Genomic DNA, 230,686 nt, shown 5'->3' with positions numbered 1-230,686 from the left:
CGGCATGAAGACCTACTCGACCATGCAATTGCACGAGCCGGATTTCTTCATTCATTCCGGTGACACGATCTATGCCGACAACCCGATCCCCGACGAGATAGCCTTGAGAGACGGCACGATCTGGAAAAACCGGATCGTGACGCCGGAGAAACGCGAGGTCGCCCGCACACTCGATGAATATCGCGGCCAATGGAAATACAATCTGCTCGACGAGCACGTCCGCGCCCTCAATGCTGCCTGCCCGACTTTCTATCAGTGGGACGATCATGAGGTTTTGAACAACTGGTCGCCCTCGACCGATCTGCGCGACGATAACCGCTACCCGGACAAGGACGTGTCCGTCTATGCGGCGCGTGCCATGCAGGCTTTCCAGGAAATGACGCCGATCCGCGCCATCCCCGCCCAGCCCGGCCGCATCTTCCGCAAGATCCCGTATGGCCGTCTGCTCGACGTATTCTTCGTTGATCTGCGCTCCTATCGCGAAGCCAACCAGGGTGGTGGCAACGAATTGTTCGGCTGGCGGCAGGCGGATTGGCTGAAGCGGGAACTGGCCGCCTCGAAAGCCACCTGGAAGGTGATTGCCTGCGACATGCCGATCGGTCTCGTCGTCTGGGACGACTTTGCCAACCGGCGCGGCTCCGATGCGATTGCCAATGGCGATAACGGCCAACCAGCGGGCCGCGAGAAGGAATTCGCCGATATCCTCACGTTCATCCGTGATAATGCCATCCAGAACACCATCTGGCTGACGGCCGACGTGCACTATACCGCCGCCCACCACTACGACCCTTCACGCGCCGCCTTCAAGGACTTCCTGCCGTTCTGGGAATTCGTCTCCGGTCCGCTGCATTCAGGCACCTATGGCCCGAAAGAACTGGACATGACGTTCGGTCCTGACGTGCGCTTCATCAAGGCTGCGGGTACCGGCATCGACCAGAACCTGCCGCCATCCGCCGGCCTGCAGTTCTTCGGCCTTATCGATATCAACGGCCAGACCGAGCAGATGACCGTTCGGCTGATGGACCGGGACGATCACGAGTTGTGGCAAATTACGCTCGATCCCATTGGAAATTCCGTATGAAACGGCCACCGGATTCACCACGGCGCAAGACTTTGCGCCCCGCCCCCCCTTTCGCAAATGCAAAAAAACCTGTATGAGCCGCGCAATTGAAGATGCGGCGTCCCTCACATACGCCCCGAAACCTCCGAGATTCACACATGAAAATGCGCAACATCGCGATCATCGCACACGTTGACCATGGGAAAACCACTCTAGTCGACGAACTTCTGAAGCAGTCGGGTTCTTTCCGCGACAACCAGCGCACGACCGAGCGCATGATGGATTCGAACGACCTCGAAAGAGAGCGCGGCATTACCATTCTCGCCAAGGCCACCTCGATCGAGTGGAAGGGCGTCCGTATCAACATCGTCGACACCCCCGGCCACGCCGACTTCGGCGGCGAAGTCGAGCGTATCCTGTCGATGGTGGATGGCGCGATCGTTCTGGTCGACTCGTCGGAAGGCCCGATGCCGCAGACCAAGTTCGTCGTCTCCAAGGCACTGAAGGTCGGCCTTCGCCCGATCGTCGCGATCAATAAGATCGACCGTCCGGACGGCCGCCACGAAGAAGTCATCAACGAAGTCTTCGACCTCTTCGCCAATCTCGACGCAACCGACGAGCAGCTCGACTTCCCGATCCTCTACGGTTCGGGCCGTAACGGCTGGATGAACGTCAACCCGGAAGGTCCGAAGGAAGAAGGCCTCGCGCCGCTTCTCGACCTCGTTCTCAAGCACGTTCCTGAGCCGAGCGTTGGCGACGAAGACGGCGCATTCCGCATGATCGGCACGATCCTGGAAGCCAACCCCTTCCTCGGCCGCATCATCACCGGCCGCATCCATTCCGGCTCGATCAAGCCGAACCAGGCCGTCAAGGTTCTGGGCCAGGACGGCAAGCTGATCGAACAGGGTCGTATCTCCAAGATCCTCGCCTTCCGCGGCATCGAGCGCACGCCGATCGACGAAGCACATGCGGGCGACATCGTCGCCATCGCCGGCCTGTCCAAGGGCACGGTTGCCGACACGTTCTGCGACCCGTCGGTTACCGAGGCACTGCATGCCCAGCCGATCGACCCGCCGACCGTCACCATGTCCTTCATCGTCAACGACAGCCCGCTGGCCGGCACCGAAGGCGACAAGGTTACATCGCGCGTCATTCGTGACCGCCTGTTCAAGGAAGCCGAAGGCAACGTCGCGCTGAAGATCGAAGAAGCCGAAGGCAAGGATTCGTTCTACGTTTCCGGCCGTGGCGAATTGCAGCTGGCCGTTCTCATCGAAACCATGCGCCGCGAAGGTTTTGAGCTTGCCGTATCGCGTCCGCGTGTCGTCATGCACAAGGACGAAGCCACCGGCCAGATGCTGGAGCCCGTCGAAGAAGTCGTCATCGACGTCGATGAAGAGCATTCCGGCATCGTCGTCCAGAAGATGTCCGAGCGTAAGGCTGAAATGGCCGAGCTTCGCCCGTCCGGCGGCAACCGCGTTCGCCTGAAGTTCTTCGCACCGACCCGCGGCCTGATCGGCTACCAGTCGGAACTTCTGACCGATACGCGCGGCACGGCAATCATGAACCGTCTGTTCCACGAATATCAGCCATACAAGGGCGATATCGGCGGCCGTGTTCAGGGCGTTCTGCTCTCCAACGATGCCGGCGAATCCGTCGCCTACGCCATGTTCAACCTGGAAGACCGCGGCCCGATGATCATCGACGCCGGCGAAAAGGTCTATGCCGGCATGATCATCGGCATCCACACACGTGACAACGATCTGGAAGTCAACGTGTTGAAGGGCAAGAAGCTCACCAACATGCGCGCCTCGGGCAAGGACGAAGCCGTCAAGCTGACCCCGCCGATCCGCATGACGCTCGACCGCGCGCTGTCCTGGATCCAGGACGACGAACTGGTCGAAGTGACACCGAAGAACATCCGCCTGCGCAAGATGTACCTCGACTCGAACGACCGCAAGCGGTTTGAAAAGTCGCGCGGCGCTGCATAAGCAGACAGCACCGGACAATAGAAATGGGCGCAGTGATTTCGATCGCTGCGCCCTTTTTCATTTTGGCATGACGATACGACGACCTGCCGGTCAGGACTTCAGAACGCCACTCTTCTTCGCCGTCCAGGTGGCGATGTAGTCCATCAGGGCATTGTTCAGGCAATCGGATGGCGTCAGGCCGAGTTCCGTCAGGCGGGCACGAATAGCGGGCATATCATCCGGCTTGGTGCCGGATTCGATGATCGAGGAAACAAACGCGGCAAAGCCCGGCGGCGACCAGCCATCCTTGTCGAAGCGTTCCGGGTGAATGAAATCCAGCCCCTGGAAGGGATGCTCCCGCTCGACAGGCCCGTACATGTGCACGCCGCAGCCCTTGCAGGCATGCCGCTGGATCAGCGCAGTCTTATCGACGACTTCGAGCTTGTCGCCGTTTTCAAGCACAGTGATCTTGTCGTGCGGAACCACCGCGACCACCGAAAAGGCCGCTCCGGCCGGTTTCCAGCATTTGGTGCAACCGCAGGCATGGTTATGAGCGACGTCGCCTTCGATTTTGACCCTCACGGGCCGGTCAGCACACGCGCAGACCAGGACACCGCCGGTAAAGCCGGACGCGCCCCTGGGTACGCCCTTGTCGAGCAATGGATGTAGAGAAACGGTAGCAGGCATTTTCTCCTCCGGTGCCGGTTCCCTATAGTTCCGCCTCCCGTGCCGGCAGATCGCGGCGAGGCGTCCGCAAGGAGCATACCACGCTGGCGCAAAGAGTCTCCCGGCAAGCGTCCGCTACGTAGCAATGCGTCCTGATCCTATCTCCGCCCACCGGATACAAAAAAGCCCCGTCATCGCTGACAGGGCTTTTGAGATGGAGGCATTGCTCGAAGGATGCTTACGCAGCTTCTTCCTGCGCTTCGTCTTCTTCGATGGCCTTGCCGCGCTTCGGACCCTTGTTGAGGTTCGTTTCAACAAGACGGACAGCTTCCGTTTCCGACATCTTGTTCACGGCTGCGATTTCGCGCGCCATGCGGTCAAGTGCTGCTTCGTAAAGCTGACGTTCGGAATAGGACTGCTCCGGCTGGTTTTCAGCACGATAGAGGTCACGCACAACTTCGGCGATCGAGATCAGGTCACCGGAATTGATCTTTGCATCATATTCCTGCGCACGGCGGGACCACATGGTCCGCTTGACGCGCGCCCTGCCCTGGACGACCTTCAATGCACGTTCAACGAAATCGGTCTCAGAGAGCTTGCGCATGCCAATGGAGACGGCCTTTGCTACCGGCACCTTGAGACGCATCTTGTCCTTTTCGAAGTCGATGACAAACAGTTCGAGCGTCATGCCCGCAACCACCTGGTCTTCAATTGCTACAATTTGTCCAACGCCGTGGGCTGGGTAAACGATCGATTCACCGGTCTTGAATCCATGGCGTGTCGAAGATTTTTTCTGCTGGGTCGTCATTCGTTTCAAAAACTCCCTGTTACGCTCCCGGCAACGCGCCGGGGCCGGGTCAGTCAGGCCCGGGATGGACGGGGGCACCGTCGGGTGACTCCATACTGATCCGTTCCAACGGTCATCAAATCGATCTTCTGCGAAGCGATCACACACAAGCAACTGCCGTTGCGTATTTGGGGTCAGCCGCGCAGTGGGATTCTTTTGCTTTCGTGATGGTTTTTCGGGCACACGCAAGTGCCACGATGTGGATCAGTTTTTAGACCCTATCATAAAAAACTGCGGAAATCAATAATTTGCTTTACAACGGCCATCAAGGCCAACCAGCCCGTCACGGACATGGTTAAGCCATGATTCCCCAAATTTCGCCATCTTTTGCAGCCCGGAAATCGACCGGCTGCAAAAGGTTGCCTGCGTCAGTCGCCCTGGCCAGGCTTCGGCGAAAAGTACTTTTCGTACTTGCCTTCTACGCCGTCCATTTCCTTGGCTTCCGGCATCTCATCACGCTTGACGGTGAGATTGGGCCATTGTGTGGCGAAGTCTGCATTAACCTTCAGCCACATATCGAGGCCCGGTTCGGTATCCGGCTTGATGGCTCCGGCCGGACATTCCGGCTCGCAGACGCCGCAATCGATGCACTCGTCGGGATGAATGACCAGAAAATTCTCACCTTCGTAGAAGCAGTCCACCGGGCACACTTCAACGCAATCGGTATATTTGCAGCGTATGCAATTGTCGGTCACGACATACGTCATGAGGTACTCCAGCGATTTCTCACGTTTGACGGCAGACAGGAACCAGAAGAGAGGTTTGCTTGTCCGCATCCGTTCGGGGATACCAGCCCGCCAACGCCTCTCGTGACGCAACCCGGCTGCTCATTTACCCCGTGAGGTAAAGGCTTTGCGGGGGCTTTGCAAGAATAATCCATGCGCCAAATAGCCACCTGGCGGGACAGTTTTCTAATCCTGTTTTCTATTCCTGATGCCAGCCCTGCTTGAGCCTGTCGACGTCGCGGCGTTCCTTCTTCGTCGGCCGGCCGCTGCCACGCTCGCGCGTCGCCTGCTCAAAGGCATTCGGCTTTTCGCCGGGAACAACAGCAGGAGTCAGATCTTCATAGAGCAGACGGGCTTCCTCGTAAGGTCCACGCCGGGCGCCGGCAAGCAGAACACGCACGGTGATGTCGCGCCGGTCGAGCGAGACAACAACCACATCGCCGGCTTTCAAAGCATGGGAGGGCTGGGTGATACGGGCCTCATTGACCCGGACACCGCCGGACTCGATCGCCTTCTGAGCGATCGAGCGGGACTTTTGCAGGCGCGTGAAGAACAGCCATTTGTCGAGACGCTGGCGGACAACCGGCGGGGACGGAGGCTGCTTTTCACCCATACTGTTCTCTTTGGCCTTATTTCTTCATCTGCTCCTTCAAGGCAGCGAGCTTGGCGAAAGGCGAATCCGGATCCATCGGCTTTTCCTTGCGCGGCGGTCGCGCCTCGAACTTGGCGGCCTGCGGCTTTCCGCCGCGGTCGTTGCGATCCGGACGATCCTGGCGTTCGCCCTTCTCATGCCGCTGGCCGCCCTGGGGCTTGCCACCGTCACGGCCACGATTGCGGTCCGGTCTTCCGCCGCCACCGCTCTTGCGGTTATCGTCGGAACGGCCGTCACGGCGACCTTCACCATCACGGCGCGGCTCACCGCCGTCGCGGCGGGCTTCGCCCTGTGCAGCGCGGTTGTTGCCGCCACGGCGGTCACCCTGCGGGCGTCCACCCGAACGCTGGTTGTCGTTGCGGCTGCCCGGGCGCCACAGAAGAACCGGCTTGGCTTCGACAGGCTCGGCCAGTTCGCCGACCTGCTCGGCGATAACCGGCTGCTCAGCGCCGCCTGCAACCGCAGCTGCAGCCTCGGCCGGAACAGTCTCCGTGGCCGTTTCAGCCGCAGGTTCGGAAGCCTGAGCCTCTTCGCCGGAGGCGTCCGCGTCATCGTGATCGGCAGTTTCGGCTGGCGCGTCAGAAACGACAGCATCGGTTACCGGTGCCGCAGATCCGGACTGTGCGGCGAGGAACGCAGCCGCGTCCTCGACCTTGACGGCATCGGCACGGTAGCCGAGGCCCTTGAGGATCTCTTCCATATCGTCCGGGGTTGCCCCCAGAATGGAAAGCATAGCGGTCGTCGCGGTGAAGCGGCGGCCATCATAGGCACCATCCGGACGCGCCGCCGTACCCGGCTTCCACTGAAGCAGTGGACGGATCAGATCCGCCAGACGCTCGAGGATATCGATGCGGACGGCACGCTTTCCAAGGAAACGGAAACCGGCCAGCTTGTAGAACGTACGCTCGAAGGCCGGATCGGTGACCACCGAGGTGCGGCCGGCGGCCAGAACGGGGATCAGATCGCCATAACCCGGCTTGTCGAGACCGTCGTTCTTCAAAGCCCAGAGCAGCGTGATGAGTTCAGCCGGTGCAGGCTTCAACAAAGCCGGCATGAAAATGTGATAGGCGCCGAAGCGGATGCCGTGGCGGCGGATGGAGGCGCGCGCCTCCTGATCCAGCGACTTGACGTCATCGGCGACATCGCGACGGAACATCACGCCGAGATTTTCAACCAGCTGGAAAGCCAGACCCTTGGCGAGACCTTCAAGGTCTTCGGCGCGCGAGAGATCGTCGAGCGGCTTCAGCACGGTCGAGATGTGATGATTGACGAAGCGCTCGATGCGGGCAAGCACATGCTCGCGGGCATTACCCTGCAATTGCTCATCGGCGAGCAGGAGCACGCGCGGGCGCATCACATGGTCGCTGGCCGTCAGCCGCGCCACGGGATCGCCGAGCCAACGCACGAGACCATCCGACGACAGAGCCAGATCGGCATTGCCGGCCGCATGCAACCGTGCTGCCCGTGCCTCGAACTCGAGAGCGAGCGCCTTTTGCGCAGCCGCTTGCGCTGCGCGCGCATCGAGACCATCGGTCACTGTCGCCAGCGTGAAACGGAACCCGGCCAATTGTCCCACATGATGACCTTCAACGAAGACATCGCCATTTACACTGATTTCAGCTTCCAACATCGCATTCTCTCTCAGGCGCTTCATGAGCACAGATGTCCTGCGATCAACAAAGCGTTTCGTCAACCTTTCATGTAACGCGTCAGACAATCGATCTTCGATTTCCCGCGTCTTTTCTTGCCAGTGTGTCGGATCGGCAAGCCATCCCGGACGGTTGGACACATAGGTCCATGTCCTGATTTGTGCAATTCTCGCGGACAATGTGTCGATTTCACCATCCGTATGGTCCGCGCGGCGGACCTGTTCGGCCATGAAATCTTCATTCACTGTGCCACGCCGGACGAGATCGGCATAGATCGTCGAAATCAGATCGGCATGCTGCGCCGGCGTTATACGCCGGTAGTCGGGAAGCGCACAGGCCTCCCAGAGTTTTTCTACACGCTCCGGTGTCGTTGCAACACTGGTAACCTCCGGATAGCGCGAAAGATAGTCCAAAGCCTGCTGATCGACCGCCGGCAGGGCCCGTGTGAGCCCGTGGACGGCGGGTGCGGCGTCCAAACTCTTCTTCAGCGCCTGAATGGACGCATAGTTGAGCGACTTCGAGCGCCACTGCAGCACGCGGACCGGATCGAACTGATGCGATTCGATCCGGTGCACCAGTTCATTGTCGAACGGCTCGACCCGCGAGGTGACGCCGAAAGTACCATCGCGCAGGTGACGGCCGGCACGGCCGGCGATCTGCGCCAGTTCGCCCGGGTTCAGATTGCGGAACTGGTAACCGTCATATTTGCGGTCCTGCGCGAACGCGACATGATCGACGTCGAGGTTAAGCCCCATGCCGATCGCGTCGGTCGCGACCAGATACTCGACGTCACCGGCCTGATAGAGCGCCACCTGCGCATTGCGGGTGCGCGGCGACAGGGCGCCAAGCACAACGGCGGCGCCGCCCCGCTGACGGCGGATCAGCTCGGCAATGGCATAGACTTCCTCGGCCGAGAACGCCACGATGGCGGTGCGTTGCGGCAGGCGGGTAATCTTCTTGGAGCCGGCATAGAGAAGCTGCGACAGACGCGGGCGCTCGACAACGGTAATGCCGGGGAGCAGATGCTCAAGGATCGGCCGCATGGTGGAGGCGCCAAGCAGCAGCGTCTCGACACGGCCGCGCAAATGCATCAGCCGGTCGGTGAAGATATGGCCGCGCTCAAGATCGCCAGCCAGTTGCACTTCATCGATTGCGACGAAGGCCGCCTTCGTCTCGCGTGGCATGGCCTCGACGGTGCAGACCGAGAAGCGCGCCATATGCGGGGTGATCTTCTCCTCACCGGTAATCAGCGCGACATTGTGGGCGCCGACCTTTTCGACGACGCGCGTATAGACCTCGCGCGCCAAAAGGCGCAGCGGCAGGCCGATGACGCCGCTTTCGTGCGCAACCATGCGCTCGATCGCGTAATGCGTCTTGCCGGTATTGGTGGGGCCGAGCACCGCGATCACGCCGCGGCCGCTCAAGATCATCGGTTGGTCAGGCACTTTATCGATCCTGCGCACTTTCAATCTGCGAAGGCCATTCACAGCGTTTCAAAGCCGTTTCAACCGGCGCAGAACACATGCCCACGCGAAAGCACAAACGCAAGGGGCGAGCGGTCATGAAACGTGCAAATGGGGCATTTGGCCTATATTTCCACCCTCATTCTCCGGATTCTGGAACAGTGGCGGAACGAATCAGCGACGAAACGCAGACTCGCCGGGATTCAGGGTTTGTTCACCGCTACATGTTGCATTCATGAGCCGGATTCACACCAGATGCTGAATCACGATTTTCGGAGCCGTTTTTCTTCAAAAATGAACTTTTCAAACCGCAAGGGATAGCAGGGTGATTTTGAGATTCAGAATCCAAATAGCTGAATTGAAAGGAAAGTTTAACCACAAACCGCGAGGTCAGAAATACCCCCTAAATATTAGTAGTAAATGAAATTGAGGCCAGAACAAAACAAATACAAATTGCGACACAGCCGTTTGGCATGCCACTTTATACAGCTTATGGCAGTAGAAATTCCCTTTGCGACGATAGCGGAATCAGACTCTTTCGCCAGATTCCGATCCAGGCCAGAACGCGTAATGGCCACCCTTTGCGCCGCGCAAATGGAGATAATCTTCAGAAGCGGGATGCTACCTGCAAGACGGTGTTGAGGCTCATTTCCGCTGCGGCCGTTAACACATCAACCAAAGCAGGAACGAATCGGAGACGAATCACAGACGCAACTTGTTTCCCTGTTTGTTCACCGCAATATATTGTATAAAATCAAATTGTTAACCATACGAAACCGTGGATAACCCGAAACACGCAGTCAACCTCGAACCTGTTGCGTTAATCTTTCCCAACAACGCAAAACGGCGCCCGTGAAGGCGCCGTCAGCAAACAGGAACCGGCTTGATCAGACGAAGAACTGTCCGCCATTGGCCGAAATCGTTGATCCGGTGATGAAACCGGCATCATCGGATGCCAGAAACACCACGATCCGGGCGATTTCATCGGGTTCGCCAAGGCGGCCGACGGGGATTTGCGGGATGATGCGCTCATTCAGCACCTTCTCCGGGATCGCTCGGACCATCTCAGTGCCAATGTAGCCGGGGCAGACGGCGTTGACGGTAATGCCCTTGGCAGCGCCCTCCTGAGCCAACGCCTTGGTGAAGCCGAGGTCACCCGCCTTGGCGGCTGAATAGTTGACCTGCCCCATCTGGCCTTTCTGACCATTGATCGAGGAGATGTTGATCACGCGGCCGAAATTGCGGTCGCGCATGCCGGTCCAGATGGGATGGGTCATGTTGAAAAGGCCTGTGAGGTTGGTATCGAGTACCGCGCTCCAGCTTTCGGGCGTCATCTTGTGGAACATGGCGTCCCGGGTGATGCCCGCATTGTTGACCAGCACTTCCACGGGGCCGAGTTCATCCACCACCCGGGCAATTCCCTTGGTGCACTCGGCGTAATCGGAAACGTCCCATTTAAAGGTCGGAATGCCGGTGACTTCGGTGAAAGCCTTGGCCTTCTCGTCATTGCCGGCGTAGTTCGCAGCGACCTTGTATCCGGCCGTCTTCAAGGCGATGGATATCGCGGCGCCAATACCGCGTGAACCACCGGTAACCAATGCTACTCTGCTCATCCGTACACTCCCCGTTTTTTTCGTTTTGTCTTTCACTTTGTCTTGCGCCTGCGTCCTCAGACGCAGCTTTCCGGCTTTTTGCCGTGGAGTTAGTCCCGGCCGGTGAGCCGGGACGATCGACTAACGGGTAAGGGTCACAGCCGTTCGACACACATGGCGACACCCATGCCGCCACCGATGCACAGCGTCGCCAGCCCCTTGGAGACGCCACGGCGCTTCATTTCGAACAGAAGCGTATTCAACACGCGAGCGCCGGAAGCTCCGATCGGATGCCCGATGGCAATCGCACCACCGTTGACGTTGACGATCGAGGGATCCCAGCCAAGATCCTTGTTGACGGCGCAGGCCTGGGCCGCAAACGCCTCGTTGGCCTCGACGAGTTCAAGATCGGCAACCGACCAACCAGCCTTTTCCAGCGCCTTGCGCGAAGCCGGGATCGGGCCTGTGCCCATGATCTGCGGATCGACACCGGCAGTTGCCCAGGAAACGATACGCGCCAACGGCTGAATACCGCGGCGGCCGGCTTCGGCTTCCGACATCAGCAGCGTTGCAGCTGCACCATCATTCAGGCCGGAAGCGTTGGCGGCGGTAACCGTGCCCTCCTTGTCGAAAGCGGGGCGAAGCTTCGCCATCGAATCCAGCGTTGCGCCGTGGCGGATATATTCGTCCTGATCGACGGTGACGTCGCCCTTGCGGCCCTTGACGATGAAGGGAATGATCTCATCGGCAAAACGTCCGGCCTTCTGCGCCGCTTCCGCCTTGTTCTGCGATCCCAGTGCAAAAAGGTCCTGATCTTCACGCGACAGCTGCCACTTCTTGGCGACGTTCTCGGCGGTCGTGCCCATGTGGTAGCCGTAGAAGGCGTCGGTCAGGCCATCCTTGATCATGGTATCGACCATCTTGAAATCGCCCATCTTCACGCCGCCGCGCAGGTGCGCGCAATGCGGCGCCATCGACATGGATTCCATGCCGCCGGCAACGATGATCTTTGCGTCTCCGGTTGCAAGCTGTTGCATGCCGAGCGCGACAGCGCGCAAACCCGAGCCGCAGAGCTGGTTCATGCCCCAGGCCGTCGCTTCCTGCGGAATACCGGCCTTCATCGCCGCCTGGCGGGCGGGGTTCTGGCCCTCTCCGGCCGACAGGACCTGGCCGAGGATGACTTCATCGACTTCGGCTGCCGCGACGCCGGCGCGCTCCAGCACCCCCTTGATGACCGCGGCACCAAGCTCATGGGCCGGAGTGTTGGCAAAGGAGCCGTTGAACGATCCAACTGCGGTTCGGCCCGCACTGGCGATGACGATGGAGGGAGTGCTCATCAGATGTTTCCTCGTTCTTTTCTCGCAATTGCTAAAGACTGGCAAAGGACGTGGCGCAAGTCAAACGCCTTGATGCAGCGCGGCGCGTTTCGTTTCCCAATCGGATCACGAGGCAAAATTTTGCACCTGCGTCCACGCAACGCACAAAGAGATTGTCAGAACCGGTTTTTTACGGGTACTCTGAAAAACATAATAAAGACGGGAGCATGGGAGGAGACCCATATGGCTAAACACGACGGTCAGATCGTAATCAAAAAATATGCCAACCGGAGGCTCTACAATACCGGAACGAGCACCTATGTGACGCTCGACGATCTCGCGGTGATGGTGAAAAAGGGAGAGGAATTCACTGTCCAGGACGCGAAGTCAGGCGATGACATCACCCATTCGGTGCTGACACAGATCATTTTCGAGCAGGAATCCAAGACGGGCAACACGCTTTTGCCGATCTCGTTCCTGCGCCAGTTGATCTCGTTTTATGGCGACCAGATGCAGATGGTGGTGCCGAGCTATCTCGAGCATTCGATGCAGGCATTTACCGACCAGCAATCGCAGATGCGCGAACAGATCAACAAGGCTTTTGGCGATACGCCGCTCGGCAAGAATCTGGCCGTGCCGATGCAATTGGTGGAAGAACAGGTCAAGCGCAATACCGACCTTTTCCATCAGGCCATGCAGATGTTTTCGCCCTTCATGGCAGCAGCGCCCGCCGCGAAGGAACCGCGCAAGGCGGAAGCCAAGGACATCGATGAGCTGAAGGAACAATTACGCGCCCTGCAGACGAAGCTGGAAAATCTCGGCTGACACCTTATGCCGCACGCCGCATCCGGCGGCTTGCGGCGCCGCCTGGAGCTTTATCAAAGGCCGATCGAAACATCCCGTCCTGCCGTGCGCATCGACACGGAGAAGCCGGCAATGACATCGATGAAGCTGATCGTCATCAGGATGAAGAAGACGTGGGTCGCGGCATTGGCGACCAGCAGGAACTCCACCAGAAAGACGATAAACAGAACCATCGAGAGCAGATGATCCATCAGCGCCTTGGAGCTGATGCGGGTTGCCTTGAGGATTTCGACGAAGAGCAGAACAAGCGCAATGACGATCATCAGATCGCCCATGCTCATCGTCCAGACGGCACCGGACAGCATCGTCATCGAGAAAACCGTGTTTTCGAAAACTGCGACACCGCCGCTTCCAAGCACGCCCATCATTCCAAGATTGTAGAGAATGAACGGCAGGATCAGTAACGGAACGGCGGCAATCATCAGCAATGGCTCCCAGTTTCTCGCGCCTGCCTCTCAAGGCGAAGCGTCGATCGATATGTGCCTTACAGCGCAGCAAGCGTCAAGAAAACGGCCACGGCTGGCGGATAGCGCAGGGATTTGGGAAAACTATGGCGGTGGAAGGGGAAAACGCCCCGCGCCACTCCCCGGCGGACAACGGAAAAAGGGCCGGCAAAAGCCAGCCCCTTCAATCACAGCCTGACGGCGCCGCTGATTAAGCGGAAGCCTTCGGGGTCAGAACCTGACGGCCGCGGTACATGCCTGTCTTCAGGTCGATGTGGTGCGGGCGGCGCAGTTCGCCGGAGTTCTTGTCTTCGACGTAGGTCGGGGTCTTCAGCGCGTCAGCGGAACGGCGCATACCGCGCTTGGACGGGCTTGTTTTTCTTTTAGGTACAGCCATTTCATACTCCACTTATCGGGCAAAACTCTGTTGATCGACCAGACCTTTGGCCGGGACAAACAGATGTCAATCTCGGAATTTGCCGGGCTTATACATGCCCAACAGGCGTTTGACCAGTCCCCACAGCTATTTTTTCGCTATGCCGGGCCTATGCCAGGATCAGGCCTCATCTTCCGATACGACCCAGGTTTCCTTCAGCGCCGCATCCTGCCACTTCTGGAAGGCCGGATGGGTCTTTACCGCATCCATATATTCGAGCGACACCGGATTGCGCGTAAGGTCGTAAACTTCGAAACGATTGACCACCGGCGCAAACATGGCGTCGGCTGCGGTAAAGCGGCCGAACAGGAAGGGGCCGCCGGAACGGGCCACCGCCTCGCGCCAGATCGTCTCGATCCGTTCGACATCCTTCAACACGCCATCCGGCAGAGCGATCGCCCGCTTTTCGCGGCGCATGTTCATCGGGCAGGCATTCCGCAAGGCCCCAAAGCCGGCGAGCATCTCCATCGAATAGCTGCGGGCAGCGGCACGTTCGGCTGGATCCACGGGCCAGAGTCCGGCATCCGGGAACAGCTCGGCTGCATACTCGATGATCGCCAGCGATTCCCAGACGCGAATATCACCATGATGCAGGACGGGGACGCGGCCTGTCGGTGAAATTTCCTTGAATTTCGGGTTTCCGGCCGGAAAGTCGAACGGAATGACGACATCCTCGAACGGCACGCCGCATGCTTCCAGCGCGAGCCACGGCCGGAGCGACCAGGAGGAATAGTTCTTGTTCCCAACATAGAGCGTGAGTTTGGTCATCGGTCTTCTCCGATCCAGGTAAACTAAGACTCGCTATAGACGACACCGTACCATCACAGCCAATGAAAAGACCTGATCTCACTCATAAAGGCATTTGATATATTCGCCGGACCGGCTGGCGCGGCGCTCGATGAGCGAGGCCAGACTGCGCAATCCACGGCCGGGTTTGCCGGCGTTCCGCTCGATCGGATTTGGCAGGGATACGGCGAGAAGTGCGGCCTGCCGCCGGGTCAGCTTGGCGGCGGGAACGCCGAAATGGTGCCTTGCCGCTGCTTCGGCGCCATAGATGCCAGGCCCCCACTCGGCGACATTGAGATAGAGTTCCATCATCCGCTCTTTGCTCCAGACGAAATCTGCCGCAAGCGCCAAAGGCAGCTCCATGCCCTTGCGGATGAACGAGCGGCCATTCCACAGGAAGAGGTTCTTGGCCGTCTGCATCGGGATCGTCGAGGCGCCACGCGTGGATTCGCCCTCCAGAGCATCCGTGACGACGCCGCGCATCTGCACCCAGTCAACGCCATCATGAATACAGAACTGGCCATCTTCCGACATCATCACCGACCGGACCAGATTGGGCGATATATCCTCGAAGGCGACCCACTGGCGGTCATAACCGCGGAGAAGCACGAGATCGCGCAACATCAGTGTTGAAATCGGATGGATGAAGCTCGGCGCGTAGAGGATGATCAGGACATAGGGCAACAGCACGAAGGCAACCGCGATCAATGCGATCTGCCGCCAGCGCCGCCGCAAGGCCTGACCCCATCCTCGCGAACGGCTGGAAGACACGTCCTCTTCCTCCCCCCGAGTTTCCGGTACGATGTCCACGCCTGAAACGCCCGCCTGATAATCCATCCAATTTTCATAGAGCAAGCACGGCTAAATTTGAATGGTTTTCTCGGCATTACACAGCAAGCCGCGCCTGCGGCTGCCGATATGGTAAAATCCCGTTGCCAGTGGGCGCACAGTCATGGCAAACAGCGCCGCATGAGCGAGACATCCTTCGAAATCCGCCTGAAGAGCAACGCCGCAGACATCGAGGCCTGCCTGACCGGCATTCTCGGCGAAAAACCGCAGGCAGACGAAATTACACGGCCGGCACCCCTCCTTGCTGCGATGCGCCACGGGGTCTTGAACGGCGGCAAGCGCCTGCGCCCATTCCTGGTCATAGAAAGCACCGCCTTTCTCGGTGGCGACCGGCAAGCGGCCCTGCGCGTCGGCGCAGCGCTTGAATGTGTCCACAGCTACTCACTTGTGCATGACGATCTCCCGGCCATGGACGACGACGACGTCCGCCGCGGCCAGCCGACCGTGCATATCGCCTATGGCGAAGCCAATGCGATCCTGGCCGGCGACAGCCTTCTGACACTCGCCTTCGACATCATCGCCGCCCCGGAGACCAACCTTCCCGATCGGCAGAAGACCGAGCTGGTGCTGGCGCTGGCGCGCGCCTCCGGCGTCGGCGGCATGGCCGGTGGACAAGTATTGGATCTGGCAGCCGAGACATCAGAACCGGACGAAGCGGCCATCGTCAGACTACAGGCGATGAAGACCGGAGCACTGATCCGCTTTGCCTGCGAAGCCGGCGCCATCATCGCCGGGGGCAGTGCCGATGAACGCTGGTTGATGCGAACTTATGGCGAAACCGTTGGTCTCGCGTTCCAGCTTGCCGACGATCTGCTGGATCTGACGGCGGATGCGGAGACCATGGGCAAGGCGACCGGCAAGGATGCGGCCCGGGGCAAGGGCACGCTGGTTTCGCTGCGCGGTCAGGCTTGGGCGGAAACCCGGTTGGCAGCGCTGGTCGCAGACGCTGCCGTCCTGCTTGAGCCATTCGGCACGCGCGCCGATATTCTCAACGAGACCGCCCGTTTCATCGCAAATCGCAACCACTGAACGGCCAAACGGTTCTGAGGGGCGGATGAGGTACAGGTGTAGCCAGACACCCCGCCCGCTCCGCCCGCCAAAATTGTCACCGCAACAAGAATGCGCATTCTCTTTCCATTCGTGACCGGCATGATGGCGGCCTGCCGCGCTTGAAAGCACCGCACCGGAGATTGCGCATGTCAAACCTTATGCCCTACCTGCCGCAACTGATGGTCGCCTGGGGCGCCTATATCATCGCCACCGCTTCGCCCGGACCTGCGATCGTGGCGATCATCTCCACCTCGATCAGCCGCGGCCGCGCCGGCGGACTGGCGCTGGCGGCGGGCGTTCTCACGGGCTCCTACACCTGGGCGATGCTGGCGGCTGCTGGGCTATCGGCCCTGATCCGCACATATGGCAACGCGCTCTTCATCCTGAAGATCGCGGGCGGGCTTTATCTGCTCTGGCTGGCGCTCAAGGCACTAAAAGCGGCGATGCGGAAAGAAACCGAAGCATCAGTACTGCTCGAAAAGCAGCCACCCTCGCTTCACCGCCTTTACCTCAAGGGCCTTGGCATCCACCTGACCAATCCAAAGGCGATCTTTTCCTGGCTGACGCTGGTTTCGCTCGGCACGCCGCAAGATGCGCCGCAGGTCATGCCGATCCTGATCGGCGGCTGCATGCTGCTCGGCGTCATCATCTTCATGGGGTTTGCATTGCTGTTTTCGATCGAGCCCGTGCACCGCGGCTACAAGAAGTCCCGCCGCTGGATAGAAGGTGCCATGGCCGGCTTTTTCGCCTTCGCCGGCCTGAAGCTGCTGACGGTAAAACTATAGCCTATTCGGCTGCAGCCTGACCCTGGCCGAAACGCTTCTCGATATATTCACCGACAAGCGTCTCGAAATCACCGGCGATATTGGTGCCGCGGATCGTCAGCGCCTTCTTGCCATCGATATAGACGGGCGCGGCTGGAAGTTCGCCGGTACCGGGCAGCGAGATGCCGATATCGGCATGCTTGCTTTCACCTGGGCCATTGACGATGCAGCCCATGACCGCGACCTTCAGGCCTTCGACGCCCGGATATTTTTCACGCCAGACCGGCATGTTGCGGCGGATATCGCCCTCGATCTTCTGCGCCAGCTCCTGGAACACCGTCGAGGTGGTGCGTCCGCAGCCCGGACAGGCGGCAACGACCGGAATGAACTGGCGAAAGCCCATGACCTGCAGCAATTCCTGCGCCACCTGCACCTCACGGGTGCGGTCGCCGCCGGGCTCCGGCGTCAGAGAGATGCGGATCGTATCACCGATGCCCTGCTGCATGAGAATGCCCAGTGACGCAGCAGACGAAACGATGCCCTTCGAGCCCATTCCCGCTTCCGTCAGGCCCAAATGCAGAGCATGGTTGGAACGGGTCGACAACATCGCATAGCAGGCGATCAAATCCTGCACATTCGACACCTTGGCCGACAGGATGATGCGATTGCGCGGCAGGCCGATCTCCTCGGCAAGCTCTGCCGAAATCAGCGCCGACTGCACGATGGTCTCGCGCATCACCTGCTGGGCTGTCAGCGGAAAGCCGTTGGCCTGATTGTCGTCCATCATCTTGGTCAGGAGCTCCTGATCCAGCGATCCCCAGTTGACGCCGATACGGACCGGCTTGTCGAACTGGATGGCGCGCTCGATGATGTCGGCGAACTGTTTATCTTTCTTGGCCTTGAAGCCGACGTTGCCGGGATTGATGCGGTACTTTGCCAAGGCTTCGGCGCAGGCCGGATGGTCAGCCAGAAGCTTGTGGCCGATATAGTGGAAATCGCCAATCAGCGGCACATCGAGGCCAAGACGCTCGAGGCGCTCGCGAATCTTCGGCACGGCGGCAGCGCTTTCGTCGCGATCGACCGTGATGCGCACCAGTTCGGAACCGGCCCTGTGAAGAGCGGCGACCTGGGCAACGGTCGCATCGATATCCGCCGTATCGGTATTGGTCATCGACTGGACGACCACGGGCGCCGAGCCCCCGACGATCACCCCGCCAACATCGACGGCAACGGAGGCCCTGCGGGGTTGCGGTTCATAATCGAAGGCGGAAGACATGAAAGCCCCTTGCACGTGCTGTTGCGGCGACTTTCCCTGAGGTGGATGAGGAAAGCCGCCTTGTCAACGGCAACATCATTCATTGACGGCGATTTGATGTCTGCCATTGCCGATCGGTTCGTCCCAAGGCCCCCTCACCCTAACCCTCTCCCCGCGGGCGGGGAGAGGGGATGACGGAGTTTGCCGCAAGTCCCTTCTCCCCGTCCAGCGGGGAGAAGGTGGTCGACAGGCCGGATGAGGGGCCATTGCAAAGGCCAATCATCATTCAATCGTGCCCCTTCGGGTCGGCATGCACCGCATGATGCGAGAGCGCCAGAACGACGATGAACAGAATCGGCACGCAGGTGAAGATGATCGAGAAGCCTGTGTGCTCGGCAACAAAGCCGATCAGCGACGGGGCAAACAGCATTCCGGAATAGCCCATGAAGGTGGCGACCGACAAACCGATGCCCGGCGCCAGGCCCGGCATATTACCCGCAGCGGAAAACGCGATCGGCACCATGTTGGAAATACCGACACCGGCGAGCGCGAAGCCGAGGATGGCCAGCGGCGCATTGGGTGCCAGACCAGCAAGCATGAGCCCGACCAGCGCCGTCAGGGTGCAGACGCGCAGGGTTTTCACACCACCGAACCGGTCGCGGACATGGTCACCGGCAAAGCGCATGATCGCCATCGTCGCCGAGAAGGCCGCAAAACCAAAACCTGACATCGCAACCGATGCGCCAAGCTCATTGCGCAGATAGAGTGCGCCCCAATCGAGCACCGTGCCTTCCGGCACCATGGAAAACAGGGCCACCAGACCGATCAGCCAGGGCAGCGGGTTGGACGGCAGCCGCAGCTTCTGCTTGGCGGTATCGGGGTGTGGTTGATCAGCCAGGATCATCGGCCAGGCAACCGCCAGCACCGAAAGGCAGACCAGCGTGACGAGGATGGCATGCACATAGACGCCGAAATGCGCCATGATCAGGCCGCCACTCGCAGCGCCGATCAGGCCCCCGAGGCTCCAATAGGCATGGCAGGACGACATGATCGCCCGGCGCATCGACTTTTCCACTTCGACCGCATTGGCATTCATCGCCACGTCCATGGCGCCGACGAAACCGCCGAGCAGAAGCATGCCGAAAACAGCCGTCCAGACATTGGGAAGAAGCGTAAGGAGCAGAAGCAGCGGCGACAGAATGATCGCCGTCACCCTCACCACCTTCTGCGACCCCATCCGGGCGATGAAGCCACCGGCAATCGGCATCAATATCAACGAACCGATGCCGAAGGCGAGAATCAGCAGACCAAGCACGCTTTCGCTGATGCCGAGCTTTTCCTTGAATTCCGGGATTTTGGGCGCCCAGCTGCCGGTGACGAAACCGTTCATCAGGAAGAGCAGCGAGACGGCGAGGCGGCTCTTTGGCATGTAGCCTTGCCGGACGGCAGCCTGCGGCGATTTGGTAGTGTGTTGATCCATGGTCTCTTCCTGTAGAATTCAGTACCGGCGTCAGGCCGTGATTTCGATGGGATTGCCGTCGGGGTCGCTGAGGACGGCCTCGTAAAAGCCGTCGCCCGTCATGCGGGCCGGTGACAGAAGGATGCCGGATGCCGCCGCTTTCGTTGCCAAGGCATCGACAGCCTCGCGGCTGCCGAGAGACAGGGCCAGATGCGCGTAGCCTTGGCGCTCGCCTTGCTCCTCCTCGCCGTTGATCCAGGGCCCTTGCATCAATTCGATCGACGGCCCGTCCTTCAGATACAGAAATCGTGACGAGAAACCGGGGCGCCTTGCACTTTGATAGAGATCGCCAACTGTGGCGCCGAAGATTTCGGCCCAGAAGCGGCAGAGACGATCAAGGTCAGCGGTCCAGAGTGCGACATGGGCAATCCTCATGCTTTTGTTCCTCCTGCGTAAACGACTTTGATGCCTTGGCCCGCGTAAAGATCGGCGGCTTTTCGAACTGCATCATGCTCGACGATCAGCGTCGTGCATTCCTGCGCCGTAATGACCGCGTGTGGGGCAGAGGTGCCCAGCTTATCGTTGGTCACTGCCGCCAGAACCGCAGCACTGTTGCGGGCGACAAGTCGCTTGAATTCCGCATCCTCATACTCAATGGCCGTCAGTCCGGCATCAAGATCGACGCCGCAAACCCCGAGAATGCAGAGATCGGGCCGCAGCACGGAAACATCACGCTGTGCCTTGGCACCGATGGCAGCCCCGACCAGCCGGTCGATCTTGCCGCCGATCAAGATGATATCGATGTCCGGATTTTCCATGAGCGCAGACGCGATCAGCGGCGTATTGGTGACCGCCGTCAGTTCCAGACCAGCGGGAATCGCCTGTGCGATCGCGAGATTGGTCGAACTCGCGTCAAAGAAGACAGTCATACCGGCTTTGATAAAAGGAACGGCGGCGGCGGCAAGCGCCGCCTTGCGCTCGGGCGCTTCGCTGACACGCTGGGACAGCGTCGTGCCTCCAGGCACGAACGGCAACGCGCCGCCATAGACCCGCTCGCACAGGCCGGCAGCTGCCAGTTCGCGCAGATCCCTGCGGATCGTATCCTCGGAAACGTTGAATTCTTGCGCCAGATCAACCGCCAACACGCGGCCGGACAGCCGCAGGCGATCCTGAATCAGGCTTTGCCTCTGTCGTAAAAGAAGGTCTGTTTGCATGGCAAATTCAAATCACGCATGAATGAGTGCAAATCGGCATAAACGTGCATAATCCTCTTTTAGTGGTTTTTCAATCGATTTATGTGACGAATGTCGGAAATAGCAGCGGCGCCGCCGTAAAAAGTAGCACTCCGCCTTGATTTTAGCCGTCCGGCGCCAATTTTGGGTTGAAACGGCCTGAATTTGAGAAAAACCTTTCGCTCTTGCAGCGCACAATGAAGTTTTGTGTGCTGTCATGCGTCGGGCGGTATGCGATTGTCCCCTTCACACCGGCAGACGGGCCGGACCAAAAAGATGGAAAAACAAAATGAAATGGGTTCCCACACTTCTCGCCGCTGCTGCCTTCGCCCAGCTGGTTTCGTTCGGTACCGCTCACGCCGGTGAAAACCTCGAAGCCGTCAAGTCGGCTGGCGCGCTGAAGATCGGCACGGAAGGCACCTACGCTCCGTTCACCTATCATGACGAAAGCGGCAAGCTCGTCGGCTTCGACGTCGAAATCGGCGAAGCGGTCGCCAAGAAGCTGGGCGTCAAGGCCGAATTCCTCGAAGGCAAGTGGGACGGGCTGATCGCCGGCCTCGACGCCAACCGCTACGACGCCGTCATCAACCAGGTCGGCATCACCGAAGAGCGCAAGAAGAAGTACGACTTCTCCGAGCCCTATATCGCCTCCAAGGCCGTTTTGATCGTCAAGTCGGATAATGCCGACATCAAGGATTTCCCAGACCTGAAGGGCAAGAACGCGGCTCAGTCGCTGACCAGCAATTTCGGCAAGCTGGCAACGGCTTCCGGTGCTGAACTCGTCGGCACCGACGGTTTCGACCAGTCGATCCAGCTGGTTTTGACCGGCCGCGCCGATGCGACGATCAACGACAGCCTGTCCTTTCTCGACTTCAAGAAGAAGAAGCCCGATGCGCCGGTGAAAATCGCTGCCGAGCAGGCCAATGCCGACTATTCCGGCATCATCGTCCGCAAGGGCGAGCCTGAACTTCTCGAAGCCATCAACAAGGCGCTGGTCGACATCAAGGCCGATGGCACCTACGACGCCATCTCGCAGAAGTATTTCGGCGCAGACGTTTCGAAATAACCTTTAAAACGGCGCGGCGGGACAGGTTTCGCCGCGCCGTTCTGTGAACTATAAGACATGATCCGTTCCGGCATCCGGGGCGGATCATGTCGTTTGAAAGGCCCGCCCGTGCCCCCTTGGCTTCAACTGATGCTCGATTCACTCTGGCCGCTGCTACGCGCCGGGCTGATCTTCACCATTCCGCTGACACTGTTGTCGTTCACATTCGGACTGGCGCTGGGCCTATTAACTGCTGTCGTGCGGCTATTCGGCCCGCGGCCACTGGCCGCCGTAGCGCGGTTTTACGTCTGGGTCATTCGCGGTACGCCGCTGCTCGTCCAGCTCTTTGTGATTTTTTACGGGCTGCCCGCCGTCGGCATCCTGCTCGACGCCTTCCCGGCGGCCCTGATCGGCTTCACACTGAATATTGGCGCCTACACATCCGAAATTATCCGGGCGGTCATCTCGTCAGTGCCGCGCGGCCAGTGGGAGGCGGCCTATTCGATCGGCATGAGCTGGAGCCAAGCGATGCGGCGCACCATCCTGCCGCAGGCAGCACGTGTCGCCGTACCGCCTTTGTCGAATACCTTTATATCGCTGGTGAAAGATACGTCACTTGCGGCGGCGATCACGGTCCCCGAACTGTTCCAGACTGCGCAGCGCATTGTTGCCACCACCTATGAACCGTTGATCCTCTATATCGAGGCAGCCCTGCTCTATCTGGCCTTGAGCTCCGTTCTCTCCGCGCTGCAGGTCCGGCTGGAAAAACGCTTCGCCCGCTATGGCGGTTTCCTGGAGGCGCGCACATGATCGAGCTCACCCATATCGAAAAACGCTTCGGCGATAACGTCGTCCTGAAGGATATCAGCGTGCGGATTGCCGAAGGCACCGTGACTGCGCTGGTCGGCCCTTCCGGCGGCGGCAAGAGCACGATGCTGCGCTGCGTCAACCTTCTGGAAATCCCGACCGCCGGAACGATCCGGCTGGGCGAGGAAGAAATCACCTTCGAGCCGAACAGGAAGACAGGCTGGGACGCGATCCAGCGCCTGCGCCGCCAGACCGGCATGGTCTTCCAGAATTTCCAGCTTTTCCCGCATCAGACTGCCATTGAAAACGTCATGGAGGGCCTAGTCACGGTCTTGAAATGGCCGAAGGAGAAGGCAAGAGCCCGCGCACAGGAATTGCTCGAAAAGGTCGGCATGGCGCATAAGGCAGATGCCTGGCCCGCGACGCTCTCCGGTGGCCAGCAACAACGTGTTGCCATCGCCCGTGCGCTTGCCCCTTCGCCTCGTGTGCTGCTCTGCGACGAGCCGACCTCGGCGCTCGATCCGGAACTGGCGGAAGAAGTCGTCGAAGTGCTGAACCGGCTTGCAGCCGAAGGCACGACGATGATCATGGCGACCCACGACCTGCGCCTCGCCTCCAAGGTCGCCCACCAGGTCCTGTTCCTCGACGGAGGCCTGATCGTCGAGAGCGGCGCACCGAAAAACATCTTCCAGACGCCCGAACGGGATCGGACGAAAAAGTTCATCTCATCGCTGAGTGCGGGCAATAATTACGATATTTGACGATGAAATTGACGGTTTGTGTCTAACGCGCAACTCTAGCAATGCACCATTCGCTCAGCCGCAAGGGTTCAATACCGGGAGTTTTAGCGGCGGACGAAACTCTGACTTTGAGCCAGTGTCTTGCTCGCTTTGTGCTGCCGCTTCGATTTTTTCAAAACGTCAAAGATGACCGCCGCCATGACCAAGCTGCCTCCAACCCAGGTGGCCCAAGCGGGAAGCTCCCCGAAGGCCAGCCAGACCCAGAGCGGTGCGAGCGGGTTTTCCATGCTGCCTATGAGCGCGGAACGGGTTGCGGAAATCAGCCTCGTCCCGACCGTCATCAACAACAGTCCGAGCCCGAATTGGACAGTTCCGAACAGCACAAGATCAAACATGGCAGCCACCGTCACCTGCATGGGATCGGCGAATGGCAGGGCCACAAGTGCGCAGACAAAGGCAGATAGGCACGCAGCCGGAAGCATGGACACATGCCGGTTCTTGCGAATGACCACGATCATAGCTGCATACGATAGCGCCATCGCCGTCGCGAAGCCGTAGCCCGTCAGATAGCCAACGGAGGCTTGCGGATTGGCAATAATCATGACGCCGACCAGCGCTGTGAGACTGGCAGCCCATGTCGTCCAGTCTTCCCGCTCCCCTGTAAAGATCAGGGCGAGCATGGCAGTCATGAACGGAATTGCGGCATGAATTGTCATGACGTCTGCTACTGGAGCCAGACGCAGCGCGTTGATGAAGCAAATCGTCGCGAGCGTGGACAGCATCATCACCCAAAGGCCGGGCGCCCCGATGGCGCGGATCGCTTCCCACAAGCCTTTCCGGTACCACCACGCAACATAAGCGCCGATGAAGAGCCCACCGAAGATTCCCCGCCAGAACAGAACAGTCCAGACATCGAGCGTAATCAATCGGGTGAAGTATCCAGACAAGCTGTAGGCAACCGCGGACCCTATAATCAGCAGCGTGCCGAGCCATTTGTTTTGATCGTCTTGCATTGTTGCCCCCTTGCGTCCGGGGCTTTGTACTCCGATGCTACTGACACCGTTTTGTCAGTGGTGTTTGGGAGGTTCATGCGTGCGCCGCGCCGATCGTCTTTTTGATATCATCCAGGCATTGCGCGGAAAGACGCAGCCCACAACAGCCTCTGCGCCGGCGCAAAAATTGGAAGTCACGACCCGAACCGTCTACCGCGACATTGCGACGTTGCAGGCACGCCGTATCCCAATCGAGGGAGAACCCGGGCTTGGATACTTCCTTCGCAAGGGGTTCGACCTCCCGCCGCTGATGTTTACGATGGAGGAGGTCGAGGCGATCACGGTTGGCGCCAACCTCGTGCATCGCATTCGCGATCCGAAACTGCAGGAAGCTGCGGAGAGTGTGCTGAACAAGCTTCAGCACACTGTACCGAAGGAGTTGCGCTCTTACCTGGCATCTCCGAGATTCTATGTATCGGAAGGGGATACAGTCCGCCCCGACGGGATCGAACTGCTCGCTGTGCGCAATGCCATCCGCACGTGCCGCAAGATCAATATCACCTATATTGACGAGCAGCAGCGCCGGTCGCGACGGACGATCTGGCCGATCGCCACGGTTTATTATGTCGATGTCACGCTGATTGCCGCATGGTGCGAGCTGCGCGAGGACTACCGGCATTTCCGCGCCGACCGCATAGCCATGTCTGAAGTGCTCGAAGAACGCTTTGCCACCGACAGCAGCGCGATGATGGCCGAATGGATGGCGAAGCGTTCGCTGAAACCTTAAGGTTCTGCGAGAAAATCTTTACCGCCGATCACGGCCGGGGTTTTACCCGGCCGTTTTGCATCGATAGGGAGGCATCAAGCCCCATAGACGATCAGAAGATCCTTGGTATCGATCTGGTCACCGGTCTTGACGAGAACTTCGGCGATCGTGCCGTCCTTTTCCGCATGCAGCGCCGTTTCCATCTTCATCGCTTCGATGGATAGCAGCACGTCGCCGGATTTGACCGCCTGTCCCGCGGATACCGAGACCGTCGAGATAACGCCCGGCATCGGCGCACCGAGATGGGCCGCATTGCCGAGATCGGCCTTGCGGCGGGCTGTGCTCGATGCCGCGCGGTTGCGGTCGGGAACCTTGATCAGGCGCGGCTGGCCGTTGATCTCGAAGAACACCTTGACCATTGCCTGCTCGTCCGGCTCGCTCATGGCCTGATGCTGGACGACCAGCGAGACGCCTTTTTCAAGCTCCGGCAGCAATTCTTCACCGGCGGTCAAACCGTAGAAATAGGCCGGTGTCGGAAGCACGCTAACCGGGCCATACGTGTCGGCGGCCAGCGCGTAGTCGGTGAAGACCTTCGGATACATCAGGTACGAAGCGAACTCGCAGTCGCTGACGGCGCGCTCCAGTTTGGTCTCGATCGCCTTGCGTTCGGCATCGAGGTCGGCGTCGGCAAGCAGCGAACCGGGACGTTCCGTATAGGGTTTTTCACCCTTCAGCGCCTTTTCCTGAAGCGCCTTCGGCCATCCGCCCGGAGGCTGACCGAGATCGCCCTTCAGCATCGACACGACCGAATCCGGGAAGGACACGTCCTTGGCCGGGTTCTTCACATCGGCAACCGTCAGATCCTGGGAGACCATCATCAGCGCCATATCGCCGACCACCTTGGATGACGGCGTTACCTTGACGATATCACCGAACATCTGGTTGGCATCGGCATAGGCCTGCGCCACCTGATGCCAGCGGGTTTCAAGACCGAGCGAGCGGGCCTGTTCCTTGAGATTGGTGAACTGGCCACCCGGCATTTCGTGCAGATAGACTTCCGATGCTGGCCCCTTGAGATCACTTTCGAACGCGGCGTACTGGTTGCGCACGGCCTCCCAGTAGAACGAGATGCGGCGGATCCATTCGGGATCGAGGCCCGGATCGCGTTCCGAGCCACGGAGGGCCTCGACGATTGAACCGAGGCAGGGCTGCGAAGTATTGCCGGAGAAAGCGTCCATCGCCGCATCGACGACATCGACACCGGCATCCACGGCAGCAAGGACGGTCGCGGCCGAGATGCCCGATGTATCATGCGTGTGGAAATGGATCGGCAAGTCGGTTGCTTCGCGCAACGCCTTGAACAGGACCGTGGCAGCAGCCGGCTTCAACAGGCCCGCCATGTCCTTCAGCGCGATCATGTGGGCGCCGGCCCGTTCAAGCTCTGCAGCCAGCGCGGTATAGTATTTCAGGTCGTACTTCGGGCGGGCGGAGTTGAGGATATCGCCGGTATAGCAGATCGCCGCCTCGCAGATCTTGTTCTCTTCCGCCACCGCATCCATCGAGACGCGCATGTTGTCGACCCAGTTCAGGCAATCGAACACGCGGAAAACGTCGATGCCGCCCCGAGCCGCCTGACGAACAAAATATTTGACGACATTGTCGGGATAGTTCTTGTAGCCGACGCCATTGGCACCGCGCAGCAGCATCTGCAGCAGCAGGTTCGGCGCATCCTCGCGCACCTTGGCAAGGCGCTCCCACGGATCTTCCGTCAGGAAGCGCATTGAAACGTCGAATGTCGCGCCGCCCCAGCATTCGAGCGAAAACAGCGTCGGCAGCGTGCGGGCATAGGTTCCGGCGATCCGGGCGATGTCATAGGTGCGCACGCGGGTGGCGAGCAGCGACTGATGGCCATCGCGCATCGTCGTATCGGTCAGGAGCACACGCTTTTCGGCGCGCACCCATTCGGCGAATTTCTTCGGCCCGAGCGCATCGAGCTTCTGCTTGGTGCCGTCAACGATCTCGCCCTGGCTGCGCGGGATGACCGGCTTTGCCGCATCGGCGCTGGGCTTCGGGCGGCCCTTGGCTTCCGGGTGGCCGTTGACGGTGACGTCAGCAAGATAGGTCAGCAGCTTGGTGGCACGGTCCTGGCGCTTGACCTGCTGGAACAGTTCCGGTGTCGTGTCGATGAACCGGGTCGTGTAGCTGTTATCCTTGAACTTCGGATGCGTGATGATCGCTTCAAGGAAGGTCAGGTTGGTGGCAACGCCGCGGATACGGAACTCGCGCAGGGCGCGGTCCATGCGGGCAATCGTCTCCTGCGGGCTCGGCGACCAGGCGGTAACCTTCACCAGCAGCGGATCGTAATAGCGGGTGATGACAGCGCCGGGATAGGCCGTACCGCCGTCGAGGCGGATGCCGAAGCCGGAGGCCGAACGGTAGCCGGTGATACGGCCATAGTCGGGAATGAAGTTCTGCTCGGGGTCTTCCGTGGTGATGCGGCACTGCAGGGCATGACCGTTGAGACGGATGTCTTCCTGTTTCGGAACGCCGGATTCCGGCGTGCCGATGGCAAAGCCTTCGAGAATATGGATCTGCGCCTTGACGATATCGATGCCGGTAACGACCTCGGTAACGGTGTGCTCGACCTGGATGCGCGGGTTGACTTCGATGAAGTAGAATTTGCCCGAGTCCATATCCATCAGATATTCGACGGTGCCGGCGCCGACATAGTTCGTCGCCTTGGCGATTTTTGTCGAATAGGACGCCAGCTCCTGCCGCTGGGCTTCACTCAGATACGGTGCCGGCGCGCGCTCGACGACTTTCTGGTTACGGCGCTGAACTGAACAGTCGCGCTCGAACAGATGCACGACATTGCCATGGGTATCGCCGAGAACCTGGCTTTCGACATGGCGCGCACGCTCGACCAGCTTTTCAAGATAGACCTCGTCCTTGCCGAAGGCGGCCATCGCCTCGCGTTTGGCTTCCGTCACCTCGCGGGCCAGATCCTTGGGATCGCGGATCGCCCGCATGCCGCGGCCGCCACCACCCCAGGAGGCCTTGAGCATGATTGGATAGCCGATCTCTTCAGCCATCTTGGCAACGGCTACCATGTCATCGGGAAGCGGGTCCGTGGCCGGCACGACCGGTACGCCGATCTCGATGGCGAGATTGCGCGCCGCCACCTTGTTGCCAAGCCGGCGCATCGTGTCCCCGGTCGGGCCGATGAAGATGATCCCGGCCGCCTTGCAGGCGTCGACAAATTCCGGGCTTTCGGACAGAAGGCCGTAGCCCGGATGAATGGCATCGGCACCGGACAGCTTGGCAACCCGGATGATTTCCTCGATCGACAGATAGCTTTCGATCGGGCCGAGATCACGGGCAAGATGCGGCCCACGCCCGACCTGATAGCTCTCGTCCGCCTTGAACCGGTGGAGCGCCAGCTTGTCCTCTTCCGCCCATATCGCAACCGTTTTTATTCCCAGTTCGTTTGCAGCGCGAAAGACGCGAATGGCAATTTCAGAACGGTTGGCGACAAGGATTTTGGAAATGGGCAAGTCGGACTCCTCAAGACTTGAAACACGGTAATGCTGCACCGCGAAAAGAATTATTAGCGTTTCATGACTTGAAGTTCAATTTCAGAGTGACGCCCGGGAAAGATTCATTTTCGATCAGGAAATCAGTCCCAGACGAAACGACAACGCCACGGCATGATGGCGATTTTTCGCGTTCAGCTTGTCCTGAATGCCATTCATGTACCAATCGACGGTATGAGTGGAGATATCGAGGATCTTGCTGATCTCGTTCGAAGTCATGCCGTCTGCCAGGTAGTGCAGAGCCTCCATCTCGCGGCGGGTCATCTGCACATCGACCGTGGATACCATTTCCGCAAGCACGGTCGGGTCGGAAAGCTCCAGCAGGCGCCAAAATATCTTCTTGGCAATGCCGTCAAAGATGCTCATTTCGACCGGGCTGAGATCGACGACACGACCGCCCAAAGTCATATTGCCAAGCAGACCCCGGCGTCCGTGAACAGGGAAGATATAGCCGTCATAGAGGCCATGGCCCCGCGCTTCGACCATCATGCGTTCCATACGCTTGCGATGCGGATCAGAGCGGAAGGCGACCAGCGTATCACGCCAGCGGAAACCGCGTTGCGCATGGCCGAGGTAGCGGATGGTCGGATCGATGATAACGTATTTTTTCTTGATGTAGATCTGCGGCCAGCCATCCGGCCAGCGGCCGGCAAGCAGCAGGCTCAACGGATTCTCGTCGGGCTTGGGTTGGCGGACAATTCCGTAATAATCGAAACCATAGTGGTCCATGAGACGCTCGAATTCCTGAACAATCTCATCCCTGCTTCGCATCTCGTCTATCAGTGCCAAAAATTGCACCAGCAACGTGATATTCATAAAGGCCCCTTCAAAATTTTTTAATCTCCAACCGCCCTGTGCGCCGCAACATGAATGTCCCGTTCAGCACCCATTCATGTTGCAATCGCGATAATCCGAGCATCAGTCATGCGACCACCTGGCACGGCATCGTCAACGAACTGCAAGGCGCGAAAAATAGCAAGCTATGAATGATCAACTTCAGGTGTCTGGAATTCCCAATCACCGCGCTGGTTTATCACAATCAAGTTTGCGCGCAGAAGCCAAAAAGATGACTTTCGTTGCCTGCGGGTCAAGAGAATTACAAACGGAAGGAAGAAGGCGTTCAGTTTTGGAATTTTCATTCCATCCACCAAAGATGAGAGAATGAATACCTTTTCCAAACGGGACTTTTCTTCCCTGGACCATTCCCCGCGATGCAAATGCCCTGTTGCTTTTTCATTGCACCGCAAACCAAATGCCCAAGAGGGATAAGACAGTGTCATTGTTCCAGATCTATGCAAGAGCGCTTCAGTATCTTGCCGTCCATAAGCTTCGTGTTTCAGCCATCGTTGCCGCCAACGTTGTCTTGGCTGTTATCACGATTGCCGAGCCCATTCTGTTCGGCCGCATCATCGACGCGATCACATCCAAACAAGCCGTCACCCCTATGCTGTTGATGTGGGCAGGTCTCGGCGTCTTCAACACGGTGGCCTTCGTGCTGGTCGCCCGCGAGGCTGACCGCCTGGCGCATACGCGCCGCTCGACGCTGATTACCGAAGCCTTCGGCCGGATCATCTCCATGCCGCTGTCCTGGCATACCCAGCGCGGCACGTCGAATGCCCTGCACACGCTCTTGCGCGCCTGCGAAACGCTGTTCGGCCTCTGGCTCGAATTCATGCGCCAGCATCTGGCGACTGCGGTGGCGCTCACACTTCTTGTTCCCACAGCCTTTGCCATGGACGTTCGCCTGTCGCTCGTTCTCGTCGTTCTCGGCGTGCTCTATGTGGTCGTCGGCAAGTTCGTCATGACCCGCACGAAGGAAGGTCAGGCTTCGGTCGAAGACCATTATCACACGGTCTTTTCCCACGTCTCCGACTCGATCAGCAACGTGTCCGTTGTGCATAGCTATAACCGTATCGAGGCTGAGACCCGTGAATTGAAGAACTTCACCCAGAAGCTGATCTCGGCCCAGCTGCCGGTTCTCGACTGGTGGGCATTGGCGAGTGCGCTGAACCGCATGGCTTCGACCATTTCGATGATGGCCATCCTCGTCATTGGCACGTTCCTCGTGCAAAAGGGCGAACTCGGTATCGGCGACGTCATTGCCTTCATCGGCTTTGCCGGCCTGCTGATTGGCCGCCTCGACCAGATGAAAGCCTTCGTGACGCAGATTTTCGAAGCCCGCGCCAAGCTCGAAGACTTCTTCGTGCTGGAAGATTCGGTGCGTGAACGCGAAGAGCCTGCCGATGCTGGCGAGTTGAACAATGTCCGCGGCGAAGTCGAATTCCGCGACGTTTCTTTCAACTTCGCCAACTCGACCGAAGGCATGCGCAACGTCTCGTTTACCGCCAAGGCCGGCCAGACAATCGCCATCGTCGGTCCGACCGGCGCCGGCAAGACGACGTTGGTCAACCTTCTGCAGCGCGTCCACGAGCCAGCCAGTGGCCAGATCCTTGTCGATGGCGTCGATATCTCGACCGTTACCCGCAAGTCGCTGCGCCGCTCGATCGCCACCGTGTTCCAGGATGCAGGCCTGCTCAACCGGTCGATCTGCGAGAACATCCGCCTCGGTCGTGAAGACGCATCGCTGGACGAAGTCATGGCCGCTGCCGAGGCTGCCGCCGCTGCCGACTTCATCGAAGGCCGCCAGGGCGGTTACGATACCCGCGTCGGCGAGCGTGGTAACCGGCTGTCCGGCGGCGAACGCCAGCGTATCGCCATTGCCCGGGCAATTCTGAAGAATGCGCCGATCCTGGTGCTGGATGAGGCGACGAGCGCGCTCGACGTCGAAACCGAGAACCGGGTGAAGGCTGCGATCGACAACCTGCGCAAGGACCGTACCACCTTCATCATCGCCCATCGCCTGTCGACGGTGCGCGAGGCCGATCTGGTGATCTTCATGGATCACGGCAAGATCGTCGAGATGGGCGGCTTCAACGAGCTCAGCCAGAGCAACGGCCGGTTCGCCTCCCTGCTCAGGGCAAGCGGTATCCTGACCGACGACGATGTGCGCAAGAGCCACGCCGCCGCCTGATACCAGGAGCAACCACCGAACTTGAAAAGGCCCCGCACAGGGGCCTTTTTTATGCCTTCGCCACCGAGAGCCGGGACAATCCACCGATCCAGTCGAGATACCGGGCATAGGCGAAGTGCAACCCGATGCCGGCAAGCACGAACAGCGAGCCCCAGAGCGGATCCCGGCCGGTGACGAACAGGAGCACCTGGCCGACCATCGCAAGAATAGTCCCGAAGATAAACACTGGCAGCGAATGCCGGCCGATCTGGACAAGCGGGTGGTCAATGCGCAGGCGCGTCAGGCGGCTGAACACCGGAAAGACCGCCAGCAGATAACCGAGCGCCAGAACGTGCAGCAGCCGCGTCAAGGACAGGAATGTCTTGTCAAAACCAGTCAGGACAGTTGGCAGGCCATAGGAGAAATCCAGGTTCCACCAGGACAAGAGCACCCAGAACAACGACAGCGTCACATAGCCCGCCGCTATCGCCACCAGCAGCGGATGGCGCTGTACCGGTTTGCCGGCCCGCGCCCGCATCATGCAGATCATCCCGATGACGAACAGGAACTGCCAGGACCAGGGATTGAGGAACCAGTAGCCTTCATCGAGAAAATTGATGGGCACGATGGTGACGATACCTGCCGCAAGCCACAGGGCTGCCGATGCCATGAACAACAGGAAAGGGCTTCGCCCGTAGAGCCAGAGCATCGCGGGCAACAATAGGAAGACGACAGCGTACATCGACAGGATGTTGTTGTAGCCCAACTGGTGTCCGAGCAGCACCATGGCGACAATTCCTTGTTCGGTATGATCGACAAGCGGCTTGATGTTGATCTCGCCAATCAGGTCCTGACGGCCAAAATAGAGCGCCCCGCCGGCAAAGATCGCCAGCGTGATGATACTGGTCATGATATGTGCGATGTAGAGCGTGAACGCGCGGCGCCAGATCTTCAAACTGAGCGCAAGACGGTTGCCGATCGTGAATTTCCGCCCATAAGCCAGCCCGGCGGACAGCCCGGAGATCAGCACGAAGGCTTCAGCCGAATCCGAAAATCCGAAGTTTTTTGTGGTCAGGTATTCGAGATATTGCCCCGGCACATGATTGACGAAGATCGTCAGCAGACAAAGTGCCCGAAAGACGTCGAGACGCGTGTCGCGCTGTGAAGGAACAGTGTGGGCTTGCGCCATCTGCCTGTCATCGGCAGGCGGCTCGAATTGCAGCTTTTGAAGCATTCAGAATGGTCTCGTCCGAGTTCAGTGCCCCCTGCCCCCATTGACGCGATATTGATGCAGGCGATCAAAACGAAACCGGCCTTGCGCCTTCTGGTGCAAAGCCGGTTTCAATCCAGATCTAGCGCCGGCGGTTACAACAAAACGCCTTCATGCGCGTTTTTTGTGACAGTATTATTGACACTAACGATCGGCTCGCCGTTTTCCGTATTTTTCGTCACGGAAATAACATGCGCCTTGCCGTCGATGGTCAGCGTTGCCGAGAAGCCATTCCAGTCCTTCGGCAGAACCGGCTGGACAATCAGCTTATCTCCCTGCCGGCGGATGCCGAGAATACCTTCGACTGCGGCACGGTAGAGCCAGGCAGCAGAGCCCGTGTACCAGGTCCAGCCGCCGCGTCCCGTCAACGTACCGTCGCCATAGATGTCGGCGGCGACCACATAAGGTTCAACCCGGTAGTGATCGGCGCTTTCGCGGTCCTTGGCGTGATTGACCGGGTTCAGCATCTTGAAGGCGCGCCAGGCGTCTTCGGTGCGGTTCTGCGCCGCCAGCGCCAGAACCACCCAGGTCGCAGCATGGGTGTATTGTCCGCCGTTTTCGCGGACACCCGGCGGATAGGCTTTGATATAGCCTGGGTCCTGCGCGGTTCCGGAAAGTGGCGGGGTGAACAGCCGGATGATCTGGTGATCGCCGTCGGCCAGTTCAGCCAGTACCGCATCCATCGCCTCGGCCGAGCGGGCCGCATCGCCCTCCCCGGAGAGCACGCTCCAGGACTGGGCAATCGAATCGATCCGGCATTCGCTGCTTTCGGCAGACCCCAGCGGAGTGCCGTCGTCATAGTAGCCGCGGCGATAGTGGCTGCCATCCCAACCGGCCGTTTCCAGGGCCTTCTTGAGGCTTTCAAGATGGGCTTCCCAGGCGGAAACCCGCTTGGTATCGCCCCGCTCGCGAGCAATGACGAGGAACGACCGCAGCGTTGCCGCGAGGAACCAGCCAAGCCAGACGCTGGTGCCGCGCCCTTCGATGCCGACGCGGTTCATGCCGTCATTCCAGTCGCCGCCGAGAATCAGCGGCAGGCCGTTCTCTCCCTTGCGGGCAATGGCGAGATCAAGCGCGATGGCGCAATGCTCGTAAAGGCTGGCACGCCGCTCCGACACGGTCGGCTGATAGAAGCTGTCGTGCTGGCCCGGCTCCAGAGCAGCGCCTTCGATGAAGGCAATCTGCTCGTCGAGAATGTCCTTGGTTCCCGTGACCGAGCAATAATGCTGCACGGCGTGGCCAAGCCAGACGACATCGTCGGAGATCAGCGTGCGCACGCCAGCGCCGGTATTGGGCAACCACCAGTGTAGCACGTCGCCCTCGACAAACTGCCGTGCGGCAGCGTTGAGAATCTGCGCCCGAGCGAGCTCCGGCCGGTGCACGATGAAGGCGAGCGTATCCTGCAGCTGGTCACGGAAGCCGAAGGCGCCGCTGGCTTGATAAAAGGCCGAGCGTGCGAGAATACGGCAACCGAGGCTCTGGTAGGGAAGCCAGGCATTGACCATGTTGTTGAACGCCTTGTCGGGCGTTTCGATCTGCAAGACGCCGGTGAAATCCTGCCAATAGCTGTTGGAGGCTTCGAGAACCGCTTCGAACGTGCTCTTGCGGGCTTCCGCCAGATGCTCGAGCGCCTGCCCTGCATTGTCGGAATCGCCGATGTAGAACGTCAGTTCGCGGCTGGCACCTGCCTCCAGCGTCACATCCAAAACGACTGCCGCGCAAGGATCGCCGTCTGCTTCGACCGCCCCCGACAGCAAGCCACCATCACGCACAGCCTTCGGGGCATAGATGCTACCCCCTTGGCCAAGGAACTCGCGGCGGCTGGAGGTGAATCCGGACGGCATGTCGCTCGCCGCCAGGAACGCCGTGCGGCCGGAATAGTCGATGCTGTAGGGATTGGTCGCCAGAACAGCGCCACTCGCCTCATCGAGATGCGACAGGATGAACGGCGCCGTCTTTGTCCGGTTGTTGCCGAGCACCCATTCGGCATAACCGTAAACCTTGAGGCTACGGGTTTCACCGGTGGTGTTGTTCAACAGCAGCCGCAGATACTTGACCGGAGCGGTGCGATGTACCGCCTGACCGACCTCAATCTTCAGTCCGTCCTGGACACTCTTGAACACGGAGTAGCCAAGCCCGTGCCGTGTCTCGAACTGGACCGACTTGCGGCGGGAAAGCGCAGCATACGGCGAAAGGACGGCACCGCTATTCATGTCGCGGATGAAGATTGCTTCGCCGGGACGGTTGATCACCGGATCATTGGTCCAGGGCGTCAGCTGATAGTCGCGGGAGTTGCGGCCCCAGGTGAAGGCAGCGCCTTCGGCAGCAACGTGGAAACCGAAAGCCTCGTTGGAAATCACGTTGATCCATGGCTGCGGCGTTGCTTCGCCACCGCGCAAGCGGGTGACGTATTCGCGGCCATCTGGGGAAAAGCCGCCATAACCATTCCAGAAGTCCAACCCGTCGCCGTTGATCTCGACGTTCTCGGCGCCGCTATCATCCGGGATGATTGCCAGCAACGGCCCCGCAGGAATGTCTTCCTTGGGCGACGGTTTTGCCAAGAGATTTTCTGCCCGCGAAATCTGGTCGGAAATCTTGCCATTGCGCGCGTGAAACACGGCACGGGACGCCGACAGAAGCGCTGTCCACGTCTCCGGTTCCATGATATCGCGGCGAACGGCGAAAATGTGCTGACGCGGTCCATCTGCCAGACCGCGCAGACGCAGGTTTTCAGCCATCGCATCCAGCGTGTGCTGCATGTCCTGCGCATAGGACGAGGCGCGCTCGTTGATGATCACCAGATCGGCGGTGACGCCGCGCGAGCGCAGATATTCCTGCGCCCTCAGGGCTTCCCGCGCGATGCCGAGATCGATGTCGTCGTTGATGCGAACGGCAAAGATCGGGAAATCGCCGGAGATGGACAATGGCCAGAGTGCAGATTGAGGCGCAAGGCCTGCCTGCACAGTGGCGGTATCGGCGCGCAGTTGCATGTCGGGATAAACAAGATAGCGGCCAAGCATCTGGAAGCTTGCGGCTTCCTGCGAGGTCACGCCGACATGGCGCATCTGCACCTGCGAACGGGTCCAGGCGTGGATAAGCTCATGATTGAAGCTGTCCGGATGACGATAGCGATCGATGGCCTTGTCGATATCCTGACGGTTTGGCGCAGCGATGGTCCAGAAGATCACACTGACCTTCTTGCCCGCCGGCACGCGCACGACGCGGCGCAGCGAGACGATCGGATCAAGCGTATAACCGTCCGAACCGGAGAGCTTGGCATCGGTATCGAAGGCCTGCGCTTCGGCAAGCGTACGGCCTGTTCCGATGAAGCGGCGGCGATCCGTCTCTGCCTCGGTATGGCGGGTGCTGGCGGCATTATCGACGATCAGGTGCGCCACCTGCATGTCCGGTTCGCCGGGACTGCGCTTGTTGCGCGTGACGCGGATGACGTCACCCTTTGGATCGACTTCCGTCTTCAGGAACATCTTGGCAAACAGCGGATGGGCGCTGTCGGTATCATCCGTGGTCAGAACCGGTTCTGCATAGGAGGTGACTTCGATGAAGCGGTCCTCGGTACCGGTGTTGAGCAGGATCACCCGGCGGCCTTCGGCATCGTGCTCGGTGGCGACGATGCACTCGACTTCGCTGGTGAGATCGCCGACCTTCTTGATGAACTCTGCCTTGTCGTCGCCGAAGCGGGTCGTCGTCGTTTCACCTTCCGCACGGCGCGGTTCGGCTGTTGCCGACCACCAGTCGCCGGTCGTCGTATCGCGCAGGAAGATGAATGTACCGGAGCGATCTTCAGTCGGATCGGCCTTCCAGCGCGCGACGGTCTGGCCGTTCCAGCGGGAATAACCCGAACCGGTCGCCGTCAGCATCACCGCATAGTGGCCGTTCGACAGGAAGACCGTCTCGCGGTCCTTGGCCAGCGGATTGGTGATGACGCGGACTTCGGGGCGCAGCAGGTCTTCCTGGCCCTTGCCGAGCGATTCCGGCTCTTTCTTGGTGTTGATGATCGGAATATCGCGCGGCGCCTTTTCCTGCAGCAGCAGTTCGGCGGCTTCGATGACCGGGTCGGCGTGGAACCACTCACGCAAGCGTCCGTTGAAGACGACGTTGGCGACGGCTGCAATCGACATGCCATGATGGTGGGCATAGTAGTTGCGCACGACGGCGCAGGTCTTGCCCTCCGGCACGCGGGTCGGCGTGAAGTCGACAGCATCGTGGAAACCATAGACGCCGAGCGCTCCGAGCGCGCGCAGGCGCTCCAGGTTGGCAATGGCCGCCTTGGGATCGTACATGCTGGCGAGGATCGAAGCGTAGGGAGCGATGACGGCGTTCTGGCCGAGACCGCGCTTCAGGCCCAGCGTCGGTACACCGAAATTGGTATACTGATAGGTCAGTTCGTGGTCGCGGGCATTGAAGGCCGCTTCCGAAATGCCCCATGGCGTGCCAAGACGGCGGCCGTGGTTCATCTGTTCCTGAACGATCAGGTTGTTGGTCTGGTTGAGAATGCCACCCTGGCGCTCCTGCATGACCAGCGGCGGCATCAGATATTCGAACATCGAGCCGGACCAGGAAATCAGCGCGCCGCGCGCGCCGATCGGCACGATCGGACGACCGAGCTTGTACCAGTGCTCCGTCGGCAAATCACCCTTGGCAATGGCAAACAGGCTGGTCAAACGCGCTTCCGACGCAAGAAGGTCGTAGCAGGCTTCGTCGAGGTCATTGGAATTAACGCGGTAGCCGATCGACAGCAGGCGCCGTTCCGGACGGAACAGGAAGCTGAAATCCATCGAGAAGGCGATATCGCGAGCCCGGTCGCGGATGACGATCAGGCGCTGGCGCAGCGCTTCGATGGCACCGAGATCAAAGACACCGTCGGCGATATGGGCTTCGCAAGTGTTGACGAGCATGGTCGCCCATTTCGTCACTTCACCGCTCTGAGCGCTCTTCACCTCGTGATCGAGATTAACCGTGAGCTTGTGAATATCACGCGCGAGGACCGCGAGGTTGATCACCCGGATGGAGGCGAATTCGTGCTCGCGCTTGACGGCGGCGAGCGCGTTCTGGAAGCCGGTGATCCGCTCTTCCATCAAGCGGCGCAGTGGCCGCACGGTCTTGCGGTCATCCGGCAGATCGGCCAGCACTTCCGACAGGATTGAGGCAACGTCGCCGATACCGTCGAGATTGCCCTGAACGTGCGCGGACGGCGCTTCCGCCCAATCACGGCACATCGAGGATACGGCGATCAGATGGCCGGCGAGATTGCCGCTATCGACGGCGGAGACATATTTCGGCTCCATCGTTTCCAGTGTGTCGGTCTTGTACCAATTGTAGAGATGACCGCGATATTTCGGCATGCGATCAAGGGTGGAAACCGTTTCTTCCAGCCGGCGGATAGTTTCCTCGAAACCGATCCAGCCGAAATCGCGGGCAGACATGACGGAGAGAAGATAGACGCCGATATTCGTCGGCGACGTGCGCTCGGCGAGGATCGGATGCGGGATTTCCTGGAAATTGTCCGGCGGCAGAAAATGCTGCTCGGCGGTGACGAACTGCTCGAAATAGAGCCAGGTGCGGCGCGCGATCTTGCGCAACTCGTCGACGACCTCGTCCGGCACAACCAACTGGTCTTCCGTTTCGGCCGATTGGCTGACAAACCAGGCAACGGCCGGGGACAGAGCCCAGAGCAGCGCAAATGGAATGCCGATGAAGGGAAGGCCGGTATCGGAAATCGCTGCCAGCAGGAGCGAAATGACCGACAGGACCGGGGCGATCCACATCGACCGGTAATAATCAAGGATGCTGCCGCCAGCCGAGCTTTGCACCTGCGCAGCCGTGCGCCATTCCAGCATCAGCTTGCCACTGACGAAGGTTCTGTAGAGCGACCGCACGATCGCATCCATCATCATCGCGGCAGAATGGGCGAGGAAGACGATGCGCAGGGCGACCTGCGCATTGGCGGCCTGTATTTCGGAGAGAACGGCATGCAGATGGGCGCGCGCGACGATATCGTTGCGGCGCGGCATGATGCCTGAGATCAGCGACAGGGTGGGCGCGACGAAGAGACTGAAGATCAGCACGAACTGCCAGACCAGCGCCTGTGTCGGCTCCATGTAGTACCAGCCCATGACCGAGGCGATCAGCCAGGCACAGGGGATCAGCGAACGGCGCAGGTTATCGTACATCTTCCAGCGGCCGAGCATGCTGACGCCGTTGGACAGGTTGAACATATACGGCAGCAGCTGCCAGTCGCCGCGTGCCCAGCGATGCTGGCGCGACATCTCGACCTCGTAGCGGATCGGGAAATCCTCGACCAGCTCGACATCGCTGACCAGCGCGCAATGGGCCAGCGAGCCTTCGAGCAAATCGTGACTGAGAACCGCGTTTTCCTCGATCTTGCCTTTCAGGGCCGCCTCGAAGGCATCGACGTGATAGAGACCCTTACCGGTAAACGTCCCTTCGCCCGCAATGTCCTGATAAACATCGGACACGGTGAAGACATAGGGGTCGATACCGCGGTTGACCGAGAAGATGCGCTGGAATGCCGACGCATCGCTGCCGGTGGTCAAGGACGGGGTAACACGCGGCTGCAGGATGCCGTAACCAGCCGTGACCTTCTGCGTGACCGGGTCGACGACCGGGCGGTTGATCGGGTGATAGAGCTTGCCGACGAGCTTGGTTACCGCATCACGCATCAGGCGCGTGTCGGAATCGAGCGTCATGACATATTGTACATTTTCCGGCACGGTGTTGGCACCGGCAAGGAAGCTGGTGTCGCTATCGCCGCGCAGGAGCAGGTTCAACTCGTGCAGCTTGCCGCGTTTGCGTTCCCAGCCCATCCAGGCGCCTTCGGCTTCGTTGTAGAGGCGGCGGCGGTGCAGCAGGTAGAAACGGGTGCGGCCATCATGCGCATAGCGGGCGCTCAGCGTTTCGATCTCGGCCTTTGCGTATTCAAGCACATCGAGATCGGCAGCCGTTTCTTCTTCAGCACTATCGACCCAATCGCTGACCAGCGCGAAATAGATTTCGCCCTTTGGATTGGCGAGATAGTGAACCTCGAGATTGCGCACCAGTTCATCGACATGATCGCGCTTGGAAATCAGACAGGGGACGACGACGAGCGTTCGCGCATCCTCCGGAATCCCGTCAAGGAATTCGTATCCGACCAGTCTTGATGGAGTAACGCACAGCGTCACCAGCGTGTTGAAGAGGCCGGCTGCACCTTCCGAAGCGGGCAGGGCAAACAGCAGCAGCATGATCAACTTGGCACCCGTCGGAATTTCCATCGGGCTGACGAAAATGTAGACGGCAATCATCGCAAGGATGGTCAGGAGAATGTTTGGACCGGCAATCGCAAACCAGTCCAGCTTCCGGCCAAGCCGGATGATGGTCTGAAGGACGGACGGACGGTAGCCGATCTTTTCTTCCAGCAGACGGCGCTGCTTGCCGACGAGAAAGCCGCCGACATTTGGCTCATGCGGCATCTCGATGGTGCTGGCGTCGGCCTTGACCATGGCAAGCGCGATCTGCGTAACTTCAAGTTCGGAACTGCCGGAGCGGCGGGCTAGCCGTTCGATGGTGTTGCGGTACTTGTTGCGCGATCCGAAATCGAGGGCGGAATAATCCGAGCCTTCACGCAATGCGTCATCGAGCTTACTGACGCTTTCGAACCAGACGGCCCAGTCGTTATCGTCGATTTCACGCAGGCTGCGGATGATGTTGCTCATCGTCGCATTGCCCGACGACAGCCGGTTTTGCTCGGCGACCAGAGCTTCCTCGACGTCACTACCGCGTTTTTCCAGCTGTCTTTCCAGCCAGGTAATAACAAATCCCGATGTCTGCGATCCGTCCCGCAGGCGGTAGAGCAGCTGCGCGACAAATGTGTTGTCGGCACAGAGCGGCTCGGCCTCGGCCAGCACGGACTCGAATTTTTCCGGCGTGCCGAGACGGACAATCTGGTCGGCAACGTCGTTTGCCTTGTTGCGCATGTTGCGCGACCGGTCGACCCGGATGGCGATACGCCGCAGATTTTCGATCAGCACGAACCGGACGATGGACGGCAGAGCCCACAATTCGCCGATCTTGAAGGTCTCGTGTTCCTGGAAGCCGGAAACCATCGCCGTCAGGCTTTCGCGCGACACCGTGCTGTGGGTATGGGCCACATAGAGCCAGGCGAGCGCCATGGTGCGCGGGATTGTTGTGCCGGCAACCGGCAAGGTCGGCAGCTGGCGATAGAACTTGCGCGGAAAATCGCGCCGCACTTCCTGGATCGATTCTTCGACGAGATAATGGTTGTCGAGCAGCCATTCGGCGGCAGGCGTGATCGAAGCACCGGCCTCGACATCGGTCGCCGTCACCTTGTAGACGCGGAAAATCTCGTTTTCGTTTTCGCGGTGGCGCGGACGGAACTCGAAGGGAAAGAACCCCGGAAGAGACGAAACACCGTCACGGGCGAGTGCTGCACCGCATTCACGAAGCTCATCGATGGTGAAATAGGTCGAGCGGATCGAATCGTTATAGTCGATCGGCTTGATCTCGGCTTCGCGTTGCGGCGTGGACGGCGTGTTATGAAGAGGCATGGGTACGGGTTCTGGATCCAGGCGGTGTTGAAGGGTCCGGTGGTCGTGCCGGATGGGCTGCTGCCCTGATTTTTGGCTCTGCGCTTCCACGATCCTAGCTGTCCGCTTGCGCTCTGCCGAAAGCCGTCAGGTCTCGCGCAAGCGGGAAACCAAAAAGTTTGGCATTGCCCGGACGGGCTTGGGAAGGTGTGAAAACGACAGTCACTTCGCTATCAAGGCTGCGTGATGCAAGAAATTGGCATTTTTTAGCCGTAGTGCCAATATGTTGCAAGAAGCGCGGCCGGCGTTCAGGGTGATTTCGCGCCTGCCACGCAAAAGAAAGCGCGGCATACACTTTTTTCGTCTCAACCAAGTCCGGGAAATCGTTTTCAACTGTATATTTGAGGCTGTTCATCCAGACCGGAACGCGCCTGGACGGGAAATGTTCCATCCATCCGGCCGCGTTACAATAGAGCGCCTTCCCCGGCGCCCGGCGGTCACCCCACCTGCTTGACGATCCAGGCGCGAAATGCCTGGCTGACCGGATTTTCCAGCTTGCCCTCCGGCACCACCAGATAATAGCTGTTTTCCGTGTGCATCGGCCGGTCGAAGACGACACGCAGCCGATCGGCCGCAAGTTCCTGCTCGATGAGGTAGCGCGGTACCAGCGCAAAGCCGAGACCGACGATTGCGGCCTCGATGACCATCGAAAACTGGTCGAAGCGGTTGCCGCGATAGGCCGACTTCATCTCGCCGCCATTGCTTTCAAACCACTGCGCCCACATCTTCGGCCGCGTGGCGAGATGCAAGAGCGGCTTGTGTTCCAGCTCGCCGGGTTCCTTCATCGGATTGAGAGCCAGAAGTGCAGGACTAGCGACTGGTACGATGATCTCGCTGCAGAGATAGCTGCAGGTGGCATGCGCCCAGACCGGTTGGCCATAGTGTATGGCGAGATCGAAATTCTGCTCTTCGAAATCGAACGGTTGCGACCGCGAGGCGATGTTGATCACCGTGCCGGGATGCTGATTGAGAAAATCCGGAAGCCGCGGCGTCAGCCAGCGGCTGCCGAAGGTCGGCAGCGATGCGACGGAGAGCGTCGATTCCGAGCGAGCCGACGCCATGGCCCGAACCATCAACTCCTCTGACTGGGTCAGCAGCCGGCGAACCTCTGGCAGGAATTTCTGACCGGCATCGGACAGAATGACCCGCTGGCGGATGCGCTCGAACAGGAGCACCCCGATCTGGCTTTCAAGATCCTTGATCTGGCGGCTGACGGCGCTCTGGGTCAGGTTCAACTCGGCGGCTGCCTGCGTGAAGCTGCCGTGACGCGCGGCACACTCGAATGCCTGCAGCGTGGTAACATCAGGGACCAGTCTTCTGCTCAACTTCATTCCAGCCTCGCATGATCATAGTCATAACCGTCGCAATCAATGCCCATTCGCCACATATATGATACGAAATGAGAATGATCACCGTTATCCCTTCCATACTGCGAGGCGCGTTGCCGTGAAAGAGAATAGTTTCGTATCCACCGACCATATCCGCTCAGCCTTTTCCGCGGCGATGTCGGCCATGTACCGCACCGAGGTGCCGGCCTATGGCACATTGATGGAATTGGTAGGCAGGGTGAATGCAGAAACGCTCGCCGCCGATCCGGATCTGCAGGCCCGCCTTGAGGATACGGACTCGCTGGAGCGCATCTCCGAGGAGCGCCACGGTGCGATCCGGCTCGGCACGCCCGCCGAACTGTCGATGATGCGCCGCGTCTTTGCCGTCATGGGCATGATGCCGGTCGGTTACTACGATTTGTCGACCGCCGGCGTTCCGGTTCATTCGACGGCTTTCCGCCCGGTCGGCGATGCGGCCCTGAAGAAAAACCCGTTCCGCGTCTTCACCTCGCTGCTCCGCCTCGACCTGATCACCGACGAAGCGCTGCGCAATGAGGCCGAACAGATCCTGTCAAAGCGTCAGATATTCACCGACGGCGCCATCGCGCTGACGGAAAAGGCGGAAAAGCAGGGTGGCCTCGACAAGACCGACGCCGAACGTTTCGTTGCCGAAGCGCTGGAAACCTTCCGCTGGCACGATAGGGCCAATGTCAGCCCGGACATGTATCATCGCCTGCACGATGCCCACCGGCTGATTGCCGACGTGGTCTCGTTCAAGGGCCCACATATCAACCATCTGACGCCGCGCACGCTGGATATCGACGCTGTTCAGGCGCGCATGCCCGACTACAAGATAGCGCCCAAAGCAACGATCGAGGGTCCGCCAACCCGCAAATGCGCCATCCTGTTGCGCCAGACGTCGTTCAAGGCGCTGGAAGAACCGGTGTCGTTCCAGGCTGCGGACGGCAGCTGGCATGAAGGTTCGCACACCGCCCGTTTCGGTGAGATCGAACAGCGCGGTATTGCGCTGACTCCTAAGGGTCGGACGCTGTATGACGACCTGCTCAATGCGTCCCGCAAGATCGTCCGCCCGGCTGCTGACGGCTCGAATGCTGCGGACTATGAAAAGGCTCTGTCAGAGGCCTTCCTTCCGTTCCCCGATACATGGGCCGGCATCCGTGCTGAAGGTCTCGGTTACTTTGCCTATTCGCTGACGGCCAAGGGCCGCAAGGCAAAGGCCGATACATCCGCAAGCCTCGACAGCCTGATCGCCGATGGCCTCGTTCAGTTCGATCCGATCGTCTACGAAGACTTCCTGCCCGTCAGCGCCGCCGGTATCTTCCAGTCCAATCTCGGCGACGAGGCTGCCCAGGAATTCGTGGCAAGCCCCAACCAGCAGCGTTTCGAACTGGATCTCGGTGCGAAAGTCCTGAACGAGTTCGATCACTATGCCGGTATCGAGCAGGCTTCGATTGTCGATGTCAGACAGATGCTTTCGTCTGCGCAGGCAGCGGAGTAAAGCTGAAGCATGATCGACCAGAACCACGTCGCAGCACTGACCGCACTCCTCGGTGACAAGGGCATTGTCACCGGAGGCAGTGATGTGGCGGCTTACCAGACCGGCGCGCGCTACGACCAGGGCCACGCCGCACTCGTGCTGCGTCCGCAAACCGCCGAAGAGGTTTCGGCGGCCGTTTCCTATTGCGTCAGGAACGGCATCGTTCTCATTCCGCAATCCGGCAATACTGGCCTTGTCTCCGGCTCGACGCCGGATGAGACAGGCACTCAGGCTGTGCTCAGCCTCGACCGGATGACCCAGCGCTTCGATCTTGATCTCGACAACCGTTCACTGCGTGCCGATGCCGGGTTCCGGCTTTCCGACGTCAACCAGAGGCTCGAAAAACACGGGCTGTTCTTCCCGATCGATCTCGGCGCCGATCCGCGGCTGGGCGGCATGCTGGCCACCAATACCGGTGGCTCGCGCTTCCTGAAATATGGCGACGTGCGCCGTAACACCTTGGGCATCAAGGTGGTCCTGGCCGACGAAGAGGGCACCGTCCTTGATCTGACGTCGGAGTTGCGCAAGAACAATACCGGCGTCGACTGGAAGCAGGTTTTCATCGGCACATCCGGCGCTTTCGGTATCATCACCGAATGCGTCGTCAATCTTGAACCGCTGCCGAAGCAAGTGGCGACAGCCTATCTGGTTCCAACCAGCGGCGCCCATGTCATGCCGCTGCTGCGCGCCATGGAAGACCGGCTCGGCTCGTATCTCTCGGCTTTCGAGGGCATTTCGAAAAACTCCGTCACGGCGGCGCTGGATCACGTGCCATCGCTGAAGAACCCCTTTCAGGGCGGCAATGTGCCTGACTATGTCATCCTCGCCGAAATTTCCCGCACCTGGGAACCACGCGAAGGCGAGCAGTCGCTTGATGCGGTGCTCGAAGCGGTGCTGGCAGAAATCTGGGAAACGGAGGAAGCGCCGCTTGCCGATGCCTTTGTTGGTCCAGCTCATGAAATGTGGTCCTTGCGCCACGCCCTGTCGGAGGGCGTCAAGCATTCCGGAAAATTGATCGCCTTCGATCTTTCCTTCCGCAGAGGTGATATCATGGCGTTCTGCGACCGCATGAAGGCCGATATGCCGCAAGCCTTTCCGGAGGTGACGATCTGCGATTTCGGCCATATCGGTGATGGCGGTGTGCATTTCAATCTCGTGGTGCCGAAGGACAGCGCCTCGGCATCGGACGCAGATTTCGAGCGGCGGCTGCGCGATTGGGTGCTTGCCATCGCCGTCACGGATTTCAACGGCAGCTTCAGTGCCGAACATGCCATCGGACGCAAAAACCAAGCCTATTACGACCTTTATACGCAACAGAAAATCAAGGACATGGCCCAGGGCCTCAAGGCCATCACCTCGCCGGGAGATCTCGGTGCGGTGTGCTTCGGATAGTCCTTCGACCAAGAAAACGGGAGTTTGCTCATGAACATTGCAACGAAATCGGTAAATGTCGTTCAGGAAACGGCCGCCCTTCTGGAGAAGCTCGGCGTCTCCAAAGAACTCTACACAGGCGGGGACATGGCCTCCTTCTCGCCGGTCACCGGCGAGAAGATCGCCAACCTGAAGACGGTTTCGGCTGCTGAAGCCGCTGCCAAGATCGAAAAGGCCGACGCGGCATTTCGCGCCTGGCGGCTGGTACCGGCGCCGAAGCGGGGTGAACTGATCCGCCTGCTCGGCGAAGAACTGCGCGCCCATAAGGCTGATCTCGGCCGTCTGGTCTCGATCGAAGCCGGCAAGATCACCTCGGAAGGCCTTGGCGAAGTCCAGGAAATGATCGACATCTGCGATTTCGCCGTCGGTCTCTCCCGCCAGCTCTACGGTCTGACCATCGCCACCGAACGTCCCGGCCACCGCATGATGGAAACCTGGCATCCGCTCGGCGTCATCGGCGTTATCTCCGCCTTCAACTTCCCGGTTGCCGTCTGGGCCTGGAACGCCGCACTTGCCATCGTCTGCGGCAATGCCGTCGTCTGGAAGCCGTCGGAAAAGACCCCGCTTACCGCACTTGCATCGCAGGCTATCCTTGATCGCGCCATTGCCCGCTTCGGCGATGCGCCGGAAGGCCTGACGCAGGTTCTGATCGGCGACCGCGCCATCGGGGAAGTGCTGGTAGATCATCCGAAGGTACCGCTGGTTTCGGCCACCGGTTCCACCCGCATGGGCCGTGATGTCGGTCCGCGTCTGGCCAAGCGCTTTGCCCGCGCCATTCTCGAACTCGGCGGCAACAATGGCGGCATCGTCTGCCCGTCGGCCGATCTCGACATGGCTCTGCGCGCCATCGCGTTTGGTGCGATGGGCACGGCCGGTCAGCGCTGCACGACGCTACGCCGCCTGTTCGTCCACGAGAGCGTCTACGACCAGCTCGTTCCGCGCCTGAAGAAGGCCTATTCGAGCGTGTCGGTCGGCAATCCGCTGGAATCCTCGGCCCTCGTCGGCCCGCTGGTCGACAAGCCGGCTTTCGACAACATGCAGAAGGCGCTGTCCGAAGCCAAGGCTCATGGCGGCTCGGTCACGGGCGGCGAACGCGTCGATCTCGGCCATGCCAACAGCTACTATGTAAAGCCGGCTCTGGTCGAAATGCCGAAACAGGACGGTCCGGTCACCGAAGAAACCTTCGCACCGATCCTCTACGTCATGAAGTATAACGACTTCGATGCCGCGGTTGCCGATCACAATGCGGTTGGCGCCGGTCTCTCCTCGTCGATCTTCACGCTCGACCTGCAGGAAGCCGAGCGCTTCCTGTCGCCTGACGGTTCCGACTGCGGCATCGCCAACGTCAACATCGGTACATCCGGTGCTGAAATCGGCGGCGCATTCGGCGGCGAAAAGGAAACCGGCGGCGGCCGCGAATCCGGCTCGGACGCATGGCGCGCCTACATGCGCCGCGCCACCAACACGATCAACTATTCGAAGGCCCTGCCGCTGGCACAGGGCGTCTCCTTTGACATCGAATAAGGATCGGTCATGACCATCAACGCCAAGGTTGAGGAGGCGGGCTTTGCGCCCGCCTCGCGGATTTCCACGATCGGTGTGTCGCAGATCCTGAAGATTGGTGCACGGGCGCAGGCCATGAAGCGCGACGGCAAGCCGGTGATCATTCTGGGCGCCGGCGAACCGGACTTCGATACGCCAGATCACGTCAAGCGGGCGGCTTGCGACGCCATCCAGGGCGGCAAGACCAAATACACCGCGCTCGACGGCACGCCTGAGCTGAAGCAGGCGATCCGTGATAAATTCTCCCGGGAGAATGGAGTCTCTTACGCACTTGATGAAATCACGGTAGCCACCGGCGCGAAGCAGATCCTCTTCAATGCCATGATGGCGACGCTGAACCCCGGCGACGAAGTGATCATCCCGACGCCCTATTGGACGTCCTATTCCGATATCGTCGAAATCGCCGAGGGCAAGCCTGTGCTGATCGCCTGCGACGCGGAAGCCGGTTTCCGGCTGAAGGCGGAACAGCTTGAAGCGGCGATCACGCCGAAGACGCGCTGGGTAATGCTGAATTCGCCATCCAACCCATCGGGCGCCGCCTATAGCGCGGAAGATTACCGCCCGCTGCTTGACGTGCTGTTGAAGCATCCGCATGTCTGGCTTCTGGTCGACGATATGTACGAGCATATCGTCTATGACGGCTTCAAGTTTGTCACCCCTGCAGCAATCGAACCGGCGCTGAAGAACCGGACGCTGACCGTCAATGGTGTCTCCAAGGCCTATGCCATGACCGGCTGGCGCATCGGTTATGCCGGTGGCCCAAGCGACCTGATCAAGGCGATGGCCGTGGTGCAGAGCCAGGCGACCTCCTGCCCGTCCTCAATCAGCCAGGCCGCTTCGGTTGCCGCGCTGAACGGACCGCAGGATTTTCTGAAAGAGCGAACCGAAAGCTTCCAGCGCCGCCGCGATCTGGTCGTTACGGCGCTCAACGCCATCGAGGGCCTTGATTGCCGCACGCCCGAGGGCGCGTTTTACACCTTCTCGGGATGCGCCGGCATGCTCGGCAAGACCACTCCCGGCGGGAAGCCTATCGAGACGGACGCAGACTTCTGCGCCTACCTGCTCGATGACGCTCATGTCGCCGTGGTGCCCGGCTCGGCCTTCGGCCTGTCGCCGTTCTTCCGTATCTCCTACGCGACTTCGGAGGCGGAACTGCGCGAAGCGCTGGAGCGGATTACCAAGGCCTGCATAGCCTTGCGTTAAAACCGTCTTGCCTGCATCTACAGTTACAAGGACGAACAACCCTGCCGTTTCCGACGGCAGGGTTTTCTCTGTCGAAAGAATTTTGCGCCGTTGGAAATTGCTGCTATCCGGTAATTGCAACCATCAAAACTCACAGTGCCGTCACCGGACACAGACAGGGGCAGCCGGAGCATGTTCTCCAGTTTACGGCAATCGACGGATATCATTGAAAACCTCCGGAAGAATTCGTTCGAACCTGCGCATGCCGACTATTACAGGGGCAAGCCTGGCCGACCGCTCAATCTCATCCTCAAGGCGCGCCATGACTTTCTCTCGGTCTGGCGCAAGGGCGATTATGCGGATTGCGTGACCGCGTCGAAAATCTTCGGACGTCAGGTCGTCGTGGTCAATTCTCCGGACGCGATCCGCTATGTCGTCGCCAAACGGCACGAGAATTTCGAGCGCAAGACGCCGCAAATGCGGCGCGCGCTGGAATTCCTTTTGGGTGATGGGCTGTTCATCTCTGATGGCGAGACCTGGAAGCAGCGGCGCCCGCTGGTCGCCGATATCGTCCACAAGAACCGCGTGCCGGCTTTCGGCAAGATCATGCAGAACACCACAAGCGAACTGGTGCACCGCTGGGAATCGCTTCCCGACGGCGCCCCGGTCAATGCGCTGTTCGAAATGGCCGGACTGACCGCGGAAATCATCTCCCGGGCCGTGTTTGGCAATGATCTCGGCGAAGATGGTGCCAAGGCCGTCAGCGAAGGTTTCGAGAGCTATCAGTCGCTGATCGATTCCGTCAATATCGGCTACTTCCTCGGCTTCGACGAAGGGCTGCCGGTACTGCGGACACCCAAACTGCGCCGGTCCGTTTCACGCATTCACGGGATCATCGACAAAGTGGTCGAGGATCATCTGGCCGGGCGCGGCGACGACAATTCGATGGTGGAGCTGCTGGTACGGCGGCAGAAACGCAATCCGGAACTGAAACTCGACGTGGTGGCATTGCGAAACGAGGCGGCCACCATCTTCATGGCGGGTCACGAGACAACAGCGGCGACGTTGACCTGGGCCTGGTACCTGCTGTCGCGGGCACAATGGGTCGAAAAATCACTGCACGAGGAAATCGCCCGCGTTTGCGGCAACCGTGTGCCGACGCTTGACGACATTCCGCAACTCGATTGGTGCCGGGCGATTATTGAGGAGACCCTGCGGCTGTACCCGCCGGTGCCGATACTTGCGCGCCAGGCGAAAGAGGCCGACCGGATCGGCGATATCGACGTCAAGCCGGCATCACTCATTCTGATCGTTCCCTGGCTGCTACACCGGACGGAAGCCTTCTTCAAGGACGCTCATCTCTTCAAGCCCGAGCGCTTCATGAATGGCAGCAAGGCCATACCCTACAGCTACATCCCCTTCGCCAGCGGCCCGCGCGTCTGCCCCGGCCTGCAATTCGGTCTTCAGGAAGCGATCCTTTGCCTGGCTATCCTTGCGCAGCGCTTCAGGGTGCGCGTGGCCGAGAACGTGAAGGTCGAGCCCCAATGCCGCCTGACCTTGCGGCCGCGCGGCGGCCTGCCGGTGACACTGCACCGGCGCGAAAGGGTTTAGCTTCAGATGGAAAGACCAGATAACGACGCCAAAAGCGCCGCGGCGAAAAGGTCCGCCTGGATTTATCGCGCTCCTGCCGCCCCACCGCTGATGGATCTGTTCAAAGATGGCGACCGGCGCAAGGCGGCGTTTCGTTATCACGTGACCGGCAATCTCAAGAATCTTCTCGACCTGGCCGTACACTTCGGATTGAAAGCAGTTCCGGCAAGCATCTGCTCGGCGGCCGGTGCCCGGCTTGGAACTTTTGTCATCCCCCGTTGGCACCCATCATCCGTCAAGAAAGCGCAGAAGAACCTGCTGCGCCTTCTCCCGCACGCCACGGAAGAAGAGCGCGAACGGATTCTCAAGCGGAACTGGCAAAACCAGGGCCGCATCATGACGGAGTTTTCGATCATCGCGCGCCTTGCGCGCCGGACAACCTGGCACGATCTGCATCATTTTACCGACGCCTCTGCAAAGGGGCCAGTGATCTTAATCTGCATGCATCTTGGAAACTGGGAGATATTCGCACCCAAACTGGTTGAGCTCGGTTTTTCCCCCTCTGCCAACTACACACCGCCCGCCGGCAGGGCACGCGCATGGATCGCCCGGCGCGTACGGTTGAAACTCGGGTACGGATTGCTGCCGCCCGGCAAGGATGGCATACGCCCGGCGCTGAACATCTTGAAAGACGGTGGCGCGATCTCGGTCTTCTGTGACGAGGGCTTCGCGGGAAAAATCCGCGGCCCATTCTTCGGTCGCCCACCCCATCTCGAAGGCAATCTTGCTGTTGTCGCAAGGCTCGCCCGTCTGACCGGGGCGACGATCTGCCCATGTTATGCAATCCGGCGCGACGGCTCTTCGTTTGACGCTTTTGCGCTGGAATCGATCAACCTGCCGCCGGAAAACAGACCCGGCGAGCGTCTGATGGACGACGTTTTACTCATCAATTCGGTCATTGAGCCGGTCGTCCGTGCCCATCTAGACCAATGGTATTTCCTCGACAATGCCCTCTGACATCAATTGGCGGAACCATGTAACTGGGTGACAAGCATTGCAAATCGCGAACCTGCAACCTCAAGCGGGCCACTATTGTCGATCGTCGTCACATCCGGTTCGTCGAGAATATCCGGCACCTGCCGCTTCAGCCGGTTGAGAATATCCTGCTCGCTTTCGCGGCCACGTGCCACAAGCCGGCTTGCCAGCACCTGCGGCGAGGCGGTGATGTTGACAATGGCTACCCTTGGAAAGGCCTGCCGGAACTGGCCGAGCACTGCCCGGCTGCCATTGGCGATCAAGATCCTGCCTGCCCGCACCTTTTCAAGCGCGTCCTTGGGAACTCCGTATTTCAACCCATGCGCCTGCCAAGCCACCGCGAAATCACCTGCCGCAAGCCGGCTATCGAAAACATCTCCCGAAATGCTCTCGTGATCCTCGCCACCAGCGTCCGACGGCCGGGTGATCACCCGGCGGACAAAATCGATATCGTTGCGATCGGCAAAGTGCTGCGCCACGAAGCCGATGACGCTGTCCTTGCCGGCGCCGCTGGGGCCGACCACAACGACGATCGCGCCCATCTGTCCTTGCCCGTGCATCAGGCGACCCGCTTGCCTTCGCGCCAAACCGACCGAACAACCGGGATGCCGTCATGGCGCTGGACCCGCACAATATCCGCACGCAAGCCCGTGGCGATACGGCCGCGATCGTTGAGACCGACGGTGCGGGCGGGAGTCGCGGTAACCATGGCCAGAGCCTGCGGCAGGCTGACAGTTTCCAACTCATCCGCCAGAACGAACGGCGCATGGATCAGGCTGAACGGCACATAGTCTGACGACAGCACGTCGAGAACGCCGCGTGCGGCAAGATCCTTGGCGGCAATGTTGCCGGAATGTGATTTGCCGCGAACGATATTCGGAGCCCCCATCAAGACGCTGAGGCCCGCCGCATGCGAAGCTTCGGCCGCTTCGAAGCTAGTTGGGAATTCCGCAAGGCGAATGCCGAAGCCAACGGATTCCTCGACATGCGCCAAGGTGGCGTCATCATGGCTGGCAATGGTGATGCCGCGTTCGGCGCAGGCCTTGGCAATCTCGGTGCGATGCGGTCCGGCATACTTGGCCGACAAGGCCTGCTGGCGGGCGCAGAACGCCGCGAAAGCCTCGTCGGAAAGGCCCCGCTTGGTCTTATAGTAGAGCGTGTACTGCTCCATCGTCTGGAACTGGCGTTGACCCGGGGCATGATCCATCAGCGAGACGAGGCCGACCTGCGGATCGTTCTCGAATTCCACGAAGTGTGCCATCACGTTGTCTGTCGAAACTTCGCAGCGCAGATGAATGCGATGGTCGGCACGCAGGCGATTTTCCTTTGCTGCCTGCGCCAGCGCGTTTGCCATGTCGCGCATCTCGCCCTGCTCGAAGCCGCCATCCTCATCGGAGCCCATGCGCAGGCAATCGAAGACGGTAGTGATGCCGGATGTGACGACCTGCGCATCATGCGCCTGGATCGCCGCCATCTTCAGCCAGCGAACGCCGGGGCGCGGCGAATAATGGGCCTCCAGATGATCTGTATGAAGTTCGACCAGGCCGGGAATGAGATAATCGCCTTCGAAATCCTCACCGGTACGGCTGGCACCTTCCGAGATGTCGGCGATCTTGCCGTCACGGATCAGGACCGAGCCGTTGAGAATCTGGTCCTCAAGGACGATGCGGGCGTTGGAGAGAACGGTTTCAACGGTCATGTCATGCCATCTTTCGTTTGGACGTGCCGCCGAGCGGCAAAAGCGAGTGAACTGTGAAGGGCGCGCCGCGTTCGGGTTCGGTGAACAGTGCCAGCGTCGTCACCGCAAGCGGCTTGCCGATAAAGGGTGCGAAGGCTTCTTCCAGCAGCGCCCGCATCGCTCCCTGCCGTTCAACCGGCACCGCGCCCGTCAGCGTCATATGAAAACGGAAGCTCTCGAAGACGTAGGGATATCCCCATTCCAGCAGATTGCTGCGCATCACCGAGCCGAGTGTTTCGGGCTTGCGACGGGCGATATCAGCGTCAGACAACGGCGCGCGGAAAGGAGAAAAATACCGCACGGTCTCGTCGGCCAGAGCCTGCAGTTCTGGACAATCGGCCGCCGGCACAAGGGCGAAGAACGGGCCCAGCTGGCCGAGCATCATTTCCGGAATGTCGAACGGCGGGCATTTTTCAGAAAACGCCTGAAAATCCTCCAGAAGCTGCGCTTCGGTTTTGCCCGGCGCCAGCAGGAAGGGTGCCTTCAGCGTTCCGTGAAAGCCGTAGCGGCGCGGGTCGGCCGTCAGGGCGGTCAATTCCGCGGCACTGAAATCACCTGCGGGCTTGAGCTCATGAATTTCACTCGTAAACGGGTTCGCTCCCAGCCACCGTTCTGCGGCAGCCGTCAACGGGGCGTTTTCATCGGGCGAGATATAGAATGCGTAGCGCACTGGTCATTCCCTGCAGAGATGCCGCTGGAGCGTTGGAACAGCCGAATTGACGCTGTCGCTACGCGCTCTTCGTGACATTATCGTGATCGTGGCAGTGATCCGCCACCCATAGTTCAATGTGTTTTCTGGCCTATCAGACGCGAGCGCAGAAAATTGGAGGCGCTGTCGAAGATGAAGACGACGATGAGGATCAGAATAACCATATAGCAGACGTTTTCCCAATCCGAATTCGTCCGCATCGCCTCCCACAGTTTCAGGCCGATACCGCCAGCACCCACAGCGCCGATGATGGTCGCCGAGCGCGTATTGGATTCCCAGAAATACAAGGCCTGGCTGGCAAAGACCGGCAGAACCTGCGGCAAGACCCCGAACCGCTGCACGGCAAGCGGTGCAGCACCGACCGATTTCACGCCCTCGCGTTGCTTGTCGTCAATGTTTTCCAGCGCTTCGGCATAGAGCTTTCCGAGCGTACCGGTGTCGGTGAAGAAGATCGCCGACATGCCGGCGAGTGGTCCGGGGCCGAAGGCGCGGGTGAAAAATAGCGCCCAGATCAGCATGTCCACCGATCGCAGGAAGTCGAAGAACCGCTTTATAATCTGGTTGAGCAAACCATTGCGGGTGATGTTTCGCGCGGCGAGGAAGCACAACGGGAACGCGATGATCGAGGCAAACAGTGTGCCGACAAAGGCCATGACGATGGTCTGCAGCAGCTTGGTCCAGACGTCGAGATGCTGCCATTCGGAATTGTAGAGGATGTTGTTCCAGGCGAGCGAGAGGTTGGAACGGCTTGGATCCAGACGCTCGCCGCTGGTGATCAGGCTCATCACTTCGCCAAAGGACTTGTTGAAGAACGGCGAGTTGGTATCGAAAATGAAGTTTGCCCAGCCGGGAAAGCGGTTGTGGATGCTGATCTTTTCCTTGTCGACATCAGCCCAGCCGGTCATCCCGAAGGCAAGCGTGATCTTTTCACCCGGACGCTTCTGCGTCGCCCATTCCGGAAGGGCGCCTTCCGGCGTTACACCCGCGGAATGCTCAAGATCGATCAACAGGGTCTCGCCGCCATGCGTGGCCGTGACCTTGCCGTCGATTACATCGATGCTGGTGGTGCTGTTGAAATTGACAGTGGCGCGGCTGACGACTTCTTCGGTCCGGGTTTCCGCCCGGGCGCCTGCCTGGGTGCTGCCTCCGACGGCTGCATTCGGTGCCATGAAGCTGAAGCTGGAACTCTTTTTCGGAGCGGCCTGTTGTGCTGCGGCGGGGACATCGATGGTACGCTCAACCATCTTCGTCTCGATCTTCACCCATTCGGGCTTTGCGTCGGGACCGAGCGGCGAGTAACGCGGATAGACGACCTGCATCGTGCCATCGGCCGCGATCTTGATGTCAGGCCGGACCTCATAGGAAACCCAGTCGGCCAGATAAGTGCCGGCAATGCCCCAGTTGGCGTTGGCCAGAACCTGGCCGATCGAGAAAAACCACCAGCTGTAGACCATGTAGAGGCCAATACCGGCGAAAACCAGGATCGAGCGGATGCGCTTGTTGGCCGAACCTTTGACAAGATGCGGGTGACGGGCAGCAATCGCGTCCATCTGCGCGGTGTTCATCATCGTGTTTACGGTCATGGGGCCGCCTCCTATTGCGCCAACTGGAAGGCCTGATCACCAACGAGGCGGCGGCGCAGCCATGCGGAAAACTGATCGACGGCAATGATCGTCGTGAACAGAAGAATGATGATCGCCAAGGTCTTGGCTTCATGACCCTGGCTGATCGACAGCCGCAACGGCTCGCCGATACCACCGCCGCCGACAGCACCAATAATAGTGGAAGCGCGCACGTTGATTTCGAGACGCAGCAGGAAATAGCTCATGAAGTTCGGCAAAACCTGCGGCACGATGCCGAACCAGACGCGCTCGAACCAGTTGCCACCGGCAGCGCGCAGGCCTTCATCCGGCTTCATGTCGGCATTTTCGACCACTTCAAAGAACAACTTGCCGAGCGCACCGACCGTATGGATCGAAACGGCGATCATTGCCGGGATCGGCCCGAGGGACAGGATCGCGAGGAAGAAACCGGCAATCACCACTTCCGGAAAGGCGCGCAGGATTTCCATGATGCGCCGGGCCAAGCCGCGAACCCAGGGATTGGGCATCAGGTTGCGGGCGGCAAAGAAACAGAGGATGAAGCCGAAGAACATGCCGAAGATGGTCGAGAAGATCGCGATATTCAGCGTTTCCAGCATTTTGTAGAAATATTCGGGCACATAGATGCTGTCCGTCAGATACATCCGGCCTTCGGGATAATTGTATTTCAGGCTGCCATCGTCGTAAGGCGAAGGCAGATCGAACATCGCCCGGCCGATTTCGGCGCCATCGCGCGGCACGAGGTCGCCGACGAAATCGAAGAAATAGGGCAGGCGGTCGAAAAACTTGCCGGCATTGGTCGCATTGGCAAACCAGAGCGACCCGGACAGCGCCACGGCGAGCAGCGCAAGGCCAAGGAATGTGTAGGTGCGGCGGCGGAGATTGAGCTCCTGCCAGTGGCGTTCGACCACGGCGCCATTGTCGCTCAGGGTCGTGGAAAGCGCTGACGTGGCCATGAAGTCTCCGGCAAACACGAGGCCTCGAAGGACGTCATGCCCCGAGACTGCTTAAACAAGGAGCGCTGGCCGGGATAGCCGGCCAGCGCTTTTAATGCGGGCGATATCAGCCGCCGATGGTCGACTTGCGAGCGTCGATGATCGGCTTGTAGAAGTCCGAATTGACTTCGACGAAGCCCTTGAAGTCGCCGCCCATGACGCCGGCAAAGCAGGCTGCATCGGTCTTCGGCAGATCGAGCATGAACTGCTTGAACTTTGCCTTCATGTCATTGTTCATCGAAGTGCGAACGACGATCGGGCCGTTCGGGATCAGCGGCGAGCGCCACAGTTCGACTAGGTCGTTCATGTCGACAACGCCCTTTTCGACCATCTTGTGCAGGTTGCCGGAGGTGTAGCCGTCCTTGAACTCGCCAATGCCCGAACCGAAGGTCGTGCCAGCATCGAAGGTGCCCTTGAGCACTTCGAGAACGAGGTTTTCATGGCCGCCGCCGAAACCGGTCTCAGCGAAGAATTCCTTGACCGGCATGCCGATCGTTTCCGGCAGGGTCACGCTCGGGATCAGGTAGCCCGATGTGGAGTCCGGATCGGCAAAGCCGAGCTTCTTGCCCTTGAGATCGGCAACGCTGGTGTAACCCTTGTCCTTGCGGGCAACCATGATCGAGTAGTAGCCGGTCGAACCGTCGGACTGTTCGGTCGTCAGGATCGGCTCGACGGCGTCAGCCTTGGCGAGGAAGATCTTGGCATAGCCGGAAGCACCGAGTTCTGCATAATCGAGCGTGCCGCCGAGCAGGCCCTGGATAACGCCGTCATAGTCGGCAGCCGGGAAGAACGAGACCTTCTCGACATTCAGCGCCGTCTTCAGGTGATCGCCGAGGCACTGGTAATTGCGCAGGCGGTCGGCTTCGTTTTCACCGCCGATGATGCCGACGCGGAATTCCTTGAGGTCTTCGGCCTGAACGTGGCCGACGAGGGCAAAGAGCGCAACGGCGCTCAAAAGTGCTTTCTTCAACATAAGGGTCTTCTCCTGTTATCCCGGCGGCGCCGGTTCACATTCGGTTGCAAAGCTCTGCCCTTGACGCGGGCTTTCGATCCCGGCTCGCTCCTTAGAGCCCGGCCAGTGCCAGCGGTTTGACGCCGGCGGATTTCGCATTGTCCTGCGCAGCAGGAATGTTGATGCTTGTCGATGTCATCGATTCATCGAGCTCGGCGCCTGAGCCATAGATTTCAGCGACGGCTGCAGCTGTCAGTTCCTGCGGCTGACCATCGAAAACGACCTGCCCATGCGCCATTCCGATGATGCGCTCGCAGTAGTTTCGCGCCGTATCCAGCGTATGCAGGTTGGTGACGACGGTGATGCCGTCGCGCTCGTTGATATCGCGCAGCGCATCCATGACGATCTTGGCGTTCAGCGGATCGAGCGAGGCGATCGGCTCGTCGGCCAGCAGCATCTTCGGCTGCTGCATCAGGGCGCGGGCAATGGCAACACGCTGCTGCTGGCCGCCGGACAGGGTGCCTGCGGGCTGCAGCGCCGTCTGTTCGATGCCCAGACGTTCCAGCGCGCCGATTGCCATGATGCGCTCTTCACGGGTGAACATGTTGAGGACGCTGAGCACCGTCGAGCGATGATTGAGGCGGCCGAGCAAGACGTTGGTGAGCACGTCGAGACGTGGCACCAGATTGAATTGCTGGAAAATCATGGCGCAATCGCGCTGCCAGTTGCGAAGCGCTGCACCGCGCAGCGACGACACTTCCAGAGCGCCGAAATGGATGGAGCCGGACGAAACGTCATTGAGACGATTGATCATCCGGAGCAGTGTCGACTTGCCCGCACCGGACCGGCCGATGATGCCGACCATCTGGCCCTGCGGGATGTCGAAGGTAACCGAGTTGACGGCAATTTTCTTGCCGAACTGACGTGTTACATTCTTCAGCTGAAACATGAGCAGTCGTCCTTTGGCAGTGGCACAATAGGCCCTTGCCATAATGGCGGTTGATGAAGGGGGAATGTCAGTTTGATGTCGTTTTCGTTACAGTCCACAATCCCCGCACAGGCGGGGATTGGTGCTGCAAACGTCAGGCATTGTGACGGGCAAGGAATGCGTCCGCATCGAGCATTCTGAAATCGTCGAGGGCATCGCGCAGCTTGCCGTGATCCCAATCCCACCAGGCCAGTTTTTCGAAACGGCCGGCAATATCCTTGCCGAAACGCTCGCGGATCAGTTTGGCCGGAACGCCTCCGACGATGGTGTAGGGTTCGACATCCTTGGAGACGACCGCTCCCGAACCGACGACCGCGCCGTTGCCGATCGTGACCCCGGGCAGCACCGTCGCACCATGGCCGATCCAGACATCATGGCCGATGACGACGCGGTTTTCGCGCCGCCAGGCAAAGAAATCCTGCTCCATGTCCGCGTCCGGCCAGTAGTTCGAGGCGCGGTAGGTGAAATGGTGCAGCGTCGCCCGCCAGGTCGGATGGTTGGTGGCATTGATGCGAACGGATGCCGCCAGATTGGCGAATTTTCCGATCGTCGCGCACCAGATCATGCCGTCGCGCTCGATATAGGAATAATCCCCGAACTCGACCTCGTCGAGGCGGCAACGATCACCGACTTCCGTGTAACGGCCAAGCGTCGACTGGTTGACGGTGGCAGTTGCATGGATCGTCGGCTCTTCGCTCAGCTTCTGGCTCATGCGGCAGCCTTTCGCGGCGAGAAGGCAGATACATCAAGGATGCGGTCGGCGACGGCGTCACGCACTTCCTCGTCATGGAAGATACCGAGCAGGGCAACACCCTCGGCCTTCTTGGCGGCTATCATCTCGACAACGACACGGCGGTTTGTCGCGTCAAGCGATGCCGTCGGCTCGTCGAGCAGCAGAATCGCATGATCCGTAATGAAGCCACGGGCAATGTTGACACGCTGCTGCTCACCACCCGAGAAAGTGGCTGGCGGCAATTGCCAGAGTTCACGCGGCAGGTTGAGTTTCGCCAGCAGGCCGGACGCTTTTTCACGCGCTGCGGCCTGCTCGACCCCGCGCGCCAGAAGCGGTTCGGCAACGACATCGAGTGCCGACACGCGCGGAACGACGCGCAGGAACTGACTGACATAACCCAGCGTATCACGCCGGACTTCCAGCACCGCGCGGGGGGCTGCATGAGCGAGATCGACCAGGTGGCCCTGATGCTCGATCAGGATCTGGCCAGCATCAACGGCATAGTTGCCGTAGAGCATTTTCAGGATCGAACTCTTGCCGACACCGGACGGACCGCCGAGCACGACGCACTCGCCCTTCTTGACGGAGAACGACACGCCATTGACGACCGGCAGTCGGATACCGTCGCGCAGGTGCATGGTGAAGCTTTTGGCGACTTCGGAAACAACGAGGGGAGTGGCCATGACTATTTCTCCTTTTGGAGCATGGTTTGGTCCGAAAACCGGTTTCCACTTTTCGGAACCATGCTCAGACCTGCAGAATGGAGGAAACGAGGAGCTGGGTGTACGGCTCGCGCGGATCGTCAAGCACCCGGTCGGTCAGGCCCTGCTCGATCACCAAACCATCCTTCATCACCATCATCCGGTGGGACAGAAGGCGTGCGACCGCAAGGTCATGGGTAACGATGATCGCCGAAAGGCCGAGGTCGTGCACGAGGCCGCGCACCAGATCGAGCAGGCGGGCCTGAACAGAGACATCAAGACCTCCGGTCGGCTCGTCCATGAACACCAGACGCGGGGACGTGACGAGGTTGCGGGCGATCTGCAGGCGCTGGCGCATGCCGCCCGAGAACGACCGCGGCTGATCGTCGATGCGGTCTTCCTCGATCTCGACGCGGCGCAGCCAGTCGGCGGCCGTAGCGCGGATATTGCCATAGTGCCGATCACCGACCGCCATCAGCCGCTCGCCGACATTGGCACCGGCAGACACCGTCATGCGCAGGCCATCGGCCGGGTTCTGGTGCACGAAGCCCCAATCGGTGCGCATCAGGAAGCGGCGCTCCGCCTCCCCCATACGGGCAAGATCGCGGTACTGGCCGTCGCGCATATGGTATTCGACAATGCCGGAACTGGGCATCAGCCGGGTGGAGAGACAGGACAGCAACGTTGTCTTGCCTGAGCCGGATTCACCAACGATGGCAAGAACTTCACCGGGCCACAGCTCGAAGGATACATTGCGGCATCCGATGCGGCTGCCGTAGAATTTCGACACGTCGTTGACTTTGAGAAGCGGTGTCTGGGTCATGGGGCGATTTCCATGTTGAGCAAGTAAGTGCTTGAAGGAAGGCGAGCGGCGGCTTGCTTCCTCTTCTCCCCAGCGGGGAGAAGGTGGCCGGCAGGGCCGGATGAGGGGGCGGTGCGGCCATTTCGGAGTGTGCGGAAAGGTCCCCTCATCACCTCGCTTTCGCTCGGCACTTCTCCCCGCTGGGGAGAAGTGGGAGCCTGCGGCAGCTTGCAAGCCGAATACGCTACCAAACCCCTCATTCGGCCGCCTCCTGCCGCGCCAGCATCTCGCCCGCATGACCATGCTCGCGGCGATCCTCGCAATGGTCGGTGTCCGAGCAGACGAACATACGTCCGCCCTTGTCGTCGAGAACGACTTCATCGAGATAGACGTGCTCGGCGCCGCACAGCGCGCAGGGCTTGTCGAAATGCTGGATCTCGAACGGATGATCCTCGAAATCGAGGCTGACGACGTCGGTATGGGGCGGAACCGCGTAGATGCGCTTTTCACGTCCGGCACCGAACAGCTGCAGCGCTTCCGACATGTGCATTTTCGGATTGTCGAATTTTGGGGTCGGCGACGGATCCATGACGTAGCGGCCTTCGACCTTGACCGGATAGGCATAGGTCGTGGCGATGTGGCCGTTGCGGGCGATATCCTCATAAAGCTTCACATGCATGAGGCCGTATTCTTCCAGCGCATGCATCTTGCGGGTTTCGGTCTCGCGCGGCTCGAGGAAACGCAGCGGTTCGGGAATCGGAACCTGATAAACCAGCGTCTGACCGGCCGTCAGCGTCTCCTCGGGAATGCGGTGGCGCGTCTGGATGATCGTCGCTTCGCGGGTTTTGGTGGTCACTGCGACATTGGCAACCTTCTGGAAGAAGGCGCGGATAGAGACGGCATTGGTCGTGTCGTCGGCGCCCTGGTCGATGACCTTCAGCACATCCTTTGGTCCGAGGATCGCCGCCGTGACCTGCACGCCACCGGTGCCCCAGCCATAGGGCATCGGCATTTCGCGCGATGCAAACGGAACCTGATAGCCGGGTATCGAAATCGCCTTGAGGATCGCCCGGCGGATCATCCGCTTGGTCTGTTCGTCGAGGTAAGCGAAATTGTAGGTGGCAAGGTCAGTCATTCGGCTGCCTCCTTCAAACGGGAATAGGTATCCAGCCGCTCGGCGAGCGTGCCGGTGTGAAGTTCAAACAGATGATTGTCGGCATCATGGAAATAGATCGAGCGGCCCTCACCTTCGACACGCGGCCGTGGTGGCATGAGGTCAAGGCCGAGCGACTGGATGCGCTCCAGATAGATGTCGATATCCTCGTCACGGATCTTGAACGCGACGTGGTTGTAGGTGCGCTCGCTCAGGCTCTCGCCCTGCATGATGGCGATCCAGAGATCGCCGATCGTGAAGAACTTTTCCGCAGATCGCGAGAACTGCATCTCATCACTGGCATAGACCTGTTTCGCGCCGAAGACGGTCTGGAGAATGCCGGTCATCCTCTCAAGATCGCTGACGACGAAGGTGATGTGGGAGAGGTCCTCTATCATTCGGCCGCATCCCGGATGGGATCATTCTTCTCCACCCCGTTGCGTGCATCGTACTCGGCGCGCATACGGCGGACGAGATCGAGTTCGGCCTGGAAGTCCACATAGTGCGGAAGTTTCAAGTGCTCGACGAAACCGGTCGCCTGGACGTTGTCGGAATGCGAGATGACGAATTCCTCGTCCTGCGCCGGGGCGACAATATCCTCACCAAATTCCTCTGCGCGAAGCGCCCGGTCGACCAGCGACATCGCCATCGCCTTGCGTTCGCTCTGGCCAAACACCAGGCCGTAACCGCGGGTAAACTGCGGTGGGTTCTTGGCCGAGCCTTGGAACTGGTTGACCATCTGGCACTCGGTCACCTGGACCGGGCCGAGCGATACGGCAAAACCAAGTTCGGGAATATCGAGCTCGACCTCGACCTCGCCGATGCGGACCTCGCCAACGAAGGGATGAGTGCGGGCGTAACCACGCTGGGTCGAGTAGGCGAGCGCCAGCAAAAAGCCTTCGTCGCCGCGCGCCAAAGCCTGCAGGCGCAAATCGCGGTTCAGCGGAAATTCCAGCGGCTCGCGTGTCAGGTCGCCCGGCACGTGATCCTCCGGCATATGGCCGTCGCTCTCGATCAGGCCCTCGCCGGCAAGGATGTCGGACACCCGCATCATCGAGCTTTCGTCTACCGTCCGGCGCAGGGGTTCAGCAACCGGCTCATCGGTCAGCAGCGACGGGTCGAGCAGGCGGTGGGTGTAGTCGAATGTCGGGCCGAGCAGTTGGCCGCCGGGCAAGTCCTTGTAGGTCGCCGAAATGCGGCGCTCGATCTTCATTTTTGCGGTATCCACCGGCACCGACATGCCGAAACGCGGCAAGGTGGTGCGATAGGCGCGCAGAATGAAGATCGCCTCGATCATGTCTCCGCGCGCCTGACGGACGGCAAGAGCAGCGAGCTCCCGATCGTAGAGCGAGGCTTCCGCCATCACGCGGTCGACCGCAAGGCCGAGCTGCGCGACGATCTGGTCGATCGAGATGGCCGGTAGAGACCGGTCACCGCGGCGGCGGTCGGCGAGAAGCTGATGCGCATTGGCGATAGCGGCTTCGCCGCCCTTGACAGCAACATACATGGTTCAGACCTCCCGGCGGCGAAGTTTTGTGGTGCGCGGCAGGCACAGGACATCGGTGCCGGCAACGAGGATCAGATCGACGCCGCGAGGGAACAGGCCCTGGTTTTCCGCCCAGAGCGTCAGGAAGATATCCGGCAGGCCTTTAGGCGCGATGATGGTTTCATCCTTGATGCCCGGTCCCGCGGCAACAAACTCCGGTCCGCCGGTCAGCGAGGCGATCTCGATCACCAGAGTGGCCGAACGGTCAGGATATTCCTGCGTGCCGAGCGCAAACTGATCGAAGCCCGGAACAATACCGCCAGCCTCGATGAAAACGAAACGTGCCTCCGGCTTGACGTTTGTCACCGGCGCGCTAGCGTGGAAGGACAGCCAGGCGGGAACAGATGATTGAACCAGGGCATTTGTCAGCCATACGGGCGTGCCGTCATCGCAAAGCGTCAGCGCGATTGCTCCGGCACCGGCACCGAGCGGTGCGGGCGGCGTGGCAGAGGCGCCGAGCGGCGTGATCGTGCCCGGACGCGCCATGGCATCCATCAGCGCGCGGAACACCGACTGCGACTGGAAGACCGGATCGGCGAACGCGCCGGCATAGGCGCTGGCATGGATTTCGGTTTGAGCGCCCATCAGTTGTCTCCCCGGACCATGGTGAAGAAATCGACCCGTGTCGCCGCCGTTTGTTCGGCATGTTTGCGGTCTTCGGCTTGAATGCGGCTTTCCACCGCATCAATTAGCTGGTCGACAGCCGGCCGATGTTCCGGCCGCTGATGAAGCGCATCGAAGATCGCAGCGAGGCGCGCCTTTTCCCGGTCATTGCCGAGCAACTGCCCATGGCCGATTTCGCCCGAGGCGAGACGCACCGTTGCGCGGCTCACCGTCGCTTCTCCGAGATTGAAGGGATCGCCGCCACCGCCGACGCGACCACGCACCATGACGAGGCCGGTTTCAGGCCCGCGCACAGGATGCACCTCCGGCTTGGGCTCGATCGCCAGCCAGCTTGCCTGTAGTTCTTCCGTGGAAGCACGGGCGAGCAGGCCCATCGCCCGCTTTCGCTCGCTCACCGCCGTGCCGGTATTTTCTTTGATCGCGTCCATTGCTTCCGTCCGAAATGTCTATTAATATAGACAACAATACATTTGATGTTCTGCTTTTAGAATGTCCACATGACGGGCTTGTGACATGAATGCTAAAAAAGCGGTTGAGCGTCAGACCGGGGTCGCATTGTGGCGGCAGATCGCCGATCTTATCCGGTTATCGATCAGCAATGGCGACTACGACCAGACGGGCATGGTGCCACCCGAAATTGTGCTCGCCGCACAGTTCGGTGTCAACCGTCATACGGTGCGCAGCGCTCTCGCCGCGCTTGCCGATGAAGGACTGGTGCAAGCGATTCAGGGCCGGGGCACGATAATCCAGCGCAAGGAGCGGCTGAGTTTTCCGATTTCGCGGCGCACCCGGTTTTCACAAGGGCTGGGAGGTCAGGCCCGCGAGACCGAGGCAAAGCTTCTGGCCCAAGCGGTTTTGCCGGCCGCTGGCGAAGTCGCCGCCGGCCTGAAAATTCCCCCTGGCGCGTCCTGCATCCAGCTTGATCTGGTCAGCAGCGCCGATGGGCGGCCGGTTTCCTGCTCCACCAGTTTCTTCCCACAAGGCCGGTTTCCGGCCATGGCCGAAGAATTCGAACGCCTGCACTCGATTACCAAGGCCTTCATGGCGCAGGGATTGGTGGATTACGTGCGCGTCTCAACCGAACTGGTGGCGCGCCACGCCGATGCGGCGGAACTGGCGCTACTTCGCCTTTCCCCCGGCGCCATCGTCATTGAGGCAACCGCCATCAATGCCGACCCGGAGGGCGTGCCGGTGCAATTTTCCCGCACCCGCTTCGCCGCCGATCGCGTCAAGCTGAAGATCGATACGTGAGCGCATGAAAAAGGGCGCCGTGCCGAAACACCGCGCCCTTACCAAGGTTAACCGCAGCAATCAAACGTCGGCAACGAAAGTCTGCTTCTGCGTGCCGAGGCCTTCGATCCCGAGCTCGACGACATCGCCGGCCTTCAGATATTGTGGCGGCTTGAAGCCCATGCCGACGCCCGGCGGCGTGCCGGTTGAAATGATATCGCCGGGATGCAGGGTCATGAACTGGCTGAGATAGCTGACCACATGCGCAACGCCATAAACCATGGTCTTCGACGACCCGTTCTGCTTGCTGACGCCATTGACCGTCAGCCACATCTTCAGGTTCTGCGGATCGGCAATCTCGTCCCTGGTCACAAGCCACGGACCGGTCGGGCCAAACGTGTCGCAGGATTTTCCCTTGGTCCACTGGCCGGAGCGCTTGGTCTGGAAATCGCGCTCGGACACGTCGTTGATGACGCAGTAACCGGCAACATGCTCCAGTGCATCGGATTCGGACACGTATTTGGCTTTCTTGCCGATAATCACGCCGAGTTCGACCTCCCAATCCGTCGCTTCCGATCCGCGCGGAATAAGCACGTCATCGTTCGGGCCGACGATTGCCGATGTCGCTTTCATGAAGATCACCGGTTCTGGCGGCACGGTTGCCCCAGTTTCGGCGGCATGATCGGCATAGTTCAGGCCGATGCAGATGAATTTGCCGGTGCCAGCAACGCAGGCGCCCAACCGCGGGCTGCCGCCAACCACGGGCAGGCTGTCAATATCCAGCCCCTTCGCCCAGCCTATGTCGCTGATCGCCTCGCCGCCGATGTCGGCGATCACGCTGCTCAGGTCGCGAATCTGGCCGTCCTTGTCGAGAACACCCGGCTTTTCGGAGCCAAGCGGCCCATAGCGCAAAAGTTTCATCGTTCCTCTTCCCTTGAAATCCAGACAATATTGGCGTCTGACAGATCAAAGGCAGGCAGCGTTGTAAAGCGCTTTTGCCCGGAAGGGCGCCTCAGCGTGTCGACAAATCTTGCAGTCCGGCCAGCGCCTTTTCGACGATATTAGCAAGCGGCAGATCGACATCGACGGTCACGACACCCGGTTCGACAATCGGCGGCTCCAGCGCTGCGAACTGGCTGTCGAGTAGGGAAGACGGCATGAAATGACCGGCGCGAGCCTTCATGCGTTTGTCGAAAACGGCGCGCGATCCCTCCAGAAAAACGAAAGCCAGATGGCCACCAGCCGCAGCCCGCAACCGGTCGCGGTAGATTTTCTTCAGCGCCGAACAGGACACGATAACCCGCTCGCCACGCGCAACACTATCGCCGACCAAACCGCCGATGATATCGAGCCAAGGCCAGCGGTCGTCATCATCCAGCGGGATGCCAGCCGACATTTTCTCGATATTGGCAGGCGGATGCAGGCTGTCGCCCTCGATGAACCCGCAATTCAAGGCAGCGGCCAGCCGTTCACCAACCGAAGTCTTGCCGCAGCCGCTGACACCCATGACGATGACCGGCAGGCCGGAATTTTCAGAGAGATGTTGTGATACCACCATCGACATAAAGTGTGTGTCCATTCACGAAGGAAGACGCGTTACTCGCCAGGAAAACAGCCGAGCCGACCAGCTCTTCGACATTGCCCCAGCGCGCTGCGGGTGTACGCTTTTCCAGCCAATCTGAAAACTCCGGATTGTCGATCAGGGCCTGATTGAGCGGCGTCCGGAAATAACCGGGCGCGATTGCGTTGATCTGCAATCCGTGGCGCGCCCAGTCGGCGCACATTCCGCGCGTCAGGTTTTTGACGGCACCCTTGGTCGCGGTATAGGGCGCGATGCCGGGACGGGCGAGTTCGCTCTGGACCGAGGCGATATTTATAATCTTGCCACGGCCACGGCCGATCATGAACCGGGCCACCGCCTGGCTGACATAAAAGACGCTGGAAATGTTGGTTGCCAGCAGTTGCTCCCACTTGTCGGCCGGAAAATCCTCCAGCGGCGAGCGAAACTGCATGCCGGCATTGTTGATCAGGATATCGATCGCACCGATTTCGCTTTCGATGATGGCAATCGCCTCGGCGGCTGAGTCTCGGCCGGTCACATCGAAGGCCGCCGCATTGGCGACATGGCCGTTATCCCGCAAAGCAGAAACGGCTGCAGCGACCTTTTCGACATCGCGGCCATTGACGACGATCTCGGCGCCATGCGCCGCAAGACCTTCCGCCAAGGCAAAGCCGATACCCTGGCTGGAGCCGGTGATCAGCGCACGCCGGCCGGACAGGTCAAACAGCGGAAAGCTCATTCAGGTGCCTCAAAGAAAGATGTGGCGGGAAAGGTTCCCGCCACAATGCATTCTCAGCTGGCCTTTGAATAGGCCTTTGCCATATCGGGCAGACGCTTGACGCGGATTTTCGAAGCCTGGCCTGCGGCATTGAAGGCAATGAAGCGCTCCTTGCAGACTTCGACCATGCGGGCCGTCGCCGGCTTCAGGTAGTTGCGCGGATCGAAATTGTCCGGGTTCTGCAGATGATGCTTGCGGATTTCGCCGGTGAAGGCGAGGCGCAGGTCCGTATCGATATTGACCTTGCGGACGCCGAGCGGAATGGCCTTCTGGATTTCGGCGAGCGGCACGCCCCAGGTCTGCTTCATCTTGCCGCCGAATTCGTTGAACAGGTCCTGCAGGTCCTGCGGAACGGTGGACGAACCATGCATGACCATATGGGTGTTCGGCAGGCGCTTGTGGATTTTGGCGATGGTGTCGATCGACAGGATTTCGCCGTCCGGCGCGCGGGTAAACTTGTAGGCGCCGTGGCTGGTGCCGATCGCGACGGCCAGCGCATCGACGCCGGTCTTTTCGACGAAGTCGAAAGCCTGCTCCGGATCGGTCAGCAGTTCCTCGCGCGACAGCTTGCCTTCGAAGCCATGGCCGTCTTCCTTTTCGCCGGCGCCCGTTTCCAGGTTACCGAGACAGCCAAGTTCACCTTCAACCGATACGCCGGCAGCATGGGCGATCTTCACGACTTCAGCCGTGACGCCGACATTGTATTCATAGGAAGCGATCGACTTGCCGTCGGCGAGCAGCGAACCGTCCATCATCACCGACGTAAAGCCGTTGGTGATTGCCGAGATGCAGGTCGAGGGCTGGTCGCCATGGTCGAGATGCAGGCAGACCGGAATATGCGGGTATTCTTCCGTGGCCCCTAGGATCAGATGACGCAGGAAGGCGTCGCCAGCATAGGCGCGGGCGCCGCGGCTTGCCTGCAGGATGACCGGAGAATCCGTGGCATCGGCGGCGCGCATGACAGCCTGGATATATTCCAGATTGTTCACGTTGAACGCTGGCAGCGCGTAATTGTGTTCGGCGGCGTGGTCCAAAAGCTGCCGCAAGGTGATCAATGCCATAGTCAGAAGTCTCCCGTTGTCTCTGCGCCATCATTTCTGATCATGACGCGCGCACCTTATTCTCCGCTTGAGCAGAAGTATTCCCTACAAAAGCCAACTGGTATCGCGACCAGGCCTCCTGGCGAATGTTGGGAGCGGATTTGCCTGCACCATAATTGATGATCCGGGTTTGGCAACCACCGCCGCGGCGGAAATGGTGCCGCCTGGCCTACGGAAACGTTACAGGTCGAGTGCTGCACGTAGATTATCCTGAATTTTTTTGACAAACCGGCGAACACAATTATAAGTTGATCGCCCGATATATGTACCCGTTACGTTCCAGCGCACACATTCGCGGACTTCGCGCCGCTGCGAGAAGGACGGATGCAAGTTCATTTCGACGGAACAGCAGATCGCGAATACATATTACGTAAACTGCCAAAAATAATACTCGAACTTGCGCATTGATGACCGGCAACCTCCCGGAACATCGGTTCAGATAGCGCAAACCTCCCGGAAAATGGCGCGATTGAAATGCAACCGAGGCGCTATAAATATCTGTCCGTCAGCGACATGGCGGCGTTAGGCGCGACACAAAGAGCCTTGCCTTTGGAATAGATTTGGCATTCTCTCGCCGCTTCACAACCTAAAAAGAGGGGAAGGAGAACAAAATGACTTTTGCAAAAATCAACCTCCGTACAGCGATGCTGCTTGGATCGATTCTCATTGGCGCGAGCCCCGCGCTCGCTGAAACCGTTCTGCACCGGGGCAATGCCGGCGAGCCGCAAACGCTCGACCAGGCACACACCTCGATCAACATCGAAGAGTTCATCCTGAAGGACCTTTACGAAGGCCTGACGATCTATGACGCTGCCGGCAAGATCGTTCCCGGCGCTGCCGAAACCTGGGATCTGTCGGACGATGGTCTCGTTTACACCTTCAAGCTGCGCGCCAATGCCAACTGGTCCGACGGCTCCCCGGTTACCGCTGGCGACTTCGTCTTCTCCTTGCAGCGCGTTGAAGATCCGAAGACCGCAGCCGGCTATGCCAACATCCTTTTCCCGATCAAGAATGCCCAGAAGATCAACAAGGGTGAAGTGCCCGTCGATCAGCTCGGCGTGAAGGCCATCGACGACAAGACGCTGGAAATCACCCTTGAACGTCCGACCCCCTTCTTCCTTGAGCTTCTCGCCCACCAGACCGCCCTGCCGGTCTCCAAGGCCAGCGTCGAAAAGAACGGCGCCGATTTCGTCAAGCCGGGCGTGATGGTCTCCAACGGCGCCTACAAGCTCGTCGCCCATACCCCGAACGACAGCCTGACGACTGAAAAGAACGCCTCCTACTGGGATGCGGCAAACGTCAAGATCGACAAGGTCATCTTCTACCCGATCGACGACCAGGCAGCCTCCGTACGCCGGTTTGAGGCCAAGGAAATGGATCTGGCCTACAACTTCTCGGCCGACCAGCTGGACCGCCTGCGCGCTGCTCACGGCGATCAGGTCCACGTTTCGCCGACGCTCGCCACCTACTACTACAACTTCGACACCCGCCAGGCGCCCTATGACGACGTTCGCGTCCGCCGCGCGCTGTCCATGGCCGTCGACCGTGACTTCCTGGCCAAGGAAATTTATTCGGGCTCGCAGCTGCCGTCCTACTCGATGGTGCCTCCGGGCATGGCAAGCTACGGTGATCCGTCCAAGGCCGATTTTGCAGACAAATCGCAGCTCGACCGCGAAGACGAAGCGCTCAAGCTGATGAAGGAAGCCGGCTACGGCGAAGGCGGCAAGCCGCTCGAGATCGAAATCCGCTACAACACCAACCCGAACCATGAACGCGTCGCAACCGCTGTCGCCGACATGTGGAAGAACACGTTCGGCGCCAAGGTGTCGCTGGTCAATCTCGACGTTTCCTCGCACTACGCCTATCTGCAGGAAGGCGGCAAGTTCAACGTTGCCCGCGCTGGCTGGGTTGCCGACTATGCCGACGCCGAAAACTTCCTGGCGCTCAGCGCCTCCTCAAACAAGACCTTCAACTACAGCCATTTCGAGAACCCTGAGTTCGACGCGCTGATGAAGAAGTCCTACGAGGAAACCGATCCGGCGGCCCGCTCCAAAACGCTTCATGAAGCTGAAGCCATCCTCATGAAGGAACAGCCGGTCGCGCCGTTCCTGACCCAGGCAGACCTCTGGCTGGTGTCCAGCAGGGTGAAGGGCTGGCAGGACAATGCTGCAAACCAGCATCTGAGCCGCTTCCTGAGCGTTTCCGAATAACGGATTTTGACGCGCGGCGGCTGATGCCGCCGCGCGTCATGGAGTAAGACCATGATCTCCTTTGTTCTGCGCCGCCTTGCGAGCGCCGTGCCGACGCTATTCATCGTCGTCACGATTTCCTTCTTCCTGATGCGGTTCGCGCCGGGCGGTCCTTTCAATCTCGAGCGCCCGCTGCCGCCACAGACGATGGCGAACCTGATGGCCACGTACCATCTCGATCAGCCGCTCTGGAGCCAGTATGTTTCCTACATCGGTAATGCCGTCAGAGGCGATTTCGGACCGAGCTATGTCTACAAGGACAACACGGTCGCCGAGCTGATCGGCAAGGGCTTGCCCTATTCGATGGAACTTGGCTTTTATGCACTCTTGCTCGCACTTTTTGGCGGCGTTCTGGCTGGCACGATTGCGGCTCTCCGGCAAAATAGCGCCCTCGACTTCCTGATCATGTCGGTCTCGACCGTTGGCGTGACAGTCCCGAACTTTGTCGTCGGCCCCGTTCTCACACTTGTCTTCGCCATCACGCTCTCCTGGCTCCCGGCCGGAAGCTGGGGCGATGGCTCGCTGCGCTTCCTGATCCTGCCGATGATTGCCCTTGCTTTGCCGCAGCTGGCGGTGTTTGCGCGCCTGACGCGCGGCTCGATGATCGAAGCGCTGCACACCGACCATATCCGCACCGCCCGCGCCTATGGCCTGCCCGCCCGCACCGTCGTCATCACCCATGCGATGCGCGCTGCCATGTTGCCGGTCGTTTCCTATCTGGCGCCTGCGGCTGCGGCACTCCTTACCGGCTCGGCCGTGGTCGAGACGATTTTCACCATTCCCGGTGTTGGCCGCTATTTCGTGCTGGGCGCCATCAATCGCGATTACACGCTGGTGATGGGCACCGTCGTGCTGATCGCCATCTTCGTCATCGTTTTCAATCTGCTGGTCGACATTCTCTACGGCCTTCTCGATCCGAGGGTTCGCCATGACTGATATCGTCACCACGGAACTACCGCCGGAAACAGCCAGCCGAAGCCTGTTCCAACTTGCCGCCATGCGTTTCCGCCGCAACCGCGCCGCCATGGCCGGCTGCGTCGTGCTGGCGCTGATCGCGCTCTTCTCGTTCCTCGGCCCCTATTTCATCAGCCATACCTATGATCAGGTGTTTCCGTCCTATGTCTCGGTGGCGCCAAGCTTGGAACCCCGGCCGGATGCGTCGAGCCTGCAGGATGTCATGGAAGGCGTTGCGGGCCGCGCCCGCGTCGACCTGAAGGAATTTGCCGTCGAAGGCCAGACCTTCACGGCAATCGTCACCTCCGACAAGCCGATCGATCCGCGCACAACGCGCTACTTCGACCGTGCCAACGAGTTTGAGGGCACGCAGGTCGTCGCAACGGAAGATGACGGAAAGACCCTGAAATTGACCGGTCAGGTCGCCCGCGAATACTTCTTCTTCGGCACGGATTCGAACGGCCGTGACCTGATGGCGCGCGTCATGCTCGGCGGCCAGATCTCGATCGCCGTTGGCCTGCTTGCCAGCCTCGTTTCGCTCAGCATCGGCGTGCTCTACGGCGCCACCTCCGGCTATATCGGTGGCCGCGTCGATAACGTCATGATGCGGTTCGTCGAAATCCTCTATTCGCTGCCCTTCGTCTTCCTCGTCGTCGTGCTCGTCGTGTTCTTCGGACGCTCGTTCATCCTGATCTTCCTCGTCATCGGCGCGGTGGAATGGCTGGACATGGCCCGCATCGTGCGCGGTCAGACATTGGCCCTGAAGCGGCGCGAATTCATCGGGGCGGCGCAAGCGCTCGGCTTGACGGACTGGCAGATCATCCGCCGTCACATCATCCCGAACACGATCGGTCCCGTGGTGGTTTTCGTGACTGTCGTCGTGCCGAAGGTCATCCTGCTTGAAAGCTTCCTCTCCTTCCTCGGCCTCGGCGTTCAGGCGCCGCTGACGAGCTGGGGCGCGCTGATTGCGGAAGGTGCCAACAATATCCAGTCGGCACCGTGGCTGCTGATCTTCCCGGCGATCTTCTTCGTTCTCACCCTGTTCTCGCTCAATTTCGCCGGCGACGGCCTGCGCGATGCGCTCGACCCGAAGGACCGTTGACATGAATGATTCACGGGAAACAATTCTCGCCGTCCGCGACCTCAAGGTCACCTTCACAACGCCCGACGGCGACGTGCAGGCGGTCAAGGGCATCGATCTCGACATCAAGGCCGGGGAAACGCTGGCTGTCGTCGGAGAATCCGGCTCCGGCAAAAGCCAGACGATGATGGGCATCATGGGTCTGCTGGCCGGAAACGGCCGGGTTGCCGGCTCGGCCAAGTATCGCGGCCAGGAACTGGTCGGGCTGCCGCTGAAGGCGCTGAACAAGGTGCGTGGCGCCAAGATCACCATGATCTTCCAGGAGCCGATGACCTCGCTCGATCCGCTTTACACGATCGGAAGGCAGATCGCCGAACCGATCGTCCAGCATCGCGGTGGCACATTCAGCCAAGCCCGAGCCCGCGTGCTCGAATTGCTGGAGCTGGTCGGCATTCCCGATCCAAAGCGACGCATCGACAGCTACCCGCATGAAATGTCCGGCGGCCAGCGTCAGCGCGTCATGATCGCCATGGCGCTTGCCAACGATCCCGACATCCTGATCGCCGACGAACCGACGACCGCGCTCGATGTCACCATCCAGGCGCAGATCCTCGACCTCCTCAATTCGCTGCAGGCCAAGTTCGGCATGGCCGTGGTGCTGATCACCCATGACCTCGGCATCGTCAAGCATTTCGCCAGCCGCGTCGCGGTCATGCGCCGCGGCGAAGTGGTCGAGACGGGAACGACAGCCGATATCTTCGAGCGGCCGCAGGCCGACTATACCAAGATGCTGCTCGCCGCTGAGCCGCATGGCCGCAAGGCGTCACCGGCCGAAACCGCACCGGTCATGCTCGAAGGCAGGAATGTCTCGGTCGATTATGCCACCGGTGGCGGTCTGTTCGGCAAGAAGGCAGGCGTTTTCCGCGCGGTCGATGGCGTCAATATCCGGCTGAAGGAAGGCCAGACCATCGGCATCGTCGGTGAATCCGGTTCCGGCAAATCGACGCTTGGCCGCGCACTCCTGCGGCTGATACCGAGCTCAGGCCGCTATCAGTTTGGAGCGACCAATATCTCCGATTTCGGCCGCTCGGCCATGCGGCCGCTGCGCCGGCAATTGCAATTGGTCTTTCAGGATCCGTACGGCTCCCTGTCGCCACGCCAAACGGTGGGAGAAATCATCACCGAAGGGCTCTATGTCCACGAGCCACAGCTCAGCCGTGCCGAGCGCGACAAGCGGGCCATTGAGGCGCTGAAGGAAGTTCGTCTGGATCCGGCGGCCCGCAACCGTTATCCGCATGAATTCTCCGGCGGCCAGCGGCAGCGTATCGCCATCGCCCGCGCCATTATCCTGAAGCCGAAGGTCGTCATCCTGGATGAACCGACCTCGGCGCTTGACCGCTCGGTGCAAGGCCAGGTCATCGATCTCCTGCGCGACCTGCAGAAGACGCATGGGCTCTCCTATATCTTCATCAGCCATGACCTGTCCGTGATCAAGGCGATGTCGGACTACGTGGTGGTGATGAAGAACGGCAAGATCGTCGAGGAAGGCGATACCGACGCGATCTTCGAGGCGCCGCGTGAAAACTACACCCAGACCCTGATGAACGCAGCCTTCACGGCGTGACATCCAGCAAGGCCCGGCCCTAATCGGCCGGGCTCTTGCAGCCTTCGCCATGCGTTCTTGTGGTTTCGATCCCAACATCCTACGCTCACACCTAGGGAGCCTCCCGAAACGATCCTTATCGTTGCGGGTGGATGAGAAACGGCGCCATCAGGAACACGGGAACGGACCATGCCCAGCCCATCGCTCTACGAAATCCACGATCCTCGTTTCCGCTCGCTGATCGTTGGCAGCGCCGTGCTTGAAGAGCTGCATTCCGGCTGCCGCTGGGCCGAAGGGCCGGTCTGGTTTGACGACGCGCAGCAGCTGTTGTGGAGCGATATTCCCAACCAGCGCATGCTGCGCTGGGTGCCCGATGGCGGCGTCTCGGTCTATCGCTATCCCTCGAATTTCGCCAATGGCCATACCCGTGACCGCCAGGGACGGCTGATTTCCTGTGAACACGGCACCCGCCGCGTGACCCGCACTGAACCGGATGGCTCGATCACCGTGCTTGCCGACAGTTTCGAGGGCAAGCGGCTGAATTCGCCCAATGACGTCGTGGTGCGCTCGGACAACAGCATCTGGTTCAGCGATCCGACCTACGGCATCCTGTCTGATTATGAGGGCTACAAATCAGCGCCGGAACAGGACAAACGCGGCATCTACCGGCTTGACCCGGTGACCGGCGCGCTGACCGCCGCCGCCAGCGATTTCCTCCAGCCGAACGGCCTTGCCTTCTCGCCGGGCGAAACCAAGCTCTACGTTGCCGACAGCGGCACCAATCCGGACGATACGGCACCGGCCCATATCCGGGTCTATGATGTGGAAGGTACGCGGTTGACCAATTCCGCGGTCTTCTGCCATCTCGACGAAGGCCGCCCGGACGGCTTTCGTCTCGATACCAACGGCAATCTCTGGACCAGCGGTGGCCATGCGGTGCATTGCTTTGCTTCGGACGGCACGCTGCTCGGCAAAATCCGTATCCCCCAGGGCGTCTCGAACCTCACCTTCGGCGGCCCGCGCCGTAATCGGCTGTTCATCACCGCGACGCAATCGGTCTACGCGATCTATGTAACGGCAACCGGCGTCCAACGTCCGTAAAACGCTATTCCTTGGCCTTGCCCCGGTGTTTCAGCTGCTGTTCGCGGAAGAAGATGAACAGGCCGGATGCGACGATCAGCGCTGCGCCGAGGGCAACGGTCCAACGCGGCGTATCGCCGAAGAATAGCCAGCCGAACACCACCGCCCAGAACAGAAGCGTATATTGCAGTGGCACGACGGTCGCTGCGTCTGCGAGCTTCAACGAGCGGCTGACGAGAATATGCGCCAGCATGGCGACGATACCCAAAAGGCTGAGACAGGCCACCGCTTCCAGGTCCAGCGGCGCCCAACCGGCCGTATTGGCACCGACGCCAACCAGAGAGAAGATCAGCGCACCGCTCAACTGCCAGAAGATCAATGTCGTATCCGGCGTCGATCGCAGGGTTCGTCCGAGCAGCAGAGCGAAGGCAAACGCAGCGCTACCGACCAGCGCAATCAGCGCCGGCAGCGAGAAACTCTTGGACGACGGCTCCAGCGCAACGATCACCCCGGCAAAGCCGATCAGGATCGCCGTCCACCGCCGCCAGCCGACTTTCTCGCCCAGAAGGAACGGCGAAGCGGCCGCGACATAGATCGGTGCTGCCAGCCAATAGGTCATCGCATCAGCCAGAGGCATGTAGGCAACGGCGAAATAGAAGGCAGACGCGTCGATTGCGAACAACAGCGAGCGCAGCGCATGCAGCCATGGCCGGTCGACCTGGACCAGGCTGCGCCAACCACGCTTGATGAAAAATGGCGTCAGCACGATCAGCGCCGCTATGCTGCGGATCGTCATCAACTGGGGAACCGAATAGGTCGAAACCAGCCACTTGCCCATCACGTCGTTGAGCGAAAACATCAACATGCCAAGCAGCATGATCAACACGCCGGTGCGGGCGGCGTTTGGGGAATGGGCAAGCGGGACTGTTTGGGCTGTCATGGCATCGGTTCCGGCAAAGATGCGTGCCAGTCGCACATTCCAACCAAACGATCCAGTCGCGAAAAGGCATAGGTCCATCAACATTTGGAATGGCGAATGGACGCGACGCCTCCCAGATTTAAATCCTGGCACGCCATTGATAGAAAACTTCTATCATTACATGCGATGTGAGCCCTTGAAGAAGCAGTGAAATTCCATAAACAGCCTCCGAAAGGTGAGTTTTCACCATCGTTTCTTCTATCGGTAACGGCCAGGGATCTCCGCGTTATGGGCAAGACTGTTTTTCTCGGCAAACCTTCCAAGGCAGCAGGCGGCTGGGGAGCCTTGAAGAGCTGCGGCAAACGGCTTCTGGAAAGCGGCTCGCCGATTTCGGGTGCGAGAACCCTGCTCAAGGCAAACCAACCCGATGGCTTTGACTGCCCCGGCTGCGCCTGGGGCGATCCGGCCCATGGCTCCTCGTTTGAATTCTGCGAAAATGGCGTCAAGGCCGTGGCATGGGAAGCCACCGACAAACGGACGCCACCCGATTTCTTTGCTGCCCACACCGTGACGACCCTCCAGTCATGGAGCGACTATGAGCTGGAGCAGCAGGGCCGGCTCACCCACCCGATGCGCTACGACCGCGCGACCGACACCTATGTCCGCGTCAGCTGGGATACCGCCTTTGCCGAGATCGGTGCCATCCTCAACAGCTTCGACACCCCCGACCGCGCCGAATTCTACACATCCGGCCGCGCCTCCAACGAAGCCGCCTTCCTCTACCAGCTGTTCGTGCGGCTCTATGGCACCAACAATTTCCCGGATTGCTCCAACATGTGCCATGAGGCCAGCGGCATCGCCATGAAACAGGCGGTGGGCGTCGGCAAGGGTACGGTGCTGTTGGAGGATTTCGAAAGGGCCGACGCCATCTTCGTCATCGGCCAGAACCCCGGCACCAACCATCCGCGCATGCTGGGTGACCTGCGCCGTGCGGCCCAGCGGGGCGCAAGGATCGCGGTTTTCAATCCGGTCCGCGAGCGCGGCCTGGAGCGCTTTGCCGATCCGCAGGACAAGCTGGAAATGCTGCGCGGCGGTTCAACCGAAATTGCCAGCGACTATTTCCAGCCGCGTCTGGGCGGCGACATGGCGGCAGTGCGCGGCATGGCCAAGGCGGTTTTTGCGGCTGACGATGCAGCGCTAGCGGCCGGTGAGCCTTCGGTTCTCGACCATGCCTTTCTGGAACTGCACACTGCCGATTTCGCTGCTTACCGCTCTGCGGTCGATGCGACCGGCTGGGCTGAAATCGAGGATCAGTCCGGCCTGACCCGTCTGGAGATCGGGCGTGCGGCGGACACCTATCTTGGTGCGGAGCGGGTGATCTGCACCTGGGCGATGGGCGTGACGCAGCACCGGCATTCGGTCATCACCATCCGGGAGATCGCCAATTTCATGATGCTGCGCGGCAATATCGGCAAGCCGGGCGCCGGTCTCTGCCCGGTCCGCGGCCATTCCAACGTGCAGGGTGACCGCACCGTCGGCATCAACGAGAAGGCGACGGCCGCGTTTCTCGATACGCTGGAAAAAGAATTCGATTTCAAGGCGCCGCGCAAGGAAGGCCATAACGTGCTTGCCGCCATCGGCGCCATGCTGGACGGCTCAGCCCAGGCCTTTATCGGTCTCGGCGGCAATTTTGCCCGCGCGACGCCGGACAGCCCGATCATCGCCAAGGCGCTGGCGCGCCAGAAACTGACCGTCAACATCGCCACCAAGCTCAATCATTCGCATCTAATGCCCGGCGAGGTCAGCTTCATCCTGCCATGCCTTGGCCGCACCGAGATCGACCGGAACTCGAAGGGCGTCAGCCAGATCGTTACCGTCGAGGATTCGATGAGCATGGTGCATGGCTCCGGCGGCATCAACAAACCGGCCTCGCCTGAACTGCGCTCCGAAGTCGCCATCATTGCCGGCATTGCGGCCGCCACCGTCGGCTCGGCCAAGGTTGATTGGGCGGCTCTTGCGGATGACTACGACCTGATCCGCGATCATATCGCCAATGTGATTCCCGGCTTTGAAAATTACAATGAACGCGTCCGCAAACCGCGCGGTTTTCACCTGCGCAATGCAGCGTCAAACCGTGAATGGGAAACACCGGCAGGCCGCGCCACCTTCTGGACTGGCTCGCTTCCCAAAGCCATCGAGCATCAGATTGCCCGCGACCAAGACGGCGCCTTCGTTCTGCAGACATTCCGCTCGCATGATCAGTACAACACGACGATCTATGGCATGGATGACCGTTATCGCGGCGTCTATGGCGAACGCAGCGTCGTTTTCGTCAACCCCGCCGACCTGGCTGAACTCGGTGCCGAGGCTGGTGACCGGGTCGATGTCATCGGCCGGCATGACGACGGCGTGGTGCGCATCGCCAAGGATTTCCGGCTGGTCCCCTATGATATCCCGCGCGGTTGCGTTGCCGGTTATTATCCAGAACTCAACGTGCTCGTGCCATTGTCGAGCGCCGGAGACGAGAGCGATACACCGACGTCGAAATCGGTCCTGGTATCCTTCCGCCCCACGGCTGCGGCCAAAGACGCGGCCTGATGCAGGAAGTTGTATCCGAGGCGCAATTTCTCGCATATGCCGACGCGCTCCGGACGCAGGATCCGGCACTTTCGCCGATTATGGCAGGGATCGTCGCCGCGGTGTTCCAAGGCATTGCGGATGACAGCCGCAGCTTCTCAAAACTGTTCGGCATTGCCCATGCGCTCGTGTTGCGTGAGATCAATCAGTTGTCCGGGCTAGACGCGCCGGTCGAGATTATTGGCCGGGATGCACGCACACAGAGGACGCATATCAAACTTACGGTAAAAGGTGCGGCACTTTGCGCACGGGTCCCTTGACCTTGGCAAAAGGATCGCTATTTAACGTGCGACTCCAGCAGTGCAGGGCATTTACAACACGCCTGCTGAGCAAACCTGATACCGGGCCCCTCTGGCGAGAATTTACGGCGTTCTCGTGATGTCGGTATTACCCCGCAAATAAGCCGGCGGATTGTAAGCAAATGACACTCCATATCATGCGTTCTTCGCATGCCGTTTTGGGCATGCGGGATTTTTCCAGCTATTCAATGTCCGGCTTCTCCGGGGCGGAGGTACGGCCATGACGACCGCTTCCCAGACTTCGACGCTCGGCTATTTCAAATGGTCCTTCATCGTCACCGCCGCCGGCCTTGCGCTCGGTGCCTGGCTGGGGTGGACGACCACGGGAACGATCGGCGGCATGGCCACGGTCTTCTTCATTTGTACGGTTCTGGCCGTGCTGGAAATCTCGCTCTCCTTCGACAACGCCATCGTCAACGCCAACAAGCTCAAGGAAATGACGCCGGTCTGGCAACAGCGGTTCCTGACCTGGGGTATCCTGATCGCCGTTTTCGGTATGCGTATCGTCTTCCCGTTGCTCATCGTCGTCATCGCGGCCAAGATTGGACCGATTGATGCGCTGGTTTTGGCCGCTGCGCGTCCGGAAGAGTACGCCCGCATCATGAACGAGGCGCATCTGCCGATCGCCGCCTTCGGCGGTACCTTCCTGATGATGGTCGGTCTGAAGTTCTTCTTCGACCATGAGAAGGATGTGCACTGGATCGGCGTTCTTGAGCGCAACCTCTCCCGGTTCGCCTCGATCAAGGGCGTTGAAATCGCCTTCGTTCTGGCCGTAATCCTGATCTTCTCGTCGCTGCTTGAAGGCGAAGAGGCAACTACGTTCGTCTACTGCGCCATCTATGGCCTTCTGACCTTCCTCGCAGTCGAGGTTGTCGGCGGCCTGCTCGATGCATCGCAGCAGACCATGAACGCAGCGGCAAAGGGCGGCCTCGGCGCCTTCATCTACCTCGAAGTTCTCGATGCCAGCTTCTCCTTCGATGGTGTTATCGGCGCGTTTGCCTTGACGCAGAACCTCTTCGTCATCGCCATCGGCCTTGGCATCGGCGCCATGTATGTGCGCTCGATGACCATCATGCTGGTGGAAAAGGGAACGCTTGCCGAATACCGCTACCTGGAACACGGCGCGTTCTACGCGATCCTGATCCTGTCGGTGATCATGTATGTCCAGACGCTCTTCCATATCCCGGAAGTCATCACCGGTCTCGGCGGTGCAGCGCTGATCGGCATCTCGCTCTGGTCATCGATCTTGCACAACCGCCGCGAACAACTGAGCGGCGCGCACTGAATAACAAGAACACTCCGCATAAAAACGATTGCCGTCCGTCACAAACGGGCGGCATTTTTATGTCCAGGCGTCTCTACACTACAGAAAATGAAAATATCCAGCTCATCGTGGCGGAGTGAGCGCAGCGGATGGTGAAACCCGCCTGGATGCCTTACCAGCATTAAACTAAGGGTGGTATTCGGCCAACCCGGCGACTTTGAAGCTCGCCGGATAGATTCGGTGCCGTGAACCGATTCGTTCTCAACAAAAATGGCGGCGGCTGATGGCGCGGGGGCGCCGGACCTTTTCAGGCCCGGCCAAACTCATCATCGAGACGCACGATATCATCGTCCTTGAGGTAGGAGCCCGTCTGTACCTCGATCAATTCCAGCGGAATTTTCCCCGGATTGCTCAAACGATGCACTTCACCCTGCGGGATATAGATCGACTCGTTCTCGTGCAGCAGCCGGGTCTGGTCGCCGATTGTGATTTCCGCCGTGCCGCATACGACGATCCAGTGCTCGGACCGATGGTGATGTTTTTGCAGGGAGATTTTGCGGCCGGGCGCGACATGCAGCCGTTTGACCTCAAACCGCTCACCACTGAGCACAGAGGCAACCGCACCCCAGGGCTTGTAGGACGTCGGATGAACCTGTGTCAGGCCCCGCGTCTTCGGCGTCTTGGCGAGCAGCTTGACGATCTGGCCGACATTCTGGCTGTCCGCCAGATGCCCGACATAGACGGCGTCCTCGCTGGCAATGACGGCCATATCATCGAGACCATTGACGGCAATGTGGATATCACGCGACAGGACAAGCGAATTGCGCGTGTTGGAGACGGTGGCCTTCTGGCCGACCACGTTGCCGAATTCGTCTTTATCGCCGATCGCCCAGACAGAATCCCAGCTACCGAGGTCCGACCAGCTGAAGGCGGATGGGACGACGGCTGCATGCGCCGTCTTTTCGAACACGGCATAATCGACCGAGATATCCGGCGCCTGCGAAAAGCTCTCGGTCTCCAGGCGAACGAAATCCAGATCGCTGACGGAGTTCAACACGGCTTTCTGCGCGGCCGCATGGGCGTCCGGCGCGAAAGCAGCCATTTCCGACAGAAACAGGGCGACAGGCAGCATGAACATGCCGGAGTTCCAGAGATACCGTCCACTGGCCAGCAATTCTTCGGCGCGCGCCTGATCCGGCTTCTCGACGAACCGTGCCACTGTCCTGGCGCCGGTATCGAGGTCGGCTCCGATCTCGATATAACCGTAACCCGTCGCAGGCTCTGTCGGCTTGATACCGAACGTTACGAGCTTTCCCGATTTCGCGGTTTCGTTGGCTGAGAAAATACAGTCGAAGTAATGGGTCGATGCATCGATCTCGTGGTCGGAAGCCAAAACCTGCATCACGGCGTCGTCGCCATAGTCACGCTGGATCACGAAGGCGGCGGCGGCCAGCGCGGGCGCGGTGTTGCGCGCAACGGGCTCAAGCAGAATGCTCGAAAGCGGCACATCGACCGTCATCGCCTGTTCTGCAACGATGAAGCGGAACTCGGAGTTGGTGACGATAACCGGCTGCTCGTACCAGTCGGTATCGGCAACCCGCTTCAGGGTCTTTTGAAACAGCGAGTGATCACCGAGAAATTGCAGAAACTGTTTTGGCGCTGCAGACCGGGACAAGGGCCAAAGCCTTGTTCCTCTGCCACCGGCCATGATGACCGGTACGATTTTCGATGACATGAATGCCCCTTAACGATGCAGGATGACACGTTCAGCACATGCTGGTCTGGTCATTTGGCCTTTGTTTGAACCGGATGCGGGATCGGTCCAGCCTCAATAAAACGAAATGTCCGTTCTTGCTGGCACGCATCGCCGCGTTGGTCATGATGAATTTCCAAGCGGGCAGCATCACGTGCGTTTCGTCAGCTCCTAGAAGCTTCATATCGCATTTTCTGGAGTGACTGCAACAAGTCGGCCAAAGAACAGCATACGAGAACCCTCCTTCGACCTAGTGGGCCTTACACCACCGATGCCCATGTTGCACCGTTCGCTCAATCCTGTTCACGGACGTGAAAACTGCTCCAAAACGCAAAAAGCCCACCAGTGACTGGTGGGCTTCGCGGACTTCATATGATGACTGAATTAGCCGCGCTTGACGGAATTGAAGTTCGCCGGATTGATACCGAGCGTATAGAGGTCGCGGTCGCGTGGACGGCGGTTGCCTTCGACTGCTGCGGCAGCGGCCGTGGCCGCACCAAAGATGGCGATGGCATTACCGAAAAAGCCTCGGGCAGATTGACGGGCACTCATCTCTTTAACTCACTTTCCTAAGTTGTTGTTGTGTCTTGTTCGACGAGATGAATATGCGGTCTGCAACCTCCGTTTACAATGCACAGGAATTCATCCCAGCCATGCAAATAGCAAGGGCCCGGTTAACATCAGTCAACCGGGCCCTTGCTGTGACGATCTTGGGAGGAACCGTCAGTCTTCGTTGGCGGCAAGCTGCGAAAGCACCTGGCCACGGCCGCGCGCGCGCAGGATCAGCGGCACGATCAGCGCCGCGGCGGCAATCACCAGCAGCACAGCCGCAACCGGCGAAGTGAACAGCACCGTCACATCGCCCTGGCTGATCGCCAGCGCGCGGCGGAGTTGCTGTTCGGCCAATGGTCCGAGGATCAGGCCGACGACCACAGGCGCAATCGGGTAGCCGAAGATGCGCATGGCGTAGCCGAGAACACCGAATGCCAGGAGCATGCCGAGCTCGAAGACCGACGGATTGGCGCCGATGGTACCGAGCGTCGCAAACAACAGGATACCGGCATAGAGCCATGGCTTGGGGATCGTCAGAAGCTTCACCCAGAGGCCAACCAGCGGCAGGTTGAGCACCAAAAGCATGAAGTTGGCGATCAGGAGTGATGCGATCAGGCCCCAGACGAGCTGAGGATTGGTCGCAAACAACAGCGGGCCAGGCTGCAGGCCGTACTGCTGGAAGCCGGCCAACATGATCGCCGCGGTCGCCGTGGTCGGCAAGCCGAGTGTCAACAGAGGCACCAGCGTACCGGCAGCCGAGGCATTGTTGGCCGCTTCCGGCCCCGCAACACCTTCGATGGCACCGTGGCCGAACTCTTCGGGATGTTTGGACAACCGTTTTTCAGTCGCATACGAAAGGAATGTGCCGATTTCGGCACCACCGGCCGGCATTGCGCCGATCGGGAAACCGATCGCCGTGCCACGCAGCCAAGCCTTCCACGAACGCGCCCAGTCCTGGGCGGTCATCCAGACAGATCCTTTGACCGCCTCGACCTTGTCCGGCCCCTGCTCGCCCTGTGCGGCGATATAGAGCGATTCACCGATGGCAAACATGGCGACGGCGAGCGTCGTCACTTCGATCCCGTCCAAAAGATCGGGAACGCCGAAGCTCATGCGGGCCTGACCGGTCAGCTGATCGATGCCGATGATGGCAAGCGCAAAGCCGATAAACAGCGAAGTCAGGCCGCGCAGTGTCGAATCCCCGAACGCGGAAGACACGGTAACAAAGGCGAGAACCATCAGGGCAAAATATTCGCGCGGGCCAAAAACCAGCGCCAGCTTGACGACGAACGGCGCGATGAAGGCAAGCCCGAGCGTCGCGATCAAGCCGGCGACGAACGAGCCGATGGCGGCCGTTGCCAGCGCCGGTCCGCCGCGCCCCTTGCGGGCCATCTTGTTGCCCTCAAGCGCTGTAACGATCGAAGCGCTTTCACCGGGCGTATTGAGAAGGATGGAGGTCGTCGAGCCGCCATACATGCCGCCATAATAGATACCGGCGAACATGATCAGCGAGCCACCCGGGTCCAGACGGTAGGTGACCGGCAGAAGCAGCGCCACGGTCAGCGCCGGACCAATGCCCGGCAAGACGCCGACAGCGGTGCCAAGCGTCACGCCAATCAACGCATAGAGAAGGTTCATCGGCTGGGCGGCGACGAGCATGCCCTGCAGCAGGAAATCGAATGTGGTCATGTCAGGGCCTTACCAAAACAGGTGTTCAAGCGGACCGGCAGGCAACGAAAGCTGCAGCAACCCGGCAAAGACCAGCCAGACGCCAAGACAGAGCACGATGCCGATCGGGATCGTGAACCAGAGCTTTCGCTTTCCGAATCCAGCCGCGGTCGCAGCAAACAGAAGACCGGTGGCGATGGAAAACCCCAGCGGCTTCAACGTCAGCATCTGCGCAGCGAGACCGCCGATGATCCAGATTACCGGGCCGAATTCCTGACGCTCCCGTGCCGGAAAATCTCCGCGCAGCGCCTCGAATACGGTCCACGCGGCCAACAGCAGAAGCACGCTGGCGATCACGAATGGAATGGTTGCCGGACCGATGCCGGAATAACTGGTGATCTGCGCAAGCCGCGACGTATCCCAGAAGATCAGGCCGGCGAGAGCGGCCAGGAAGACGGCGATGACAAGCGCCGCCCTGTCAGGGCGGCGTGTCTGCGTCGAAGGGGTGTTGCCCTTGCTCATTTAACCAGACCAATGTCCTTGAGGATGGTTTCGGTTGCCGAAACGTCCTTGGCCAACTGTTCCTTGAAGGCGTCGCCAGCAAGGTAGGTATCCGTCCAGCCCTTGGTCTTCAAGGTTTCCTGCCAGCCAGCCGACTTGGCAAGCTTTTCGACATCAGCCGAAACAGCCGCCTTCTGCTCATCGGTCAGGCCAGGAGCAGCAGCAACCATGCGCCAGTTCTGAACCACGACGTCGAGGCCACCTTCCTTGATGGTCGGGGCATCGATGCCAGGGATGCGCTCGGCGCTCGACATGGCGAGCAGGCGCAGCGTGCCGGCCTTGATCTGCGATTCGAATTCGCCATAACCGGAAATGCCGGCTGTTACCTGGCTGCCGAGGATAGCTGCGAGGGCTTCGCCGCCGCCGGAAAACGCGATGTAGTTGATCTTGGTCGGGTCAACGCCAGCGGCCTTGGCGATCAGGCCAACAGCGATATGGTCCGTACCGCCGGCCGAACCGCCACCCCAGGACACAGCGCCCGGATCCTTCTTCAGCGCTTCGACGAGATCACCCATCGACTTCAACGGCGAATCGGCCGGAACGACGATGGCTTCATATTCGCCGGTCAGGCGTGCGATCGGGGTAACGTCGTTGAGCGATACCGGCGACTTGTTGGTGAGAATGGCGCCGACCATGACGTAACCGCCGACGATCAGGGCATTGGCATTGCCGGCCGACTGGCTGGCGAACTGTGCGAGGCCGATCGTGCCACCGGCGCCCGGTACGTTCTGCACCTGAACATTGCCGGAAATGCCTTCGGCCTGCATGACCGACTGGATCGAGCGGGCCGTCTGGTCCCAGCCGCCGCCCGGGTTGGCCGGAGCGATGATCGTGTAGTCAGCAGCAACAGCCGGGAGCGCGAGAGCGCCGGCAAGAATGGATGCCAGAAAAAACTGTTTCAAAGGGTAGTCCTCCGTCAGGCGCGCTCGTTCAGTATGGCGCGCATATTGTTCATCTTTGCGGACGGGGATGGCTCACGGTCGAATCAGCTGCAGCGGCCTTTTAGGCTCGCCGTTACGCCGGGTCTGGTGAAATTCCTCCCATACGCCTCGATCATCCGCCTCCACGGATAATGAAGAACTGCAAGGCACCATATGAAGCTGACATTTACCTGACATCGGGCGGAGCCTTGCCCTGTTAATGTCCCTTAATTTTTAGTTTTCGTCTACTGGAGCCGTAAAACTTCGTTCCAGCGGGCAATCAGCCGCGCCCGCTTCACCTGATCGAGATAAACCATCAGGCCGGGGCTGACCGGAACGGGCTTCAGCTGTCCACCGAGCATCTCGCGCATGGTGTTGGCGGTATTGGCGCCAGCGACGTCAGGGCTGACCGCAGGGATCTGCAATTCACGCGCCATGATCGTCTGACCTTCCTTTGACATGAAGAACTCCAGATAGCGGCGGCCGAGATCCGGCGTTGCCGCCGCCTGCGGCACCAGCCCGATGCGCGACATGACGACGGTATAATCGCGCGGCAGCACGATACCGACGTCCGGATGACGCGACGCCCAATCGGCGGCATAGGAACCGAGAATATTGTAACCGAGCACGAAGCGGCCATCGGAGACCCGCTCGAGGATGGCCGAACTGGTGGAGTAGAGCTTGACGCCGGCCGCCCCCATCGCCTGGATCACCGACCAGATATCGCCAAACTGTTCCTGATCACGCGCCATGAACAGGAATCCGACACCGGATCGCTCGATATCGTATGTACCGATCTTGCCGAACACCGCACTGCCCTGACGCTGGAGATAATCGACAAACTCCGCCCGCGTCGAAGGCGGCTTTTCCTTGGTAAAACTCGGCTTGTGATAGACGAAAACCGCCGGCTCGAAGGTCAGCGCATAGGCAGTATTGCGCCAATTGGCCCAGGCCGGCCAGCGGCCGCTCATCGGCATGTCGCTGCGCTGGGCGTAGCCGTCATTGCTGAGCTTCACCTGCAGGTCCATCGCCGAGGAAAAGGCGAAATCCGCGGTCTTTTCGCCAGCATCGGTCTCCTTGACAATCCGGTCATAGATTTCGCCGGTCAGCATGTCCTCGTAGCGCACGGCCACATCCGGATTGGCGATCTGGAAACCAATGATCATCGGCCGCGCCAGGGGCTCGTCGAGTGAGGAATAGACGATGACGGTCGGCGCTTCCGCATCGCCCGAACGCGCCGGAAACAGCGTGACCTGCGCGGCTGCCGGAGTTGAAAATGCACAGAAAAGACAGAGAAGGGGAAGGAAACGCATAAAACGATATTGCCGCAGCCTCGGCCCGTTCACAAGCGTCAGCACGCCCGATACAGTAGCTTCAAGGAGACAGCGGATTTGCGAATACTACTGGTCGAGGACAATACGGCGCTTTCGGAAGGACTTGTCGCGATTCTGCGTGGCAGCGGCTACGCGGTCGACGTCGTTCACGATGGCACCTCCGCCAATGCGGTCACCGCCACGGAGACCTTCGACCTCGTCATCCTCGATCTCAACCTGCCGGAGATGGACGGGCTCGACGTCCTGCGCTCGATGCGGGCGCGGCAGAACAAAGCGGCCGTGCTGATCCTGACGGCGCGCGGGACGCAGGAAGAGAAGATCAAAGGCCTCGATCTCGGCGCCGACGACTACATGATCAAGCCATTCGACATCAGCGAATTCGAGGCCCGTGTCCGTGTGCTGCTGCGGCGTCAGGCCGGGCTGCGCTCATCGCTCGTCAGCTACGGTAAGATTTCGCTCGATCTCAATTCGCGCACCTTTTCGGCCGATGGCATCACCGTCGATATCCCGGCAAGGGAACTCGGCCTTCTGGAAATCCTGTTCATGCGCGCAGGCAAAGTGGTCGCCAAGGAAGCGATCATCCAGTCGCTGACGGCTTTCGACGATGATCTGAGCGCCAATGCCATCGAGCAATATGTCAGCCGGTTGCGCAAGCGCCTGGCGCCGCATGGACTGACGGTGCGCACCGCGCGCGGCATCGGCTACTATCTCGACAAGATGGCGGACGCCTGATGGCGCGGCGCGCCTATTCGCTGCGCCGGGGGTTGCTCGCCTGGCTGTTGATCTCGACCGTCGTCATCGGAGCGCTTGCCCTGATCGACACCTATCGCGAGGCGGTGAAGACGGCGAATATCGTATCAGACCGGGTGCTGGCCGGGTCGGCGCTGGCGATTGCCGAAAGGGTCGTGGTCGCCGAAGACGGGTCGCTTGAGGTTGATATCCCCTATGTAGCGCTGGAAATGCTGACCTCGGCCGCGCAGGACCGCGTCTTCTACCGGGTCGATGGACCGCCCGGCCAGTTCATCACCGGCTACCAGAACCTGCCCTCCGTTGCCGCTCTCAATGGCCAGTCGGCCGTCTATGCCGATGCGCAGTTCCGCGGTGAGCCGATCCGGGTCGCGGCTCTTGAGCGATCGGCCTCTACAGGCATCAATTCCGTTCCCTTCGTCGTCACCGTCGCGGAAACCACCATTGCCCGGCGGCAATTGACGCAGGCGATCCTGTTGCGGTCGGCCTTCCGGCTGTTGATGATGATCCTGGGCGCGGCCGTTATCGTCTGGATCGCGGTCACGTTCTCGCTGCGGCCGCTTTACCGGCTGGGTGACGCCATTGCCGAGCGCAGTCCCGATGATCTGCACCCGATCGACCAGTCGGTGCCGAGCGAAGTCGAGGGGCTGGTCGAAACAGTCAATTCCTTCATGGTGCGGCTGCAATCTGCACTCGATGCGCTACGCCATTTCTCCGGCAATGCCAGCCATCAGCTGCGTACGCCACTGGCGATCATCCGCACGCAGTTGGCGCTGTCGGCCCGAGCCACGACATTGGAGGAGGCGCAGGCCGCCGCCCGCAAGGGGGATGAGGCCGTCGCCCATGCCGAGCGCATTCTGGCGCAACTGCTGTTGATGGCTAAGATCGATGCCGCCGGCTCGAAGGAGCCGCAGCCGCTTGAGATCATCGATTTGGTCGCGCTGGCGCAGGAGATCACCGGCGACCGCGTGCCTGGCGCCGGTGAGGCCGACATCGATCTCGGCTTCGAGGGCGGCGGCAAGGCATTGATCCGGGCGGAACCGCTGCTGATCGGCGAGCTGCTGCGTAATCTCATCGAAAACGCCATCGCCTATGCCGGAAAGGGAGCGGAAGTCACGGTTCGGGTCGAAATAGTGACAGACGGTGTCCGGCTCGACGTAGAAGACAACGGCCCGGGCATCCCACCGGAAAACCGGCAGGTCGTGCGTCAGCGTTTTGCCCGCGGCGGACGCGGGCAAGCACCGGGGATGGGGTTGGGACTTCCGATCGTCGAAGAAATCGCCGGATTGTTCGGCGGACATCTTGCGCTGGGAGAAGGGCCGGGGGGGAAAGGGCTGAAAGCCTCGATAACATTCCCGGCCGCAATAGCTGGCCCGGCCGCGGTCTCTGTCTAGCGGTTACGACCTGTCATAAGCGAGGTCGTTTCACGGGTCTGAACGAGAAGGATCGCGTTCCAGATCATCTGGACAAAACCGCGATCAGACGGGCTCGACAGCTTGCGCTGCGAAAACATGATAAGCTCCATAGGGTTTGTTGCGAGGGTGAGATAGCACTTCGACATGTATTTCGCCAGAGGGCAAAAGCAAATCTGCCTTGCACGGCAAGCATGGCACATATATCCGGAATTTTTCCTTACGAAATACACAATGCCAGAAGTAAATACACCGATATCCGGCTTTGCTTTTTACTGATAATTTATCAATTAATCAATATCTTGCGCGCGACCGGAGAAACAACATCATCGATGAGTTTCTTCCTCTTTTTTTGGGACCCCAAAGAACCCGCTCCGTTTGCCAGGCTGTGGATAGCAGCGGTCCTTTCGCGCCTTTTGTCGAAATGGCTTTTGTTTTTTTCCCATGCCATGCTGCAGCAAAACAGGCAGGAGAAAACCATGACGGGACATTTCAGGGCACTGGTGATCGACGACCGCGACGGCAAGCCGGCGGCTGGCTTTCGGGAACTGGCGCTTGCCGATCTCCCCGATCACGACGTGCTAGTCGAAGTCCAGTTTTCGACGCTCAACTACAAGGATGGCCTCGCCGTTTCCGGCAAGGGGCGCATCGCCCGCCGCCTGCCGATGGTCGCCGGGGTCGATCTCTCCGGCGTTGTCGTTCAGTCCCGCAGTCCGGACTGGAGGCCCGGTGACAAGGTCGTTGTCAACGGTTGGGGCATGTCGGAGACCGAATGGGGTGGCTATACGCGGTTCCAGCGCTTGAAATCTGAATGGCTGACGCGCCTGCCGGATGCCTTCACGCTTGAGGAAAGCATGGCGATCGGCACCGCCGGATACACGGCGGCCCTTGCGATCGACGCACTGGAATCCTGGGGCAAGATCAAGACGGATACACGCGAAGTTCTGGTCACGGGCGCTGCGGGCGGCGTCGGCTCGATGGCCATCGCCCTCTTGAGCAATCGCGGCTACAGAGTAACGGCATCGACGGGGCGGCCGGAAACGCACGAATACCTGTCCGCGCTTGGGGCGACGGGTTTTGTCGATCGTGCAGAACTAGCGGCAAAGGGAGGCGCCTTGCAAAAGGAACGCTGGGCAGGCGCCATCGATTCAGTCGGATCGACAACGCTCGCCAACGTTCTGGCGCAGACCGTCCAGAGCGGCGCGGTCGCTGCCTGTGGTCTCGCCGGCGGCGCAGACCTTCCGGCAACCGTCATGCCGCATATTCTGCGCGGTGTCGCGCTTCTCGGCATCAATTCGGTGACGGCACCGCACATCGAGCGCGACAGGGCCTGGGCCATTCTGGCGGAAAGCCTTGACCGCAAACGGCTGGCAACCATGACAACGGTCGAACCATTGTCCAACCTGCCGCAGTTGGCAGAAGACATCGTTGCCGGAAAAATCCGCGGCCGCGTCGTCATCGACGTGACGAAATAAACCGCCCCGTAAAGCGCTGGGCAACCACCAACGAGGAGCATGGAATGACAAGCCTACCCGTTCCCGACGCCGTTGCCCAAGCGCTTGAACAATACCCCGATGCGGTCAGACGGCGGCTGTTGCAGGTTCGGGACCTTATCTTTGCCGTAGCGGCGGAAACCGAAGGCGTCGGCCCGCTGACTGAAACCCTCAAATGGGGCGAACCGGCCTATCTGACCGAGACCAGCAAAAGCGGAACAACCATCCGGCTGGGTGCATCCAGGTCGGCACCCGATCAATGCGCTGTGTTCGTCAACTGCCAGACCACGTTGATTGACACCTTTCGTGCCCACTTTGCCGATGATTTTACCTTTGAAGGGCAACGGGCACTGCTTTTCCCGGCAACTGGCGATTTCCGCCGGGAACCGCTGGTGCTCTGCCTTCGCGCCGCACTGACCTATCATCGACAAAAAGCGGCGCAGAAAACTCAGCCGGCCTGATCAGACCCGCCACCGTGTGGCAGGATACGACCAGGCCTTAGGTTTCCGATCGACTGCCGGCTCTTACTTCATCGTGTAGACATCGATGGAGAAATACTTGTCGTTGATCGCCTTGTAAGTGCCATCGGCGCGGATATCGGCCAGCGCCTTGTTGAGCTTTTCGCGCAGATCATTGTCGTCCTGGCGCAGGGCAATGCCGACACCGTCGCCGACGAATTTGCGGTCGGTGATCGGCTCGCCGATCAGTTCGCAGCATTTGCCGTCATTGTTCTTGGTGACCCAGTCGAGCATCGGCAGCATGTCGCCGACTTCCAGATCGAGACGGCCATTGGCCATGTCGAGATTGGCTTCGTCCTGTGTCGGATAAAGCTTGATCTCTGCATCCGGATAAACAGCTGCAATATATTCGGCCTGTGTTGTGCCCGATTGCGCACCGATGACCTTGCCCTTCAGCGCCTCATTGGTGAAGGCCGTGATGCCGGCCCCCTTCGCCGCCACATGGGTCATCGCCGCCAGATAATAAGGATCGCTGAAAGCGACCTGCTTGCGGCGCTCGTCGGTGATGAACATCGAGGCTATGATCATGTCGTATTTCTTGGCAACCAACCCTGGAATGATGCCATCCCAATCCTGCGCGACCACCTCGCATTCGACCTGCATCTTGGCGCACAGCGCCAGGCCGATATCGACATCGAAACCACCGAGCTTGCCGGCCGTATCGACAAAATTGAAGGGCGGATAGGCGCCTTCGGTGCCGATGCGAAGCTTTTCAGCAGCATTGACCGGTGTCATGGACAGAGTGGTTGCGCAGGCGAGAGCCAATGCGATCAGATGTTTCTTCATGCGTTCAGTTCCCCTTTTGGCGCACCGTTTGCCGGTGCTTGAGGAAACTCTATGCTCGAAAGGGCTATAAACGAAATAGATAGAGACAATAGCCGGTATAAACGCGCTTGATTGCCAATCGCCGAAATTGCGGCGGAAAATACTAGAAGGTCGGCGGCGTGTTAATCCACAGAAGCACCGTCTCTCCGTCATGGCGGTTCGACCAGGCATGGTGACGGCGGCTGTTGAAATAAAGGGAATCGCCGGGGCTCAGATCGTAAAACTGATCGGAATCCAGCACGAACTCCACCCGACCGGACAGCACATAGACGAACTCCTCGCCCTCATGCTTGTAGGCGCCCTCGCTGGAGGCGCCCGGCTCCAGCACGAAGCGGTGGCAATCCATCTGGTTGCGGCCTTCGGCCAACAACTGCACGGTCACGCCCGGCGTCGTGCGCGGCCATGTCCGCCATTCACCGGAACGCACCAGCGCCCGCACATCCGGTTCATCCTCACCGGACAGGCTCGACACCGTCGTCGCAAAATATTCGGCAAGATTATGCAGCACGGCGACGGACACACCTTGCGACGTCCGCTCCAGCGTCGAAAGGACAGAGGCCGCAATGCCGATATCGCCGGCCACCTGCTCCAAGGTTTTTCCGGCTGCGTGGCGCAAGCTCCTGAGCTTGCGGCCGACCTGCGATTGCGGCGTTGCGTCGCCATTGGCAGGCTGACCGTTATCGTCGGGTTCGCCCGCTTCCAGTTCCAGCGCCTCGCGGATTGCCGCCGGATTGAGCCCACGCTCGGCGCGAAACCACGAAATCCGCTTCAATTGCGCGACATCGCCTTCGCTATATTGCCGGTGCCCGGTGGCGGAGCGGTCCGGAACGACCAGCCCTTGCGTCTCCCACAGACGCAAGGTCGATGCGGAGACGCCGGCAAGCCGTGCGGCTTCGGCGACCTTGTAGCGTATCTTCATGGCATCACTCATAAGCCGTCCCGTGACATCTTCAAGTCATCCATACGCACTGCTGCACAGCTTGGCACAAGAGGCGGTAAAACTCCCGCGCGATACTCTCGCGGGCAAAGAAATCCATTCCCGGCGCTGCTGCTCAAATCACAAAATTTGATTTGCAAACCTACAGAAAAAATATAGGATTTCCGTAAATTCTGCAATCATAAATGTCCCACGCAACCAGGATGATACAAGTGACCAGTTTGACCGATCGCAAGAACGCAGCCATTTCCCGCGGCGTGGGCATGACCACGCAGATCTATGCGGATCGTGCCGAAAATTCCGAAATCTGGGACAAGGAAGGCAATCGTTATATCGATTTCGCCGCCGGTATCGCTGTCGTCAACACCGGCCACCGCCATCCACGCGTCATCGAGGCCGTCAAGAAGCAGCTCGATCGCTTCACCCATACCTGCCATCAGGTCGTGCCTTATGAAAACTATGTCGAGCTTGCGGAACGGCTGAACGCCATCCTGCCAGGTGATTTCGCCAAGAAGACGATTTTCGTCACCACGGGCGCTGAAGCGGTCGAAAACGCCGTGAAGATCGCCCGCGCCGCAACCGGCCGCCAGGCGGTCGTCGCCTTCGGCGGCGGTTTCCATGGCCGCACCTTCATGGGCATGGCGCTGACCGGCAAGGTCGTACCCTACAAGGTCGGCTTCGGCGCGATGCCGGCCGACGTCTTCCACGTCCCGTTCCCGGTGGAGCTGCAGGGCGTTTCGCCTGACCAGTCGCTGGCGGCGCTGAGGCGCCTTTTCGCCGCCGACGTCGATCCGAACCGCGTTGCCGCCATCATCATCGAGCCCGTGCAGGGCGAAGGCGGCTTCTATCCGGTGCCGACCTCCTTCATCAAGGCGATCCGCGAAATCTGCGACCAGCATGGCATCCTTCTGATCGCCGACGAAGTGCAGACCGGCTTTGCTCGTACCGGCAAGCTCTTTGCCATGGAACATCACGGCGTCGCCGCCGACCTCGTGACGATGGCCAAGGGTCTTGGCGGCGGCTTCCCGATCGCAGCCGTGACCGGCCGCGCCGAGATCATGGATGCTCCCGGCCCCGGCGGCCTCGGCGGCACCTACGCCGGTAACCCGATGGGCGTTGCCGCGGCTCATGCCGTTCTCGACATCATTGAAGACGAAAAGCTCTGCGACCGCGCTGAACAGTTGGGTAACCGCCTCAAGCAGCGCCTCGCTGCAATCCGCGAACAGGCGCCTGAGATCGTCGACATCCGCGGTCCTGGCTTCATGAACGCCGTTGAGTTCAACGACGTGAAGACCAATCTGCCAAGCGCCGATTTTGCCAACAAGGTGCGTCTGAAAGCGCTCGAAAAGGGCCTGATCCTGCTCACCTGCGGCGTACACGGCAACGTCATCCGGTTCCTGGCGCCGATCACCATCCAGGACAATGTCTTCGCCGAAGCGATGGACATTCTGGAAGCCTCGATCCTGGAAGCCCGCGCCTGATTTCAGGCATCGGTCTCATGACATATTCCATTGGGCAGCAGCGTCACGCTGCCCAATGGACCCGGCTGCTTTTATCGGCTATCGGCATTGTCCCCGCGACAAAATATGCCGCCCCGCGCCACCTGCGCGGATCGCCAGAAAGGATCTCCGATGATCTTTACCGAGACATTGCTCGCCCATGTCAGGGATCCGCATCTGCTCGGGCTGGTGAATGCGCCGTTGGCGCCTGCAGCAAAGACCTTTGACGTCCATAATCCATCGACTGGCGCTCTCCTCGCCACTCTTCCGGACATGGGTGTGGCGGAAACGCGCGCCGCCGTCGATGATGCCTATGCGGCGCAATTTCCATGGGCCGAGCGACCGGCGGGCGACCGCAGCACGATCCTGCGCCGCTGGCACAATCTGGTCATTGCCCATATCGACGATCTCGCCGCGATCCTGACGGCCGAAATGGGCAAGCCGCTCAACGAAGCCCGCTCGGAAGTCCAGCACGCCGCCGCCTATATTGAATGGTATGCGGAAGAGGCCAAGCGCGTTTACGGCGAGACCATTCCGGCACCGTCGACCGATCGCCGTATGATGGTGATCAAGCAGCCGGTCGGGGTGGTCGGTACCATCACCCCGTGGAATTTTCCGGCATCGATGGTCGCGCGCAAGATTGCGCCGGCGCTGGCGGTCGGCTGCACCATCATCCTGAAACCCGCCGAACAGACACCACTGGTGGCCTTGGCCATGCACGCGCTCGCCCTTCGGGCGGGCTTTCCCAAGGGTGTCTTCAACCTCGTGCTTGCCTCGGAAGGGGACGCGATCGGACGCGAACTCTGCACCAATTCGAGAGTGCGCAAGATCAGCTTCACCGGCTCGACTGAAGTCGGCCGCATCCTGATGCGGCAATGCTCCGACCAGATCAAGAAAGTCAGCCTTGAGCTTGGCGGCAGCGCGCCCTTCATCGTCTTTGATGACGCCGATATCGACGCCGCCGTCGATGGCGCCATCCAGGCAAAATTCCGCAATGCCGGCCAGACCTGCACCTCGGCCAACCGCATCTATGTGCAGAGCAAAGTTCATGATGAATTCGCCCGCAAGCTGGCAGTTGAAGTGGCAAAGCTCAAGGTCGGGGACGGCTTTTCCAAGGGCGTCACCATCGGCCCGCTGATAGATAGCAGGGCAATCGAAAAGGTCGAAACGCATGTCAACGATGCGATCGGCAAGGGCGCGAAGCTCCTTTGCGGCGGCAAGCGTGTTTCCGGCTCCTTCTTTGAGCCGACGGTGCTTTCCAGTGTCGAAAAGGGCATGCTGGTCGCCTGCGACGAAACCTTCGGCCCTGTCGCCCCGATCATCCGCTTCGAGACGACGGAAGACGTCATCCTGCAGGCCAACGACACGATCTACGGGTTAGCCGCCTACTTCTATGCAACGGAACTCAAAAAGGTCTGGCGGGTGGCCGAAGCGCTGGAATACGGCATGATCGGTATCAATACCGGCCGCATGTCGTCTGAGGCTGCCCCCTTCGGCGGCCTCAAGCAATCCGGCATCGGCCGCGAAGGCTCCCGCCACGGCGCCGAGGATTATCTGGAGATGAAATATCTCTGCATGGGGAATATTTGAACTGGCCGTGTCTTCACGGCTTCATCCCGATCTCGGCCAGCACCTCATGCGTATGTTCGCCAAGTCTTGGCGCGCCACGCTCCAGGGCCAGTCCGGCACCAGAAAACTGGATGGGCGTGCGCACCCCCGGCGCCGTTCCGGACGCCGATCCCGTGTGCGGCGGATCGACCCGCATGCCACGGTGGAGAATCTGCGGGTCTGAAAACACATCCGCGACCGTATTGATCGGCCCGCCGGGAACACCGGCCGCCTCGAGCATAGTCAGCAGCGTATCGCGATTGAAGGTCACCGTTCGCGCCGCCAGTTCCGGCGTCAGCGTATCGCGATGCTTTACCCGGCTGGCGTTGGTCAGGTAGCGCGGGTCGGTCGCCAGAGTATCGAGACCGAGCAGCGTGCAGAACTTGACGAATTGCCGGTCATTGCCGACGGCAACGATCAGGTGACCATCGGAAACCGGAAACACCTGATAGGGCGCAATATTCGGATGTGCGTTGCCGAGGCGGCGCGGTGATTGGCCGGAAACCAGGAAATTCAGCGCCTGGTTGGCAAGCACCCCGGTCATGCTGTCGAACAATGCCATATCGACCTGCTGGCCAACGCCGGTCCGTTCACGCATATGCAGCGCCGCCTGGATGGCGATAACGCCGTAAAGACCGGTAAAGATATCCGCGAAGGCGACGCCGATCTTCTGTGGCTCACCCTCCGGGTCCCCCGTCAGGTCCATGATGCCGCTCATGCCTTGAATGATGTAATCATAACCGGCGCGGTGGGCATAGGGGCCGTCCTGACCGAAGCCGGTGACGGAGCAATAGATCAGCCGCGGATTGACCTTTTTCAGGCTTTCGTAATCCAGCCCGTACTTGGCCAACCCACCAACCTTGAAATTTTCTAAAAGCACATCCGACTGTGCCGCCAACCGCCGAACAGCCTCCTGCCCTTCCTTGGTGGTGAAGTCGAGGATGACCGAGCGCTTGCCCCGATTGCAGGCGTGGAAATAGGCGGCATCCAGATGGCCGCCGGTGTCGCTCTCGATGAACGGAGGACCCCAGGTGCGGGTGTCATCCCCCGCTGGGCTTTCCACCTTGATGACATCGGCACCGAGATCGGCAAGCGTCTGGCCGATCCAGGGTCCCGCCAGGATGCGGGCGAGTTCGAGAACCTTCAGGCCCTTCAGCGGCGTTTCCATGCCGGCGCTCAGAAGAAGGCCTGCAGCCCGGTCTGGGCACGGCCGAGGATCAGGGCGTGAACGTCATGGGTGCCCTCGTAGGTGTTCACCGTTTCGAGGTTCACCATATGACGCATCACCTGATAATCCTCTGAGATACCGTTGCCGCCATGCATGTCGCGGGCGGCGCGGGCGATATCCAGCGCCTTGCCGCAATTGTTGCGCTTGACGATCGAGATCATTTCCGGCGCCATCCGGCCCGCATCCATCAGCTGGCCGACGCGCAACGACGCCTGCAGGCCAAGGGTAATTTCCGTCTGCATGTCGGCAAGCTTCTTCTGGAACAACTGCGTCTGCGCCAGCGGCTTGCCGAACTGCTTGCGATCGAGACCATATTGACGGGCCGCATGCCAGCAGAATTCCGCCGAGCCCAGAACGCCCCAGGAAATGCCATAGCGGGCGCGGTTGAGGCAGCCGAACGGACCCTTCAGGCCTTCGACATTTGGCAGCAACGCGTCTTCGCCGACTTCAACATTGTCCAGCACGATTTCACCAGTGATCGATGCCCGCAGCGACAGCTTGCCACCGATCTTCGGAGCCGACAGACCCTTCATGCCCTTTTCCAGCACGAAGCCGCGAATGGCATTGCCATGCGCCTCGGACTTTGCCCAGACGACGAAGACATCGGCAATCGGTGCGTTCGAGATCCACATTTTCGAACCGCTCAGCCGGTAACCGCCATCGGTCTTTACCGCCCGGGTCTTCATGCCGCCGGGGTCGGAACCCGCATCCGGCTCAGTCAAGCCGAAGCAGCCGATGAATTCGCCGCTGATCAGCTTCGGCAGGTATTTCTGGCGTTGTTCTTCCGAGCCATAGGCATGGATCGGGTAAATGACGAGGGAGGATTGGACGCTCATCATCGAGCGGTAGCCGCTATCGACCCGCTCGACCTCGCGGGCAACCAGACCGTAAGCCACATAGGATGCGCCAACGCCACCATAAGTATCCGGCACGGTGACACCGAGTAGGCCAAGTTCACCCATTTCGCGGAAGATCGATGGATCGGTCGTCTCGTTGCGGTAGGCATCGATGACACGTGGCTGCAGCCTGTCCTGCGCGTAGGCGCGGGCCGTATCGCGGATCATCCGCTCATCTTCAGAAAGCTGATCCTCCAGCAGAAATGCGTCGTCCCACTGGAATTCCTGTCTTGCAGCCATGTCTTCCTCCCGTCACTTTCCTTCTTGTATCCGTTATGGCAAGCCGGGCAGGGCGACACAAACGAAAATGCGGCACTGCCTCATGCGCTGCGGGAATGGCGGCGTGCAGGACGTTGAAACGACAGGACAAGGAAACGGCATGGCACACCTCGACAGGACACGCGCATCGCAACTGATGGAAGCCGCCGGGCTTGACGCGCTACTGCTGCTTTCGCCGGAAAGTTTCACCTACGCCACCGGTGCACCTGCAGGCGTTGCCACCATGTGGCGGCGCGCCGGCGCCGTGGCGGCCATTGTTCCCGCCGACCCGGCGGTTCAGGAAGCCGCTGTCGTCACCGACCTGTTCGAGGCTGCGTTTCGCGCCTCCAGCGCGCTCACCGATATCCGTATCAATCCGATCTGGGTGGAGACCGGTGATATCAGAGGCATGGAAGCCCAGCCGCCAGAGGAATTGATAAAAGCGGCCTGGGCAAGACAGGGGCGTGCACCCGGCTTCGAGCGTCCGGAAACCTTCGATGCCAGCCATGGCTTCCAGCTCGCCGCGGCGCTTCTCGCAGAAAGGGGTCTGCACGAAGGCCGTATCGGCATTGAATTCGATGGCCTTTCCGTCTCCGATTTCCGGCTGCTGTCTGTCGCTTTGCCCGATGCCGAATTGCTCGATGCCTCAGACCTTGTCCGGCGATTGAAGATGATCAAATCGCCGAGCGAAATCGGCCATCTGCGTACCGCCGTCGAACTGGCCGAGGCCGGAATCGTCGCTCTGCGCGAAACCATCGACATCGGCATCAGCCGCGATGCGCTGGCCGCCGCCTGGGAGAAGGGCGCGCGGGCTGAAGCCGGACGGCGCAACGTCCAGAACCTGACGGGCCTTTGGGAATATGTCTCCGTTGGCCAGAATCCGTGGACCAAGGGCGGCGTGGTGGAGCGCGGCGATCTGATCAAGGTCGATGTCGGCTGTTTGATTGCCGGCTATACATCCGACACCGGCCGCACCGTCGTCTGCGGCACGCCATCCGCTCTGCAGTCCCGCTTGTTCGATGCCCTACAAACCGCCTATGGCGCCGGCCTGCCGTTGCTGAAACCCGGCATCGCCATGAGCGACGTGCACCGGGCAACAACCGACGCGATGGCGAAGGCTGGTTTTCCCGGCTATACGCGGGGCCATTTCGGCCATGGCCTGGGCGCCGGTCTCGGCAGCGAGGAATGGCCGTTCCTCTCGCGGCAATCGGATGTCATCCTCGAGCCGGGCATGGTGCTCGCCTTTGAAACGCCGTGGTATGTCGATGGCGTGGGCGGCATGATCATCGAAAACCAGCTGCTGATTACACCGGATGGCCACGAGATCATGAACCGGCTACCGTCCGGTCTCGTCTCCCTCTGATCGCGGGTTGCCATGCCTGACAATCGCCTCGAACGCTTCGCTCATAATCTCGACTGGAACCTTTTGCGCACCTTCGTCGTCGTGGTCGAGGAAGGCAGCATCACGGCAGCCGCCAACCGGCTGCTGTTGCAGCAACCGGCCGTCAGCATGGCTCTGAAGCGGCTGGAACAGACGGTCGGCCAAAAGCTCATCGACCGCCGCCCGGGCCGCTTCGATCTGACGGAGGCCGGCGAAAAGCTGCACCGCCAATGCCGCGATATCTTCGCAGCGGTCGTGCGCCTGCCGAACGCGCTGGAAACCGCAGGCGACGACGTGACCGGCCATGTCAGCATTCATTCGGTCAGCCATGCGCACAATCCGGCCTGGGATCGCAAGCTTGAGAGCTTCTTTCATCTCTATCCGAAGGTGACACTCAGCATCACGGTCGAAACAACCGTCAGCGTCATCAGCGCCGTCGAGCGCAACATTGCTACCATCGGCCTGTGCGATGGTAATATTCCTGAAGCGCTGGATAAGGCCTTCCATATCCGCGAACAGTACGGGCTGTATTGCGGCCGCGGCCACCGTCTGTTCGGCGCAAAGACCGCAGCCTTGAACGACTTGCGCGGCGATCCCTACATCGCGTTCATCGCCGATGTTCTCGGCGGCCAGCATATGAATGCCATTACCGCCGTGCGCGCCATGGGCTCCTTCGGCCAGCAGGTGCGAGCCGTCTCCTGCAATGTCGAGGAAGTGCTGCGCCTGATCGCGGCCAATATCGGCATCGGCATGGTGCCGGACCACCTGGCGGCGCCGGGTCTTGCCGCGGGCGAGCTCTGGCAATTGCCGCCCTACGATCTGTTGCCGACCACGGATGTCTTCCGCATTACCAATCCCAACGCGATCCTCAATCCGGCCGAAGCCGCCTTCCTGCGCCATGTTACAGACACCGAACCGCTGGACCATAGCGCAAGGCATCAATCTGCCTGATAGTGAGCTTCTTCACTATAAATTTGAACATTGAAGGGGGTGCCTCTAGGGTCCGTCTGCGCGATGGAGATCGCGAGAGAGCAGGGGACGAACTGACATGCAGACATTCGACGTGGCCATCATCGGCGGCGGCATCGCCGGGCTGTCGCTCGCCTATTTTCTCAGCCCCCATCGCTCTGTCGTCGTGCTCGAACGGGAAACGGCGCTCGGCTACCACAGCACCGGCCGCTCTGCCGCCGAATTCGTGCTGCGGTACAATGCGCCGGAGGTCTGCCAACTGGCAGCGATCGCCAAGGATTTCTTCGATAGCCCGCCGGATGGATTTTCGGACATCCCGCTGTTGAAGCAGCGTGGCGGCGTGATGATCGCCACGGCCGAAAAAGCCAAACGTCTGGGGGAGGTTTTCCGCGCAGAAATCGGCTTTACGCCCGAGCTGGAAATGCTGGACGAACAGGACCTGTTGACGCGCCTGCCGGTCCTGAAACCCGGCTATGCCGCCGCGGCATTCTACGATCCCAACTTCTGGGATATCGAGGTGGAAAGCCTACTGCAGGGCTATGTCAAAGGCGCGCGCCGCAACGGCACGGAGATCCGCGAGCGCCACGCGGTTCTGTCCGCCAGCCATGATGGCCAGGCTTGGACCATCGAAACGTCATCAGGCGCTGTCCGTGCCAAAACCGTGGTCAATGCGACCGGTGGTTGGGCTGATGCGATGGCGGAAATCTTTAGCGTCGAACCACTCGGCATCATCCCGCATCGCCGCACGGCCATCACGGTCGATCTTCCGGAGGGGATCGATATCTCCGACATGCCGGAGATCAATGAAGTCGACGAAGACTTCTACATGAAGCCCGATGCCGGCCGGCTCTTCGCCAGCCCGGCCGACGCCACCCCATGCGAACCCGGCGACGTGCAACCGGAGGAACTCGATGTCGCCTGGGCCGCCCATTATGTCGAAGAAGCGACCACAATCCCAATCCGCCGCGTCGCCAAGAGCTGGGCCGGTATGCGCAGTTTTTCGCCCGACAAGCTGCCGGTGATCGGCTTTGCGCGAGATCATCGGGATCTCTTCTGGCTCGCAGGTCAAGGCGGTTACGGTATCCTGACTTCACCGGCCCTTGGCGCTTTGGCTGCCAGTCTTTTGACAGGTCAACCTCGGCCGGAAGGCTTTAGCGTAAAGGCACTTGATCCCTCAACGTTCAACCCACTCCGATTGACGGCTTGATATCACCCGTTGCGGGTACCCTCCACTCCACCGCGGGATGAGACATCGCCTGCCTCCCGAAGGAGGCCGCACGAGCAATGTCCGAGCGAAACCGCGCCATTTCTTCCAGCCTGCGTCCCTCATCCGGGATGCGCAGGAGATAGGCCGGATGCACGGTGACAAGCAGCAACTGCCCGTGGCTAAGCTGCAGCATCTCGCCGCGCAAATCGGCCAGACGCTGCCGGCTATCGGTCAGCGCCATCAGTGCCGTTGACCCCATTGCCACCACCAGCTTCGGCTTGATCAGTGCCAGTTCCCGCGTCAGCCACCATTTGCAGTGCTGCACTTCCCCGACATTCGGCTTCTGATGGATGCGGCGCTTGCCGCGCGGCTCATATTTGAAATGCTTGACGGCATTGGTGACATAGGTCTCCTTGCGATCCAACCCTGCTTCCTGAGCAGCTGTATTGAACACCGCGCCCGCTGGGCCGACGAAGGGCCGCCCGGCCAGATCCTCCTGATCGCCCGGCTGTTCGCCAACGATCATGATCCTGGCATCCTGCGGTCCTTCGCCAAAAACCGTCTGCGTCGCACTGCAATGCAGGGGACAGCGCGTGCAATGGCGTGCCTCCTCGCGAAGCTCCTCAAGCGTCCCTGCCGACGCCTGCACGATGTCCGGCTCGGCTCGGGCGAGGGCCTGCAGCCGTTGGTGAAACAGCGGGGCTTCGCTCGCTGCCCGTTCGGCCATGGCAACGACGCTCGCCTCGGCTCCGGCAATCAAGCCCGGGATGAGTTCCGCCTCCGGCAGGTTCTTCCAGTATTTCTTCGGCATCTCCGTCATCATCATCTTCACCTTCAGACGGGCCGGGTTGAAGATGTTGGAAAAATAGGTTTGCCATAGCCTATCGGTGCTATCCACCAGCATCGGATTTGCCGCGGGTTCCGTTGAAATCGTCAAGGCGTCGCCATCCCAGGCCGCCGTCCCTTTCGGCGTGGCGATGATCCAGTCCATGTCGGTAAAACGGCGCTGGAAGAACGGCGCGGCGCGCGCAACGATATGATGATCGGGCTCGAACCAGGCCAGAAAACGCCGGCGCGCATATCCCTGCTCGGCATCGATCTCCTTGAAGCGGACGAAGGCCGTCATCTTGTGGCAATCGCGCCGCACGGATTTTTCCATCGCATGCAGCTGGGCCACGTCGGCATCGGAGAGCACCTGCAGAAGCGTGCGCTCACGCTGCAGCCGAAAAAGAATCCGGTAGAGAAGCTGGAAACGCAGGGGATCGCTGTGGCAGATCACAGCTTGTGCCAATGACAAAAACGCCTTTGGGACAGTCACGGCCGGCACGGACGCTGCAGCGGTATTAGGCGCCTGCGGTGCTTCGGCAGCAGGTCCGAACAGATCGTCCACCGCACCGTTCCTGCAACGCCAGTCAATCATTCGCGGCTCTGTGCGGGCAAGCAGCAGAGTTCGGGCAGCCTCCCGCCACTCCGTCAAATCTCCCCGGCCCTCCAACGTAACCGTTACCATCACAAAAGCGCCAGCTGTTCGGGTTTGGGCTCGAACATGGCCCGCAGATCAGAGCGATCGATCAGCCGATGCGGTGTCCAGCCCTCGGTGACGACGAAGGACTGCACTTTCTTGATCGAGACGTGCAGGCGCGCCAGATCCTCCAACCGCAAACGGCGGTGTCGCCGGGCAGACAGAATGCCGCTGACGGCCTTTGTTCCCAACCCCGGCACCCGCAGCAGCATCTCGCGTTCCGCCGTGTTGATATTCACCGGAAAACGATGGCGATTGGCCAGGGCCCAGGCGAGCTTCGGGTCCAGTTTAAGGTCCAGCATACCATCCGGCTGGTTCTCGGTAATTTCCTCGATGCCGAAACCGTAGAAGCGATAGAGCCAATCGGCTTGGTAGAGCCGGTGTTCGCGCATCAAGGGCGGTTTGATCAAAGGCAGATTTTTCGAGGCGTCGGGGATGGGGCTAAAGGCAGAATAATACACCCGGCGCAGTCCGTAGCTGCCATAGAGCCGTGCGCTGGTGCCAAGTATGCCCTTGTCATTGGTTTGATCAGCCCCGACAATCATCTGCGTGCTCTGGCCCGCCGGTACGAAACGCTTACGCCGCTTCGTCTGCAGTGTCGGCTCGCCGGCAGCCTCGATCTTCAGCCTGAGTTCACCCATCGATTTACGGATGTTGGCCGGCCGCTTTTCCGGCGCCAGCCGGGTCAGCGCAGAATCAGTCGGCAACTCGATGTTGATAGAGAGACGATCGGCATAAAGTCCGGCCTGCTCGATCAACAGTGGCGAGGCCTCCGGGATCGACTTCAGATGAATATAGCCACCGAATTTGTGGGTGACACGCAATTCCCGTGCGATGCGGACCATTTCCTCCATCGTGTAATCCGACGAGCGGATGATCCCCGACGAAAGAAAAAGGCCTTCGATATAATTGCGCCGGTAGAATTCCAGTGTCAGCCAGATGACCTCCTCGACGCTGAAGCGTGCCCGCTCGACATTGCTGGACGACCGGTTGATGCAATAGGCACAATCGTAGATGCAGAAATTCGTCATCAGGATCTTGAGCAGCGAAATGCAACGTCCATCCGGCGCATAAGCGTGGCAAATGCCTGACCCTTCGGTCGATCCCAAGCCGCCGGACTTGGACGAATCCCGCTTCACCGTCCCGCTTGAGGCGCAAGACGCATCGTATTTGGCGGCATCGGAAAGGATGGCCAAGCGTTCATTCAGCGATTTCTTCATATTGTTCATGATATGTTCTTTTCCGATCTTCGTCAACGTGAGGAACCCGAAAGATCGGAACGATTGGCGGAGGCGGCCGTTGTAGGCACGAACCCTCTCAAATCTTGAAGAAGGAGATGGCCTCATGCCGTTCATCGACAAATCCAAAATCCTCATTCTTGCCACCCATGGCTATGAACGCTCCGAACTGCGCGTGCCGCTGGACGAGCTGAAAAACCGTGGCGCGAGCGTCAAGATCGCTTCTCTCGACAACGATCCTATTAAGAGCTGGGACAAGAAAGACTGGGGCGACACGGTGAATGTCGACCTCCTTGCCAGGGATGTGAATATCGACGATTTCGATGCACTTGTTCTGCCCGGCGGCCAGATGAACCCTGACATTCTGCGTCACGATACGGATGCGATGCGCGTTGTCAGGGAATTCGTCGCGTCCGGCAAGGCTGTCGCAGCCATCTGCCATGCGCCTTGGCTGCTCATCGAGGCCGATGCGGTGCGTGGTCGCAAGATGACGTCCTATATCTCGATCAAGACCGACATGAAGAATGCCGGGGCGATCTGGTCGGATGAGGCTGTCGTGACCGATAAGGGCATCATCACTTCGCGCAATCCAGGCGATCTGCAACCATTCATCGCCAAGATCGTTGAGGAGGTCGAAGAGGGCCGCCATGAGCGCCGTGCCGCCTGATCCCGCCGCAGGAAAGGAAAAACAATGGCCGATCTTTCAAAGACCAAAAATGATCCGTTACAACAGCTGTGGGACGTGGCTGGCGATATCCATGCCGGGATGCTGGGCGTCGAGGGCTCCAAGCAGCATATGCAGCCGATGGCACCTTTCATCGAAAAGGAAACCAATTCAATCTGGTTCTATTCCAGGGCCGATAGCGATCTCGTCAAGGCAGTGCGTACCGGCGACCGGGCGCATTTCTGCATCATCAGCAAGGACCATGACTATCACGCCTGCCTCGCCGGCATGATCGACGAGGTGGAATCCCGGACGCATATCGAAAAATTCTGGTCGCCGATGGTGGGCGCCTGGTTCGAGAACGGTAAAGACGATCCATCCCTGACGATGCTTCAGTTGAAGCTCGATGACGTGGCAATCTGGGCCTCTTCGAACAGCACGCTGCGCTTCGGATGGGAAATGGCCAAGGCCAATCTGACAGGCAAGGAGCCGGATCTCGGCATCCATACCCAGATATCACTGCCACACTGACCCCTCATCGGTGTGGATCTGGCGTCCCGTCCCCGTTCCTCGGGGGCGGGGCGTTTTCATCAGAGCGAAAAGCGGCCGTATCGGCCATTGCTATAGACCAAAGAATGTCCGTCGCCAGCAACGATGGAGACGACGCGGCCGAGAATGATCGCGTGGCTGTGGCGTTCGATCACCTCGTCCACTTCACAATCAATACCAGCCAACGCACCGCGCAGGACAGAAGCCCCGCTTGCCAGCGTAAACCACTCTGCTCCGTCATAGCGCTCGCTTCCCTTCAAACCGCCCTTGCCGGCAAACCGGTCGGCGACATCCTGCTGGTCGGCGCTGAGAATATTGACGCAGAAATGCCCGTAGCGGCTGATGATGGGCCAGCTGGACGAGCTGCGATTGATGTTGACGATCATCGTTGGCGGATCGACGGACAGAGCAGTGGCTGACGTCACTGTCGCGCCGGTCCGTTCGTCACCAACGCCGGCGGTAATGACGGAGACACCACCCGGCATCCGCCGCATCGCCGATTTCAAGGCATCCTCATCCGCCACATGCGGAAAGGACTGCCCCTGTGGCGCGATGGTTCGGTCGAGCGAATTTCTCAAAGCGAGGTTCATGCGGGTCCACTCTTTTGCCGTCTCGTTCACGATGGCCGATTTACGCATGGAAAATGCCCTCGTCTCAAGCAAAGAACACCCGTGGCCGCCCGGGAAGCCGGATCGCTTTTTCAATCATCATAAAATTTATAGATTATATTATTTTCTAAAGGGAGACGAAATTTGCCAAGCTTGGATGCTCTCCGAATGCAGCTTCGCCAAATAGGATATCAAAAGTATAGACTATTGACAGTCGCATCAATTGTGTCAGGATTGTGTTAACGGCCGTTAACCGGTCCACGGAAACAGCGGAGAACGGAATGTTTTATCACGGTGGAATGACACTGGGTTACCTGACACCTCCGGTGAAAAAAGAAAAGGCCATCCGCGTGGAAATGCCCGTTCGCCAAAGCCGCGAAGAGCAGACCGAGTATGAACAGGAGCGCGATCAGGAACTGAGCCGCGCGTTTCTCACGCCCTGGCACCTCTTCTACTGATCCGTAGGCAGATAGACTATTGGGCCGCCACCGCGCCACGGCCATTGGCAGCGATAGAGGAATACATGCCCGTCGTGCGGAATTCCGTCGGGCTGGCGCCGAAATAACGGCGGAACACCTTGGCGAAATAATTCGGGTCTTCGAAGCCCGCCATGATCGCCACCTCCTTGACAGAGAGATGCGCCGCATTGGTCAGCAATTTCGTGGCGCGCCGCAACCGTTTACGCAGCACGAATTCGGCTGGTGGCATGCCCTCGCTGGCGGCAAAGACCCGAGAGAAATGCGCCCGGCTGAGACCCGAAACCTCAGCGAGGGTCTCGACCGGCAACGGGCGCTCAAGATTGGCCATGATGTGGTCGATGACATGCTGCATCGTCCGGTATTCCTGGCCGATAACAGGATGCGAGCCGAAAACATCGTCATACAACACCATCGCCGATTCATATGCGATGGCGGACGCATTGCCCGGGGCCTCGGCGCCACCGGAAATCAGCCGCAGACTGCAATCGGCAAGACGCTCGATCGTTTCCGGCTTGAGATTGAGGATCGGCCCGGTGGTCGCAAGAATCGCCTTATGGATGCGCAACGCTTCCTCACCGTTCATGGAAATCCAGAAAAACTCCCAGCGTCCGTTCCGCTCCAGCCAGTAGCGGTGATTGTGGGGCACCAGAACCAGCAGGGTCTCGCCCTCGCGCACCCGATAGGTGCGGTTTTCGTAGCGCAGGTTTCCCGCGCCGGCGATCGTGTGCTGAACGGTGAACGGTGTCTGCCCGCGCTTGCGGCCATCCCAGTCATAGGTCTCGTCGGTGCGGATTTCATAGCCCGTGCTGGTCGGCATTGTGTGCAGGCTATGGCGTCCGCGCGGCAGGGAAACCGTCCGCATCACCGGTCCATTCTCGATCAGTCGTTTCAGCATAGAATTACCCATGAAAGCATAATACCTCTCTGGCGGCACCTTTCATTATACGCATAATGCCCCTCAACAAAGCAAGATGACCGGATTGGAACGGCATCGACGGGGAGAACCGGCACGCAGAGTGCGTTTGATCGCAATGTGTCCGGTGCATTGATTTTACCCTGTCCGTTCTTCCCGGCCAAACGACCAGCGACGAGGACAGCATGAGCAGCTTCAAGATAGCCATTATCGGCGCCGGCAGTGTCGGCTTCACCAAGAAACTCTTCACCGACATTCTCTGCGTGCCGGAGTTCCGCGATGTCGAGTTCGCGCTTACCGATTTGAGCGAGCACAATCTCGGCATGATCAAGTCGATCCTCGACAAGATCGTCGCCTCCAACAACTTGCCCGCCAAGGTCACCGCCTCGACCGACCGCCGCGAGGCAATATCGGGTGCGCGCTACATCATCAGCTGCGTCCGCGTCGGCGGTCTGGCAGCTTACGCCGACGATATCCGCATCCCCTTGAAATATGGCGTCGACCAGTGCGTCGGCGATACGATCTGCGCCGGTGGCATTCTCTACGGCCAGCGCAATATTCCGGTCATCCTCGACTTCTGCAAGGACATCCGCGAACTGGCCGAGCCGGGCGCGAAGTTCCTCAACTATGCAAACCCGATGGCGATGAACACCTGGGCTGCGATCGAATATGGCAAGGTCGATACGATCGGTCTTTGCCACGGTGTCCAGCACGGCGCCGAACAGATTGCCGAAATCCTCGGCGCCAAGGATGGCGAACTGGATTACATCTGCTCCGGCATCAACCACCAGACCTGGTTCACCGATGTCCGCGTCAAGGGCCGCAAGATCGGCAAGGATGAGCTGGTCGCCGCCTTTGAGGCACATCCGGTCTTTTCACAGCAGGAAAAGCTGCGTATCGATGTGTTGAAGCGTTTCGGCGTCTATTCCACCGAGAGCAACGGCCACCTGTCGGAGTACCTGCCTTGGTACCGCAAGCGGCCGGAGGAAATTACCCGCTGGATCGATATGTCCGACTGGATCCACGGTGAAACCGGCGGCTACCTGCGCCATTCGACCGAGACCCGCAACTGGTTCGAGACCGAATATCCGCAGTTCCTGGAAGACGCAGGTAAGCCGATCGATCCGGCCCGCCGTTCCAACGAACACGCCAGCCATATTCTGGAAGCACTGGAAACCGGGCGCGTCTATCGCGGCCATTTCAACGTCAAGAACAACGGCGTCATCACCAACCTACCGTCGGACGCGATCATTGAATCGCCCGGCTTCGTCGATCGCTTCGGCATCAACATGGTCGCCGGTATCACGCTGGCGGAAGCCTGCGCTGCCACCTGCATGTCCTCGATCAATGTCCAGCGCATGTCGGTTCACGCCGCCATCTCAGGCGACATCGACCTCCTGAAACTCGCGGTGCTGCACGATCCGCTGGTTGGCGCCATCTGCACACCGGAAGAGGTCTGGCAGATGGTCGATGAAATGGTCGTCGCCCAGGCCGAGTGGCTGCCGCAATATGCCCATGCAGTACCCGCAGCCAAGGAACGCCTAGCCAGGGGTACCGTGAAGACCCGTGACTGGAAGGGCGTTGCCCGCCGCGAAGTGCGCTCGATCGATGAACTGCGCGCCGAGAAGGAAGCAACGAAGCTGAAAGCCGCAAGCTGAGCTGCAGCAAGACGCGCAAGACCCGTTTGCTTGAGGAGGAAATCGGTCTGAGGGTGGGCAATCCGTTGCCCGCTCCATTCCGGCAGATGGCAGGATGCCGTCATGCCGGACGCTTTTAGGAGGAGAGCCGCCCATACCGGGCCGGTCTAAAGCATGAGGGAGAAACAACGACAATGAACAGCTTTCGCCATCTGAAAACGACCAGCGCGCTGCTTTTGGGCGTGTCGGCATTCGCCGTGTCGGCAATGGCTTCCGAGCCGACCGTGGTGCCCGAGCAGCCGGCCTTCCCGGCACAGGGCAAGATCACCTACGTGCCGCGCGATTCCATCCTCGAATACAAGGCCCTGCCGGAATATCACGAGCCCGACTGGGTCACCGAAAAATTCGTCAAGGCCGGCAAGCTACCGCCGGTTGCCGAGCGCCTGCCGAAGGAGCCGCTGGTCTTCAAGACCGGCAATATGCCGGATGGCGTTGGCGTTTATGGCGATACGATGCGCCACGTCATCGGCGGCCGGCCGGAAGGCTGGAACTATTCCGCCGGACAGACGCAAGGGTGGGGCGGCATTGATATCGAAATGTCTGAATGCCTGACCCGCACCGCGCCGCTTTATCAGGTCGAGGCGAAGGACGTCGAGCCGCTGCCGAACCTCGCAAAACGCTGGGAATGGTCGGAAGATGGCCACAAGCTCACCATGCACCTGATCGAAGGTGCCAAATGGTCGGATGGCGTTCCCTTTTCCTCCGAAGACGTGATGTTCTACTGGGACGACAATGTCGTTGACCCCAATGTCTCGCCGCTCAATGGCGCAACGCCGGAAACCTTCGGCGAAGGCACGACACTGAAAGCCATCGACGCCAACACCGTCGAATGGACTTTCAAGGAGGCTTTCCCGCGCCAGTATCTCTACTCCATGGCGTACGGCACGTTCTGCCCCGGTCCGGCCCACATTCTCAAGACCAAGCACCCGAAATACGCCAAGGACTTTACCTACGACCAGTACAAGAACGGCTTCCCGCCGGAATACATGAACATTCCGATCATGGGCGCCTGGGTTCCGGTCGAATACCGTCCCGACGATATTATCGTCATGCGCCGCAATCCCTACTATTGGAAGGTGGACGAAGCCGGCAACCAGCTGCCCTATCTCAACGAGCTGCACTACAAGCTCTCGACCTGGGCCGACCGCGACGTGCAGGCGATTGCCGGTTCCGGTGACCTCTCCAACCTCGAACAGCCCGAGAATTTCGTCGAAAGCCTGAAGCGCGCCGCCCAGGATACCGCACCGGCACGCCTCGCGTTCGGTGCCCGGCTGATCGGTTACAATCTCTATATGAACTTCTCCGGCAATGGCTGGGGCGAACCGGACGAACGCGGCCAGGCGGTGCGGGAGCTCAACCGCAATGAGGACTTCCGCAAGGCCATCACCATGGCGGTCGATCGCAAGAAGATCGGCGAATCGCTGGTCAAAGGCCCCTTCACCGCCATTTATCCAGGCGGCCTTTCTTCCGGAACAAGTTTCTACGACCGCCAGTCGACCGTCTATTATCCGTTCGACTTGGAAGGCGCCAAGGCCCTCCTCGAAAAGGCCGGCCTGAAGGACACCGACGGCAACGGCTTCGTCAACTATCCGGCCGACAAGCTTGGCGGCAAGGATGTCGAGGTCGTGTTGCTGGTCACATCCGACTACAGCACCGACAAAAACCTCGCTGAAGGCGTCGTCGGCCAGATGGAACAGCTGGGCATTCGGGTAGTGCTCAACGCGCTCGACGGCAAGCAGCGCGACGCGGCCAACTATGGCGGCCGCTGGGACTGGATGGTGCTGCGTAATGGTGCAGAACTGTCATCCGTGGTGCAAAACACCCCGCAGCTCGCCGCAACGGGTCCACGCACCAGCTGGAACCACCGCGTGCCGGAAGGTGGGCAGCTTGATCTGATGCCGTTCGAGCAGGAGCTTGTCGATATCGTCAACAAGTTCATTGCCTCGAGCGACAATGACGAACGCACGGAGTTGATGAAGCAGTACCAGAAGGTCGCCACTACCAACGTCAACTCAGTCGGCCTGACCGAATATCCAGGCGCGCTGATCGTCAACAAGCGCTTCTCGAACATTCCGGTCGGTGCGCCGATCTTCATGTTCAACTGGGCGGAAGACACGATCATCCGCGAACGGGTGTTCGTCGCCGCAGACAAGCAGGGTGATTACGAACTGTTCCCTGAGCAACTGCCCGGCAAGCCCGGCGAAAAAGGCCCGATGAACTGATCGATAGACTCCGCTTCCCAGGCCGCGCCATCAACCCGGCCTGGGAAAATCCCAAAACACACAAGAGAACCTAACAGCCATGTTCCGATTTCTGCTTGTGCGCATCGCGTCAGCCATACCCGTCCTTTTCGTGCTCAGCGTGGTCACCTTCGCGATCATCCAGGCACCGCCGGGCGACTATAGCGACTATATCCGGTCGCAGATGATCAACCAGGGCGGCGCATCCTTCGAGGAAGCCGACGCCCAGGCGCAGGCCTACAAGGTCGCTAACGGGCTGGATAAGCCGATGGTCGTCCAGTACGTCAACTGGATCACCGGTATCGTCACGCGCGGCGATTTCGGCCATAGCCTGTTCTACAACAAGCCCGTTTCCGAGGTCGTCGGCGAACGCCTGCCGCGCACGCTGGCTCTGGCGCTGGTCTGCCACATCCTCGCTTCCATTATCGGCATCACCTTCGGCATTCTTGCCGCCACCCGGCAATATACGTGGGTCGATACCCTGCTCTCCGGCATATCTTTTCTTGGCATGACGGTGCCGCGCTTCCTGATGGCACTGATCATCGTCTATATCCTGGTGTTCCACTTCAACGTCACCGAGATCAACAGCTTCCACTCCGCCAAATATGGCGGCGCGCCGTGGTCGTGGGACAAATTCGTCGATCTCCTGAAACACGTCTGGCCGGTCATCGCCATCGCCACGTTCGGCGGCCTCGCCTACAATATGCGCGTCATGCGCGGCAATCTGCTCGATACGCTGAACGCCCAATATGTCGAGACCGCGCGGGCCAAGGGCCTCTCCGAAAGCGCCGTCATCATGCGTCATGCGGTACCGAACGCGCTGCATCCGCTTGTCATGTATCAGGGCGTCGTGCTGCCCTATATGCTGACCGGCGAAATCGAAACCGCGATCATCTTCGCGTTGCCGACCGTCGGCCCGGCCATCGTCGGTTCGATGTGGGTCGGCGACGTCTATGTCACCGCAACCTTCATGCTGGTCCTCTCCGCCACGCTGATCGTCGGCAACATCATCGCCGACATGCTGCTGGCCCTACTCGATCCTCGTGTCCGTCTGGGTGGAGGAGCGCACGCATGAAAGCCGACGTTCAAAACACGCTCACTGTTCCGGTCCCCGCCGCACACCATCACAACGAAACCTATCTCGCGTTAGTCTGGCGCCGCCTGAAGCGCTCCTGGACGGGAATGGCCGGCCTCATCCTCGTCTGCCTGCTGATGCTGATGACGATCTTTGCCGAGTTCTTCTCTCCCGTAGACCCCAAGCTTACCGGCGTCGCCTTTGCCCCGCCGCAGACGATCTCGATCACCGATCAGGAGGGCAATCTCGTCTGGCCGCGCACCTACCAGATCGGTGAAGGCACCGAGCTTGATCCTATCACCTTCCAGCCGATCGTCGGCCCGGACTATGCCAACCCGCAGAACCTTGGCTTCTTCGTCAAGGGCTTCAGCTACCGGCTACTCGGCCTGATCCCCACCGACCGCCATTTCTTCGGCGCGACCGACGGTACGCCCGTCAACTTCCTCGGCACCGACAAGTTCGGCCGTGATGTGCTGTCGCGCATCTTCCATGGCTCCCGCGTCTCGCTGATGATCGCGTTGACGGTGGTGTTCATCGTCACCGTCGTCGGCACCACCGTTGGCATGGTCTCCGGTTATTTCGGCGGCCGCTTCGACACCTGGATGCAACGCTTCGTCGAGCTTGTCCTCGCCTTCCCACAATTGCCGCTCTATCTGGCGCTGACGTCGCTGATCCCGGTAACGGCGCCCACCAACGTCTTCCTCGCCTTCGTCATCTTCGTCATGTCGGCGCTCGGCTGGGCGCAGATGTCGCGCGAGGTGCGCGGCAAGACGCTGGCGCTTGCCCGCATCGACTATGTCCGGGCGGCGATGGCGATCGGCGCCACAGACCGGCGTATCATCTTCCAGCATATTTTCCCCAATGTGATGAGCCACGTGATCGTCTCCGTGACGCTGGCAATCCCCAGCGTGGTGCTGCTCGAATCCTTCCTCGGCTTCCTCGGCTTCGCGGTCAAACCGCCGCTGATGTCCTGGGGCCTGATGCTGCAGGATACCGCCACCTATTCAGTCATCGGATCCTACCCCTGGATCCTTTCCCCCGTGGCCTTCGTGCTGATCACCGTCTTTGCGTTCAATGCGCTCGGTGACGGCCTGCGCGACGCCGTCGACCCATACTGAGGAGACGACCATGGCACTCGTGGACATCAGCACACTTGCCCCCGAACAGCGGCACGACCATGCCGCCGCGATCGGTACCCCGATCATCGACGCGCGCCATGTCGGGGTGACGTTCAAGGTCGAGCATGGCACTATCGACGCCGTCAAGAACGTCTCCTTCCAGCTTTATCGCGGCGAAACCATCGCGGTCGTCGGCGAATCCGGCTCAGGAAAATCGGTGACGGCCCGCACGATCATGGGCCTGCTCACCAAGCGCGCCAGCGTCTCGGAAAAGTCGAGCATCGAGTACGACGGCAAGAATGTGCTCAAATTCTCCGACCGGCAGCGCCGGGCGCTGCGTGGCAACCGCATTTCGATGATCTTCCAGGAGCCGATGAGCTCGCTCAATCCGGTCTATACGATCGGCGCTCAGATCATCGAGGCGATCCGCGTGCACCAGAAGATGAATCGCAAACGGGCGGCCGAGCGCACGCTGGAACTGCTCCGCCAGGTGCAGATCCCCGATCCGGAAACCCGCCTCAACCAGTATCCGCACCAGCTCTCCGGCGGCCAGCGCCAGCGCATCATGATCGCCATGGCGCTTGCCAACAATCCCGACGTGCTGATCGCTGACGAGCCGACGACCGCGCTCGACGTCACCGTGCAGGCCCAGATCCTCAACCTGATCCGCGACCTGCAGAAGACGCTCGGCATGGCAGTGATCCTGATCACCCACGACCTCACCGTCGTGCGCCAGTTCTCTGATTATGTCTACGTCATGCAGAACGGCGAGGTGAAGGAACACAACACCACGCCGGCGCTTTTTCAGAACCCGCAGCACCCCTACACGAAGCATCTGCTCAACTCCGAGCCGAAGGGCATGGCCAATCCGATGCCGGTTGATTCCGCCGCCATCCTCGAAGGCCGCAATGTCCGGGTTTCCTTCATGCTCAAGCATGGCGGCTTCTTCAAACCGCAGCTGAAGGAACTGGTCGCGGTCGATAGCCTCAGCCTCAAGCTGCATCGCCACGAAACGCTCGGGCTCGTCGGCGAATCCGGCTCGGGAAAAACCACCTTCGGCCAGGCGCTGGTCAAGCTTTTGACGGCTGAGAGCGGCGAAATCCTGTTCGATGGCCAGTCGATCGAAAAGAACAGCCGCGAACAGATGCGCCCTTTGCGGTCACGCATGCAGATCGTCTTCCAGGACCCCTTCTCGTCCCTCAACCCGCGCATGTCGGTTGGTCAGATCATCGAGGAAGGCCTGATCGTCAACAAGCTCGGAGCCACCCGCAACGAACGGCTGGACCGGGTGAGGGAAGCGCTCAACAGCGCCGGGCTGCCCAACAACATTCTGTCGCGCTTCCCGCACGAATTTTCCGGCGGCCAGCGCCAGCGCATCGCCATCGCCCGTGCGGTTGCTCTGGAGCCGGAATTCATCCTGCTCGACGAACCGACTTCAGCGCTCGATCTGTCGGTGCAGGCCCAGATCATCGAACTGCTGCGCAAGCTGCAGGACGAGAAAGGACTGAGCTACCTCTTCATCTCCCACGATCTCAAAGTCGTGCGCGCACTCTGCCACCGGGTGGTGGTGATGCAGCATGGCAAGATCGTTGAAGAGGGTCCGGTCGAAGACGTTCTTACCCATCCCAAGACCGCCTACACCGAACGGCTCGTCCGCGCCGCCTTCGACGTAGCCGCCTAAAGCAAAGAGGCCTATCCATGACCAGACAACCCAAGATCACCTTCATCGGCGCGGGCTCGACCGTGTTCATGAAAAACATCATCGGCGACGTGCTGCAGCGCCCGGCGTTATCAAGCGCAAAGATCGCGCTGATGGACATCAATCCGCAGCGACTCGAGGAAAGCGAAGTCGTCGTCAGCAAGCTGATCTCGACGCTCGGTGCCAAAGCCACCATCGAGCTGCACTCCAATCAGCGCAAGGCGCTCGATGGCGCCGATTTCGTCGTCGTCGCCTTCCAGATCGGCGGCTTTGAGCCCTGCACGGTTACCGATTTCGAAGTGCCGAAGAAATACGGCCTGCGCCAGACCATTGCCGATACGCTCGGTGTCGGCGGCATCATGCGTGGCCTGCGCACCGTGCCGCATCTCTGGTCGATCTGCGAGGACATGATGCAGGTCTGCCCCGAGGCAATCCTCTTGCAATACGTTAACCCGATGGCGATCAACACCTGGGCAATCGCCGAAAAATACCCGAAGATCAAGCAGGTCGGCCTCTGCCATTCCGTCCAGGGAACGGCGATGGAACTCGCCCACGATCTCGATATTCCCTATGAGGAGATCCGCTATCGTTCGGCCGGTATCAACCACATGGCCTTCTTCCTGAAGTTCGAACACCGCCAGGCCGACGGTTCCTACCGCGATCTCTATCCGGATCTCGTGCGTGGCTACCGCGAAGGCCGGGCACCAAAGCCGACCTGGAACCCGCGCTGCCCCAACAAGGTCCGCTACGAGATGCTGACCCGGCTTGGCTATTTCGTCACTGAAAGCTCGGAGCATTTTGCCGAATACACGCCCTATTTTATCAAGGAGGGCCGCGAGGACCTGATCGAGAAATTCGGCATTCCGCTCGACGAGTATCCGAAGCGCTGCATCGAACAGGTCGAGAAATGGAAGGGTCAGGCCGCCGCATTCCGCTCGGCCGACAAGATCGAAGTCGCGCAATCGAAGGAATATGCTTCCTCGATCATGAACTCGGTCTGGACCGGCGAACCCTCGGTGATCTACGGCAACCTGCGCAACAATGGCTGCATCACCTCGCTGCCGGACAATTGCGCCGCCGAAGTGCCGTGCCTAGTCGATGAAAACGGCATCCAGCCGACCTATATCGGCGCCCTGCCGCCGCAGCTGACGGCGCTGATCCGCACCAACATCAACGTGCAGGAACTGACGGTGGCGGCAATGATGACCGAAAATCGCGAGCATCTCTATCACGCCGCGATGATGGATCCGCATACGGCCGCAGAACTCGATCTCGACCAGATCTGGTCGCTCACCGACGATCTGCTCGCCGCCCACGGAACCTGGATTCCCGAATGGGCCCGCGTATCGAAGAAGGTCCAAGCCGCGTAACGTCCCTCCCCGTTGCGTGACAGGAAGCCCCGGAACAATAATTCCGGGGTTTTCCTTTTGTCCGAGGTGTGGTCGAAGGGAATGACACATCGCCGATCCCCTGCAGGAGACAAACATGCCCGCCACCCTCGCCCGCCAACTGTCAGACGCCGACAATCAGGGTATCCGGCTAACATCCGCATCGCTCACTGAGCCCGCCACCCCGGCGGAAGCGTTTGCCGTGCAGCGCGAGACGCTGGCCTTGAACAATTGGCTGACCGGCGGCTACAAGGTGGCAATCCGCCCCGATGGAAGCTCGGTCTCGGCACCGATCGCCCATATCACCCATGCCAGCGAATCGGGAACCGCGGGTTTCGAGCGCCCCGCCGTCGATGCACTGGAAGTGGAAATCTGCTTCGTGCTTGGCAAGGATCTCGCCGCCCCCGGCACCACGCCCTATACCCGTGAAACCCTGCTCGATCATGTCGCCGCCATCTATTCCGGCGTCGAATTTCTGGGCCACCGGCTGGATAACGGCGGAAGCTCGCCCGCCCTGCTGTTCCTCGCCGACCGTCTCGGCAATGCCGGCTACATATTGGGCGAAGAACTGCCAGCGAAAGTGATCGAGCCCGGGCAGGTCTATCCGCTGACCATCACCGTCAATGGCGACACGGTGTTTACCGGCCCCGGCAAACACCCCAACGACGACCCTGTCGCCGGTTTTCTGGTCTTCGCCAACGCGCTGACGGAAACCGTCGCCAAGGGCCGCATCATCACCACCGGTAGTCTCTGCGGCGCCATCCCGACCCCCGCCCGCGCCGCCATCGCCATCAGCGGGTTTACCACACTGACAGTCACTGCGGCATCGACGCGGGAGGGATGAGGCGGGGGGATCTTGCGTGCTTCGGAGAGGCAGCCGCCTGCCATCTCCGGGGCAAGCATAGACAAATGACTGCCGGACGTTACAGGGCCAGTCTCAATTCGTGATCTGCGCCATGACCTGGCCAAATTCACCGCGCTCGAGGTCTGCCCTGCTGATCGTGAGTACGAGGTCGTACGTGTCTCCCCACATCCAGTTCATCAGATGGCTGGTGGGCAACTGCAACAGCGTCACTTCGCTGTCCATCGCAAACTGGTGAACATAACCGTCAGGCACGTGCCGCATCGCTCCCATTTCGTATTGCGCGTCGAAAGCCGCCTGTTCCTCGACCTTCGCCCGCCACGCCACCGGCAGCGAACGAGGATCGGAGGCGTAAAGATACGTTGCATGCTGCTGTGCGAGCACTGCCCAGTCCGATAGCCACCCACCAACTCTTGGTGCACTCAGCGTGGGAAATGCTTGCCGGGTCAGCGCACCATCCTTCTCTGGCGTCTTCATTGCCGCAAGTCTGGAGATCAAGGCATCGACCCTCGCTTCCGAGAAAGGCTCGGCCTCCGCTTCCGTTGCGGTCTTCGCGCGCAAGGCCTCTACGTCTGGCAAGTGGGTTTCCCAGGCCGATATCCGTTGCTTGGTCCAAGCCAAATTCGCTTCCGCCCGTTCCCGCGTCATGCCCGGAAGCCATGCCGGATCAAGTAATACCTGATCCAGAACCTCGATATTGGTGGCGAGCTGCTGTTGGTCCCGCCTTAAGTTTGAGCGTACGTAAGCAATGGCGGTATCGAGCAGCAGCAAGGTGGTTGCCCAATCGAACGGTTTCCAGCCCGGCTCGGTCAGGGCAAAACCCGTTTGATAACGAACCGCACGCGGATCGCCGTCCCGGCCACCACTCACCGGTTCGCGAACCAACGGGTCTTCTTCCGGTGAAGGTACCCAGACCACATCGACCGGCCACTTCGGAACATCCCTCCGGGCAAGCGAAGTCCAATCCATGGTTGGTATCTCGCTGAGGTATAACCATTCGGAATCAACCGGCAGAAGCGGCTGCACCGGAGCACCGCGAGACTGGGTATGAAGTATCTTCGCGACGGTATAGCCCTCCTCGGAGCCGAGGAAAAACGACAGCCAGCCGGCGCGTGGTCCCACGCCATCCCAGAGATCGGCAGGAAGGCTGGAGCAATCGATCTGGGCTAGGAATTCTGCCGGTTTTCCATCGCAGACCGGCCATGCGGTGCCTTCGGGCAGCGATGGCGTTCCGCCAAACCAGCTGCGCGGCGGCACACCGACCAAGATCGGCACCTGCGGCACAAGCCGGACGAAGGGTTTCGGCCGCTGATTGGCAGTCACCATCTCGTGCTCGCGTGCAACCTGTTCGATAGCGCCGATCAGGAGGTTCTTCATGAATTGCTTGTTCTCGGGGCTCAACTCGCTCTGGGGCGACCGATCCACCGCACGCCGCATGCGTGCCGGCGTAATTGCGGCAGGCTCCGGCTCTAATGGCCGCGCGGTGCGGGGGCTGCCATAATAGACGAGAATCGGCAGAAAGAGCGTTAGGAAAACAAGAAGCGCCTGAGTGTTGGTGTGGCCCAGCCAGGAGACCAGGCCGATCCGTATAGTGGCGTCGATCCCTTCAACCGCACGCGGCACTTTCTCGGTAAAGCTTGCCAGCAGCCCGGTGCTGAAATGGACAGTGAGCAGCAGCATAAGGGCAAAAACGATAACGGCACGTCCCACTGTGTTCATCGCTACCTCGAAGATTAGATCGACAGACAATTATTGGTTGTAATTATTGATAAGTCGTCAAACGGGAAGCGAATATGGAGGGAATCGGACGTGTGTTATTTGGCACATCTTCCCCCGCGTCCGTCTTCCTCTCCTCGGGTTTAACCCGAGGACCTGTGGCAGGATCCAGCTCCCGCGCGTCCGCACGGTGAGAAAACTGGCCAACCCAAAAGGAAGAGAATCCCCTTGCGACATAGACGCGGCGCGCTGGATCCCGGAACAAGTCCAGGATGACAGGGAAATTGGAGGCCCAAAGCCGAACGAAACGTCAGGCAAAGGCCCGACCGCCTACCGCAACCACCCCGCATAATCCGGCACCAGCAGATGCAGCGGCGCCTCGTCTTCCTCGATACCGGAAAACCGCGTCACGGCCGGATCCTCGAAGATATTGTCGGTATTGTCGTCGTTGACGGTCGAAACCTCGGCGACAAAGACATCGGCGCCCTCGCCCCAGAAGGCGTGCCAGTCGCCGGGCATCAGCGTCACGCTTTCGCCTGGGGAAAGCTTCAGCTTGTAGCCCGGCGCCAGATCGCGCCAGATGCCGTCCGTCGCCACCCGCGTTCCCTTGTTGCGATCGCATTGCCCGCCGGTATCTCCGAACAGCTCGATCACCAGCGTACCGCCGCCGCGATTGATGATGTCCTCGGCCTTGAGGATATGCCGGTGCATCGGGGTCAGCTGGTCCTTTCGGGCGATCATTGCCTTTTCCGCATAAAGCATGCCGCGTCCCCGCTGCAGGTCGGCAAAACGTCCGTTGCGGACGGTGAAGAGAAACAGTCCGGTCTTTTCGAAATCGCCAAGACCGAAATCGGTGATATCCCAACCGAGCGACGCACTAGTGATCCCGTCGATCTCGCCCTTGCGCGCCTGCATCTCGTCCGGAGACCAGCGCGAAAACGGCGGCAGGATGAAGCCGAACGAGCGCATGAAAGCCTCGCTCTCGCGCATGATGGCATTGATGGCGCTGCGTTTCATCGGAATGCTCATTGTCTCTCCCTCAGCGAACGCCGATGCCGGCCGTCAGGCCGCCGTCGATCCGGTGATCCGATCCAGTGATAAAGCCCGCCTTGTCGGAGGCGAGGAAAGCCGCAAGCACGGCCACCTCCTCCGGCTCGCCGATCCGCCCCAGCGGATGGGCGGCGCCGAAGCGTTGAAACACGCCGTTGATATCGGCATCGGGACCTTCGAATGTCCGCGCCGCCAGTTCCAGGATGGGCGTGCGCACCGAACCCGGGCTGATCGACACGACCCGGATGCGGTCAGTGGCAAAATCCAGCGCCATCGCCCGCGTCAAGGCATGGATCGCGCCCTTGGAGGCGACATAGGCGGAGACGCCGCTCTGGCAGGCATGGCCCTGCACGCTGGAGAGGTTGACGATGACGCCGCCGCCGCGCCTGCGCATCTCCGGCACGCCGAATTCCGCCGTCAGGTGGATCGAGCCGACATTGACGGCCATGCAGCGCATGAAAATCTCGAACGGTGTCGTCTCCACCGTGCCATAGGGGTGAACAGCGGCCGAGTTGACGATGATGTCGATGCCGCCGAACGCCGCCACCGCGGACGCCATGGCACGCTGCACATCGGCGGGGACGGACACATCGGCGTGAAAGACGGTCAGTGCAAGGTTCTCGGCCACCGCCATCGTCTCAAGCTCGGCATTGGCTGCCTGATCGATCCCGAGCGAAGCAACGGCCGCGCCCTGCCGGGCGAGATGCAGAGCAACGGCGCGGCCGATACCCGTCGTTCCGGTGACCACCGCGACTTTTCCGGTAAATTCACGCATCGCCTACCTCCCGTCCACTGGCCGCTTCCAATCCTGCGGTTTGTCCGCCTCGCGCCGCCGGAATGAACTCCAGCCCCGCATCGAGATGCCGGTCCATATGATAGGCGAATCCGATCCGGTCACGCTCACGCAGCGCCTTGACGATATCGGCATGTTCGGCGGTAACGTTTTCAAGCACCAGCCGCTGCGACTTGCCGGCCAGCATCAACCGCCCGATCACCGGTTTCAGCATGCCGTAGGTTTCCGACAGCGTGCGGTTTCCGGCCGCATCCACCATCAGCTTGTGGAACTGATAGTCGAGTTCGGACGCCTCTTCCGGCGTACCCGCCTGCCGTATCCGCGCATTGAGCATCTCCATCCCTTCAAGGGTTTCCTCGGTGATCCGGGTCGAGAGCAGATCGAACAGGTTGATCTCGGTCAGCCGCCGGTAACCCTGGACATCGCGGAAAGCATCGACGGAAATGTCCATGGCAAAGGAAAACAGATCGCGCATCGCCGTCTGGTGCTGATCCGTCAGCACGGCACCGACCTTTTGTCGGGATTCGGCCACGCCATAGGCCTTCAGCGTCCGGAAGGCCTCGCGCACCGTGTTGCGGCTGGCATCGAACATGACGGCGAGCTCCGCCTCGCTTGGCAGAACGTCGCCGACGGTCAGGCCACGCTTGCGGATAAGATCGCGGATGTGGTCCACCATTCCGTCAACGGCAGAACCCCGCACGCCGTTCTCCATGCCATTCTCCTTGCCCAGCTTGTGGCAGCATATGTCCGACATAATGATCGGATCAACACTCCCGTATTGATTTTCCGAAAATTAACGCATTAATTGTCCAACATTATAACAGGAGAGATGGACATGCTCGAAAGCTGGCGCTGGTTTGGACCACAGGACCCGGTTACTCTTTCGGATGCGCGCCAAGCGGGCGCACATGGTGTCGTCACCGCCCTTCACCATATTTACGATGGCCGTATCTGGACACCGGATGACATTGCCGAGCGTATGGCGCTGGTCCGGAAAGCCGGAATGACCTGGTCCGTCTGCGAGTCCATTCCCGTCAATTCCGCAATCAAGCGGCGCGACGGCGAATGGCGCCGGTATCTCGACGCCTGGAAACAGAGCCTTGCCAATCTCGGCAAGGGCGGCGTGCCCGTCGTCTGCTACAATTTCATGCCGGTGGTCGACTGGACCCGCACCAACCTGATGTACCCGACCGAGGCCGGCGGCTTCGCGCTGCGCTTCGACATGATCGATTTCGTCGCGTATGACGTCTTTGTGCTCAAGCGCCGCGCCGCCGAAGACAACTACGCGCCGGATGTCATCGAGGCTGCAAGACAGCGGCTTGCAGGAAAGAGCGACGACGAAATCCTGACGCTCGAAAAGAACATCATTGCCGGCCTGCCCGGTGGCGAGGATAGCCATACCCGCGAGAAAATCCGTGCCGAGATCGCCAGCTTCGATGCCGTCTCTTCCGATGACATGCGCGCCAATCTGATCGAATTCCTCAAGGAAGTCGTGCCGGTTGCGGCGGAAAATGGCGTCCGGCTCGCCATCCACCCGGACGACCCACCCTTCTCGCTATTTGGCCTCCCCCGCGTCGTATCCACGGCGGGCGACGTTCAAACCATCCTCGATGCAGTCAATGAGCCGGCAAATGGCATTACCTTGTGCGCCGGTTCCTATGGCTCGCGCACCGGCAATGATGTGGTTGCGATGGCAAAGCGCTTCGCCAGCCGCATTCATTTCGCGCATCTGCGCAACGTCAACAAGGAACCGGACGGCTCCTTTATCGAATCCGAACATCTGGCCGGTGACGTCAACATGGTCTCGCTGATTTCGGCCCTGCGCGCCGAGGAGCGGCGGCGCGAGAAGGAAGGGCGCAGCGACACCATCATCCCGATGCGGCCGGATCACGGCCATCTGTTGATCGACGACCAGAAAAAGACAGTCAATCCCGGCTACTCCTGCATCGGCCGCCTCAAGGGCCTCGCCGAACTGCGCGGCGTCATCGCCGCCGTCGACCAACTGACCTAACGACAGGCGAGGCACGAGGTCAACCTCGCGCCGACAGCCCTGCACGACGGGCAAGGACACGCTCGATCGCCGAAAACCCGTCATAGATCAGCACGGCCAGAGCGCCGACAATCAGTCCGCCCTGCAGCACGAAGGCGATATTGTTGGATTGCAGCCCGGCGATGATGACTTCGCCCAGCGTCTTTGCCGCGACCGTCGAGCCGATCGTCGCAGTGGCCAGGCTGATCACCACCGACAGCCGGATACCCGCCAGGATGACCGGCATCGCCAGCGGCAGTTCCACCTTGAACAGCCGCTGGCGATCAGTCATGCCGGAACCGCGGGCCGCCTCCATCACCGCAGGCGGCAAGGTCGTCAGCCCCGTCAGCGTGTTTTCGAAGATCGGCAGCAAGCCGTAGAGAAACAGTGCCACCAGCGTCGGCTTCTCACCAAAACCGAGGATCGGCACCGCCAGCGCCAGCACGGCCACCGGCGGAAATGTCTGCCCGACATTCACGAGACTGCGCGACAAAGGCAGGAATTCGGCACCAAAGGACCGGGTGACGAGGATCGCCAGCGTCACAGCAACGAGTACGGCGCCGGTCGTGGCGATGGCGACGGTGCGCAGATGCAGGAGGGTCAGCGTCAGCAGGCTGCCCTGATTGTAGATCGCCGGCGCATTGTCCTGCACCAATGGTTTCAACAGGGGATCAAACAAGTCTGGCGACACCAGAAAGGCGATTAGAAAAGCTAGCAGCGCTGCGCGCAGGATATTTGGGATCCATGCCCTCATTGCGGTTTTGCCGCCCGTCTGCTCAGTCCCTCCAGGGTCACCCTGCCAAGGATCGTCCCATCGGCGGCGGCGACCGGCAACGCGGATCGGCCGGTCCACAACAGTTCGGAAAGCGCGTCGCGCTGGCTCATCGTTTCCGCCAGTGGTTTTCCATCGGCCGCTCCCGGCTCGACGGCATCACCCGCGGTCTTGATCGACAACAGGCGGAACGGCCGCTCGCTGGCGCCGATCAGTGTCTGGACGAATTCCGTCGCCGGGTCCTTCACCAGTTCGGCGGGCTTGCCGTATTGGACAAGCGCGCCCTTGTCCATGACGGCAATCTTGTGGGCGAGATGAAACGCCTCGTCCATGTCATGCGTCACCAGCACGATCGTCGTGCCCAGCAGCCTCTGGATGGCCAGCAGATCCGCCTGTGCCTTTGCCCGGATGATCGGATCGAGCGCACCGAACGGTTCGTCCATCAACAGTACGTTCGGCTCCGCCGCCAAGGCCCGCGCCACGCCGACACGCTGCTGCTGGCCACCGGAAAGCTCATGCGGAAACCGCGCCGAAAACACGATGGGATCAAGCTGAAACAGGGTCAAGAGTTCCGCCACCTTGGCGTCGATCCGCGCTTGGTCCCAACCGAGCAGGGTGGGCACCGTAGCGATGTTTTGGGCGACGGTGCGATGCGGAAACAGTCCATGCCCCTGGATCGCGTAGCCGATCCGGCGGCGCAGTTCGAAACCCGGCATCGCCCGATTGTCCTCGCCATCAAGGCGAATCGCGCCGGATGTCGGCTCGACCAGCCGGTTGATCATCCGCAGCAGCGTCGTCTTGCCCGAACCGGATGTGCCGACAATGACGGTGACCGTACGTGGTTCGATCGTCATCGACACATTGTTGACGACCGTGTTGCCGTCATAGCGTTTGGTGATCCCGTCGATTTCGATCATGCGGCCCTGCTTCGTTCTCGCTGAGGAGCGTTAATTTCAATAAGCGCGTCGAGCACGATCGCCGCTGCGAAGGCCAACACCACAGTCGGCACTGCCCCAAGCAACACCAGATCCATTGCCGTCTGGCCGATGCCCTGGAACACGAAGACGCCGAAGCCCCCACCACCGATCAATGCGGCAATCGTCGCAAGGCCGATATTCTGCACCAGCACGATGCGAATGCCGGTGAGAATGACCGGCATTGCCAGCGGAAACTCGACCCCGAACAGCCGCTGCCGGTCCGTCATGCCGATGCCGCGGGCAGCCTCGTTGGCCTCGCGCGGCACGCCTGCTAGGCCAACCACGGTGTTGGCGACCACTGGCAGCAGCGAATAGAGAAACAAGGCGACGAAAGCGGGAGCGGCACCGATGCCGCGAATGCCGATGGCGGCGGCCCCAGGCACGTGGACGGCGATCCAGCCAAGCGGTGCGATGAGAATGCCGAACAGGGCAATCGACGGTATCGTCTGAATGAGGTTCAACGTGTTGAGTACGCCGGCCCGCAAAGGCGCCACCCGATGGCAGAGAATGCCGAGTGGCAACCCTACCAGGACGGAAGCAACCAGCGACCCAAGCGCCAGCGTCACATGCCTCCCGGCCTCCAGCCAGAACACATCGGCGCGGCCTGAGTATTCCTTGAGGATCGACAGCCCATCCCACAGGCCCGACATCAGGACCACGGCTGCCCCACCGAGCGTGATCGCCAGGAGCAGCACCCTGACCAACGGTAAAGGCCGCAGCCGCGTGATCGAATCGGCAGCAAGCAGGGCAAAGGAAAACAGCAGGATCCAGAAGCCGGAAGCAGGAGAAACCCGGGCATATGCGTTGGCGGGCGGTGTCAGGTGGGTCGCAGCCATTCCGATGAACACGGCAATGGCGGCTAGACCGGCCGCGGCGACAAGCAGCCGAAGACGTGTCGGCGTCCTTAAAAGGACGATCAGCGCCGCTCCGGCCAACAGCCCAAGAAGGAGCATGCCTGCCCCAGTGGGCAAGGCATCGAGGATACCTTTGGCGTCGCCCGGCACGATACGGTTGGCGCGAAAGGTCGCAAACGGTGCGGCGAGCGCCCCGTAAGCGATCAATACCCCAATGACCACGCCGAGCTTATCGAAGCGAATGCTCAAACTGCCATCCCCATCCCATTAGACCGGCTCCGCTTCGGGAACCGGTCATTTCAGGGCAGCCTATTTCAGCCGGCTTACTTCAGAAAACCATTCTTTTTCAAAAAGTCTTCCGCAACCGCCTTTGCAGGCTCGCCGCCAACCTGAACGCGGCCGTTCAGGTCCTGCAGGGTCACCAGGTCAAGCTTCTCGAACACCGGCTTCAGCAGGGTTTCGATTTGCGGATGCTCCTTTAGAACCGCCTCCCGGATGATCGGCGCGGGCTGGTAGACGGGCTGCACCGCTTTGTCGTCTTCCAGAACCACAAGACCCGATGGCGCGATGCCGCCGTCCGTGCCGTAGACCATGGCGGCGTTGGCGCCATTGGTCTGGTTGGCCGCGGCCGCGATGGTCGCTGCGGTATCGCCGCCCGAAAGGGTGATAAGTTGGTCTGATTTCAGCGTGAAACCATAGGTCGTCTGGAACGCAGGCAAGGCTGCCGCCGAGTTGACAAATTCCGAGGAGGCCGCCAGCACCACCGCGCCGCCACCCGCAACATATTTGCCGAAATCGCTGAAGGTCTTGATGCTGCTGGCATCGGCCAGATCCTTGCGCACGGCGACGGCCCAGGTATTGTTGGCCGGCGACGGCGACAGCCATACAATCTTGTTGGCGTCGTAGTCGAGTTTCTTGGCTTCGGCATACCCCGTTGCGGCATCCTTCCAGAGCGGATCGTCGGCCTTTTCGAAGAAGAATGCGGCGTTGCCGGTATATTCAGGGTAGATATCGATTTCACCGGCAGCAATCGCCTTGCGCACGACCGGGGTTGCCCCGAGCTGCACCCGGTCGGTCGTCTCGATATTGTTGGCCTTGAGCACGGCAAGAATGATGTTGCCAAGCACACCACCCTCGGTGTCGATCTTAGAGGAGACGACGACCTGGGCATTGGCCGCAGCCGTGGAAACGAGCACGGCGAACGCGGCCCCGATCAATGTTGTTTTCAGACGCACGTTAATTCTCCCTTGAAACTGTTCACAATTTCTCCCACGCCCGCCGGCATGCGTCGGGGCATAAACTGCCATATGTGGCAAGGTTCGGAGAAAAATAGAGCGCGGAAAAGGGAATTTGCGCAGAACAACAACCCGATCGATCCGGGCCGCTTCAGAACCATGAGGGATACAAAGGTTAAGGATGCCGAAAAGCGGCCCTGCCCAAGGTACAAACCGGGACGGAGCCCCACCTGCCCGCCCGGTTTTGTCGTTCGGCAACGTCTCTGGCGTTGTCTATGCTGATGCCTGAACCGGCATCAGCATGCCCCAGGTGCGCGCGAAACGCACCATCATTGCACGGACGCCGTTCCGTAGATGAGGTCGGGAAGCCAGAGGGAAAGCTGCGGGAAAATACTGAGAATCCCCAGCAGAATCATCATCATGAGCAAGTAGGGAACGACCTCTCTTGCATAGGCCATCATCGGAACACGCATCACCATCGAGGAGATGTACATCAGCCCGCCGACCGGCGGCGTAATGCCGGCGATTGTCAGATTGGTGATGAAGATGATGCCGAAATGCACCCGGTCGATATGGACGCCATCGATGATCGGAATGAGCATCGGCGTCAGGATGATCAATGCCGCCGATCCCTCGATCGCCGTGCCGATAATCATCAGCATGACGTTGATCAACAGCAGCATCATCAACGGATTGTCGGTGGCCGCACCAAGCCAGCTCGACATCGCCTGCGGAACCTGCTCCCAGGCAAGATAGAAACCAAAGGCCGCAGCAGCGCAAATCATCACCATGACGACGGCGGAATCGCGCACGGCCTCGGCCAGCACTTCCGGTATCTGCCGGATGGTGAATTCCCGGTAGCCGAAGATGGCAACGAACAGCACATAGACAACGACGACCGCGCCGGCCTCGGTTGTGGTGAACAGGCCATAGCGTGTACCCGCAAAGATGACGACCGGAATGGATAGAGCCCAGAGACCGTCAATCAGCGCGGCCCTGACCTCGGCGCCGCTCGCCCTTTTCTCGCGCAACGATTTGTAGCCGCGCTTCTTGGCGATGAAAAACGTGGTGATCATCAGGCCAAGGGCAAGAGCGAGCCCGGGGACGACCCCGGCTGCAAACAGCCGGCCGATCGAGGTTTCCGCCAGAAAGCCATAGACGATCAGCCCGATGGACGGCGGAATGAGGCTGGTAATTACAGCCGCCGACGAGGTGATCACGGCGGCAAAGGCACGGCTGTAGCCGCGCTCGGCCATCTGCACGCCAAGCGTCTTGGCGAGCATCGCCGCGTCGGCATTGGCCGACGCCGTGAGCCCCCCGAGAAGTGTCGCAAGCACCGTGCACATCTGAGCGAGCGCACCGGTCATGTGGCCGACCAAGACATCGGCCAGGTTGAGCAGGCGCCGCGTGATACCGGACGCGTTCATGATACAGCCGGCCAGAACAAACAGGGGAAGCGCCAGCAGAGAAACCGACTGGCTGCCTTCCGCCATTTCCTGCGCGAAATTGGACAAGGGGATCATGTCCATGTTCAGGAAGAAGAAGGCGAGCGCGCCGATGGCCATGGCCCAGGTGATCGGCGTCGAAAGCAGGAAAAGGATGGCAACGAGAAGGGACGGCCCAGCAAGATGGAAAAAGGTCATATGATCGAATCCACGTTTCGGTGCGTTCTCGGGCGCCACGGCCGCTCAACAAGCAAATGCTGGAGCAGCATGCCTGCCGAGGCCAGCGCCAGCGGGCCGTAAGCGAGGCTGCGCGACAGATCGAGGGCGATCGTGTGCACATGCCGAGATGTCCACGCCTGCCAGAGGAAGAGAACGGTCATCAGGATGAAAAAGGCAGCGAGAAGCACATAGTTGAACCAGCGAATGGCAGTCTGCCAGCGGTCAGGGAGCGCCGTCACCAGCACATCGATAGCCGCATGCGTTCCGAGACGCACACCTGTGATCGCACCGAAAAACACCAGGTAAGAAAATGCAAGGATGGCAAGCTCGTATGTCCAGGCCGCCGGCTGCGGAAAGATGTAACGGCTGACGACACCCCAAAGGATCGAAAAGACGACGACGATCAAAGCGGCGACACCGATCGCTTCATCGGCACGGCGAAGACTGAGCAGCGGGCTATCGCCGCTGGTTTCGGTAAAACTGTTCATGATATCCCCCGGACGCGACAGAAATGGCCAGCCGGACACATGTCCCGCTGGCCGGCTGTTTTACTTCATGGCGTCCTGGATACGCTCGAACATGCCGGGCGTCAGGTTCGGAACCTTGCCATAGGCAGCCTTGGAGGCTTCGACGAAAGCAGGAACATCGACATCGGAGATGATGTCCACACCGGCATCGGCCAATTGCTTGGCGTAGACATCATCGGTCTCGAGCGTCATTTTCGTCAGGTCGATGGCGATTTTCTGGCCCTCCTCGGTCATGATCTTCTGCAGATCTTCGGGCAGGCCATTGAAAAATTGGGCGGACGCAACCCAGGCGGTGAACATCGCCTGATGGCCGGTCTTGGAAATGACCTTGCGCGTCTCATTGAGCTTGGACCCGGCGATCGATCCAAACGGACCTTCCGCCGCATCGACGACACCGGACTGGAGCCCGTTGTAAACATCACCCCAGGGCAATTCCGTCGGACGCGCGCCATAGGTGGCGAACGTCGCCATCATGATTGGCGAGGAAGGAACGCGGATGGTGACACCGGCCAGATCGGCGGGGGTACGAATAGCCTTGTTCGCGATGATGTGACGATAGCCGAAAAGGCCATTCGGCATCAGGATCTTAATACCCTGGGCTTCAAGCTTAGCGGACAACTCCTTGTAGACGTCCGACGAGAACAGCTTGTCGCTCGCTTCGAGGCTTGGATAGACGTAAGGGCCGGCGAGAATGGACATATCGGGTTCAAACTGGCCGAGCTGCCCATAATCGGTGGCGCTGAGCAGGTTTGCGCCGCTCATGACCATCTCGTTGACCTTCTTTTGCGCTCCCAGCTGGTCGCCGGTCATGACCGTGATGGCGATCCGGCCCTCTGACCGCTCGCCGACACGCTCGGCATAGAGCTTCATCGCCTTCACGATCGGCTCGTTCGGATTAACCTGCGATGTCGAAAAGCGCAGATTGTACTCCTGAGCCGACGCGACGCCGCAAAACGACAATGCGGCCAGAACGGACGCAAGCATGACTGCCTTCATGAAATCCTCCCCTTCAGCCTGAACTCCTCTTCAGGCATAATTCATATGCGAATATAAAAGTTATAAGAGAATGGTTTGGGAACGTCAACCAAGCAAACAGCCCTCACATCCCCGCACACTCCGGTCTTTTAGCGGAAGAGGCAGGGGTGTTATTTCTTATATAAAGACTAAGTCTATATATGAGCAAAAATGAGCCTCCTCCCGCATAAAGGGTAACCATCCCTCCGCATAAGGGTAAAAAGGCAGCCCGCCCTTCCTCAGGGCACAGGCAAGCGCACGCCGGGCGTCGATGAAAGCTGTGGTTCGGCGGCACTCGGCGCGAAGATGTCCCACTGGGAAAGCCCCACCAATCTCCGATTATTCCAGGCGCAGCGCTGCGGACGCGCCTGCCACCGCTCCCTGAGTTTCCGGAGCATCGCCATCACGATTCCAATCGATACTGAAAATCACGCACAGGACGCTCCTGCACCAAGCTTTAAGATGTCCAAATGTGTTGGAGGCCTGCGCAAGCCGGCGTATAAACACATTCGGTGCCGCCCAAAAGTAGGCGTCTACCGATGGATAGCCCGACATTGCGTGCGACCCGAGGAAACAAAATGACTGGAACACGGATAGGCTGCGAGCAACTGCGTTCAAAGGTGATGCACGCAGAAGACGCGGCATCCCTGATCAAGACAGGCTCCACCGTCGGGATGAGCGGATTTACCGGATCCGGCTATCCCAAAACCGTTCCACTCGCGCTCGCCGCACGCATCGAAGCCGCGCACGCGGTCGGTGACCCCTTTCGACTGCGTGTCTGGACCGGCGCCTCGACAGGACCCGAACTCGACGGTGCACTAGCCAAGGCAGACGGGATCGATTTCCGGTTGCCGTACAATTCCGACCCTATCGCCCGCGAGAAAATCAATCGCGGCGCGATGAACTATTTCGACATGCACCTGAGCCAGGTCGCGCCGATGGCCTGGCAAGGCTTCCTCGGCCCCCTCGACACGGCGATTGTCGAAATTTCCGGTATCCGGCCCGATGGCTCGCTGATCCCCTCCTCCTCCGTTGGCAACAACAAGACCTGGCTCGACCGCGCCGACAAGATCATCCTCGAACTCAATCGCTGGCAAAGCCCCGACCTGGAGGGGATGCACGACATTTACTATGGTACGGCACTGCCGCCGAACCGGGTTCCGATCCCGCTCACCCGGCCCGACGATCGCATCGGCGAGACCGCTTTCCGCTGTGATCCCGAAAGGATCGTCGCAATTGTCGAAACCGACGCGCCGGACCGTAACCTGCCCTTCACACCGCCCGACGGCACTGCCCGCGCCATCGCCGGCCATCTTCTCGAGTTCCTGGCCCATGAGGTGAAAAAGGGCCGCCTGCCGGCCTCATTGCTACCGATCCAGTCCGGCGTCGGCAATATTGCGAATGCTGTGCTCACCGGGTTGATCGACAGCCCGTTCGAAGACATGACGGCTTTTACAGAAGTCATCCAGGACGGCATGCTGGATCTCCTCGACGCCGGCAAGCTGCGCATGGCCTCAGCCACCGCCTTCTCGCTGAGCCCCGAAGCGGCCGGCCGGCTGAACGCCGACATGGCCCGCTACAGAAACCGGATGATCCTTCGCCCTCAGGAGATCAGCAATCACCCCGAATTGGTCCGCCGGCTCGGCTGTCTGGCCATGAACGGCCTGATAGAGGCCGACATCTACGGCAACGTCAACTCGACGCACATCATGGGCTCACGCATCCAGAACGGGATTGGCGGGTCCGGAGATTTCGCCCGAAATGCCTATGTCTCGATCTTCATGACCCCCTCGACCGCGAAAGGCGGAAATATTTCGGCGATCGTGCCACAGGCAAGTCACGTCGACCACATCAGCCAGGACGTGCAGGTGCTGGTGACAGAGCAAGGACTTGCGGACCTGCGTGGTCTCTCCCCCAAACAGCGCGCGGCAGTTATCATCGATAACTGTGCGCATCCGGACTACCAGCCCGCGCTTCGGGACTATTTCACACGCGCCCTCAAGGGCTCCTATGGCCTGCAGACCCCGACCTTGCCCAGCGAGGCATTGTCCTGGCACCAGCGCTACATCGACACGAGTTCAATGATGATGTGACATATGACCGACATCGCCGCCTCCGGCAGAAGCCCCGGCCCGTAGCCAGTCGGGACGGACGTGCGGCCCTGACCAATTTTGGCATTGGGATCTAAGATTGAGCAAATCAACTGATCGCGGGAGACCTTACGGCCCAGGGTTCAGAATGGCGGAGAGGGTGGGATTTGAACCCACGATACCCTTGCAGGTATGCCGCATTTCGAGTGCGGTGCGTTCGACCACTCTGCCACCTCTCCGGATATGCTGGTCGGCGCCGTAGCGCGACGCGGTTCATAGCGGCAGTTTTTGGCGATGGCAAGAGGGTGGATCAAGGAAAATCAGGCTCATCCGCGCCTTTCTTCTTGACAGTTTTGCCGGCTTCCCGTAATTCGCGAACTTGAAGTGGTGTGGCATGCCCTCACCGCGCCGGGCTTTTATTGGCCCGTTTCACCGGCAAGACCCACAAGGCCTTGTCATCGTCCGACTGAAGAAAAAGACGGCCTCGCCATCGCGTGAAGAGCCGGAACGAACATGAAAGGATAAAAAATGTTCGCAGTCATCAAGACCGGCGGTAAGCAGTACCGCGTGGCAGCCAACGACGTTCTGACGATTGAAAAATTGGAAGGCGCCGCAGGCGACAAGATTGAATTTACCGAGATCCTGATGGTCGGCGTCGGCGCCGATGCAACCATCGGTGCTCCGTTTGTCGAAGGTGCCGTTGTCAGCGCCGAAGTTGTGGAACATGGTCGCGCCAAGAAGGTTATCGCCTTCAAGAAGCGCCGCCGCCAGAACTCGAAGCGCACCCGCGGTCACCGCCAGCACAACACGACTGTCCGCATCCTGGATATCGCTGCTGCTGCCGGCGCGAAGGCGAAGAAGGCTTCCAAGAAGTCTGACGACGCTGCCGCTGAAGCCGCAAACTGAGACAACGGATCCAAGGTTTAAAGGAGAACATCCATGGCACATAAAAAAGCTGGCGGTTCCTCGCGCAACGGTCGCGATTCGCAGTCCAAGCGCCTCGGCGTGAAGAAGTTCGGTGGCGAAGTCGTCATTCCGGGCAACATCATTCTGCGTCAGCGCGGAACCCAGTGGCATCCGGGCGCCAATGTCGGCCTCGGCAAGGACCACACCATTTTTGCACTTACGGCCGGCAACGTGAACTACCGTACGAAGGCCAATGGCCGCGTGTACGTGTCTGTAATGCCGAAAGCCGAAGCAGCGGAATAAGCCGGTAGCGCTCTAAAACAGCCGGCGTCTCATCGACCCGGCTGGCGCTTATCCGTTCAGGCCAAGACCAAAAGGGGAGATGGGGCGATGCCCGATCTCCCCTTTTTCACGTCTTGGAGAACTGAACATGCAAAGCGAACTGTTGAGGGAGAGCCAATCACGGTCTCCCCGGGAAGATTCCCTGGAATCTTCTCAGGAACGGCTGCGGCCACAACGGTCAAGGACCGATTGCCCGATATTGTTATCGCCCCGGCTCGTTTTGCGCGCGCCCCACGAAGACGATATCGACGCCCTTGCCCATCTTGCCAACAACGCCAATATCGCCACCATGGTTTCGCGCATGCCGCACCCGTATACGGTGGCCGATGCCGCGGATTTCGTACGCCGTACGAAGACCGGCACGATTGGCAAGTGCGTCTATGCGATTACCAAAGCGGATAATGGCGCATTTCTGGGGTGCTGCGGTATCGAGCCGCATCCCGATGGCAAGACTGCCGAGCTCGGCTACTGGTTGGGCGAACCGCACTGGAACAAGGGTTACGCCACAGAGGCAGCGCAGGCGCTGACCGACATGGCCTTCCGCACCCGCGACATCGACCAGATCGATGCGCGTTGCCGGGTCATGAACGTCGCTTCGCGGCGGGTCATCCAGAAATGCGGTTTCCAGTTCCAGGGCTCCGGTATGGTCGACAGCCTGGCTCTGGGCGGCATGATGTCGGTCGAATGGTACCGGCTTGACCGCAAGACCTGGATGTCGTTGCGCAGCTGGGGAGGTCTGAGATGACCGCTCACCTGCGAGAACGGCCAAAGATCGCTGTTCGTCCCGATCCAGGCCCCTGCCCGGTCATCGAAACCGCACGGCTGACCTTGCGGCCGCACAAGCTGTCGGATGCCGATGCGGTGGCGGAATCGCTTGCCGATTATCAGGTCTCGCGCATGCTGTCGCGGGTGCCCGTGCCCTATCACCGGCAGGATGCACATGACTGGCTGGTCCGCCAGGGCTCGGGGCTGATTGCCGGTTGGACGCTGGCGATCACCACCGGCGACGACGTCCATATCGGCTGCATCGGCATCGAGCTCATGCACGGCCAATGGCATCTTGGCTACTGGCTGAACCGCTATTACTGGAACCGCGGTTATGCCAGCGAGGCAGCACATGCGGCGATGGAACGCTTCTTCCGGCGCATGCCGGCAACCGTCCTGCATTCCGGTGTCTTTGCCGATAATGCCGGATCGCTGAAGCTGCAGAAGAAGCTCGGCTTCGAGATCACCGGCTGCAGCCAGATTTATGCACTGGCCCGCAACGGCATGGTCAGCCATATCGAGACCAGTATTACGGCGGCTGCACTGCGCACGCCGTAAAAACGAACGAAGGCCCGCAGCACCAAAGCCGCGGGCCTTTTCTTTGGCGTTATTCCAGTTCGAAGCCGACCGGCAGGTGGTCCGAACCGGTGGCCTCCATATCGATCCAGGCATGTCTCAATCGCGGCACAAGGCCGGCACTGAGGAAACAATAGTCGAGATGCATGCGCCTTTGATGATCCGCGGGATTGATCCAGCTGTAGCTTTCAGGCGAAAGCCGGCCGAGATGCGCCAACGTGTCTACCAGGTTTTCCAGCCGCAACGAACGGCCGTAATAGGCATCGCGCGAGCCGGTCATCGTGCAGTATTCCGGCCCTTCCGGTTCCATGTTGAAATCGCCCATCAGCACGAAATCGTCGGGATACGGCAGCTCGCTAAAGCCGAAATCGCCGCCGCCGGTCATGGCGCCGCCTTCGCGCGAATAGGACACCGCCTTCTCCTTGAGATAGGCGATCTGGGCGATGCGTTCGGCCGGATAGGCATGGTCGAGATGGACTGAATAGACCCGCAACGGACCCGCCGGAGTTATAATGAGCGCTTCGGTCGCGCCGCGCTGCAGGTTCATCGGCGAGATCGTGCGGGTGCGTGGCAACGGAATGAGCCGGGTCGCGGCAATCGGAAAGCGCGACAGGATCATGTTGCCGAACTGGAAGCGGCGATCGACGGCACGGCCGTTCTCGATCGCCGATCCGGCATCGATCTCGCAGGCGGGCCAGAAGGTGGAAAAGTACTGCGGCATCAGATCGCGGAAAATGGCGGGAAGATCGGCATGGCCGTTGCGATGAAAATTCCGCGTCACTTCCTGCAGCGCGATCACATCGGCGCCTTCAAGACTTCTCACAATGCGTTCGGGATCGAAACGGCCGTCGAGACCGACGCCGTACTGGATGTTATAGCTCAAAAACTTCACGATATTCTTTGACCTCCGGGGCACGCGCCTATATCGATGGCGGCAATTGTGGCGGCAAATACACCAAACAGATGGCAGTGCGATGAAATTTCTCGACGAAGCAAAAGTCTATATCCGGTCCGGTGACGGCGGTGCTGGCGCTGTGTCGTTCCGGCGCGAAAAATTCATCGAGTTCGGTGGCCCGGATGGCGGCGACGGCGGGCGCGGCGGCGATGTTTGGGTGGAGGCCGTCAACGGGCTGAACACCCTGATCGATTTCCGCTTCCAGCAGCATTTCAAGGGTGGCACCGGTATTCACGGCATGGGCCGCAACCGCACGGGCGCCGGTGGCGCCGACGTGACGCTGAAGGTTCCGGTCGGTACCCAAATCTTCGAGGAAGATTCTGAAACGATGATCGTCGATATGATCGCCGAAGGCCAACGCTTTCGCCTGGCCGCCGGTGGTAATGGTGGCTTCGGCAATACCCATTTCAAATCCGCGACCAACCAGGCGCCGAATTGGGCCAATCCGGGACTTGAGGGTGAAGAAAAGACCATCTGGCTGCGGCTGAAGCTGATCGCCGATGCCGGTCTGGTCGGTCTTCCGAACGCCGGGAAATCGACCTTCCTGGCAACGGTGACCCGCGCCCGCCCGAAGATCGCCAACTATCCGTTCACGACGCTGCATCCGAACCTGGGCGTGGCGACGATCGATGGCCGCGAATTCATCTTGGCTGACATTCCCGGCCTGATCGAAGGCGCCCATGATGGCGTCGGCCTCGGCGACCGGTTCCTCGGCCATGTCGAGCGCACGCGCGTGCTGCTGCATCTCGTGTCCGCGCAGGAAGAGGATGTCGCAAAGGCCTACAAGACGGTGAAACACGAGCTTGAGGCCTATGGCGGCGAATTGCTCGACAAACCGGAAATCGTAGCGTTGTCGCAGATCGATATTCTCGACCCCACCGAATTGAAGAAGAAGCAGAAGGCATTGGCGAAGGCCAGCGGCCAGACGCCGCTTCTCTTGTCGGCCGTTGCCGGCATGGGCATGACCGAAACCCTGCGCGGCTTACGCGATATTATCGTCGCCGCGCAGACCCCGGTGGACGAAGACTGACATGACACCGCACCGCAAACCGCTGGAAAAATACCGCCGGATTGTGATCAAGATCGGCTCCGCCCTGCTTGTGGATCGCAAGTCCGGGCTGAAGAAGCAATGGCTGAATGCCATGTGCGCCGACATTGCGGCGCTGAGAGCCAAAGGCGTCGAGGTTCTCGTCGTCTCCTCCGGGGCCATTGCGCTCGGTCGCTCGGTGCTGGATTTCGCGCCCGGCGCGCTGAAGCTGGAGGAAAGCCAGGCGGCCGCGGCCGTTGGCCAGATCGCATTGGCCCGCGCCTGGTCCGAAAGCCTGTCGGCAGACGAGATCGTTGCCGGACAGATCCTGTTGACGCTCGGTGATACCGAAGAGCGTCGCCGTTATCTCAATGCCCGTGCCACGATCAGCCAGCTTTTGAAGATGGGCGCCGTGCCGATCATCAACGAGAACGACACCGTCGCCACCACTGAAATCCGCTATGGCGACAATGACCGGCTTGCTGCCCGCGTCGCCACGATGACCGGCGCCGATCTGCTCGTGCTTCTCTCCGATATCGACGGGCTCTACACGGCTCCGCCGCATCTTGATCCCGATGCGCGTTTCCTTGAAACGATCGCCGAGATCACGCCCGAGATCGAGGCGATGGCCGGGGGGGCTGCGTCCGAGCTGTCGCGTGGCGGCATGCGCACCAAGATCGATGCCGGCAAGATTGCCACGGGCGCCGGGTGCGCCATGATCATCGCGTCTGGCAAGGTCGATCATCCGCTGTCGGCAATCGGCGAAGGCGCCCGCTCGTCCTGGTTTGCTCCGTCCGGTTCGCCGGTCACTGCGCGCAAGACCTGGATTGCCGGGCAGCTGCTGCCCGCTGGCAGCCTTTCCATCGACGCTGGTGCCGAAACGGCGCTTCGCTCCGGCAAGAGCCTGCTTCCGGCCGGCGTTCGCCAGGTAACAGGATTGTTCAGCCGCGGCGATACGATCGCCATCCTCAGTGCGGAAGGCCGCGAAATTGCCCGTGGGCTGGCCGGTTACGATGCCGATGAAGCCCGTCAGATCGCCGGCAAGAAATCGGCAGAAATTGCCGTCATTCTCGGTTATGCCGGGCGCGCCGCCATGGTGCATCGAGACGATATGGTGATGACAGCATCCGGAAAGCGGGAGACGGATGCGGTGAGGAGCGATGCTCATGCTTGACGATGCACGAAAGAAAGAGATCCAGGAATTGATGGCGGTGATCGGCCGTCAAGCCCGCGCCGCCAGCCGCCCGCTCGCCACGGCGTCGGCCGAGCGCAAGCATGCGGCCCTGATCAGCATGGCCAGCAATATCGTTGCCCACAAGGACGACATTCTCGCAGCCAACGCGCTCGACCTCGAAAACGCCCGCGAAACCGGCGTCGCCGCATCCTTCCTCGATCGGCTGACCTTGTCGGAAACCCGTGTCCTCGACATGGCCAATGCCATCCGGGCGATCGCCGAACTGCCCGATCCCGTTGGTGATGTCATCGCCGAGTGGGATCGCCCCAACGGCCTGCATATCGAACGCGTACGTACGCCCCTTGGCGTCATCGGCGTCATCTATGAAAGCCGGCCGAACGTCACGGCCGATGCCGGTGCGCTCTGCCTGAAGGCAGGCAATACCGTGATCCTGCGCGGCGGCTCGGACAGCCTGCATTCATCGCAAGCGATCCATGCCTGCATGGTGCAGGGCCTAAAGGATGCCGGGCTTCCCGTGCATGCGATCCAGATGGTGCCGGTTGCCGACCGTTCGGCCGTCGGTGCCATGCTCACCGGTCTTGGCGGCTGCATCGACGTCATCGTTCCGCGCGGCGGCAAAAGCCTTGTAGCCCGGGTGCAGAACGAGGCCCGTGTGCCGGTCTTTGCCCATCTCGAAGGTCTCTGCCACGTCTATGTCGATGCTTCCGCCGATCTGGAGATGGCGAAAAAGATCGTCGTCAATGCCAAGATGCGCCGCACCGGTATCTGCGGCTCGGCCGAAACCTTGCTGATCGATCGCAAGGCGAAGGACAAGTTCGTCCTGCCGCTGATCACTGCCCTGCGCGATGCCGGCTGCGAGGTCCGCGCCAGCGAAGACATTCGCGCCATGGTGCCGGGATTGATTGCCGCGACCGAGGAAGATTGGGCAACGGAATATCTCGATGCGATCATTTCGGTGACGCTGGTCGACGATATTGCCGGCGCAATCGATCATATTTCGTCTTGGTCCTCGGCTCATACGGAAGCCGTCATTGCCGAAGATCCGGCCGTCGTCGAGCGCTTCTTCGCCGAAGTCGATTCCGCCATCCTCTTGCACAACGCCTCGACACAGTTTGCCGATGGCGGCGAGTTCGGCATGGGCGGCGAGATCGGCATCGCCACCGGCAAGATGCATGCGCGCGGCCCAGTCGGCGTCGAGCAGCTGACCTCGTTCAAATACAGGGTGCGCGGCACCGGTCAGGTCCGGCCTTAAGGTGCAGCCGGGCGACGTCGATCCGTTCTACCTGAAAATGCCCCATGTCGAAAACGGCATGACCGTCGGACTGTTTGGTGGCTCGTTCAATCCGCCGCATGACGGCCATGTGCTCGTTGCCGATATTGCCCTGCGCCGGCTTGGCCTGGAACAGCTCTGGTGGATGGTGACACCCGGCAATCCGCTGAAAAGCCGCAACCATCTCGCCCCGCTTGCCGAACGTATTGCGCTCAGCGAAAAAATTACCCACGATCCGCGCATCAAGGTGACGGCGTTCGAGCAATCGCTCGGCCAGAGCTATACGGCGCGCACGCTGGAAAAGATCCGCGAACGGAATCGCGGCATCCATTTCGTCTGGATCATGGGCGCCGACAATCTGAAGAATTTCCATCTCTGGCAGGACTGGCAGAAAATTGCCTGCACCTTCCCAATCGCCGTCATCGACCGCCCGGGCGATACCTTGTCCTACCTGTCATCGAAGATGGCAAAGACTTTTGACTATGCGCGCGTTGACGAAGCCCATGCCGCGAGCCTCGCGTGGCGCAAGGCTCCCGCCTGGACCTTCATCCATGGACCGCGTTCACCGCTCAGTTCTACGGCGCTGCGGGCGAAAACATGAGTGCACATAAGCAATGATTAACCGTCATTTACTTCTCGTGTCTTGAAACATTAGGGTATTGGTGCCTACATTTAGGGTGCGGCTCGACCGACATTCGAATCGCATCATGCCTGTTCTGTTCACCTGGAAAGGAAAACCTCTGACAACAGTACACGCGAAGGGAAATGTCACCCGCATTTTCCCGCAAAGCCCGGAACGCAGCGACGAAGCCGCTGCCCGTGCTCTTCAGCTGGTTCTCGGCAGTCTCGAGGACTCAAAGGCAGAAGATATTGTCACCATCAACATTGCCGGAAAATCGGCGCTTGGGGACTACATGGTCGTGGTCTCAGGGCGGTCGAGCAGGCATGTCATGGCGATCGCCGATCACCTGATCACCGATCTCAAGGACGGCGGCCAGGGCAATGCCCGCGTTGAAGGTCTGGAAACCGGCGACTGGGTTCTGATCGACGGCGGCGATATCATCGTCCACGTATTCCGCCCGGAAATCCGCGAGTTCTACAACATCGAAAAGATGTGGGCCGCGCCGGACATGGAAGACGGTACTTTGCACTGAGCCTTTGGCGCCCTTCCCGGGTGCTTTGAGCGGCAGTGATATATTGGGATCCTGTAGTGGTCGTGCAGGACAGGTTATCTGATTGCGGCCATTTGCAGAATGAAGTCCGGCACCAGCGCTCCGCTGGACGGATAGGAATGTGCCTCACGTCGCTGACTGAACGGCAACGCCCTGACCGGCGTGATGAAAATTAAGGAACTGACATGCGGGTTGGCCTCTTTGCCGTCGGGCGCCTCAAGGCTGGCCCGGAAAAGGATCTTGCGGCCCGTTATCTCGACCGTTTTTCCAAGGCCGGCCCTGCCATCGGCCTGGAGCTTTCGCGCATTGCCGAAGTTCCTGAAAGCCGCGGTTCGAGCGCCGATACGCGCAAGCGCGAAGAGGCCGCACAGCTCGAAAAATCGCTCCCCGATGCCAGCCTGCTCGTCCTGCTCGATGAGCGCGGCAAGGCGCTGGATTCCGAAGGTTTCGCAAACCTCATCGGCTCCTTCCGCGATAGCGGCAAGCGCGACCTGACGATTGCAATCGGCGGCGCAGACGGGCTGGACCCGGCCCTGCACGCCAGGGCAGATGCCGTCATCTGCCTCGGAAAGATGACCTGGCCGCATCAATTGGTGCGTATCCTGATTGCAGAACAGCTCTACCGGGCTGTCACCATCCTTTCCGGCCATCCGTATCACCGGGTTTGAAGAAACACCGTTGCGCCGCCATCCCGATGCCGCAATTGCCGCGAAAGGCTGTTGGCTGAAACAGCCAAATCAGCGTAGGGTTTTGCTTAATTAGACAGCTGACAGCGAATGGCGGAATGACGAAAGGTGCGGCAGAGCAAGCGCGGAAAGAGCAACCGGGAAAGACCGGGTGGCTCTGTTTCCGCGCGGGCCTTTTGGCCACCGCGCTCCTATTTGCGACCAGCGCGCCGGCACAAACTGCGGAAACACCTGATCAGGGCCGACAAGACAAGGAAGAGCAGGGGCAGCCGCCTGCCGATCCAGCTGCTGACCTTACGCTCAAACGCGACAGCACCCGTAGCGAACTGGAAGCCCTGTCGAAGACCATCACGCTATCGAACGACCGCGCCGCGGAATTGCAGGCCGGCATCGCCGAGATCGAAAAGACCAATGAATCGCTGCGATCAGCATTGGTCGATTCCGCTAACAAGCGTAAAGCACTGGAACAGCAGATCGTCGATGGTGAAAACAAGCTGAATACGCTGCGGACAAAGGAAGATGCCGTGCACGCATCGCTGCGGGCCCGGCGCGGTGTGCTTGCCGAGGTCCTGGCAGCGCTACAGCGAATGGGACGCAATCCGCCACCGGCACTTTTGGTGACGCCTGAGGATGCGCTCGCCTCCGTGCGCAGCGCCATCCTGCTTGGCGCCGTTGTTCCCGGCATCCGGCACGAAACGGAAAATCTTGCCGCCGACCTCAAGGCGCTCGCCGGCGTTCGCAAGGACATCGTAGCGCAAAGAGAGGCGCTCGGTGACGACATGACGGCGCGGCTTGAGGAAGAGCGGCGCATGAACATGCTGATTGCCGAAAAAGAAAAACTCAAGCAGCGCAGCGCCACCGAACTCGCCTCAGAGCGTCACAAGGCCGAACAGCTTGCCACGCAGGCGACGAGCCTCGAAGGGCTGATCGGTTCGATCGAGAACGAGATCGCGTCCGTTCGCGATGCAGCGGCTGCAGCCAAGGCCGAAGAGGAAAACCGCAGGCTGATGTCGGAAGCGCAGCGCAATGAGGCCCGCGAACTGGCCAACAGCACGACGCCCGACAAAAACCGTATTGCGCCTGCATATGCGTTTTCGGACCTGCAGAAAAAGCTCGCGCTTCCCGTTGCCGGATCGATCCTGCGCAAGTTCGGCGATGCCGATGGCACGGGGCATTCGCTTCAGGGCATGATGCTTGAGACCAATGCGGGGGCTTTGGTGACTGCGCCATCGGACGGCTGGATCGTTTTTGCCGGCACGTTTCGCAGCTACGGCCAGATGATCATTCTCAATCCGGGCGACGGCTATCACGTCGTTCTCTCGGGTTTGGAAGGTGTGACAGTACAGCAGGGGCAGTTCGTCGTCGCCGGCGAACCGCTTGGCGCCATGGGTAACAAAAGAGTGGCTAGCGCCACCGCATTGGCGCTGGAAACCGAGCGTCCGACGCTTTACATTGAATTCAGGAAAGACGGAAAACCGGTTGATTCCCGACCATGGTGGACCGCAGCAGACACCGGAAAGGCACGCAATGATTCGTAGAACGTCACTTGTTCTGGTCGGGGCACTCATGGGTGCAGCGGCCACGGGCCTTGTATATTCCTCCATAGTTCCGGCCGTCGCCGCCAATCCGTCGACCTATCGCGAATTGTCGATTTTCGGTGACGTTTTCGAGCGCGTGCGTGCACAGTACGTGACCCCGCCGCAGGACGACAAGCTGATCGAGAATGCCATCAATGGCATGCTCTCCTCGCTGGACCCGCATTCGAGCTACATGAATTCGACAGATGCCGAAGATATGCGCACCCAGACAAAGGGTGAATTTGGCGGTCTCGGCATCGAAGTCACCATGGAAGACGATCTCGTCAAGGTGACGAGCCCGATCGATGATACCCCGGCCGCCAAGGCTGGCGTTCTCGCCGGTGACTTCATTTCGAAGATCGACGGCGCTGACGTGCGCGGCCTCAAGCTCGAGGAAGCCGTAGACAAGATGCGTGGCGCGGTCGGCAAGCCGATCAAGCTGACCATCCTGCGCAAGGGCGCTGACAAGCCGATCGAACTGACGATCATTCGCGACATCATTGCCGTTCGCGCCGTCAAGTTCCGCACGGAAGACGATGTCGGTTATGTCCGCGTCATTTCCTTCACGGAAAAGACCTATGACGACCTGAAGAACGCAATCGAAAAGATCAAGACGCAGGTTCCGGCTGATAAGCTCAAGGGCTATGTGCTCGATCTGCGCCTCAACCCGGGCGGTCTGCTCGACCAGGCGATCAACGTCTCCGACGCTTTCCTGGAGCGTGGCGAAGTGGTTTCGACTCGCGGCCGCAACCCTGACGAAACGCGCCGCTTCAATGCGACGCCGGGCGACCTGACCGATGGCAAGCCAGTGATCGTTCTCGTCAACGGCGGTTCGGCTTCGGCATCGGAAATCGTTGCCGGCGCCCTGCAGGATCTGAAGCGCGCCACAGTTCTCGGCACGCGTTCGTTCGGCAAGGGCTCGGTCCAGACGATCATCCCGCTCGGCGAAGCTGGCGCGCTGCGTCTGACCACCGCGCTCTACTACACGCCATCGGGCAAATCGATCCAGGGCACCGGCATTTCGCCTGATATCAAGGTCGAACAGCCGCTTCCACCAGAACTGCTCGGCAAGGTCGAAACGACGAGTGAGTCCAGCCTGCGTGGCCATATCAAGGGCCAGAGTGAAAACGAGGAAGGCTCCGGCTCCGTCGCTTACGTTCCGCCGGAAGCCAAGGACGACCTGCAGCTGAACTATGCGCTCGACCTCCTGCGCGGCAAGAAGACGGATCCGGCTTTCCCGGCCAATCCGGAAAAGGCCGAACTGAAGCCATAACATCCACTGAAAATGTGGATGGCCTGATACTCTTCGCCGCCTGGCTCCGGCCGGGCGGCGGTTTCGATTCTTAAGGGAACGCCACCAAGGCTTCCGTCACCGCAACTCAGATCGATAGAGGCCCTCTTGGGAACAGATCTCAACGCTCCTCTTGGTCAAAACCGCAAGACGCGCGCCTCCAAAGCTGAAAAATCCAGCCTGACATTCGGCCGCCTGTCCCTTGGCCTCGCTGCCTTGGCATTGATCGGCATTTCCGCGTGGGCAGTGCTGAAACCGACCGGCCTGATCATTCCGCCAGAAACGCAGACTGTGGCGGATGCTGCCCAACCGAATGAAAAGAGGGTGGCAGAGCCCAACACCACCCCGCTCAAGCAGCAGAAGACAAGCGGCGCGCTTTCCGGCGCCCATGTCGAGGAAACGCTGACCGATAACGGCTCCATCGTCACCAAGTTCTCCCCAAAGCAACGCGATGGCGATGGCCCCGCCTTCATCGAGGTCGGCCGCACCAAAGGTCAGGACCCGCGCCTTGCCACCTTCCCGAATGAGGATCTCTTGGAAGACAGTCCGGAGGGGCGTCTACCGATCACCGGCCCTGATGGTCTACGGCCGATGGATCAATATGCGCGGCCATGGTCGGGAGCACGTGGCATCCGCATCGCAATCGTGGTCGGCGGTCTCGGGCTCAGCCAGACGGGAACGCAGAATGCCCTGCGTCAGCTTTCCCCCGATGTCACGATGGCCTTTGCCGCAACCGGCAACAGCCTGCAACGCTGGATGCAGGAGGCCCGTCGCACCGGCCATGAAATCCTTTTGCAGATTCCTTTTGAACCTTTCGATTACCCGGACAACAATCCCGGCCCACACACGCTTCGCGTCGGGCTCGATGCGAAGAAGAACCTGTCTGAACTGCACACCTCGCTGGCACAGATCACCAACTATACCGGCATCATGAATTTCCTCGGTGGCCGTTTTCTCTCGGACGCGGATGCGCTGGAGCCGGTGATGCGCGACATCGGTAGACGCGGGCTGCTCTTCCTCGATGATGCGACATCGGCACAGACCCTGACTGGAACGCTGGCCGGCACGATCGGCGTCCCGCACGGTTTTGCCGACATGGTTGTCGACGATCAGATTGACCGCACGGCGATCCTGAAGAAACTCGATGAACTCGAACGCATCGCCAGGCGCAATGGCGGCGCCATCGGCGTCGCCTCGGCCTTCGACGAAAGCGTTGCAGCCATTTCCCAGTGGATGGATGAGGCAAGCACACGCGGCATCGAATTTGTCGGCGTTTCGGCGCTCGTCAAGGATCCGCAACAGCAATAGCGTAGATTTGGTTGAGCCGCGCGAACCTCGTTGTTGCGGCATGCAAGGCAGATAGACAAGGGGCAGGCACATGAGCAAGGACAAATCGAAACCGGTAAAGGCGGACGACTTGCCGTATCGCCCCTGCGTCGGGATCATGGTACTCAACCGTGAGGGGCTCGTCTGGGCAGGACGACGGATTCCGATCGGCAATTCCGAATATGACGGCTCGGCGCAACTCTGGCAGATGCCGCAAGGCGGCATCGACAAGGGCGAGGATCCACTGAAGGCTGCCTATCGCGAACTCTACGAAGAAACCGGCATGACCACCGTCTCGCTGCTTGCCGAAGCACCGGACTGGATCAACTACGATCTGCCTGCCCATCTGATGGGTATCGGTCTCAAGGGCAAATATCGTGGCCAGACCCAGCGCTGGTTCGCCTTCCGCTTTGAAGGCGGCGAATCCGAAATCGCCATCAACCCACCGCCAGGCGGCCATGAACCGGAATTCGACGAATGGGCGTGGAAGCCGATGCACGAATTGCCAGGCCTGATCGTGGCGTTCAAGCGCGGTGTTTACGAGGATGTCGTGGCGGCGTTCGGACATCTGGCTGCATCGTCACGATAGATAAAAACGCGCGTCCACGTTTCGAAAGAGCGCTGCCGGTCAAGATCGGAAAACAGCGTCGATCATTTGACGTGCCAACCCGCCAGTTCCTGTGGTCGGGCACTTGAGTGCCCTCTTGTCGATACCAGCGAGTAGCGAGGGCCACCCCCAAATACCCAGCGGCCGCCCAGGGAGATTTCCGGCAAACGACAACAAGGTCCAATATGAAGGCGGCTTCCAGCGTAGAGCCGTGAGCTGACGGCTTCCACGCACATCCCGGCGGGCCACTGGTTTTCGATGTCAGCAAAACGCCCGCCACGGAACCGGGGCGGGCGTTTTGCTGAGTGAGGCTTATTCGGCTTCGTTGGCCGGAGCTGCGTTGAGCTGGCCGTATTTCTCGGCGCCGATCTTGTTGAACAGATCGAGCTGGGTTTCGAGGAAGTCGATATGGCCTTCCTCGTCCATCAGCAATTCTTCGAACAGCTTCATGGACACGTAATCTCCCGCATCATGACAGATATCGCGGGATTTCTTATAGGCTGCGCGGGCGTCGTATTCGCCAGCGAGATCGGCTTCCAGGACTTCCTTGACCGACTGGCCAATACGAAGCGGTGCGACCGTCTGCAGGTTGGGATGACCTTCGAGGAAGATGATGCGCGAAACAAGCTTGTCCGCGTGCTGCATCTCTTCGATGGATTCGGCCCGCTCCTTCTTGGCGAGAAGCGTGTAGCCCCAATCGTCAAGCAGGCGATAGTGAACCCAATACTGGTTGACGGCACCGAGTTCGAGATACAGCGCTTCGTTAAGCTGCTCGATGACTTTTTTGTCGCCTTTCAAGATCCGCTCTCCTGTTTTCTTCATGGAATTGTTTGAGGCGGGTCATGAAATCAAATATCTGGTCGCCCGTCGAGGGGCGGCCGGCGTGATATTGCTCGGTGGTGCGGATGATGATGTCGACGACATTCGGGAAACAGCCGCAGCAACGGCCGCGTTTTTCCATCGCATGATAGACTTTTGCAGGCACGATAAGCTGCCAACAGTCCTCATCGAGCATCTCGATGATGGTGTCTTGAATGTCCTTATCGGTGATAAAATTGCAGCTACAAACCAGCATTTCCGTCTGCCCGTGATACGCAACGCACTGAATTCAAGCCATAAAGCAAAAGCGGATATTTAGTGTCAACAAAAAAGACCTCCCAGATGAGGTGGCAAATGAGCGGCACAACATTAGATCAATTCCAAACTTGATAAAAAACATCGCCTTTTCATTGGCTTAGTATTAGAGGTTTCTTTCTGTTGCGCCTTTTTGGCAGAATTCAAGTTTTCTTGAGCGGCAAAAATTCCATACAATTTTTGTTACAATGATGTGGAAATTGACCTGCTGAATCCAAATCACCGATCTCAGCTCAGCAATGTGCATGCTCCTGTACTGCAAATGTCAGTGAAAATTTCGCCCTTTCGGCATGACGGCTGCGGTCTCGGCGGTATCACTGCGACGAGTGACGTTGCGTGCCTGCGTGTCAGGCGAGAATCCTTCCATCCCGCTTGACCGTCTCTTCTGCCGATGATCGGCTGTCGGGCGCAGGACCTCGTCTGCTCGCTCGCATGCGCCAAAACGGCGGGCCTCGCGCTGCAGCAGGCCCAGCATTGGCTTCATATCCTCGATATGATCGGCCACGACGTGAATGACCCCGCTTTCACATTGCAGCTTGCCCCTGATTTTCACCAACCGGGCGTTCATGACAACGGAGCGGTACCGGTCGAATGTCTTGGACCAGACGATAGCATTGGCAACGCCGGTTTCGTCTTCCAGCGTCATGAAGATCACCCCCTTGGCGGATCCCGGCCTTTGGCGAACCAGCACAAGCCCGGCAATAGTGACAAACTGCCCGTTCCGCACATCCAGAAGCTTCCTGTTCGGCAGGATACCCATGCCGGCAAATTCATCGCGCAGGAAGGAAACCGGGTGCGCTTTCAGCGAGAGCGACAGATAGCGATAATCCTCAATAACCTGTTCGCCCGGCAGCATGTCCGGCAGGCGGGTTTTCGGCTCCAGCCGAAGATCGGCGCGATCCGCACGGTCGAACAAAGGCAGATTGTCAGCCGCACTTTTGGTATCCAATCCCCGCACGGCCCAGAGTGCTTCCCGCCGCGACAGCCCGATGGAGCCGAAGGCGTCGGCATCCGCCAGCCGCTCGATATCGGATTTCTGCAATCCCGACCGCAGCCAAAGATCGCGCACGGAGAGATAACGCTCACCGCGATTGGCGACGAGCGCGATCATATCCGGCTCCGAAAGACCCTTCACCTGCCGGAAACCAAGCCGCACCGCTCTTTTCGTCCTGATGCTTTCCCGCATCGAAAGATGCCGCTGATCAATCATATCCGGATCGAACCCCGCCTCTTCCAACAGGCAATCCCACTCCGAAATATTGACGTCAACCGGCCGCACCGTGACCCCATGTTCCCGTGCATCACGAACCAGTTGCGACGGCGCATAAAAGCCCATCGGCTGCGAGTTCAACAAGGCTGCACAGAAGACGTCGGGGTAATAGGCTTTGATCCAGGAGGACGCATAGACAAGCAGCGCAAAGGAGGCGGCATGGCTTTCCGGAAAGCCATACTCGCCGAACCCTTCGATCTGCTTGAAACAGCGCTCCGCAAAATCACGCGTATATCCATTGGCCACCATGCCATCGACCATATCGTCTTTGAACGAGTTAACCTGCCCGGAACGCTTGAACGTTGCCATGGAGCGGCGGAGGCGATCGGCTTTCGCGGGCGAAAACTTCGCGGCGGTAATGGCAATCTGCATGGCCTGCTCCTGGAAAAGCGGCACACCAAACGTCCGCTCCAGAATGGGCCTCATCTCCTCCTTGGGATAATCGATCTTGAACCCGGGAAGATGAGACTGCCCACGGCTCTTCAGATAGGGATGCACCATATCTCCCTGGATAGGGCCGGGCCGGACGATCGCAACCTCGATGACCAGGTCATAAAATATGCGGGGACGAAGGCGCGGCAACATGCTCATCTGCGCCCGGCTTTCGATCTGAAAGACTCCGATCGTATCGGCCCGGCACATCATGTCGTAGACCGGCTTGCCATCCTCGTGATCCTTGTTGCCGAGATCCGCCAGCGTCTTGCTGACACCATAGTGAGACCTCAGAAATTCAAAGGCTTTGCGCAGGCAGGTGAGCATTCCCAAAGCCAGGATATCGACCTTCAGAATGCGAAGATTGTCGAGATCGTCCTTGTCCCACTCAACCATGTACCGGTCCAGCATGGCCGTGTTCATGATCGGAACGACCTCATCAAGCCGGTCCTTGGTGATGACAAAACCACCGACATGCTGTGTGAGGTGCCGGGGAAAGCTCATGAGTTGTGTCGCGTAGTGAAGAACATTCCGGGTAACAGGGTCGGAGAGATCGAGACCCGCTGCCTTTGCCTCGCGCTCAGACAAATCCTCTGCCGACCAGCCCCACACCGTGCTGGCAAGAGCCGATTGCACATCCTCCGAAAGCCCGAAGGCCTTGGCCACCTCGCGGCCAGCAGACCGGGCACGGTAGCTCGTCACCGCTGCGGTCAGGCCGGCGTGCTCCTTGCTATACGTGCTATAGATATACTGGATGACCTCTTCCCGTCTGTCGTGTTCAAAATCGACATCGATATCCGGCGGCTCATCCCGGTCCATCGACAGAAACCGGTCGAAGAGAAGCGTGCTTTTCTCCGGGTTGACCTCGGTAATCTCCAAGCAATAGCAGATGACGGAATTTGCCGCTGAACCGCGTCCCTGACAGAGGATCTTCAATTCATAACGGGCATGCTGGATGATCTTGTAAACCGTCAGGAAATAGGGGGCATATTCCTTGTCGCGGATAAGCTTCAGCTCATAGCCGATCTGGGTTTTGACTTTATCCGGAATGCTTTCCGGGTAGCGTTTCCGCGCGCCCTCCCACGTCAAGCGCTCAAGCATGTCGGATGGTGGTTCTCCTTCATCGCCTTCATCCGGATAATTGTGTTTCAGTTCATCCAGCGAAAAGGACAGGCTTTTGAAGAGTTTTTGCGTGTTGGCGATGGCCTGCGGATAGGCGCGGAACAGCCGCGCCATTTCACGTGAATCCTTGAGGTACCGTTCGGCATTGGGGGCGAGCCGGAAACCGGCCTGCGTAACCGGCACGTGCTCGCGAATGGCGGTAACGATGTCTGACAGAGGGCGGCGGGATATGTGGTGATAGAGCGGCTGGTTACTGGCAATCAGTGGCACGCGGTTGCGGGCGGCAAGCAGGGAGAGCGTCGCAAAAACCTCTGCATCCCGTCCGTCATAGGCGGGCGACAAAACCATAAAGAAGGCCTCGCGAAAGCGTTCTCTCAGGCGAGCAAGACAGCCTTCCAGCTTTTCTTGTGCTCCCGCATCGCCCACGAGAGAAGGGGAGGGAATGAGGGCAAGCATCATCTCGTCCCCCCATTCCATGAGATCATCCTCGTTGAGAATGCACGATCCCTTTTGAGCTCTGAGATTCCCGGCGCTGAGCAAGCGGCAGAGGTGCCCCCATCCCCTCCTGGTTTGGGGGTAGGCGAGAACGTCCGGCGTGCCGTCGGAAAAGACCAGCCGGGCGCCCGGCTGAAAAGGCACGGCTTCGAGAGGCCGCTTCTGTTCCTCTCCCTTTTTACAAAGGGTCAGATTTTCCTGAATTGTCTTTGCGTGCTCCTCCTTGAGTGCCTTGATCTGCGCATGGGCGCGAACCACACCTGCAACGGAATTACGGTCGGCAATCCCGATGCCCGAGAGGTGCAAGAGCGCGGCTTGCATCACCATCTCCTCAGGTTTCGATGCCCCTTCGAGGAAGGAGAAATTCGAGCGGGCACCGATCTCGAAAAATTGGGGTTCCGCACTCATGCGAAAATTCCGTGCATGAACCAGCGCGGTGACGGCAACTGGCCGTAAAGCCCCTCGCGGTAGAGCCAGAAGCGATGACCGGTATCGTCCTCAATGCGGAAATAATCCCGCGACTGCGCATCCGCGCCATCGACCCACCACTCCATGGCAAGCCGTTCCGGCCCTTGGCTGCGGGAGACGCGGTGCGTCACGCGGCGCCAATGAAAGCTTTGCGGTGGTCCCTCCGGCACTTCGGCCAGGGAGACCTCTACCAGCTCCGGCCGGCGGAAAAGCCTGAGTGGGCGTTCGCTACGGGACCAGGGAAAAACGCCTGCGGCCGGTTTCTTGCCCGGTGTGAACGCATGGATGGCCGGGTTCGCGGCCACCGCCCGTTCCGGCACATGGCTTTCGCACAATTGAAAACTCTGCAGGCAATCCGCGCCGAGGCGGGCTGACACGCGATCGACAAACCCTGCGAGAGAGACATCCTTTTGCCGGGCACCGTCAAAATCCTCCTGCGGTGTATCAAAGGCTTCATACCGCATGACGTTCAGCCGCAGGATTTCAAACCCATAGCCGGCATCCAGATCATCATGAACGGCTTGAAGACGTTCGGAAAACAGTCCGGCGATCCGCTTCGGATCCTGCAATGGCTGCGAGACACCGGCGGCGATGCGAAAGACCCGGCCATCGACCCTAAACAGCATGAGTTCGAAAGCCCGCCCGCCCGCGCCGCGCTCTTCCAGGCTTGTTTTCAGCGACAGGGCGATCTGCCCGGTCAAATAGAGGATATCCTCCTCCGCCTGGACAGGTTCGATCAGGCGCCGCTCGGCAGAAAGACTGGCGACGGGACGGCGTGGAGACACCGGCTCTTCATCACGGCCGAGCGCCTGATCAAGCCGCAGCAGCAGTTTCGCTCCGAAACGCCGCGCAAGGGGCGCTCGTGGCGCCATGATGAGATCACCGACCTGCTTCAATCCAAGCTTCTGGAGTGAGGCGACCGTCTGCTCCTCCAGCCGGAGAGACGCGACCGGCAAGGGTGCCAGCACGAGCTCCATGTCCTCCTCGGCGATGACGCCACCGCTCCCGAAGCGGGAGGCCGCCCAGGAAAGACCCGGCGCCGAAGAGATGGCGCCGCGCGCATCGATACCCATCTGGAAGAGGCGCAAGAGAATGTCCTTGAGCAGCGCCTGCTCGCCGCCGAAGAGATGGGAACTGCCGGTAATATCAAGAAACAGCCCATCCCGGCCATCAAGCGCCACCAACGGCGTGTAGCGGTCGCACCAGTCGGCAATGCCATCGAGCAGGCGGCGATCGGCGGCCAGATCTTCTTCCATGACCTCAAGCCTGGGACACATGGCGCGCGCCTCCGCCACGCCTTGGCTTTTCTTGAGGCCAATCGCTTCCGCCACCTCGTCAAGCGCCGTCAGCCGCATGGCATTGTTGAGCCGCCCGGAGCAGACGATGGGCGGGGCGTCAGGACGCCCGCTCAAGCGCCAGGACAGACCCCACTTCTTGCGGGCGATCCGGTCGGTTGACAGGTGCGGGAAGGCGAGGGCCAGAATGCGCTGGGAGCTTGCGCGCAGACCGAGCATGGTCTGGCTCGCGGGCGGGGAGAAACTGACGGTCATGGGGATTCCACTCCAGAAGCAGGGAGACAGGGGCCGGATTTCGGCTTTTCTCCAGGGTGAGACGGAAAACCGGGTTGCCGATGCTGCCGCCAAGCATCGACCGATCCGGCAAAAAGCGGCTTGTTGCGGGCGCGGGTTCAACCAGAAAGCGGAAAGGTGCGCTGCTTGCCTCTTCCTCTCCGGACTGACGCAGGAGGAGGAGCGGGCGCCCTGCCATCTTTGCCCGCAGACTCAGCCGCCGGCTTTCGGTCAGGCCGAAATGGGCCGGATTGCCTTTGACCTCCAATATGCTGACTGAAAAGGCACCGCTTTCGACGGCGGTTTCCGCAAGCCAGAGCGCCTCCTCCAGCCGGCGCGGAGCAGCGTGCAGGAAACGCTCCGGCTTCACTCCGAAATCCGCAAGCCCGAGCGCATAGGGAATGCCTGTTTCCATCGATGTAACGGCATCGCTGATCCACAGAACCGGCGAGCGATCCTCATCCGGCATACGCTGCAGCAGGGCGGCAAGCGCCAATGCAAAACCAGTTGCCGCCGTTGCATCGCGCATCAGTTGCGAGCGGATTTCAGTCATGCCATTTAGGGCCAACCCGCCTTCCATGGCATGATCAAGCGCCGCTATCCCCAGCGGAACACGGTGGATTTCCCTTTGTTTTGCATAGCCGCTTTCACCGTCCAAAGCCTCCTGCCTCGCGGCGACGATGGAGCTACCCTCCAGCCTTGATATCTCTTCGCGGAGCGCAAAAAGACGCTCGCGCGTCATGGGCGTCTGCACCATGACGTCACTCCAATTCAGATTGTTCCTGTTATGTTCTTATAGATTCCAGAGCTTCAAAGAAGAGTCAACGGGATTCTCTAAGAATTTATTCCTTGACAGAGGGCATTCAAATTCAACCCTCGAAAAACGCTGGGGAAATAGCTATATCAGGGGGCAAGCAAGGAGTGCCCATGGCCCGCATAGACCAGAGCGACGATTGGCGAGACCGCCACGCGCCGACAATCAGCACATTCGAATCCCTGGCGCTGGAGGCTTACAGCCACCTGCCGGAGGAATTCCGGGCGCTGGCAACCGATCTGACCATCGAGATCAATGATTTTCCAGACGAGGACGTTTTCGAGGACATGGCGCTGGAAACGCCGTTCGATCTGCTTGGATTGTTCGAGGGGCGCGGCATCGGCGAGCGCTTCACCATGGAAACCGGCGAGATGCCGAACCGGATCATTCTCTACCGCCGGCCGATCCTCGACTATTGGGCCGAGAACGAAGAGACGCTGGGCGATATCGTCACCCATGTGCTGATCCACGAGATCGGCCATCATTTCGGCCTGTCAGACGACGACATGGAGCGGATCGAGGAAAGCGTCGAGCATGTCGGCGGCTGAGATGGCTTGAACCATCCCAGCCGGCCTTGAAGGCTCAGTGTTCGGAGAGCTTGGTGTCGGGGGTATATTCCTTGCCCTCGACATTCTTGATGACGGCCTGGCCGCACATCATCACCTTGGCTTCCTTGTTCCAGGCATAGGTCGGCGAACCATAGAGGTCCCAACCCTTGTTGAGGGCGGCGGTAACCTTGTGGCAGAAGGTGGCGTCATCGACGGCAGTCAGCAGGCGGTAGAGTTTCAAGAGTTTTTTCCTTTTGTGGTGATGGCATCAGCCTTTGCGGCGAGCCGCAGGGCTTGATCCAGATGAAGGCGCTCGACCATCAGGCCGTTGAGATTGATGACGGCTTTATCCCTATTTTCCGGGAGCGCGAAGGCATCAATGATGGATCTGGCCTCGGCAAGGGCGGTACCGGCCACACCGAAGGCGCTGTTGGCCGGGCCGATCTGGGCCGGGTGGATCAGCATCTTGCCATCAAAGCCCATGTCGCGGCCCTGGGTGCACTCGGCCGCAAACCCGCTCTCATCCCGGAAATCGTTGAAGACGGCATCGATGATATCAAGGCCGCAGCTGCGGGCGGCGAGCAGGATCTGCATCAGCCAGGCAATCAGGTAGGTGCGGCCGAGCAGGGCAGGCACGCCGGTTTCCTTGCGCAGGTCGTTCAACCCCGGCACGAAACAATCGAGCCTGCCGCCGCGGGTGCGGCCGGTTTCGGCAATCGCCGCTGCATTCAGCACGCCGCGCGGGGTCTCGATCATCGCCCAGAGGCGAACGCTATCCGGCGCATCGTTTTCCGACAGGATATCGACGACCGCCTGGATATCCTGCGGACTTTCGACCTTGGGAAGCAGGATGGCATCGGGGGACAGCGTCAGCGCGAAGGCCAGATCCTTTTCACCGAAGGGTGTCTTCAGATCGTTGATGCGGACAATCACTTCGATATCGCTGCGGCGCTCCCGCTTCAGATGATCGGCCAGTATCTGGCGGGCGGCAACCTTGTTGTCGATGGAGACCGCATCCTCGAGATCGTAGATCACCGCGTCGCAGGCAAGGCTGGCGATCTTGGCAAGGGCGCGGCCATTGTCGGCGGGCACACACAGGACCGAGCGGCGCAGACGGGCGGGGTGGCGATCGTTGAGCGAATTCATGAGGGCTTTTGTGCCCGGCTTTCGCCATTTTCGCAAGGCAGGCATGTGATACGGAAGTAGGTCTTGCAACGCGGCGCGGGCGAACCCACATTTCAGGCAACGAAAGGTGACGACAATGCAAAGCATACGCTCTCTCCTCCTGACGATCGCAGGCATCGCGTTCACGCTGATGGCCTTCGTGTTTACCGCATCGCTTGGCCTCGCCCTGATCGGCATCGCCTCGGTGGTGATGATCGGCACGACGATTGCAGCACGGCTGGCGCCCAAGCCTGTGCGCGCCACGGTGAACCGCAATTCCACCCGCCAGAGCCGCGAACCGCGCATCTGGAATGATGGCCGCGGCACGATCATCGATCTCTAAAGGCCGCGTTGCGGGCTTTCCGGCGACCCGGAATAAGATTCTCCTTCATTTCGGCATGAAATTGCTCTAAACGCTGGGCGGAAATTTTTCCGCCCCGTTGAAATCGAAGGCCATAGCCATGGACAAGTTCGTCAAGCTCACCGGCGTTGCTGCGCCTCTCCCCGTCGTCAATGTCGACACGGACATGATCATTCCGAAGGATTACCTGAAGACGATCAAGCGCACGGGGCTCGGCACCGGCCTTTTCGCGGAAGCCCGCTATCATGAAGACGGCTCGGTCAACGAGGATTTCGTCCTCAACAAGCCCGCCTACCAGAATGCCAAGATCCTCGTTGCCGGCGACAATTTCGGCTGCGGCTCGTCGCGCGAACATGCCCCGTGGGCGCTGCTCGACTTCGGCATCCGCTGCGTCATCTCGACCTCGTTTGCCGACATCTTCTACAATAACTGTTTCAAGAACGGTGTACTGCCGGTGGTCGTTTCGCCGGAAGACCTGGAAAAGCTGATGGATGACGCCTCGCGCGGCTCCAACGCCATCCTGACGGTCGATCTGGAAAACCAGGAAATTACCGGTCCGGACGGCGGCAAGATCACCTTCGAACTCGATGCATTCCGTCGCCATTGCATGCTGAACGGCCTCGACGATATCGGCCTGACGCTGGAAAAGGCCAGCGCCATCGACACATTCGAAAAGGCCAATGCCGCCTCGCATCCCTGGGCCTGATCCGAGATGCCCAGCCCGCGAAAACTGATCTCTTCCGGCTCGCCGTTTGAAAAGACGGCGGGTTATTCGCGGGCTGTCGTGCAGGGCGACTGGTGCTTCGTTTCCGGCACGACCGGATACGACTACCAGACGATGACCATGCCGCAGACGGTGGAAGAGCAGACCCGTAACTGCCTGAAGACGATCGAGGCGGCGCTCATTGAGGCCGGTTTCTCGCTCAAGGATGCGGTGCGCAATCACTATTACGTTACCGATGCCACCTTTGCCGATATCGTTTTCCCGATCCTTGGCGAGGCCTTCGGCGATATCCGCCCGGCAGCGACAATGGTGGTCTGCGACCTGATCCGTCCGGAAATGCTGATCGAGATTGAAGTCACCGCCTTCAAGGGCTGACATGGATCAGCCTTCGACGAAGGGTGGCCCCAAAGGTTCTTCCAATCCAGCCTTTGCCAGCTCCTGATGATAGTAGAGAAACACGCGACGCCGGAAGGTGATCATCTCGCGCTCCTCATCCGTTTTTGCCATTGCAAGACCCGCCGCGAACGCCTCTGGAGTAGCCAGCTCGACCGTATAGGTCACAAAATCCAGCATCTCCCTGGTTTCCTCGGTTTTCATGGGGCGGATGCATAAAAGCAATCCGCTTGCCGCCACCTTGCCGAGGCAATGACCATCGCGCCGGCAGCGGCGGACACGGCAGCGGAGATGATTGAGCCAGACCGTGGTCGCCACGCGCAGGAAGACCTCCGATGAAGGCGAGCGGGGCGGAGGCTTGATATAGGGCATACCGGTTTTCCTCTTATCGGCTGATCGGACGGCAGCAAGAAACATCCCCGGGCGGTGTCCGCCGTGGTTTTGAAAACATGCACTCAATCGGACGGGGCACTGGAAACCGTCTCTAATGAGTTAATATAATTGACGCCTTCCAGCGCCCCGTTTGGCGTTCTCTCGGGAGCTCTCCTCCCTACAGACCCCGACTGCAGATTCTCTGACCCGGGACGATCGACGCGACATAGATTTCCGGTTCCGGCGTTCAGCATCACGGTTCCGGTACATCACGCTCCTCATCCCGGCATGCGTGCCACACAGGCACACCCGCCCCAGAAGGACAGGGGGAATCCATTTTCCGGGGGCTCTCCTTCCGGTCCGCCTGACGTTCGCAGCCTCCTTGCGAGAGACGGCGAAGCTTCACGTGGAGCGCCAGCCCTGCCTCGCCGCAAACGCCTTGCGGTGTATCCGTGACAGAACCCCATGATCATGACACGGTTTTTCAAAGCGGGGATTTTGGAGGAAGACGATTCCGATAAAACTGTTCGATTTCAACGCGCGGACATGTAGCATCGCGTTTGAACGTCCACGCCAGAAGGGGAAAACCATGCTTTTGAGAATGGAAGCCAAACTTGCCGGTGTCTGCACGCCGGTTTTCACCAGCCATCCAATCCGCTGGCTGGGGCTTTTGGCACTTTGTTCAATCTTCATCCTGAGCGGCGTGACCAAGCTCATGGACTTCAACGCCGCTGTCGCCGAGATGGAGCGATACGCGCTTTTACCGGCCAGGCCGATTGCCGCCGTGGTCATCCTCTTCCAGCTGAGCGCTTCGGTCATGGTCATCAGCGGTTTCATGCGGTGGATCGGCGCTCTGTCTCTGGCCCTGTTTACAGTGGCTGCCACATTCATTGCGCTGCGCTTCTGGGAAATGCCGATGGGACAGGAGCGTTTCATGGCGATGAACTTCTTCTTTGAACATCTCGGGCTGGCCGGAGCCTTTCTTCTTGTCGCCTGGTACGATCTGCACAAATGGCGCCGGGGCGAAAAGGACTGGAGCTGATCTGCAAATCCCTGCTTACTTGCTAATTTTATGATATTGCCGCCGGCATGAACGACAGGCATTCTGCTGCCGTGCCTTTCACCCCGTCCTCCCAGAAGGAAATACACGAATGAGCAGCATCACCACAAACGACGGAACGGAAATCTTCTACAAGGACTGGGGGCCGCGCGACGCCCAGCCGATCGTCTTCCATCACGGCTGGCCACTCAGTGCTGACGACTGGGACAATCAGATGCTCTATTTTCTGGCGCAGGGGTTCCGCGTCATCGCGCATGACCGGCGCGGCCATGGGCGCTCGACGCAAACATCGACCGGCCACGAAATGGATACCTATGCTGCCGACGTAGCAGCACTTGCCGATGCGCTCGACCTCAAGAACGCTTTCCATGTCGGACACTCCACCGGCGGCGGGGAGGTCGTCCACTATGTGGCGCGCGCCAAGCCGGGCCGCGTCGGAAAGGCTGTCATCGTCGGCGCCGTACCGCCCGTCATGGTGAAATCCGAGAAAAACCCCGGCGGATTGCCGATCGACGTCTTCGACGGCCTGCGCAGCGCGCTGGTGGCAAATCGCGCCCAGTTCTTCATCGATGTGCCAACCGGCCCGTTCTACGGCTTCAACCGCCCAGGCGCCAAGGTTTCCCAAGGGCTGATCGACAACTGGTGGCGGCAGGGAATGATGGGCGCTGCCAATGCCCATTACGAGTGCATCAAGGCCTTTTCCGAGACCGATTTCACCGAGGACCTCAAGAAGATCGACGTTCCGGTGCTTGTGCTGCACGGAACCGACGACCAGATCGTTCCTTATGACGACTCTGCCCCGCTCTCGGCAAAACTGCTGAAGAACGGAACGCTGAAGAGCTATGACGGGCTTCCGCACGGCATGCTCTCGACCCATCCGGAGATTGTCAATCCGGATATGCTGGCGTTTTTCAAGGGGTAAGAGCACTGGCGGCATATCAGCCCCTCATCCGCCCTGTTGGGCACCTTCTCCCCGTTTTGACGGGGAGAAGGGACAAGCCGCACTAAAAATCCGGCTACAGGGACAGCCGGGCTTTCAAGAAAAACGTCAGAAACAGCGGGCGCTTATTCGCAGACACGGACCTTCTTGACGATCAGATTGCCGTCATAATCGTAGGTTCTGACCTTCTTGACGTGGCAATAGGGCCGGCAGTCGTCGCTGTAATAGCCAGCCTGCGAGGGGACTGCGAAAGAAGCGGCGGCAATGACGGCAACGGCGGCGGTCAGAACGAACTTGCGCATGCGGGGTCTCTCCTTGAGATCGTGTGGATGAGCTTCCCTCATCCCGTGACAGGACAATCCCACAGGCCGGATACCGGCGCTGTTCCGGATGGAACAGGATCCCCTTATCTTCGCGGCCTGCCATCAAACAGAAGCAAGTCCAGCGTGCGCCGCAGGATGACGGTTATGGAGTAGATGAGTTTGCGCATTGGTTGTTCCATCGGCAAGACCGGAGAGATATCCGGCCGATGGAGAATCCCACAGCTGCGCAAGGCCATTCGTTCCGGCGGGAACTGACATTTCGCGCACAATTCTTTCCAAAACTGCATTTTCCTTGAACGGAAGTTGCGTTAAGAACGCGCCAACATCTGACACGCCCACCCTTCGATATGAGGAATGCCCCATGACAGTGCGCAATCTTTTCCTTCTGCCCGGCGACGGTATCGGCCCGGAAGCCATGGCGGAAGTCCGCAAAATCATCGCCTACATGAACGCCGAAATGGCCGGTGGCTTCACGACCGACGAAGGTCTGGTCGGCGGATCGGCCTATGACGCACATGGTGCTGCGATTTCCGACGCCGACATGGCAAAGGCAATGGCGGCGGATGCCGTCCTGTTTGGTGCCGTCGGCGGCCCGAAATGGGATGACGTGCCCTACGACGTGCGCCCGGAAGCCGGCCTCCTGCGCCTGCGCAAGGACATGCAGCTGTTTGCAAACCTGCGCCCGGCGATCTGCTATCCGGCGCTCTCCGATGCTTCATCGCTGAAGCCGGAACTGGTCGAAGGCCTCGACATCCTGATCGTGCGCGAACTGACTGGCGGCGTCTATTTCGGCGAGCCGAAGGAGATCATCGATCTCGGCAATGGCCAGAAGCGCGGCATCGACACGCAGGTCTACGATACCTACGAGATCGAGCGCATTGCCGGCGTCGCCTTCGAACTGGCTCGCACCCGCGGCAACCGCGTCTGCTCGATGGAAAAGCGCAATGTCATGAAGTCGGGCGTGTTGTGGAACCAGGTGGTGACGGCAACGCACAAGGCAAAATATTCCGACGTCGCGCTCGATCACATGCTGGCCGATGCCGGCGGCATGCAGCTCGTTCGTGCGCCTAAGCAGTTCGACGTCATCGTTACCGACAACCTGTTCGGCGACATGCTGTCCGACGTTGCAGCCATGCTGACCGGTTCGCTCGGCATGCTGCCGTCCGCCTCGCTCGGCGCACCGGACGCCAAGACCGGCAAGCGCAAGGCGCTCTACGAGCCCGTGCACGGCTCGGCCCCGGACATTGCCGGCAAGGGCATTGCCAACCCGATCGCGATGATCGCCTCGTTCGCCATGTGCCTGCGCTACTCCTTCAACCTCGTGAAGGAAGCCGACAACCTGGAAAAGGCGATCGCCAACGTTCTCGACAAGGGTATCCGCACCGGCGATATCATGGCCGACGGCGCTCGCAACGTTGGCACCGTCGAAATGGGCGATGCGATCCTTGCCGAGTTCAAGGCGCTTTCGGCTTAAATTTTGCCAGACTGACAGTATTGGACGGCATCCGGATTACGATCCGGATGCCGTTTTTGTTTGGATGGGGTTGAATCCGCTCCCCAGACTCACAAGTTTGCTCAGATAGCCATTTCAGGCCGCGTCAGAGAGTCCTCTGCAGCGCAGACGCGCCGCAACTGGATCCCCGCCACAAGGGCAGGGATGACGGAGGAAAGAAGGGGCGCCATGCCAAGAAAGCACCTCCATGAACCGACCACTCTCCTCGTCTCTCTGGCTGTTGATGGCGGCAGCCCTGCTGGTTGTGGCGCTGCTTCCCTTTGACGGCATGATCTCGCAGACGGCGCAGGCGCTGCCGGGCGGGGTGGTTGCCTTCAACAAGCGGATCACCGATTTCGGTACGTTTGCCTGGATGATCTACGGCTCCGGCTCGATCGTCATCGTTGCCTATATCCTCCACCGGATATCGCGCAGCGACGGGTTTTCCTCGAAGACGAAGACCGGTTGGCGGTTGGCGCTATATTTCCTTGTAACGATCGGCAGCGCCAGCATCGTCGTGCATCTGGCGAAGCTGGTGATCGGCCGGGCGCGACCCGAATTGTTCGCCGAATATGGCGCTCACAGCATCTCGTTCTTCTCCGGCCATGACTGGGTGTTCCAGAGTTTTCCGTCCGGCCATTCCGCCGCCGTCGGCTCGTTTTTCGGCGCATTCTCGATGCTTGCCCCCCGGCTGCGCATCCCGTTTGCGCTTGGCGCTTTGGCCATCGGTATCAGCCGCATCATCGTCGGCGCGCACTATCCAAGCGACGTGGCGGCCGGGCTTTTGGTGGGATTGTGGACGGCGCTGATGACTGCCTTCTTCTTCGCCCGGCAAAACTGGCTGTTCCGGCTGGATGAGGCCGGCTGGCCCCGGCCGAAGAACAGTTTTCAGCCTTCGAAATGACGGCTAAAGCTCAATGAAAAAGCCCGGCGCAAGGGGCTGCGCCGGGCTTTTCCGTGTCGATATCGGCCTGGATCAATCCATGGCGTGAATATCGCGATCCTTGGTTTCGGGCAGGAACAGCATGCCGATCACCAGCGTGATGCCTGCGAATATGATCGGGTACCAGAGACCATAGTAGATATCGCCCTGGGCAGCGCTCATCGCGAAGGCCGTTGCCGGAAGCAGACCACCGAACCAGCCGTTACCGATATGGTAGGGCAGGGACATGCCGGTGTAGCGGATGCGGGTCGGGAAGAGTTCGACCAGCAGCGCTGCGATCGGGCCATAGACCATGGTCACATAGATGACCAGCACGGTGAGCACGGCGATGACGGTCAGCCAGCTGACACGGGCCGGATCGGCGACCATGGAGAAGGAGCCGCCCTTGTCGATGGTGTAAACAGGCATTTCGGTGACGCCGGCAGCTTCTTCCGCCGTCAAGAGCTTGGCCGCAACCAGCTGTTCGCCGGTCATGGATGCCTTGTCGCCGCCGCGAACGGCTGCGGCATCAAGCGCCAGTTCAGGATTGGCGGCAACGAAGCCGTCCAGCTTGCTTTCCGGAACCTTGGCGGCGCCACGAACGAGCGGATAACCGGCATCGTGAAGCGCGATGTTGATCTGCTTTTCGAAGGCGGAACCGGATGCCTTGGCCTTGTCGCCAGCGGCAATTGCGTCATAGCTGGTGACCGTTTCTTCACCGATCTTCACCGTTGCCGGCGAACCCGCCGGGCCGGGAACGACGTCATACGGAACCGAGTTGCGGGTCAGGAACGACGTGGCGATATCGCAGGATGTGGTGAACTTTGCCGTGCCAGTCGGATTGAACTGGAACTTGCAGTCATCCGGAGCGGCCGTGACCGTTGCGCGGACCGTTTCCTGTGCTTCGGCCAAAGCCGGGTTACCGGCCCAGGTCAGGGCCTTGAACAGCGGGAAGTAGGTGAGCATGGCGAGAAGCAGGCCGGCCATGATGATCGGCTTGCGGCCGATCTTGTCGGACAGCCAGCCGAAGAAGACGAAGAAGCCGGTGCCGATCAACAGCGAGCAGGCGACCATGATATTTGCTGCCTGGCCATCAACCTTGAGGATGTTCTGCAGGAAGAACAGCGCGTAGAACTGGCCGGAATACCAGACGACGGCCTGGCCGACGACGGCACCGAACAGCGCCAGAAGCGCGATCTTGGCATTTCTCCACTGGCCGAAAGCTTCCGTCAGCGGTGCCTTGGAGCCCTTGCCTTCTTCCTTCATCTTCTTGAAGGCCGGAGATTCATTCATCTTCATGCGGATCCAGACGGATACGCCGAGCAGGAGGCAGGAGAGCAGGAACGGAATGCGCCAGCCCCAGGCTGCGAAGGCTTCCTTGCCGAGCAGCATCTGCACGCCGACGATCACCACCAGCGACAGGAACAGACCGAGCGTTGCCGTCGTCTGGATCCAGGAGGTGAAATATCCGCGTTTGCCCTGTGGCGCGTGTTCGGCCACATAGGTGGCAGCACCGCCATATTCGCCGCCGAGCGCCAGGCCCTGCAGCATGCGCAGAATGATGAGCAGGATCGGAGCAGCAATACCGATCGACGCGGCACCGGGCAGGATGCCGACCAGGAATGTCGACAGGCCCATGATCACAATGGTGACGAGGAAGGTATATTTACGCCCGACGAGATCGCCGAGACGGCCGAATACCAGCGCGCCGAACGGACGCACGAGGAAGCCCGCCGCAAAGGCAAGCAGGGCGAAGATGTTACGGGTGGTTTCAGGATATTGGGAAAAGAAGGTTGCGCCGATATAGACGGCCAGCGAACCGTAGAGATAGAAATCGTACCACTCGAAGATCGTACCGAGCGAAGAGGCGAAAATCACCTTCTTCTGCTCGCCCGTCATCGGTGCGCTTTTTGCACCGGACGCTGCTGCGACATCTGCCATTTCGTTTGTCCTCCACTCAAAAACGGCTTTGTGCGCACCCTTGAATGCTTCGGAATCCTCCCTGATACCGAAGCGGAATGCGCCATGAGACCAAAATGGCAGAAAACACCCTGGGGTGGCAGAGCGGCTTTGGGATTATGACTTTAGTCGAATGCGGCGATCAGGCGCGGAGCGCTGCGGCCGGGGATTGGCGATAGGCGAGAAGCGCCGGTGCAAGCGCAAGCATGGCGGAGAATAGCACGATGGCTGCCACGCTCTTCAGATCGTCACGGATGAAACCAACCGGCAGAACAATGCCGCTTTCACCCGAAAACATCGCCGACAGCAGGATCGCGGCACCGTAACCGATGGCAAAGCCGAAGAGAATGCCAAGCGCGATCAGGATGAAAAGTTCCAGCCAGACGATCGCAAGAACAGCCGATTGCGGCGCGCCAAAGGCTCTGAGCGCGCCGATCTGCCGGCGCCGCTGGCCGATATGCATGACTGTGACCATCAGGACGGCGGCAGCGACAAGGATCTGCGCCCCGACGGCAACGGCCGACAGAACCCGTTTGGCATCGCCAAGCGTCGCGTAGAGATTGGTCAGCACCTCGCCTGGAAACACCGCAAGGGTGCCGTTGCCGCGATAATCCTGCCGCAACTTGTAGGCGTCGGCGATGGTTTTTGGCTTGACGAGAATGGCAGGAAGACCGGGTGCCTCCGCCGTCCAGTTTTCATCAAGGGGAGCATCCGGGTCGACATGACCATGCCCGTGACCACCGGCGTGATCCTCATGACCGGGCTCTTCCGCATTATGAGCCTCGCCCGCTTCGGCAGCGTGATCGTGCTCATCCGCATGTCCGCCCATTCCGTGCAGGTTCCAGACCGACTGGATCGGCACCAGGATCGCCCGGTCCCAGGACGTACCGGTTGCCGCCATCCGGCCGGTGATCCGATAGGCGAGTTCGGTGTGGGTTTCACCGCCGAGTGCGGCAAGTCCGTGGGTCGGCTTGACCTCATAACCGAGCGGCAGCGTCACCGCCGCGCCGATGACGGCTTCGCCTGCCTTGGAAAATACCCGGCCCTCCTTGAGTGCCGACAAATTGGTGGTGAGCGCGGTGGACGTGCCGACGATCGGATAGCCGGAGAAGGAATCGCCGAAGCCGACGGGCGCTGCCCAGGCAACGCGCGGATCGGCCGCAAGCTTGCCCAGCACATTGCCCGGCATCAGGGGCAGGGGAGAGGGCTGCAGGAAGACGGAGGAAAGCAGCAGTTGCGTTTCGCTGCCGGGTGCACCGACCACGAGGTCAAACCGGTCGGCGGCACGGGCGCTGCCAAGCCTGAGCGCCCTTTCCTGCAGCGTGACAGCGACGCCAAGCGCGGTGGCAAAGGCGATCAGAAGCACGACGACCAGCGAGCCCGCCCAGAGACGGCGCAGATCGGCAAAAATGAAACGGGTCACGCCGCCTTCTCCCGATGGGCGCGGTCCGAGGCGATCCGCCCGGCCGACAGCGTGATGCGGCGATCAAGCTGGCCCGTCAGGCGCGGATCGTGCGAGACGACAATCAGCGTACTCTCGTTGCTGACGGAAAGATCGATCAACAGGCGGGCAACCGCGTCGCCACTTTCGCTGTCCAAGCTGGCCGTCGGCTCATCGGCGATCAGAACGCCGGGTTTGCGAAGCAGCGCCCGGGCAATCGCCACACGCTGCATTTCACCCCGGGACATGGTCTCGATTTTCTGGTCGGCGCGGCAAAGGCCGACCGCATAAAGCAGCATCAGCGCCCGGTCGGGATCGCCGGGTTTCATCGCACGCGATAGCCGGGCGGGCAGGAGGATGTTATCGACCGCGCTTAGGCCTGGAAAGAGATGGAAGTCCTGCATGATCAGGCCGATATGCGCCCCACGCCAGCGATCGCGGCCGCGCTCGGACATTCCGGCAATATCGGCATCACCCCAGCAGATAGAACCACCCGCTGCACAGCGCTCAAGCCCGGTGAGGACATTCACCAGGGTGCTCTTGCCCGAACCCGACGCGCCGGTGACCGCGATACGGCTACCGGCTGCAACAGACAAAGAGGGGATATCAAGGACTGGGGAAAGGAGGCCGGGATAAGAAACGGAAATCCGGCTAAGCTCTAGCGATAACATCAGGACTATACCGAAGCATATTCAGCGTTGCGCAACCGCAGCAGGCTGACAAAGCCGGTTTCCGGATCGGTCCATGACCCGAACTCAAGCACGCCGCGCGCTTCGATCGTCTGCGAAGGCTGCACGAATGTCTGTTTCTCACCGAGATAGACAACGACGATATTGTCCGGCCAGTCCGAATCGGTCGAGCAGAACGGGCAGATCGACATCGGAATTTCGGTCAGCACGAAGAAGGCAGCCTCGGCCTTCAGCGGCGGCGCCATGAAGCCCTTGATGGTGATCTCCTGACCGGCGAGCGACTTTACCTTTTCGGAGAACTCCAGCCCGAGAACGCCAAACTTGCTGTAGAGTTCATCGAAGGCCAGCGCGGGAAGGGCGGCCGCGGCCGGACGCGCAACTGCCAGCAAGGGCAAGCCTGCGAGCAGCGTCATCACGGTACGCCGGGTCAACTGCGGAGCAACATGGGTCATGGGCGATCTCCTCGCGGAGTGGCTGGGGCTCAAGCCGCAGCCTGAACCGGAAACGGAATCCGGCGGGCTGCAAGCAGCCCGCCGGACGCGATCATGGATCAGTTGGTCTGTTTGACGCCGAGAGCGAACGCATCGGCGAGGACGCGATACACGTCGCTCTGCTCCATATAGCCCTTGAAGCCTTCCGAACCGGGGCCGACAGCCTGCAGCACGACGTCGTCGACTGCGTGAACGCCTGAATCGCCTTCCTTCGGAATGTTGCCGGGCACGAAGACTGCGCCGGGCACATCCTTGTAGGCCTCGTTGGCTACATATTCCTTCTTTTCGTTCTGAATTGCCGGAACGAACGGACCATCCAGCTTCGGACGGAAGGTTTCATAGTGGTCCGGGCCGTTGTTGGCATTGAGGAACAGACGGCGGGTCACATCGACCTTATCCGGATAACCATCATTGTTTTCATCGGTATAGTTCGGGAAGCCGGCGCTTGCATACGTGCCGACTTTTTCGCGCATTTCGGTGCCCGGCTTTTCGTCATCGACGGTGCCGATGATCGAAACGCCGTGTGTGTGGTCACCAGTGACGATGATCAGCGTGTCGGGGTTCTTGGCGGCGAATTCGCGGGCAACGCCGATTGCCTTGTCGAATTCGATCGTATCGACGACGGCACGATCCCAATCAAGCGGGTGGGACATCTTGTCGACATTGGCAGCTTCGACCATCAGGAAGAAGCCTTCCGGGTTCTTCGACAGGTTGTCGAGGGCGACCGTGGTCATCTCGACGAGGCCAGGCTGATTTGGAAACTTCTCGACTGTGCCCTTTTTGAGGAACTCACGGTCGAGCGTGGTGTCCATGTTGCCGGTGTGGAAGATCCCGAGAATCTTGCCGGTGTTGGTCCCGGCCGCAGCCGCCAGTTCGGTCTTGTCGGTTGCAAGCGTATAGCCGGCGTCCTGGAACAACTTGACATAGTCCTTGTCGTCCTTGCGCTTCGAGCCCGGCGTGGCCTGCGGCAGGAAGTAAGCCGAGCCACCACCCAGGATAACGTCCGGCTTCACGTCGAACAGCATGCCGTTGATCTCGGCCTTGTCGCCGCGCTTGCGGGTATGGGCGACAACGGCTGCCGGTGTCGCATCCTGCAGTTCGGCGGTCGAAATAATGCCGATCGACTTCTTGGTCTGGCGGCGGATGGCTTCGGCAATATTCTCAACCTTCGGGTCATCGAACGAATCCGGGGTGCGGTCGGCATAGACGCCGATGGCATTCACGGCCGTCTTGTGACCGGTCATGTAGGCGGACATGGTGTTGGCCGAGTCGGTAGCGACCGCATCGGTTGCCGAGGTGCCGATGAAGGCGGCCGGCGGGATGTCGTCAAGGTTCAGACGGCCATTTGCCTTGCCCTCGGCCATGCCCTTGGACATGATGCGGGCAGCGGTGCGATGGGCAACCGAGAAGCCGTCTGCGATCAGGAAAATGACGTTCTTGGCCTTGGCGGTTTCGCCGGTGTTGTAGACGTCCCAGGTGACAGACTTCGATTCCGAGCCGGCGGTCACTTCGATCGTGTAGGCGCCTTCGGTCGGCAGGACGAGATCGCGGGCGATCAATGCCGAGCCCAGCACCTTGTCTTCCTTGCCCTTTTCCTCGGCGACGAATTCGGCTTCCTTGCCGAGCACCGCCTTGTAATCCTGGCCGTTGACGGTGATCTTGACGTCTTCCGGCTTGACGACGGACTTGAACTCGACCTTGAAATCGAATGGGGAGCCGGCGAGGATCGTTGCACGATCCAGCGGATAAACGGTGGCGGCCTGTGCCGCCCCAGCGAGGATTGTCGTGGCGGCAAGCGCCGACAGAAGCATACGCATGGAAAACCCCTTTTTGGTTTCGTCCGGTAATGACGGCCCGCAATAGTCACCCAGGATGACAGCGGCATGACACTTGCGTAACGTTTTGACAGCAGGCTGGCAGGCCTGTCTTCCTGACGCGTATTCTCAGCTTTCTGTTGACTCTGCGCCAAAACCGCGTAAGAGCAGCAGCGGAAAAGGACCCACCATGCACCGTTTTGATTACGCCATCGCTGCGCTGATCGCCCCGGCATTCGCTGCCGGGCGGGTTCGTTCTTTCTCGATATCTTCCAAAACAACGGCCAAAACGACGACGAAAACCGTCTGACGTCTCTGGCCACCGCTCTCTCCCCGGCACGGCTGGGGACCTGAAACCCGCGCCTTTGGCCGGCGGGTTTCCCCCAAAGCCCCGCGGAGAGACAGAAAGAGAGCAAAGACAATGGGTTTCAAGATTGCTATTGCCGGCGCGACCGGAAATGTCGGCCGCGAAATGCTGAACATCCTCGAAGAACGCGGCTTTCCGGCTGATGAAGTCGTGGCTTTGGCCTCGGCCCGTAGCCAGGGCACCGAAGTTTCCTTCGGCGACAAGACGCTGAAGGTCAAGAACCTCGAAAATTACGATTTTTCCGACACCGATATCTGCCTGATGTCGGCCGGCGGCGCCGTGTCGCTGAAGTGGTCGCCGAAGATCGGCGCACAGGGCTGCGTCGTCATCGATAACTCGTCGGCCTGGCGCTACGATCAGGACGTGCCGTTGATCGTGCCGGAAGTAAACCCGGACGCCATCACCCAGTTCACCAAGCGCAACATCATTGCCAACCCGAATTGCTCGACAGCCCAGCTCGTCGTGGCGCTGAAGCCGCTGCATGACTTTGCCAAGATCAAGCGCGTTGTCGTCTCAACCTATCAGTCGGTGTCCGGCGCCGGCAAGGAAGGCATGGACGAACTGTTCAACCAGACCCGCGCCGTCTTCGTCGCCGATCCGGTCGAATCGAAGAAGTTCACCAAGCGCATCGCCTTCAACGTCATCCCGCATATCGATAGCTTCATGGAAGACGGCTACACGAAGGAAGAATGGAAGGTCCTGGCTGAAACCAAGAAGATGCTCGACCCGAAGATCAAGGTGACCTGCACCGCCGTGCGCGTTCCCGTCTTCATCGGCCATTCGGAATCGGTCAACATCGAATTCGAAAACGAGATCAGCGCCGATCAGGCCCGCGATATCCTGCGCGAGGCGCCGGGGTGCATCGTCATCGACAAGCACGAGAACGGCGGCTACATCACGCCTTACGAATCGGCTGGCGAAGACGCCACCTATATCTCGCGTATCCGCGAAGATGCGACAGTCGAGAACGGCCTGAACATGTGGGTTGTTTCCGACAACCTGCGCAAGGGCGCAGCCTTGAACGCCATCCAGATTGCCGAGCTTCTCGTCAATCGCGGCCTGATCAAGGCGAAGAAACAGGCCGCCTGATCAGAAATTATAAAGTTTTAACCAATTATACCCAATCGTGATGATACCAACCTGTCGGTTTTATCATCACGATTGGGTGAAAGCCTCGCATGATCCGTTAAACGGGATGCGGGGCTTCTTTGTAAAAAGGCAACTGCGACGTTTTTTCATAGTCAAAAGGAGGATTCACGTGAAACACGCCCTCCCGATACTGTACCAACGTCGTGACAGAAACCGCAAAGACTGGCATTTTGCGGACACAAATTTGGATTCAGGCAATACGGGGTATTTCATGCGCAAGGCAAAGTGCGTACTGGCAGGTTTCACGGCGATGGTCGCGACGGCAATTCTGCCGTCGATGGCATCGGCTGCGCAATGCAGCAACACATCGGCAGGCTTTGATGCCTGGGTCGAGAACTTCAAGGGCGAAGCCGCAGGACGTGGCATCAGCCCGGCGGTGCTGAACAAGGCCTTTGCCAACGTCACCTACAACAAGGCGACGATCCGCGCCGACCGCGGCCAGAAGAGCTTCAAGTTGTCGCTCGACCAGTTCATGCAGAAGCGTGGCGGCCAGACGATCATTTCGCGCGGCAAGAAGATGAAGGCGCAGAACGCCGCCCTCTTCAACTCCATCGAAAACCGCTACGGCGTGCCGGCCGGCCCGATCATCGCGATCTGGGGCATGGAAACCGGTTTCGGCGGCTTCCTGGGCAAGGAACACACGCTCTCGGCCGTCGCGACACTGTCGTTTGACTGCCGCCGTTCCGACTTCTTCACCAACCAACTCTATGCGGCGCTAACCCTCGTGCAGCGCGGCGACCTTAGCCCCGACGCCCGCGGTGCAGCGCATGGCGAAATCGGCCAGACGCAGTTCCTGCCGGCCAATGTGCTGAAATACGGCGTCGATGGTGACGGCAACGGCCATATCGACATGGTCCGCTCCAAGGCGGACGCACTTGCCTCGACCGCCAACTTCCTGCGCGGCCACGGCTGGAGCGCCGGCGCCGGCTATCAGCCCGGCCAAGCCAATTTCGGCGCGATCCAGGGCTGGAACGCCGCCAGTGTCTATCAGCAGGCAATCGCCATCATCGGCGCCGAAATCGACGGCCGCTGATCCGCAACGCAGTTTTAGGAACAAAAAAAATCCGCAGCCCGGGAAACCAGGCTGCGGATTTTTATTTGACGTGAAGCGGCAACGCGGGATCAGGTGCGGATTACCGGCATCGCAGATGTCTGACGGCCATGTGTGCCCGCCGCGCGGAGGTTCACATTCCCGGCCGGCCGAAATCACCGCTCTTCGCGTCCATAACCCAAAGCTCACCGGTCGAGATGTCGAACCAGGCACCGTGCAGCTGCAGTTTGCCGCGTTGTTCGAGGATTTGAACGCACGGGAAAGTCCGCAGATTGGCGATGGAGTTGCGGATGGACACGCGTTCCAGCGCCCTCTGGCGCTCACCGGCGGTCATCACCTCGTTGCTCTGGATCTGCTCGGCAGCCGGCTTCAGAAGGTGCATCCAGCGGCCGATGAAATCCCCCGGCGAGAGCGGCTCGGCATTGACGTCGAGCGCAGCCTTGATGCCACCGCAACGGCCATGGCCCATCACGACGATATCGCTGACCTTCAGAACCTGTACCGCAAATTCCAGCGCCGCCGATGTCGAGTGATAGTGACCATCCGGCTCATAGGGCGGCATCAGATTGGCGACGTTTCGAACGACGAACAGTTCACCCGGGCCACTATCGAAAATGGTTTCCGGCGCCGCACGGCTGTCACAACAGGCAATGACAAGCGTTTTCGGTTGCTGACCAGTTTCCGCCAGGGCCTTGTATCTCTGTTGCTGCTCGCTGAAGCGGCCGCTCATGAAGTTGTTATAGCCCTTCAGCAACTGGCTCGGGAAACGCTGCATGTTCGATCACTCCGCTCTTTGAGTTAGTGGACATTTACAAATGCTCATGCCGACAGCCCGCGACATATCATCTTTGTGCGCCGCACACAGGCAAATTTACGGCAGCCCACGCCGCCGGTGATATCCGTGAAACTCTCCGTATCGTTTGCTTTGGGTGGAAACGGTTTATTCGCTCAAGGCATGTGCTGGCAAGAGGTAGATCGGCCGAACGATATCAAGAGCGCCGTTTCTGCCCGGGATGCAGCAATCGCCGCATCTGAACCATGGCCATCGGCGTCGCCAGACTGGCGGCATCCCGCTCCAGCGTTAGTTCATCGGCACCGCGCTTGCCAGTGCGGGCAATGATCTCGAAAACGCTCGCGGTCGCCAATTGCAGCGCCCGCTCCTCGTTCAACCCTTCCAGAAGCCGGGCAACAAACAAAGCCGCCAGGAGGTCGCCGGTCCCGTTCGGCGGATTGTCGATCAGCCGGTGTTCGGCCAGCAGCGCATGATTGCCGGACAGGTAGAGATTGCCGGTGCCCCCCTGCATCATCGGGATGGCCGAGGTGACCAGCATGCGCGACGGCCCGAGCGAAAGGGCCGCCTCGAGAATTGCAGCATTTGTTTCAAGTTCCACGCCACAAAGCCAGGAAAGCTCGAACCGGTTCGGCGTGGCAAGCGAGGCAAGCGGCAGCAAACGGTCGCGCATCGCGACGGCCGTCGCTTCCGGGACATAGAGCCCGCCCGCATCGCCCATCACCGGATCGCAGGCATAGAACAAATCAGGGTTCTTCACGCGCAAGGCCTCGACCAGGCGGGCAACGCCCTCTGCCTGGTGGGCTCCACCGAGATAGCCGGACAGGACAGCGCGCACTTCGCCCGACCACGGCGCGCGGATCAGATCGTCAATCAACCGGTCGAAATCCTCGGCACCCACCGTCACCCGCGTCGACGGCCCATGGCCGGGATGCCAGGGCAGGATAACCGTCGGCACAGCCCAGACCGGATAGCCCAGCGTCTCAAGCGCAAAGACGGCTGCGCGATTGCCAACGGATCCGCGAATCACATGGCTGGAAATGACGATGACGGCGCCGGGGGCAGGCTCGGACATTTCTGATTTTCCGCTGTTTCGACCTGTCCAGATCGCCCGACAGTCATGCCGCTGTCAACTGCGGCTGCCAAAAGATCGGAAGGCTCATTTCGGCCTCGTCCATGAGGACAATGAAATATGCGAATACAACCGATTGAATTCGAAAATCGGCGAAAACTTGCCGAAAATTTCACAAAGCCATTCCGATTTGGATCAATCTGACCGAAAAATGGCTACAAAAACAATCGCTATGGGCAATTCTTCTGGTAGGTTCGGCCAAAATGGTGATTGCGGGGAGTTACGTCATGGGCACCAAATACAATCCGAAAAAAGACCGTCATTTCGAAGCAGTCAGTGAAGCCGGCAAGGTCCTGGGGCTAAAAATGCTCGCTCCGGAAATCCTGTTTCGCCGCGCCAGCCATGATGATCTGGATGCCTATACGCCGGAGATGCTGGCGCTGACCGCCGCCCACGCGCTGACGGCGATCAACCGCAAGGAAAGCGACCGTCCGGTGATCAGCGTGGAGACCATCGAGGGCATTGCCCCCAATGGCGACGACGTTTCGGTTCTCTCCGTGACCGATCGCAACATGCCATTCCTCTACGACTCGATCATGGGTGAGGTGACCAGCACCCATCGCGACATTCTTCTTGCCGTGCATCCCATTCTGGTTCTTGAGGCCGGGAAGCCAGCTAAGATCTTCGATCCGGAAGAGAAGAGCGATCCGGCTACACGGATCAGCCATATCCAGATTCATATGACCCGCCTGACCGGCACCGAGGCCGAAGACCTGAAGGAGCGGATTGCCAACGTGCTATCCCAGGTTCATCAGGCAGTCGGCGACTGGACCCCGATGACGGCGCTGCTCGACCAGGCCATGAACGAACTGGAAAACCACGCACCAAGCCGCAAGAAGGGCGACCGCGATGAGGCGCTGGCTTTCCTGCGCTGGCTACGCGGCAACAATTTCACCTTCCTCGGCATGCGCGAGTATACCTATTCCGGCAAGGGCGACGATGCCGTGGTGGAACGCGGCGAGGGCCGGGGCCTCGGGATTCTCTCCAATCCCGATGTGCGCGTACTGCGCCAGGGTAAGGATGCCGTGCTGACGACCCCGGAAATCCTGGCCTTCCTCAACGGCCCGGATTTCCTCATTATCACCAAGGCCAATGTCAAATCGGTCGTCCACCGCCGCGCCTATATGGACTATATCGGGGTCAAGCGTTTCGACGAGGCCGGCAATGTCACCGGCGAACTGCGCATCGTTGGCCTGTTCACGTCCAGCGCCTACACGAGGCCTGCCGCAGACATTCCGCTCTTGCGCTTCAAAGTCGAGAAGATCGTCGATCATTTCGGCTTCGATCCGCAGAGCCATTCCGGTAAGATGCTGACCAATACGCTCGAATCCTATCCGCGCGACGACCTGTTCCAGATCGACGTCAGCCTGCTGGCCAGTTTCTGCGAACAGATCAACGAACTGGCCGACCGGCCACGAACCCGGGTTCTGCCGCGTATCGACCATTTCGATCGTTTCGTTTCCGTTATCGTCTATGTTCCACGCGAACAGTATGATTCGGATGTCCGTGAAAAGATCGGGCTCTATCTGAAAACCATCTATGACGGCCGCGTCTCCGCCTATTACCCGGCTTTCCCGGAAGGCGGCCTTGCCCGCGTGCATTTCATCATCGGCCGTTCCGGCGGCAAGACGCCGCGCGTGGCGCAGGCAAAGCTTGAAGACGCGGTTCGCGATATCGTCACCCGCTGGATCGACCGGTTCAATTTGCTGGCCCGTCATGACGGGGTGTCGATCTCCGTCAACGCCGCCTATCAGGCAGCCTTTACGCCAGCCGAAGCCCATAGCGACCTCGCCGATATCGCTGCATGCTCCCTGGATGACCCGATCCGCATCGCCTTCTACCAGAAGCGTGGCAAGGGCCCAGAATCGCTTGAACTGAAGATTTTCCATGCCGGCGAACCGGTCTCGCTCTCGCACCGCGTTCCATTGCTGGAAAATCTCGGCTTCCGGGTCATCAGCGAACAGACCCATGACATTATCGTCTCCTGCGCCAAGGGCGGTGATCGCCTCGTTGTTCTGCACGATATGGAATTGATCCATCGCGATGGGCACCTGCTCAATCTCGACAAGACCGGCCCGATGCTGGAGGAAGCCTATCTTTCCGCCTGGAACGGCGTCATCGAGGATGACAGCTTCAACCGGCTGATCCTGCTTTCCGGCCTGAGTGCCCGCGAAGTCACGGTGCTGCGCGCCTATGCGCGCTATCTGCGCCAGACCGGCATCACCTATTCGCAGGGTTACCTCGCCGATACGCTGAACAAATATCCGGCCATCGCTACAAATATCTTCAAGCTTTTCGTCACCCGCATGGACCCCACGCTGGAAGATAAGCCGAAAACGAAGCGTACGACAGCGCTGAAAGCAGCGATCGAGGAGGCCCTGAACGCCGTTCCGAGCTTGGACGAAGACCAGATCCTGCGCCGCTACGTCAACGCCATCGAGGCGACGCTGCGTACCAACTATTTCCAGCGCGACGCCGACGGTAATCCGAAGGTGATGCTGGCTTTCAAGCTCGATCCGAAGATCCTCGATGGCCTGCCGGAGCCGCGGCCTTTCCGCGAAATCTTCGTCTATGGCACCCAGGTCGAAGGTGTTCACCTGCGCTTCGGCAAGGTGGCCCGTGGCGGATTGCGCTGGTCGGACCGTTCGCAGGATTATCGCACCGAAGTGCTTGGCCTGGTCAAGGCGCAGCAGGTCAAGAACGCCGTCATCGTGCCGGTCGGCGCCAAGGGTGGCTTCTATCCGAAGCAACTGCCCGCCGGCGGCACCCGCGACGAGATCTTCAAGGCCGGCACCGAGGCCTACAAGACCTATATCCGCACCATGCTGTCGATCACCGACAACATTGTCGGCCAGGACATCGTGGCACCGGCCGATACGCTGCGGCTGGATGGTGACGACCCCTATTTCGTCGTTGCCGCCGACAAGGGCACGGCAACCTTCTCCGACACGGCCAACGGCCTCGCGCAGGAAGCCGGCTTCTGGCTGGACGACGCCTTCGCCTCCGGCGGTTCTGCCGGCTACGACCACAAGAAGATGGGCATCACCGCGCGCGGCGCCTGGGAAACCGTCAAGCGGCATTTCCGCGAGATGAACATCGATATCCAGACGACGCCGTTCAGTGTCGCCGGTGTCGGCGACATGTCGGGCGACGTGTTTGGCAACGGCATGCTTCTGTCGGAGAAAATCCGCCTGATCGCCGCCTTCGACCATCGCGACATCATCATCGATCCTGATCCGGATATCGAAAGATCCTTTGCCGAGCGCAAGCGCATGTTCAACCTGCCGCGCTCGAGCTGGCAGGACTATGACCGCTCGACGCTTTCGGACGGCGCGATGATCATTCCGCGCACGGAAAAGTCGGTAACGCTGACGCCACAGGCGATGGCAGCGATCGGCATCGAGAAAAGCCAGGCGACACCGTTCGAAATCATGACGGCGATCCTGAAAAGCCAGGTCGATCTGCTCTGGTTCGGCGGCATCGGCACCTATGTGCGCGGCGCGACCGAAACCGACGCTGATGTCGGCGACCGCGCCAACGACCCTATCCGCATCACCGCTGACGATGTCGGCGCCAAGGTGATCGGCGAGGGCGCCAATCTGGGTGTTACCCAGCGCGGCCGCATCGGCTTTGGCCTCAAGGGCGGGCGCTGCAATTCCGACGCCATCGACAACTCCGCCGGCGTCAATTCGTCCGACGTGGAAGTGAACATCAAAATCGCGCTCGCCTCTGCCATGCGCGACGAGCGGTTGACACGCGCCAAGCGCAACACGCTGCTCGCTTCGATGACTGACGAAGTGGCGGCACTGGTGCTGCGCAACAACTACGAACAGTCTCTGGCGATCTCGCTGACGGAAATGCTGGGTGCCGGCAACCGGACGGCTCTTGCCCGGCTCATGACCCGGCTGGAAGCCGACGGCCATCTCAACCGCAAAGTGGAGGTGCTGCCGAACGATCTGGCCCTGAGCGAGCGCTACCAAAGCGGCAAGGCCCTGACACGCGCTGAAATTGGCGTACTTGTGTCCTATGCCAAGATCGTGCTGTTCGACGAAGTCGTCGCCAGTGAACTGCCGGACGACGACTATCTCGCGACAACACTACGTGATTACTTCCCGGCGAAAATGCACAAGGCGCATGCCAATGACATCAATGAACACCGGCTGCGCCGCGAGATCATTGCCACGGTTCTCGCCAACGACGTCATCAATCGCGGCGGGCCGGCTTTTGTCAGCACACTGATCGACCAGACGGGCTTCATGCCGGCAGACGTGGTCAAGGCCGCAGTTCTGACACGTGACGGCTACGACCTGAAGCGCATCTATGGCGACATCGACGCGCTCGACAACGTCATCAGCGGCGCGGTGCAGAATGAGCTCTACCAGGAGGCGGCACGTATCTTTGCCATCGTCACCGAACGGACGCTCAGGACCAAGGCAATGCAGGCGCCGCTCGGCGAGGCGATCGAGCAGCTGCGCGAAGCCTTGCAGAAACTGAAATCGGCCCTGCAAAGCTCGATTCCCGAGGACGCAAAGGCGGATGTACGGCAAAGGGCCGACTATTTCATCGAGCGCGGCGTGCCGCCGGCACTTGCCGAAGAAATCGCGGCTCTCGCCGTGCTGACCTTCGTGCCGGAGATCATCCAGATCACCGCCGATACCGGCGTGACGCTGGCACGCACGGCACAGAGCTACTTTGGCGTAACCCAGAATCTGCGGATCGCCCGGCTGCTCGCCGCCGCCGAGCGGGTTTCGGCAACCGAGCAATACGAGGCCATGGCCCTTTCGCGCAGCATCAACGACATCTCTACCGCGCGCAAGGACATCACCATCGCGGTGCTGACGAACAAGAAGGATGAGCGCAATCCCGTCGGCGCCTGGCAGGACAGCGATCTCAGCCGGATTTCCCGCGTGACCGACCAATTGACCCAGCTGACGGAAAAGGGAGAAACCACGCTCGCCAAGATCACCGTCGCCGCTGGCCTCTTGAGCGATCTTGCGCAGAACAGGATGAGGTGACACTGTCCGCGCCAGACGGGGCGGGCAGACGGTGGAGAATCAGGTGAGCAGCATCTCGGTGGAGGCTGGCGACGAGCCAAAGGTATCGCGCGCTGGCCTCGGCGGCTGGATGCTGTTCGACTGGGCGGCCCAGCCGTTCTTCACCGTGATCATCACCTTCATCTTTGGCCCCTACTTCGTCTCGCGGCTGACCGACGACCCGGCTTACGGGCAGGCGATGTGGGGCTATACGCTGACCATCTCCGGCATCGTCATCGCCGTGTTGTCGCCGGTACTCGGGTCGATCGCCGACCAGACCGGCGCGCGAAAGCCCTGGATCGCATTCTTTGCCGTCATCAAGATCATTTCACTGGCGCTCCTGTGGTTCGCCGTGCCGGGATCGTCGCTGATCTATCCGTTCATCTTCATTATTCTGGCCTCGATCGCAGCGGAATTCTCGATTGTTTTCAACGATTCGATGATGCCGCGCCTGGTCGGCGAAAAAGAGATCGGCCGTATCTCCAACATGGCCTGGGGGCTTGGCTATCTCGGCGGCATGATAGTCCTGATTGCCGTTGTCACGCTACTTGCCGGAAGCCCGGAATCCGGCAAAACAATTCTCGGAATAGACCCGCTGTTCGGGCTTGATCCGGCAACTGGCGCCGATGCGCGGGTCACGGGGCCGATCTCAGCCCTCTGGTATCTGGTTTTCATCCTGCCGATGTTCCTGTTCACGCCCGATGCCCAGAAGGCCGCTATGCCGGCTATGACCGCGGTGCGCGCCGGACTGACTGAACTGCGCCATACGATCGGCGAACTGCGCCACCGCTCCGGAATCCTGCGTTTCCTGATTGCCCGGATGATCTTTCAGGACGGGGTCAACGGCCTTTTGGCGCTGGGCGGCACGTTTGCTGCCAGCATGTTTGCTTGGCAGACCGTCGAGCTTGGCGTCTACGGCATCATTCTTAATGTCGTGGCGATCGGCGGCTGCCTCTATGCCAGCCGGCTCGATGCAAAACTCGGCTCCAAGGTGATCGTTACCGTCAGCCTGATCTGCCTGACCATCGCCACGCTCGGCATCGTCTCGACTGGACCCGGCTACACATTGTTCGGGCTGCTACCGCTGCCAACCACCGATTCCGGCGCGATGTTCGGCACGGCAGCAGAGAAGGCCTACATCGTCTTTGGCCTTCTGGTCGGGATTGCTTTCGGTCCGGTCCAGGCCTCGTCCCGCTCCTACATGGCGCGCAGTGTCAGCGCCGATGAGGCAGGGCGCTATTTCGGCATTTACGCGCTCTCTGGCCGTGCAACGACCTTTCTGGCGCCCGCCGCCGTTGCCACCGTTACCCTGATGACGGGATCGGCCCGCATCGGCATGATGGCCCTGGTCGTTTTTCTGGGTGCCGGCCTTCTGATCCTCATCCGCACGCCTTATCCGGCGAATAAGCCCGCATAAAAAAACCCGCCGGAAGGCGGGTTTCTTAGCCGGTGATTGATGGATCAATGCCGGAAATGGCGCATGCCGGTAAACACCATCGCCACGCCAGCCTCATCGGCGGCGGCGATGACTTCCGGATCGCGCATCGAGCCACCCGGCTGGATAACGGCAGTGGCGCCAGCTGCGATCATCGACAGCAGACCATCGGCAAACGGCAGGAAAGCTTCCGAGGCAACGGCGGAACCGCGGGTGAGCGGCGCAGCAAGTCCGAGCGCCTTGGCGGCTTCTTCGGCCTTCAGGGCGGCGATGCGGGCTGAATCCACACGGCTCATCTGGCCCGCACCGATGCCGACGGTCTGACCGTCCTTGGCATAGACGACAGCGTTGGATTTCACATGCTTTGCCACCTTGAAGGCGAACTTCATGTCTTCCAGTTCCTGCGCTGTCGGTGCGCGCTTGGTGACGACCTTGAGATCGAGATCCTCGACCATGCCATTGTCACGCGTCTGCACCAAGAGGCCGCCGGACACCGTCTTTGCCGTCAGGCCGGGTATGCGCGGGTCGGGCAGAGCGCCGGTGATCAGCAGGCGCAGGTTCGGCTTGGCGGCGATGACCACCTTGGCGACGTCGCTGACCGACGGGGCGATGATGACTTCCGTGAACAGCTTGACGATTTCTTCCGCCGTGGCGCCATCCAGCTCCTGGTTGAGAGCGATGATGCCACCGAAGGCGGAGGTGGAATCGCAGGCAAGCGCGCGCTCATACGCCTCGAGCAGGGTCGCGCCGGTCGCCACGCCGCAGGGGTTGGCATGCTTGATGATGGCGACGGCCGGGGATTTTGCAACCGGGAACTCGGCAACCAGCTCGAAGGCGGCGTCGGTGTCGTTGATATTGTTGTAGGAGAGCTGCTTGCCCTGCAGGAGCGTCGCTGTTGCTACGCCCGGGCGGTTTTCGCCGGTGATGTAGAATCCGGCTTTCTGATGCGGGTTTTCGCCGTAGCGCATCTCTTCCTTCAGTACGCCGCCGATGGTGCGGTGAATCGGCATTGGCGTATCCAGCACCTCGGCGAACCAGCCTGAAATGGCGGTATCATAGGCGGCGGTGCGGGCGTAGGCCTTGGCCGCCATCTTCTGGCGGAAGGCGAAGGATGTGGCGGCACCGGCGCCCAGTTCGGCCAGAAGCCCCGCATAATCGGAGGCGTCGGTGATGACGGTGACATAGGCGTGGTTCTTGGCCGAGGCACGGATCATTGCCGGGCCGCCGATATCGATATTTTCGACCGTCGTCGGATAATCGCCGCCCTTGGCGCGGACATCCTCGAAGGGATAGAGATTGATCACGGCCAGATCGATGCCGGTAATGCCATGCGTCGTCATCGCCTGGACATGATCTTCGTCATCGCGGATCGCCAGAAGCCCGCCATGGACGCCAGGATGCAGCGTCTTCACCCGGCCATCCATCACTTCCGGAAAACCGGTGAGTTCGGACACGTCGGTGACCGGCAGGCCGGCATCGGCGAGAGCCTTGTGCGTGCCGCCGGTCGAAACAAGATGAACGCCCTTCTGGTGCAGGGCGCGCGCCAGATCGACGATGCCGGTCTTATCGGAAACGGAGAGGAGGGCGGTGCGGACAGTGACCTGATCCGGGGCGGGAATCTTCTTGGAGGCGACAGCCATCATCAAGCTCCTTGGCTTAGGCGCCGGATATCGGGAGGGTCTTCCGGCAAATGTCCGCCTGCCGTTAACACAGCTTTTCACCTGAAGAAACCGCAGTCACGGCAATGAGCGCTCTACCAAGGATATTGTCACCCTTCGCGCGAAAAAATCCACTGGATTTCCGGCTGTGAGGCCGCCGCGAAGGTGACGGTCAGTTGCGACGACTTCCGAACGCCGGAGGGATCGGCAAAGAAGATATCTTCCTCGACCAGAACCTCGCCGTCGCGGCACGTGAACAGCCAGACTTCGCCGTCCGGCGCGCTCAGATAGACCTCATGAGCGCTGTGCTGGCGGATATTGATCGACGGATGAATATGAAACCGGGCAACGGCGACGGCGCTGTTGCTTTGCGCCGGTTCCGAACCATCCGGCTGAAACAGCCGGTCGCGGCCGCGAACCGCATTTGCCTGGCCGTTGACGCTGATGTCGCGCTCGTGCAGCAGGCCAAAGGCCTGCGCGTAGCCATCATGGCTGGCGATGACAGCATCCGGCTGGCCTGCGCGTTCCTCGCGGCGGACCGCAACCTTGGAGACGCCGCCGGTGACGATGGGGCCGAGAAACCCCGACTGCGACAGGCGTGACGACGAGCGGTCATTGATTGTTACGGTCGAATGCGCCGCAGTCGAGCGCGCCAACTGGCGGAATCGTTCGCCGGCAAACTTTGGTGATCCGGAATTGATCACGAACCGGTGTCGGCCCGACGACATTTCGAACGACAGGCAACCCGCATGTGCCGTGCGCGACAATTCCGGCGACAGCGGCTTTCCGGTATCCATGATGACGACGACATTGTTATGCGCTAGCCGTTCATACTGAAGATGCGGCAAGGCCTTGAAGGGCGCACCAGCCGTTTCGTCATAGCGCAGGACGGCCATCAACTCATTGGCGAGCGTCGAGGTGGCGCCGTTGAACAGAGCCAGTTCACCTCCCTCGTGACGGAAGAACCGCAGCGCCGGATACATCCGGTCGATGCACGGGATCAACTTTGCCGGCACCTCATGACCGAGATTGACATAGGTCTGACGCAACGGCAGCAGGTCGATCAGCAATTCCAGACCCGTGCGCGGGTTACGCGAACTGTGGCCGCCATCGGGAAGAATTTGCCGGTCAAGCTCCACATCGAGATTGCGGGCGGCTTTGCGGATCGTCGCCTCGGACGCCGGCATGGCAACAGAGGCCATGGCGAGCGCGATCCGCGCGCGCAAGCGCGCGTCGCCGTCGCAGGTCGTGTCGGTTATGTGGCGCAGATAGCGCACCTGGAAGGCAAGGCTTTTCAGGAACCGCCGATAGAACGGATGCTCGGCATTGCGCAGGATGATCGGCGAATGTGACAGCCAGGCAATCAGGCGTTGAGAAATGATATCCGCTTCCCATGCTATACCGCCGATGTAGCGCCCGTGCGTGATGATCCAGTCATTGACGATATGGCGCAGATGCGCAAACGCCTCATCTTCCTTGACCGTGCGCATATGCCGGACCCAACCGAAGGAATGCAACCTTACGGCGAATTCATGCGATGGAAGATCTATCTCGAATGGCGATTCGCCCGCCGTATCCAATACGCGGCCCGCCAACGGGAAGCGGCCTTGCAGAATTTCCTGCGCCACGAAAGGATCAATGGCGCGCAGGTCGGTGGGAGCGACGATCAGCCGGTCAGGCGCTGTTCCGGTAAAGCGGAATGCGGTGTTGCGGCCCAAGGCGAGGCGGCGCGAGAAGCGGCGCCAGCCCTCACGCGCATACAGATAAAGAAGCCTTTGCCGGTCTGAAATCTGCATTTTCGACGCCTGCGCGTCTCCCTACTCCCGAACTGGCTTCATGCGGCATTGAAAACCGGAATGAGTGCTGTCCGTACCGGATACTCCAGGACGGTGATCGTGCCTGAAAAACCGTTAAACTTTTATGGATCGTACCCGTATTGTTTAGGGCAAAGGCACAAGGAGCGTCAATTGACGCCCGTCATGTGCCTGTTGACAGAGATGTCCCTAAATCTTGCGGCGCAGGACGACGGCATAAAAACCATCGAGACCACCTGCGAACCCGTCCTGCGGATCGATCATGGCCGGCGTGGTGCGGAATTCGCCGAGCGAAGTCACCGCATTTTCGAGACCAGGCCAATCCGCCGGGTTAATCGCTACCCGTTCGCAATGGCCATCAGCCAGGACGCGTTCGGTGACGACTTCGCCTTCGCGTGTATCCAGCGAGCAATTTGAAAAGACCACAAGGCCGCCGGGCTTGACCAGGGTCAGGGCATGACGCAGCAGCTTTTCCTGCAAAACGGCCAGCTTTTCGATATCCTCCGGCCCCTTGGTCCACAGAACATCCGGATGGCGGCGGATCGTGCCGGTCGAGGAACAGGGCGCATCAAGCAGGGCGGCATCGAACAGCTCTTCGGTGCGGAAATCAGCCATGTTGATTTCCTGGGTGGTCGCTTCCAGCCCCAGACGGGCAAGATTGCCCTGAAGCCGCTTGAGGCGGCTCGCCGATTGATCGAGTGCCGTCACCTCGGCACCGGCGAGAATGAGCTGTGCCGTCTTGCCGCCGGGTGCGGCGCAGAGGTCGATGACACGCTTGCCAGCAAGGGGGCCGAAAAGCCTGGCGGGAAGGGCGGCGGCGGCATCCTGTACCCACCATTCGCCATCATCGAATCCGTCCAGCGAAGGAACCGCGCCGGAAAACCCGGCAAGACGCACAGAACCGGTCGGCAGAAGGCGGCCATTCAGCCGCTCCGCCCAGCTCTCCGGGTTGGATTTGACGGTCAAATCGATAGCAGCAGGGGTCAAAAGTGCGTCGGCGATGCGGCCTGCCTCGTCGGCACCGTAATAGGAGACCAGCCGTTTGTGGAACCAAGCCGGAATCGCCGGGATCTTTTCACCGATATTTTCAAGCAGATCCCGCTTTTCGCGGGACATGCGGCGCAGCACGGCATTGACGAGACTGGCGAAACGCTTGTTGCGCGGATCGATCTGCGCTTGCTCGACTGCAAGATCGACGGCGGAATGATCGGGAATATCCAGATAGAGGATTTGCGCCGCGGCCACCGTCAACACATGATCAAGCGCACGGGCGCCTTCCGGCAGCGGATTTTGCAGCAAGGAGCCGATCATCGCCTCGATGCGCGGCAATTGCCGCAGGGCCGAGTTCAGGATCGCGCGAACCAGCGCACGGTCGGCCTCATTCAGCTCGCGATAGACCGGATTGCCGTTGCCGGCATCCAGCATGCCATCCAGCGAGGTTTTGCGATCGACAACGGCGGCAAGCATTTTAGCGGCGGCCTGCCTGGCCCGGATTCCGGGCTTGTCACTGCGTTCGAACGCCGGATTCTCCGAACCATCGCCGCGCGAACGGGCAGGGCGTTTATTTCGTTTCGGGCGCGAATCATTTCTATTGTCGTCAGACGTCAAGACCAGGGACCTTTTTTCGGTGGTTCAGAACCACCGCGACCCCAGCCTGTCGGCGGCACGGAGCGCGATTTGCGCACGGGATTATCAGCCCTGACCGGCCGCGTCGAGACCGGCTGCATTTCTTGCGCCATCTGTTGCAAGGCAGCGATGCGGTTTTCCGTCGCCGGATGGGTGGAGAACAGGTTGTCCATGCGCTCCCCCGACAATGGATTGATGATAAACATATGCGCCGTGGCCGGATTGCGTTCGGCTTCGGCGTTCGGCACCTGATGGGCGAAATTGGAGATTTTGGCCAGTGCCGATGCCAGGGCCAAAGGCTTGCAGCAGATCTCGGCACCGCGCCGGTCGGCCGAATATTCACGCGTCCGGCTGACGGCCATCTGCACGATCATCGCCGCGAACGGCGCGACGATCATCGCCACCAGCACACCGATGAAGCCGAGCGGATTGTTGTTTTCACGATTGCCGCCGAAGAAGAAGGCGAAATTGCCGAGCATCGAGATCGCGCCGGCAAGCGTCGCCGTCAGTGTCATGGTCAGCGTGTCACGGTTTTGCACGTGAGCCAGTTCATGCGCCATGACGCCTGCTACTTCATCATAGGTCAACGCATTCAACAACCCGGTGGATGCGGCCACCGCAGCATTTTCGGGATTGCGGCCGGTGGCAAAGGCATTCGGCTGCGGATTATCGATGACGTAGACCTTCGGCATGGGCAGTCCGGCGTTCCCCGCGAGATCACGGACGATACCGTAATATTCCGGGGCTGTACGCTCGTCGACTTCCTGGGCGCGGTACATGCGCAGCACCATGCTGTCGGAGTTCCAGTAGGAAAAGAAGTTCATACCGGCCGCAATGACAAGCGCGATCATCATGCCGCCCCTTCCGCCGATGAGGAAGCCGACCGCCATGAACAACGCGGTCATGAAGGCCAGAAGCATCGCGGTGCGCATCAGGTTCATCAGTCAGATCTCCAAAGTTGCCGATGTTTCACGTGAATCATGGTTTCGCTTGAACAAAGGTTTCCTATATGATGGGGACATTAGGCGCATTCTTCAACTTTTTCGCGGAAATTCGCATGCAAAACGACAACGACAATTCGGCACTGGAGCCGCGCAAACCCCTTTCGCCCGCAGCAAAGCGCGCGCTGGCCGAAGCTGACGAACGCCGCAAGGCGCAAAAGCCGGTCGAACTGCCGGAAGAACTGGGCGGGCGTGGCGGCGCGGAGCCATCGCGCTTTGGTGACTGGGAGATCAACGGCCGGGCAATCGATTTCTAAGGAAATAATTCCTGTTGATCTGCCGTCATGAACGGTATATTTTCCTATTCATGATGTTTCGCTCGATCCCGTTTTCCGTCGCCACTCTGGCAACCATTTCCCTGGTCGGCTCTTCGCATGCCTCTGAATCCGGCAAACGAATCGAAATCGCCGGGCCGGTGACTGCAGACGTCATCCGTGTCATCGATGGCGACACAATTCTGGTGGCGGCGAAACCCTGGCCGCAACAGACCATGGAAGTCTATGTCCGGCTGCGCGGCATTGATGCGCCGGAGCTTAAATCGGCCTGCGCAGCCACGCGCGATGCCGGACGGCAGGCGCGGTCAGCGCTTGCAAGCCTGACCAGCGAACAGGGCGAAATCCAGTTGACGCATATTTCCGGCGACAAGTATTTTGGCCGGGTCGTCGCCGATGTCAGCCTTTCGGATGGGCGGAATCCGGCTCAGGAAATGCTGCTGGCGGTTATGTCTCGCCTTATGATGGCGGACGAAAATCAAAGGCCTGTACGTCGTTTTGGTGAATCAGCGGGGTTATCCACTTCTCCCCAGCGGGGAGAAGTGCCGAACGGGTGCGAGGCGATGGGGGGCACGGCACATTACGAGCGCTTGGTCCCTCATCCGGCTTCGCGCCACCTTCTCCCTATGGGGAGAAGAGGGAACATGCTGACCTTTCAGCGCTCTATTTCTTGTTTTGACGGTTGGTGATCAGGTCATCGACAACCGCCGGATCGGCGAGCGTCGAGGTATCACCGAGCGAGCCAAAATCGTCTTCGGCGATCTTGCGCAGAATACGGCGCATGATCTTGCCGGAGCGGGTTTTTGGCAGGCCGGGGGCGAACTGGATCTTATCCGGCGAAGCAATGGCGCCGATTTCCTTGCGGACATGGGTGACCAGCGCCTTGCGCAGATCGTCCGAACCGGTTTCGCCGACCATCAGCGTCACGTAGCAATAGATGCCCTGGCCCTTGATGTCGTGTGGATAGCCAACAACGGCGGCTTCCGAGACCGAATCATGGCTGACAAGCGCTGATTCGACTTCCGCCGTGCCCATGCGATGGCCGGAGACGTTCAACACGTCATCAACGCGGCCGGTGATCCAGTAATAGCCATCATCATCGCGGCGGCAGCCGTCACCGGTGAAATACTTGCCCTTGTAGGTGGCAAAATACGTCTGGATGAAGCGCTCGTGATCACCATAGACGGTGCGCATCTGGCCCGGCCAGCTGTCGGTGATGCAGAGATTGCCATCGGCCGCTCCCTCGATCACCTTGCCTTCGCCATCGACCAGCTGCGGCTGCACGCCGAAGAAGGGGCGGGTGGCGGAGCCCGGTTTCAGGGCAGTCGCGCCGGGCAGGGGGGTAATCAGGATCCCGCCGGTCTCTGTCTGCCACCAGGTATCGACCACCGGGCATCGGCCGTCGCCAACCACGTGATAGTACCATTCCCACGCTTCAGGATTGATCGGCTCGCCGACCGAGCCGAGCGTGCGCAGGGATTTGCGCTTCGAGCGGGTGACGAAAGCGTCGCCTTGACCCATCAGTGCCCGTATGGCGGTCGGTGCGGTGTAGAAGATGTTGACCTGATGCTTGTCGACCACGTCCCAGAGACGGCCGGCGTCCGGATAGGTCGGGACGCCCTCGAACATCAGCGTCGTGGCGCCATTGGCCAGCGGACCGTAGACGATATAGGAATGGCCGGTGACCCAGCCGACATCGGCGGTGCACCAGTAGATGTCGCCTTCGTGATAATCGAAAACATATTGATGCGTCATCGACGCATAGACGAGATAACCGCCGGTCGTGTGCAAGACGCCCTTCGGCTTTCCAGTCGAACCGGACGTGTAGAGGATGAACAGCGGATCTTCGGCATTCATCGGTGCCGGCGGACAAATCGCTTCGACGTTGGCGACGGCCTGATGGTACCAGATATCACGCTCGGAGAACCAAGCGATCTTGCCGGCTGTGCGGCGAACGACGATCACCGACGTGACCTCGACGCCGCCGCGCGAAGCGATCTCGATAGCCTGGTCGGTATTGGCTTTCAGCGGGATCGGCTTGCCGCCGCGCAGGCCCTCATCGGCAGTGATGACGACCGTGGATTCGCAATCGACGATACGGCCGGCCAGGGCATCCGGCGAAAAACCGCCGAAAACGATCGAATGCACCGCACCGATGCGCGTGCAGGCGAGCATCGCATAGGCGGCTTCCGGGATCATCGGCATGTAGATGGTGACGCGGTCGCCTTGTTTGACGCCGTTTGCCTTCAGCACATTGGCGAGGCGGCAGACGTGCTCATGCAGCTCGCGATAGGTGATCTTCTTGTCGTCATACGGATTATCGCCTTCCCAGATGATCGCCACCTGATCGCCGCGCTTTTCCAGGTGTCGGTCGATGCAGTTGTAGGAGACGTTGGTGACGCCATCCTCGAACCACTTGATCGACACATCACCGTCGAACGACGTGTTCTTGACCGTCGTGTAGGGCTTGAACCAGTCAATGCGCTTGCCATGCTCGCCCCAGAAAGCTTCAGGGTTTGTGACACTTTGCTGGTACCACGCCTGATAGGTCGCATCGTCGATAAGCGCGCGCTTGCGGGCGGATTCCAGGATCGGATAGGTTTTGGCAGACATGATGATTTCCTCCCTGCACAGGCAGTTTCAGGCGGCGCATCTCCTCGCGCTCGCCCGCTTCGGGCGCCATACATATCAGGTCAAGGCACGGCGTCCATTAGACAAAAGGTCATTTCTTCAAGAAGAATTGCATTTCTGAGAGGACGAGGGTATAGAGGCGCTAATTTCCCGGAAATTAAGTGGTTACACCCCCACGGCCCGCGACACCGGCGCGGACGGACAGAAGGACTATATCCATGGCTCAACAACTGCTTATGCCCAAAGCGACGGCCGTATGGCTTGTTGACAACACTGCCCTGTCGTTCGAACAGATCGCCACGTTCTGCAAGCTGCACCCGCTGGAAGTCAAGGCAATTGCCGACGGCGAATCCGCGCAGGGCATCAAGGGCCTCGATCCGATCGCCACCGGTCAGCTGTCGCGCGACGAGATCGCCCGCGCCGAAGCCAATCCGAACCACAAGCTGAAGATTTCCGAACCGAAGGTTCGCGTCCCGGACAGCAAGCGCAAGGGCCCGCGCTACACCCCGGTTTCCAAACGCCAGGACCGCCCGAACGCCATTCTGTGGCTGGTACGCAACCATTCTGAACTGAAGGATGCCCAGATCTCGCGTCTCGTCGGCACCACCAAATCGACGATCGAGCAGATCCGCGAGCGCACCCACTGGAATTCGACCAACCTGACAGCCATGGACCCGGTTACGCTTGGTCTCTGCACGCAGATCGACCTCGACCTGGAAGTTGAACGCGCCAACAAAGGCCGTCCTTTGCCAACCGCAGCCGAACTTGGCGCCACTCTGGAAGCCTCGAAGGAAACGGAAAAGCTGCCGTTCTCCTACGATCGCGAAGAGGAAAAGGAAATCGACGCCGACGCCGTCTTCTCCAAGCTCAAGGCCCTCAAGTCCGATCGCAAGGACGAAGACGAAGACGACGCCTTCTGATTGGAGAATATAGTTTCCAACAACAAAACCCGGATCGGCTGATCCGGGTTTTTTGTTTTCTGCGGCATGTACTGACGGTTAAAACGGCAATCTGCCTTGGGAAGGCTCAAATAGATCCGGCAACAATCGCCGGAGCGGCTCAACTGGCCACATACCCGGGCTTGCGATCATTCCAGCGATGGGGAAGGATAGCGGGCACGAATCTTGCTTCGCTCTCAGTATCGGTCTGCCCCGCCTTGGGGCAAATCGTTTCCCTTCACGCCAAATCCAGGATCCCGCATGCCTCGTCTCCTTTCCGTCCTCGCGCCGATCGCGGCTGCAGCCTCGGCTGTTCTTTCCACGGCCACGATCGCTTCCGCCGCAGATGCCGTTGCGCCAAAAGTTCTCGTCGTCACCATGTTCGGCGAAGAAGCCAAACCCTGGATCGAAGCGCGCAAGCTTGAGACGAAGATAAAGGTTCCGGGCCTTTCGAAGGAATATCCGGATGTCGCCTGCGACGCCGAGGGCCTGTGCGTCATGACGACCGCCATGGGCTTCGCCAATGCCGCAAGTTCCGTATCCGCCGTGGTCTACAGCGGTCTTTTCGACCTCAAGCAGACCTACATCCTGATCGCCGGCATTGCTGGCGTCGATCCGAACGACGCAACACTCGGCTCCGCACTCTGGGCTCGCTATGCCATCGATGGCGGCTTGCGGCACGATATCGACCCGCGCCAAATTCCCGCCGACTGGCCAAACGGCATGGTCGCGCTGGGCGCCAAACATCCGGGCGAGAAACCCAAATGGGGTTCGGGAACCGAAGTCTACAAGCTCGACGAAGCATTGCTCGAAAAAGCGTTTGCGTTGACAAAGACGATCGAACTCGCCGACGGCGACAAGGCAAAAGCCTACCGCGCCACCTACCCGGCAGGCCCGGGCAGCAGCGCCCCGATCGTCGCGATCTGCGACACGGTCTCCATCGACACCTACTGGCATGGCTCGAAGATTGCCGAGGGCATGCAGGAATGGGCGTCCTTGGTGACCGACGGCAAGGCGAACTATTGCACCACCCAGATGGAAGACAACGCGTCACTGACGGCACTGCGCCGAGGCGCTGACGCCGGACTTGTCGATTTCAACCGGATCGCCCTTTTACGCACCGCCTCCAATTTCGACCGCGAGGCACCGGGACAGACAGCTGTCGAATCCCTATCGGCAGAGTCCGGCGGCTTTCTTCCCTCCACCGCCAATGCCTACCGTGTCGGCTCGACATTTGCGAATGCCGTCATCACTGATTGGGCTGAATGGTCAAAGGGCGTACCCGGCAAATAATGGCAACAGAGATGCACCCGATCGCCGATGGCGATCGGGTGTCCGGCATCCATGTGGAAGCAGAGTTTTGGAGCCCACTGGCCAGCGGAGCCTCACCTCTCTCCGATCGAGGCTCTGACCATCATCCCGGACTCCGGCTAATGGTCGTTGCCTGTTGCTAGAGACCGATACCGCGCGTCTGCAGCACCGCGGCGATTTCGTCGAGCACGGCCGGATCGTCGATGGTCGCCGGCATCTTCCAGTCTTCGTGATCGGCAATCTTCTGCATCGTGCCGCGCAAGATCTTGCCCGAACGCGTCTTGGGCAGACGCTTGACGCAGATCGCCATCTTGAAGGCTGCCACAGGGCCGATGCGCTCACGAACAAGACCAACGACCTCCCTCTCGATATCGGCTGTTTCACGGGAAACATTGGCATTGATGACCAGGAAACCGGCGGGCACCTGACCCTTGATCGGATCGGCAATGCCGATGACCGCGCATTCGGCCACATCGGCGTGGCTGGCGCAGATTTCCTCCATGGCGCCGGTGGAGAGGCGATGGCCGGCGACATTAATGATATCGTCGGTGCGCGACATGATGAAGATGTAGCCATCCTGATCGATATAGCCGGCGTCGGCCGTTCGATAGTAACCGGGGAATTCGGCAAGGCACGTGTCGTGAAACCGCTGATCGGCGTTCCAGAATGTCGGCAGGCAACCCGGCGGCATTGGCAGCTTGATGACGACATTGCCCAGCGTTCCGGATTCCACGGGGTGACCGGCGTCATCCAGCACCTGCACGTCATATCCCGGCAGCGGCACGGCGGCAGAGCCATACTTCACCGGCAGCAAACCGAGCCCGATCGGGTTTCCGGCCACGGGCCAGCCCGTTTCCGTTTGCCACCAATTGTCGATGACGGGAACACCGAGTTTCTCTTCTGCCCAGGCGACCGTATCCGGATCGGCGCGTTCGCCCGCCAGAAAGAGGGCCTTAAAACTCGACAGGTCGTAACGGTGGATCAATTCGCCCTGCGGATCCTCCTTGCGGATGGCGCGAAAAGCAGTCGGCGCCGTAAACAGCGTGGTCACGCGATGCTGTTCGATCACGCGCCAATAGGCGCCAGCATCGGGCGTGCCCACCGGTTTTCCTTCATAGAGGATTGCCGTCGAGCCGTTCAGCAGCGGCCCATAGACGATGTAGCAGTGGCCAACGACCCAACCGATATCAGATGCCGCCCAAAACACCTCGCCCGGCTTGATACCGAAGAAATGCTGCATAGACCATTTAAGCGCGACCATGTGGCCGCCATTGTCACGCACGACGCCTTTCGGCTGGCCCGTAGTTCCCGACGTATAGAGGATATAAAGCGGATCAGTGGCCAGAACCGGCGTGCAGGGCACGTCGGCGCCTTGCTGTTTGGCTGATGTAACAGCGGCGGCGAAGTCTATGTCGCGGTCCGCTTGCAACTCGGCCTTCAACATGGACCGTTGAAAGACAAGGCAATGCTCCGGCTTGTGCCGGCTGATCTCGATCGCCGCATCGAGCAACGGCTTGTAGGCAATCGTTTTACCAGCCTCGATGCCGCAACTGGCCGATAGGACCAGCTTTGCCTCGCAATCGGTGATGCGGGTTGCCAGTTCACTCGCCGCGAAACCACCGAAAACAACGGAGTGAGTGGCACCAATACGGGCCGAAGCGAGCATGGCGAACACGGCCTGCGGGATCATCGGCATGTAGATGATGATCCGGTCGCCCTTGCCTATCCCCAGATCGCGATAGACGGAAGCGAGCGCCACGACCTCATCAAGCATGGCCCGGTAGGTCCAGTGTTCGACGGTGCCGGTCACCGGACTGTCGTAAATCAACGCGTTCTGATCGCCGAGCCCCACTGCTACCTGGCGATCGAGGCAATTGAAACAGGTATTGGTTTCACCCCCGGGAAACCAGCGCCCGTAAACGCCCTGACCGGGATCGAAAACCCGATCGAACGGCTGGAACCAGTCAATCTCGCGGGCTGCTTCGGCCCAGAATGCCTCCGGCTCCTGTTTCCATGCACTGTAAACACCGGAATAGCTGCTCGCCATTGCCGTCTCCTCCACTTCCATACCGGATGAACCGGCCTCCGCAGAGAAGCATAGGAGATTGCCGGAGCAGGGAGAAGCCAGACGAAAGCGTTAGACCTTCAGAACGAGCTGACGGTTCAGCGTGTCCCGAAGATCGCCGAGCCGACACGAACGCTGGTGGCGCCAAACTGTACGGCAATATCGAAATCGCCGGACATACCCATGGAGAGCTTTTTCAGGCCGCACCGTTCTGCAAGCTTGGCAAGCAGCGCGAAATGCGGGCCGGGATTTTCATCCGCCGGCGGAATGCACATCAACCCTTCCACCGGAATGCCGATCGTTTCTCTGCACAGTGTGACGAAAGCCACGGTATCATCCGGTGCGATGCCTGCCTTCTGCGGCTCAAGCCCGGTATTGACCTGGACATAGAGGCGAACGGGCTTGCCTTGCCGTGTGATTTCCGCCGCAATGGCACGAGCGATCTTCTCGCGATCGATGGTCTCGATAACATCGAATAGCGCTACGGCATCCGCCGCCTTGTTGGATTGCAGCGGGCCGATCAGATGAAGCTCGATGTCAGCGGTTTCCGCCTTCAGCTCCGGCCACTTCCCCTGCGCTTCCTGGACGCGGTTTTCGCCGAAAGTCCGCTGGCCTGTTGCAATCACGGGACGGATAGCATCGGCATCGAAGGTCTTGGAGACCGCAACCAGCGCAGCGGTTCCAAACGGACGACCAGCGGCATCCTCTGCATCGCGAATCCGGCTCAAGACATCATTCAACCGTTCTTCCACGTTCATCGCCATCATCTCCATCACTTTCAGCCTGAGGGGCGCAATAGTCAAACTGAACAGGACTGCCAAGCCGTAATCACCGGATGTCGGCCAAATGCTTCAAAGTTTTGCCTCAAAGCCTTCCAAAACTTGACGCTACGCTTGTTTCATGGTGAAGGTCACGCCAAATATCCAGGGGACTGATTTCCCCTCGCCCAATTTCCGGAACATCGATCATATGGCTACCGAACGTTACAATCCGCGCGATTCTGAACCCCGCTGGCAACAGGAATGGGAAAAGAACAACGTCTTCACCACGGACAACACCGATCCGCGCGAAAAATATTACGTCCTCGAGATGTTCCCGTATCCGTCGGGCCGGATTCACATGGGCCATGTCCGCAACTACGCCATGGGCGACGTCGTGGCGCGCTACAAGCGGGCACGCGGCTATAACGTCCTGCATCCGATGGGCTGGGATGCTTTCGGCATGCCGGCGGAAAATGCCGCGATGGAACGCGGCGTGCACCCGGCCGCCTGGACCTACCAGAACATTGCCTCGATGAAGGCGCAGCTGAAGGTCATGGGACTGTCGCTTGACTGGTCGCGTGAGTTCGCCACCTGCGACGTCGAATATTACCAGCATCAGCAGCACCTGTTCGTGGATTTCCTCGAAAAGGGCCTCGTCTACCGCAAGCAGTCGAAGGTCAACTGGGATCCGGTCGATAACACCGTTCTGGCCAATGAACAGGTGATCGATGGACGCGGCTGGCGCTCCGGTGCCTTGGTCGAACAGCGGGAACTGACACAATGGTTCTTCCGCATCACCGATTTCAACCAGGACCTGCTCGATTCGCTCGACACGCTGGATCAGTGGCCGGAAAAGGTCCGTCTGATGCAGAAGAACTGGATCGGCCGCTCCGAGGGTCTGACCATCCGCTGGGAAATCGTTCCAGGCACCGGTGCAGCAGACACGACCGAAGTCGCCGTCTACACGACCCGGCCGGACACGCTGTTTGGCGCCTCCTTCCTGGCCATTGCCGCTGATCATCCGCTGGCGCGCCAGGCGGCGGCCGGTAACGCAGAGATCGAAACCTTCTGCGAGGAAACCCGCCGCGCCGGCACATCGCTGGCAGCGCTGGAAACGGCTGAGAAAAAGGGCATCGATACCGGCATCCGCGTCAAGCACCCGCTTGACCCGAGCTGGGAACTGCCGGTCTACGTCGCCAATTTCGTGCTGATGGACTATGGTACCGGCGCGATCTTCGGCTGCCCGTCTGGCGACCAGCGCGACCTCGACTTCGCCCGCAAGTACGGACTGCCGGTTGTTGCCGTGGTGATGCCGAAGGACGGCGACGCTGCAAGCTTTACGATTGGCGATGAAGCCTATGTCGGCGACGGCGTGATGATCAATTCACGCCATCTCGACGGCCTGACGATCGAAGAAGCCTTTGACAAGGTGGCCTCGGGCCTGGAGCAGGCCTCGCTCGGCAATGCACCGCAGGCTGAGCGCAAGGTCAATTTCCGCCTGCGCGACTGGGGCATTTCCCGCCAGCGCTATTGGGGCTGCCCGATCCCGGTTATCCATTGCGACGATTGCGGCGTCGTCCCCGTGCCAAAGGCTGATCTGCCGGTCAAGCTGCCTGATGACGTCACTTTCGACAAGCCGGGCAATCCGCTCGACCGTCACCCCACATGGCGTCACGTGTCCTGCCCGCAATGCGGCAAGGACGCACGCCGCGAAACCGACACGATGGACACGTTCGTCGATTCCTCCTGGTATTTTGCCCGTTTCACGGCCCCATGGGAAAGCAAACCGACCGATCCGGCAGCAGTCGATCACTGGCTGCCGGTCGACCAGTATATCGGCGGCATCGAGCATGCGATCCTGCATCTGCTCTATTCACGCTTCTTTACCCGGGCAATGAAGGCCACGGGGCATGCCGGTCTCGACGAGCCCTTCAAGGGCCTGTTCACCCAGGGCATGGTCGTGCACGAAACCTATAGCCGCGGGCAGGGCGCTCAGCGCGAATGGGTGACGCCGGCCGAAATCATCATCGTCGAAACCGACGGCAAGCGGCAGGCAAGCCTAATTGAAACCGGCGAACCCATTACCATCGGTTCGATCGAGAAAATGTCGAAATCGAAGAAGAACGTTGTCGATCCAGACGATATCATTGCTTCCTATGGCGCTGATACCGCGCGCTTCTTCGTACTTTCCGACTCGCCCCCCGATCGCGATGTGATCTGGTCGGAAGCCGGCGTCGAAGGCGCCCACCGTTTCGTCCAGCGCCTGTGGCGGCTGGTGTCCGAAGCGTCGGACGCACTGAAAGCCGTTGAAGCAAGACCCGCTTCCACTGGTCCTGCTCTGGCGATCTCGCAGGCCGCCCACAAGACGCTGAAAGCCGTTCAGGCGGACTATGACAAGCTCGCCTTCAACAAGGCCGTGGCGCGGCTCTATGAGCTCGTCAATACCCTTGCCAATCCGCTGACGCAGGTTGCGACGGGAACAGCGGATCAAGAGACCACAGCGGCCGCCAAGGATGCCGTGTCGATCCTGATCAGCCTGGTCGCTCCGATGATGCCGCATCTCGCCGAGCAATGCTGGCAGGAGATCGGCGGAGCGGGCCTGGTCGCCCAGACGGCCTGGCCGGCCTACAGCGACGCGCTGGTTGCCGAAAACGAAGTGACCATGCCTGTGCAGATCAATGGCAAGAAGCGCGCCGATTTGACAATTGCGCGGGATGCAGATCAGACTGCAATCGAAGCTGCCGTTCTGGCGCTCGAGCCGGTCAAGACCGCATTGAACGGACAAAACCCGAAAAAGATCATCGTCGTGCCGCAGAGGATCGTGAATGTCGTTGTCTGAAAAAGCTCAAAGATACGCGCAGATTCTGGCTTTCGGCACTCTTGCGGTCCTCGCCGGTTGCCAGGTCAAGCCGCTCTACTCGGATGGCCCGCAAGGCAAACCGGCAAAAGCACTTGCATCGATCGAGATTTCCGAAGCGGACGACCGTGTCGAGCAGGAAGTCCGCAATGCGTTGATCTTCCTGACATCGGGTGGTGCTGGCGAACCGAAGAACGCGCAATACAAACTGGCTTTGAACGTCACCAGTGAAATCCAGGGCGTTTTGTATGATCAGGACACCACCGACGACAATACCGACACCGCCGGTGCTGGCCGCGTCGTCGTCGCCGCCGACTATAATCTGACACGTGCCGATACCGGCGAAACCGTTCGCTCCGGTAACCGTACGGCCGTCTCGCTCGTCGACTTTCCGGACCAGGAATTTGCCAAGGTTCGGGCGAGACGCGATGGCGAAAAGCGGGCTGCCAAAGAACTGGCCGAGATCATCCGCGCCGATCTCGCAGCGGCACTCGGCCGCTGACCTATCAGCGGCCTAAGGTGGCGGTATGACCGAAATCAAATCGCACGAATTCGAGCAGTTCCTGCAGCGCCCGCTGCGGGACAACCGCATCTACCTGATCTATGGCCCCGACCGTGGCCTCGTCTCCGAGCGCGCCGGGCAGATCGCCGCAAAAAGCGGCGTCGCGCTCGACGATCCCTTTTCCCTGATCAGGCTTGACGGTACAGACCTTCAGCAGAGCCCCGGACGCCTGCTCGACGAGGTCAACACGATCGGCCTCTTTGGCGGTGAAAAACTGGTCTGGATTCGCGCTTCGGGCACCGAAAAAATGCTGGTTGATAGTCTCACCGTGCTGTCGAAGGAACCTCCGCAGGCGAGCTATGTCATCATCGAGGCCGGCGATCTCAAAAAGGGAACAGGTGTCCGCAAAATCGGTGAAACCAGCCGGTCGATCGTATCGATCGCCTGCTATAGCGACGACGCCCGGGCAGTCAATGCGCTTATCGACCAGGAACTGGGGGCCGAAGGCCTGCGTATATCACCGGCCGCACGGGAGCGGCTGAATGAGGCTCTTGGCGGCGACCGTATCGCCTCACGCAACGAGATCCGCAAGCTGGCACTCTATTGCCGCGGCATGGGCTCGATCGAAGAGGACCACGTGCTGGAAATCGTCGGCGATGCCAGCGCCGTTTCGGTCGATGACGCCATCGATGCCGTTCTCAAGGGCGACGCCGACGGTCTTCAGCACGCCATCCGCAAGATAGCCGCGTCCAAGACGGCAATCTTTCTCGTACTTCAGGCCTGTTTGAAGCAGTTTCAGTTGCTGGATCTGATGCGCGCCGAGATGGACGACAAGCGTCAGCAGCCAACGCAGGTTGTGGCGGCACTCGGCCGCCATCTGCACTTCCGCCGCAAGCCCCTGATCGAAGCTGCGTTGAGAACCTGGACGCTTCCGGCAATCCGGCGGGAACTCGGAAGGTTGCAAGCGGCAATTCTCCAGAGCCGTACCCGTCAGAGCCTGGAGGACAGCATCGCGATGCAGACATTGCTGGCAATCACGTTGCAATCCGCCCGCAGATAGAATTCATCTATCTGATATTCCTACATTTTCTCTATTTGTTTCGAGTCCGAATCGATATCAGCGCCGTTCGAGCAAGCGGCAGATCTCTTCCAGCTGGTCGAGCGTCTTGTAGGAAATCCGCAACTGTCCACCGGAAGCCTTGTGATTGACCGTCACGTCCAGACCGAGGCTATCGGAAAGGGTACGCTCAAGCGCCAGCGTATCGGCGTCCTTTTCCTCCTTGGGGGAAGGCTTGCCATAGGATGGATCGCTCTGGGCGCGGATATCGTTCTGCGCCAACCGTTCCGTATCACGCACCGACAAGCCCTTGGCGACGATTGAGCGGGCGAGCGTGACCGGATCGGACGTCGGGATGAGGGCGCGTGCGTGGCCCGCCGACAAGGTACCCGACGACAGCATATCGCGGACGGGCTCCGGCAGCTTCAGCAACCGCAGACTATTGGCCACATGGCTGCGGCTTTTGCCGATGATTTCACCAAGGTCGTTCTGCGTATATCCGTGCTCAGCAATCAGTTGATCATAACCAAGCGCTTCTTCAAGCGGGTTGAGATCGGATCGCTGGACATTTTCCACGATGGCGATTTCCAGGGCGGTGCGGTCGTCGACATCACGAACGATCACCGGGATATCGGTAAAGCCTGCCAGCTGGGCGGCACGCCAACGGCGCTCGCCGGCGATGATTTCATAGCGTTCATCGGCAATGGTGCGAACGACGACAGGCTGGACGATGCCGTGCTGCCGGATGGAGCTTGCCAAATCCTGCAGTTCAGCTTCGTCAAAGGTGCGACGTGGATTACGCGGATTGCGAGCGACAAACTCGATCGGAATACGTCTGTCAGCATTGACCGGGGCAACAGGGGTGCTTGCCTGCAAAGGCTGGTCCATTTCGCCGATCAACGCCGCGAGGCCGCGGCCAAGTCTTCTTCTCGAATTGTCGTCATTCATCGTCAGTACTCACACTTATCGTTACGATGTCGAATCGATTGCGGTTCAAGCTGCCTTGCGCAACCGCTCCCGCTGGATCACTTCCGATGCCAGCTGAAGGTAGGCCTGGCTACCGGCACATTTCAGATCGTAGAGAATTGCCGGCTTACCATAGGAAGGCGCCTCGGAAACCCGCACATTGCGGGGGATCAACGTATGGTAGACCTTTTCACCGAGATGGGTCCGGACGTCGTTAACGACCTGCTGCGCCAGATTGTTGCGGGAATCGAACATGGTCAGCACGATACCCTGGATATCCAGGGTAGGATTGACCGACCGCCGAACCTGATCGACGGTCTCCAGCAACTGGCTCAACCCTTCCAAGGCAAAGAACTCGCATTGCAGCGGAACGAGCACCGAATGTGCAGCCGCCATTGCGTTCATCGTCAGCAGATTGAAGGATGGCGGGCAATCGACAAGCACGTAGGAATAAGCGAGTGCTTCAGGTGAGGCGAGTGCCTTGCGTAAGCGAAAGACCCGGTCGCTGGCCGCCGAAATTTCCATTTCTATGCCGAGCAGATCCATGGTCGATGGAACGATCGACAGATTGGGAACCACGGTATCCTGAACGATCTCGGCGACATTGTGGGAACCGATCATCAACTCATAGGAAGACAGCTTTCGATCACGCCGTTGAATGCCAAGTCCGGTGCTGGCATTGCCCTGCGGGTCCAGATCAACGATCAGGACCTTTTCGCCAATAGCCGCCAAAGCGGTTGCAAGATTGATGGCTGTCGTGGTTTTGCCCACGCCACCCTTCTGATTAGCAATGGTGATAATTCTGTTCTTCTCGCCTATCATGCCGCATTCCGCCGTTATTGAGTTTTCCGCGAAAGATTTGCGATTTCGAGAACCACAGAGTCAGGCTCGACGACGCTTTGATGTTTTACCAGATCAAACTGGAAGCGGCTAACGGCTTTGTCGACTTCCTGCTGATAATCCCGGCCTTTATGGAAGAACGCGGGCGGTTTGTGCTCTGCAGTCATCCACGGAGCACAATATTCAAGAAGTTGGTTGAGATCTGCGAGTGCACGGGCCGAAATCACATCGCATTGAGGAATAGTAGCAACCGCATCTTCAATCCGAATCGGATGCACGGAACCGCGAGCTCCGGTTTCATTCAGCGCCACACGAAGGAACGCCGCTTTCTTGTTATTGCTTTCGACGAGATGCACCCAGCCATCCCCGAGCTCCGCCAGGAAAATGGCAGTAATAATGCCAGGAAACCCGCCACCGCTGCCAAGATCCACCCATCGCTTCGGCCCCGGAGACAATTGATAGATCTGAGCGCTGTCGGCAATATGCCGTTGCCACAAATCCGACAGCGTCGATGGCGCCACAAGATTGATTGACTTGGCCCATTTTTGGAAAAGACTGGCAAAATGTTCGAGCCTATCCGACGTTTCACGTGAAACACGCAATCCGTTTAGCTCACTGGAAGGACTCGCAATCATTGAATCGCCTGTTTGAAATGCTCTGTCTGGCTGTGACTACCCTTGCGCATATGCGCCAGGATCAGTGATATGGCAGACGGGGTTATCCCGTCCACTTTCATGGCTTGCGCCAAATTACGCGGTTTCGCTGCCTTCAGTTTGTGCTTCAGTTCGTTTGACAGACCGGAGAGAGATTGGAAATCAAAGTCCTCAGGGATGACCCGGCTTTCCTCGCTACGAACGCTGGCAATATCTGATGCCTGCCGATCCATGTAAACCGCATAGGTAGCGTCTATCTCAAGCGCCTCGGCCAGCTTACTATCGATCGAATTCAGTTCTGGCCAGACCGTACTCAGCGACTGTATCGAGTGTTCGGCATAGGAAAGAAGCTCGAACGCGGAACGGCGTTGGCCGTCCAAATTCAGTTTCAGTCCATGTGTGCGTCCCTCGGTTGGCGTCACCGTCAGCGACTTCAACAGCTCTCTATTGCGATCGATATCTGCAATCCATTGAGCGAACTTGGCAGTGCGCCCGGTCGAAACACATCCAAGCGCAATCGCTTCCGGCGTCAGTCGAACGTCCGCATTGTCAGCTCGGAGTGAGAGGCGGTACTCGGCACGCGATGTAAACATCCGGTACGGCTCGGCCACCCCACGCGACGTCAGATCGTCGATCATCACACCAATGTACGAATTGGTGCGGCTGAACAGATAGGGTGTATTGCCGGCACAGAGCAGCGCAGCATTCAAACCGGCGACCAATCCTTGCGCACCGGCCTCCTCATAACCGGTCGTGCCATTGATCTGTCCAGCGAGGAACAGCCCGGGGATTTTGCGGACTTCCAAGGATAGCGACAGCTCGCGCGGATCGACATGATCGTACTCGATAGCATATCCCGGCTGGATGATGGTGACATGCTCCAGGCCCGGGATTGTTTGGATGAAGGCCTGTTGCACATCTTCTGGCAGGGATGTTGAAATCCCGTTCGGATAGACGGTATCATCATCAAGCCCTTCCGGCTCCAGGAATATCTGATGGCCGTCGCGTTCGCCGAACTTGACAATCTTGTCTTCGATCGACGGGCAATATCGGGGGCCGACACCTTCGATCTGTCCAGAATACATTGCCGACTTGAGCAGGTTATCCGAGATGATCTTGTGCGTTGCGTCGGTAGTCCGCGTTACGCCGCATTCAATCTGACGGTTACGAATGGCGTCCGTCATGAAAGAGAAGGGAACTGGATCCTCATCAGCGCCTTGACGCCCGACAGATTGCCAGTCGATGGTCTTGCCATCGAGTCGGGCGGGCGTCCCCGTCTTCAATCGTCCCAAACGCAAACCAAAACGTTCAAGCGTTCCGGACAACCCGGTGGAGGGCTCTTCGCCAACACGGCCGGCCGGGATCTTGCGATTGCCAATATGGATGAGACCACGCAGAAAGGTGCCGGTGGTCAGTACCGCGGCGCCACAGGAAATGGTGCGCCCGTCAGCGAGAACGATTCCACTAACGCGGCCTTTATCCAACTGCAGATCAAACGCATCGCCTTCGATAACGTGGAGGTTTTCGATCGCTGCGATCTCGACTTGCATGGCCTGGCGATAGAGTTTTCGGTCCGCCTGGGTGCGCGGGCCGCGCACAGCGGGACCTTTTCTGCGGTTTAACAACCGAAACTGTATTCCGGCGGCATCAGCCACGCGGCCCATGAGGCCGTCCATCGCGTCAATTTCCCGTACGAGGTGACCTTTACCCAGACCACCAATGGCCGGATTACAGGACATAACTCCAATCGTATCCCGCTTATGCGTCACCAAAGCCGTTTTGGCTCCCATGCGCGCGGCAGCACTGGCCGCCTCGCAACCGGCATGGCCGCCGCCGATAACCACAAGATCATAATCGAACATCAAAAACCGTCTCCATCACGGTGTTACGGAAGCGAATCGTTTCACGTGAAACATTTGTTGAGACTCGCCAACGTTGTATGCGCAGTTGTATCTCACTTGCCGATGCAGAATTCGGAAAAAATGACTCCGAGAAGATCCTCGACATCAACCCGGCCGGTAATTCTCCCGAGAGCATCGCCAGCTTGCCGCAAGTATTCTGCCTGAATATCAAGTCCGCGATTTGATTGCACCAAACTCATCTCGATCGCTGAGAGCGTTTGTTTGAGGCAACTTACGTGCCGCTTTCGTGTCGGTAACGATAACGCGTTCCGGCCGGAGAGATCGGGCAGTTGCTCTACAAGAAGTTCTAGAAGCCGGTCAATCCCCGCGCCCGTCTCAGTTGAGATCAGCACGTCGGCATCGGCCTTATCCCATAAATCGGGGGACCGATCAATCTTCGTGCCGATCCGGATAAGCGGTTTTGTCCGCTGGTCCTCGCCCAGAGCGGCAAAGCCATGGGGCGTATCTGCCAGCAAGAGAACAATGTCAGCCTGGTCAATGCTCAGATAGGCACGCCGGATACCTTCCTGCTCTACTCTATCATCGGTCTCTCGCAGGCCAGCCGTATCAAATAACTGAACACGGAATCCGGCTAAGGATAAATCCACCGAAAGAATGTCCCGCGTCGTACCGGCAATATCAGTGACGATAGCAACATCGCGGCGCGCGAGGTGGTTGAGCAGGCTCGACTTTCCGGCATTCGGTTCGCCGGCAATGACGATCTTCAAACCGTCCCGGATAATCTCCGCAACACCAGCCCCGTCGAGATGCGCTTCGATCTCGGTTTTCAACAGGCGCATATCCGCCCAGATTCGATCAGCGACGGAGCCCGGTACGTCATCCTCGTCAGCGAAATCCAGCTCAGCTTCGATCATCGCCCTGGCATGGGTCAACCGGCGGGCCCAACCGTCATAGACCATCGAGAGATGGCCACTGGAATGCTCCTGCGCCAACCGCCGCTGCATCTCGGTTTCGGCAGCAATCAAATCGGCAAGGCCTTCGATTTCGACGAGATCAAGTTTACCATTGTGAAATGCACGGCGAGAAAACTCGCCAGCCTCGGCATGCCTCAGGCCCGGAAACAGCTCAAGTTCAGCGAGGATCGCATTGACCACCGCGCGGCCGCCGTGAACCTGCAGCTCGGCGCAGTCTTCGCCCGTAAAGGAGGCTGGTGCTGCAAAATGGAAAATGAGGCCCTGATCAAGCACATCACCGTTTCGATTGCGAATCGATCTGAGCACAGCCTGGCGCGGTAACGGCAGGGAACCGCACAAGGCGGTCAGAACGTCCGGCGTATGAGGTCCACTGATGCGAACGACCGCAACACCAGCCGGCAACGCACCGGAGGACAGGGCATAAATCGTATCGGACAGTGGCTGCTGCGACTGGTTCAATTTAAAGTCCTTGCGTGCTGGTCCGCCAGATAAGTGATTTCTTTTCATCACATTTGGAATCCGGGCAATGAATCCGGCTATCTAGTTTGCGCCAGAAACACAAAAGCCCAGGATAAACCTGGGCTTCGTGCAAAATATGACCGACGGTCAGGTGTTCATCGAATCGAAGAAATCACCATTGGTCTTGGTCTGCTTCAGCTTGTCGATCAGGAACTCGATCGCATCGGTCGTTCCCATCGGGGCAAGAATACGGCGCAGAACGAAGATCTTCTGCAGATCCTGACGCGGTACCAACAGGTCTTCCTTACGGGTACCCGACTTGAGGATATCCATCGACGGGAAGATACGCTTGTCAGCGACCTTGCGGTCAAGAACGATTTCGGAGTTACCAGTGCCCTTGAATTCTTCGAAGATGACTTCATCCATGCGGCTACCGGTATCGATCAGGGCCGTCGCGATGATCGTCAGCGAGCCGCCTTCCTCGATATTACGGGCGGCACCGAAGAAGCGCTTCGGGCGCTGCAGCGCGTTGGCATCCACACCACCGGTCAAGACCTTGCCCGATGACGGAACGACCGTGTTGTAGGCGCGGCCGAGACGGGTGATCGAATCCAGCAGGATGACGACGTCACGACCGTGTTCGACAAGGCGCTTCGCCTTCTCGATGACCATTTCAGCGACCTGGACGTGGCGTGTTGCCGGCTCATCGAAGGTCGAGGAAACGACTTCGCCCTTCACCGAGCGCTGCATGTCGGTGACTTCTTCCGGCCGCTCATCGATCAGGAGAACGATCAGATAACATTCCGGATGATTGGCGGTAATCGAATGAGCAATGTTCTGAAGGAGAACAGTCTTACCGGTGCGCGGCGGCGCGACAATCAGGCCACGCTGGCCCTTGCCGAGCGGCGCAATCAGATCGATGACGCGGGCGGACAGGTCCTTCGAGGTCGGAACCTCCAGTTCCATCTTGAAACGCTCGTTCGGATAGAGCGGCGTCAGATTGTCGAAATGGACCTTGTGGCGGATCTTTTCAGGATCCTCGAAATTGATCGTGTTGACCTTGAGAAGTGCGAAATAGCGTTCGCCCTCTTTTGGGCCGCGGATCGGGCCTTCGACCGTATCGCCGGTCTTCAGCGAGAAGCGGCGGATCTGTGAGGGTGAGATATAGATATCGTCGGGACCGGGCAGATAGTTGGCGTTGGCCGAGCGCAGGAAGCCGAAGCCGTCCTGTAGCACCTCGACGACGCCTTCGCCGATAATTTCGACGTCCTGACTTGCCAGCATTTTCAGGATCGCAAACATCAGTTCCTGCTTGCGCATGACACTGGCGTTTTCGACCTCAACCGACTCGGCAAAAGCCAGGAGATCGGTTGCAGTTTTGTTTTTAAGTTCTTGAAGCTTCATTTCAGCCATGAAGGGGACCACACTTGGAATTCGGAAAGGAAAGTCGGCGTGCTTGATGTAAGGGGAGCTGCAGCGGAAGGGGCAGGCTCGTAACGTTTACACATGCCACGAAAGAGGAGATGGCGGGAAAATAGCGACTCACTCGTTGCGCCGCAAGGGGGCAACGAAAATTACCGGAAGTTTCCTTCTACAACGCGGCCGGATCAAAAAGGTTTCACCACTGCCATGATGACGATGAGGATCATCAGGATTGTCGGCGCTTCGTTCATCAGCCGCCAATAACGGGCGCTACGGGTGTTTTCATCCCGGGCAAAAGCTCTGACCGCACGGCTGAACATCACGTGGACCCCGGTCAGAAGAATAACCAGCAGAAGTTTGGCATGCAGCCAGCCGCCCTGAAAACCATAGACGCTCCACGCAAGATAGAGGCCAAGCACCCAGGTGATCATCATCGCCGGGTTCATGATGACCTTCAAGAGCCGCTGTTCCATCATCTTGAAGGTTTCCGACTGTTCCGAGCCTGGTGCCGCGTCGGTGTGATAGATAAACAGCCGCGGCATGTAGAGCAGGGCGGCCATCCAGGACATCACGGCAATGATGTGCAGCGCCTTGATCCAGAGATAGAGATTATCCGGTTGCCAGACGAACAGCCCGGCCAAAAGCGCGACGAACAAGCCGATCGCGATGAAGGCGCGGGTACGCGCTTTTTTCCCTGGCCGGATATCCGTCTGACGCTCGATCATTGGCCCATCCCGCGAACACGGGCGACCAGTTGAGAAACATGGTCGGGATTGGCCTGTGGTGTAATACCGTGGCCGAGATTGAAGATCAGCGGCCCATTTCCAAGCTTCTGCAGGATCGCATCGATCCCGTCATCCAGCGATTGTCCGCCGGCCACCACCCGCATCGGATCGAGGTTGCCCTGAACAGGACCATCCCTCTGCAGCTCGGCGGCAAACGACAATGGCACGGACCAGTCGAGACCGATGGCATCGGCGCCGGTTGCCTGGCGGTAATCCTTGAGCAGAATTCCAGCGCCCTTGGCAAAGGCAATGATCTTCGCCTGAGGGCGACGGGAACGAACGCTGTCGATCATCCGGCGCACCGGATTGACGGCGTAGCGGCGGAATTCTTCCTCGCCCAGAACGCCGGCCCAGGAATCGAAGATTTGAACTGCATCCGCACCGGCATCGATCTGTTCGACCAGATAGTCCGCAGAGACCTCAGCAAGCACCGCCAGCAGCCGATCGAACGCTTCGGGGTTCTGATAGGCAAAAAGCCGTGCCGGGGCCTGGTCGGGCGTTCCGTGCCCGGCAATCATGTAGGTGGCAACTGTCCAGGGCGCGCCACAGAAGCCGAGTAGCGTCGTTTCATCCGGTAGTTCCCGGCGCAAACGGCGAACCGTCTCCATGACCGGCTGCAAATGGGCGGATACGGGCTTCACATCGAGTGAGGCAATTTCCGAAACGTCGATCGGATCCATACGTGGTCCATGCCCTTCTTCGAAGCGAACATTACGCTTCAGGGCATCGGGAATGACGAGGATGTCAGAAAACAGGATGGCTGCGTCAAACGCATAACGCCGGATTGGCTGCAGCGTCACCTCAACAGCCATATCGGGCGAATAACAGAGATCGAGGAAGCTTCCGGCCTTGGCTCGTGTCTGCCGGTATTCGGGAAGATATCGACCAGCCTGCCGCATCAGCCAGATTGGGGGAGGTGAGAGTGTTTCACCCTTCAACACCTGTAGGACCTTACGGCTTTGCGCAGTCACCGGACACGTTCTCCCATTCTAAAAGATATCTATATCTAAGAATTCTATTTCTTAGAGTCTGTGACTATCAAGGATTAAACCCCGTCCGACTCTTTTCCACATGCTGGCCCGTTCAATAGAATCTCTTGGCCGATTTTGCCATGCGACAGATAGGAGCGGGAACAAACTTGAAAAAATGATGAAGAGTCATAAGGTTCGCTCATCATGTGCGTCGGCAAACGAATGTGGATGGCTTGTGGATAACGTTGCGGCTTCAAAGCGTGATGAGTCTTCTCCACATGCTTCAGGAATCCAGTTCCCCGGAATCCAGATTGTGAATAACCCGCAGGTTTTCCCCTTGCCTTTGAACCTCGCCGGTCCTTAGCTATCGCTGTCCCGGTTTATCAACAGCCCTCGGAGAATAGCGTGGAGAACCAGAAAAACTATTTCCACCTGCACCTGATCTCCGATTCGACCGGCGAAACGCTGATCGCCGCGGGCAGGGCGGCCGCCTCGCAATTCCAGTCGGCGCATGCGCTTGAGCACGTCTATCCGCTGATCCGCAATCGCAAGCAGTTGATGCAGGTGATGGAAGCGGTCGATGGCGCGCCTGGGATCGTGCTCTATACGATCGTCGATCGCGAGCTTGCCGACATTATCAATGTGACCTGCAAGGAGATGGGGCTGCCCTGCGTCTCGGTTCTGGAGCCGATCATCGATCTCTTCCAATCCTATCTCGGCGCGACCTCGCGGCGGCGGTCCGGTGCGCAGCATGTGATGGACGCCGATTATTTTGCCCGCATCGATGCGCTGAATTTCACCATGGATCATGACGACGGCCAATTGCCGGCGGATTTCAATGATGCGGATGTCGTGCTTGTCGGGATCAGCAGGACATCGAAAACGCCGACCAGCATCTATCTCGCGAATCGCGGCATCAAAACCGCCAACATCCCGATCGTTCCCGGCGTCTCGCTGCCGGACCGGTTGATGGAAGCAACCAAGCCGCTGGTGGTGGGCTTGATTGCGACGGCGGACCGGATTTCACAGGTTCGCCAGAACCGTATCCTGGGTACTGCGACGCATAGTTATCACGCCGAGGACTATGTCGACCGTGCCTCTATTACTGAAGAATTGAAATATGCGCGGTCGATTTGCGCCCGCAACAACTGGCCGATGATCGATGTGACGCGCCGCTCGATCGAGGAAACCGCCGCCGCCATCGTTGCCCTACGGCCCCGCCTGCGTTAAGGCGAATCCGGTCAAACAGGATAAATGACAATGGCAGGTTCTCTTGTCCTCGCTTCGGCGAGCCCGTTCCGTCGCATGCTGCTGGAAAATGCCGGCATCGCTTTCCAGGCGAAAGCAGCCGATATTGACGAGCGGGCGATTGAAGGCGAGGTCGAACGGCAGGGGTCGTCGCCGGAAGAGGTTGCGCTGATCCTGGCCGAAGCCAAGGCGAGAAATGTCGGGGAGGCTTTTCCGGACGATATCATCATCGGCTCGGACCAAACCATGTCGCTCGGTGCCAGGGTCTACCACAAGCCCCGCGATATGAATGAGGCGCGCGATCATCTGCTATCGCTGTCCGGCCGGGTTCATCAGTTGAACAGCGGCATTGTGCTGACACGCGGACATGACATTCTTTGGAAGCATGTGTCTTCGGCACGGATGTCGGTTCGGGCTCTAAGTCCGGAATTTATCGACGCGCATCTCGCCCGCGTCGGAAAAAAGGCACTCTCCAGCGTCGGCGCCTATCAGCTCGAAGGCGAGGGCATCCAACTTTTCGATAAAATCGACGGCGATTATTTCACCATTCTCGGGCTGCCTATGCTGCCGCTGCTCGCAAAACTCAGGGATCTACGGGTGATCGATGCGTGATTCACGTGAAACATTTGTTAACCACGCCTTCGTCACGGGCTATCCGATCAAGCATTCGCGCTCTCCGCTGATCCATGGATATTGGCTGAAACAGCTTGGTTTGCCGGGAAGCTACAAGGCTCATGCCGTATCTCCGGAGGGGTTCCCCGATTTCATCGCGTCGCTGAAAAATGGCCAATCCGGTTTCACGGGCGGCAATGTGACGATCCCTCACAAGGAGCTGGCTTTCGCCCTGTCCGACCGGCCGGATGCGTTGAGCACTGAACTCGGCGCTTCCAACACATTGTGGATCGAAGACGGCCTGGTGCATGCGACCAATACGGATGGGCATGGCTTTAGCGCCAACCTTGATGAACGCGCTCCGGGCTGGGACCAATGTCAAACCGCTGTCATTCTTGGCGCTGGCGGTGCCAGTCGGGCGGTGATCCAGGCGGTGCGCGATCGGGGCGTCAAGACAATCCATGTCGTCAACCGCACGGTTGATCGCGCCCGGGAACTCGCCGACCGGTTTGGGCCAGCCGTGCATGCGCAGCCGATGGCTGCGCTGGCCGAGGTCATGACCGGAGCTGGCCTTTTCATCAACACTACGTCGCTCGGGATGGATGGGACGGAAGTGCCGCAGATCGATTTTACGGTCATGGCTTCCAGCAGTATCGTGACGGATATTGTTTACGTGCCGCTGAAGACGCCGATCCTCGCACAAGCCGAGGCACAGGGTTTTGCCACGGTCGATGGGCTTGGCATGCTGCTGCACCAGGCCGCACCCGGGTTCGAGAAATGGTTCGGCAAGAGGCCGACGATCGATGAGACCCTGCGCCAGATCATCATCGATGATATGGCGAGCCACGCATGATCATCCTCGGGCTCACCGGATCGATCGGCATGGGCAAGTCGACCACGGCTGCGATGTTTGCCGAGATGGGTGTGCAGGTGAATGATGCCGATGCGGTCGTGCACGCCCTCTATCAAGGTGAAGCTGTGGCGCCGATCGAGGCGGCATTTCCGGGAACGGCGAAGGCGGGTTCGGTCGACAGGACCGAACTCTCCCGGCAGTTGGCTGCCGATCCATCCTTGTTCAAGACGCTGGAAGCGATTGTCCATCCGCTGGTGCGCGAGAAGGAGCGGGCGTTTCTCGATCATCATCGAGCGGCCGGTGCGCCACTTGTCCTCCTCGACATCCCGCTTCTGTACGAGACGAATGGCCAAAGCCGCGTCGATGCCGTCGCCGTCGTCACCTGCGATCCGGAGATCCAAAGGGAGCGGGTGCTGAAAAGACCGGGGATGACGGCGGAAAAATTCGCCCTCATCCTCTCGCGTCAGGTCCCCGACCAGGAAAAACGTGCGAAAGCCGATTACATCATCGATACGGGCCACGGACTTGATTCGGCCCGCGACCAGGTGGCGGCGATCGTCCAGAGGCTGACAAGCCAGAAGAGGCCATGATGCGCGAAATCATTTTCGATACGGAAACGACAGGTCTCGACAACAAGCTCGATCGGGTCATCGAAATTGGCGGCATCGAACTCGACAATCATTTTCCAACCGGCCGCAGCTTTCACGTCTATATCAATCCGGGCGACCGCAAGGTGCATCCGGACGCGCTGGCTATCCATGGCATTTCCGACGAGTCGCTGAAGGACAAGCCGAACTTTGCCGGTATCGTCGATGAACTGCTCGAATTTTTTGGTGACGCCCGATGGGTAGCGCATAACGCAACCTTCGACATGGGTTTCATGAATGCCGAATTTACCCGGCTGGGCCTACCGGTAATCACCAACGATCTGGTCACGGATACGCTCGCACTCGCGCGCCGCAAGCATCCAATGGGTCCGAACTCGCTCGATGCGCTTTGCCGTCGCTATGGCGTCGATAATTCGCACCGGACGAAACACGGCGCGTTGCTCGACTCCGAGCTTCTGGCGGAAGTCTATATCGAGCTGATCGGCGGGCGGCAGACAACGTTCGGTCTGCACTCCAGCGACAATGGCGGTCAGGCTGACGAAGCCGACGAGGCTATCGCGGTTGCCGGGCAACGGCCACGTCCGCTTGGTGCGCGCCTCACCGTTGGCGAGGCCGACGCCCATGCAGCCCTTGTCGCGAAGATGGGCGCCAAGGCTATCTGGGCAAAATACGAACCGGCCAAATAAAAATGCCCGGTCGAAACCGGGCATTGAAACAATCAGATCCAGATTTCAGCCAAATCAGTTCGCGGTGGTGGAAACCTGCGAGCGAACCTTTTCCTCAGCCATACGCTGGGTGAACATCTGGGCAAAATCGATCGGGTCGATCATCAGCGGTGGGAAGCCGCCGTTGCGTGTCGCGTCGGAAACGATCTGGCGGGCAAACGGGAAGAGCAGGCGCGGGCACTCGATGAAGAGCAGCGGCAGCATGTGTTCCTGCGGGAAACCGGTAACGCGGAAAACGCCGCCATAGGAAAGCTCGACATTGAACAGCATCTTGTCGCCGTCCTTGGCTTCTGCGTTCAGTGTCAGGATGACGTCAAATTCCGCATCCGACAATGGATTGGCGTTGACGTTGACATTGATGTTGATCGCCGGAGCCTTTTCGCGTGCCTGAAGCGAACGCGGCGCACCCGGGTTTTCAAAGGAAAGGTCCTTGATGTACTGGGCCAGGATGTTCAGGGACGGGCTTTCGGCAGAGCCGTTTGTCGGGGATGCGGTATCGGTCATAAGGCCATTTCCTTCGGACATGAAATTTGGTGAGGCATCTAGCATTTCGCACCCGGGCTTACAACCCGGTGCCGCCGTTCACTTGAGGCGGTCGCGCTCGTTGGGATCGGTGCGGCCCCGGCCATCGGTGCGGGAAAATTCGTCGTCGTCGAGGTCGATCACCTGGGGACCCCCATTGCGGGAAGCGCCACGCTCCGGTTCCGGGCCGCGAGAAAAGCCACGCGAGCCTCCCGCCATGCCGGTTGTAACGATCGTCAGGCGGTTCTTGACGAACGACCAGCCAAGATCCCGAACCGCCGGTATGAACAGCAGCAATCCGATGATGTCGCTGATGAACCCCGGAATGATCAACAGCAAGGCGGCGATCACGATCATGACGCCGTGCACCAATTGCCGGCCTGGATCCGTGCCGGTTTGTGATGCCTGCTGTATCTTTCTAAGAACCCCGAACCCCTGGATACGCAACAAAAGCGCGCCAGCAACGGCACTGGCCAGAACAAGAAGAAGCGTCATGCCGACGCCGATTTCACGGCCGACGACGATGAAGGTCGCGATCTCCGCGATCGGCATCAAAAGGAAAAGAATCGGGATGATCAGGGAGCGCATTGATATCTACTCAGGTGAATATGATTGAGCCGAACCGCACCGGCAATTGCAAAGAAGTGATATAGCCATTTGAATGATCGTGTCATGCAGACTATATGGGATGATCGCACGGCATATTAACAGCGGTTCTGGGTGGAAATGGGCTCTTTCGACTTCGTCACATTGTTTTTCTTGGTCGCCGCGGTGATCATATTCCTCCAACTGCGCAGCGTCCTGGGCAAGCGGACCGGCAACGAACGTCCGCCGGTCGATCCCTATTCGCCGCGCGAAGCCGCCGATGGCCCTGAAGCGTCCGGCAAAGTGGTGCAATTGCCACGCCGCGATGGCGCCGGCGAGGAGATTTCCCGTTACGCCGAGATTGATGCCTTCACAAAGGCTGGCACGCCGCTGAACGACGCACTGCGCCGCATGGTCGATAACGATCCGTCCTTCGATCCGAAGGAATTCGTCAATGGCGCCAAGATGGCCTATGAGATGATCGTCATGGCTTTCGCCGATGGCGACCGCAAGACGCTCAAGGGTCTCTTGTCCCGCGACGTCTATGACGGTTTCGACGCCGCGATTTCCGAACGCGAAAGCAAGGGCGAAGTCGTCAAGTCTACCTTCGTCGGCATCGAGAAGGCCGATATGGTGCATGCCGAGATCAAGGATAGCGAAGCCAACATCACGCTGCGCATCATCAGCCAGCTGATTTCCGCGACCTATGACAAGGCCGGCGCGATCGTCGATGGCGATGCCGAAGCGGTTTCCGAGGTCAACGATCTCTGGACCTTCGCGCGCGATACCCGTTCCCGCGATCCGAATTGGAAGCTGATCGCGACGGAATCGGAAAACTGATCAGGACGTAAGGCACGGCGACGATGGATTTCGATTTGCAACGGGTCGACTTTTCCGACCTTCCCGGTTGGCAGTCCGACGATCCATCCCCGCTTCTGCCGGCGCTTGAACGCTGTCGCCGGCAGGTCACCCAGGTCAAACCACACAAGACGGCATCGCTTGGCATTTCCACTGCCGATCTGATACCGGCCTATGAAGCGGCCGAAGCCACGCAGCCCCGCAATGCGAGCGAAGCCCGCGCTTTCTTTGAAAAGCATTTCGTTCCGTTCAAGATTGTTCGCCATGATGGTAAGCTTGGCTTCGTCACGGCTTTTTTCGAGCCCGAAGTTCTGGTCGGCGCGACACGGGACGAGACCTTCCGTTTTCCTTTTTATGGCCGTCCGGACGATCTCATCGATATCGATGATGGCAACCGCCCCGGCGGCATGGACCCGTATTTTGCTTTTGGACAGCAGACGGACGGGCAAATTTCCGAATATCCGGACCGCAAGGCGATAGAGCAGGGATACCTTGCCGGCCGCGGGCTGGAGATCGCCTATGCCAAATCCAAAACCGACGTGTTCTTTGCCCATGTCCAGGGTGCCGCCCGGCTCGTCTATCCCGATGGCGCGATGAAGCGGGTGACCTATGCGGCCAAGACTGGCCATTACTTCTCTGCTACGGGCAAGCTTCTGATCGAGCGTGGCAAGATCGACGCCGCAACCGTGTCGATGCAGACGATCAAGCAATGGCTGGACGATCATCCAGACGAGGCGGACGAAGTTTTGTGGCACAATCGGTCGTTCATTTTTTTCCGTGAGGCCGAGGTCGATGATACCGGGCTCGGGCCGGTCGCGGCTGCAAAGGTAGCGCTGGAACCTGGCCGTTCGCTCGCTGTCGACCGGCTCATTCATACGTTCGGGGTTCCCTTTTTCATCTCGAGCGACAGCCTGACCTCGATCGAGGGTGGCCGTCCGTTCCGCCGGCTGATGCTGGCGCTCGATACCGGGTCGGCCATCGTTGGTCCTGCGCGTGGCGATATCTTCACCGGCTCCGGTGACGAGGCCGGACGGCTGGCTGGTGCCGTGCGCAACGAGGCTGATTTTTTCATTTTCATTCCGAGGGCCGCAGCCGCAAGATACGGCCATGGTTAAGGGAAAGAAGCTCACCAGCGAAGACCGCATCCTGTGGGGCAAGGTCGCGCGCACGACGCGTCCGCTGCCGGGGCGAATGGATGAGCTGGCGGAATTCGAAGAGTCAAAGCCCGAACCCCAGCCCGAAAAATTGCCGATGCCGGTGATCAAGGAGGGTAAGTCGCTTGCCGAAGCTTTCGGCGCTGCCCCGCCAGAGGCCCCGAAAAAGACCGTGCGTATGCATCACCCACTGGAAAAGCCGGTGAAGCGCAAACTTGCTAAGGGCCATCTCGCCATCGAAGCGCGGATCGACCTGCATGGCATGATCCAGAGCGAGGCGCATGGTTTGCTCTTACATTTCCTGATGCGGGCCTATGATCGCGGCCTGCGGCATGTGCTGGTCATCACTGGCAAGGGAACATCGCTTGGCAGCGATGGCGCGCTCAAGCGAGCGGTGCCGATGTGGTTTTCGCTGCCGGAATTCCGCATGCTGATTTCGTCCTACGAGCCGGCTGCCCGCAATCACGGGGGCGACGGCGCGCTCTATGTTCGTCTATCGCGCCCAAGGGGCCTGACCCCATGACCCCGTTTGGTGATGCGGTACGCCTGTTGCGGCAGAAGAAGGGGGTATCGCAAAAGCAGATGGCGGCGGCGATCGGCGTATCGCCGGCTTATCTTTCGGCTCTGGAGCATGGCAAGCGCAGTGCGCCGAGCTTTGAATTCCAGCAAAGGGTCGCCGGTTACTTTCACGTCATCTGGGACGATGCCGACGAACTGTTCGGGATTGCCGCCATTTCCGACCCGAAAGTGGTGTTGGATACCGCCGGTTTGCCGTCGGCCCACACGGCCTTTGCCAACCGGCTTGCCGGCTGTATCCGTGGCCTATCCGGCGAAACCATCCGCATTCTGGAAGATGTTTTGGAAAAAGCCCGCTTTCCTGATAAGGAACTCTGATGATCCCCTGATTTCTGCCGCTTTCAGGCTGCATGGGATTTGGAACTATGGACAAAATCCCTATATTCGGGGAGCGCCATCGAGGGGTGATTCGCACGGAATCCGATCCCGAAGACATGGCATCGTAACCTGGAAAGACCTATAGCCGAATGACCGATTTGCCTGAAACCGAAGCCGGCGCAAGCGCCGAATATGGTGCCGATTCCATCAAGGTTCTGAAGGGCCTTGATGCCGTCCGCAAGCGGCCGGGCATGTATATCGGCGATACCGACGACGGTTCCGGCCTGCATCACATGGTCTACGAAGTCGTGGACAATGCGATCGATGAGGCGCTGGCGGGCCACGCTGATATCGTCACCGTGACGCTCAACCCGGATGGTTCGGTCACCGTGACTGACAACGGCCGCGGCATCCCGACCGACATTCACAAGGAAGAGGGCATCTCGGCTGCCGAAGTGATCATGACGCAGTTGCATGCGGGCGGCAAATTCGACCAGAACTCATATAAGGTTTCCGGCGGACTGCACGGCGTCGGCGTCTCGGTCGTCAACGCGCTCTCGGTCAAGCTGACGCTCAAAATCAAGCGCCAAGGCAAGATCCATGAGATCAGCTTCACCCATGGCGTCGCCGACGCACCCCTGAAGGTGATCGGCGACAGCAACGGCGAGACTGGCACGGAAGTCACCTTCCTGCCGAGCACCGAAACCTTCACGATGATCGAGTTCGATTATGGAACGTTGGAGCATCGCCTGCGCGAGCTCGCTTTCCTGAATTCGGGTGTTCGGATTCTTCTGACCGACAAGCGTCATTCCGATATCCGCGAGACAGAGATGATCTATGACGGTGGCCTCGAAGCCTTCGTTGCGTATCTCGATCGGGCGAAGAAGCCGCTGGTCAACCGGCCTGTCGCCATTCGCGGCGAAAAGGACGGCATCACTGTCGAAGTGGCGATGTGGTGGAACGACAGCTATCATGAAAATGTTCTCTGCTTCACCAACAACATCCCGCAGCGCGACGGCGGCACCCATATGGCCGGCTTCCGTGGCGGCCTGACGCGCCAGATCATTTCCTATGGTGACAGCTCTGGCATCATGAAGAAGGAAAAGGTGACGCTCACCGGCGAAGACTGCCGCGAAGGCCTGACCGCAGTTCTCTCCGTCAAGGTGCCTGATCCGAAGTTCTCGTCGCAGACCAAGGACAAGCTTGTCTCCTCCGAGGTTCGCCCCGTTGTCGAAAGCCTCGTCAACGAAGCGCTCAGCACCTGGCTTGAAGAACATCCGGGCGACGCAAAGATCCTCGTCGGCAAGGTGATCGAGGCCGCCGCTGCCCGCGAAGCAGCCAAGAAGGCGCGCGAACTGACCCGCCGCAAGGGCGCTCTCGACATTTCGTCGCTGCCCGGCAAGCTCGCCGACTGCTCCGAGCGCGATCCGGCCAAATCCGAACTCTTCCTGGTGGAAGGCGATTCCGCCGGCGGTTCGGCCAAGCAGGGCCGTTCGCGCGAAAACCAGGCGATCCTGCCGCTGCGCGGCAAGATCCTCAATGTCGAACGCGCCCGTTTCGACAAGATGCTGTCCAGCCAGGAAATCGGCACGCTGATCACCGCGCTCGGCACGTCGATCGGCAAGGACGAGTTCAATCCGGACAAGCTGCGTTATCACAAGATCATCATCATGACTGATGCTGACGTCGACGGCGCCCATATCCGCACCTTGCTTTTGACCTTCTTCTTCCGGCAGATGCCGGAACTGATCGAGCGCGGGCATCTCTTCATCGCCCAGCCACCGCTCTACAAGGTGGCGCGCGGCAAGTCGGCGCAATATCTGAAGGACGAAAAGGCGCTGGAAGATTATCTGATCTCCACAGGCCTCGAAGACGCGGCACTTGAACTCGGTTCCGGCGAAGTCCGGGTCGGGCAGGATTTGCGTGAAGTCATCATCGATGCGTTGCGGTTGCGCACGCTGATCGAAGCGCTGCATTCGCGCTATAGCCGGTCCGTCGTCGAACAGGCGGCGATTGCCGGCGCGCTCAATCCGGAACTCAACCAGCATGCCGAGCAGTCGGCAGCAACGGCGGCCGAGGTTGCCAAGCGCCTCGATCTGATCGCCGAGGAAACAGAGCGCGGCTGGACGGCCGTCGTTGCTGGTGATGGCGGCCTGAAATTCGAGCGCATGGTGCGCGGCGTCAAGGAAGTCGCCTCGCTCGACATGGCGCTGATCGGATCGCAGGATGCGCGTCACATTGATCTGATGACTCCGCGCCTCAAGGAAATCTATGCCATCCCGCCGGTTTTGAAGCGCAAGGACGGTGCGATCGAGATCAGCGGTCCGCGCGCTCTTCTCGACGCCATCTTTGCCAGCGGCCGCAAGGGCCTGTCGATGCAGCGTTATAAGGGTCTTGGTGAAATGAATGCCGAGCAGCTCTGGGAAACGACGCTCGATCCGAACGTCCGTTCGCTGCTTCAGGTCCGGGTACACGATGCCACCGATGCCGATGGTCTGTTCTCGCGCTTGATGGGTGACGAGGTCGAGCCGCGGCGCGATTTCATCCAGGAAAACGCGCTGAGCGTCGCCAACCTGGATATCTGAGGTAGGCGCAGCCTCCCTTGTGACTTATTGAAAACCGCGCCTCCCATCTGGAAGGCGCGGTTTTTGCTTTTTAACTTAGCCGGCGATGAACGTGCCATTGAAGGCAATTTCCGAAAGCGGGCGGCGCGGGCTTGGCGTTTCGCGGGCCTGCAGATAGTCCGGCAACTGGGCCTTATCGCCCAGGCGGCCGATGGCGGCGGCGGCTTCGACGCGATAGCCTTCCGGAATACCGAGGATTTCAACAGCCTTGTCGAAATGCAGGCCGGTCATGCCGTGGGCCTGGAAGCCAAGCAGATGGGCCTGATGGGCGATCGCTCCCCAGGCGGCACCCGTATCGAAGCTGTGGCTATAGGACAGGGCTTCTTCGGCAGCACCCGGTGCTGCGAAATGGGTCTTGGAGATCAGGATCACCAGTGCCGACGCGGATTTTGCCCAGCCCTGGTTGAAATCGTTGAGGATCGGGAAGATCTTGTCCCATTGTTCAGTGCCGCGCAAAGCATAGACAAAGCGCCATGGCTGGGAATTGTAGGCGGAAGGCGCCCAGCGGCCGGCTTCGAGAATGGTCAGCAGTTCCGTTTCGGCAATGGTCTCGCCGGTGAAGGCGCGCGGCGACCAGCGATTGAGGAAGCTCGGCTCGATGGGATAGTCTGCCTGGCGGTAGTTGCTGGTTGTTGTCATGGCATGTTCCTGTCTTGGGAGGTCGGAGGGCCGGAATTCGATTAGCGGACGAAGTCCGCATATAGCGATTGGATAGTCTAGTAATAGACTCCAGTTTGTTGATGGACTGTTTCTAATTCGGCGACAGCGGTCGCGTGGCCGACTGCCGGGGACGTGGCGAAACAGACTGCAGAAACGTTCTTCTGGGTTATTGTCGAACGCCAGAAAAAAGTTGTATAAGTTCTGTAGATTTTTCGAAGCAAAGGATTTGCTGCTGATGACCGTGACCTTGAAAGACCCTTCGCTGTTCCGCCAGGCCGCGCTCGTCGGCGAAAACTGGATCGAAGCCGACCCGAAAAATGCCATCGAGGTGAACAATCCGGCGACTGGAGAGATCATCGGCCGGGTGCCGAAGCTCGGTGCAGCAGAAACAAAGGCAGCCATCGAGGCGGCGCGCACTGCGCAGAAGGGATGGGCTGCAAGAACAGCCAAGGATCGCTGCGCCGTCCTGCGCAAATGGTACGACCTGATGATCGAAAACAAGGACGATCTCGGACGCATCCTGACGCTTGAACAGGGCAAGCCGCTGGCGGAAGCGACCGGTGAAATCGTCTATGGTGCCAGCTTCATCGAATGGTTTGCCGAGGAAGGCCGCCGCATCTATGGTGACATGATCCCCGGCCATCAGCCGGACAAGCGTATCATGGTGATGAAGCAGCCGATCGGCGTCGTCGCGGCGATCACACCGTGGAATTTCCCCAATGCGATGATCACCCGCAAGGCCGGTCCAGCCTTTGCTGCCGGTTGCGCCATGGTTCTGAAGCCGGCTTCGCAGACGCCGTTCTCGGCTATCGCCATCGCGGTTCTGGCTGAACGTGCCGGTCTGCCGAAGGGCCTGTTCAGCGTCATCACCGGTTCGGCCGCCGCCATCGGAGGCGAAATGACCTCCAACCCGACCGTCCGCAAGCTGACCTTTACCGGCTCGACGGAAATCGGCACCGAGCTTTACAAGCAGAGCGCCCCGACCATCAAGAAGCTCGGCCTCGAACTGGGCGGTAACGCGCCTTTCATCGTTTTCGATGACGCCGATCTCGATGCGGCCGTCGATGGCGCGTTGATCGCCAAGTATCGCAACAATGGCCAGACCTGCGTCTGCGCCAACCGTATCTATGTTCAGGACGGCGTCTACGATGCCTTCGCCGAAAAGCTGGCAACAGCCGTCGGCAAGCTGAAGACCGGCAACGGTTTTGATGAGGGTGTCATTCTTGGGCCGCTGATCGACAAGGCAGCGCTGAACAAGGTCGAGGAGCACATTGCCGACGCCCTGAAAAAGGGTGCGCGCATCCTGCAGGGCGGCAAGCCGCACGCGCTCGGTGGCACCTTCTTCGAGGCGACGATTCTTGCCGATGTCACAAAGGACATGGCGGTAGCGAAGGAAGAAACCTTCGGTCCGCTGGCGCCGCTGTTCCGCTTCAAGTCTGAGGCGGATGTTATCGAGCAGGCGAATGATACCGAGTTCGGCCTCGCCTCCTATTTCTACGCCAAGGATCTGTCCCGCGTCTTCCGGGTTGCCGAAGCGCTGGAATACGGCATGGTCGGCGTCAATACCGGCCTGATTTCGACGGCCGAAGCGCCGTTCGGTGGCGTCAAGCTCTCCGGTCTTGGCCGTGAAGGCTCGAAATACGGCATCGAGGAATTCACCGAGATCAAATATGTCTGCCTCGGTGGCATTGCCTGATTTGCAGGTCGAGACCTGATCTGCCAGTCAGGTTTTGGAGCGAACCGGCCGGATAACTCTGGCCGGTTTTTTCGTTTGACGGTACAAAGCCATAATGACAGCAGGAGACAGCCATGCCCGCCCCAAAAAACACGTTCAAGGCCGCGATCCGTGAGGACCGTTTTCAACTGGGTCTCTGGGTCGCTCTGGCCAGTCCCTATGCGGCGGAGATCGTTTCAGGCAGCGGCTATGACTGGCTGCTGATCGATGGCGAGCATGGGCCGAACGATATTCCGCTTCTGTCGGCGCAGATCCAGGCTGTCGCCCGCTCCGGCAGCCATCCGATGGTCCGGCTTCCGGTCGGCGAAACCTGGCTGATCAAGCAGATCCTCGATACGGGTGCCCAGACATTGCTGATCCCGATGGTGGAAAGTGTCGAACAGGCGCAGGCTCTGGTGCGTGCCGTGCGTTATCCGCCGCATGGGGTGCGCGGTGTCGGCGCAGCGCTTGGCCGCGCATCTCAGTTCAGCCGGATCAGCGATTACCTCGAAACCGCCAATGACGAAATCTGCCTGATCGTGCAGATCGAGAGCCGTGCCGGTCTCGCAGCACTTGATGATATTGCAGCGCTTGATGGGGTCGACGGGTTGTTCATCGGCCCATCCGATCTGGCGGCGGACATGGGTTATCTTGGCCAGCCGGGGCATCCAGACGTAACCGCGGCAATCAAGGACGCTTTTGATCGCATCGGCAAGGTGGGCAAGGCGCGTGGCATCATGACGCTCAGCCTCGACCAAGCCCATATGTACCGGGAGATGGGCGCGGACTTCATGGCGATCGGAACCGATGTGACGCTTCTTGTCAGCGCCACGACAAAACTGCGTGACGATTTCCTGGCCGGCGGGAAAGGTGATGCCAAGCCGGTTGCCGGCTACTGATCAGCGGCTTTCAATGATCGCAGTGAGATTCGGCATGCCAACATCCGGGCTCCAAGCCCTGAAATCGGCAAGTCGCCGGGTGACTTTTTCCGCATGGTGATTGGCTATGTCGCGGATGCGGTGGTCCAGAAACGGATTGCGAAAGCGGTCGAGCGTCAGAGCGACGTAACTGGTAGCCTCGCTGCCGAGATTCTTCGCGGCAAAGCCGGGAATCACTTCGGTTTCATAGATTTCTAGCAGAGCGGCGAGCACGACCGGGTCTTTCAGGATGGCTTTCACGGTTTCATCCTGAGGACGGCCGGTCTTCAGCCAGATATCGGCCAGCACGGTATGGCCGAGATTGAGGATATGCAGCTTGAGCTTTTCGTATGGGGTGAGGTCGTCCACCACCTGGATGGAAGGATGCGTGCAAGGCGGTTTCAATCCAGGCTGGGCTTCGATCGCCCAGAGCGCATAGGGTTCCGCCACCGCACCAGCCGGATCCAAAGGTTCCGATACGATCCGGTCGACCAGCGTGTTCCCCCAGATGACGTGTGTTTCCAGCCATTGCGCGAAACCCGCATCCGCAACTCGCGCGGACTGAAGGCGCAGGACCACAGCCTTCAAGGTATCGCCGTTGCGGCTCATCAATTCGCAAGGCAGCACGGTGATGGGCTTACCTTCGACGCGATAGCGTTCGTGAAGCAGGAACAGCAATTTTCCGGGAAATGACGCTGGAATTTCCGTTTCCAGGTCGTCGTTGCCGACGGCATAGCCTGTGTCACCGGTGTTTGAGATCAGCACTTCAGCTTCCGTGGCGACGATGCGCTTGATCGCCTCCCAATCGGATGCCGTGGACAGCGCCCGGGCAACACTTGCCACCTGCTGGATACGATCGATTTCGGTACCCTCGACGATCCCTCGAACGATAACGGGAAAACCGCCCGGGGCCGCCAGCGCCTTCAGCCGTCCGGCGCGTTCCGCCGAGCCTGTGGTCTGGACGACAGTGATCTTGCCGAGTGCCTCACCCTTTTCCAGCGCCTCGCTGACAAAAAGGTCGGCATGGGCTTGCAGGAAGCGGCTGGTTCCAAACTGGACGATGGGTGTGATCATCATATTGGTGAATCCGGCTATTGAATGGATTGGAGCAGGGTTTCCCGTGCCGATTTCAGATGGCGGCGGCAAGCTGTCTCGATGCGTGCCGGATCACGGGACCGTAGCGCGGCGATATAGTCGAGATGTTCTTCGAGCGCCCGGGCATTGCGCTCACGCGCATTCGTCTTGTTCCACTGATAGTGATAGTGAAAGACGATGGTGATGATGTCGTAGAAATCGACGATGAAGCGGTTGCTGGACGATGTGTGCACCAGGAGATGGAAACGCTCATCGAGTTCCGAGAATTCCTTGTAGCGATTGTCGATGTCGGCAAGGATTTCGTGATGCAGGGTCTCGATCCGGTTGAGGTCCGCCCAGGCCGGATGATCGGGGGCAAGAGCAGCAAAGCTGGCGGCCGAGCGCAACTCGAACATTTCACGGACTTCCGTCAGTTCCAGCGCAAATTCACGGGTAAACCCCTTGAGGATCCAGTGGCTGTTCGGGCGTTTCTCGATCAGGCCGAAGCGGCTGAAACGGATCAGGAATTCGCGTACGCTGGTCGTGCCGGTACCGATATCGCGGGCCAGTTCCAGCTCGTTGATCTGCATGCCGGGCTCGGCGCCGCCGGCCAGAATCCGGCGCATGAAACTGCGCTCGATGATATCGGACAGCGAATCGGTTTCTTCCGCCGGATAATAATCCTCCGGCTTCGGCTGGCGCAGAACCACCTTTGCCCGCTTGTCCCAGGCCAGCAACTGCAGCTCTTCCATGCGCGTCAGGATGGCGCGGATGGTGGTGCGGCTGACGCCGAGCGTCGTTCCAAGCTCGGGCTCGGACGGCAGGCTGGAGGTTTCCGCCAGCAGCTTGAGGCAGCGGTTGAAGGCGTCCTTGAAGACGGTATTCTGTTTCGCCATGGCTGTATCGACCAGATAGGAGTTTCTGTCAGCCCAACTGGGGGCAGGTTTTCAGGCTGCTCTATCCGGTCCGTTTGATCCTGTCTTCGATTTTGCTCTTGCGGTTCACGTGTTTCGTCCCTGATTTTGTTTTGGTGCAGTGGTTGCGGATTGGTACCGCGCCGCGGCCCCATAATACCCATTGACGGCAAACTGTCTATTGTGGATAAAAGACAAAATGAATGACAGGCTCATTCGGATAAAAACCGTCCAGGGAGATACCAAGGGTGACCGCACCTTCCTTCATCGTTTTGTCGCCGGAAGACAATATCGCCGTCGCGTCGCTGGCCATCGAGGCAGGTGGTGAACTGCCGGGCGGCGTCCGCGCAAACGGCAAGATCGATCCCGGCCACAAGGTGGCGATCCATCCCGTCCATATCGGTGAACCGGTGGTGAAATACGGCCAGGCGATCGGCCGTGCGACCATCGAGATCGCCGCGGGCGACCATGTCCATTCGCACAATCTCGCCTTCGATCAGGACCGGTTGTCGATCGGCGCGCCGGTGCCGCCGGAAGCCGCCAGCATCGCGGACAAGGCCCGGACGTTCATGGGCTATCGCCGGGCCGACGGCCGTGCGGCGACCCGCAATTTCATCGGCATCATCGCCAGCGTCAACTGTTCCACCACCGTCTGCCGTGCCATCGCGGAGGAGGCCAACAAGGTCATCCTGCCGCGTTATGACGGCATCGACGGTTTCGTCCCGATCGTCCATGATCAGGGCTGTGGCATGAGTTCGACTGGCGATGGCATGAAGAACCTGCACCGCACCCTTGCCGGCTATACGCGCCATGTAAATTTTGGCGGCGTGCTGATGGTCGGTCTCGGCTGCGAGGTCAACCAGTTGACGCTGTACGGTCAGTCGGGTGCCGGTGCCGGCAAACGGCATTTCAATATTCAGGATGCCGGTGGTTCGCGCCGCGCCGTCGCCCGCGCCCTTGGCGTGCTCGAAGAAATCGCCCAGGAGGTCGGGACGGCGAAGCGCACCGCGATCCCGGTCAGCGAAATCATCGTCGGACTGCAATGCGGCGGCTCGGATGGGCTTTCCGGCATCACGGCGAACCCGGCTTTGGGTGCGGCAGTCGATATTCTCGCCGGTGCCGGCGGTACGGCTATCCTGTCGGAAACCTCGGAAATCTATGGTGCCGAGCATTTGTTGCGCAGCCGCGCTGTCAATGATGGTGTCGCGGAAAAGCTCGACGGGTTGATTACCTGGTGGGAAGAGTATGTCGCCATGCACGGCGCATCGCTCGATAATAATCCTTCGCCGGGCAACAAGCGCGGTGGCTTGACGACCATCCTTGAAAAATCGCTGGGGGCCGTCGCCAAGGGCGGCCGGTCGCCGCTGACGGCGGTCTATCATTATGCCGAACGCGTGACGGAACATGGCCTCGTCTTCATGGATACACCCGGCTACGATCCCGTCTCGGCGACGGGGCAGGTGGCGGGCGGCGCCAATGTCATCACGTTCACAACCGGCCGCGGCAGCTGTTTCGGTTCGCGGCCCTGTCCGTCGATCAAGCTGACCAGCAACACGGCGCTCTATCGCGCCATGGAAGAGGACATGGACATCGATTGCGGCACCATCGCTACCGGCGATGCAACGATTGCCGGGATGGGCCGTGAAATCTTCGACCTGATCATCGACACGGCGTCCGGCAAGAAAACCAAGAGCGAGCTGTTTGGTTACGGCGACAATGAATTCGTGCCCTGGCATCTGGGCGCGACACTCTGACGGGGAACTGTCGGAGCGGAGGAGAAGATCATGCAACTCAGAAAAATCGGCCGGACGGATCTGTCCGTCACCGAATACAGCTTTGGCACGGCGCCGCTCGGCGGCATGTACCGGGCCTGCCCGCGTGAAACGGCGATGGAAACGCTGGAGGCTGCCTGGTCTGCCGGGCTGCGGTTCATCGACACCGCGCCCTGGTACGGCTTCGGTCTTGCCGAACGCCGCGTCGGTGATTTCCTGCGCGACAAGCCGAAGGGCAGTTATGTTCTGTCGACAAAGGTCGGCCGACTGCAGCGGCCTGTACCCGACGACAAAGTTCCAAGCTACGGTTTTGTCGATCCGCTGCCGTTCGATACCGATTACGACTATTCCTATGACGGCATTATGCGGTCGGTGGACTTCAGCTATGCCCGTCTCGGCCTCAACCGCATCGATATCCTGTTCGTCCACGACATCGGCGTCTACACGCATGGCGCCGAGCGTAACGCGGTCTATCTTCGCCAGCTGCTGGATGGTGGTTTGAAGGCGCTGGAACAGCTGAAATCAAGCGGCGCCATCACCGCCTATGGGCTGGGTGTCAACGAGGTGCCGGTCTGCCTCGATGTGATGCGCGAGGCGGATATCGACTGCATTCTTCTGGCCGGGCGCTATACGCTTCTCGATCGCACCGCCACCGCCGAACTGTTGCCGCTGTGTGAGAAAAAGAAAACATCGCTGGTGGTTGGCGGCGTATTCAATTCGGGTATTCTGGCCACCGGTCCGGTCGAGGGATCGCATTTCGACTACATGCCGGCGACGCCGGACGTGCTCGACAAGGTGAGGGCGATGGAAACGATTGCGCGATCACAGGGACTGCCATTGGCGGCACCCGCCATCCAGTTTCCGTTGCAGAGCCCAGCGGTCGCCTCTGTCCTGCTCGGTACGGCCAAACCGTCGAGCCTGATGCGCAATATGGAACTGACGGAGCAGCGTCTGCAGCCGGGTGATTTCACGGCCTATGACGCACATACGCTGGTCGCCCCGGAACTCGGCACGGATGCCGTCCGGGTTTAGCCGGCTTTCAAGAGACAAAGGAAAACCGAATGCTCAAGGGAATACATCCATTGCTCGGCCCGGAATTGCTGCATGCGATCCGCACGATGGGGCATGGGGACGAAATCGTCATTGCCGATGCCAATTTCCCGGCCAGCAGCATGGGTCCAAAGGTCGTGCGCGCCGATGGTGTCGATGCGCTGGGTATTACCGAGGCCATTCTGGCGCATATGCCGCTCGACACATTCGTGGATGAATCCGCCTGGCGCATGGAAGTTGTCGGTGACCCGCAGGCGGTGCCGGAGGTCTGCGTCGAATTCCAGAATCTGGTCACCAAACTCGCCGGTGATTTCAAGGTCGTACCGATCGAGCGCTTTGCCTTCTACGAGCGCTCGCGCAAGGCAGCCTATATCGTCGCGACGACCGAATTCCGGCTGTATGGCAATATCATCCTGAAGAAGGGCGTTGTGCATCCGCAGGAACTCTACCGCGTCTGACGCGGCATACAACCCGGCCCATGGAGGTGGGCCGGTTCATCTTCGTGATGAAAAACAAAGACTTGGCGTTGGGAGGAAAACAATGTTCAAGGGAAGTTTCGAACGCTTGCAATTTCGAAAATGCTGAGATAGCTTGCCAAAGCGAAATGTTTTTTATGGATAAAAGATCGAACTGTTAGCGTCTTGCAGCCCGGTCTGAGGAGAACTGAACAAGACGTTGTTGGAGGAGAACAACACCATGACCCTTATGAAGAATATCCTGTCCCGTCGCGCTTTTACCAGCCTGGCCGGCGCTGCAGTCTTTGCAACCATGATGCCGGTGGCGTCGTTCGCGCAGGACGTCACGATCCCGATCATCGTCAAGGATACGACATCGTTCTACTGGCAGATCGTTCTGGCGGGCGCCCGCGCGGCCGGCAAGGATCTCGGCGTCAACGTGCCAGAACTCGGCGCTCAGTCGGAATCGGATATCAACGGCCAGATCACCATTCTGGAAAATGCCGTTGCCGGCGCACCTGCTGCCGTCGTCATCTCGCCGACCGAATTCAAGGCGCTCGGCAAGCCGATCGATGAGGCGGCCAAGGCCGTGCCGATCATCGGCATCGATTCCGGCGCCGATTCAAAAGCGTTCACGTCCTTCCTGACTACCGACAACACACAAGGTGGCCGCATCGCCGCTGACGGTCTTGCTGCCGCCATCAAGGAAGCAACCGGTAAGGAAGAAGGCGAAATCGCCATCATCACCAGCCTGCCGGGCGTCGGTTCGCTCGATCAGCGCCACGAAGGCTTCGTCGAAGTCATCGCAGCCAAGTATCCGGGCCTCAAGGTCGTGGCTGACAAATATGCTGACGGTCAGGCAACCACCGGCCTCAACATGATGACTGACTTGATCACCGCTAACCCGAACCTCGTTGGCGTCTTCGCGTCGAACCTGATCATGGCACAGGGTGTTGGCCAGGCGATTGCTGAAAACAAGCTCGGCGACAAGATCAAGGTCATTGGCTTCGATAGCGACGAAAAGACGGTCGGCTTCCTCAAGGAAGGCGTTCTGGCTGGCCTCGTCGTCCAGGATCCGTACCGGATGGGCTATGACGGCATCAAAACCGCGCTTGCCGCTTCGAAGAAGGAAAAGGTCGAGGCCAATGTCGATACCGGTGCAAATCTGGTGACCAAGGCCAACATGGCCGATCCGAAGATCGACGCTCTTCTGAACCCGAAGGTCAACTGATCGAAACAACGCGGTAGGCCGTTCAAAGCGGCCTGCCGACTGTCGCATAACACCATCCGGACCTGTTTCAGCAAGGCCTGACCGTGTTGAAGCAGATATCGGATTGGGGAGGAGAGCCGCCATGACAGGACTTTATGATGTCAGCCACCGGCACGACGATGGCGCGACAACAATTGCCAAGCATCCTGTCCCCAAGGGGCAGCCCATCCTGGAATTGCGCGGCCTGCAGAAGAAATACGGTGCTGTCGAGGCCCTGAAACCGGCCAATATCACCTTCCTTTCGGGCGAAATCCACGCCATCGTCGGAGAGAATGGCGCGGGCAAATCGACCCTGATCAAGCTTCTGACCGGTGTTATCCGGCGAACGTCCGGCGAGGTCTTCTGGTGCGGCGATGCGGTGCAGCTCGCCACGCCGAACGAGGCGATTTCCCGCGGTATCAATGCCGTGCATCAGGAAGTCGTGCTTTGCCGCCACCTGTCCGTCGCGGCCAATATGTTTCTCGGCGACGAGATCAATAAGAACGGCCTGATGCGTAAGCGCGCCATGACCGATGCGGCCCAGGCCGTGCTCAACGATCTCGGCTTCAATCTGCCGGCTGCCGCCCTTCTGAGCGACCTGACGATCGGCCAGCAGCAGCTGGTGGCGACGGCGCGCGCGGCGATGCGTGGTACCCAGTTCTTGATTTTCGATGAGCCGACCGCTTACCTGACCCGCCAGGAATCGGCACAGCTCTTCCGCCTCATTCGCCGGCTACAGGCTGAAGGCGTGACGATCGTCTATATCAGCCATCGCATGGAAGAGGTTTTCGAGCTGGCCGACCGGGTTTCGGTGCTGCGCGACGGCACCCATATCGGCACGCGCAAGATTGCCGAAACCAATGATGCCGAACTGATCTCGATGATGATCAACCGCACCATCGAGCAGATCTATCACAAGGAAACGCTGCCGATCGGCGCGACGATTGTCGAGACGCGCGGCTTGTCAGGTCCAGGTTTCACGGATGTCTCGCTATCGGTGCGAGCAGGGGAAATCGTCGGGCTTTATGGCCTGATCGGTGCCGGGCGCAGCGAATTTGCGCTCGGGCTCTATGGCCGCCAGCCGCTGAGTGCCGGGGAAGTCCATTGGCAGGGCAACAAGGTCAGGATCCGCAACGAGCGTGATGCGATGGACCTCGGTATTGCGCTCGCGCCCGAAAGCCGCCGCGATCAAGGGCTCTGCCTCAATCTGCCGATCGGCCTTAACATCAACCTGCCGGTGTTCGACCGGCTGTCACGGGGTCTCACCATCAATCGCGGGCGTGAGATCGAGAACGCCGACCGGCAGATCAAGGATCTGAAAATCAAGACGCCGACACGGCGTGTACTGGCTTCAGCCATGTCCGGCGGCAACCAGCAGAAGATCGTCATCGGCAAATGGCTGAGCCATGGCGCCAAGCTGTTCATCTTCGACGAGCCGACGGTTGGCGTCGATGTCGGCACCAAGGCGGAAATCTATCGGCTGTTTGCACGGCTTCTGGAACAGGGGGCCGGTATCATCCTGATCTCCTCCTATCTACCGGAAGTCTATGAGCTTTCGGATCGGCTGCATGTGTTTCGCCAGGGAAGGCTCGTCGCCAGCCACACCTATCGTAGCGCCTCGCACGAGGAAGTGCTGACCCAGGCCATCGGCGTTTAAAATTCAGAAAAGACCGGACAAGAAAATGCGTGGAGGGAAATCATGAGCGTAGAGACAACAACGGAAACCGCACCGGTGCCGAAGAAGGGCATGAACATCCTGTTCGGCCTGACCCTGCTCGGGCTCTTGCTGTTTCTCTGGCTGCTTCTCGGTCTCTCGACCACGAGTTTCTGGACCTCCAACAATATCAGCAACCTGCTGCGCCAGGGGTCTATGACGGCGATCCTTGCCGTCGGGCAGACATTCGTCATCATCACGGCCGGTATCGATCTGTCGGTCGGTGCCGTCGTCGGTTTCTCCAGCGTCACCGTTGCCTGGCTGTTGCAGCAAGGCGTGCCGCTCTGGCCGGCCATGGGCATTACGCTCCTGGTTGGCGTGGCGATCGGCGCCTTTCACGCCTTCGGCATCGTCCGCATGGGCCTTCCCGCCTTCATCATCACGCTGGCGACGCTGACTTCGCTCCGCGGCATCGGCCTTCTGGTGACCAATGGCTCGACAATCTCGATCAGCAACGAGGCCTTCACCAACTTTTCCCGCGCCGATTTCCTCGGCATTCCCAGCCTGTTCTGGATGGTCATCGCCGTGGCGATACCGGCCTACATCTTCCTGCACTTGAGCCGCTGGGGCCGTTATCTCTTCGCCGTCGGCTCCAACAGCGAAGCCGCGCGTCTCTCCGGCGTCAATGTCAACCGGACGATCTATCTCGCCTATATCCTGTCTTCCACCTGCGCCGCCTTCGTCGGCCTGCTGCTCGCCTCGCGTATCGGCATCGGTAACGCCACCCAGGCTGAAGGCTGGGAACTGCAGGCGATTGCTTCCTCGGTCATCGGCGGTACCAGCCTGTTCGGCGCGGTCGGCTCGGTGCATGGGCCTCTGCTCGGCGCCTTCATTCTGGCGACCATCAATAACGGCGCCAATCTGCTCAACGTCAATGCGTTCGTGCAGCGCATCATCACCGGCGTGCTGATCATCGTCATTGTCTATTTCGATCAGTTGCGCCGCCGCGGTTCGCGCTGACCAATC

The 230,686-nt window shown here is 59.8% G+C and carries 203 protein-coding genes, 1 tRNA gene and 1 pseudogene (1 of these 205 running past the window's edge); 97 read left to right on the top strand and 108 right to left on the bottom strand.

The annotated features are described in order from the left end of the window. On the top strand, positions 1-1,081 hold the 3' portion of the coding sequence (locus ACSQ3J_RS13220; RefSeq protein ID WP_060502654.1) for an alkaline phosphatase D family protein. It extends 512 nt beyond the left edge of the window; only the last 1,081 of its 1,593 coding nucleotides appear in the window; its start codon lies off the left edge, out of view; it ends in the stop codon at positions 1,079-1,081. A 137-nt stretch (positions 1,082-1,218) separates the two neighbouring features. Then, a complete protein-coding gene (typA, locus tag ACSQ3J_RS13215; protein ID WP_060502653.1) occupies positions 1,219-3,048 on the top strand; it encodes a translational GTPase TypA in 1,830 nt (609 codons plus the stop codon). Between the two features lie 90 nt (positions 3,049-3,138). Here the strand turns inward: typA and gfa are convergent, their stop codons facing one another. The 7 genes from gfa to ACSQ3J_RS13180 form a co-directional block, all read right to left on the bottom strand. Beyond that, positions 3,139-3,714 (bottom strand): S-(hydroxymethyl)glutathione synthase, encoded by a 576-nt coding sequence (gene gfa / locus ACSQ3J_RS13210; RefSeq protein ID WP_060502652.1) that lies wholly within the window; start codon positions 3,712-3,714, stop codon positions 3,139-3,141. A gap of 217 nt (positions 3,715-3,931) precedes the next feature. Next, on the bottom strand, positions 3,932-4,501 hold the full coding sequence (locus tag ACSQ3J_RS13205) for a CarD family transcriptional regulator (protein ID WP_060502651.1): 570 nt from the start codon (positions 4,499-4,501) through the stop codon (positions 3,932-3,934). 407 nt (positions 4,502-4,908) lie between these two features. Further along, positions 4,909-5,247: a ferredoxin FdxA gene (fdxA, locus tag ACSQ3J_RS13200; protein WP_060502854.1), complete on the bottom strand. Its 339-nt coding sequence runs from the start codon at positions 5,245-5,247 to the stop codon at positions 4,909-4,911. A 217-nt stretch (positions 5,248-5,464) separates the two neighbouring features. After that, on the bottom strand, positions 5,465-5,878 hold the full coding sequence (locus ACSQ3J_RS13195) for an RNA-binding S4 domain-containing protein (RefSeq protein WP_436039293.1): 414 nt from the start codon (positions 5,876-5,878) through the stop codon (positions 5,465-5,467). Between the two features lie 16 nt (positions 5,879-5,894). Next, entirely contained in the window at positions 5,895-8,996 is a 3,102-nt protein-coding gene (locus ACSQ3J_RS13190) for a helicase-related protein (protein ID WP_436039342.1), read from the bottom strand. Between the two features lie 920 nt (positions 8,997-9,916). Further along, complete coding sequence (locus tag ACSQ3J_RS13185; RefSeq protein ID WP_436039291.1) at positions 9,917-10,642, bottom strand: beta-ketoacyl-ACP reductase; 726 nt, start codon at positions 10,640-10,642, stop codon at positions 9,917-9,919. A gap of 134 nt (positions 10,643-10,776) precedes the next feature. Beyond that, positions 10,777-11,958 carry an acetyl-CoA C-acetyltransferase gene (locus ACSQ3J_RS13180; protein WP_436039290.1) on the bottom strand — a complete coding sequence of 394 codons (1,182 nt, stop codon included), beginning with the start codon at positions 11,956-11,958 and terminating at the stop codon, positions 10,777-10,779. A 222-nt stretch (positions 11,959-12,180) separates the two neighbouring features. Between ACSQ3J_RS13180 and phaR the strand changes: the two genes are divergently transcribed. Then, on the top strand, positions 12,181-12,762 hold the full coding sequence (gene phaR / locus ACSQ3J_RS13175; protein WP_037097124.1) for a polyhydroxyalkanoate synthesis repressor PhaR: 582 nt from the start codon (positions 12,181-12,183) through the stop codon (positions 12,760-12,762). A gap of 53 nt (positions 12,763-12,815) precedes the next feature. Here phaR and ACSQ3J_RS13170 read toward each other — a convergent pair whose 3' ends face one another. The 4 genes from ACSQ3J_RS13170 to mtgA form a co-directional block, all read right to left on the bottom strand. After that, entirely contained in the window at positions 12,816-13,223 is a 408-nt protein-coding gene (locus ACSQ3J_RS13170) for a hypothetical protein (protein WP_060502646.1), read from the bottom strand. A gap of 232 nt (positions 13,224-13,455) precedes the next feature. After that, positions 13,456-13,641, bottom strand: coding sequence for a 50S ribosomal protein L32 (rpmF, locus tag ACSQ3J_RS13165; RefSeq protein WP_060502645.1), 186 nt, complete (start codon positions 13,639-13,641; stop codon positions 13,456-13,458). A 159-nt stretch (positions 13,642-13,800) separates the two neighbouring features. Further along, positions 13,801-14,448 (bottom strand): glutathione S-transferase family protein, encoded by a 648-nt coding sequence (locus ACSQ3J_RS13160; protein WP_060502644.1) that lies wholly within the window; start codon positions 14,446-14,448, stop codon positions 13,801-13,803. A gap of 78 nt (positions 14,449-14,526) precedes the next feature. Next, positions 14,527-15,303 (bottom strand): monofunctional biosynthetic peptidoglycan transglycosylase, encoded by a 777-nt coding sequence (mtgA, locus tag ACSQ3J_RS13155; protein ID WP_060502643.1) that lies wholly within the window; start codon positions 15,301-15,303, stop codon positions 14,527-14,529. Positions 15,304-15,435: 132 nt separating this feature from the next. On the opposite strand from mtgA, the gene ACSQ3J_RS13150 reads away from it, so the two are divergent. Then, the gene (locus ACSQ3J_RS13150; protein WP_060502642.1) at positions 15,436-16,344 is read left to right on the top strand and encodes a polyprenyl synthetase family protein; all 909 of its coding nucleotides are present in this window, start codon (positions 15,436-15,438) and stop codon (positions 16,342-16,344) included. A gap of 167 nt (positions 16,345-16,511) precedes the next feature. Next, positions 16,512-17,150, top strand: a complete 639-nt coding sequence (locus ACSQ3J_RS13145) for a LysE family translocator (protein ID WP_060502641.1) — start codon at positions 16,512-16,514, stop codon at positions 17,148-17,150. A 1-nt stretch (position 17,151) separates the two neighbouring features. On the opposite strand, the gene ispG is transcribed toward ACSQ3J_RS13145, so the two are convergent. The 4 genes from ispG to ACSQ3J_RS13125 form a co-directional block, all read right to left on the bottom strand. Next, a complete protein-coding gene (gene ispG, locus ACSQ3J_RS13140) occupies positions 17,152-18,405 on the bottom strand; it encodes a flavodoxin-dependent (E)-4-hydroxy-3-methylbut-2-enyl-diphosphate synthase (RefSeq protein ID WP_037097109.1) in 1,254 nt (417 codons plus the stop codon). A 265-nt stretch (positions 18,406-18,670) separates the two neighbouring features. After that, positions 18,671-19,864, bottom strand: a complete 1,194-nt coding sequence (locus ACSQ3J_RS13135; protein WP_060502640.1) for an MFS transporter — start codon at positions 19,862-19,864, stop codon at positions 18,671-18,673. A 30-nt stretch (positions 19,865-19,894) separates the two neighbouring features. Then, positions 19,895-20,278 (bottom strand): VOC family protein, encoded by a 384-nt coding sequence (locus ACSQ3J_RS13130; protein ID WP_060512053.1) that lies wholly within the window; start codon positions 20,276-20,278, stop codon positions 19,895-19,897. Further along, entirely contained in the window at positions 20,275-21,057 is a 783-nt protein-coding gene (locus ACSQ3J_RS13125; protein ID WP_060502638.1) for a DeoR/GlpR family DNA-binding transcription regulator, read from the bottom strand. Before ACSQ3J_RS13125 ends, ACSQ3J_RS13130 begins: the two co-directional genes overlap by 4 nt. Positions 21,058-21,364: 307 nt before the next feature. Here ACSQ3J_RS13125 and ACSQ3J_RS13120 point away from each other — a divergent pair, with 307 nt between their 5' ends. From ACSQ3J_RS13120 to ACSQ3J_RS13110, 3 genes are all read left to right on the top strand, one after another. Further along, entirely contained in the window at positions 21,365-22,141 is a 777-nt protein-coding gene (locus ACSQ3J_RS13120; protein WP_060502637.1) for an amino acid ABC transporter substrate-binding protein, read from the top strand. A 108-nt stretch (positions 22,142-22,249) separates the two neighbouring features. Beyond that, positions 22,250-22,930, top strand: a complete 681-nt coding sequence (locus ACSQ3J_RS13115; RefSeq protein ID WP_060502636.1) for an amino acid ABC transporter permease — start codon at positions 22,250-22,252, stop codon at positions 22,928-22,930. Next, positions 22,927-23,688: an amino acid ABC transporter ATP-binding protein gene (locus tag ACSQ3J_RS13110; RefSeq protein WP_060502635.1), complete on the top strand. Its 762-nt coding sequence runs from the start codon at positions 22,927-22,929 to the stop codon at positions 23,686-23,688. Before ACSQ3J_RS13115 ends, ACSQ3J_RS13110 begins: the two co-directional genes overlap by 4 nt. Positions 23,689-23,771: 83 nt before the next feature. Here ACSQ3J_RS13110 and ACSQ3J_RS13105 read toward each other — a convergent pair whose 3' ends face one another. Continuing rightward, positions 23,772-24,680, bottom strand: a complete 909-nt coding sequence (locus ACSQ3J_RS13105; RefSeq protein ID WP_436039288.1) for a DMT family transporter — start codon at positions 24,678-24,680, stop codon at positions 23,772-23,774. Between the two features lie 79 nt (positions 24,681-24,759). Between ACSQ3J_RS13105 and ACSQ3J_RS13100 the strand changes: the two genes are divergently transcribed. Beyond that, positions 24,760-25,446, top strand: a complete 687-nt coding sequence (locus ACSQ3J_RS13100; protein ID WP_436039287.1) for a helix-turn-helix transcriptional regulator — start codon at positions 24,760-24,762, stop codon at positions 25,444-25,446. Between the two features lie 74 nt (positions 25,447-25,520). On the opposite strand, the gene pyc is transcribed toward ACSQ3J_RS13100, so the two are convergent. The 3 genes from pyc to ACSQ3J_RS13085 all read right to left on the bottom strand — a co-directional run bounded on the left by pyc (position 25,521) and on the right by ACSQ3J_RS13085 (position 30,298). Further along, positions 25,521-28,979: a pyruvate carboxylase gene (pyc, locus tag ACSQ3J_RS13095; protein WP_060502632.1), complete on the bottom strand. Its 3,459-nt coding sequence runs from the start codon at positions 28,977-28,979 to the stop codon at positions 25,521-25,523. A gap of 114 nt (positions 28,980-29,093) precedes the next feature. Beyond that, a complete protein-coding gene (locus ACSQ3J_RS13090) occupies positions 29,094-29,834 on the bottom strand; it encodes a LuxR family transcriptional regulator (RefSeq protein ID WP_060502631.1) in 741 nt (246 codons plus the stop codon). Positions 29,835-29,998: 164 nt separating this feature from the next. Continuing rightward, the gene (locus ACSQ3J_RS13085) at positions 29,999-30,298 is read right to left on the bottom strand and encodes a hypothetical protein (protein ID WP_156393923.1); all 300 of its coding nucleotides are present in this window, start codon (positions 30,296-30,298) and stop codon (positions 29,999-30,001) included. Here ACSQ3J_RS13085 and ACSQ3J_RS13080 point away from each other — a divergent pair. After that, positions 30,292-32,049, top strand: a complete 1,758-nt coding sequence (locus ACSQ3J_RS13080; RefSeq protein WP_060502630.1) for a glucan ABC transporter ATP-binding protein/ permease — start codon at positions 30,292-30,294, stop codon at positions 32,047-32,049. The genes ACSQ3J_RS13085 and ACSQ3J_RS13080 overlap by 7 nt on opposite strands. A 49-nt stretch (positions 32,050-32,098) precedes the next feature. Here the strand turns inward: ACSQ3J_RS13080 and ACSQ3J_RS13075 are convergent, their stop codons facing one another. The 4 genes from ACSQ3J_RS13075 to ACSQ3J_RS13060 all read right to left on the bottom strand — a co-directional run bounded on the left by ACSQ3J_RS13075 (position 32,099) and on the right by ACSQ3J_RS13060 (position 43,253). Next, on the bottom strand, positions 32,099-33,262 hold the full coding sequence (locus ACSQ3J_RS13075; protein WP_436039285.1) for an OpgC family protein: 1,164 nt from the start codon (positions 33,260-33,262) through the stop codon (positions 32,099-32,101). A 131-nt stretch (positions 33,263-33,393) separates the two neighbouring features. After that, positions 33,394-41,883, bottom strand: a complete 8,490-nt coding sequence (locus ACSQ3J_RS13070) for a GH36-type glycosyl hydrolase domain-containing protein (protein ID WP_244489872.1) — start codon at positions 41,881-41,883, stop codon at positions 33,394-33,396. A 94-nt stretch (positions 41,884-41,977) separates the two neighbouring features. Continuing rightward, complete coding sequence (locus tag ACSQ3J_RS13065) at positions 41,978-42,313, bottom strand: hypothetical protein (RefSeq protein ID WP_060502627.1); 336 nt, start codon at positions 42,311-42,313, stop codon at positions 41,978-41,980. Between the two features lie 46 nt (positions 42,314-42,359). Further along, positions 42,360-43,253 carry a LysR family transcriptional regulator gene (locus ACSQ3J_RS13060; RefSeq protein ID WP_060502626.1) on the bottom strand — a complete coding sequence of 298 codons (894 nt, stop codon included), beginning with the start codon at positions 43,251-43,253 and terminating at the stop codon, positions 42,360-42,362. 115 nt (positions 43,254-43,368) lie between these two features. Between ACSQ3J_RS13060 and hglS the strand changes: the two genes are divergently transcribed. The 6 genes from hglS to ACSQ3J_RS13030 all read left to right on the top strand — a co-directional run bounded on the left by hglS (position 43,369) and on the right by ACSQ3J_RS13030 (position 51,591). After that, positions 43,369-44,769: a 2-oxoadipate dioxygenase/decarboxylase HglS gene (gene hglS, locus ACSQ3J_RS13055; RefSeq protein WP_082511988.1), complete on the top strand. Its 1,401-nt coding sequence runs from the start codon at positions 43,369-43,371 to the stop codon at positions 44,767-44,769. Between the two features lie 9 nt (positions 44,770-44,778). Further along, positions 44,779-46,200, top strand: a complete 1,422-nt coding sequence (locus ACSQ3J_RS13050; protein ID WP_060502625.1) for an FAD-binding oxidoreductase — start codon at positions 44,779-44,781, stop codon at positions 46,198-46,200. Between the two features lie 30 nt (positions 46,201-46,230). After that, complete coding sequence (amaB, locus tag ACSQ3J_RS13045) at positions 46,231-47,763, top strand: L-piperidine-6-carboxylate dehydrogenase (RefSeq protein WP_060502624.1); 1,533 nt, start codon at positions 46,231-46,233, stop codon at positions 47,761-47,763. Positions 47,764-47,772: 9 nt separating this feature from the next. Beyond that, positions 47,773-49,005 carry a pyridoxal phosphate-dependent aminotransferase gene (locus ACSQ3J_RS13040; RefSeq protein WP_060502623.1) on the top strand — a complete coding sequence of 411 codons (1,233 nt, stop codon included), beginning with the start codon at positions 47,773-47,775 and terminating at the stop codon, positions 49,003-49,005. Positions 49,006-49,176: 171 nt separating this feature from the next. After that, positions 49,177-50,595: a cytochrome P450 gene (locus ACSQ3J_RS13035; protein ID WP_060502622.1), complete on the top strand. Its 1,419-nt coding sequence runs from the start codon at positions 49,177-49,179 to the stop codon at positions 50,593-50,595. Between the two features lie 6 nt (positions 50,596-50,601). Further along, entirely contained in the window at positions 50,602-51,591 is a 990-nt protein-coding gene (locus ACSQ3J_RS13030; protein ID WP_060502621.1) for a lysophospholipid acyltransferase family protein, read from the top strand. A gap of 2 nt (positions 51,592-51,593) precedes the next feature. On the opposite strand, the gene phnN is transcribed toward ACSQ3J_RS13030, so the two are convergent. From phnN to phnG, 15 genes are all read right to left on the bottom strand, one after another. Continuing rightward, positions 51,594-52,151, bottom strand: a complete 558-nt coding sequence (gene phnN, locus ACSQ3J_RS13025) for a phosphonate metabolism protein/1,5-bisphosphokinase (PRPP-forming) PhnN (RefSeq protein ID WP_244489873.1) — start codon at positions 52,149-52,151, stop codon at positions 51,594-51,596. 17 nt (positions 52,152-52,168) lie between these two features. Continuing rightward, complete coding sequence (locus tag ACSQ3J_RS13020) at positions 52,169-53,308, bottom strand: alpha-D-ribose 1-methylphosphonate 5-triphosphate diphosphatase (protein WP_060502619.1); 1,140 nt, start codon at positions 53,306-53,308, stop codon at positions 52,169-52,171. A gap of 1 nt (position 53,309) precedes the next feature. Further along, on the bottom strand, positions 53,310-54,017 hold the full coding sequence (locus ACSQ3J_RS13015; protein WP_060502618.1) for a DUF1045 domain-containing protein: 708 nt from the start codon (positions 54,015-54,017) through the stop codon (positions 53,310-53,312). Positions 54,018-54,130: 113 nt separating this feature from the next. Further along, positions 54,131-55,639: a phosphonate ABC transporter, permease protein PhnE gene (phnE, locus tag ACSQ3J_RS13010; RefSeq protein ID WP_060502617.1), complete on the bottom strand. Its 1,509-nt coding sequence runs from the start codon at positions 55,637-55,639 to the stop codon at positions 54,131-54,133. Positions 55,640-55,650: 11 nt separating this feature from the next. Continuing rightward, positions 55,651-56,613 (bottom strand): phosphonate ABC transporter, permease protein PhnE, encoded by a 963-nt coding sequence (phnE, locus tag ACSQ3J_RS13005; RefSeq protein WP_060502616.1) that lies wholly within the window; start codon positions 56,611-56,613, stop codon positions 55,651-55,653. Between the two features lie 106 nt (positions 56,614-56,719). Next, entirely contained in the window at positions 56,720-57,625 is a 906-nt protein-coding gene (phnD, locus tag ACSQ3J_RS13000; protein WP_060512059.1) for a phosphonate ABC transporter substrate-binding protein, read from the bottom strand. Between the two features lie 91 nt (positions 57,626-57,716). Further along, positions 57,717-58,553 carry a phosphonate ABC transporter ATP-binding protein gene (gene phnC, locus ACSQ3J_RS12995; RefSeq protein ID WP_060502614.1) on the bottom strand — a complete coding sequence of 279 codons (837 nt, stop codon included), beginning with the start codon at positions 58,551-58,553 and terminating at the stop codon, positions 57,717-57,719. Positions 58,554-58,686: 133 nt separating this feature from the next. Beyond that, the gene (locus ACSQ3J_RS12990; protein WP_060502613.1) at positions 58,687-59,304 is read right to left on the bottom strand and encodes a DapH/DapD/GlmU-related protein; all 618 of its coding nucleotides are present in this window, start codon (positions 59,302-59,304) and stop codon (positions 58,687-58,689) included. After that, entirely contained in the window at positions 59,301-60,008 is a 708-nt protein-coding gene (phnL, locus tag ACSQ3J_RS12985) for a phosphonate C-P lyase system protein PhnL (protein WP_060502612.1), read from the bottom strand. Before phnL ends, ACSQ3J_RS12990 begins: the two co-directional genes overlap by 4 nt. A gap of 64 nt (positions 60,009-60,072) precedes the next feature. Then, positions 60,073-60,849 carry a phosphonate C-P lyase system protein PhnK gene (phnK, locus tag ACSQ3J_RS12980; RefSeq protein ID WP_037097042.1) on the bottom strand — a complete coding sequence of 259 codons (777 nt, stop codon included), beginning with the start codon at positions 60,847-60,849 and terminating at the stop codon, positions 60,073-60,075. A 235-nt stretch (positions 60,850-61,084) separates the two neighbouring features. Next, a complete protein-coding gene (locus ACSQ3J_RS12975; RefSeq protein ID WP_060502611.1) occupies positions 61,085-61,963 on the bottom strand; it encodes an alpha-D-ribose 1-methylphosphonate 5-phosphate C-P-lyase PhnJ in 879 nt (292 codons plus the stop codon). Further along, complete coding sequence (fosX, locus tag ACSQ3J_RS12970) at positions 61,960-62,379, bottom strand: FosX/FosE/FosI family fosfomycin resistance hydrolase (RefSeq protein WP_060502610.1); 420 nt, start codon at positions 62,377-62,379, stop codon at positions 61,960-61,962. The genes ACSQ3J_RS12975 and fosX overlap by 4 nt, the downstream gene beginning before the upstream one ends. After that, positions 62,376-63,488, bottom strand: a complete 1,113-nt coding sequence (locus ACSQ3J_RS12965) for a carbon-phosphorus lyase complex subunit PhnI (protein ID WP_060502609.1) — start codon at positions 63,486-63,488, stop codon at positions 62,376-62,378. Before ACSQ3J_RS12965 ends, fosX begins: the two co-directional genes overlap by 4 nt. A gap of 3 nt (positions 63,489-63,491) precedes the next feature. Further along, entirely contained in the window at positions 63,492-64,112 is a 621-nt protein-coding gene (phnH, locus tag ACSQ3J_RS12960; RefSeq protein ID WP_060502608.1) for a phosphonate C-P lyase system protein PhnH, read from the bottom strand. Then, on the bottom strand, positions 64,112-64,579 hold the full coding sequence (gene phnG, locus ACSQ3J_RS12955) for a phosphonate C-P lyase system protein PhnG (RefSeq protein WP_060502607.1): 468 nt from the start codon (positions 64,577-64,579) through the stop codon (positions 64,112-64,114). Before phnG ends, phnH begins: the two co-directional genes overlap by 1 nt. A gap of 85 nt (positions 64,580-64,664) precedes the next feature. On the opposite strand from phnG, the gene phnF reads away from it, so the two are divergent. Beyond that, positions 64,665-65,402 carry a phosphonate metabolism transcriptional regulator PhnF gene (gene phnF, locus ACSQ3J_RS12950; RefSeq protein ID WP_060502606.1) on the top strand — a complete coding sequence of 246 codons (738 nt, stop codon included), beginning with the start codon at positions 64,665-64,667 and terminating at the stop codon, positions 65,400-65,402. A 60-nt stretch (positions 65,403-65,462) separates the two neighbouring features. Here the strand turns inward: phnF and ACSQ3J_RS12945 are convergent, their stop codons facing one another. The 4 genes from ACSQ3J_RS12945 to fba all read right to left on the bottom strand — a co-directional run bounded on the left by ACSQ3J_RS12945 (position 65,463) and on the right by fba (position 68,781). Beyond that, positions 65,463-66,302 (bottom strand): fumarylacetoacetate hydrolase family protein, encoded by an 840-nt coding sequence (locus ACSQ3J_RS12945; RefSeq protein WP_060502605.1) that lies wholly within the window; start codon positions 66,300-66,302, stop codon positions 65,463-65,465. A gap of 91 nt (positions 66,303-66,393) precedes the next feature. After that, the gene (locus ACSQ3J_RS12940) at positions 66,394-66,945 is read right to left on the bottom strand and encodes a gluconokinase (protein WP_244481949.1); all 552 of its coding nucleotides are present in this window, start codon (positions 66,943-66,945) and stop codon (positions 66,394-66,396) included. Next, positions 66,914-67,681, bottom strand: a complete 768-nt coding sequence (locus tag ACSQ3J_RS12935) for an SDR family oxidoreductase (protein ID WP_060502604.1) — start codon at positions 67,679-67,681, stop codon at positions 66,914-66,916. The genes ACSQ3J_RS12940 and ACSQ3J_RS12935 overlap by 32 nt, the downstream gene beginning before the upstream one ends. A 53-nt stretch (positions 67,682-67,734) precedes the next feature. Continuing rightward, the gene (fba, locus tag ACSQ3J_RS12930) at positions 67,735-68,781 is read right to left on the bottom strand and encodes a class II fructose-bisphosphate aldolase (protein ID WP_060502603.1); all 1,047 of its coding nucleotides are present in this window, start codon (positions 68,779-68,781) and stop codon (positions 67,735-67,737) included. Positions 68,782-69,431: 650 nt separating this feature from the next. On the opposite strand from fba, the gene ACSQ3J_RS12925 reads away from it, so the two are divergent. The 5 genes from ACSQ3J_RS12925 to ACSQ3J_RS12905 all read left to right on the top strand — a co-directional run bounded on the left by ACSQ3J_RS12925 (position 69,432) and on the right by ACSQ3J_RS12905 (position 75,808). After that, positions 69,432-71,030, top strand: a complete 1,599-nt coding sequence (locus tag ACSQ3J_RS12925) for a peptide ABC transporter substrate-binding protein (RefSeq protein ID WP_060502602.1) — start codon at positions 69,432-69,434, stop codon at positions 71,028-71,030. A 51-nt stretch (positions 71,031-71,081) separates the two neighbouring features. Further along, a complete protein-coding gene (gene oppB, locus ACSQ3J_RS12920; RefSeq protein WP_060512061.1) occupies positions 71,082-72,005 on the top strand; it encodes an oligopeptide ABC transporter permease OppB in 924 nt (307 codons plus the stop codon). Further along, positions 71,998-73,125, top strand: coding sequence for an ABC transporter permease (locus ACSQ3J_RS12915; protein WP_060502600.1), 1,128 nt, complete (start codon positions 71,998-72,000; stop codon positions 73,123-73,125). Before oppB ends, ACSQ3J_RS12915 begins: the two co-directional genes overlap by 8 nt. 1 nt (position 73,126) lies before the next feature. Further along, positions 73,127-74,728 carry an ABC transporter ATP-binding protein gene (locus tag ACSQ3J_RS12910; RefSeq protein ID WP_060502599.1) on the top strand — a complete coding sequence of 534 codons (1,602 nt, stop codon included), beginning with the start codon at positions 73,127-73,129 and terminating at the stop codon, positions 74,726-74,728. 168 nt (positions 74,729-74,896) lie between these two features. Continuing rightward, positions 74,897-75,808, top strand: coding sequence for an SMP-30/gluconolactonase/LRE family protein (locus ACSQ3J_RS12905; protein WP_060502598.1), 912 nt, complete (start codon positions 74,897-74,899; stop codon positions 75,806-75,808). Between the two features lie 4 nt (positions 75,809-75,812). On the opposite strand, the gene ACSQ3J_RS12900 is transcribed toward ACSQ3J_RS12905, so the two are convergent. Continuing rightward, positions 75,813-76,727 (bottom strand): DMT family transporter, encoded by a 915-nt coding sequence (locus ACSQ3J_RS12900; RefSeq protein ID WP_060502851.1) that lies wholly within the window; start codon positions 76,725-76,727, stop codon positions 75,813-75,815. Between the two features lie 267 nt (positions 76,728-76,994). Between ACSQ3J_RS12900 and ACSQ3J_RS12895 the strand changes: the two genes are divergently transcribed. The 3 genes from ACSQ3J_RS12895 to ACSQ3J_RS12885 all read left to right on the top strand — a co-directional run bounded on the left by ACSQ3J_RS12895 (position 76,995) and on the right by ACSQ3J_RS12885 (position 80,927). Then, entirely contained in the window at positions 76,995-79,304 is a 2,310-nt protein-coding gene (locus tag ACSQ3J_RS12895; protein WP_060512065.1) for an FdhF/YdeP family oxidoreductase, read from the top strand. Then, complete coding sequence (locus tag ACSQ3J_RS12890) at positions 79,304-79,603, top strand: hypothetical protein (protein ID WP_112834616.1); 300 nt, start codon at positions 79,304-79,306, stop codon at positions 79,601-79,603. The genes ACSQ3J_RS12895 and ACSQ3J_RS12890 overlap by 1 nt, the downstream gene beginning before the upstream one ends. 259 nt (positions 79,604-79,862) lie before the next feature. Continuing rightward, on the top strand, positions 79,863-80,927 hold the full coding sequence (locus ACSQ3J_RS12885) for a DUF475 domain-containing protein (protein ID WP_060502596.1): 1,065 nt from the start codon (positions 79,863-79,865) through the stop codon (positions 80,925-80,927). Positions 80,928-81,213: 286 nt separating this feature from the next. Here ACSQ3J_RS12885 and ACSQ3J_RS12880 read toward each other — a convergent pair whose 3' ends face one another. The 6 genes from ACSQ3J_RS12880 to ACSQ3J_RS12855 all read right to left on the bottom strand — a co-directional run bounded on the left by ACSQ3J_RS12880 (position 81,214) and on the right by ACSQ3J_RS12855 (position 87,673). After that, on the bottom strand, positions 81,214-82,641 hold the full coding sequence (locus ACSQ3J_RS12880; protein ID WP_060502595.1) for a mannose-1-phosphate guanylyltransferase/mannose-6-phosphate isomerase: 1,428 nt from the start codon (positions 82,639-82,641) through the stop codon (positions 81,214-81,216). Between the two features lie 402 nt (positions 82,642-83,043). After that, positions 83,044-83,211 (bottom strand): hypothetical protein, encoded by a 168-nt coding sequence (locus ACSQ3J_RS12875; protein ID WP_164491975.1) that lies wholly within the window; start codon positions 83,209-83,211, stop codon positions 83,044-83,046. Positions 83,212-83,382: 171 nt separating this feature from the next. Continuing rightward, positions 83,383-84,900 carry a tripartite tricarboxylate transporter permease gene (locus tag ACSQ3J_RS12870; RefSeq protein ID WP_060502594.1) on the bottom strand — a complete coding sequence of 506 codons (1,518 nt, stop codon included), beginning with the start codon at positions 84,898-84,900 and terminating at the stop codon, positions 83,383-83,385. Between the two features lie 9 nt (positions 84,901-84,909). After that, entirely contained in the window at positions 84,910-85,401 is a 492-nt protein-coding gene (locus ACSQ3J_RS12865; RefSeq protein WP_060502593.1) for a tripartite tricarboxylate transporter TctB family protein, read from the bottom strand. Continuing rightward, positions 85,398-86,342 carry a Bug family tripartite tricarboxylate transporter substrate binding protein gene (locus ACSQ3J_RS12860; RefSeq protein WP_060502592.1) on the bottom strand — a complete coding sequence of 315 codons (945 nt, stop codon included), beginning with the start codon at positions 86,340-86,342 and terminating at the stop codon, positions 85,398-85,400. Before ACSQ3J_RS12860 ends, ACSQ3J_RS12865 begins: the two co-directional genes overlap by 4 nt. Positions 86,343-86,605: 263 nt before the next feature. Next, positions 86,606-87,673, bottom strand: a complete 1,068-nt coding sequence (locus ACSQ3J_RS12855; RefSeq protein ID WP_060502591.1) for an ABC transporter substrate-binding protein — start codon at positions 87,671-87,673, stop codon at positions 86,606-86,608. A gap of 78 nt (positions 87,674-87,751) precedes the next feature. Here ACSQ3J_RS12855 and ACSQ3J_RS12850 point away from each other — a divergent pair, with 78 nt between their 5' ends. After that, positions 87,752-88,426: a response regulator gene (locus ACSQ3J_RS12850; protein ID WP_060502590.1), complete on the top strand. Its 675-nt coding sequence runs from the start codon at positions 87,752-87,754 to the stop codon at positions 88,424-88,426. Beyond that, complete coding sequence (locus ACSQ3J_RS12845; RefSeq protein WP_436039280.1) at positions 88,426-89,835, top strand: sensor histidine kinase; 1,410 nt, start codon at positions 88,426-88,428, stop codon at positions 89,833-89,835. The genes ACSQ3J_RS12850 and ACSQ3J_RS12845 overlap by 1 nt, the downstream gene beginning before the upstream one ends. Here the strand turns inward: ACSQ3J_RS12845 and ACSQ3J_RS12840 are convergent. Beyond that, positions 89,832-89,954, bottom strand: coding sequence for a hypothetical protein (locus ACSQ3J_RS12840; RefSeq protein ID WP_274534236.1), 123 nt, complete (start codon positions 89,952-89,954; stop codon positions 89,832-89,834). The genes ACSQ3J_RS12845 and ACSQ3J_RS12840 overlap by 4 nt on opposite strands. Before the next feature lie 378 nt (positions 89,955-90,332). On the opposite strand from ACSQ3J_RS12840, the gene ACSQ3J_RS12835 reads away from it, so the two are divergent. Together ACSQ3J_RS12835 and ACSQ3J_RS12830 are read left to right on the top strand one after the other, a co-directional pair. Beyond that, the gene (locus ACSQ3J_RS12835) at positions 90,333-91,328 is read left to right on the top strand and encodes an MDR family oxidoreductase (RefSeq protein WP_436039279.1); all 996 of its coding nucleotides are present in this window, start codon (positions 90,333-90,335) and stop codon (positions 91,326-91,328) included. Positions 91,329-91,372: 44 nt separating this feature from the next. Then, on the top strand, positions 91,373-91,807 hold the full coding sequence (locus ACSQ3J_RS12830; RefSeq protein ID WP_436039278.1) for a DUF1801 domain-containing protein: 435 nt from the start codon (positions 91,373-91,375) through the stop codon (positions 91,805-91,807). Positions 91,808-91,870: 63 nt separating this feature from the next. On the opposite strand, the gene ACSQ3J_RS12825 is transcribed toward ACSQ3J_RS12830, so the two are convergent. Then, positions 91,871-92,650 (bottom strand): ABC transporter substrate-binding protein, encoded by a 780-nt coding sequence (locus ACSQ3J_RS12825; RefSeq protein ID WP_436039277.1) that lies wholly within the window; start codon positions 92,648-92,650, stop codon positions 91,871-91,873. A 142-nt stretch (positions 92,651-92,792) separates the two neighbouring features. Further along, a complete protein-coding gene (locus ACSQ3J_RS12820) occupies positions 92,793-93,620 on the bottom strand; it encodes a cupin domain-containing protein (protein ID WP_436039276.1) in 828 nt (275 codons plus the stop codon). Positions 93,621-93,838: 218 nt separating this feature from the next. Here ACSQ3J_RS12820 and ACSQ3J_RS12815 point away from each other — a divergent pair, with 218 nt between their 5' ends. Further along, positions 93,839-95,107 (top strand): 4-aminobutyrate--2-oxoglutarate transaminase, encoded by a 1,269-nt coding sequence (locus ACSQ3J_RS12815; protein ID WP_436039275.1) that lies wholly within the window; start codon positions 93,839-93,841, stop codon positions 95,105-95,107. A 150-nt stretch (positions 95,108-95,257) separates the two neighbouring features. Continuing rightward, a complete protein-coding gene (locus tag ACSQ3J_RS12810) occupies positions 95,258-96,715 on the top strand; it encodes an NAD-dependent succinate-semialdehyde dehydrogenase (RefSeq protein ID WP_436039274.1) in 1,458 nt (485 codons plus the stop codon). A 13-nt stretch (positions 96,716-96,728) separates the two neighbouring features. On the opposite strand, the gene ACSQ3J_RS12805 is transcribed toward ACSQ3J_RS12810, so the two are convergent. Continuing rightward, a complete protein-coding gene (locus ACSQ3J_RS12805) occupies positions 96,729-97,901 on the bottom strand; it encodes a CaiB/BaiF CoA transferase family protein (RefSeq protein WP_060502582.1) in 1,173 nt (390 codons plus the stop codon). Positions 97,902-97,909: 8 nt separating this feature from the next. Next, positions 97,910-99,097, bottom strand: coding sequence for an acyl-CoA dehydrogenase (locus tag ACSQ3J_RS12800; protein WP_060502581.1), 1,188 nt, complete (start codon positions 99,095-99,097; stop codon positions 97,910-97,912). A gap of 139 nt (positions 99,098-99,236) precedes the next feature. On the opposite strand from ACSQ3J_RS12800, the gene ACSQ3J_RS12795 reads away from it, so the two are divergent. The 3 genes from ACSQ3J_RS12795 to ACSQ3J_RS12785 all read left to right on the top strand — a co-directional run bounded on the left by ACSQ3J_RS12795 (position 99,237) and on the right by ACSQ3J_RS12785 (position 102,672). Then, positions 99,237-100,478: a M24 family metallopeptidase gene (locus tag ACSQ3J_RS12795; protein WP_060502849.1), complete on the top strand. Its 1,242-nt coding sequence runs from the start codon at positions 99,237-99,239 to the stop codon at positions 100,476-100,478. 12 nt (positions 100,479-100,490) lie between these two features. Next, positions 100,491-101,447 carry a LysR family transcriptional regulator gene (locus ACSQ3J_RS12790; protein WP_060502580.1) on the top strand — a complete coding sequence of 319 codons (957 nt, stop codon included), beginning with the start codon at positions 100,491-100,493 and terminating at the stop codon, positions 101,445-101,447. A gap of 97 nt (positions 101,448-101,544) precedes the next feature. Continuing rightward, complete coding sequence (locus ACSQ3J_RS12785) at positions 101,545-102,672, top strand: NAD(P)/FAD-dependent oxidoreductase (protein ID WP_060502579.1); 1,128 nt, start codon at positions 101,545-101,547, stop codon at positions 102,670-102,672. Here the strand turns inward: ACSQ3J_RS12785 and ACSQ3J_RS12780 are convergent. Together ACSQ3J_RS12780 and ACSQ3J_RS12775 are read right to left on the bottom strand one after the other, a co-directional pair. Beyond that, the gene (locus ACSQ3J_RS12780) at positions 102,647-104,182 is read right to left on the bottom strand and encodes a UdgX family uracil-DNA binding protein (RefSeq protein ID WP_082511987.1); all 1,536 of its coding nucleotides are present in this window, start codon (positions 104,180-104,182) and stop codon (positions 102,647-102,649) included. The two genes, ACSQ3J_RS12785 and ACSQ3J_RS12780, sit on opposite strands and share 26 nt — an antisense overlap. Next, positions 104,182-105,414 (bottom strand): putative DNA modification/repair radical SAM protein, encoded by a 1,233-nt coding sequence (locus ACSQ3J_RS12775; protein WP_060502848.1) that lies wholly within the window; start codon positions 105,412-105,414, stop codon positions 104,182-104,184. The genes ACSQ3J_RS12780 and ACSQ3J_RS12775 overlap by 1 nt, the downstream gene beginning before the upstream one ends. A 124-nt stretch (positions 105,415-105,538) precedes the next feature. Here ACSQ3J_RS12775 and ACSQ3J_RS12770 point away from each other — a divergent pair, with 124 nt between their 5' ends. Together ACSQ3J_RS12770 and ACSQ3J_RS12765 are read left to right on the top strand one after the other, a co-directional pair. Further along, positions 105,539-106,099, top strand: a complete 561-nt coding sequence (locus ACSQ3J_RS12770) for a DJ-1/PfpI/YhbO family deglycase/protease (RefSeq protein ID WP_060502578.1) — start codon at positions 105,539-105,541, stop codon at positions 106,097-106,099. Between the two features lie 24 nt (positions 106,100-106,123). Continuing rightward, positions 106,124-106,627 (top strand): pyridoxamine 5'-phosphate oxidase family protein, encoded by a 504-nt coding sequence (locus tag ACSQ3J_RS12765; RefSeq protein WP_436039273.1) that lies wholly within the window; start codon positions 106,124-106,126, stop codon positions 106,625-106,627. A gap of 59 nt (positions 106,628-106,686) precedes the next feature. Here ACSQ3J_RS12765 and ACSQ3J_RS12760 read toward each other — a convergent pair whose 3' ends face one another. Continuing rightward, positions 106,687-107,283, bottom strand: a complete 597-nt coding sequence (locus ACSQ3J_RS12760) for a flavin reductase family protein (RefSeq protein ID WP_244481947.1) — start codon at positions 107,281-107,283, stop codon at positions 106,687-106,689. A 251-nt stretch (positions 107,284-107,534) separates the two neighbouring features. Here ACSQ3J_RS12760 and ACSQ3J_RS12755 point away from each other — a divergent pair, with 251 nt between their 5' ends. Further along, positions 107,535-107,711, top strand: coding sequence for a hypothetical protein (locus tag ACSQ3J_RS12755; RefSeq protein WP_164491976.1), 177 nt, complete (start codon positions 107,535-107,537; stop codon positions 107,709-107,711). Between the two features lie 16 nt (positions 107,712-107,727). Here ACSQ3J_RS12755 and ACSQ3J_RS12750 read toward each other — a convergent pair whose 3' ends face one another. Continuing rightward, positions 107,728-108,639: a helix-turn-helix domain-containing protein gene (locus ACSQ3J_RS12750; protein WP_436039272.1), complete on the bottom strand. Its 912-nt coding sequence runs from the start codon at positions 108,637-108,639 to the stop codon at positions 107,728-107,730. A 191-nt stretch (positions 108,640-108,830) separates the two neighbouring features. Between ACSQ3J_RS12750 and ACSQ3J_RS12745 the strand changes: the two genes are divergently transcribed. The 7 genes from ACSQ3J_RS12745 (at position 108,831) to ACSQ3J_RS12715 (ending at position 118,706) form a co-directional block, all read left to right on the top strand. Further along, positions 108,831-110,303, top strand: coding sequence for an alpha-glucosidase/alpha-galactosidase (locus ACSQ3J_RS12745; RefSeq protein WP_060502575.1), 1,473 nt, complete (start codon positions 108,831-108,833; stop codon positions 110,301-110,303). A 173-nt stretch (positions 110,304-110,476) separates the two neighbouring features. Beyond that, entirely contained in the window at positions 110,477-112,564 is a 2,088-nt protein-coding gene (locus ACSQ3J_RS12740) for an ABC transporter substrate-binding protein (RefSeq protein WP_060502574.1), read from the top strand. A gap of 79 nt (positions 112,565-112,643) precedes the next feature. Next, positions 112,644-113,657 (top strand): ABC transporter permease, encoded by a 1,014-nt coding sequence (locus ACSQ3J_RS12735; protein ID WP_060502573.1) that lies wholly within the window; start codon positions 112,644-112,646, stop codon positions 113,655-113,657. Further along, a complete protein-coding gene (locus ACSQ3J_RS12730; protein WP_060502572.1) occupies positions 113,654-114,775 on the top strand; it encodes an ABC transporter permease in 1,122 nt (373 codons plus the stop codon). The genes ACSQ3J_RS12735 and ACSQ3J_RS12730 overlap by 4 nt, the downstream gene beginning before the upstream one ends. A gap of 10 nt (positions 114,776-114,785) precedes the next feature. Continuing rightward, the gene (locus tag ACSQ3J_RS12725; RefSeq protein WP_060502571.1) at positions 114,786-116,456 is read left to right on the top strand and encodes an ABC transporter ATP-binding protein; all 1,671 of its coding nucleotides are present in this window, start codon (positions 114,786-114,788) and stop codon (positions 116,454-116,456) included. 17 nt (positions 116,457-116,473) lie between these two features. Then, entirely contained in the window at positions 116,474-117,844 is a 1,371-nt protein-coding gene (locus ACSQ3J_RS12720; protein WP_060502570.1) for an alpha-glucosidase/alpha-galactosidase, read from the top strand. A gap of 115 nt (positions 117,845-117,959) precedes the next feature. Then, positions 117,960-118,706: a hypothetical protein gene (locus ACSQ3J_RS12715; RefSeq protein ID WP_060502569.1), complete on the top strand. Its 747-nt coding sequence runs from the start codon at positions 117,960-117,962 to the stop codon at positions 118,704-118,706. A gap of 93 nt (positions 118,707-118,799) precedes the next feature. Here ACSQ3J_RS12715 and ACSQ3J_RS12710 read toward each other — a convergent pair whose 3' ends face one another. The 4 genes from ACSQ3J_RS12710 to ACSQ3J_RS12695 form a co-directional block, all read right to left on the bottom strand. Further along, positions 118,800-120,404, bottom strand: a complete 1,605-nt coding sequence (locus tag ACSQ3J_RS12710; RefSeq protein WP_060502568.1) for a DUF1963 domain-containing protein — start codon at positions 120,402-120,404, stop codon at positions 118,800-118,802. A 366-nt stretch (positions 120,405-120,770) separates the two neighbouring features. Further along, positions 120,771-121,457, bottom strand: coding sequence for a D-lyxose/D-mannose family sugar isomerase (locus ACSQ3J_RS12705; RefSeq protein ID WP_060502846.1), 687 nt, complete (start codon positions 121,455-121,457; stop codon positions 120,771-120,773). A 22-nt stretch (positions 121,458-121,479) separates the two neighbouring features. Then, positions 121,480-122,265 (bottom strand): SDR family NAD(P)-dependent oxidoreductase, encoded by a 786-nt coding sequence (locus ACSQ3J_RS12700; RefSeq protein WP_060502567.1) that lies wholly within the window; start codon positions 122,263-122,265, stop codon positions 121,480-121,482. After that, a complete protein-coding gene (locus ACSQ3J_RS12695) occupies positions 122,258-122,995 on the bottom strand; it encodes a FadR/GntR family transcriptional regulator (RefSeq protein WP_060512089.1) in 738 nt (245 codons plus the stop codon). The genes ACSQ3J_RS12700 and ACSQ3J_RS12695 overlap by 8 nt, the downstream gene beginning before the upstream one ends. A gap of 123 nt (positions 122,996-123,118) precedes the next feature. On the opposite strand from ACSQ3J_RS12695, the gene uxuA reads away from it, so the two are divergent. Beyond that, entirely contained in the window at positions 123,119-124,294 is a 1,176-nt protein-coding gene (uxuA, locus tag ACSQ3J_RS12690; protein WP_060512069.1) for a mannonate dehydratase, read from the top strand. A 19-nt stretch (positions 124,295-124,313) separates the two neighbouring features. Here uxuA and ACSQ3J_RS12685 read toward each other — a convergent pair whose 3' ends face one another. The 7 genes from ACSQ3J_RS12685 to ACSQ3J_RS12655 all read right to left on the bottom strand — a co-directional run bounded on the left by ACSQ3J_RS12685 (position 124,314) and on the right by ACSQ3J_RS12655 (position 131,337). Further along, entirely contained in the window at positions 124,314-125,066 is a 753-nt protein-coding gene (locus tag ACSQ3J_RS12685) for an ABC transporter permease (RefSeq protein ID WP_060512071.1), read from the bottom strand. Further along, positions 125,063-126,001: an ABC transporter ATP-binding protein gene (locus ACSQ3J_RS12680; RefSeq protein WP_436039270.1), complete on the bottom strand. Its 939-nt coding sequence runs from the start codon at positions 125,999-126,001 to the stop codon at positions 125,063-125,065. The genes ACSQ3J_RS12685 and ACSQ3J_RS12680 overlap by 4 nt, the downstream gene beginning before the upstream one ends. After that, complete coding sequence (locus tag ACSQ3J_RS12675) at positions 125,998-127,164, bottom strand: ABC transporter permease (RefSeq protein ID WP_060512075.1); 1,167 nt, start codon at positions 127,162-127,164, stop codon at positions 125,998-126,000. Before ACSQ3J_RS12675 ends, ACSQ3J_RS12680 begins: the two co-directional genes overlap by 4 nt. 74 nt (positions 127,165-127,238) lie before the next feature. Then, positions 127,239-128,150 (bottom strand): glycine betaine ABC transporter substrate-binding protein OsmF, encoded by a 912-nt coding sequence (osmF, locus tag ACSQ3J_RS12670; protein WP_200954925.1) that lies wholly within the window; start codon positions 128,148-128,150, stop codon positions 127,239-127,241. 329 nt (positions 128,151-128,479) lie between these two features. Next, positions 128,480-129,793, bottom strand: coding sequence for a TRAP transporter large permease (locus ACSQ3J_RS12665; RefSeq protein ID WP_060512077.1), 1,314 nt, complete (start codon positions 129,791-129,793; stop codon positions 128,480-128,482). Then, positions 129,790-130,302 (bottom strand): TRAP transporter small permease, encoded by a 513-nt coding sequence (locus ACSQ3J_RS12660; RefSeq protein ID WP_060502843.1) that lies wholly within the window; start codon positions 130,300-130,302, stop codon positions 129,790-129,792. Before ACSQ3J_RS12660 ends, ACSQ3J_RS12665 begins: the two co-directional genes overlap by 4 nt. 60 nt (positions 130,303-130,362) lie before the next feature. Then, the gene (locus tag ACSQ3J_RS12655) at positions 130,363-131,337 is read right to left on the bottom strand and encodes a C4-dicarboxylate TRAP transporter substrate-binding protein (RefSeq protein WP_060502560.1); all 975 of its coding nucleotides are present in this window, start codon (positions 131,335-131,337) and stop codon (positions 130,363-130,365) included. Between the two features lie 596 nt (positions 131,338-131,933). Here ACSQ3J_RS12655 and ACSQ3J_RS12650 point away from each other — a divergent pair. Beyond that, positions 131,934-133,448, top strand: a complete 1,515-nt coding sequence (locus tag ACSQ3J_RS12650) for an acetyl-CoA hydrolase/transferase family protein (RefSeq protein WP_060512079.1) — start codon at positions 131,934-131,936, stop codon at positions 133,446-133,448. Between the two features lie 146 nt (positions 133,449-133,594). Here the strand turns inward: ACSQ3J_RS12650 and ACSQ3J_RS12645 are convergent. Beyond that, a tRNA-Ser gene (locus tag ACSQ3J_RS12645) sits at positions 133,595-133,684 on the bottom strand. Between the two features lie 289 nt (positions 133,685-133,973). On the opposite strand from ACSQ3J_RS12645, the pseudogene rplU reads away from it, so the two are divergent. From rplU to ACSQ3J_RS12625, 4 genes and pseudogenes are all read left to right on the top strand, one after another. After that, positions 133,974-134,285 (top strand): annotated as a pseudogene (gene rplU, locus ACSQ3J_RS12640) (50S ribosomal protein L21); the annotation flags it as partial. Positions 134,286-134,384: 99 nt separating this feature from the next. Then, positions 134,385-134,654 (top strand): 50S ribosomal protein L27, encoded by a 270-nt coding sequence (gene rpmA / locus ACSQ3J_RS12635; protein WP_037096930.1) that lies wholly within the window; start codon positions 134,385-134,387, stop codon positions 134,652-134,654. A gap of 127 nt (positions 134,655-134,781) precedes the next feature. Continuing rightward, positions 134,782-135,438 (top strand): GNAT family N-acetyltransferase, encoded by a 657-nt coding sequence (locus ACSQ3J_RS12630; protein WP_060502558.1) that lies wholly within the window; start codon positions 134,782-134,784, stop codon positions 135,436-135,438. Beyond that, the gene (locus ACSQ3J_RS12625) at positions 135,435-136,016 is read left to right on the top strand and encodes a GNAT family N-acetyltransferase (RefSeq protein WP_060502557.1); all 582 of its coding nucleotides are present in this window, start codon (positions 135,435-135,437) and stop codon (positions 136,014-136,016) included. Before ACSQ3J_RS12630 ends, ACSQ3J_RS12625 begins: the two co-directional genes overlap by 4 nt. A gap of 49 nt (positions 136,017-136,065) precedes the next feature. Here the strand turns inward: ACSQ3J_RS12625 and ACSQ3J_RS12620 are convergent, their stop codons facing one another. Beyond that, positions 136,066-136,926 (bottom strand): endonuclease/exonuclease/phosphatase family protein, encoded by an 861-nt coding sequence (locus ACSQ3J_RS12620; RefSeq protein WP_060512081.1) that lies wholly within the window; start codon positions 136,924-136,926, stop codon positions 136,066-136,068. A gap of 82 nt (positions 136,927-137,008) precedes the next feature. Here ACSQ3J_RS12620 and obgE point away from each other — a divergent pair, with 82 nt between their 5' ends. The 10 genes from obgE to ACSQ3J_RS12570 all read left to right on the top strand — a co-directional run bounded on the left by obgE (position 137,009) and on the right by ACSQ3J_RS12570 (position 147,122). Continuing rightward, positions 137,009-138,019 (top strand): GTPase ObgE, encoded by a 1,011-nt coding sequence (gene obgE / locus ACSQ3J_RS12615; protein ID WP_060502555.1) that lies wholly within the window; start codon positions 137,009-137,011, stop codon positions 138,017-138,019. Position 138,020: 1 nt separating this feature from the next. Next, the gene (gene proB / locus ACSQ3J_RS12610; protein WP_060502554.1) at positions 138,021-139,190 is read left to right on the top strand and encodes a glutamate 5-kinase; all 1,170 of its coding nucleotides are present in this window, start codon (positions 138,021-138,023) and stop codon (positions 139,188-139,190) included. Beyond that, positions 139,183-140,463, top strand: coding sequence for a glutamate-5-semialdehyde dehydrogenase (locus ACSQ3J_RS12605; RefSeq protein ID WP_060502842.1), 1,281 nt, complete (start codon positions 139,183-139,185; stop codon positions 140,461-140,463). The genes proB and ACSQ3J_RS12605 overlap by 8 nt, the downstream gene beginning before the upstream one ends. Positions 140,464-140,500: 37 nt before the next feature. Then, a complete protein-coding gene (locus ACSQ3J_RS12600; RefSeq protein ID WP_051980854.1) occupies positions 140,501-141,082 on the top strand; it encodes a nicotinate-nucleotide adenylyltransferase in 582 nt (193 codons plus the stop codon). Between the two features lie 106 nt (positions 141,083-141,188). Further along, positions 141,189-141,635, top strand: a complete 447-nt coding sequence (gene rsfS, locus ACSQ3J_RS12595) for a ribosome silencing factor (RefSeq protein WP_060502841.1) — start codon at positions 141,189-141,191, stop codon at positions 141,633-141,635. A 203-nt stretch (positions 141,636-141,838) separates the two neighbouring features. After that, positions 141,839-142,321 carry a 23S rRNA (pseudouridine(1915)-N(3))-methyltransferase RlmH gene (gene rlmH, locus ACSQ3J_RS12590; protein ID WP_060502553.1) on the top strand — a complete coding sequence of 161 codons (483 nt, stop codon included), beginning with the start codon at positions 141,839-141,841 and terminating at the stop codon, positions 142,319-142,321. A gap of 116 nt (positions 142,322-142,437) precedes the next feature. Further along, positions 142,438-143,877, top strand: coding sequence for a murein hydrolase activator EnvC family protein (locus tag ACSQ3J_RS12585; RefSeq protein WP_060502552.1), 1,440 nt, complete (start codon positions 142,438-142,440; stop codon positions 143,875-143,877). Beyond that, positions 143,867-145,189: a S41 family peptidase gene (locus tag ACSQ3J_RS12580; RefSeq protein ID WP_060502551.1), complete on the top strand. Its 1,323-nt coding sequence runs from the start codon at positions 143,867-143,869 to the stop codon at positions 145,187-145,189. Before ACSQ3J_RS12585 ends, ACSQ3J_RS12580 begins: the two co-directional genes overlap by 11 nt. Positions 145,190-145,315: 126 nt before the next feature. Then, positions 145,316-146,515 (top strand): divergent polysaccharide deacetylase family protein, encoded by a 1,200-nt coding sequence (locus ACSQ3J_RS12575; RefSeq protein WP_060502550.1) that lies wholly within the window; start codon positions 145,316-145,318, stop codon positions 146,513-146,515. A gap of 70 nt (positions 146,516-146,585) precedes the next feature. After that, positions 146,586-147,122, top strand: coding sequence for an RNA pyrophosphohydrolase (locus ACSQ3J_RS12570; protein WP_060502549.1), 537 nt, complete (start codon positions 146,586-146,588; stop codon positions 147,120-147,122). 330 nt (positions 147,123-147,452) lie between these two features. Here the strand turns inward: ACSQ3J_RS12570 and bfr are convergent, their stop codons facing one another. The 5 genes from bfr to ACSQ3J_RS12545 form a co-directional block, all read right to left on the bottom strand. Further along, positions 147,453-147,938, bottom strand: a complete 486-nt coding sequence (gene bfr / locus ACSQ3J_RS12565; RefSeq protein WP_060502840.1) for a bacterioferritin — start codon at positions 147,936-147,938, stop codon at positions 147,453-147,455. After that, the gene (locus ACSQ3J_RS12560) at positions 147,904-148,215 is read right to left on the bottom strand and encodes a (2Fe-2S)-binding protein (protein WP_082511986.1); all 312 of its coding nucleotides are present in this window, start codon (positions 148,213-148,215) and stop codon (positions 147,904-147,906) included. Before ACSQ3J_RS12560 ends, bfr begins: the two co-directional genes overlap by 35 nt. 324 nt (positions 148,216-148,539) lie before the next feature. Then, positions 148,540-152,001, bottom strand: coding sequence for an error-prone DNA polymerase (locus ACSQ3J_RS12555; RefSeq protein ID WP_060502547.1), 3,462 nt, complete (start codon positions 151,999-152,001; stop codon positions 148,540-148,542). Beyond that, the gene (locus tag ACSQ3J_RS12550) at positions 151,998-153,575 is read right to left on the bottom strand and encodes a Y-family DNA polymerase (RefSeq protein WP_436039341.1); all 1,578 of its coding nucleotides are present in this window, start codon (positions 153,573-153,575) and stop codon (positions 151,998-152,000) included. The genes ACSQ3J_RS12555 and ACSQ3J_RS12550 overlap by 4 nt, the downstream gene beginning before the upstream one ends. After that, on the bottom strand, positions 153,457-154,386 hold the full coding sequence (locus tag ACSQ3J_RS12545; RefSeq protein WP_060502545.1) for an ImuA family protein: 930 nt from the start codon (positions 154,384-154,386) through the stop codon (positions 153,457-153,459). Before ACSQ3J_RS12545 ends, ACSQ3J_RS12550 begins: the two co-directional genes overlap by 119 nt. A gap of 170 nt (positions 154,387-154,556) precedes the next feature. Here ACSQ3J_RS12545 and ACSQ3J_RS12540 point away from each other — a divergent pair, with 170 nt between their 5' ends. Beyond that, positions 154,557-154,991, top strand: coding sequence for a metallopeptidase family protein (locus ACSQ3J_RS12540; protein ID WP_060502544.1), 435 nt, complete (start codon positions 154,557-154,559; stop codon positions 154,989-154,991). 34 nt (positions 154,992-155,025) lie between these two features. On the opposite strand, the gene ACSQ3J_RS12535 is transcribed toward ACSQ3J_RS12540, so the two are convergent. Together ACSQ3J_RS12535 and ACSQ3J_RS12530 are read right to left on the bottom strand one after the other, a co-directional pair. Continuing rightward, complete coding sequence (locus tag ACSQ3J_RS12535) at positions 155,026-155,232, bottom strand: DUF1737 domain-containing protein (RefSeq protein ID WP_060502543.1); 207 nt, start codon at positions 155,230-155,232, stop codon at positions 155,026-155,028. Then, on the bottom strand, positions 155,229-156,137 hold the full coding sequence (locus ACSQ3J_RS12530; RefSeq protein WP_060502542.1) for an HpcH/HpaI aldolase/citrate lyase family protein: 909 nt from the start codon (positions 156,135-156,137) through the stop codon (positions 155,229-155,231). Before ACSQ3J_RS12530 ends, ACSQ3J_RS12535 begins: the two co-directional genes overlap by 4 nt. Positions 156,138-156,252: 115 nt before the next feature. On the opposite strand from ACSQ3J_RS12530, the gene ACSQ3J_RS12525 reads away from it, so the two are divergent. From ACSQ3J_RS12525 to ACSQ3J_RS12515, 3 genes are all read left to right on the top strand, one after another. Continuing rightward, positions 156,253-156,498 carry a hypothetical protein gene (locus ACSQ3J_RS12525; protein WP_060502541.1) on the top strand — a complete coding sequence of 82 codons (246 nt, stop codon included), beginning with the start codon at positions 156,253-156,255 and terminating at the stop codon, positions 156,496-156,498. A 118-nt stretch (positions 156,499-156,616) separates the two neighbouring features. Continuing rightward, on the top strand, positions 156,617-157,222 hold the full coding sequence (gene leuD / locus ACSQ3J_RS12520) for a 3-isopropylmalate dehydratase small subunit (protein WP_060502540.1): 606 nt from the start codon (positions 156,617-156,619) through the stop codon (positions 157,220-157,222). A 6-nt stretch (positions 157,223-157,228) separates the two neighbouring features. Then, positions 157,229-157,615, top strand: a complete 387-nt coding sequence (locus tag ACSQ3J_RS12515; RefSeq protein ID WP_060502539.1) for a RidA family protein — start codon at positions 157,229-157,231, stop codon at positions 157,613-157,615. Between the two features lie 6 nt (positions 157,616-157,621). Here ACSQ3J_RS12515 and ACSQ3J_RS12510 read toward each other — a convergent pair whose 3' ends face one another. Further along, on the bottom strand, positions 157,622-158,005 hold the full coding sequence (locus tag ACSQ3J_RS12510) for a hypothetical protein (protein ID WP_060502538.1): 384 nt from the start codon (positions 158,003-158,005) through the stop codon (positions 157,622-157,624). A 589-nt stretch (positions 158,006-158,594) separates the two neighbouring features. On the opposite strand from ACSQ3J_RS12510, the gene ACSQ3J_RS12505 reads away from it, so the two are divergent. Together ACSQ3J_RS12505 and ACSQ3J_RS12500 are read left to right on the top strand one after the other, a co-directional pair. Then, positions 158,595-159,047, top strand: a complete 453-nt coding sequence (locus ACSQ3J_RS12505) for a DoxX family protein (protein ID WP_051980825.1) — start codon at positions 158,595-158,597, stop codon at positions 159,045-159,047. Between the two features lie 109 nt (positions 159,048-159,156). Then, positions 159,157-159,987: an alpha/beta fold hydrolase gene (locus ACSQ3J_RS12500; RefSeq protein ID WP_060502537.1), complete on the top strand. Its 831-nt coding sequence runs from the start codon at positions 159,157-159,159 to the stop codon at positions 159,985-159,987. A gap of 143 nt (positions 159,988-160,130) precedes the next feature. On the opposite strand, the gene ACSQ3J_RS12495 is transcribed toward ACSQ3J_RS12500, so the two are convergent. Further along, complete coding sequence (locus ACSQ3J_RS12495) at positions 160,131-160,307, bottom strand: hypothetical protein (protein WP_156393924.1); 177 nt, start codon at positions 160,305-160,307, stop codon at positions 160,131-160,133. A gap of 123 nt (positions 160,308-160,430) precedes the next feature. Continuing rightward, positions 160,431-160,661, bottom strand: a complete 231-nt coding sequence (locus ACSQ3J_RS12490; RefSeq protein ID WP_156393925.1) for a hypothetical protein — start codon at positions 160,659-160,661, stop codon at positions 160,431-160,433. A gap of 28 nt (positions 160,662-160,689) precedes the next feature. Here ACSQ3J_RS12490 and leuB point away from each other — a divergent pair, with 28 nt between their 5' ends. Together leuB and ACSQ3J_RS12480 are read left to right on the top strand one after the other, a co-directional pair. Beyond that, positions 160,690-161,802, top strand: coding sequence for a 3-isopropylmalate dehydrogenase (gene leuB / locus ACSQ3J_RS12485; protein WP_060502536.1), 1,113 nt, complete (start codon positions 160,690-160,692; stop codon positions 161,800-161,802). A gap of 226 nt (positions 161,803-162,028) precedes the next feature. After that, positions 162,029-162,724, top strand: coding sequence for a phosphatase PAP2 family protein (locus ACSQ3J_RS12480; RefSeq protein ID WP_060502535.1), 696 nt, complete (start codon positions 162,029-162,031; stop codon positions 162,722-162,724). A gap of 72 nt (positions 162,725-162,796) precedes the next feature. On the opposite strand, the gene ACSQ3J_RS12475 is transcribed toward ACSQ3J_RS12480, so the two are convergent. The 5 genes from ACSQ3J_RS12475 to ACSQ3J_RS12455 all read right to left on the bottom strand — a co-directional run bounded on the left by ACSQ3J_RS12475 (position 162,797) and on the right by ACSQ3J_RS12455 (position 169,139). Then, entirely contained in the window at positions 162,797-164,683 is a 1,887-nt protein-coding gene (locus ACSQ3J_RS12475; protein WP_060502534.1) for an MFS transporter, read from the bottom strand. 160 nt (positions 164,684-164,843) lie between these two features. Continuing rightward, positions 164,844-166,124, bottom strand: a complete 1,281-nt coding sequence (locus ACSQ3J_RS12470; protein ID WP_436039269.1) for an ABC transporter permease — start codon at positions 166,122-166,124, stop codon at positions 164,844-164,846. Continuing rightward, a complete protein-coding gene (locus ACSQ3J_RS12465; protein WP_436039268.1) occupies positions 166,121-166,813 on the bottom strand; it encodes an ABC transporter ATP-binding protein in 693 nt (230 codons plus the stop codon). The genes ACSQ3J_RS12470 and ACSQ3J_RS12465 overlap by 4 nt, the downstream gene beginning before the upstream one ends. Before the next feature lie 5 nt (positions 166,814-166,818). Further along, on the bottom strand, positions 166,819-167,244 hold the full coding sequence (locus ACSQ3J_RS12460) for a hypothetical protein (protein ID WP_436039340.1): 426 nt from the start codon (positions 167,242-167,244) through the stop codon (positions 166,819-166,821). Positions 167,245-167,381: 137 nt separating this feature from the next. Continuing rightward, positions 167,382-169,139, bottom strand: a complete 1,758-nt coding sequence (locus ACSQ3J_RS12455; RefSeq protein ID WP_436039267.1) for an alkaline phosphatase — start codon at positions 169,137-169,139, stop codon at positions 167,382-167,384. A 418-nt stretch (positions 169,140-169,557) separates the two neighbouring features. On the opposite strand from ACSQ3J_RS12455, the gene ACSQ3J_RS12450 reads away from it, so the two are divergent. Beyond that, positions 169,558-170,592 (top strand): aspartate-semialdehyde dehydrogenase, encoded by a 1,035-nt coding sequence (locus tag ACSQ3J_RS12450; RefSeq protein ID WP_060502529.1) that lies wholly within the window; start codon positions 169,558-169,560, stop codon positions 170,590-170,592. Between the two features lie 271 nt (positions 170,593-170,863). Further along, positions 170,864-171,685 carry a lytic murein transglycosylase gene (locus ACSQ3J_RS12445; protein ID WP_436039266.1) on the top strand — a complete coding sequence of 274 codons (822 nt, stop codon included), beginning with the start codon at positions 170,864-170,866 and terminating at the stop codon, positions 171,683-171,685. Positions 171,686-171,836: 151 nt separating this feature from the next. Here the strand turns inward: ACSQ3J_RS12445 and ACSQ3J_RS12440 are convergent, their stop codons facing one another. After that, complete coding sequence (locus tag ACSQ3J_RS12440) at positions 171,837-172,478, bottom strand: carbonic anhydrase (RefSeq protein ID WP_060502527.1); 642 nt, start codon at positions 172,476-172,478, stop codon at positions 171,837-171,839. Positions 172,479-172,692: 214 nt separating this feature from the next. Further along, positions 172,693-173,568 carry a pyridoxal kinase PdxY gene (pdxY, locus tag ACSQ3J_RS12435; protein WP_436039265.1) on the bottom strand — a complete coding sequence of 292 codons (876 nt, stop codon included), beginning with the start codon at positions 173,566-173,568 and terminating at the stop codon, positions 172,693-172,695. 284 nt (positions 173,569-173,852) lie between these two features. Here pdxY and ACSQ3J_RS12430 point away from each other — a divergent pair, with 284 nt between their 5' ends. Together ACSQ3J_RS12430 and ACSQ3J_RS12425 are read left to right on the top strand one after the other, a co-directional pair. Then, positions 173,853-178,640: an NAD-glutamate dehydrogenase gene (locus ACSQ3J_RS12430; RefSeq protein ID WP_060502525.1), complete on the top strand. Its 4,788-nt coding sequence runs from the start codon at positions 173,853-173,855 to the stop codon at positions 178,638-178,640. Between the two features lie 43 nt (positions 178,641-178,683). Next, positions 178,684-180,075, top strand: coding sequence for an MFS transporter (locus ACSQ3J_RS12425; RefSeq protein WP_244481945.1), 1,392 nt, complete (start codon positions 178,684-178,686; stop codon positions 180,073-180,075). Positions 180,076-180,119: 44 nt separating this feature from the next. Here the strand turns inward: ACSQ3J_RS12425 and purH are convergent, their stop codons facing one another. From purH to htpX, 4 genes are all read right to left on the bottom strand, one after another. After that, entirely contained in the window at positions 180,120-181,733 is a 1,614-nt protein-coding gene (purH, locus tag ACSQ3J_RS12420) for a bifunctional phosphoribosylaminoimidazolecarboxamide formyltransferase/IMP cyclohydrolase (protein WP_060502838.1), read from the bottom strand. A gap of 128 nt (positions 181,734-181,861) precedes the next feature. After that, entirely contained in the window at positions 181,862-183,547 is a 1,686-nt protein-coding gene (locus ACSQ3J_RS12415; protein ID WP_060502524.1) for a heparinase II/III family protein, read from the bottom strand. Positions 183,548-183,754: 207 nt separating this feature from the next. After that, complete coding sequence (locus tag ACSQ3J_RS12410) at positions 183,755-185,173, bottom strand: RsmB/NOP family class I SAM-dependent RNA methyltransferase (RefSeq protein WP_060502523.1); 1,419 nt, start codon at positions 185,171-185,173, stop codon at positions 183,755-183,757. Beyond that, on the bottom strand, positions 185,170-186,132 hold the full coding sequence (gene htpX, locus ACSQ3J_RS12405) for a zinc metalloprotease HtpX (protein WP_436039264.1): 963 nt from the start codon (positions 186,130-186,132) through the stop codon (positions 185,170-185,172). The genes ACSQ3J_RS12410 and htpX overlap by 4 nt, the downstream gene beginning before the upstream one ends. A gap of 68 nt (positions 186,133-186,200) precedes the next feature. Here htpX and ACSQ3J_RS12400 point away from each other — a divergent pair, with 68 nt between their 5' ends. Both ACSQ3J_RS12400 and ACSQ3J_RS12395 read left to right on the top strand, forming a co-directional pair. Then, on the top strand, positions 186,201-186,449 hold the full coding sequence (locus ACSQ3J_RS12400; protein ID WP_060502521.1) for a DUF1674 domain-containing protein: 249 nt from the start codon (positions 186,201-186,203) through the stop codon (positions 186,447-186,449). A gap of 14 nt (positions 186,450-186,463) precedes the next feature. Further along, complete coding sequence (locus tag ACSQ3J_RS12395) at positions 186,464-187,153, top strand: thermonuclease family protein (protein WP_244481943.1); 690 nt, start codon at positions 186,464-186,466, stop codon at positions 187,151-187,153. On the opposite strand, the gene acs is transcribed toward ACSQ3J_RS12395, so the two are convergent. Next, a complete protein-coding gene (gene acs / locus ACSQ3J_RS12390; protein WP_060502520.1) occupies positions 187,128-189,077 on the bottom strand; it encodes an acetate--CoA ligase in 1,950 nt (649 codons plus the stop codon). The genes ACSQ3J_RS12395 and acs overlap by 26 nt on opposite strands. A 236-nt stretch (positions 189,078-189,313) precedes the next feature. Between acs and ACSQ3J_RS12385 the strand changes: the two genes are divergently transcribed. Both ACSQ3J_RS12385 and ACSQ3J_RS12380 read left to right on the top strand, forming a co-directional pair. Next, complete coding sequence (locus ACSQ3J_RS12385) at positions 189,314-190,015, top strand: DUF1013 domain-containing protein (RefSeq protein WP_060502519.1); 702 nt, start codon at positions 189,314-189,316, stop codon at positions 190,013-190,015. A gap of 279 nt (positions 190,016-190,294) precedes the next feature. Then, on the top strand, positions 190,295-191,326 hold the full coding sequence (locus ACSQ3J_RS12380) for a purine-nucleoside phosphorylase (protein ID WP_060502518.1): 1,032 nt from the start codon (positions 190,295-190,297) through the stop codon (positions 191,324-191,326). Positions 191,327-191,483: 157 nt separating this feature from the next. On the opposite strand, the gene ACSQ3J_RS12375 is transcribed toward ACSQ3J_RS12380, so the two are convergent. After that, positions 191,484-193,391, bottom strand: a complete 1,908-nt coding sequence (locus ACSQ3J_RS12375) for a propionyl-CoA synthetase (protein WP_060502517.1) — start codon at positions 193,389-193,391, stop codon at positions 191,484-191,486. A gap of 116 nt (positions 193,392-193,507) precedes the next feature. Further along, entirely contained in the window at positions 193,508-194,167 is a 660-nt protein-coding gene (locus ACSQ3J_RS12370; RefSeq protein WP_060502837.1) for a YggS family pyridoxal phosphate-dependent enzyme, read from the bottom strand. 211 nt (positions 194,168-194,378) lie between these two features. On the opposite strand from ACSQ3J_RS12370, the gene leuS reads away from it, so the two are divergent. The 3 genes from leuS to holA are packed head-to-tail and all read left to right on the top strand — an operon-like array spanning position 194,379 to position 198,589. Further along, on the top strand, positions 194,379-197,009 hold the full coding sequence (leuS, locus tag ACSQ3J_RS12365) for a leucine--tRNA ligase (RefSeq protein ID WP_060502836.1): 2,631 nt from the start codon (positions 194,379-194,381) through the stop codon (positions 197,007-197,009). Further along, entirely contained in the window at positions 196,996-197,529 is a 534-nt protein-coding gene (lptE, locus tag ACSQ3J_RS12360; protein WP_060502516.1) for an LPS assembly lipoprotein LptE, read from the top strand. The genes leuS and lptE overlap by 14 nt, the downstream gene beginning before the upstream one ends. A 25-nt stretch (positions 197,530-197,554) precedes the next feature. Next, the gene (gene holA / locus ACSQ3J_RS12355) at positions 197,555-198,589 is read left to right on the top strand and encodes a DNA polymerase III subunit delta (RefSeq protein ID WP_060502515.1); all 1,035 of its coding nucleotides are present in this window, start codon (positions 197,555-197,557) and stop codon (positions 198,587-198,589) included. 57 nt (positions 198,590-198,646) lie between these two features. On the opposite strand, the gene ACSQ3J_RS12350 is transcribed toward holA, so the two are convergent. The 8 genes from ACSQ3J_RS12350 to hemE form a co-directional block, all read right to left on the bottom strand. Further along, on the bottom strand, positions 198,647-199,534 hold the full coding sequence (locus tag ACSQ3J_RS12350; RefSeq protein WP_060502514.1) for a ParB/RepB/Spo0J family partition protein: 888 nt from the start codon (positions 199,532-199,534) through the stop codon (positions 198,647-198,649). Between the two features lie 45 nt (positions 199,535-199,579). Beyond that, a complete protein-coding gene (locus ACSQ3J_RS12345) occupies positions 199,580-200,374 on the bottom strand; it encodes a ParA family protein (RefSeq protein ID WP_060502513.1) in 795 nt (264 codons plus the stop codon). A 14-nt stretch (positions 200,375-200,388) separates the two neighbouring features. Beyond that, the gene (rsmG, locus tag ACSQ3J_RS12340) at positions 200,389-201,027 is read right to left on the bottom strand and encodes a 16S rRNA (guanine(527)-N(7))-methyltransferase RsmG (protein ID WP_060502512.1); all 639 of its coding nucleotides are present in this window, start codon (positions 201,025-201,027) and stop codon (positions 200,389-200,391) included. Beyond that, positions 201,024-202,907, bottom strand: a complete 1,884-nt coding sequence (gene mnmG / locus ACSQ3J_RS12335; RefSeq protein WP_060502511.1) for a tRNA uridine-5-carboxymethylaminomethyl(34) synthesis enzyme MnmG — start codon at positions 202,905-202,907, stop codon at positions 201,024-201,026. The genes rsmG and mnmG overlap by 4 nt, the downstream gene beginning before the upstream one ends. A 92-nt stretch (positions 202,908-202,999) precedes the next feature. Beyond that, positions 203,000-204,319 carry a tRNA uridine-5-carboxymethylaminomethyl(34) synthesis GTPase MnmE gene (mnmE, locus tag ACSQ3J_RS12330; RefSeq protein ID WP_436039339.1) on the bottom strand — a complete coding sequence of 440 codons (1,320 nt, stop codon included), beginning with the start codon at positions 204,317-204,319 and terminating at the stop codon, positions 203,000-203,002. A gap of 168 nt (positions 204,320-204,487) precedes the next feature. After that, positions 204,488-205,753 carry a transcription termination factor Rho gene (rho, locus tag ACSQ3J_RS12325; RefSeq protein ID WP_099050890.1) on the bottom strand — a complete coding sequence of 422 codons (1,266 nt, stop codon included), beginning with the start codon at positions 205,751-205,753 and terminating at the stop codon, positions 204,488-204,490. A gap of 194 nt (positions 205,754-205,947) precedes the next feature. Then, complete coding sequence (gene hemJ / locus ACSQ3J_RS12320) at positions 205,948-206,487, bottom strand: protoporphyrinogen oxidase HemJ (RefSeq protein ID WP_112834680.1); 540 nt, start codon at positions 206,485-206,487, stop codon at positions 205,948-205,950. Further along, the gene (gene hemE / locus ACSQ3J_RS12315) at positions 206,484-207,518 is read right to left on the bottom strand and encodes a uroporphyrinogen decarboxylase (RefSeq protein ID WP_060502509.1); all 1,035 of its coding nucleotides are present in this window, start codon (positions 207,516-207,518) and stop codon (positions 206,484-206,486) included. The genes hemJ and hemE overlap by 4 nt, the downstream gene beginning before the upstream one ends. A 405-nt stretch (positions 207,519-207,923) precedes the next feature. Between hemE and ACSQ3J_RS12310 the strand changes: the two genes are divergently transcribed. The 5 genes from ACSQ3J_RS12310 to dnaQ are packed head-to-tail and all read left to right on the top strand — an operon-like array spanning position 207,924 to position 211,525. Then, the gene (locus tag ACSQ3J_RS12310; RefSeq protein WP_060502508.1) at positions 207,924-208,748 is read left to right on the top strand and encodes a pyruvate, water dikinase regulatory protein; all 825 of its coding nucleotides are present in this window, start codon (positions 207,924-207,926) and stop codon (positions 208,746-208,748) included. Between the two features lie 30 nt (positions 208,749-208,778). Beyond that, complete coding sequence (locus ACSQ3J_RS12305) at positions 208,779-209,378, top strand: Maf-like protein (protein ID WP_112834681.1); 600 nt, start codon at positions 208,779-208,781, stop codon at positions 209,376-209,378. Continuing rightward, positions 209,371-210,231 carry a shikimate dehydrogenase gene (locus ACSQ3J_RS12300; RefSeq protein WP_060502506.1) on the top strand — a complete coding sequence of 287 codons (861 nt, stop codon included), beginning with the start codon at positions 209,371-209,373 and terminating at the stop codon, positions 210,229-210,231. The genes ACSQ3J_RS12305 and ACSQ3J_RS12300 overlap by 8 nt, the downstream gene beginning before the upstream one ends. Next, positions 210,228-210,821, top strand: coding sequence for a dephospho-CoA kinase (gene coaE / locus ACSQ3J_RS12295; RefSeq protein WP_436039262.1), 594 nt, complete (start codon positions 210,228-210,230; stop codon positions 210,819-210,821). Before ACSQ3J_RS12300 ends, coaE begins: the two co-directional genes overlap by 4 nt. Further along, positions 210,821-211,525, top strand: a complete 705-nt coding sequence (dnaQ, locus tag ACSQ3J_RS12290; RefSeq protein ID WP_060502834.1) for a DNA polymerase III subunit epsilon — start codon at positions 210,821-210,823, stop codon at positions 211,523-211,525. Before coaE ends, dnaQ begins: the two co-directional genes overlap by 1 nt. Before the next feature lie 54 nt (positions 211,526-211,579). Here the strand turns inward: dnaQ and secB are convergent, their stop codons facing one another. Next, positions 211,580-212,068 (bottom strand): protein-export chaperone SecB, encoded by a 489-nt coding sequence (gene secB / locus ACSQ3J_RS12285; RefSeq protein WP_162246337.1) that lies wholly within the window; start codon positions 212,066-212,068, stop codon positions 211,580-211,582. 78 nt (positions 212,069-212,146) lie between these two features. Next, a complete protein-coding gene (locus ACSQ3J_RS12280) occupies positions 212,147-212,674 on the bottom strand; it encodes an FxsA family protein (RefSeq protein ID WP_060502503.1) in 528 nt (175 codons plus the stop codon). Between the two features lie 138 nt (positions 212,675-212,812). Between ACSQ3J_RS12280 and ACSQ3J_RS12275 the strand changes: the two genes are divergently transcribed. The 5 genes from ACSQ3J_RS12275 to gyrB all read left to right on the top strand — a co-directional run bounded on the left by ACSQ3J_RS12275 (position 212,813) and on the right by gyrB (position 218,162). Beyond that, the gene (locus tag ACSQ3J_RS12275) at positions 212,813-213,511 is read left to right on the top strand and encodes a Tim44/TimA family putative adaptor protein (RefSeq protein ID WP_060502502.1); all 699 of its coding nucleotides are present in this window, start codon (positions 212,813-212,815) and stop codon (positions 213,509-213,511) included. Positions 213,512-213,534: 23 nt separating this feature from the next. Then, the gene (gene mltA, locus ACSQ3J_RS12270; protein ID WP_436039260.1) at positions 213,535-214,644 is read left to right on the top strand and encodes a murein transglycosylase A; all 1,110 of its coding nucleotides are present in this window, start codon (positions 213,535-213,537) and stop codon (positions 214,642-214,644) included. Beyond that, on the top strand, positions 214,637-215,206 hold the full coding sequence (locus ACSQ3J_RS12265) for a Smr/MutS family protein (protein WP_436039259.1): 570 nt from the start codon (positions 214,637-214,639) through the stop codon (positions 215,204-215,206). Before mltA ends, ACSQ3J_RS12265 begins: the two co-directional genes overlap by 8 nt. Next, on the top strand, positions 215,203-215,577 hold the full coding sequence (locus tag ACSQ3J_RS12260) for a helix-turn-helix domain-containing protein (protein WP_436039258.1): 375 nt from the start codon (positions 215,203-215,205) through the stop codon (positions 215,575-215,577). Before ACSQ3J_RS12265 ends, ACSQ3J_RS12260 begins: the two co-directional genes overlap by 4 nt. Positions 215,578-215,726: 149 nt before the next feature. Further along, positions 215,727-218,162 (top strand): DNA topoisomerase (ATP-hydrolyzing) subunit B, encoded by a 2,436-nt coding sequence (gene gyrB, locus ACSQ3J_RS12255; RefSeq protein WP_436039256.1) that lies wholly within the window; start codon positions 215,727-215,729, stop codon positions 218,160-218,162. Positions 218,163-218,237: 75 nt separating this feature from the next. Here gyrB and ACSQ3J_RS12250 read toward each other — a convergent pair whose 3' ends face one another. Next, a complete protein-coding gene (locus ACSQ3J_RS12250) occupies positions 218,238-218,840 on the bottom strand; it encodes a nitroreductase family protein (protein ID WP_436039255.1) in 603 nt (200 codons plus the stop codon). Positions 218,841-219,102: 262 nt separating this feature from the next. On the opposite strand from ACSQ3J_RS12250, the gene gabD reads away from it, so the two are divergent. Together gabD and ACSQ3J_RS12240 are read left to right on the top strand one after the other, a co-directional pair. Continuing rightward, on the top strand, positions 219,103-220,557 hold the full coding sequence (gabD, locus tag ACSQ3J_RS12245) for an NADP-dependent succinate-semialdehyde dehydrogenase (RefSeq protein WP_060502833.1): 1,455 nt from the start codon (positions 219,103-219,105) through the stop codon (positions 220,555-220,557). 113 nt (positions 220,558-220,670) lie between these two features. Next, complete coding sequence (locus ACSQ3J_RS12240) at positions 220,671-221,474, top strand: aldolase/citrate lyase family protein (protein ID WP_060502496.1); 804 nt, start codon at positions 220,671-220,673, stop codon at positions 221,472-221,474. Here the strand turns inward: ACSQ3J_RS12240 and ACSQ3J_RS12235 are convergent, their stop codons facing one another. Both ACSQ3J_RS12235 and ACSQ3J_RS12230 read right to left on the bottom strand, forming a co-directional pair. Further along, positions 221,475-222,569 carry a mannitol dehydrogenase family protein gene (locus tag ACSQ3J_RS12235; RefSeq protein WP_244481941.1) on the bottom strand — a complete coding sequence of 365 codons (1,095 nt, stop codon included), beginning with the start codon at positions 222,567-222,569 and terminating at the stop codon, positions 221,475-221,477. A gap of 14 nt (positions 222,570-222,583) precedes the next feature. Then, positions 222,584-223,462: a GntR family transcriptional regulator gene (locus tag ACSQ3J_RS12230; RefSeq protein ID WP_060502495.1), complete on the bottom strand. Its 879-nt coding sequence runs from the start codon at positions 223,460-223,462 to the stop codon at positions 222,584-222,586. Positions 223,463-223,728: 266 nt separating this feature from the next. On the opposite strand from ACSQ3J_RS12230, the gene ACSQ3J_RS12225 reads away from it, so the two are divergent. The 6 genes from ACSQ3J_RS12225 (at position 223,729) to ACSQ3J_RS12200 (ending at position 230,680) form a co-directional block, all read left to right on the top strand. Continuing rightward, positions 223,729-225,234 carry a UxaA family hydrolase gene (locus tag ACSQ3J_RS12225; protein WP_060502494.1) on the top strand — a complete coding sequence of 502 codons (1,506 nt, stop codon included), beginning with the start codon at positions 223,729-223,731 and terminating at the stop codon, positions 225,232-225,234. A gap of 30 nt (positions 225,235-225,264) precedes the next feature. After that, a complete protein-coding gene (locus ACSQ3J_RS12220; protein WP_060502493.1) occupies positions 225,265-226,284 on the top strand; it encodes an aldo/keto reductase in 1,020 nt (339 codons plus the stop codon). Between the two features lie 29 nt (positions 226,285-226,313). Further along, the gene (locus ACSQ3J_RS12215) at positions 226,314-226,760 is read left to right on the top strand and encodes an RbsD/FucU family protein (protein WP_060502492.1); all 447 of its coding nucleotides are present in this window, start codon (positions 226,314-226,316) and stop codon (positions 226,758-226,760) included. Between the two features lie 238 nt (positions 226,761-226,998). Continuing rightward, positions 226,999-227,988 carry an ABC transporter substrate-binding protein gene (locus ACSQ3J_RS12210; RefSeq protein ID WP_060502491.1) on the top strand — a complete coding sequence of 330 codons (990 nt, stop codon included), beginning with the start codon at positions 226,999-227,001 and terminating at the stop codon, positions 227,986-227,988. Positions 227,989-228,109: 121 nt separating this feature from the next. Continuing rightward, positions 228,110-229,663 carry a sugar ABC transporter ATP-binding protein gene (locus ACSQ3J_RS12205; protein WP_060502490.1) on the top strand — a complete coding sequence of 518 codons (1,554 nt, stop codon included), beginning with the start codon at positions 228,110-228,112 and terminating at the stop codon, positions 229,661-229,663. Positions 229,664-229,705: 42 nt separating this feature from the next. Beyond that, positions 229,706-230,680: an ABC transporter permease gene (locus ACSQ3J_RS12200; RefSeq protein ID WP_060502489.1), complete on the top strand. Its 975-nt coding sequence runs from the start codon at positions 229,706-229,708 to the stop codon at positions 230,678-230,680. Positions 230,681-230,686: the final 6 nt, after the last annotated feature.

This window comes from Rhizobium sp. LjRoot98, assembly GCF_964252935.1.
In the GTDB taxonomy this organism is placed as follows: Bacteria; Pseudomonadota; Alphaproteobacteria; order Rhizobiales; family Rhizobiaceae; genus Pararhizobium.
The sequence above is the reverse complement of the archived record's forward strand: the minus strand, read 5'-3'. Positions and strand labels throughout refer to the sequence as shown.

Bases quoted from the DNA above. Each gene is read 5' to 3' on its own strand.
- ACSQ3J_RS12925 (WP_060502602.1), top strand. From the start codon at position 69,432: ATGACTTTTGCAAAAATCAACCTCCGTACAGCGATGCTGCTTGGATCG.
- ACSQ3J_RS12375 (WP_060502517.1), bottom strand. From the start codon at position 193,391: ATGGCGAGCAGCTATTCCGGTGTTTACAGTGCATGGAAACAGGAGCCG.
- ACSQ3J_RS12745 (WP_060502575.1), top strand. From the start codon at position 108,831: ATGAGCAGCTTCAAGATAGCCATTATCGGCGCCGGCAGTGTCGGCTTC.
- rsmG (WP_060502512.1), bottom strand. From the start codon at position 201,027: ATGATTGCGAGTCCTTCCAGTGAGCTAAACGGATTGCGTGTTTCACGT.
- ACSQ3J_RS12990 (WP_060502613.1), bottom strand. From the start codon at position 59,304: ATGAGCCAGAAGCTGAGCGAAGAGCCGACGATCCATGCAACTGCCACC.
- hemJ (WP_112834680.1), bottom strand. From the start codon at position 206,487: ATGATCGAGCGTCAGACGGATATCCGGCCAGGGAAAAAAGCGCGTACC.
- ACSQ3J_RS12715 (WP_060502569.1), top strand. From the start codon at position 117,960: ATGCCCGCCACCCTCGCCCGCCAACTGTCAGACGCCGACAATCAGGGT.
- ACSQ3J_RS12605 (WP_060502842.1), top strand. From the start codon at position 139,183: ATGCTTGACGATGCACGAAAGAAAGAGATCCAGGAATTGATGGCGGTG.
- coaE (WP_436039262.1), top strand. From the start codon at position 210,228: ATGATCATCCTCGGGCTCACCGGATCGATCGGCATGGGCAAGTCGACC.
- ACSQ3J_RS13130 (WP_060512053.1), bottom strand. From the start codon at position 20,278: ATGAGGATTGCCCATGTCGCACTCTGGACCGCTGACCTTGATCGTCTC.
- ACSQ3J_RS12545 (WP_060502545.1), bottom strand. From the start codon at position 154,386: ATGGTGCAGACGCCCATGACGCGCGAGCGTCTTTTTGCGCTCCGCGAA.
- ACSQ3J_RS12705 (WP_060502846.1), bottom strand. From the start codon at position 121,457: ATGAAACGCAGCGCCATCAATGCCATCATGCGCGAGAGCGAGGCTTTC.
- ACSQ3J_RS12300 (WP_060502506.1), top strand. From the start codon at position 209,371: ATGCGTGATTCACGTGAAACATTTGTTAACCACGCCTTCGTCACGGGC.
- ACSQ3J_RS12505 (WP_051980825.1), top strand. From the start codon at position 158,595: ATGCTTTTGAGAATGGAAGCCAAACTTGCCGGTGTCTGCACGCCGGTT.
- ACSQ3J_RS12550 (WP_436039341.1), bottom strand. From the start codon at position 153,575: ATGCTCGGTCTGCGCGCAAGCTCCCAGCGCATTCTGGCCCTCGCCTTC.
- pdxY (WP_436039265.1), bottom strand. From the start codon at position 173,568: ATGTCCGAGCCTGCCCCCGGCGCCGTCATCGTCATTTCCAGCCATGTG.
- ACSQ3J_RS12750 (WP_436039272.1), bottom strand. From the start codon at position 108,639: ATGGGTAATTCTATGCTGAAACGACTGATCGAGAATGGACCGGTGATG.
- ACSQ3J_RS12625 (WP_060502557.1), top strand. From the start codon at position 135,435: ATGACCGCTCACCTGCGAGAACGGCCAAAGATCGCTGTTCGTCCCGAT.
- ACSQ3J_RS13185 (WP_436039291.1), bottom strand. From the start codon at position 10,642: ATGAGCAGAGTAGCATTGGTTACCGGTGGTTCACGCGGTATTGGCGCC.
- ACSQ3J_RS12780 (WP_082511987.1), bottom strand. From the start codon at position 104,182: ATGGTAACGGTTACGTTGGAGGGCCGGGGAGATTTGACGGAGTGGCGG.
- ACSQ3J_RS12495 (WP_156393924.1), bottom strand. From the start codon at position 160,307: ATGCGCAAGTTCGTTCTGACCGCCGCCGTTGCCGTCATTGCCGCCGCT.
- ACSQ3J_RS12845 (WP_436039280.1), top strand. From the start codon at position 88,426: ATGGCGCGGCGCGCCTATTCGCTGCGCCGGGGGTTGCTCGCCTGGCTG.
- ACSQ3J_RS13090 (WP_060502631.1), bottom strand. From the start codon at position 29,834: ATGAATATCACGTTGCTGGTGCAATTTTTGGCACTGATAGACGAGATG.
- ACSQ3J_RS12880 (WP_060502595.1), bottom strand. From the start codon at position 82,641: ATGTCATCGAAAATCGTACCGGTCATCATGGCCGGTGGCAGAGGAACA.
- ACSQ3J_RS13060 (WP_060502626.1), bottom strand. From the start codon at position 43,253: ATGAAGTTGAGCAGAAGACTGGTCCCTGATGTTACCACGCTGCAGGCA.
- ispG (WP_037097109.1), bottom strand. From the start codon at position 18,405: ATGTCTTCCGCCTTCGATTATGAACCGCAACCCCGCAGGGCCTCCGTT.
- gfa (WP_060502652.1), bottom strand. From the start codon at position 3,714: ATGCCTGCTACCGTTTCTCTACATCCATTGCTCGACAAGGGCGTACCC.
- ACSQ3J_RS12540 (WP_060502544.1), top strand. From the start codon at position 154,557: ATGGCCCGCATAGACCAGAGCGACGATTGGCGAGACCGCCACGCGCCG.
- ACSQ3J_RS12450 (WP_060502529.1), top strand. From the start codon at position 169,558: ATGGGTTTCAAGATTGCTATTGCCGGCGCGACCGGAAATGTCGGCCGC.
- ACSQ3J_RS12215 (WP_060502492.1), top strand. From the start codon at position 226,314: ATGCTCAAGGGAATACATCCATTGCTCGGCCCGGAATTGCTGCATGCG.
- ACSQ3J_RS12560 (WP_082511986.1), bottom strand. From the start codon at position 148,215: ATGCTGGTTTGTAGCTGCAATTTTATCACCGATAAGGACATTCAAGAC.
- ACSQ3J_RS12740 (WP_060502574.1), top strand. From the start codon at position 110,477: ATGAACAGCTTTCGCCATCTGAAAACGACCAGCGCGCTGCTTTTGGGC.
- ACSQ3J_RS12795 (WP_060502849.1), top strand. From the start codon at position 99,237: ATGGCACACCTCGACAGGACACGCGCATCGCAACTGATGGAAGCCGCC.
- ACSQ3J_RS12350 (WP_060502514.1), bottom strand. From the start codon at position 199,534: ATGAATGACGACAATTCGAGAAGAAGACTTGGCCGCGGCCTCGCGGCG.
- phnK (WP_037097042.1), bottom strand. From the start codon at position 60,849: ATGACCCAGACACCGCTTCTCAAAGTCAACGACGTGTCGAAATTCTAC.
- ACSQ3J_RS12665 (WP_060512077.1), bottom strand. From the start codon at position 129,793: ATGACCTTTTTCCATCTTGCTGGGCCGTCCCTTCTCGTTGCCATCCTT.
- ACSQ3J_RS12905 (WP_060502598.1), top strand. From the start codon at position 74,897: ATGCCCAGCCCATCGCTCTACGAAATCCACGATCCTCGTTTCCGCTCG.
- ACSQ3J_RS12720 (WP_060502570.1), top strand. From the start codon at position 116,474: ATGACCAGACAACCCAAGATCACCTTCATCGGCGCGGGCTCGACCGTG.
- ACSQ3J_RS12680 (WP_436039270.1), bottom strand. From the start codon at position 126,001: ATGATCGAAATCGACGGGATCACCAAACGCTATGACGGCAACACGGTC.
- ACSQ3J_RS12940 (WP_244481949.1), bottom strand. From the start codon at position 66,945: ATGTCGATGGTGGTATCACAACATCTCTCTGAAAATTCCGGCCTGCCG.
- ACSQ3J_RS12630 (WP_060502558.1), top strand. From the start codon at position 134,782: ATGCAAAGCGAACTGTTGAGGGAGAGCCAATCACGGTCTCCCCGGGAA.
- mtgA (WP_060502643.1), bottom strand. From the start codon at position 15,303: ATGGATTATCAGGCGGGCGTTTCAGGCGTGGACATCGTACCGGAAACT.
- ACSQ3J_RS12910 (WP_060502599.1), top strand. From the start codon at position 73,127: ATGAATGATTCACGGGAAACAATTCTCGCCGTCCGCGACCTCAAGGTC.
- ACSQ3J_RS12855 (WP_060502591.1), bottom strand. From the start codon at position 87,673: ATGCGTTTCCTTCCCCTTCTCTGTCTTTTCTGTGCATTTTCAACTCCG.
- ACSQ3J_RS13105 (WP_436039288.1), bottom strand. From the start codon at position 24,680: ATGCAAGACGATCAAAACAAATGGCTCGGCACGCTGCTGATTATAGGG.
- ACSQ3J_RS13150 (WP_060502642.1), top strand. From the start codon at position 15,436: ATGAGCGAGACATCCTTCGAAATCCGCCTGAAGAGCAACGCCGCAGAC.
- ACSQ3J_RS12660 (WP_060502843.1), bottom strand. From the start codon at position 130,302: ATGAACAGTTTTACCGAAACCAGCGGCGATAGCCCGCTGCTCAGTCTT.
- ACSQ3J_RS12835 (WP_436039279.1), top strand. From the start codon at position 90,333: ATGACGGGACATTTCAGGGCACTGGTGATCGACGACCGCGACGGCAAG.
- ACSQ3J_RS12710 (WP_060502568.1), bottom strand. From the start codon at position 120,404: ATGCTGCTGCTCACTGTCCATTTCAGCACCGGGCTGCTGGCAAGCTTT.
- gyrB (WP_436039256.1), top strand. From the start codon at position 215,727: ATGACCGATTTGCCTGAAACCGAAGCCGGCGCAAGCGCCGAATATGGT.
- ACSQ3J_RS12275 (WP_060502502.1), top strand. From the start codon at position 212,813: ATGGGCTCTTTCGACTTCGTCACATTGTTTTTCTTGGTCGCCGCGGTG.
- ACSQ3J_RS12480 (WP_060502535.1), top strand. From the start codon at position 162,029: ATGAACCGACCACTCTCCTCGTCTCTCTGGCTGTTGATGGCGGCAGCC.
- ACSQ3J_RS13030 (WP_060502621.1), top strand. From the start codon at position 50,602: ATGGAAAGACCAGATAACGACGCCAAAAGCGCCGCGGCGAAAAGGTCC.
- ACSQ3J_RS12730 (WP_060502572.1), top strand. From the start codon at position 113,654: ATGAAAGCCGACGTTCAAAACACGCTCACTGTTCCGGTCCCCGCCGCA.
- phnC (WP_060502614.1), bottom strand. From the start codon at position 58,553: ATGTTTCAGCTGAAGAATGTAACACGTCAGTTCGGCAAGAAAATTGCC.
- obgE (WP_060502555.1), top strand. From the start codon at position 137,009: ATGAAATTTCTCGACGAAGCAAAAGTCTATATCCGGTCCGGTGACGGC.
- ACSQ3J_RS12570 (WP_060502549.1), top strand. From the start codon at position 146,586: ATGAGCAAGGACAAATCGAAACCGGTAAAGGCGGACGACTTGCCGTAT.
- ACSQ3J_RS12465 (WP_436039268.1), bottom strand. From the start codon at position 166,813: ATGTTATCGCTAGAGCTTAGCCGGATTTCCGTTTCTTATCCCGGCCTC.
- phnG (WP_060502607.1), bottom strand. From the start codon at position 64,579: ATGGACGCGATCAAAGAAAATACCGGCACGGCGGTGAGCGAGCGAAAG.
- ACSQ3J_RS12260 (WP_436039258.1), top strand. From the start codon at position 215,203: ATGACCCCGTTTGGTGATGCGGTACGCCTGTTGCGGCAGAAGAAGGGG.
- ACSQ3J_RS12870 (WP_060502594.1), bottom strand. From the start codon at position 84,900: ATGACCACATTCGATTTCCTGCTGCAGGGCATGCTCGTCGCCGCCCAG.
- proB (WP_060502554.1), top strand. From the start codon at position 138,021: ATGACACCGCACCGCAAACCGCTGGAAAAATACCGCCGGATTGTGATC.
- ACSQ3J_RS12280 (WP_060502503.1), bottom strand. From the start codon at position 212,674: ATGCGCTCCCTGATCATCCCGATTCTTTTCCTTTTGATGCCGATCGCG.
- ACSQ3J_RS12650 (WP_060512079.1), top strand. From the start codon at position 131,934: ATGACTGGAACACGGATAGGCTGCGAGCAACTGCGTTCAAAGGTGATG.
- ACSQ3J_RS12440 (WP_060502527.1), bottom strand. From the start codon at position 172,478: ATGCAGCGTTTCCCGAGCCAGTTGCTGAAGGGCTATAACAACTTCATG.
- ACSQ3J_RS12760 (WP_244481947.1), bottom strand. From the start codon at position 107,283: ATGCGTAAATCGGCCATCGTGAACGAGACGGCAAAAGAGTGGACCCGC.
- ACSQ3J_RS12805 (WP_060502582.1), bottom strand. From the start codon at position 97,901: ATGGAAACGCCGCTGAAGGGCCTGAAGGTTCTCGAACTCGCCCGCATC.
- mnmG (WP_060502511.1), bottom strand. From the start codon at position 202,907: ATGTTCGATTATGATCTTGTGGTTATCGGCGGCGGCCATGCCGGTTGC.
- ACSQ3J_RS13145 (WP_060502641.1), top strand. From the start codon at position 16,512: ATGTCAAACCTTATGCCCTACCTGCCGCAACTGATGGTCGCCTGGGGC.
- fdxA (WP_060502854.1), bottom strand. From the start codon at position 5,247: ATGACGTATGTCGTGACCGACAATTGCATACGCTGCAAATATACCGAT.
- ACSQ3J_RS12895 (WP_060512065.1), top strand. From the start codon at position 76,995: ATGGGCAAGACTGTTTTTCTCGGCAAACCTTCCAAGGCAGCAGGCGGC.
- ACSQ3J_RS12700 (WP_060502567.1), bottom strand. From the start codon at position 122,265: ATGCGTGAATTTACCGGAAAAGTCGCGGTGGTCACCGGAACGACGGGT.
- ACSQ3J_RS12585 (WP_060502552.1), top strand. From the start codon at position 142,438: ATGACGAAAGGTGCGGCAGAGCAAGCGCGGAAAGAGCAACCGGGAAAG.
- ACSQ3J_RS12765 (WP_436039273.1), top strand. From the start codon at position 106,124: ATGGCCGATCTTTCAAAGACCAAAAATGATCCGTTACAACAGCTGTGG.
- ACSQ3J_RS13020 (WP_060502619.1), bottom strand. From the start codon at position 53,308: ATGACCGTTGAAACCGTTCTCTCCAACGCCCGCATCGTCCTTGAGGAC.
- fosX (WP_060502610.1), bottom strand. From the start codon at position 62,379: ATGATAGAGGACCTCTCCCACATCACCTTCGTCGTCAGCGATCTTGAG.
- ACSQ3J_RS12455 (WP_436039267.1), bottom strand. From the start codon at position 169,139: ATGCGTATGCTTCTGTCGGCGCTTGCCGCCACGACAATCCTCGCTGGG.
- ACSQ3J_RS12265 (WP_436039259.1), top strand. From the start codon at position 214,637: ATGGTTAAGGGAAAGAAGCTCACCAGCGAAGACCGCATCCTGTGGGGC.
- ACSQ3J_RS13135 (WP_060502640.1), bottom strand. From the start codon at position 19,864: ATGGATCAACACACTACCAAATCGCCGCAGGCTGCCGTCCGGCAAGGC.
- ACSQ3J_RS12770 (WP_060502578.1), top strand. From the start codon at position 105,539: ATGCCGTTCATCGACAAATCCAAAATCCTCATTCTTGCCACCCATGGC.
- ACSQ3J_RS12840 (WP_274534236.1), bottom strand. From the start codon at position 89,954: ATGTTTTCGCAGCGCAAGCTGTCGAGCCCGTCTGATCGCGGTTTTGTC.
- ACSQ3J_RS13120 (WP_060502637.1), top strand. From the start codon at position 21,365: ATGAAATGGGTTCCCACACTTCTCGCCGCTGCTGCCTTCGCCCAGCTG.
- ACSQ3J_RS12825 (WP_436039277.1), bottom strand. From the start codon at position 92,650: ATGAAGAAACATCTGATCGCATTGGCTCTCGCCTGCGCAACCACTCTG.
- ACSQ3J_RS12820 (WP_436039276.1), bottom strand. From the start codon at position 93,620: ATGAGTGATGCCATGAAGATACGCTACAAGGTCGCCGAAGCCGCACGG.
- ACSQ3J_RS12785 (WP_060502579.1), top strand. From the start codon at position 101,545: ATGCAGACATTCGACGTGGCCATCATCGGCGGCGGCATCGCCGGGCTG.
- ACSQ3J_RS12965 (WP_060502609.1), bottom strand. From the start codon at position 63,488: ATGTATGTTGCTGTCAAGGGCGGCGAAGCCGCTATCGCCAATGCGCAT.
- ACSQ3J_RS12445 (WP_436039266.1), top strand. From the start codon at position 170,864: ATGCGCAAGGCAAAGTGCGTACTGGCAGGTTTCACGGCGATGGTCGCG.
- ACSQ3J_RS12235 (WP_244481941.1), bottom strand. From the start codon at position 222,569: ATGATGATCACACCCATCGTCCAGTTTGGAACCAGCCGCTTCCTGCAA.
- ACSQ3J_RS12885 (WP_060502596.1), top strand. From the start codon at position 79,863: ATGACGACCGCTTCCCAGACTTCGACGCTCGGCTATTTCAAATGGTCC.
- ACSQ3J_RS13050 (WP_060502625.1), top strand. From the start codon at position 44,779: ATGATCGACCAGAACCACGTCGCAGCACTGACCGCACTCCTCGGTGAC.
- ACSQ3J_RS12210 (WP_060502491.1), top strand. From the start codon at position 226,999: ATGACCCTTATGAAGAATATCCTGTCCCGTCGCGCTTTTACCAGCCTG.
- ACSQ3J_RS13195 (WP_436039293.1), bottom strand. From the start codon at position 5,878: ATGGGTGAAAAGCAGCCTCCGTCCCCGCCGGTTGTCCGCCAGCGTCTC.
- ACSQ3J_RS12525 (WP_060502541.1), top strand. From the start codon at position 156,253: ATGCAAAGCATACGCTCTCTCCTCCTGACGATCGCAGGCATCGCGTTC.
- rlmH (WP_060502553.1), top strand. From the start codon at position 141,839: ATGCGGGTTGGCCTCTTTGCCGTCGGGCGCCTCAAGGCTGGCCCGGAA.
- ACSQ3J_RS12830 (WP_436039278.1), top strand. From the start codon at position 91,373: ATGACAAGCCTACCCGTTCCCGACGCCGTTGCCCAAGCGCTTGAACAA.
- phnE (WP_060502617.1), bottom strand. From the start codon at position 55,639: ATGACCGTAAACACGATGATGAACACCGCGCAGATGGACGCGATTGCT.
- ACSQ3J_RS12775 (WP_060502848.1), bottom strand. From the start codon at position 105,414: ATGAAGAAATCGCTGAATGAACGCTTGGCCATCCTTTCCGATGCCGCC.
- ACSQ3J_RS12510 (WP_060502538.1), bottom strand. From the start codon at position 158,005: ATGCCCTATATCAAGCCTCCGCCCCGCTCGCCTTCATCGGAGGTCTTC.
- ACSQ3J_RS12500 (WP_060502537.1), top strand. From the start codon at position 159,157: ATGAGCAGCATCACCACAAACGACGGAACGGAAATCTTCTACAAGGAC.
- ACSQ3J_RS12430 (WP_060502525.1), top strand. From the start codon at position 173,853: ATGGGCACCAAATACAATCCGAAAAAAGACCGTCATTTCGAAGCAGTC.
- ACSQ3J_RS12240 (WP_060502496.1), top strand. From the start codon at position 220,671: ATGCCCGCCCCAAAAAACACGTTCAAGGCCGCGATCCGTGAGGACCGT.
- phnF (WP_060502606.1), top strand. From the start codon at position 64,665: ATGAATGCTAAAAAAGCGGTTGAGCGTCAGACCGGGGTCGCATTGTGG.
- ACSQ3J_RS12915 (WP_060502600.1), top strand. From the start codon at position 71,998: ATGACTGATATCGTCACCACGGAACTACCGCCGGAAACAGCCAGCCGA.
- ACSQ3J_RS12345 (WP_060502513.1), bottom strand. From the start codon at position 200,374: ATGATAGGCGAGAAGAACAGAATTATCACCATTGCTAATCAGAAGGGT.
- ACSQ3J_RS12370 (WP_060502837.1), bottom strand. From the start codon at position 194,167: ATGAACGTGGAAGAACGGTTGAATGATGTCTTGAGCCGGATTCGCGAT.
- ACSQ3J_RS12460 (WP_436039340.1), bottom strand. From the start codon at position 167,244: ATGACGCTGCTCGCAGGCTTGCCCTTGCTGGCAGTTGCGCGTCCGGCC.
- phaR (WP_037097124.1), top strand. From the start codon at position 12,181: ATGGCTAAACACGACGGTCAGATCGTAATCAAAAAATATGCCAACCGG.
- uxuA (WP_060512069.1), top strand. From the start codon at position 123,119: ATGCTCGAAAGCTGGCGCTGGTTTGGACCACAGGACCCGGTTACTCTT.
- typA (WP_060502653.1), top strand. From the start codon at position 1,219: ATGAAAATGCGCAACATCGCGATCATCGCACACGTTGACCATGGGAAA.
- rpmA (WP_037096930.1), top strand. From the start codon at position 134,385: ATGGCACATAAAAAAGCTGGCGGTTCCTCGCGCAACGGTCGCGATTCG.
- ACSQ3J_RS12725 (WP_060502571.1), top strand. From the start codon at position 114,786: ATGGCACTCGTGGACATCAGCACACTTGCCCCCGAACAGCGGCACGAC.
- ACSQ3J_RS12945 (WP_060502605.1), bottom strand. From the start codon at position 66,302: ATGAAACTTTTGCGCTATGGGCCGCTTGGCTCCGAAAAGCCGGGTGTT.
- ACSQ3J_RS12475 (WP_060502534.1), bottom strand. From the start codon at position 164,683: ATGGCAGATGTCGCAGCAGCGTCCGGTGCAAAAAGCGCACCGATGACG.
- phnD (WP_060512059.1), bottom strand. From the start codon at position 57,625: ATGTTGAAGAAAGCACTTTTGAGCGCCGTTGCGCTCTTTGCCCTCGTC.
- ACSQ3J_RS12305 (WP_112834681.1), top strand. From the start codon at position 208,779: ATGGCAGGTTCTCTTGTCCTCGCTTCGGCGAGCCCGTTCCGTCGCATG.
- ACSQ3J_RS12600 (WP_051980854.1), top strand. From the start codon at position 140,501: ATGCCCCATGTCGAAAACGGCATGACCGTCGGACTGTTTGGTGGCTCG.
- ACSQ3J_RS12385 (WP_060502519.1), top strand. From the start codon at position 189,314: ATGGCTCAACAACTGCTTATGCCCAAAGCGACGGCCGTATGGCTTGTT.
- ACSQ3J_RS12935 (WP_060502604.1), bottom strand. From the start codon at position 67,681: ATGAGCTTTCCGCTGTTTGACCTGTCCGGCCGGCGTGCGCTGATCACC.
- ACSQ3J_RS13190 (WP_436039342.1), bottom strand. From the start codon at position 8,996: ATGATCTTGAGCGGCCGCGGCGTGATCGCGGTGCTCGGCCCCACCAAT.
- ACSQ3J_RS12865 (WP_060502593.1), bottom strand. From the start codon at position 85,401: ATGAGCAAGGGCAACACCCCTTCGACGCAGACACGCCGCCCTGACAGG.
- rsfS (WP_060502841.1), top strand. From the start codon at position 141,189: ATGCCTGTTCTGTTCACCTGGAAAGGAAAACCTCTGACAACAGTACAC.
- ACSQ3J_RS12900 (WP_060502851.1), bottom strand. From the start codon at position 76,727: ATGACAGCCCAAACAGTCCCGCTTGCCCATTCCCCAAACGCCGCCCGC.
- ACSQ3J_RS12250 (WP_436039255.1), bottom strand. From the start codon at position 218,840: ATGACAACAACCAGCAACTACCGCCAGGCAGACTATCCCATCGAGCCG.
- ACSQ3J_RS12400 (WP_060502521.1), top strand. From the start codon at position 186,201: ATGATGGGGACATTAGGCGCATTCTTCAACTTTTTCGCGGAAATTCGC.
- ACSQ3J_RS12530 (WP_060502542.1), bottom strand. From the start codon at position 156,137: ATGAATTCGCTCAACGATCGCCACCCCGCCCGTCTGCGCCGCTCGGTC.
- dnaQ (WP_060502834.1), top strand. From the start codon at position 210,821: ATGCGCGAAATCATTTTCGATACGGAAACGACAGGTCTCGACAACAAG.
- ACSQ3J_RS12735 (WP_060502573.1), top strand. From the start codon at position 112,644: ATGTTCCGATTTCTGCTTGTGCGCATCGCGTCAGCCATACCCGTCCTT.
- mltA (WP_436039260.1), top strand. From the start codon at position 213,535: ATGGATTTCGATTTGCAACGGGTCGACTTTTCCGACCTTCCCGGTTGG.
- rpmF (WP_060502645.1), bottom strand. From the start codon at position 13,641: ATGGCTGTACCTAAAAGAAAAACAAGCCCGTCCAAGCGCGGTATGCGC.
- ACSQ3J_RS12790 (WP_060502580.1), top strand. From the start codon at position 100,491: ATGCCTGACAATCGCCTCGAACGCTTCGCTCATAATCTCGACTGGAAC.
- ACSQ3J_RS13205 (WP_060502651.1), bottom strand. From the start codon at position 4,501: ATGACGACCCAGCAGAAAAAATCTTCGACACGCCATGGATTCAAGACC.
- ACSQ3J_RS12875 (WP_164491975.1), bottom strand. From the start codon at position 83,211: ATGAGTGCCCGTCAATCTGCCCGAGGCTTTTTCGGTAATGCCATCGCC.
- ACSQ3J_RS12800 (WP_060502581.1), bottom strand. From the start codon at position 99,097: ATGGCTGCAAGACAGGAATTCCAGTGGGACGACGCATTTCTGCTGGAG.
- ACSQ3J_RS12755 (WP_164491976.1), top strand. From the start codon at position 107,535: ATGTTTTATCACGGTGGAATGACACTGGGTTACCTGACACCTCCGGTG.
- ACSQ3J_RS13075 (WP_436039285.1), bottom strand. From the start codon at position 33,262: ATGCTTCAAAAGCTGCAATTCGAGCCGCCTGCCGATGACAGGCAGATG.
- ACSQ3J_RS12230 (WP_060502495.1), bottom strand. From the start codon at position 223,462: ATGGCGAAACAGAATACCGTCTTCAAGGACGCCTTCAACCGCTGCCTC.
- lptE (WP_060502516.1), top strand. From the start codon at position 196,996: ATGTCGTTGTCTGAAAAAGCTCAAAGATACGCGCAGATTCTGGCTTTC.
- phnN (WP_244489873.1), bottom strand. From the start codon at position 52,151: ATGGGCGCGATCGTCGTTGTGGTCGGCCCCAGCGGCGCCGGCAAGGAC.
- ACSQ3J_RS13125 (WP_060502638.1), bottom strand. From the start codon at position 21,057: ATGCAAACAGACCTTCTTTTACGACAGAGGCAAAGCCTGATTCAGGAT.
- ACSQ3J_RS12580 (WP_060502551.1), top strand. From the start codon at position 143,867: ATGATTCGTAGAACGTCACTTGTTCTGGTCGGGGCACTCATGGGTGCA.
- acs (WP_060502520.1), bottom strand. From the start codon at position 189,077: ATGTCTGCCAAAACCTATCCGATCCTGGAATCCGCCCGCAAGCGCGCG.
- ACSQ3J_RS12695 (WP_060512089.1), bottom strand. From the start codon at position 122,995: ATGGAGAACGGCGTGCGGGGTTCTGCCGTTGACGGAATGGTGGACCAC.
- ACSQ3J_RS12205 (WP_060502490.1), top strand. From the start codon at position 228,110: ATGACAGGACTTTATGATGTCAGCCACCGGCACGACGATGGCGCGACA.
- purH (WP_060502838.1), bottom strand. From the start codon at position 181,733: ATGGCTGTCGCCTCCAAGAAGATTCCCGCCCCGGATCAGGTCACTGTC.
- ACSQ3J_RS12380 (WP_060502518.1), top strand. From the start codon at position 190,295: ATGCCTCGTCTCCTTTCCGTCCTCGCGCCGATCGCGGCTGCAGCCTCG.
- phnH (WP_060502608.1), bottom strand. From the start codon at position 64,112: ATGGGCGCTCAAACCGAAATCCATGCCAGCGCCTATGCCGGCGCGTTC.
- secB (WP_162246337.1), bottom strand. From the start codon at position 212,068: ATGACCGATACCGCATCCCCGACAAACGGCTCTGCCGAAAGCCCGTCC.
- amaB (WP_060502624.1), top strand. From the start codon at position 46,231: ATGAACATTGCAACGAAATCGGTAAATGTCGTTCAGGAAACGGCCGCC.
- ACSQ3J_RS12220 (WP_060502493.1), top strand. From the start codon at position 225,265: ATGCAACTCAGAAAAATCGGCCGGACGGATCTGTCCGTCACCGAATAC.
- ACSQ3J_RS13170 (WP_060502646.1), bottom strand. From the start codon at position 13,223: ATGATTGCCGCCGTTCCGTTACTGATCCTGCCGTTCATTCTCTACAAT.
- ACSQ3J_RS13085 (WP_156393923.1), bottom strand. From the start codon at position 30,298: ATGACACTGTCTTATCCCTCTTGGGCATTTGGTTTGCGGTGCAATGAA.
- fba (WP_060502603.1), bottom strand. From the start codon at position 68,781: ATGGCATTGATCACCTTGCGGCAGCTTTTGGACCACGCCGCCGAACAC.
- ACSQ3J_RS12415 (WP_060502524.1), bottom strand. From the start codon at position 183,547: ATGCAGATTTCAGACCGGCAAAGGCTTCTTTATCTGTATGCGCGTGAG.
- rho (WP_099050890.1), bottom strand. From the start codon at position 205,753: ATGGCTGAAATGAAGCTTCAAGAACTTAAAAACAAAACTGCAACCGAT.
- phnL (WP_060502612.1), bottom strand. From the start codon at position 60,008: ATGGCCACTCCCCTCGTTGTTTCCGAAGTCGCCAAAAGCTTCACCATG.
- ACSQ3J_RS12975 (WP_060502611.1), bottom strand. From the start codon at position 61,963: ATGACTGACCTTGCCACCTACAATTTCGCTTACCTCGACGAACAGACC.
- ACSQ3J_RS12890 (WP_112834616.1), top strand. From the start codon at position 79,304: ATGCAGGAAGTTGTATCCGAGGCGCAATTTCTCGCATATGCCGACGCG.
- ACSQ3J_RS12515 (WP_060502539.1), top strand. From the start codon at position 157,229: ATGCCCAGCCCGCGAAAACTGATCTCTTCCGGCTCGCCGTTTGAAAAG.
- ACSQ3J_RS12555 (WP_060502547.1), bottom strand. From the start codon at position 152,001: ATGAGTGCGGAACCCCAATTTTTCGAGATCGGTGCCCGCTCGAATTTC.
- ACSQ3J_RS13065 (WP_060502627.1), bottom strand. From the start codon at position 42,313: ATGGAACATTTCCCGTCCAGGCGCGTTCCGGTCTGGATGAACAGCCTC.
- leuB (WP_060502536.1), top strand. From the start codon at position 160,690: ATGACAGTGCGCAATCTTTTCCTTCTGCCCGGCGACGGTATCGGCCCG.
- ACSQ3J_RS12685 (WP_060512071.1), bottom strand. From the start codon at position 125,066: ATGAGGGCATGGATCCCAAATATCCTGCGCGCAGCGCTGCTAGCTTTT.
- holA (WP_060502515.1), top strand. From the start codon at position 197,555: ATGACCGAAATCAAATCGCACGAATTCGAGCAGTTCCTGCAGCGCCCG.
- ACSQ3J_RS12200 (WP_060502489.1), top strand. From the start codon at position 229,706: ATGAGCGTAGAGACAACAACGGAAACCGCACCGGTGCCGAAGAAGGGC.
- leuD (WP_060502540.1), top strand. From the start codon at position 156,617: ATGGACAAGTTCGTCAAGCTCACCGGCGTTGCTGCGCCTCTCCCCGTC.
- phnE (WP_060502616.1), bottom strand. From the start codon at position 56,613: ATGGCCACGTCAGCGCTTTCCACGACCCTGAGCGACAATGGCGCCGTG.
- ACSQ3J_RS12655 (WP_060502560.1), bottom strand. From the start codon at position 131,337: ATGAAGGCAGTCATGCTTGCGTCCGTTCTGGCCGCATTGTCGTTTTGC.
- oppB (WP_060512061.1), top strand. From the start codon at position 71,082: ATGATCTCCTTTGTTCTGCGCCGCCTTGCGAGCGCCGTGCCGACGCTA.
- ACSQ3J_RS13180 (WP_436039290.1), bottom strand. From the start codon at position 11,958: ATGAGCACTCCCTCCATCGTCATCGCCAGTGCGGGCCGAACCGCAGTT.
- leuS (WP_060502836.1), top strand. From the start codon at position 194,379: ATGGCTACCGAACGTTACAATCCGCGCGATTCTGAACCCCGCTGGCAA.
- ACSQ3J_RS13160 (WP_060502644.1), bottom strand. From the start codon at position 14,448: ATGACCAAACTCACGCTCTATGTTGGGAACAAGAACTATTCCTCCTGG.
- ACSQ3J_RS13040 (WP_060502623.1), top strand. From the start codon at position 47,773: ATGACCATCAACGCCAAGGTTGAGGAGGCGGGCTTTGCGCCCGCCTCG.
- ACSQ3J_RS13070 (WP_244489872.1), bottom strand. From the start codon at position 41,883: ATGCCTCTTCATAACACGCCGTCCACGCCGCAACGCGAAGCCGAGATC.
- ACSQ3J_RS12810 (WP_436039274.1), top strand. From the start codon at position 95,258: ATGATCTTTACCGAGACATTGCTCGCCCATGTCAGGGATCCGCATCTG.
- ACSQ3J_RS13035 (WP_060502622.1), top strand. From the start codon at position 49,177: ATGTTCTCCAGTTTACGGCAATCGACGGATATCATTGAAAACCTCCGG.
- ACSQ3J_RS13110 (WP_060502635.1), top strand. From the start codon at position 22,927: ATGATCGAGCTCACCCATATCGAAAAACGCTTCGGCGATAACGTCGTC.
- htpX (WP_436039264.1), bottom strand. From the start codon at position 186,132: ATGAACCTGATGCGCACCGCGATGCTTCTGGCCTTCATGACCGCGTTG.